Below are 230,686 nucleotides of genomic sequence, written 5' to 3'. Positions count from 1 at the left end.
GCCGTTTTGCAGAAACTGTGTGACCTGTGGGCAGTTCAGCGATCTGTGTCGCCCGCTGCTTGCAGCACCGATGTTGGGCGAGCAGCCACCGCGGCTGCCTGCGCACGCAGACTGCGGTAACGAGCCAATTGCTCAGGCGTCAGGATGGCGCGTTGTGACTCATGCGCGTCTTGGTGCGCCTGCCGCAGCTCGCGGTGCAATTGTCCCACGCGTTGCAGCGCCTGTTCGCGAGAGCGGGCTGTGCTCAGCGGGTCATTGAGCAACTGATCCAGCCTTCGTTCTTGTTCAATGATTTGCCGCCCGATTTGCGACGACTGTGCTTCCATGCGATTGAACACCGCTCGGGTCTGGGTCAATTGCTGCGGCGAGAGCGCCAGCTCATGGGCCATGGCCAGCGCATGGAAAGGACCGGGAACACCTTCCCGCTCTGCTGCGCGAGCCATGCCCATGCCTTTGGCCGTCAAATACGCCTGCACGTCGTCGTGCGTTACAGCGCCAGAGGTGCCAGCTTGCGCCTCAGGCATGGCGGCCGAGGCCGCGAGCATCATCAGACTCAGACGCAAGGTTGCGCGCAAGGCATGTGTGATCATGGGTTCAACGTCTTGAAAAAGCCTGTGGGAGGTCAGCGTTTTTTGCAGAAAAGTCGAACATCACTTTGAGCCGTATCGATGTCGTGTTGGTCGATGGGGTTGCCGTTGGTGTGACGCAAGGCGCCTTTGAGGATGTCGCGGGCGAGCGCGCAACGAGAGGCGTCGGTGCCGTGTTCTTTGCCATGGGATTCGGACACAACAGGAGGGCGCTTTGTCGATGGTGCGCTCGGTGGTTGTGCGGCCTGGCTCGCCTGACGACGAAATTCTTCTGCAAAAGCATCGGTGCCAGAAGCCTTCACTGAGGGGGGCGCGGCCCGCGGGGTGACCTTCACATTGACGGGCTGTGCGTTGGGTACTGTATGTCCAGGAGGGCGTTCTGAGTAATGCACGACGCCTTGCGCGTCGGACCACTTGAACACTGTGGACGACTGTGCCGATGCATATCCAGTAAACATTGCAAACCACCAACATGCCAGCAACAAAGGCATGTCGCGCAGTGGGCATCGAGAGCGTTCAGTGGTGTGTCGCATGCAAAGGGGCGCGAGGCCGTTACCAGCAAGCATTGTGCTTCAATGGCGTGGCAGTCCGTCGACATGGCAGTGCAGGGATGGCTCCGAGCAGCGGGGCCATGTCGAAGATGGGCAGGGCACTCAGCAGAACGCCACAGTGCCCTGGTGGTAGCGCAAACGCCAGTGGCCTTCGTGCATCTGCCACACCGAGCTGCGCAGCACGTGCAGAGGCTCTGGCGTGTCCAGGTGCACGCTGCGGTATGTCAGCAGGGCGCACCCCGGCGTCAGCAAGCTAACCTGGAGGTCGTGGGCCGCGGTCGGCATGGGGCCTGGGTGCAGGCTCAGAAAGTTCAACACCTCTGCACGGCTGTAGGCCTGCCCCGATTTGCCGACCTCATGAAAGTCCGGGTGCAGCAGGGCGTCAAATTCACGGAAGGTGAGGGTGCTGCCCGGATGATGCAGCGCCAGCTCCAGTGCGCTGAGCGTTTTCAGCAGATCGTCCATGGGGCTCAAGTGCATGACATCCAGTCAGCGATTGCACGCTCGGCTTGACCTGGGTGATGGATCAATGCATCGCGAACACTGCAGCGGTTGACCACAGGTTGATTCTGACTGATCTTCCATTTGCCGTGGATGCTTCGAACTGTCAGGCGCAGGCCGACGATCTGGGTCAGAAGGCGCTCGGTGAAGTCCGCAGGTGCGTCGCTCATGGACCAAGGGCGTGGCTGGCTGTGCTCGAAGTGGTCTGTCAGCGTGTTCAGGATGGGGCGGATCTGCGACGGCTCATGCAGTGCCTCCAGTGTGACTTGCACATGCACCACGGCATAGTTCCAAGTAGGAACCACCTTGCCGTGCTCGGCTTTGGTGGCGTACCAATTGGGCGACACATAGGCCGAGGGCCCCTGAAACACAAGCAGGCATGACTGGCCATCGGCGACCTGCCACACCGGGTTGTTGCGCGCCACATGCCCGATCAGAGTGTCTTGGGGAGCCGGCTGCCCTTCCGGTACCGCGCTGCGCAGCAAGGGCAGGTGGTCTGCAACCAAGCCATGAGGGCCCTGGTGTACCAGTGTGGCAAGGGGGTGTTGCGCCACGAGGGCCCACAGCACCTCGGGTCTATGTTCTTCAAAATGTGTTGGGCAGTACATGGATGCGGTCAAAAGTGGAGCAGAACGATGTCGAATGCAGCGCGTCGGTTGGTCTCAACACGCTGGCCAAGTCACACCTTGGGGGCAAACGATCGGATGAGGACCCATGTGTTGCAGGAGGTGTCAGACCGCGCAAAACCCTTCAACCATGCGGTCAGCACACGCTCAGCCCTGAACCTTGCCGCGACCGGCCTTGATGACCGCGCGTTGGGCTTTGCCTTCCAGGCGCCGGCGCTGTGATGCCCGTGTGGGTTGCGTGGCGCGCCTCAGGGCCTGCACATGGCTGGCCTGGGCGATCAGGTCTTCCAGACGGGCCAGCGCTTCGGCCTTGTTCTGGTCGCGGCTGCGCGAGTTTTGCGCCTTGATCACGATCACGCCTTCTTTGGTCAGGCGCTGATCATTCGATTGCAGCAGGCGCTCTTTGACGGCGGGCGGCAACGATGAAGCATGCACGTCGAACCGCAGGTGCACCGCACTGGACACCTTGTTGACGTTCTGCCCGCCCGGTCCCTGGGCGCGCACGGCCGTGAATTCGACCTCTCGCAGCAGCACCGCGTGAGCCATCAGCTTCCCAGGTCGGGTTCGACCAGCCAGGCCAGTTGCTGCAACGACTCTTGCCAGCCCAGGTGGCAGTTCTCGGGCGGGATCACCGCCGGAATGCCTTCCTGCCGGACGTGCACCGCCACGCCACAGCTCACGGGCGTGAGGGTCACGGTGGTCTGCATGCGCCCAGGCAGATTGGGGTCATCGAACTCGGCCGTGTAGCTCAGTGTCTGGTGGGGGGTCAGCGTCAGGTACTCGCCACCAAAGCTGTGCACGTGACCGCTCGCGAAATGGGTGAACGACATGCGGTAGCGTCCACCCACGGTGGGATCCATGGCATGCACCTCGCCCGTGAAGCCAAAGGGCGGCAGCCATTTGCTCCATGCCGCGGGCTCGGTGAACGCGCGGTACACCTTCTCCGGGGTCGAGCGCAGCACGCGGTGCATTTCGATGGTGTGGGTGCTCATGCAGGTCCTTTCCTGAAAGGCGGCGTGGCCACATCGGCGGCACACGCCAGGTCACATGTTGATGGTTTCCCAGGCAGCGTCAAGCCGGCAGATGCAGCAGCACAAGGCCGACCAAGGCTGGCAGCCCCTGAACGAACAGGATCTTGCGGCTGGCCGTCACTGCCCCATACACCCCGGCCACCAGCACGCACGCCAGGAAGAAGGTGAGGGTCGGCACGCCGGCGGGACCCATGGTCAGCCCCCACAGCAGGCCGGCCGACAGGAAGCCGTTGTACAGGCCCTGGTTGGCGGCCAGCACCTTGGTGGCTTCGGCTTGCTCGGCGTTCATGCCGAAGGCCTTGCGCCCTGCAGGCCGGGTCCACAGGAACATTTCCAGCACGAGGAAGTAGGCGTGCAGCAGGGCCACGAGGGCGGCCACGGCTTGTGCAGCGATGAACATGGGCAACTCCATTCAATGCGAACGCTGGTTGGCAACCCGCCGAAGGGGGTTCTCCAAACACAGCGCATCTTCACAATGTCCCACAGCCCGAGCCTCCATGCACCCATGCCACACAGCGCTGTGTCCACCGCCCCACACCTGCCGCCAGTCAACCGGCCCAGCACGCTGTCGCCTGAACGCACAGCGCAGTCTTTGCCGCCCCTGGCTGCACCGCGCCTGCTCGATCAGGTGCGCGAGCGCACGCGCTACCTGCACTACAGCATCCGCACCGAGACCGCCTATGTGCACTGGGTGAAGGCCTTCGTGCACTTCCACGGGCTGCGCCATCCGCGCGACATGGGCGTGTCCGAGATCGAGGCATTCCTGTCGCACCTGGCCAATGCGCGGGAGGTCTCGGCGTCCACGCACAAGCAGGCCTTGTCTGCGCTGATCTTCCTGTACGACAAGGTGCTGGGGCTGCCCACGCCCTGGCTGAAGGACATCGGGCGCCCCAAGGGCGGGCGCAAGCTGCCGGTGGTGCTCACACCGCCCGAGGTGCAGGCTGTGCTGGCCGCGCTGGCGCCGCAGCACCAGTTGCTGGGGCAGTTGCTGTACGGCACGGGTCTGCGGCTGATGGAGGGGTTGCGCCTGCGCGTCAAAGACATCGACTTCGAGCACCAGACCATCGTCGTGCGTGACGGCAAGGGCCAAAAAGACCGCACCGTGATGTTGCCCGAGCGCCTGGCCAGCCCGTTGCGCCACCACCTGTCGCGTGCACGGGCGGTGTACGAACAAGACCGCCACAACGATGTGGCCGGCGTGTGGATGCCCGGTGCGCTCGAGATCAAGTACCCCCGCCAGGGCCAGACCTGGGCCTGGCAATGGGTGTTCGCCGCCGACGACCTGGCCGCCTGCCCGCGCACCGGCGTGATCCGGCGCCACCACGTGCAGGACGTGACCTTTCAGCGTGCCTTCCGCAAGGCCGTGGCCCTGGCGGGGCTGGTCAAGCCCGCCACGCCCCACACCCTGCGGCATTCCTTCGCCACGCACCTGCTGCAGGCCCGGTACGACATCCGCACGGTGCAAGAACTGCTGGGGCACGCCGATGTGTCCACCACCATGATCTACACCCACGTGCTGAAAGTGGGGGGTGGGGCGGTGCAGAGCCCGCTCGATGCGCTCCTGATGCAGCCCAGTGGAGCTCAATCGGCTCAAGCGGCTCAGCGGGTCGCCGCGGGGCGTGTCTTGTAGAACTGAATGGGCGCTGCGGCCACCTGGTTCAGCACCGAGGTCTTCATCTTGCCCACCACATGCATTTCGCAGGGTTTGCAGTCAAAGCGCAGGGTCAGCTTTTCCTTGCCGTTGATCAGCTGCAGTGGCTCGGCCTTCACCTGGCCTTGAACGCCCTGCACACCCTTGGCCTGCTTGGGGCACAGGCTCAGCGAGAAGCGCACACAGTGCTTGGTGATCATCAGGCTGACCTCGCCCAGCTCCTCGTGTGATTCGTACGCGGCTTCGATCACCTTCACGCCGTGGCGGGCGTAGAAATCGCGGGCCTTGTGGTTGTACACATTGGCCAGGTAGCTGAGGCTGTCTTCGGGATAAGGCACGGGCGGCTCCACCGGTGTGGCCGGCACCAGCCGTTCCCAGTGCTCGGCCCGGGCCTGTTCCACCGCAGCCAGCGCCTCGCGGCGCAGCGCGTTCAGCACCGAGGCGGGCACGAACCACGGCTGGGCCGTGTTCAGTGCGATCTCGTGCGCATGGAAAATGGTGCCGCCCAGCTTGCCCAGGTGCTCACGCAACGTGGCTTCGGCCCTGTCGGCCTGCTGCGGGGGCTGCTTGGCCACCTCCACCAGGGCCACGCCTTCGTGGCCGTCTTCGTCGGTCACGGTCAGGCTCAGGCCTTCGTCGGTGTCGTCGAGGGTCATCCACACGCCAATGCGGCGTTCGGCCGATTTCTTGCTCAGCGTGCGGTCCCAGGCCTGGTCGCGGTTGCGGTTGATCGCCACGCCCGGTTTCAGGTCGGGCAGCGCGGCCATGTCTTCGTTGGGATGCACCCGCCATATGCGTCCGCTGGCACCCACGGCCTCGGCCGTGTTGACCTGCACGCCCACCAGGTCGCGGGTCAGCGTCTGGTAGTTCAGGCCGTCGCCGTTGTGGATCGCGTCGGTCTGGTTCAGGTCGATGGCCACGTCGAACCAGGTGTCGCCCACCTTCGCCACTTCACCCACGGGCAGGCCCAGGTGCTTGGGGCTGTCGAAGGCGCCGATGTCTTCTTTGCGGCCGTTCACGAAGTAGTCGGTGGTGCCGCGGTTGAAATTGCGTTCGGGCTCTGGCTGAAAGTAGAAGGTGCTGTGGCCCGACGAGGTGCGGGCCAGCTCGGGGCGCTCTTCCAGGATCCCGTCCAGCAGCTGGCGGTAATGGGCGGTGATGTTCTTCACATAGCCCATGTCCTTGTAGCGGCCCTCGATCTTGAACGAGCTGATGCCGGCGTCGATCAGGGCGCGCAAGTTGGCGCTCTGGTCGTTGTCCTTCATTGACAGCACGTGCTGTTCGTAGGCCACCACCTGGCCTTTGCTGTCCAGCACGTTGTAAGGCAGGCGGCAGGCTTGCGAGCAGTCGCCCCGGTTGGCGCTGCGGCCGGTGTGCGCATGGCTGATGAAGCACTGGCCGCTGTAGGCCACGCACAGCGCACCGTGGATGAAGAACTCCAGCGCGCAGGTGGTGTGCTGGGCCACCGCCTGGATCTGCTGCAGCGTCAGTTCGCGGGCCAGCACGATCTGGCTGAAACCGGCGTCTTGCAGGAAGCGCGCCTTTTCCGGGGTGCGGATGTCGGTCTGCGTGCTGGCATGCAGCTGGATGGGGGGCAGGTCCAGCTCCAGGATGCCCATGTCCTGCACGATCAAGGCGTCGACGCCGGCGTCGTACAGCTGCCAGATCAGCTGGCGGGCGGGTTCCAGCTCATCGTCACGCAAGATGGTGTTGATCGTGGTGAAGATGCGCGCGTTGAAACGGTGCGCATGGGTCACCAGGCGGGCGATGTCGGCCACCTCATTGCTGGCATTGCTGCGGGCGCCGAAGCTGGGGCCGCCGATGTAGACAGCATCGGCCCCGTGGTTGACCGCCTCGATGCCGATGTCGGCCGTGCGGGCTGGCGACAGCAATTCGATGTGATGACGGGAATGAGGGGCGTTGGAGGCGTTCGACATGGCCGACCAGTGAGAAAATCAAGGGCGAAGTGTAGCGATTTGACCGCCCGGATGCATTTTTCCCCCTCCACACCCCGTTTCGATCGGCTCGACGCCTTGCGCGGCGCGGCCCTGCTGTGGATGGCGGCCTTCCATTTCTGCTTCGACCTGGCCCACGCGCGTGTGGTGGCATGGAATTTTTATGCCGATCCGTTCTGGCTGCACCAGCGCACGGCCATCCTGTCGCTGTTCTTGCTGTGTGCGGGTGCGGGCCAGGCGATTGCCACCTGGCAGGGGCAGAGCTGGCCGCGTTTCTGGAAGCGCTGGGCGCAGGTGGCCGCTTGCGCAGCCCTGGTGAGCGCGGGCAGCGCGTTGATGTTCCCGAACAGCTGGATCTATTTTGGCGTGTTGCACGGCATGGCCGTGATGCTGATCCTGGCGCGCCTGCTGGCCCTGGCCTGGATGAAGCGTGGCCAGCGGAATGCCGACCTGCTGGTGCTGCTGGGCCTGGGCACGGTGTGCCTGGCCTTGCCCCATGGGGTGCAACACCCCTGGTTTGACCTGCGCTGGCCCAGCGTGCTGGGCCTGGTGACGCGCAAGCCCATCACGGAAGACTACGTGCCCCTGCTGCCGTGGTTCGGGGTGATGTGCACTGGCCTGGCCGCCACGGCCTGGGTGCTCAAGCACCGTACCGGCTGGCTGGCGTCCCGTTTTCAAGCGGGTGCATCTGTCAGTGCGTCTGGCAGCGCGCCTGCACCGTGGCGACTGCTGACCTTGCTGGGTCAGTGGAGCCTGACCTTTTACATGCTGCACCAGCCCGTGATGATCGGCTTGCTGGAAGGCGCCCTGATGATCTGGAGAAAGACCCCATGACTGCATTGACCCAAGACCAGTTGAAGACCCTCGTCGGCCAGGCCGCCCTGCAGTACGTGACGCCCGGCAGCATCGTCGGGGTGGGCACGGGCTCCACGGTGGACAAGTTCATCGACGCCCTGGGCGAGGCCCTGAAGAAGGACGCCGGCTTCGTGGCAGGTGCCGTGTCCAGCTCGGTGCGCAGCACGCAGCGCCTGCAGGCCCTGGGGGTGAAGGTGCTCGAAGCGGAAACCGTGACCGGGCTGGGTGTGTACATCGACGGGGCCGACGAGATCGACCACGGTGGTCACATGGTCAAGGGCGGCGGTGCGGCCCTGACCCGCGAGAAGATCGTGGCCGAGCTGGCCGAGCGCTTCGTGTGCATCGCCGACGAGAGCAAGCTGGTGGGCACGCTGGGCAAGTTCCCGCTGCCCGTGGAAGTCATCCCCATGGCCGCAGCCCAGGTGATCCGTGCCTTCGCCCAACTGGGCGGCACGGGCAAGGTGCGTGAAGGCGTGACCACCGACAACGGCAACATCATCGTCGACGTGACCGGCCTGCAGATCAGCCAGCCGGCCGAGTTCGAGCGCGACGTGAACCAGTGGCCCGGCGTCGTCACGGTGGGCGTTTTCGCCCGCAACAAGGCCAGCGTGTGCCTGCTGGGCACCGCCGAAGGCGTCAAGACGCTGAACTTCTGAGCCTGTTCAGCATGCCCTGCGCCGCCCAGCGGCCCGTGGCCATGCTGGCCGTGAGCAGGTAGCCCCCGGTGGGGGCTTCCCAATCGAGCATTTCGCCCGCGACGAACAGGCCGGGCACCTGGCGTGACATCAGGTGCGCATCGAGCCCTTCGAAGCGCACGCCGCCGGCCGTGCTGATCACTTCGTCCATGGGGCGTGTGCGCTGCACCGAGATGGGCAGGGCCTTGATGGCTGCTGCCAGCTGCACGGGGTCATGGTCGAGCACGTCGCGCGGCAGCAGTTCGTGCAGCAGCGCCACTTTGAGGCCGTGCAGATTCAGGCGGCTTTTCAGGTGCGTGGCCAGGCTGCGGGGGCCCCGGGGGCGCTGCACTTCGGCCAGCACCTGTTCGGGCGTGTGTTGCGGCAGCAGGTCGATGTGCACGGTGCACTGGCCGCTGTGCCTGACCATGTCGCGGATGGGCTTGCCCAGCGCATACACCAGGCTGCCCTCGATGCCCGTGGCCGTGAGCACGAACTCGCCTTGCTGGCGCCAGACCTGGCCTTTCGGATCGAGCACCGTCATCACGGCGGGTTTGACCGGCTGGCCCGCGAACTTGTCGACCAGGTAGGTGCTCCAGCCGGTGCGGTCAGGGGCTGTGGGCGCCACGTCAAAACCGCAGTTGGCCGATTCCAGCGGCGCCACGTCCAGACCCAAGGCCTGCAGGGGTTGCACCCAGGCGCCGTCCGAGCCCAGGCGCGACCAGCTGCCACCGCCCAGGGCGAGCAAGGTGAGCTCGGCAGGGTGCTGAACCTCGCCATCGGGCGTTTGAAAGCGCAAGGCACTGCGGCCGGGCTCTCCGGCCCAGCCCACCCAGCGGTGGCGCGCATGCAGCACAACGCCTTGCTGTCGCAATCGGTGCAGCCAGGCGCGCAGCAAGGGCGCCGCCTTCATGTCGGTGGGAAACACCCGGTTCGAGCTGCCCACGAAGGTGTCGATGCCCAGGCCTTTGGCCCAGTCGCGCAACGCTTGCGCACCGAAGGCCTCCAGCATCGGCTGCAGCGTGGGCGAGCGCTCGAAAAAACGCGTCATGAAGCGCGCGGTGGGCTCGGCGTGCGTGAGGTTCAGGCCCCCGCGACCGGCCAGCAGGAACTTGCGCCCGACCGACGGCATGGCATCAAAAAGATGCACGCGAACACCCGCCTGACTCAACACCTCGGCGGCCGCCAACCCAGCAGGGCCTCCGCCCACAATGGCCACAGTGGCCTTAGAACCTTCACCCATGTCGGGGCTCAGAAGCGAACTGCGTTGTTGCTGGCGGGCAATGGCGATGGTGACACTGGCTCTGTCTTCTGGGTGCGCGGCTTGCCTGTCACATTGGACACTGGCGGCTGGGTCAGTGGCGAGGCATTGGCTGCAGCGTAGCCTGAGGGAAGCACAGAGGTGGCCGGGTAGCCTGCGGCGTCCAGGTAGCTTTGCCACTCCTGCGCAGAAAAGCCGAGCACCTGTTGCACACCGATGCGCCCGACAGGCAGCTCACGGGTGTTCTCCAGTCGCTGCAATTCGGCTTCATCGGCACTCGTCTTGATGAGCTTTTCGGTGAAGGGAACGCCTCGTTGCTTCAGCAAGCCACGCGCCTGATCGCAAGGTCCGCAGCCTTCCGTGGTGTACAAGGTCACAGGGTAACGCTGCACCACGCGCCGCAGTTCATACGGCAGTGCGGAGGTCTCGGATACCACCCCGCTACGGCTGATTTGCTGACTGGGCTGTCCAACAGGCGCCCGGTCGGTGTAGGTGACCTTGCCGTCAGGGCCGACCACCTTGTAAAGCGCCCAGACAGGGCTACCAAACATCAGGCACAGGGGAAGCAGCAGGCCTCGCGCCATGACAAAAACAAGGCAGCTGGGCAGACGCACGGGAATCACTTGCATGCCCGCACTGTAGCCCATCTGCGCGAGTTGGCTGCATCGGTCATGCCGTGCGGCTGCCACAGGAGACTCATGCCATTCCTTGATGCCGCAGCAGCGCATCGATCTGAGGCTCACGCCCGCGGAAAGCCTTGAAGTTCTCCATGGCCGAGCGTGCCCCGCCAGCCTCCAAAATGGCCTGTCGATAACGGCGGCCAACGTCGGGATTGAGCACACCTTGTTCGGGTGTGGCAGCTTCTTCAAACGCCGAGAACGCGTCGGCGGACAGCACTTCGGCCCATTTGTAGCTGTAGTAGCCCGCAGCATAACCGCCTGCAAAGATGTGCGAGAAGCTGTGCTGAAAGCGGTTGAAGGCTGGTGGCATGTTCACGGCCACTTCGTTTCGGACCTCCTGAGCGATGTCCTGAACCCTATCGGCGCTGCCTGCTTCGAAGTGAATTCGCATGTCGAACAGCGAGAACTCCATCTGGCGCAGCGTCATCAGGCCGCTCTGGAAGTTCTTGGCGGCCACCATCTTGTCGAACAGGGCGCGCGGCAGCGGCTCGCCGGTGTCCACATGCTTCGTGAGCTTGGGCATCAGGGCCCACTCCCAGCAGAAGTTCTCCATGAACTGACTGGGCAGCTCGACGGCATCCCACTCCACGCCGCTGATGCCAGACACGCCGGCATCGCTGACCTGGGTGAGCATGTGGTGAAGGCCGTGGCCGAATTCGTGGAACAGGGTGGTCACGTCGTCGTGCGACAGCAGGGCAGGCTTGCCGTTGACGCCTGCCGAGTAGTTGCACACCAGGTGGGCCACCGGGGTTTGCAGGGCCTGGGTGTCGGGGCGCAACCAGCGGCTGCGCACGTCGTCCATCCAGGCGCCAGGGCGTTTGCCAGGGCGGGCGTAAGGGTCGAGGTAGAACTGGCCGACCAGCTCGGCGCCCTGGGCGCCTTCGCGTTCGATGCGGAAGAAACGCACGCTGTCGTGCCACACCGGTGCGGTGTCGGGCTTGATCTTCACTTCGAACAGGGTTTCGATCAGGCCGAACAGCCCCGACAGCACCTGCGGCTCGGTGAAGTACTGTTTGACTTCCTGGTCGCTGAAGGCGTAGCGGGCTTCCTTGAGCTTTTCGCTGACGTAGGGCACGTCCCAGGCCTGCAGGTCGGTCAGGCCCAGTTCGCTGGCGGCGAACTCGCGCAGCTCGGCCATGTCCTTCTCGGCGTAGGGGCGGGCGCGGCGGGCCAGGTCCCGCAAAAACTCCATCACCTGCACCGGGGTGTCGGCCATCTTGGGCACCAGCGACACATCGGCGTAGCAGGCGTAGCCCAGCAGCTGGGCCTCTTCCTGGCGCAGGGCCAGCAACTGGCGCATCAGCGGGCCGTTGTCGCGCTCGGCCGGGCCGAACTCGCTGGCGCGGGTGGTGTAGGCGCGGTAGAGCGTTTCGCGCAGGCCACGGTTGTGGGCGTACTGGATCACCGGCAGGTAGCTGGGCATGTGCAGCGTGACCTTGTGGCCCGTCTTGCCTTCGGCCTGGGCCGCAGCGGCCGTGGCGTCTTTCACGTCCTGCGGCACGCCGTCGAGCTCTTCGGTGGTGGCGTAATGGGCGAACTGGTCGGTGGCGTCCATCACGTGTTCAGAGAAGGCCTGCGAGGCCGCGGCCTGCTCTTCCTGGATGGCGGCGAAGCGCTCGCGCGCGGCACCTTGCAGTTCGGCACCACCCAGCACGAAGCCGCGCAGTGCATTGCTCAGGGCCTTGGCCCGTGCGGGCGACAGGTTCTTCCCCTGGGTCGACTGGGCCAGGGCCTTGTACTTGGCGTACAGGCGCTCGTCGGCGCCCAGGCGGGTGAAAAACTCAGTGATGCGCGGCAGGTTTTCGTTGTATGCCGCACGCAATTCAGGCGTGTCGGCCACGCTGTTGAGGTGCCCCACGGCGCCCCAGGCCCGGCCCAGGTGGTCGGTGGCCACATCCAGCAGCAGCGACAGGGTGTCGTAATCAGCTGGCACGTCGGGGCCGACCACTTTTTCGAGGGCTGCCTCGGCCTGCGCCAGCAGCGCGTCCATGGCCGGGGTGACGTGTTCGGGCTTGATCTGGTCGAACAGGGGCAGACCAGCGGTTTGCAGCAGGGGGTTGGTGCTCATGGATGTCAGCTGAGGGCTAAGGCACGCCATTCAAGATGGCCATGCCTTCATGATGCACCGGAAAACCAGGCCCCATGGCCGCGAAAGGGTCAAGGGCACGCCCCTGACGGGGTGATCAGTGGTTTTCAGGCCGCAGCGAAGGTGCGCTCGGCCGCTTCCATGGTGTTGACCAGCAGCATGGTGATGGTCATGGGGCCCACGCCGCCGGGCACGGGCGTGATGTGGCTGGCCACTTCCTTCAGGCCGGCGAAGTCGACGTCGCCGCACAGCTTGCCTTCGTCGTCGCGGTTCATGCCCACGTCGATCACCACGGCGCCGGGCTTGACCATGTCGGCGGTCAGCACATTGCGCTTGCCCACGGCGGCCACCACGATGTCGGCCTGGCGTGTCATGGCGCCCAGGTCGGCGGTGCCGCTGTGGGTGATGGTGACGGTGGCATTGGCCGCCAGCAGCATCATGGCCATGGGCTTGCCCACGATGTTGGAGCGGCCGATCACCACGGCGTGCTTGCCGCGCAGGTCTTTCATGCCGATGGATTCGAGCATCTTCATGCAGCCATAGGGCGTGCAGGCCTTGAAGCCGACTTCACCCACCATCAGGGCGCCGGCACTGGCCACGTGGAAGCCGTCAACGTCTTTCAGGGGCGAGATGGCCTCGATCACCTTGTGGTCGTCGATGTGCTTGGGCAGGGGCAGCTGCACCAGGATGCCGTGGATGCTGGGGTCGTTGTTGAGCGACTCGACGCGGGCCAGCAGTTCGGCCTCGCTCAAGGTGGCGTCGTACTTTTCCAGCACCGAGTGAAAGCCCACGTCTTCACAGGCCTTGACCTTGTTGCGCACATACACCTGGCTGGCCGGGTTGTCGCCCACCAGCACCACGGCCAGGCCCGGCTTGAGGCCTTTGGCGGTGAGGGCGGCGGCGCGCTGGGCGACTTCGCCGCGCAGTTGCTTGGACAAGGCGTTGCCGTCGATGAGTTGTGCGGTCATGGGAAAAGGCTTGGCGTTGAAAACTGAAAAGGCCGCGAGGGAACGCGGCCTGTGGGCGGGGCAGGGCGGCGTGCCGCCGGGCTCAGGGCTTGGCCGGAGGCTGCTGCTGGCCCGAGGCGCCCAGGGCGATCTTGAGCAGGTCGGCCACGGTGTTCGCGTTGAGCTTTTCCATCACGTTGGCGCGGTGGGCTTCCACCGTCTTGATGGAGATGCCCAGGTCATCGGCGATCTGCTTGTTCAGGCGGCCGGCCACGATGCGTTCGAGCACCTGGGCTTCGCGGGTGGTCAGGCGCGACAGCAGGGCGTCACGGCTGGCAGCTTCCTGCGATTGCGAGAAGGCCACGCGGGCTTCGTCCAGCATGCGCTCGACCAGGGAGACCAGGGCGTCTTCCTTGAAGGGCTTTTCGATGAAGTCCATCGCGCCCTTTTTCATGGTGTTGACGGCCATGGGCACATCGCCGTGACCGGTGATGAACACGATGGGCAGGGGCGACTTGCGTTCCAGCAGCTTGTCCTGCAGCTCCAGCCCCGACATGCCGTCCATGCGGATGTCGGTGATCAGGCAGGCGACCTCACGGGGGTCGAAGCGGGCCAGGAAGGATTCGGCAGAGTCGAAGCAGCGCACGCGGTAGTCTTTGCCTTCGAGAAGCCACTGCAGCGAATCGCGCACGGCTTCATCGTCATCGACCACGTACACGGTGCCTTTCTTGGGGATCAGACTCATGGATGTGTGAATACCTGGTTGGATTGAAAACTCCCGACAGGCCCGGGTTTACCCCTGGCTGGGCCCGATCAGGCGGTGGTGCCTTCCGGCGCGCTGGATTCGACCGGTAGGGTGAATGTGAAACGACATCCCACCACTGACGACTCATTGTAGATGTTCTCTGCGCGAATGCGTCCGTGGTGTGACTCGACGATGGAACGGCACAGGCTCAAACCGATGCCCAGGCCGTCGGCCTTGGTGGAGCTGAACGCCTCGAACAGGCGGGCGATCTGCTCTTCCTTCATGCCAGGGCCGCCGTCGTTCACCTGGAACTCGACGAAATGGCCGAGCTCGTCGGTGTACTTCTGCATCACCCGCAATTCCACCACACGGCGGGACTGCGGGGTGTTGGCCAGGTCGATGGCTTCTGCGGCATTTTTCAGCAGATTGAGCAGCACCTGCTCGATCAGGATGGGGTCAGCGTGCAAAGTGGGCAGGCGCTGGCCGATGACGGCATTGAGCGTGACACGGCGGCGCTTCATTTCGAAGCCGGCCAGGTCGAGCACGGCGTCGGTGATGTCGCGCACGCGAGTGGACTGCTGCTGGGGCTCGCTGCGTTTGACGAACTGGCGGATGCGGTGGATGACCTGCCCAGCGCGCTGAGCCTGGCGGGAGGTTTTCTCCAGGGCCTCGATCAGCTGCTCGTTCTGGATGTTGCCGCCCTTGATGCGGCTGATCATGCCGCTGCAGTAGTTGGAGATGGCCGCCAGCGGCTGGTTGAGTTCGTGCGCCACGGTGGAGGCCATTTCGCCCATGGTGATCAGGCGGCTGGTGAACTGCGCCTTTTCGGCCTGGGCCGCGGCGGCTTCTTCCGATCGCCTGCGCTCGGTGATGTCGGTGGCGATCAGCATCTGGGCCAGGCGGCCGTCGGTCCACTGGATGTAACGGGCGCGCACGTCGAACCAGCGCTGCACGCTGTCGATGAACACCTCGCGGGCGTCACCACCGGCTTCTGTCAGGTGCTGGGTGGGCAGGCCGCTGAGGTTGTCGACCGTGTCGTCGGCCACCAGGGTCTGGCCCGAAGGCTCGACGCCGGTCAGGCGCATGTGGGCGTCGAAGCTGCCGCCGAACCACAGGCGGTAGCTGCGGTTGGCAAACAACAGTTCGTTGCGTTGCACCGACGCCACCGACACGGCGGCATCGAGCCCTTCCAGCACGGTGGTGAAGCGTTCGTGGGCCGCCGAGAGCTGGTCGCGCACGCGCTTGGCTTCGGTGATGTTGGTGACCGAGGTCATCCAGCCGGTCTGGTCGCCCTGGGCGTCGATCAGGGGCGAGACGTACATGCGGGCGTCGAAGGTGGAGCCGTCGCGGCGCTGCACCAGCACCTCCAGACCACCGGTGGGGCTGCGGCCCAGCAGTTCCTGCTGGAACATGCGGTTGAATTCTTCGATGCGGTCTTTGGGCCAATAAGGGTAGGGTGGCGTGCAGCCGATCAGTTCCTGCTCGGCAAAGCCGGTCATGGCGCAGAAAGCCGGGTTCACGTAGGTGATGCGACCTTCCAGGTCGATGGTGCGCATGCCGGTGAGCATGGAGTTTTCCATGGCCCGGCGGAAGTTGGTTTCTTGCACCAGCGTGCGCTGGATCTCGGTGCGCCTGCGCATGTGCTGCAAGGTGCCCATGAGGGTCCAGACCGTCAGGCCCGACAGCGCCAGCACCATCCAGAACAGGGTGTTGCCAATCAGGTTCGACGAGGTCTTGTAGCCCTCGCCTCGCAGCAGCAAGCCATTGCCCACCGGCGTCACGATCACTTCGTGCACGAAGGTGGGCGTGGTCTGGCCCTCGATACCGGGCAGGGTCGTGCTGGTGAGGGTCTGGCCGTTGACCTGCACCAGACTCATGGCATGGCGGGCGGCCACCTCGCGCGGCACCAGGAAGCGCATGAGCGAATCGAGCGAATACTCGGCCACCAATGTGCCCATGAAAGCACCGCGCTCCAGCAGCGGGATGTGCACCTGGATGACGCGGGCCTGCATGTCGTTGATGTAGGCCTGCGAGTACGTGGGCAGACCGCGCTCACGGGCCAGGCTGAAGGCCTGGCGTGCCTCGGGGCGGCGCGGGAGCACGGTGTCCGGGTGCAGGTCGCCCATGGGCACGCTGCGGTTTTGTGTCAGGTCGAGCCCGCCGCGCTGGGCATCGAGCGACAGCACGGCCCCCACCTGCGAGGCCTTGACCTGTTGCGCGGCCGTCACCCACGCCACGTTCAGCACCTCGGGGCGCGAGCGCACGAAATCGGAGGCCTGGTTCATGAACTGCTCGGGGTTCACGGTGCGCAGGCTGACCTCGCGGGCCAAGCGCAGCAACTGCTCCTGGTTTTCGATCAGGCGCAGGCGGATCTGTTGCTGCACGACCTCGGTGTCCCGTTTGACGGCCTCTTGTTCGCGCTCGATTTCTTCGTTGCGCAGGTACCAGAAGGCCGCCACGATGGCCGCCAGAAACAGCAGAACCGACACCAGCGGGCCGAGGGTGGCATAGCGGTCTTGCGTGCTGGGCGACTGCTGCTTCCACCAGCGCCAGAACATCGCGCGCGCCGAAGGCGGGTTGGCCGGCGGCGGGCTGGAGGGCGGTTGGGTGGACGTGGTCGGGAAAGCCATGGCTGAATTATCGGCGCAACAGCAAATGTGGACACCCACATGGAAGCACCCGGTATTGAGGTTAAATTCGGCCGCCTATGCGTCGCTTATCCGTGGCGCATGGTCAGGTCAAGCCTTCCATACTCCGGAAGGAGACCATTCATCAGGAGACTTCACCCATGTCTGCTTACGATCCGAGCCTGTCCAACCCGGACCTGGATCCTCAAGAAACCCGTGAATGGCTGGACGCCTTGACTGGCGTCATCGACACCGAGGGTCGCGCACGCGCCCACGACCTGCTCGAGAGCCTTCTCGACCACGCCCGCCAGGCCGGCATCGACATGCCGTTCTCGGCCACCACGGCGTACGTCAACACCATCAACCCGGAAGACGAGGCCCATTGCCCGGGCAACCTCGAAATCGAAGAGCGCCTGCGCAACTACATGCGCTGGAACGCCATGGCGATGGTGGTCAAGGCCAACCGGCACAACCCGCCCGATGGCGGCGACCTGGGTGGGCACATCAGCTCCTTCGCCTCGCTGGCCACGATGCTGGGCATCGGTTTCAATCATTTCTGGCATGGTGACTCGCCCGACCACGGTGGCGACCTGCTGTACATCCAGGGGCATTCGGCGCCCGGCATCTACGCCCGCGCCTTCCTGGAAGGCCGCATCACCGAGGAGCAACTGAACAATTTCCGCCAGGAAGTGGGCGGCAAGGGGCTGTCGAGCTACCCGCACCCCAAGCTGATGCCCGAGTTCTGGCAGTTCCCGACCGTGTCGATGGGCCTGGGCCCCATCATGGCCATCTACCAGGCCCGCTTCCTGAAGTACCTGCACGCACGCGGCATTGCCGACACCAGCAAGCGCAAGGTGTGGGTGTTCTGCGGTGACGGCGAAATGGACGAGCCCGAGTCGCTGGGTGCGATCGGCCTGGCCGCCCGCGAAAAGCTCGACAACCTGATCTTCGTGGTGAACTGCAACCTTCAGCGCCTGGACGGCCCGGTGCGCGGCAACGGCAAGATCGTGCAGGAGCTGGAAGGCGAGTTCCGGGGCTCGGGCTGGAACGTGATCAAGCTGCTGTGGGGCTCGTACTGGGACCCGCTGCTGGCCCGTGACAAGGACGGCACGCTGCGTCGCATCATGATGGAAATGGTGGACGGCGACTACCAGGCCTGCAAGGCCAACGATGGCGCCTTCGTGCGCAAGAACTTCTTCGGCCGCGACCCCAAGACCGCCGAGATGGTGGCCCGTCTGTCGGACGATGACATCTGGCGCCTGAACCGTGGCGGCCATGACCCGCAGAAGGTGTATGCCGCTTACCACGCCGCCGTGAACCACGAAGGCCAACCCACCGTGCTGCTGATCAAGACGGTCAAGGGCTTCGGCATGGGCAAGAGCGGCGAGGCCAAGAACACGGCCCACCAGACCAAGAAGCTGACCGACGAGGACATCAAGGCTTTCCGCGACCGCTTCAACATCCCGGTGACCGACGAAGAGCTGCCGAACCTGCCCTTCATCAAGCCGGCCGAGCACACGCCTGAAATGAGCTACCTGCACGAGCGCCGTCAGGCCCTCGGCGGTTACCTGCCCAAGCGTCGCCCCAAGGCCGAAGAAACCCTCCCTGTGCCTGACCTGAGCGCCTTCCAGAGCGTGCTGGAAGCCACGCCCGAGGGCCGCGAAATCTCGACCACCCAGGCCTTCGTGCGCTGCCTGACCCCGCTGCTGCGTGACAGCAACCTGGGCCCGCGTGTGGTGCCCATCCTGGTGGACGAGGCTCGCACCTTCGGCATGGAAGGCCTGTTCCGCCAGATCGGCATCTACGCGCCGGAAGGCCAGAAATACACCCCGGTCGACAAGGACCAGGTCATGTACTACCGCGAAGACAAGGCCGGCCAGATCCTGCAGGAAGGCATCAACGAAGCCGGTGGCATGAGCTCGTGGATCGCGGCAGCGACGTCGTACTCGACGAACAACCGCGTGATGATCCCGTTCTACATCTACTACTCGATGTTCGGGCTGCAACGCATTGGCGACCTGGCCTGGGCCGCTGGCGACATGCAGGCGCGCGGCTTCCTGCTGGGTGGCACCTCGGGGCGCACCACGCTGAACGGTGAAGGCCTGCAGCACGAAGACGGCCACAGCCAGCTGGTGGCGGGCACCATCCCGAACTGCATGAGCTACGACCCCAGCTTCGCGCACGAAGTGGCCGTGATCATCCAGGATGGCCTCAAGCGCATGGTCGAGAAGCAGGAAAACGTCTTCTACTACCTGACGCTGCTCAACGAGAACTACGCACAGCCGGGCCTGAAGCCGGGCACCGAGGCCGAAATCATCCAGGGCATGTACCTGCTGCAGGATGCCGATGCGTCGCTGAAGCCGCAGGTCAACCTGCTGGGTGCGGGCTCGATCCTGCGCGAGTCGGTGGCGGCCAAGGAACTGCTGGAAAGCGAATGGGGCGTGGGCGCCAACGTGTGGAGCTGCCCGAGCTTCAACCTGCTGGCCCGCGACGGCCAGGACGCCGAGCGCTGGAGCCTGCTGCACCCGACCGAAGCCCCGCGTGAGGCCTTCGTGACGAAGCAGCTGAACCGCACCAGCGGCCCGGTGGTGGCTTCGACCGACTATGTCAAGGCCCTGCCCGAGCAGATCCGTGCCTACATTCCCAAGGGCCGTTCGTTCAAGGTCCTGGGCACCGACGGTTTCGGCCGTTCGGACTTCCGCTATCGCCTGCGAGAGCATTTCGAGATCAACCGTCACTACATCGTCGTGGCCGCGCTCAAGAGCCTGGCCGACGAGGGCTTGGTGCCTGTGGCCAAGGTGGCCGAGGCCATTGCCAAGTACGGCATCGACACGGAGAAGGTGAACCCGCTGTACGCCTGATGCGCCGCGGGGCTGGCTGACCGTGTGGTCGGCGGGCCCTGCTGGCAGCCCAGGCACCGCGGTGCACCTTCGTCTTTCTCGAACTGAATTGGAAAGTCCACACCATGGCAACGATTGAACTGAGCGTGCCGGACATCGGAGACGTCTCCGATGCGGCCGTGATCGAACTGCTGGTCAAGGCCGGCGACACCATCAAACCTGAGCAAAGCCTGATCACCATCGAAAGCGACAAGGCCTCGATGGAAGTGCCGTCTGCCCACGGCGGCGTGATCAAGGAGCTGAAAGTGAAACTGGGCGACAAGGTGAGCATGGGCTCGCTGGTCGCCATCCTGGAAGTGGCGGACGGCGCCGCCGTGGCTGCGCCCGCACCGGCTGCTGCCAACGCCCTCACACCGGCACCGGCACCTGTGGCTGCCACCGCTCCGGCACCAGCCCCTGCGGTGTCTGCAGCGCCCGCGGCCGCGGCACCTGCTGCCGACACCAAGTCGCACCCCACCGCGGCCGTGGCCGCTTCGCCGCTGCCCGCTGCGGGCACCGTGCCCCATGCCTCGCCTTCGGTGCGCCGCTTTGCGCGCGAACTGGGCGTGCCGCTGGAACGCGTGCCCGGTTCGGGTCCCAAGGGCCGCATCACGCATGGCGACGTGCAGAACTTCGTCAAGGGTGTGGTCTCGGGTGCCGTCTCGGTGGGCGCTTCGGGTGCACCGGCCGGTGGCGCCGCGGGCGCGGGTTCGGCCGACCTGGGCGGCATGACCCTGCTGCCCTGGCCCAAGGTCGACTTCACCAAGTTCGGCCCGGTCGAGCGCCAGCCGCTGTCGCGCATCAAGAAGATCTCGGGCGCGAACCTGCACCGCAACTGGGTGCGCATTCCCCACGTCACCAACAACGAAGAGGCCGACATCACCGAGCTGGAGGCCTTCCGCGTGCAGCTCAATGGTGAGCACGCCAAGGCGGGCACCAAGTTCACGATGCTGGCTTTCCTGCTCAAGGCCTGTGCCGTGACGCTGCGCAAGTTCCCGCAGTTCAACGCCTCGCTCGATGGCGACGACCTGGTGCTGAAGAACTACGTGCACATCGGCTTTGCGGCCGACACGCCCAACGGCCTGGTGGTGCCAGTGATCCGCGATGTGGACCAGAAGTCCATCAGCCAGCTGGCGCTGGAAACCGCGGCGCTGGCGGCCAAGGCCCGCGAAGGCAAGCTGAGCCCGGCCGAGATGTCGGGCGGCTGCTTCTCGATCTCGTCGCTGGGCGGTTTCGGGGGCACCACCTTCACGCCCATCATCAATGCGCCTGAAGTGGCCATTCTGGGTGTGTGCCGTGCAGCCATGAAGCCCGTGTGGGACGGCAAGGCCTTCCAGCCGCGCCTGATGCTGCCGCTGAGCCTGAGCTACGACCACCGCGTCATCGACGGGGCGGCTGCGGCCAAGTTCAACGCTCACCTGGCTGCGCTGCTGGCGGATTTCCGCCGCGCGCTGGTCTGACCGGAAAGGACACGACATGGCTCTGATCCAAGTGCCCGTGCCCGATCTGGGCGACATCGCCGACGCCGCGATCATCGAGATCCTGGTGAAAGTAGGCGACACCATTGCGGCTGAGCAAAGCCTGATCACACTCGAATCTGACAAAGCCTCGATGGAAGTGCCCGCGCCGCAAGCCGGCGTGGTGCGCGAGATCCTGGTCAAGCTGGGTGAGCGCGTGGGGCAAGGCAAGCCCATCCTGATGCTGGAAGCGGCGGGTGAGGGTGCTGCAGCGCCTGCTGCCGCACTGGCCCCGGCTGCTGCAGCGCCCGCACCTGTTGCTGCGCCAGCACCGGCTGCCGCCTCCGCAACTGCTCCGGCAGCCTCGAACGTTGCACCCGTCAACGCGCCTGCCAACACAGATTGCGACGTGGTGGTGCTGGGTGGTGGCCCCGGCGGCTACTCGGCCGCCTTCCGCGCCGCCGACCTGGGCCTGAAGGTGATGCTGGTCGAGCGTTACGCCACCTTGGGCGGCGTGTGCCTGAACGTGGGCTGCATCCCGTCGAAGGCGCTGCTGCACGTGGCCGCCGTGATGGATGAGGTCTCGCACTTCGAAGCCCTGGGCGTGAGCTACGGCAAGCCCGAGTTGAACCTCGACAAGCTGCGCACGCACAAGTCGGGCGTGACCGGCAAGCTCACCGGTGGCCTGGCCTTCATGGCCAAGGCGCGCAAGGTCGAGATCGTGCGCGGCTATGGCATGCTGACCGGCCCGCACAGCCTGACGGTGGAAGTGACCACGGGCGACGCGCAGGACAAGACCGGCGAAAACCGCACGATCACCTTCAAGCGCGCGATTTTGGCGGCAGGTTCGCAGGCCGTGCGCCTGCCTTTCCTGCCGGATGACCCGCGCGTGGTCGATTCCACCGGTGCGCTGGCGCTGCCCTTTGTGCCCAAGAAGATGCTGGTCATCGGCGGCGGCATCATCGGCCTGGAAATGGGTACGGTGTATTCCACGCTGGGGGCCCGCATCGACGTGGTCGAGATGGGCGAAGGCCTCATGCCAGGCGCCGACCGCGACCTGGTCAAGGTTTGGGAAAAGCACAACGCGCCGCGCTTCGACCGCGTGATGCTGAGCACCAAGACCGTGGCGGCCGAAGCCACCCCCGAAGGCATCAAGGTGAGCTTCGCCTCGGCCAAGGAAGGGCAGCCGGCCCCTGAAGCTGGCGTGTACGACCTGGTGTTGCAAGCCGTGGGCCGCTCGCCCAATGGCCGCAAGATCGGCGCCGACAGCGCGGGCCTGACCGTCAACGAGCGTGGTTTCGTGCCCGTGGACGTGCAGATGCGCACCAACGTGCCCAGCCTGTTTGCCATCGGCGACCTGGTGGGCCAGCCCATGCTGGCGCACAAGGCGGTGCACGAGAGCCATGTGGCGGCCGAAGTGATCGCAGGCGAGTTGCTGGGTGACGAGAAGCTGGCCCGCGCAGCGTTCGACGCCCGCGTGATCCCGTCGGTGGCCTACACCGACCCCGAGATCGCCTGGGTGGGCCTGACCGAAGAGCAGGCCAAGGCGCAGGGCAAGAAGGTGCACAAGGGCCTGTTCCCCTGGAGTGCTTCGGGCCGCGCGCTGGCCAATGGCCGTTCGGAAGGCTTCACCAAGCTGCTGTTCGATGAAGAAACCGGCCGCATCGTGGGCGGTGGCATCGTCGGCATGAACGCGGGCGACATGATCGGCGAGGTGGCCCTGGCCATCGAGATGGGCGCGGATGAAGTCGATATCGGCAAGACCATCCACCCTCACCCCACGCTGGGCGAAAGCATTGGCCTGGCCGCAGAAGCTGCGCATGGTTCATGCACCGACCTGCCGCCGGTGAAAAAGCGCTGAGCCCCCCTGGCAAGCACTGAAGGCTGAGCCTTCAGCCCGTCAGCACCACGATCGCCCCGCGCTCACCCCGCGGGGCTTTTTCATGTTCGGATCAAGCCTGGATGCGAGGCCCCAGCCAGCGCGCACTCAATGGAAATCGCGGCTGTGCGTGTTCAGCCGCCCAAGCCAGGGCGTGAGGTCGCGCAGGCGATGGGCCACGAGGTGGCGCACTTCGCCTTCGCGCTGCCACACCCCATACACGGCCAGCAGTCGGGCGTGCACCAGTTCGCGCCGCTGCTTTTCCTTCAGGTGCGGCCAGACGATCACGTTGACGTTACCGGTCTCGTCTTCCAGGGTCACGAAGACCACGCCGGAGGCGGTGCCCGGTTGCTGCCGCACGGTCACGATGCCGCACGCACGGGCCAGCCGGCCGTTCGGGAAGTCATGCAACTGGGCGGCCGACAGCAGGCGCTCGGCCGCCAACATGGGGCGCAGCAGGGCCAGCGGGTGGCGGCGCAGGGTCAGGCCCAGCGTGGCGTAGTCGTGCACGATGTTTTCGCCCTCGGGGCTTTCAGGCAGCACCAGCGGGGCTTCGTGCACCGGCGCTTCGCGCAACAGGGCGGGGGGGCGGTGCTGTGCGCTGGCTTCCCACACCTGCTGGCGGCGGTGTCCTGCCAGGCTGCGCAGCGCATCGGCAGCGGCCAGGGCCCGCACTTCGGCCTGCTCCAGGCGGGCGCTGCGCACCAGGGCATCGACCGAGCCCAGCGCACCTTCAGGGACCTGCCGCCGCGCCGCCACGATGGCTTCGCCCACCCGTTGCGACACCCCCGCCACGAGGTGCAGGCCCAGTCGCACCGCCAGTGGTGCCTCTGCACGGCCATCGCGTGACCCTTCTGAGGTGCACATGGTGGCAGGCTCCAGCGTGCTGAGCCAGTCGCTGTGCTGCACATCGGGCGGCAGCACCTGCACGCCATGCCGGCGCGCGTCCTGCACCAGCTGGCTGGGTGAATAAAAGCCCAGGGGCTGGGCATTGAGCAGGCCGCACAGGAAGGCGGCTGGCTCATGGCACTTCACCCAGGCGCTGGCATAGACCAGCAAGGCGAAGCTGGCCGCGTGCGATTCCGGAAAGCCGTAAGAACCAAAGCCTTCGATCTGCTTGAAGATCTGCTCGGCAAAGGCCTCGCTGTAGCCACGCTCGCGCATGCCCTGCACGATGCGGTTGTAGAAACGGTCGACCGCGCCCTTGCGGCGCCAGGCCGCCATGGCGCGGCGCAGGGCATCGGCTTCGCCCGGGCTGAAGCCGGCGGCGATCACGGCCACCTGCATCACCTGTTCCTGGAAGATGGGCACGCCCAGGGTGCGCTCGAGCGCAGGCTCCAGCCCCTTGGGGTAGTCGATGGCTTCCAGGCCCTGACGCCTCCGCAGGTAAGGGTGCACCATGCCGCCCTGAATGGGTCCAGGCCTCACCAGCGCCACCTCGATCACCAGGTCGTAAAAGCGCCGGGGCCGCAGGCGGGGCAGCATGCTCATCTGCGCCCGGCTTTCGATCTGGAAGACGCCAATGGTGTCGGCCTGGCAGATCATGTCGTAGGTGGCAGGGTCTTCGGCGGGTATGTCCTGCAGGCGGAAGCTGCCGGGTGGCTGACCACGGCGTTGCGCAATCAGGTCGAGCGAGAGACGCAAGGCCGTCAGCATGCCCAGGGCCAGCACGTCCACCTTGAGCAGGCCCAGCGCATCGAGGTCGTCCTTGTCCCACTGGATGACACTGCGGTCGGGCATGGCCGCGTTCTCGATGGGCACCATGCGGCACAGCAGGTCGCGCGCGATCACGAAGCCACCGGTGTGCTGGCTCAGGTGACGCGGAAAACCCACCAGCACGGCCGTGAGCTCCATCCATTGCTGCACGCGGCGGTCGGCCGGATCGAGCCCGATTTCGGCCAGGCGCTCGGGCAGGGCGCGCATGCCGTCCCACCACTGCACATTGCCGCTGGCCTGCGCGATGGTGTGGGCATCAAAGCCCAGGGCCTTGCCCACATCCCGCAGCGCGCTGCGTTTCTGGTACGAAATCAGGGTGGCCGTGAGTGCCGTGCGATCGCGCCCGTACTTGCGGTACAGGTACTGGATGACTTCTTCGCGGCGCTGGTGTTCAAAATCGACGTCGATGTCGGGCGGCTCGTTGCGTTCTTTCGAGATGAAGCGCTCGAACAGCACGGAGGTGCGGGAGGGGTCGACCTCGGTGATGCCCAGGCAGTAGCACACGGCCGAGTTGGCCGCGCTGCCGCGCCCCTGGCACAAGATGCCCTGGCCCCGCGCAAAGCGCACGATGTCGTGCACCGTGAGGAAGTACTTTTCGTAGCCCAGCTCGGTGATCAGGGCCAGCTCGTGCTCGATCTGGGCGCGCACCCCCTCAGGCAGGCCTTGCGGGAAGCGCACAGGCACACCCTCGTAGGTGAGCTGGCGCAAGTGGCTGGCAGGGCTCTGGCCTTCGGGCACCACTTCTTCGGGGTATTCGTAGCGCAACTCGTCAAGGCTGAAGTGGCACTGGGCCGCCCAGTCGCAGGCTGCCTGCAGGGTGTCGGGCGGGTAACGCTGGCTCAGGCTCAGGCGACTGCGCAGGTGCTGTTCGGCATGGGGGCGCAGGGCCCAGCCGCATTCAGGCAGGGGCTTGCCCAGGCGGATGGCGGTGAGCACATCCTGCAGGGGTTTGCGGGAGCGGGCGTGCATGAGCACGTCACCTGTGGCCACCAGGGGCACGCCATGGGTCTGAGCCAACGCGCGCAAGGTGCGCAGCCACACGACGTCATCGACCTCGTGGTGCAGGCTCAGGGCCAGGCCACAGCGGTCGTCAAAGCACTGTCGCAGCCAGGCCACCTGGCGAGACACATCGGGGCCCAGCCCCACTTCAGGCGCCTCATGGGCCAGGCGAGGCAGGGCCATGAGCACACGCACACCGCTGAGCCTGCCGGCCCGGGCACTTTCGATCACTTGGGCCTGCGTGAGCTGGTACTGCCCTTTGACCGGTGAGGCACGACGCACCCGCGTGATGAACTCGCACAGCTGCCCGTAACCCTCGCGGTGCATGGCGTGCATGACCAGTCGGAACTGCGGCATGCCCTCGGGTGCGCGCACGGTGAACTCGGCCCCCACCAGCAGCTTGAAGGCCAGTGCCTGGATGGCGGTGGCCGGGTGCTGCCGGGCCTGCCGCAAAGCCAGGTGGGCGCGCACCACGCCGCTGACCGAGCAGTCATCGGTCAAGGCCAGGGCCTGATAGCCCAAGGCCAGCGCACGGTCGATCAGCTCTTGCGGGTGCGAGGCACCTCGCAGGAAGCTCAGGTTCGACGCGCAATGCAGCTCGGCGTAATGGGGCAACACGGTCGTGAGTGCCAGAGGGCATCAGGCCATCCAGCCGTGCAGGAACCACTGAGGGCGATGGTCAGGCGCGAGCCAGGCTTCACGGGCCATGCGCTCATGGAAGACCCACAACAAGCCAGCCCCAGGGCTGTGTGCCAGGTAGTAATCGCGGGCGGCGGCGGGGTGCTCCGGGTCCCACCAGCCCGAGTCCAGCCTGTGGGGACCGGCCAGCAGCTGCAAGCCCCCGTGGTGCAAGGGCTGGTGGGCATGGTCGCGCACCACGCGCACGGCCAGGGGCTGAGGTGCCTGTGCCAGCCAGGTGGGGGCCGGCAGGCCGGTGGATGGCGCGCCCCAGGCCATGGCCGCACGGCCGGAAGGCCGCTCGAATGGCACGTTCCAGGCCTGCCACTCCTGGGCACACTCGGGGCGGTGGTCGGCCACCACCTGCCCCTTGCGCACCTGGGCGCCCCCCAGGCGTGCAGCCAGGTGCTCCAGCAAGGCCGCGAGGGCCTGCTGCTGGGCCTGGCGAGCACGAGCCGTGTCAGCGTGGAGGTCCAGCAACTGGCTGGCAGCGCTGGCCCACTCGGCAAACAGGGCAGCGTTGTCATGCGGCAAGGGGGCCAGCTCGTCGGCGGTCAGGCGCAAGGCACCCACGGGGCCCGCCAGCGAGGCCTGCGCCAGGTGTTCCTTGAGTAAGCGTTGAAGCCGCCCGATCTCGCGGGTGGGGCCCGAGACGCGCACCTGGCACGCCCCACCGTCTCCGGCCGAGCGCGCGTGAAATTCGTGCTGCCAGTGCAGGGTGAGGGCGCTCACGCCCTGTTGTCGGGCGGTCAGCCAGACCTGCAGGCGGTCCAGCAAAGGGACTGCGGCGGCCAGCAAGTCGGGCGCCTGCTCCAGTCGCCCGGGCAGCTCCAGGTGGGCTTCGAAGGTGTCAGGCAGTGTCACCCAGGCAAAGGTCTCGGCTTTCAGGCCCAAGGCCTGGTCCAGGGCCAGCAGCACGGCAGCGCCCAATCGCCTGCTGAGCCCCGGCCTGGGCAGGCGTCGCACATCGCCCAGGGTATGGCAACCCAAAGGAGCCAGCGTGTCGGCATGGCGGGCCACTTCGGGCAGGGCCACCAGCGGCAGGCGATCGATCACCGGGCCCAGCGGCTCGTGCAAAGCGTTGAGCCAGGCCGTCTCGTGCTGTTCGATGGGGGCGCTTGACGATGCGCTGGGGGCTGCGTCAGGCAGGGGCCGCTGGGTGAGCACACGTGCCCGCACCCATGCACGTGCCGCTGCCGCTGTGGGGGCTGCACATGCCGCGGGCACACCCAAGGCCTGGGCACCCAGCCGGATCCGCTCCAGCAAGGCCTGTTCGCCGCCGAACAGACGCCGGCTGCTGTACACCTCCAGGCACACCTGGCCTTCGACCAGGGCCACCCGAGGGGTGAATTGCAGCGCCCACCAGGCCAGGGGCTCTTGCTGCCCGGGCTCACGGGGCCACAGCGCGATCCAGCAGGCCATGGGGCGTGTCATGGGAAAGCGGCCCGGCAGCCGAGGTCGCCTCGACCGGGTGAGACAAAGGCACGGTGGGCTGCCAGGGCGCCCACAGGCGTCGCCAGGCCACCGGCACGCGCATGGCCACAGGATGAGGCCACCAGCTGCCCCGGCGCTTGAGCACCTGCACCTGCCATTCGTCAGGCGCAGCCCCGAGCGACAAGGCCAGGCGCAACGGTGCGGGCGAAGCACTCGGGGCCACCGACATCGGGCGGAAAATGAAGCTCAGCCCGGCGTGCCCTGCCGCCAGGGTCTGCAGGCGCCTGAGTTGCTCGGGCCGGGCCTGAGGCAGCCAGCTGAGCACCGCGGTCAGGGCGTCGGATTTCAAGGCCTGCTCGGTGGCCCACAGGCGCTGGGCTTCGGTGGCGGCATGCACCCACACCACGCGGTCGACCGGCACACCCCACTGCGCCAGCCCGGGCAGGTGAGGGCATTGCCGCGGCCCGATCAGCAGCACGCTGCCACCCCGTGCCGTGAGGGCCGAGACCGCCGGCGCCACCAGCCGCCACTCGGCCTGCACGTGAGGGGGCTGCAGCACCTCGACCAGGTCCTGACCAGGCCAGCCGCCTCCGGGCAGGAGGGCATCGAGGGCCGCATGCCCGCTGGACCAGGTGCTGGCCGCGGCGCGACCCATGGCGTCGCCCCACCACAGGTGCTGGCTCAGATGGGCATGCGACGGTGGCAGGGCAGGGGCTGTGCGCGAAGTCATGGTGCAGTGCGACACGATGGCGGACAATGGCGGCTGACACCGCCACACATCAATACTGTATGCGCATACAGTATATCGATTCGGTGCCTGTGTGTGAACTTTCTTTTGCATGAGCGCGCCTGTGCCCACCGACCTGAACCCACCCCGCGACGACCACGAAGACGATTCTCCCGAACGCGCCCAGGTGGCGCGGCGCAGCACCCTGGTCAGCGTGGCTGTCAACCTGGTGCTGACCGTGGTGCAGGTGGTGGTGGGGGTGGTGGCGCACTCGTCGGCCCTGGTGGCTGACGGCATCCATTCGCTGTCTGACCTGCTGGCCGATTTCGTGGTGCTGCTGGCCAACCGGCACAGCCACCAGGGCGCCGACGACGACCACCACTATGGCCACCAGCGCTATGAAACCGCCGCCTCGTTCGTGGTGGGCTTGCTGCTGCTGGCCGTGGGCGCCGGCATGCTGTGGCAGGCTGTGGGCAAACTCTCGGCCCCGGCCGAAGCCTTGCCACCGGTGCAAAGCATGGCCCTGTGGGTGGCTTTGTTCACCCTGGTGGCCAAGGAAGGCTTGTTCCGCTACATGCTGGCCATGGCCGAAAAAGTGCGCTCGACCATGCTGGTGGCCAATGCCTGGCACGCCCGCTCCGATGCGGCCTCATCGCTGGTGGTGGCCCTGGGCATCGGCGGCAACCTCATGGGTTACACCTTCCTGGACCCGGTGGCGGCCCTGATCGTGGGCCTGATGGTCACGAAAATGGGCTGGGAGTTTGCGTGGGATGCGCTGCATGACCTGATGGACCGTGCTGTGTCGCAAGAGCAGTACGAACAGATCTGTCATCTGCTGATGACCACCCCTGGCGTGAACGAAGTGCACGATGTGCGCACCCGCAAACTCGGCGACATGATCGCCGTCGATGCACACCTGACGGTCGATGCAAACCTCACCGTCAAGGAAGGGCACGACATCACGTTGGTGGCCCGTGACCGACTCATGCGCAGCCTGCCTGTCATCAGCGTGATGACCCACCTGGACCCCGACGACCCGACACATCGGGCGGCCCGGGAGGCCAGCACTCAGCTGGGTTCCTGAGTGCCTGGCGTTTCGTCTCGGAACGCCTGAACTCGGTTGCGTGTGCCACGCTTGGCCTCGTACAAGGCCCGGTCGGCGCGCCCCACCAGCCGGTCTGCATCAGGGCAGTCGGTGCCCGGGCGGGCACTGGTGGCCACCCCCACGCTGACCGTCACCACGCGGGCCGTGGGTGAGGCCGAGTGGGGCAGGGCCTTGTCCATCACGCCTTGTCGCACCCGCTCGGCGACCTGCAGCGCGACTTCGTGTGTGGCGCCGGGCAGAACCGCCACAAACTCTTCCCCACCGTAGCGCGCCACGAAATCGATCGGGGCACGCACGTTTTCGGCCACCGCCGCCGCCACGATCTGAAGGCAGGCGTCTCCCGCCGGGTGACCGTGGTGATCGTTGTAGGCCTTGAAATGGTCCACATCCAGCATCAGCACCGACACCGGAGCGTTTTCACCGGCTGCGCGCTCCCAGACCTGCTGCAGGTGCTCTCGGAAATGGCGGCGGTTGGCCACCCCCGTGAGCACATCGGCCTGCGAGAGGCGGCGCAAGGTGGCGTTCACCTCGGCCAGCTGCTCGGTCATGGCCTGGTCTCGGCGCATCAGCAGGAAGCGGCGACGGCGCGCTTTCTCCACCAGGTAACTGGCGGCCAGGCTCAAGACGACGGCACTGAGCAGCAGGTGGAACAGGGAAATCTGCAAAGCATGTGGCAAAGGCAGATGTGCTCCCCAGGCGCTCCACAGGTGGATGGACAGCATGCCCAGCCCGAACAGCACGGCCCACAAAAAACCCACCGGCTGCACCAGCACGCCATACAGGATGACGACCATGTAACCCGCATGGTAGTAGATCGACATCGGGTCTCGACTGTTCAGCAGGATGAACGCCAGGCATGCGGCCGCCGCCCAGCCACTGACCAGCACGATCAAGTCGGTCACATCCAGCCAGACGCGATGCGTGAGCAAAGCCTTCTGGCGCTGCGCCCAGATCAGCACGCCCACACCAAAGGGCGTGAACAGCCCCAGACGCACGGCCACGCTTTGCCAGAACATGTCGCGGGCCATCAGCAGGTCGACCAGCAGGAAACTGTTGAAGATGACCAGCGCCAGCCAGCCAGTGCGCAGCAGTTGCTGGTGACGATGTTCGGCAATGGCCTGGCGATACTCGCCTTCCAGAGAGCCGGGCAGGGCAATGCGCCAGTCACGTCCACGCAGCAGGGCCGCGTCGATGGCCACGATCTGGTGGGACGTGGGCAAAGCCAGTGCTGCGGCATTCATGACACCAGCTCCTCGACCTGGGGCCACACACGGTTGCGTCCGCGGTTCTTGGCCTGATAAAGCGCCTGGTCGGCCTGCTGGATGAGGCGCTGAGGGCTGGCGTGGCGGTCACCGGCCTGCACGCTGGCCACGCCCAGACTGACCGTGACGCGCCCGTACAGTGGCGAGCCTTCGTGGGGCACCGCGAGGGCCTCGACAGAAGCGCGCACGCGTTCTGCCGCAGCCTGGACCTGGTCGGCTGGTGTGCGGTAGAGCAGCACGATGAATTCTTCACCACCATAGCGCGCGACGAGGTCACCAGGGCGACGCACGCTCTGGCGCAAGGCCTGGGCCACGGATTCCAGGCAGGCGTCGCCGGCCTGGTGGCCGTAGCGGTCGTTGTATTGCTTGAAGTGGTCCACATCCAGCATCAGGATGGATACACGCTCATTGTCATGCACAGCGCGGGACCACACCTGTGCAAAGAACTCATCGAAATGACGGCGATTGGCCACCTGCGTCAAGGCATCGGTGCGCGAGACCCGTTCCAGTTCGTCATTGGCGATGGTCAACTCCGAATTCAGTTCCCGCTGTCGCAAAGAGAGCAGGTAGTTGTGGCGGTCTTCGTATTCAAGGCTGTAGAGATAGTAGGCCGTGAACGTGGCCGTTGAGCCCAGCACCAGCCCGATGGGCAGCAGCAGCTGCCAGTGTGGGTTGGGAAACTGGACGCATGCCAATGCAAAAAGACCCATCTGTACGCCATTGAGCGCCAAAACCACCCAAAAGCGCATCCGGCTGAACACATTGGTGTAGAAAATGATCATCGCCAGCCCGACCATGTAGGCCTGCGCGTTGTCGCTCTGGCTGGTCAGGCACAGGTAAATGTGGATGAGCGAAGCCAGCACGGCCGACGAGGCCACGAACAGTTCACGCGACAGCACCTGGTGGATGTGCCCCAGCACCTGCAGGCCCAGCAGCGTCAGGCCCGTGAAACCCAGTGTGCGCAGCCACAGAGCGTCTTCAAACCGGTCGGGCACCATGGCGTGGTCAGAGACCAGGAACAGGTTGATCAGCCCGGCGATGGCGTAGCCCGCCTGCCGAAGCTGCTGGATGCGCGTCCGCGAGGTGTCTTGGGCATATCGCGCCTCCAGCTCACGAGGAAACACCAGCCAGCGAAAGCGCTCGGCCAGGGTCTGCTCGACCTGGAGGGCGGCACCGGCCGACAGCTCAGCGGCCATGCTTGCACCCTTTGGTTGACATAATATACATCGTCGAAACTAACTACAGCGCGTGTCCAGGGTTCTCAGGCTATCGACAAAGGCTTAACGCGGCATCGGGAACCCCCGCAGGCAATGTGCAGAAAGCACGCATCAGAAAGCCAGATGCCCCCCGTGGCTGAGGGGTTCGCCTCCAGGTGTTGCACGAAGCGCGCCACACGAGGCCTCTGAATCGACCGCCTCGGCTGAGGGACCCAGCTCGGCACGGCAACGTCCACGGCGTTTGGCCAGGTACAACGCGGCATCCGCACGCGACATGACATCGTCCAGTGATTCCAGCGACGAGGCTGCCCACACCGCAACCCCCACACTGACCGTCACGCAGCCGGTGCCCGGTGCCCGCTCATGGCGTATGGCCAACGCTCGCACCTCATCGACCAGCGCTTCGCCGAACACCAGCGCCTGTTGTTCGTCGAGCCCAGGCACCACGACCACGAACTCTTCACCACCCCAGCGTGCCACCAGCGCCCCCGGCTCAGCCATCGTGCAACCCGGCAAGCAAGCCACTTGCTCCCGCAGCACCTGCACCACCCAGCGCAAGGTTTCATCACCCGCCGGGTGCCCGTAGCGGTCATTGAAAGCCTTGAAATGGTCCACGTCGAGCACAAGCATGGCCAGCGATTCACCCGCCAGCCAGCTGCGGCGTCGCAAAATGGCCAGATGGTGTTCCAGCCCATGCCGGTTGGCCGCGCCCGTCAGCGGATCGGTGCGCGCAGCCACCTCCAGCTGGGCATGCGAGCTTCGCAACTGTTCCTGCAGGGCCTGTGCACGCAAGCTGGCCAGGTAACGCTGACGTTCTTCATGTTCCAACCTGCGATTGGTCATGAGTGTGTAACCCGCCACGCTCAGCACAAACACGAGCATGGGCACCCGCACCGCGGGCGGATATGCGTCGTCGCGCCACAGGGTGATGGCATGAACCAGGATGATGGCCAGGGTGAAAGGCACGGCCCACTGAAAGCGCAAACGCTGCACCACATTGCCGTACACCAGGATGATCACGTAGCCTGCATGGTAGGCATAACACAGCGGGCTGTCGCTGAGGTTCAGCAACAAGGCCACCGTCAGGGCGGCGATCACCCCATGCAGGGCCACCACCACCTCGAGCGACCAGCTGGGCAAGGTCAGCCAGAAGGCACGATAGCGCCAGCCCGCCCAGATCGTCAGGCAGCACAACGGCGTGAACAGCCCCAGGCGCAACAGGGCCGCCATGTCCAGCACGTCCGGGATCAGCAGCCAGTCCACCAGCAGGAAGAAGTTGTAATTGAGCACCGAGATGGCGCCACTGACCACAAAATGACGCAGCCGTGCGGGCCCCATGTCACGCTCGAAATGGCGCTCGACTTCGGGCGGAAAGGCCATGAACCAACGCGACCGGATCATGCTGCGCTCACCAGGGTGTCGCTGGCATAAGGGTCGGCGTCACGGGCCCAGACCCGGTTGCGCCCGCGCGATTTGGCCTCGTAAAGGCAAAGATCAGCCGTGCGAAGGAGCTCGGCCAGGCTGGACTGCGAATCAGGCCGCATGGCACTGACCCCCACGCTGACCGACACCACCGCACCTGAGCGAGACGCCGCATGCGGACGGGCCATGTCGCTCACGGCAATCCGGATGCGCTCCCCCACCAGCCTTGCCGACTCAAGTGAGGTGTCGCTCATCACCACGGCAAATTCTTCGCCGCCCCAGCGCGCCATGACATCACCTCCCTTGCGCATGCAGGGACGCATGGCCGCTGCAACAGCGCGCAGGCAGGCGTCACCAGCCGGGTGGCCGTGCAGGTCGTTGAAGGCTTTGAAATGGTCCACATCCACCAGCAGCACGGCCAGCGACTGCCTGCGGGCCACCGAATCGGCCCACACATGGCCCAGCACCTCGTCAAAGTGGCGTCGGTTGGCCAGTTGGGTGAGGCTGTCTGTGCGGGCCGTCTGCGCCATGGCGTCATGGGCACGGCGCAGCTCCTGCTGCAGGTCTTCCTCCTGGCGCGCCATCAGCCAGGCCCGGCGCTCGTCGCGCTCGAGCACCCACGCGGCGTACAACGTGAAGGCCAGCAAGGACATCAGCAAGATGGTGGAGCTTTGCGCCACAGGGTGCGGCATCAGCTGCATCGCGTGGATCGCCGCCAGGTGCCCGGCCAGGGTGGCGACGCTCAGTGCCAGCGCGGGCAGGAAACGCGCCACGGCCGTGACAAACATGACCACGATGTCCAGCACCACCAGGCTTTCCAGCGCCCACACGCTCTGGCTGCTCAAGGACACATACAGGCAGATCAGCACGCCCAGCAGCCCCCCGCCCGCCAGGCTCCACTCGCGCAGTGCAACGGGTGCCCAGCGCTCCACCGCCTGTTGCCCGAACACGCACACCAGCGGAAACAACACCCCTTTGAGCAACAGCACCTGCCAGAACATGTCGGGCAGCAGAAACCAGTCGGTCAGCACCATGCCGATGGCAAACACCGCACCCAGCCGGGACGCGCGACGGATCAGGTGCAGGCGGTGCGCGGCCTGATCGCGCTGGAAACGGGCCTCCAGCGCAGGCGCAAACCCGGCATGCCACGGGCACATGCGCCCGGAAACCACGGGCCCACCGAGCGCTGTCTCAAGCTGTGCCGAATCCATGCAGCCACTTCCAAGGCATGCCGTATGCTTGCCGGGCACTGTCTTTGCCAACCACGCCCGGGGCCACATGCGTCAAAGTTCTCAATGTGTCAATGTTTTACGAAATGTGTTGAATGCCATCACCGGGACAACCCTGCTTTGTCTGACTTTCGGGGCTCAGGCGGGGGCCACGCTGGATGCAGTCAAGCAACGCGGGCAGGTGCGGTGTGGGGTCAGCACGGGGGTGGTGGGTTTTTCAGCCCCTGACAGCCAGAACCGCTGGAAAGGCCTGGATGTCGACGTCTGCCGCGCAGTGGCCGCTGCCGTGCTGGGCGACCCCGACAAAGTGGCCTACACGCCCCTGAACGCACAGCAACGTTTTGCGGCGCTGCAGTCGGGCCAGATCGACGTGTTGTCACGCAACACCTCGTGGACGCTCACCCGCGACGCCTCGCTGGGCCTGCATTTCGTGGCCGTGACCTACCACGACGGCCAGGGCTTCATGGTGCCACGCAAGCTGAAGGTGAACAGCGCCCGACAACTCAAGGGTGCTCAGGTGTGCGTGCAGGCGGGCACCACCACCGAAAAGAACCTGGCTGATTTTTCTCGCCGCCATCAGCTCAACCTCAAGCCGGTGGTGTTCGACACCTTCGAAGCGGCCTTCAAGGCCTACTTCTCGGGCCGTTGTCAGGCCTACACCACCGATGCCTCCGGCCTGGCCAGCGTGCGCACCAAAGAAGCGCCCTGGCCTGACGAGCATGTGATCCTGCCCGAGCTGATCTCCAAAGAGGCCCTGGGCCCCATGGTCAAACGAGGCGACGACGACTGGCTGGCCGCCGTGCGCTGGACCGTGTTCGCCCTGCTGGAAGCTGAAGAACTGGGCATCTCGCAGGCCAATGTGGCCGGCAAGAAAGCCGACCCCGATCCAGCCGTGCAGCGCTTTGTGGGCAGCACCGAAGACATGGGCAAGCTGCTGGGGCTGGACCGCCAGTGGGCCGTGCGTGCCGTGCAGGCCACCGGCCACTACGGCGAGATCTTCGAACGCCATGTGGGCCAGCAGTCGGCCCTGAAGCTGGCCCGTGGCCCCAACCGCCTGTGGAACCAGGGGGGGCTGATGTTTGCCCCGCCCATCCGCTGACGCCGCCATGGACTTCCTGCTGGAGCCCGCTGGCTTCGACATCGGGGAAACCGGCGGCTGGGTGGTCGATGCCACCGCACCTCTGTGGCAGGCGATGCTGGTGGGGCTGTCGAACACCCTTCGGGTGAGCCTGCCGGCCCTGGCCTTGTCGCTGCTGCTCGGGGCGGCGGTGGGGCTGATGCGGCTGTCGCCACAGGCGGTGCCCCGTCGTCTGGCCACCGCGTGGGTGGAAGCCTTGCGCAACCTCCCCCTGCTCATTCAACTGCTGATGTGGTACTTCCTGCTGCTGGAATGGCTGCCCTCCCCTGACCAGGCCTTGCACCTGGGCCACGCCGTGTGGCTGAGCAAAGGCGGGTTGTCGTTTCCCTGGTGGGATGCCGTCCATGGTCAATGGCAATGGCCCGAGCCAGGCCCCTTCAATGTGTCGGGCGGCGCCACCCTCACACCGGAGTACCTGGCGGTTTGCCTGGCCCTGAGTACCTACACCTCGGCCTATGTGGCGGAAATCGTGCGTGCAGCCGTGCAATCTGTGCCACGGGCCCTGCTGGAAGCCGCCGAGACACTGGGTGCCACGCCCTCACAGGTGCGATGGCGCGTGCTGCGCCCACAGGCCTGGCGCGTGGCAGCTCCGCCTCTGGCCAATCAGGCCATCAACCTGGTCAAGAACTCTTCGTTGGCCGTGGCTGTCGGCTACCCGGATCTGGTCTCGGTGGGCAACACTGCACTGAACCAGACCGGACGCGCCGTTCAATGCATCGCCGTGATGATGACCGTGTACCTGGCCTTGTCCTGGGGGCTGTCATGGCTCGTCAACAGCAGGTTGTCTGCTCCGGCGGGCCACACGGCATGAGCGCGTCACCACCGATCAGGCACATCCCTTCCGGGTGGCGCCGCCTGCCCACCTTGCTGTGGGGGCTGCTGGCGATGTGGCTGGGCTGGCAGGTGTTCGAATGGGCCATCTGGCATGCCGTGTTCGCCCCCGATCTGACGGCCTGCCAGGCCCTGCAGCACCGAGGCGCCTGTTGGGGTGTGGTGGCCGAAAAAGGCCCCCAATGGCTGTGGGGTCGCTATCCATTGGAGCAACGCTGGCGCCCTGCCCTGGCGCTGCTGGCCTGGGGCACTGCATCGGTCGGGCTGGCCAGCCTCGCATGGCGCCGGCCCGCGCCCGGCCGACCGGCACACCTGGCCCTGGCGGTGTGTGCTGCGCTGATCCTGTGGAGCGTGGCCTTTGTGCTCATGCGGGGCGGGTGGTCGGCGCAGCCCTGGGGCTTGCCTGGGGCACCCAGGGTGCCGGCCGATCAATGGGGGGGGCTGCCCTTGACCCTGCTCGTCGCCACCGTCACCTTGCTGGCCAGTGTGCCCCTGGCAGCCCTGTGGGCCTGGGGGCGACAGCGTGGCCCCAGGCTGTGGCGATGGGTGTGCACCCTCTGCATCGAAACGCTGCGCGGAGCACCGCTGGTGATGTGGCTGTTCATGGCCGCCTTCATGCTGCCCGCCGTGTGGGGGCCGGAGGTCGATGTGGGGCTGCTGCCTCGGGTGTTGATGGTCACCGTGCCGTTTTCGGCGGCCTACATGGCGGAAATCTTCCGGGGCGCCCTGGCGGTCGTGCAACCGGCCGAGGAAGAAGCGGCACTCACCCTCGGCGCGCGCACATGGCAGGTTCAATGGCGGGTGGTGGTGCCCCAGGCATGGCAGGTGGCACTGCCCTCGCTCACCGGTCACGCCATCGGCGTGCTGAAAGACACCGCCCTGATCTCGGTGGTGGGCCTGCATGAGCTCAATGGCAGCATGGGCCTGAGCCTCAATGGCGATGCCGACTGGCGCCCCTTCTTTCTGGAGGCCTATCTGGTGATCGGCGCGGTGTACGTGGCGCTGGGCCTGTCGCTGTCGGCCCTGGGGCGTCAACTGGAGCGCCGCCTGCCATCAGGCCTGTGAGGCCCACGAAAAAAAGGCCCACTGCCACCGGCGCAGTGAGCCTTCCGACCAGAAAGCCGCAAGAAAGTTGTGGAGAGAGACAGTTCGTGCGGGTCAGGCGTGCAAGGTGGTGTCGGAATCCGCAGCGAGTTCGATGTCTTCGCTGTCGATCTCGGCATCACCCTCCACGATCGGAATCAGGGGTTTGTCCAGCGGACGGCACACTCGGCTCTGCAGCCCATTCAGGCGCTCGGAGCGTTCCATCGCGGCCAGCACGGCCTCGGGGTCCATCATCAGAGCGAACGGGTTGGCGAAAAGACCTTGTTTCTGCATACAGCCTCCGGTGAGAGCAGTGAGCGTTGTCGATGGCTTGACTGTAGGAGTCAGGCCCTGGTTGCGACAGTCACTGAGATACCAAACCTGATGTCAGAAATTCTCTGACAGGCTGTCAGGCAGCGGCGCATGCAAACCCTCGATCAGCCTGCAGCGCCCGCGAACAAAGTCTCGAAATTGCGGGTTGTTGCATCTGCAACCGCCTCCACGCTCAGGCCCTTGAGTTCAGCGATCTGCTGCGCCACATAGGGCACATAGGCCGGGGTGTTGGTCTTGCCGCGGTACGGCACCGGCGCCAGGTAGGGGCTGTCCGTTTCGATCAGACAACGGTCCAGCGGCACGAAGCGGGCCACGTCGCGCAGGTCGGCGGCGTTCTTGAAGGTCAGGATGCCCGAGAACGAGATGTAAAAGCCGAGGTCGAGCGCTGCACGCGCCACCTGCTCGGTTTCCGTGAAACAGTGGAACACGCCGCCCACCTCGCCCTGCCCCGCTTCTTTCAGGATGGCCACCGTGTCGTCGCTGGCGCTGCGGGTGTGGATCACCAGCGGCAGGCGTGTCTGGCGGGCCGCCTCGATGTGCACGCGGAACCGGTCACGCTGCCAGGCCATGTCGGCCACGGTACGCTCGCCCAGGCGGTAGTAGTCGAGCCCGGTCTCGCCAATGCCCACCACGCGTGGCAAGGCCGCCCCGTCCAGCAGGTCCTGCAGGGTGGGTTCGCGCACGCCTTCGTTGTCCGGGTGCACGCCCACGGTGGCCCACAGGTTGGCGTGGTTCACGGCCAGGCGGTGCACGGCCGGGAAATCTTCCAGCGTGGTGCTGATGCACAGCGCCTTGCTCACCTGGGCCTGCGCCATCTCGGCCAGCACCTGGTCGAAACGGTCGGCGTAATCGGGGAAATTGAGGTGGCAGTGCGAATCGACGAACATGGCAGGGGCGGAGCAAGCCGCGGAGGCAGGAACAGAAGGCGCGATCTTGCCAGTTCCGGTCCACCTTCTGCTCATCTGGCGACGGCAGCCACCAAAACAAAGGGCCCTTCATGGAAGGGCCCGGCGTGCATGCAGACACCGTGGGGCGCAGCGCGCGACCGGTCAGAGCGTCTGTGTGGGTTTGGCAGATGAGACGGCGGTGCCGAGGATTTCTTCGATCTTGACGCGCAGCAGACGCGTCTTGTCATCGTTGGGGAACTTCACGCCCACACCCTGGGTGCGGCCGCCCGAGGCATTGGGGGGCGTGATCCACGCGATCTTGCCGGCCACCGGGTAACGCTGGATGTCATCGGGCAGCGACAGCAGCAGGTAGATGTCGTCACCCAGCTTGTAATCACGCGTGGTGGGCACGAACAGACCGCCGTCGGTGAACGCCGGAATGTAGGCGGCATACAGTGCCCCGCGCTCGCGAAAAACGAGCTGAATCACACTCGGGCGGGGGCCGGCCGAGGTGCTGGTACTGCTGGGGCCACTCATCGGGTTCAGCCCGCCTGCCAGCGTGGTTCGGCCGGCAGCACCGGGCACAAACGCCGAAGGCATCATGGTGGACTGGTATTCGCTCATCATGCAGATGAGTTTAGCGGTTTGCCTCCTGGGGGGGGCGTGATTTCACTCACGTTTTCCCGCAGCTTTACCCACCAGATCAAGGACTTGCGCACCGGGGTGCAAGTGTATTAGGTCACAGCCTGATCACGCCTTGGCCAAGGCCCGACGGGCCTGGAAAAGCAGGCTTTCTGCCTTCAGGGCGGCATTGAAAGGGTGCTCGGCATGCCGCATGGCCTTGCGCAGCTCTTGTCCCCAGGCCGTGACCTGCGGCAGCCCTGCCCCTTGTGGCAATGCCGCTTGCGGGAAGTACAGCGCGGGCGCACCCACCGCCTCACGGGCCATGTCGTGGGCCAGCTTCTGCAGGGTGCTCAGCAACAGGGGCAAAGGCCATTGCCCCCACGCCCCCACGCGCCCGGCTTTCAGGTCACCCGGCAGCGACTTCCACAGGGCAGCCGACCAGCCCATGGCCATGAGCTCCAGCGCGCCCTCTGGGCTGCCCCCTGCCGCCGCCAGCAGCGCAGAGGCATCAGCAGCCGAAAGCCCTTCGACGTGTTCAGCCAGCCACGGTGCCACCGCCTGCGCTGGAGCCGACGGCATCTGCCAGGCCTGGCAACGGCTGCGCACGGTGGGCATCACATCATCGAGCGGGCCGCACGACAGGATGAAGCGCACCTGGCCAGGAGGCTCTTCCAGCGTCTTGAGCAAGGTGTTGGCCGACACCGTGTTCATGCGGTCGGCCGGGTGAATCAGCACCACCTTGGCCCGCCCCCGAGACACGGTGCTCTGGCTGAACGACACCACCTCGCGGATGGCATCGACCTTGATCTCGGGGCTGAGCTTGCGCTTGCGCCCTTCCCCCTTGTCGGCCTTGTCCAGGGCCTCCTCCAGGTGCGGCCACCCCACCCGAGGCACCACGTTGTCTGGCACCACCACCATCAGGTCGGGGTGGTAGCCGGTGTCCACCAGGTGACAGGCCGGGCATTGTCCGCAAGCCGGGCGCAGTTCGGGCTCAGCCGGGCTGTCATCGAACATGCCGCCAGGCTCGGGGTGCCCCTCGCACAGCCAGGCCTTGGCCAGCTGGAAAGCCAGGTTCAACTGACCTTGCCCGGTGGCGCCATGCAGCAGGGCCGCAGGCGATGTCAGGGCGCGCAAGGCGTCGGGCAGCACAGCCTGCTGCCAAGGCCACAGGGCCAGAGTGCTCACCACCACCCCCGCGCTTCGAAAATGGCCTGCACCTGCGCAGCGACCTGCTCGATGGCCTGGCCAGCATCGACCCGTGCGAAACGGTTCGGGCTGGCGGCCATGCGGGCCTGGTAACCCGCCTGCACGCGGCGGAAAAAGTCGAGGTCCTGGGCCTCGAACCGGTCAGGTGCACGTGCAGCGCTCAAGCGGGCTGCGGCCACGGCCGGGTCCACATCGAACACCAGGGTCAGATCAGGCTGGCGGCCCTGCTGCACCCAGCTTTCCAGCGTGCTGAGCACCTGCAGGTCAAAGCCTCGACCACCGCCCTGGTACGCAAATGTGGCATCGGTGAAGCGGTCACACAGCACCCAGGCCCCGCGTGCCAGCGCGGGCTCGATCACCTGCACCAGGTGGTCACGCCGCGCAGCGAACACCAGCAGCGATTCGGTCAGGGCGTCCATGCTTCGGTGCAGCACCAGCTCACGCAGGGCCTCGGCCAGCTCGGTGCCGCCCGGCTCGCGGGTGCGCACCACATCGTGGCCTGCGGCCTGCCAGCGGGCCTGCAGTGCGTTCACATGGGTGGTCTTGCCCGCGCCGTCGATGCCTTCCACCGACACAAACAGACCCGTCGCAGCGGACGCAGAAGTGGATGGGGTCATGGACGGTTGCGCTGGTAACGGTTGACGGCCCGGTTGTGTTCGGCCAAGGTTTCACTGAAGGCACTGCGCCCGCCACCACTGGCCACGAAATAGAGGGCCCGGCTTGGTTCAGGCTGCACGGCCGCCATCAGCGAGGCGCGGCCCGGCATGGCAATCGGTGTGGGCGGCAGGCCGCCACGGGTGTACGTGTTGAACGGCGTGTCCATTTGCAGGTCGATCTTGCGCAGGTTGCCATCGAAGGCGTCTCCCAGGCCGTAGATCACGGTGGGGTCGGTCTGCAGGGGCATGCCGATCTTGAGCCGGTTGTTGAACACCGAAGACACAAGCCCACGGTCGTCTTCGTGTCCGGTTTCCTTTTCGATGATGCTGGCCAGGATCAAGGCCTCTTGCGGTGTCTGCAGCTTCAGGCCAGGCTGACGCTGCGCCCAGGCGTCTTCCAGCTGGCGCTTCATGGCCCGGTGGGCGCGGCGCATCACGGCCAGGTCGGTGCTGCCTTTGGCATAGGCGTAGGTGTCAGGAAAAAACTGGCCTTCGGGGGCCACATCCGGCGAGCCCAGGGCGGCCATGAGTTCGGCGTCGCTCATGGCCGCCGTTTCGATGCGCAGCCCTTCGGCCTCCGAGAGCACCTGGCGCCATTTGCGGAAAGTCCAGCCTTCGATCAACTTGACGGTCGACAGCGATTCATCGCCCTGCACCATGATGCGCAGCAGACGCTGCGGGCTTACGCCATGCCCGATTTCATAGCTGCCTGCCTTGATCTGCCGGGCCTGCCCCGACCAGCGGAACCATTGGTAGAGCAGCCAGGGATCGGTCTGCACTCCGGCATCCACCCAGGCCTGGGCTGTGGCGCGAGGGGTCATCCCCGGCTCGACAGACACCTCGGCGGTTTCCTGGGACAGGGACATGGGCTGCTGGGTCCAGAGCCAGCCACCGCCGAACAACAAAGCCACGGCCAGCAACGCCAGCAAGGCAACGCCCCACACGAAGCGAAGCAGGCCAAAGCCACCTTGTCGCCCTGCACGCTCACCGAGCATGCGGGCACCCAGCCTCTGGCGATGCAACAAAACCATGGGCCCGTGCTGGGGCAAACCGGAAGAGTTCAAGAACTTGTTCACGGCGTGATGATAATCAAGCCCATGAGCACACCCGCCAGTTCTTCTCCCATGTCGCCTGACACGGCGCTGTCCGCGCCAGTCACAGTCACCGAGTTTCCGGCCATGCCGACCGACACCACCTCATGGCAAGGGGTGTGTGCCCTGCCACACCTGGGGCTGATCAATGCGGAAGGCCCCGACACCGCGGCCTTCCTGCACGGGCAACTCAGTCAGGATGTGCAGTTGCTGCCCGCAGGCGAAGCTCGCCTGGCGGCCTACTGCACCGCCAAGGGTCGCATGCTGGCCGATTTCACCCTCTGGCGCCACGGCGAAGACGGTGTCCGCCTGCTGCTGACAGCCGCCTTGCTGCCCGCCACACTCAAGCGTCTGAGCATGTTTGTTCTGCGTGCCAAGACACGGCTCACCGACGGCCTGGCTTCGACCAGCTCGGCCCCGCTGGCGCTGCGGGGGGTGGTCGGGCTTTCGCTGATCGATCGCCTGGCCGGGGATGCAGGGGCAAGTGCCCCCGGGCATCACAAGGTGCTGGCCCTGCCGGACGGCGCGCAGCTGGTGCGCCTGCCCGACGTGGCCGGGGTGGCGCGAGCCCTGTGGGTGGGGCCTTTGGCCCAGACCCCTGCGCTCGATGCCTTGTCTGCGTTGCCCACTGCCGCCTGGGGGTGGCTGGAGGTGATGAGCGGGGTGCCCCGCATCGAATTGGGTACCGTGGAGCAATTCGTGCCCCAGATGATCAATTACGAGCTGGTCGGTGGCGTGAACTTCCGCAAGGGCTGCTACCCGGGCCAGGAGGTGGTCGCGCGCAGCCAGTACCGTGGCACGGTGAAACGTCGCCTCCACCTGGGGCATGTCGCCGCGGCAGCAGCCGCTGGACAGGAGGTGTTCTCGTCTGCGGACCCTGGGCAGCCGTGCGGCCTGGTGGTCAACGCGGCGGCAGCGCCCGACGGGGGCTGGGCCTGCAGCCTGGAGCTCAAACTCGAGCAGGCGGGGCAGCCTTTGCGCCTGGGTAGCCCTGAGGGACCCAGCCTGCGCCTGCTGCCCTTGCCGTATCCCCTGCCGACGGGCGATGTGGACGCCTGATCTCGCATGGCGTGAATCAGCGCACGCTTCAAGCGGTTTTCGACAAGAAATGCGCACTGAAAACCGTGCCGCAGCGTGATCTGCATCACCTGGGGGCCCGCCCCTGTCGTACAGTGCCGCCATGAGGTCGCTGTACGTTTATTACAAAGTTGAACCCGCGCAGGCCGATGCGCTGCGCGAAGCCGTCTACCGATGGCACCAGGGCCTGCGCAACGACATGCCGGGGCTCGTGGCAGCGCTGCATCAGCGCGCGGACACCGCCGTCCCCGGCCCCTTGACCTGGATGGAAACCTACCATTTCAATGGCCACCCCAGCGCGCAGGCCTGGGCAGCGTTCGAGCAATTGCTGGAGGCTCAGGCAGCCGGCCTGCCGCCAGGCATCCTGGGGCCACGCCATGTGGAGCGCTTTGATCGGCTGCATGCCGCACGCAACCACGACTGAGGCACCAAGCCCCAGCCGCGACACCCGAACCACCCCACGGAGGCTTTCCCATGTGCCTGGTTGCCCTTGCCCTGGATCTGAACAGCCGGTTTCCCTTTGTCCTGGCGGGCAACCGCGACGAGTTCTTTGCACGCGAGGCCGGTCGCATGGGCTGGTGGGAACAGGTGGGCCAAGCCCCCATCCTGGGCGGTCGAGACTTGCAAGCTGGCGGCACCTGGCTGGGCCTGACCGCCCATGGCCGCCTGGCGGTGGTGACCAACTATCGCCAGCCGCGCAAGGACGACAAGGATGCGCCTTCGCGGGGCAGCATCGTGCCGCTCTGGCTCAAGGGGCACAAAGCCATGCACGAGCTGTGGCCCCAGCTGGCCATGTCAGGCCACAACGGCTTCAACCTGCTGGCCCTTGATTTCGCCCAGGGCGAATGCTTCTGGGCCTCCAACACAGCCCGGTTTCCCAAGCGGCTCGACCGGGGCCTGTACGGCCTGTCCAACGGTCATCTGGATTCTGATTGGCCCAAGGTCAACCGGCTGAAAGCGGCCACTCGGCTGGCAGTGCAGCAAAGCTCCACGGTCGATGAGCTCAGCAACGCTTTGTTCGAAGCCCTGGCCGACACGCATGTACCGGCCGACGACGAGTTGCCACACACCGGCATTTCACTGGAATGGGAACGCCTGCTGTCGCCCGCCTTCATCCGCACCCCGGACGGCAGCTATGGCACACGCTGCTCCACTCTGGTGATCACCGAGCGCGTGAACAAGCGCCTGGTCACGCACGTGTTCGAGCGCACCTATGCCAGCGGTGCCCGCATGGCCCTGCTGCGCAAAGTCATGCTGCGCAACTGGCCTCCGAGGCACACCATGCAGGCCGACCAGCTGGCCAAACTGGACCAGAGCCTTCTGCCGGCGGCCATGCGCCATGAAGACCGGTTTGAAAGCAGCGATGTGCAGGAGCAGGAAGGCCACACCCTGGCCGATGCCCCTGCCCGCAAGACCCGAGCGCGAAGCCTGATCAAACCGAGCCGAACCTCACGCTGAGGGTGTGCGCCACACCATGGCCACATGGGGAATGCCCACCTCATCGAAGGGCGTGCCGCTGACCTCGAAGCCCTCGGCCAGATAGAAAGGCAAAGCCGAGGTCTGGGCATGGACATGCACCGTGTGCGCACCCTCGGCCCGCGCAGCCTGCATGAGGGCTCGCAGCACTTGCCGGCCGGCTCCACTGCCGCGCATGGCCTTGATCACGGCCAGTCTCCCGATGCGGGCCTCGCCAGGCGGTTGCCCTGCGGTGATCAAACGCCCCGTGGCCAGTGGCAGCCCCCCAATGTTGTGCAGCACCGCGTGAAGGGCCAGGGGGTCGTCGTCATCGATCTCTTCGCTGGCGGGCACCTGCTGCTCGACCACGAACACAGGCTCGCGCACCCGCATGGCGTCCGATTGCCAGGTCGCCCAATCACCCAGGCTCAGCCGAGTGACCGCAGCGCCTGCGGCATGGGCGGCAATCTGCTCGCGCACCGAGGCCGGCACCGATGCGGGACGACCAGTGGCCAGATCCACATGCACGTACACGGCCTCGCCCGTGGTCACGAGGCGGTGGTCATTCCACAAAGCCCATTCCACCGTGATCGACGAATTGCCGATGCGTGCTGTGCGCACACCCACATCCAGCCAGTCGTCCAGCCGCGCCGGCGCGTGATACGCCAGCTGGTGGCCGCGGGCGTAGATGTCGCCACCCAGGGCCGACCAGGCATCCGGGTACGGCAAGCCAGTGGCCCGCCAGTACTCGGAAATGGCCACATCGAGGTAAGTCAGGTAGTGGCCATTGAAAACCACTTGCTGCGCATCGACTTCGGCCCAGCGCACCCGCAGACGGTGCACCAGGGGGAACTGATCTCGGGTGAAAGTGCTGCTGCTCATGGGGCCGATTGTGCCTGCGCCTGGCCAGGGTGCGGCATGGGTTGCCGATGGGCGCGCAGCATGAAAAAAGCCCGCAGGCAAAAGCCGTGCGGGCCTGGCGGGGCGGCGGCTTTCACCGCAGCCTCAAGCGCTCACTTGCCGTCGCGAATCTCACGGCGCAGGATCTTGCCCACAGGCGACTTCGGCAGCTCGGTGGTACGGAACTCGACGATGCGGGGGATCTTGTAGCCGGTCATGTTCTTGCGGCAGTGTTCCAGCACGCTTTCCTTGGTCAGCGAGGGGTCACGCGGCACGATCACGATCTTGACGCGCTCACCCGCCACCGGGTCGGGCACGCCGATGGCGGCGCATTCCTTGACGCCAGGGTGCGAGGCCACCACGTCTTCGATCTCGTTGGGGTACACGTTGAAGCCCGACACCAGGATCATGTCCTTCTTGCGGTCCACGATCTTGAAGTAACCGCGCTCGTCGCACACGGCCACGTCACCGGTGGCCAGCCAGCCTTCGCTGTCCAGCACCTTGGCGGTTTCCTCGGGACGCTGCCAGTAGCCCTTCATCACCTGAGGGCCACGCACGCACAACTCGCCAGGCTCACCGATGTCGGCCCAGCTGCCATCGTCACGGCGGCAACGCACTTCGGTGCTGGGGATGGGCACACCGATCGAGCCGGTGAAGGTGGGCTGCTCTTTCGAGATGTCCACCGGGGCTTGCGTCACGATGGGCGAGCACTCGGTCAGGCCGTAACCTTCCACGATGGAGGTCTTGGTGACTTCCTTCCAGCGTTCGGCCACATTGCGCTGCAGGGCCATGCCGCCAGCGATCGACAGCTTGAGCTTGGAGAAGTTCAGCTTGGCAAACGCAGGGTCGTCAAGGAAGGAGGCGAACAGCGTGTTCACACCGGTGATGCCCGAGAACTTTTCGTTCTTCAGGATCATCATCACGCGCTTGGTGTCGCGCGGGTTGGCGATCAGGATGTTGCGACCACCCAAGGCCATGAAGATCAGGCCATTCACGGTCAGCGAGAAGATGTGGTACATCGGGATCAATGTGACCACGGTCTCGGTTTCACCGGTCAGCTGGCCTTCGGCAAACGCCAGGGCCTGCTGGCAGTTGGCCAGCACGTTCAGGTGGGTCAGCATGGCGCCCTTGGCCACGCCGGTGGTGCCGCCGGTGTATTGCAGGAAGGCCAGGTCCTGCTGATGCACCTTCACGGGCTTGAGGGCCACCTTCTCGCCTTGGGCCAGCGCCTCGCGGTACCAGATGGCTCCGGGCAGGCTGTAGGCAGGCACCATCTTCTGGACATGGCGCAGCACAAAGTTCAGGGCCCAGCCCTTCGGGTTGAACCAGCCTTCGGCCAGCAGGTCGCCGATCTGGGTCAGCACCACGGTCTTGAGCTGGGTGCCGGACTTGGCTTCTTCCAGGGTCTTGGCAAACGTTTCCATCACGATGATGGTCTCGGCGCCGGAATCCTTCAGGGTGTGCTGCAACTCGCGAGCGGTGTACAGCGGGTTCACGTTCACCACCACAGCGCCCAGGCGCAGCACGGCAAACAGCGTGATCGGGTACTGCAGCGTGTTGGGCAGCATGATGGCGACGCGGTCGCCCTTCTTCACGCCCTTGCTCTGCAGGAAGCCTGCGAAGGCCTTGACACGGCGCTCGAACAGGTCGTTCGACATCTCGGTGCCGATGCTCACAAAGCCCGGACGATCACGGAACTTGTTGACGCATTCGTCAAAGTAGTCGTTGAGCGACTGGTACTTGTTCAGGTCGATGTCGTGGGCGACACCCTTGACGTATTCCTTCAACCAGATGCGGTTGGTGGTGCCGTCGGGGTTCACGAGCGATTGGGCGGGAGGCGTGGCTGCCGCGCTGGCTTGCGTCATCTCAGAAATCTCCTCGGGTACCTGGGAACCCGTTTTTGTTCAGCACACGCATTTTCTTGACATTTGTGTCAACTAAAATGCAATACGTGGCTGATTGTAAGGAAAACCCGAGGGTTGCCACCTAGGTGCAACCCCCGTATCACACAGCGATCAACGCTCGACGATGGCGACAACGCCCTGACCACCTGCGGCACAGATGGAGATCAGGCCACGGCCCGAGCCCTTCTGGGCCAGCATCTTGGCCAGCGAGGCCACGATGCGGCCACCAGTGGCGGCGAACGGGTGACCTGCGGCCAGCGACGAACCGTTGACGTTCAGCTTGCTGCGGTCGATCTTGCCCAGCGGCTTGTCCAGGCCCAGCTTCTCCTTGCAGTACTTCGGGTCTTCCCACGCCTTGAGGGTGCACAGCACCTGGGCAGCAAAGGCTTCGTGGATTTCATAGAAATCGAAGTCTTGCAGGGTCAGGCCAGCGCGGGCCAGCATGCGCGGCACGGCGTAGGCCGGGGCCATCAGCAGGCCTTCCTTGTTGGCACCGAAGAAGTCCACGGCGGCCACTTCGGCGTGGGTGATGTAGGCCTGCACCGGCAGGTTGTGAGCCTTGGCCCACTCTTCGCTGCCCAGCAGCACGGCCGAGGCGCCGTCGGTCAGCGGGGTCGAGTTGGCGGGGGTCAGGGTGCCCTGGCCCGGAGCGACCTTCTTGTCGAAGCAAGGCTTGAGGGTGCGCAGCTTCTCGATGGTGATGCCTTCGCGCAGGTTGTTGTCCTTGGACAGTCCCTTGTAAGGCGTCATCAGGTCGGCAAAGAAGCCTTCCTTGTAGGCGCGGGCCATGTTCTGGTGCGAGGCCAGGGCCAGCTGGTCCTGCTCTTCGCGGGGGATGGCCCATTCACGTGCCATCAGTTCGGCGTGCTCGCCCATCGAGAAACCGGTGCGGGGCTCGCCGTTCTTCGGGATGGCAGGCTTGACCAGCATCGAAGGACGGATCTTGGAGATCACCTGCAGTTGGGCCATGGTGCCCTTGGCACGGTTGGCTTCCATCAGGATCTTGCGCATCTTCTCGTTGACACCGATGGGGGCGTCCGAGGTGGTGTCCACGCCACCGCCGATGCCGCTTTCGATGTGGCCCAGGGCGATCTTGTTGGCCACCAGCATGATGGCTTCCAGGCCGGTGCCGCAAGCCTGCTGCAGGTCGTAAGCGGGGGTTTGCGGCGACAGGGTGGTCGACAGCACGCATTCGCGCACCAGGTTGAAGTCACGCGAGTGCTTCATGACGGCGCCGGCGGCCACGTCGCCCAGGCGTTCGCCATGCAGGTTGAAGCGGTCGACCAGGCCTTGCAGCGTGGCCGTCAGCATGTCCTGGTTGGACTCGTGCGAGTAGGCGGTGTTGGAGCGAGCGAAGGGAATGCGGTTGCCGCCCAGGATGGCGACACGACGAACGGTTTGCATGTGAGGGTCCTGTGAGTGTGAGGGGTTGCTGGGGGTGATGCGACGCGACTCAGTAGGTCACGCGGCCCTTCAGATGGGGCTTGTCACCCTTGGCATTGCGAACTTCGAACAGTGCGCCGTTTTCCTGGCGCGCTGTCCACAGCGAGGCTTTGGCTGGCAAGAACAGTGGGGTCTTGAACTCGACCACCACTTCCGCCTGGTCCACGTCTTCACGCGGCATCAGCAGCGACAAGGCCTTGGCCTTGGTCCACATGCCGTGCGCGATGGCCTTCTTGAAGCCCAGGAACTTGGCCGTGATGGCAAACAGGTGAATGGGGTTCACGTCGCCCGATGCCAGGCCGTACGAACGACCGATGCCGGCTGCAGCAAAGAAGTCGGCCTGGTGCGACAAGGCCGTGTCTTCGCCCAGCACGCTGGTGTACTTCTGGCCCTTGGGGTTTTTGACCCCCAGGCGCAGCAGCGTCCAGGTGCTTTCCCAGACCACCTCGTTGCCGCGGATGGCCCGGGCGTAGAGGTTGAAGGCCTGGCCCTTGTCATGGGCCAGCAGTTCACCGGTTTCCATTTCAATGCGCAGCACGTCACCGACGTTGATGCGCTTGAGCAGCTTGGCCTGGTTGGCCAGGTGAACCAGGCCCATGCCCGGCCACGGGAAGGCCTTGTTGCCGAACAGCATCATGGCCAGGGGGAAGGCCTCGATGTGCACGAACAACATGGGCACGCCATGCGCCTTGCTGAAGCCGCAGACCTTGGAATAGGCCGCGACTTTCTTGGCGTCGACCACCACGCGCGGACGCACGTAGGTGATCTTGGGCAGTGCCTCGACGGCCTTGATCTTGGTCCCCGGGCGGACCACGCTGAGGTTCAGCGTGACCGGGTTGGGGATCTTCTTGACTTCGATGATCTTCATGACCGGGGCGAGCAGATGGTTGAACCGATCAGGCGCCGATCAGGCTCTGACCACACACGCGGATGACGTTGGCGTTGACGCCACTGGAAGCCGGGCTGGCGTACCAGCAGATGGCTTCGGCCACGTCCACAGGCTGACCGCCCTGGCTCATGGAGTTCATGCGACGGCCGGCTTCACGGATGGTGAAGGGGATGGCGGCGGTCATCTGGGTTTCGATGAAGCCCGGGGCCACGGCGTTGATGGTGATGCCCTTTTGCGCGTAGATGGGCGCGTTGGCCTGCACCATGCCGATCACACCCGCCTTGGAGACGGCGTAGTTGGTCTGGCCCATGTTGCCCGAGATGCCCGAGATCGACGACACGCACACGATGCGGCCACCCGACTTCAGGGCGCCGGTTTCCACCATGGCGTCGTTGATGCGCTCCTGGGTCGACAGGTTCACGTTCACGACCAGTTGCCAGATCTGTTCCTTCATGTTGGCAATGGTCTTGTCGCGGGTGATGCCGGCGTTGTGCACGATCACGTCCCAGCCACCGTCGGCCTTGGCGGCCTCGACCAGCTTCTGGGGGGCATCAGCAGCGCCGATGTCCAGGCCCATGGCCTTGCCACCGATCTTCTTGGCGACTTCTTCGGCGCCAGCCAGCGCCTGAGGCACGTCCAGCACGATGACCTGGGCGCCGTCACGGGCCATGGTCTCGGCGATGGCGGCACCGATGCCGCGCGAAGCGCCTGTCACCAGCACTTTTTTGCCGGTCAAGGGCTTGGCCCAGTCGGCCGGCTTGACCAGCTCGCCCACGGGCTTGCCCACGCGAATGACCTGGGCCGACACATAGGTCGAACGGGCCGACAGCAGGAAGCGCAGGGTCGATTCGATGTTGCCTTCGGCGCCTTCGGACACGTACACCAGCTGGGCGTTCGAGCCCTTCTTGAGTTCCTTGCCCAGCGAGCGGGTCAGGCCTTCCAGCGAGCGCTGCACGGTGGCCTTGCGGGGCGAGCTGCATTCTTCGGGCGGGCGGCCGATCACGACCACGCGTGCACAGGGCAGCAACGAGCGGGCGGTGTCGTGGAAGAACCAGTACAGGGCGTCGGTCTGGGTGCTGTCGCTCAGGCCGGTGGCATCGAACACCAGGGCCTTGACCTTCTCGCCCGGCTTGCCGTTGCCGCCCCAGCGGCCGGTGGTCAGGCCGGCCTTGTTGGCCACCGACACCCATTGCGGCAGGCGGTCGTGGGCGGCAGTCTGCACGCCCATGCCCTTGAAGAAGCCCGCCAGCGATTCCAGCAGTTGCGCGTCGACGCTGCCGCCCACCAGCACGGTGCCCTTCACGACAGGGTCACCCGCCTTGTAGCGCTCCAGCGGCAGGGGCTTCGGCAGACCCAGGGCATTGACCAGCTTGGCGCCCATGGGCGAGTTGGCGAAATCAAGGTATCCGTCTTTCATGCGGGCTCTTTCTACTTCGTGGAGACCTGTGTGCGTGAACAGTCAGTGCAGGTCGGTGGGACATGTGAAACACCTGACAGGTGCTTCGGCGGTACAAGCGGGATTCAGCTCAGGCATGGGCCACCCCTTCGCCGCCAGCGGGCTGGGCGGCGGCCTCGGATGCATCGTGCGCACGCACGATGTCGCTGAAGATGTTGGTTTTCTCGGGCGTGGGCAACGGCGCACGCAAGGCCGCCACCATCAGGGTGGACAAGCGAGACAGCAGGAACACCTCGTCGGTGTGCCCCTGGGTGAAGTCACGGATCAGGCGCTGGGTGTTGCCACCCGCCAGCACGCCCGACAGGGCACCCAGCGCGAAATGCAGCCGAAAGCCCAGGTCGGCGCGGTCGAGGTCTGGCAGCGTGCGCTGGAAGGCAAAGAAGAAACGCCCCAGGCTCTGGATGTAGTGCGTGTTGATGAAATCACGAACCACGGGGGAAGGATCGGTGTAGGCGCGCCCCAGGAACTGCAAATAGCGGCCACTTTGGGCAGAATCGCCCCGGAACATCCGCACAGCAGGCAGGAACATGGCGGCCAGCACGTGTTCGCAGGTCAGGCGCTCGCCCTGCTCGGCTTCGAATTTGTCCAGCAAGGCCACACGCTGGTCGTTCAGCGGATCGAGCTGGCGGGCCAGCACAGCCTGGATCAAGGCGTCCTTGCTGCCGAAGTGGTAGTTCACAGCTGCCAGGTTCACGCCCGCTGCGCTGGTGATCTGACGCATCGACAGCGATTCAAAGCCGCCACCAATGAACAAGGCCTCCGCCGCATCCAGGATGCGGGTCTTGGTGGCTTGCGGTGACAGGCGCGGGCTGGCTGCGGGCATGTGAATGGAGGCTCCTACAGACGTTTCAAACGCCCGTTTCAGAATCGGAGCGTATGGTATTGCATTCGTTTCCTGCGACAAGTCGTTTCATTAGACTGTTTGATCTAAAACGAACGGTCGTTCTGCCACGCGGGATCCAGCCGGGGTTTCACTGAGGGGAAGCCCTAAGATGGGCCGTTAGAGTGCACAGGTCGGGCCCCAGTCAACTGCCCGCCCCACCGACGAGACACCATGGCGACCATCCTCTACCTGACCCAGATCCAGCTTGACTTCGGCGCAGTGCAACTGCTGACAGCCGAATGTCAGCGCATCGGCATCCAGCGCCCACTGATCGTGACCGACGCCGGCGTGAAGGCCGCAGGGGTGCTGCAGCGCGCCCTCGACGCCCTGACCGACCTGCCCGTGACGGTGTTCGACCAGACGCCCCCCAACCCCACCGAAGCCTCAGTGCGCGCCGCCCACGAGGTGTGGAAGACGGCGGGTTGTGACGGCCTGATTGCGGTGGGCGGTGGCTCCAGCATCGACCTGGCCAAGGGCCTGGCCATCATGGCCACCCACGAGGGGCCCTTGACCACCTACGCCACGATCGAAGGCGGCTCGCCCCGCATCACCGACCGCGCCGCCCCCCTGATCGCGGTGCCCACCACGGCAGGCACCGGTTCGGAAGTGGCGCGTGGCGCCATCATCATCGTCGACGACGGCCGCAAGCTGGGTTTCCACTCGTGGAACCTGATGCCCAAGGCCGCCATCTGCGACCCGGAACTCACGCTGGGCCTGCCCCCTGCCCTCACAGCCGCCACCGGCATGGACGCCATCGCCCATTGCATGGAAACCTTCATGGCGCCGGCCTTCAACCCGCCGGCCGACGGCATCGCGCTCGACGGCCTGGAGCGCGCCTGGGCCCACATCGAGCGCGCCACCCGGGATGGCGCCGACCGCGAAGCCCGCATGAACATGATGAGCGCCTCGATGCAGGGCGCCATGGCCTTCCAGAAGGGCCTGGGCGCCGTGCACAGCCTGAGCCACAGCCTGGGCGGCGTGAACCCCAAGCTGCACCACGGCACCCTGAACGCCATGTTCCTGCCGGCCGTGATCCGTTTCAATGCCGAGGCCGAAAGCATGAAGAAGGATCGCCGCCTGGCGCGCATGGCCCATGCCATGGGTCTGGCCTCGGCCAACGACATCCCCGAAGCCATCCGCGACATGAACGCTCGCCTCGGCCTGCCCAAGGGCCTGGCCGAGCTGGGCGTGCAGCGCGAATGGTTTGAACGCGTGGTGACCGGCGCCCTGGCCGACCATTGCCACAAGACCAACCCACGCATCGCCACGGCGCAGGACTACCGCGAACTGCTCGAGCAGTCGATGTGAGCCTGCTGCGGCACTGTCCTTGAAGACCCCTCTCTGGCTGCGCCCGTTCACTTCGCGCCCCTACCCGCCCCGCGAGGCGGTGGGGGTGCTGTGGCGCAACCTGGTCGGGCCCAGCTTTGCCAACCCCACCGGGCTGGCCTGGGGGCCGCAGCACCTGGCGCTCAATGACATCACGCCCGCCCTGACCCTGGGTTTTGGCGGTGACGTGATGTCGATGTTCGACAAGCCGCTGGTGGTGGACGAGGCCGTGCAGGCGTTCTTCGCCGCCTGCGACCACGTGGTGCTGAACTTCGAAGGCGTGATCACCGACGCGCCACAGATCGCACCCGACCAGAAGCACACGCCGCGCATCCTGGACGATGTGCAGGCGCTGGCCCCGGCCGAGCGTCTGGTGCTGTCATTGGCCAACAACCACATGGGCGATTACGGCGAAGCCGCTTGCCAGGCCTGCATGGCGCTGTTGTCGCAACGGGGCTTTCGCCACTTCGGCGTGCGCAGCAGCCCCATCCACGACCTGCACCCCATGGTGCGGCTCATCACGGGCACGGAGTGGAGCAACCGAGAAGGCCGTCACCTGGCCTGGCTGACCGAACCGGGCCCGCTGGTGAAGCCCGGCGCCCTGAACATCGCCTTTCCGCACTGGGGCTACGAGCTCGAGGCCTATCCGCGAGCCTCGCTGGTCGAGCGCGCTTCGCAGTGGCTGGACGCGGTGGACGCCATCGTGGCCCACCACAGCCACATGCCCCAACCCTTGCAGGTGGTCGCGCCCTCGGCTGGCTCGCCGGGTGTGAAGAAGCTGGTGGCTTATTCACTGGGTGACCTGTGCTTCGGCCTGGCCAGCGACCGGCCCTTCTTCTGGCCCTACCAGTGGGGCAGCGTCTTGCGCATGACGGTCGGCCCGCTGAAAGCCCAGCCTGAGCGCTGGGCCATCGGCACCGCCGACTGGCGCTTCGTGCATTGCGGCCCCTCGGCAGATGGGCAGGCGCAGCGCCTGAGCCTGCACGATCGGTGCGCGCTGACCTCGCTGACGCCCCTCAAGCCTCGGCGGGCCTGGGCTGCACGCGCGTGACCATGACCTGATCGATCTTGTGGGCGTCCACGTCCATCACTTCGAAGCGGTAACCGCCCCACTCCACCGCGTCGGTGCGGCGGGGCACCCGGCGCAAACTCACCATGAGGAAGCCGGCCAGGGTCTCGTATTCGGTGGAATCGGGCAAGTCGTCGAGGCTGAGGGCGCGCAGCACATCGGGAATGGGCGTCATGCCGTCGATCAGCCAGGAATCGGCATCACGCTGCACGATCTGCTCTTCATCGAGCGGCGAAACCAGTTGCCCCATCACGGTGTTCATCACGTCGTTGATGGTGATGATGCCCACTACCAGCCCGTACTCGTTCACGATGACGGCAAAGTCTTCATGGGCCTGCCGGAACTGGGCCAGCACCTCCGACAGGGTGAGCCGGTCGGGCACCATCAGCACCTTCTGCACCAGGCCCTCGGCTTTCAGCGAGATGGGCTCGTTGTTGAGCAGGCGGCGCAGCAGGTTCTTCGAGTCGACATAGCCCAGCACATGGTCGATGCTGCCCTCGCAGACCAGGTAAGTAGAGTGCGGGTACTGGTCGATGCGGGCACGGATGAGCACCTCGCTGTCGTCGATCAGGAAGTGCACCACGTGGTCGCGTGCGGTCATGGACGACGTCACCACCCGGGTGTCCAGTTCGATCACGTTTTCGATCACTTCGTGCTCGGGGCGGGCCAGCACGCCGGCATCGGCCCCGGCCTGGGCCATGGCCAGGATGTCGTCGGGTGTGACGCGGTCGTCACGGCGCTCAGGCAGGCCCAGCACGGTGCAGAGCAGGTCGGTGATGCGCTTGAACAGCCACACCACGGGCTTGAACACCGTGGCCAGGTAGCGCATGGGCCCTACCACGTACAGGGCCACGCGCTCGGGGGCGGTCATGCCCACGCGCTTGGGCAGCAGGTCAGACAGCAGGATGAACACGCTGGTGACCATCAGGAAAGAGACCACCCCGGCCACGGTGCGGGCCGTGTCGGGCGGCAGCTGCAGCCAGGTCATGAGCTCGGACACGGCGGGAGCAAAAGCATCTTCACCCACCAGGCCGGCCAGGATGGCCACGGTGTTTTGCCCGATCTGGATGACGGTGAAGAAGTCACCGGGTTCGTCTTGTACCTTGATGACTTCCTGGGCCCGGCGATCGCCCTGGTCGAGCAGCTGGCGCAGTTTCAGGCGGCGCGAAGCCGCGACCGACATCTCGGCCATGGAAAACAACGCACTGAGCGCCACCAGCAGCGCGATGATCAGCAGGCTGTCTGCGGAAGAAGGCATGCGTTTTAGTTTACAGGGGCTGAACCTCGTGTGCAGGGCAGCCGCGCAACAACCACTCGCGCCATTCGTCGGCCAGGCGTTCGGCTTCTGCCACGGCACGTTGCCAGTCGCGATGGCGCTGGGGTGTGCTCAGGCCGGTGAAATCGTTGCGGTCGGGCAGCTTGCCGTTCGGCAGCGTGGCCACCCAGGCCGGGTTGGGCGCCAGCACGATCAGGCGGCCGAGCGCTGGCGTGGGCCCGTGGCGCCACTTGACCATCTTGTCCAGCCAGCCAGGAATCACCTGCCGCTGGAAATGCGGGTACAGGGCCAGGCCCTGCAGCTGCGAGTAGGGCCAGTGGAAGTGGTAATCGACCAGACCGCCGTCCCAGTGGGCGCCACGAGGCGCTCCCGGGATGTCGCACACCGGATCAAGCCAGAAGGGGATGGAGCACGACGCGCGCACGGCCTCGGTGAAGTTCTCGGGCGTGAGTGCTGTGCCTGCCGTGGGCAGGTCGTTCAGGCGCAGGGGCAAGGGCACGGTGGAAAACACCACGCGCTGCAGCCACTGGCCCACCCACTGCCGGCTCACGAAGTTGCCCAGTGTGAGCGCCGCAAAGCCCATGCGCGTGCCCCACGGCGCCCCCTGTTGCAGCCAGCGCATGCCACGTGAGGTGACCACATGCAGGTGCCAGCGTGGGTGGCTCAGCATGGCCGGCAGGTGTTCACCAAAGAACTCATGCAGGGCCTGCGCAAAGCCCTGGCTCACGGCCGTGGGCGTGGGGGCCTTGGCCCCCGGCTCGACCGGGTAGTCCTGGTGGATGTAGTCATGGGCCAGTCGCTCGAAGGCCTGCACGGGGTCGGGCATCAGGGCCGCGCCCATGCGCCAGGCCCCGATGGACGCGCCCACCAGGTGCACCTCGTGCTCGGCCGGGGCCTGGGGCAGCCAGCGCCCGAAGAGGTCACGGTCGAGGTGGCTGAGGATGAGGCCCTTGGGGCCACCGGCAGCGGCCGGGATCATCTGGATGTCGTGCGGCTGCAAGCCCTGCCGCTGGAGGTGCGCCAGGGCCTGGGCCCCGGCGTGGATGTGAAGCGCCTTCATAGGCGCCGCAGTATCAGCGTTTGCCTTGCAGTTTGGCAAATGCGGCGGCCATGGCCGACTGCCCTGCGGGTGCTTGTCCGGAACCCTGGGCACCGCCACGGCTGGGCATGCGTTCGTTGCGACCTGCGGGCTTGAAATTGTTGCCCCGCTCGGCCGATGCGGCCTTACCCGTGCTGGCGTCCAGCTTCATGGTCAGCGAGATGCGCTGGCGGGCCAGGTCAACCTCCAGCACCTTCACCTTGACGATGTCGCCGGTCTTGACCACCTCGCGGGCATCGCTGACGAACTTGTGGGCCAGCTGGCTCACGTGCACCAGGCCGTCCTGGTGCACGCCCAGATCGACAAAGGCACCGAACTGGGCCACGTTGCTCACGGTGCCTTCCAGCACCATGCCTTCTTTCAGGTCCTTGAGGTCTTCGACGCCCTCGTTGAAGCGGGCCACCTTGAAATCGGGGCGCGGGTCACGGCCGGGCTTTTCCAGCTCGGCGATGATGTCCTTGACCGTGATGACGCCGAACTTGTCGTCGGCGAACAGCTCGGGCTTGAGGCTGCGCAGCACGTCGCTCTTGCCGATCAGGTCAGTGATCTGCTTGCCGGTGTGGGCCAGCATCTTCTCGACCACGGGGTAGGTTTCGGGGTGCACGCCCGACACATCCAGCGGGTTGTCACCCCCACGGATGCGCAGGAAGCCAGCCGCCTGCTCGAAGGTCTTGGGCCCCAGGCCGGCCACATCCAGCAGCTGCTTGCGGCTGCGGAAGGCGCCGTTGGCATCGCGCCAGCGCACGATGCTGTTGGCCACCGCGGCGCTCAGGCCCGACACGCGCGACAGCAGCGGCGCCGAGGCGGTGTTGAGGTCCACGCCCACGCCGTTCACACAGTCTTCGACCACGGCATCGAGCGTGCGGGCCAGCTCGCTCTGGTTGACGTCGTGCTGGTACTGTCCCACGCCGATGCTCTTGGGGTCGATCTTCACCAGTTCAGCCAGCGGGTCTTGCAGGCGGCGCGCGATGGACACTGCACCCCGCAGGCTCACGTCCAGCTCGGGCAACTCCTTGCTGGCGAACTCGGAGGCCGAGTACACCGAGGCGCCAGCTTCACTGACCACGACCTTCTCGATGGGGGTGCCCGGCGCCATCTGCTGGATGCGCTTGATCAGGTCGCCGGCCAGCTTGTCGGTTTCGCGGCTGGCGGTGCCGTTGCCAATGGCGATCAGGTTCACGCCATGGGCAGCGCACAAGCGGCCCAGGGTGTGGATCGAGCCCTCCCAGTCTTTGCGGGGCTCGTGCGGGAACACAGTGTGGGTGTCCAGCACCTTGCCGGTGTCGCTCACCACAGCCACCTTCACGCCCGTGCGGATGCCCGGGTCCAGGCCCATGACCACGCGCTTGCCAGCCGGGGCGGCCAGCAGCAGGTCGCGCAGGTTTTCGGCGAACACCTTGATGGCGGTGGCTTCGGCCGATTCGCGCAGGCGGGTGAACAGGTCGCGCTCCAGGCTCAGGCTGAGCTTGACCTTCCAGGTCCATGCGATGGTCTTGCGGATCAGGTCGTCACTGGGGCGCTTCTTGTGGCTCCAGCCCAGGTGCACCGCGATGCGGCCTTCGGCCAGCGAGGGCTGGCCCGGCACGGGCTCTTCATCGAGCGCCAGCTTGGCGTCCAGGATTTCGAGTGTGCGGCCGCGGAACACGGCCAGTGCGCGGTGCGAAGGCACGCGGCCGATGGGCTCGTCGTAGTCGAAGTAATCACGGAACTTGGCCACGTCGGGGTTGTGCTCGTCCTTGCCATCCATCAGCTTGGACTTGAACAGGCCCTCCTGCCACAGCCAGTCGCGCATCTTGCCCAACAGGGACGGGTCTTCGGCCCAGCGTTCGGACAACAAATCGCGAACGCCATCCAGCACGGCGAAGGTGTCGGCAAAGCCGCCTTCGGCATGGATGAAGCCTGTGGCTTCGGCCTGCGGGTCGAGGCTGGGGTCGGCGAACAGCTTGTCGGCCAGGGGCTCCAGGCCAGCCTCGCGGGCGATCATGCCCTTGGTGCGGCGCTTGGGCTTGTAGGGCAGGTACAGGTCTTCCAGTTCCTGCTTGGTGGGCACCACCTCGATGGCGGCACGCAACTCGGGCGTGAGCTTGCCCTGCTCGTCGATGCTCTTGAGCACGGCGGCGCGGCGGTCTTCCAGCTCGCGCAGGTAGGCCAGGCGGGCCTCCAGCTCGCGCAGTTGGGTGTCGTCCAGGCCGTCGGTGGCCTCTTTGCGGTAGCGGGCGATGAAGGGCACGGTGGCGCCCCCATCGAGCAGCTGCACGGCTGCATTCACTTGAGCGGGGCGGACCTTCAGTTCGGCCGCCAGTTGCATCAGGATCTTGTCCAAAGCGTGGCCCTGTCTCGGTTGGGGTGAGGCTGAGGCGGCGCAGTTTGCCACAGGCATGGGGGCGACAGCCCAGGGCCTTTGAGCGACAATGGTGGGTTCACGTTCTGATCTGCGCCTTCGCCCCTTGGGTGGTGCGCCTTTTCACCCACCATGGCCTTCATTCCCTACGCCCTTCCCAAAGCGGTCCTGTTCAACATGGACCCGGAAGCCGCCCACGAACTGACCATGAACGCGCTGGCCGCGTTCCAGAACACGCCCCTGGCCTGCCTGTGGGCCGCCAACCGCGTGGACGACCCGGTGGAGGTGGCGGGCCTGAAGTTCGCGAACCGCATCGGCATGGCCGCGGGGCTGGACAAGAACGGTCGCGTGATCGACGGCCTGGGGGCCATGGGCTTTGGCTTCGTGGAAGTGGGCACCGTGACGCCCAAGGCGCAACCGGGCAACCCCAAGCCGCGCATGTTCCGCCTGCCGCAGGCCGACGCCCTGATCAACCGCCTGGGCTTCAACAACGAAGGCCTCGACAGCTTCCTGGCCAACGTCAAGCGCGCGCGCTTTCGCCAGAACGGCGGCATCCTGGGCCTGAACATCGGCAAGAACGCCGCCACGCCCATCGAGAACGCGGTGGACGACTACCTGATCTGCCTGGATGGCGTGTTCCCCCATGCCGACTACATCACGGTCAACATCTCCAGCCCGAACACCAAGAACCTGCGCGCCCTGCAAAGCGACGAGGCCCTGGACGACCTGCTGGGCCGCCTGCAAGAGCGCCGGCAGCAGCTGATCCAGCAACACGGCCGCACCGTGCCCATGTTCGTGAAGATCGCCCCCGACCTGGACGAAACCCAGGTGGGCGTGATCGCGGCCACGCTGCAGAAAAACGGCATCGACGGCGTGATCGCCACCAACACCACCATCTCGCGCGAGGCTGTCAAGGGCATGCCCCATGCCGAGGAAATGGGCGGCCTGAGCGGCAAGCCCGTGTTCGAGGCCAGCAACCAGGTGATCCGCCAGCTGCGTGCGGCCCTGGGACCTCGCTATCCCATCATCGGGGTGGGTGGCGTGATGAGCGGTGCCGATGCCCGCGCCAAGCGCGACGCCGGTGCCGACCTGGTGCAGATCTACACGGGCCTGATCTACCGGGGCCCGGGCCTGGTCACCGATTGCGCTCGCGCACTTCGCGGCTGAAACGCGGCTGAAGCGCGGCCGCACGGGGCTCGTGCCGCGCCCAATGGTCAACCTCGGGCCACAGCGGGCTCCGCCGAACGCGATGCACTTCGGGCTGGCATGACCCCGGCCTTCCAGGCGGGCTCTACCCGCTCCACGGCCCGGTTCAGGGCATCCAGCACCTCCTGCTGCGTCACAGCGGCGGGGCGCGCGTACCGTCCCAGGATGTGTTGCAGCAAGGCCGCCTGGCGCTGATGGGGTTGACCGATCAGCAGACACAGCTCATTGGCCAGTGAGGCGGTCACGCGCAGCCAGTCGTCCGGGTTTTCCGGTCTGCGGGGCGCGTTGCTCAGGCCGATGGGTCGCGCAGCCTGCACCAGCGCATCTGACAGCCCCCAGTAGTTCATGACGGCGGTGGTCAGTTCATCAGGGTGAATGCCCAGAACCGCCCCCACGGCCGCTTCGAACGCCATGCCCGGTGTGGGTTTGCCGCCCTCTTCCGCGGGCGGGCCGGGCTGCATCAGCTTGAGGATCTGCGCGGCTTCGTCCGGGAAGTGGTAGTAGATCAGCAACTTGCCCAGGCGCTGGGCCATGGCAGCCAGCAGCACCTCTTCGTCGCCCACATTGAAGGGGCGCAGCCAGCGGGCCGTGATGCCGCCAATGCAGCACATCTTCAATTCGTCCGACAAGGTCTTGAGCGATTGCGCGCTGGTGGTCGCACCCTGCAGGCTGACTTGTGCGCCCAGCGCACCGGGCCAGGCGCGCACACCCGCACACAGCTTGCGCACGCCTTGCTGCCCCAGCAGTGTCAGGCCGCGGCTGAGGCTGGTGATCGACTCTTCCGTGCGCCCGGCGCGCTGGCGCAGGTGGTTGATCACGCGCAGCACCTCCCAGCACACGGCGGGGTCCAGCACCAGCCGGTCCACGATGTCGTCGACACGCAAGGTTTCGCTCACCAGCACCTGCTGCAGGGGCTGAAGGTCCTCATCGCGGCTGGGCAAGTGCCCCACGCTTTGCAGGCGGTCCATCAACAGGGCCAGAGGGCCATTGCTTTCCTGGCTGTGCGCCTTCAGCCAGCCTTGCAGGGCCGACAGCAGGGTGCGCGCTTTCAGGTAACGCTGACGCTGCTGGCGATCGGTTGCCCGGTTCACGATGGCACGCAGAGTGTCTGGCACGGGCTGGGCCAGAGTGAACGGCAGGCGAACAATCTCCAGTCCGACCCGGCTGGCCGCGTGGCCCAGGTCACCATCGTCGAGCGCAGGGTGCCCGGCCAGCAGGCGGTGCAGCAGCAGGCCCACCATGAGCAGGTCGCGCTCTGACTGTTCGCGCTGCATCTGACGGCCGGGCAACGGTGGTGGCGACCCCGGCGGCGGTGCGGCAATGCCCGCCGACAGCCCGATCCAGCAGGCCTTGCCGCCGGCGTCGAACACCACGTTGTGCAGCGCCACATCGCGGTGGCTGACACCGGCCTCGTGGGCATACGCCAGGCCGTCCATGAGGTCGATGATGACCTGGACCGACTCGGTCACCGTGAGGTGACCTTGTCCGGGCTGCAAGCGTTCAGACAGGGTGAGCATGCCCTTGCGCTCGTGCACCACGAAGGGCCAGCCTTCGTGAACACCCATGTCCACGATCTCGATCAGGCGCGGGTGCTTCAGGCGGGAGGCCAACAGCAGGTCCTGGGTCCAGTTCTCGCGTTGGGTCGCATTGGCTGGCGCCACACGGGGCACACACAGCAGAACCTCCCCCTGCAAGGCGGTGTCGAAGGCCAGCCAGGTGTTGCTGGCTGCGCTCTTCCCGACGAGCTGGCGCAGCTCGAACCGCCCGAATCGTCGGGTGGAAGTGCCGGCACTGGAGGGAACTGCAGCCATGGGAGTGTCAGGGGATGTTCATGCACCTCCATTGCAAACCACTTGACACCCTCTGTAACAGATGAGGAGCCCCCCGAAGGGCGGTCATTTGTCACGATCAGGCGGCGCAAGGGGCTTCGCCCCCCTGATTCACAGGGTGATGAACTCCCCATTCCCGGCGATCAGGGCCATCTGAACTGGCGCATCGCCCACCAGGGTGGCCAGTGCCTCGCGGTAGGCCTCCAGCTGAGGGCGGTAGCGCTGCAGCCGCTCAGGCGATTCGCCCAGCTTGTAATCGAGCACCCACCAGGTGGGGCCGCTGGCACTGTCCTGACGCACCAGGCGGTCGATGCGCACCGGGCGCCCCTGGTGCCACAGCACCAACTCGTTGGCGGCCCAGCCCACCTGGGCCGGGTCCAACCAGCGGGCGGTGGTGGGGTGGTCCAGCACCCGGGCCACCGCCCGCTGGATGCGCTGCAGGTCGTCGTCGGTCAGCCGCATGGGCAAGGCCTCTTCCTGCACGACCGCGCGCCAGGCCTGGCGGGCCAGGGCCTCGCGGAAGGCCGGCGTACGGGCCGATACCGGGTGCGTGGTGATCATCTCCAGCACGCGATGCACCGCTTTGCCCAGGCGCGCACGGTCGGCATCCCCCAGCCCCCCCTCGCCCGACACGCTGGGCGCACTGGCCACCGAAGCCGACGGTGCATCGCCTGTGTCGGCGATGGCCCGCCGTGGCGGCAAGGCAGGCCAAAGAGGCAGCCTGTTGGGCTCGACCGCAGGAGCAAGCGCCGCAGGGGCAGAACCGTCGGCAGCCGTCGGGTGCCCGGGGCGCACACTGGCCAGCGCGGGCTGCGGCTGCCAGCGCCCCGCTTCTCCGACCTGCCCCACCAGTCCGGCCTGGGCCATGGTCTGCCACCAGCTGCCCTCGGGCTGGGCCCGGGCCGGTTGCGTGCGGCTGACCACCACCATCTCGCGGGCCCGGGTCAGGGCCACGTACAGGGCGTTGCACTCTTCGGAATCACGGGCGGCCTTTTCCTGCACCAGCCAGTCGGCCATGGACGCTGGCGGTCGGCCCTCACTGCTCAGGAAAGCGCAACGGCTGGGGGCCTGTTCGTCGGGTTCCCAGGCCACCATCAGGCCATAGGTCTGCGTGCGCGAGGCCTGGCCGTCGGTGTCCATCAGGAACACGACATCGGCCTCCAGGCCCTTGGCGCCATGGATGGTCAGCAGTTGCACCGCCTCCCGTGCGGCGGCGGGTGGGAGCGGTGCCTGCAGCTTGCGGAAATCACGCAGCCAGCGGTAGGGGGTGGCGTCGCGCCCTCCCCTCAGCATCAATGACTGCGCCAGCATGGCGTCCAGGTGCAGCATCGCCTGCCGAAACTGGGGTGGGCTGAGCTGGCTGGCCAGGGCCTCGCGCCACTGGCAGTCGTCCACGATGCGCTGCATCAGGTCGTGCGGCGGCAGCCAGCGCGCGTCACGTCGCCAGGCCCTGAGCAGCGACCAGGCACGCGCCAGGCGCGCCTGGAGCGGCGAGGCCAGCATGGGGGCCGCGTCATGCGCTTCGACTTCGGCCCGCAGGGCCTCCCACCATCGACCGCCCTCCGCAGGATGGCACTGTCGGGCGCGCTCAGCCAGGGCCAGCAGGCCGGCTTCACCGACGTCGAGCCCTGGGGTCTTGAGTGCGTGGGCCAGCGACAGGTCATGCACCGGGCTCACCACCGCCTGCAACACGGCCAGCAGATCGCGGGCTTCCGCCGTGTCCACCAGCAAGGTGTCGTTGGGTGCTGCATGGGCGATGCCGCGGGCCGCAAGGGCTTCGGCCGCCAACAGCAGGCTCTGGCGCTTGCGCGCCAGCACGAAGATGTCCTGAGGCTGCCGCCCCTGGACCACCAGTTCGGCAATGGCGTCGGCCACATGCGCCGCCTCGCGGGCCCGCAAGACCTCTTCGGGCTCGTGCCTGGGCTGGGTCAGGCTGTCGCGCCATCCGTCCACGCCATGGGCCCGAGCGGCTGCACGCTCATCCTTGGTGGGGCGCATGACATCGGGCAACACGCGCCACTGGGCCTGAAGAGCCGAAGCCGTGGTGTGCGGTCGAAACCCGGCGAAGCGCCCAGCATCGGCCAATGGCTGCATGCTGCGGTTCAGGGCGTCGATCAGCCCCTGCGCATTGCGGCGGGTGTGGTCACAGGCCAGGATGGCGCCACCCAGGGTTTCCTGCACGAAGGCCTTGGCCGCCTGGAACACCCGCGGCTCGGCCCGACGGAATCGGTAGATCGATTGCTTGGGGTCGCCCACGATGAACACCTGGATGCGCCCGCCGCCACCCGCCCCACCGTAGGACGACAGCCATTCGCGAAGGGCCCGCCATTGAAGTGGGCTGGTGTCCTGGAACTCGTCCATCAGCACATGCCGCAGTTGCTGGTCCAGACGCTGCTGCACCCAGGCCGAGAGGCTTTCATCGCGCAGCAGGTGGTCGGCCCCGCGCTCCAGATCGACCATGTCGATGTAGCCGCCTTCCTGCTTGAAGCGGGCGTAGGTGTCGAACAACGAACGCGCCAGCGCCACCATGCGCTGGTGCCGCAGACACGATTCGTTCTGGCGCTGCGCTTCCACGATGCTGCACAGCCAATCCTGCAAGGGCGACAACAGGGCCAGCACCTCGGGCTTTTTGGTGATGTTGCGGCGAGGTGTGCCGTCTTCTTTCAGCAGCGCACGGCACAAGCCCTCGAAACGGCGAGGGGCATCGGTCTCCTGCAAGGCATCGATCAGGGTGCTGGCTGCTTCGGGCGCCAAGGTGCCCCCCAGCGCACCCAAGGTGCGGGCCAGCGCCTGCACCTCGGCTTCACGCGCAGGTTGCAGCACCGAGGCCACCGGGTCAGGCACACCCGCCCACTCGGGCAGGGCCTCATCGGCCGGGGGCACGCTGCCCCACAGGGTGCCCGCCTCATCGGCCAGCTGGATTTCCAGCCGCTGGGCCAAGGCCGCCTGCAGCCAGGCCTCCAGGTTGAAACGCCCCACATCGGCCACCAGTGCCATGAACACGGGGCGCACCTCATCATCGTGCTGAAGATCGCGCAGCCAGCGGCTCCAGATGCGGGGCCAGGGGTCTTCCTCTTCTTCGGTCAGCAGCTTGAGTTGCGGCGGCAGGCCCAGCGCCGACAAGGTGTCCAGGGGGGCCGCCCGCAACAGCTTCGAGAACCAGCCGTGGATGGTGCTGACCTGCACCTGCTCACCCGACGCCAGCAGCCGCCGGTACAAGGGCGCCAGGCCCGGGGCCAGGGCCTCGGCCTGTGCCGCAGACAAGCCTCGAAGCGCCAGTTCACGAACCTGCGCTTCGTGGGACAGGCTGGCCAATTCGCGCAGCAGGCTTTGCAGCCGCTCACGCATTTCGCCGGCGGCCTTGCGCGTGAAGGTGATGGCCAGCACCTGCGACGGCTCGGCCCCCTCCAGCAAAGCCCGCACGATGCGCGACACCAGCATCCAGGTCTTGCCTGCGCCGGCACAGGCCTCGATCACCACGGGCACCGAGGGGTTGCAAGCCCAGCGGTAGAACTCGGCATCGGGCACGCGAGCGCCATTGACGAGGTAGGCGTAGCCTGCTTGTTCTGCGGCGCTCATGCCTGCACCTCCGGGCGGTGGGGCGCATGGTCCTTGCGACACAGCCCGCGCACCTCGCAGTACCCACACACGCTGCCCTCGCCCAAGGCCCACAGCGGGTGACCATCGCGCAGGCGCTGCATGTCCTGCACGACACCCTGCGCCAGTTGCCCGGCCGTGTCCTGCACCTCGGGGTGCAGCACGGCCGTGCAAGCCTGATCGTGCACGCGCAGGTACATGGCCTGCACGGTGGCATTGGGTTCCTCAGGAGGCTCTTTACCCTGGTCGGCTGCCAGCAAGGCGTAAACCGCCAGTTGCGTGTCTTCCAGGGGCTGCGCCACCCGTGCCTTCAGGCCAGACAGCGAGCCCGTCTTGTAGTCCATCACCAGGTGCTCCACACCGTCTGCACTGCGCCGCCGGTCGATTCGGTCCAGTCGCCCTCTGATCCGGATGCTGTCGCCGCGGTCCAGCGGCAACACCACCTCGCGGTCGGTCTCCGTGGCCTCGACACACCACCCCTCGGCCTCATGCCCGCGCAGCCAGTGCACATAGTGCTGAGCCATGCGCGTGATCGTGGCCTGATGCGGCAAGAACCACGCCCCAGCCTCGCCCTGAACCAGGCCCATCTGCTGCGCCACCTCAGCGGCCACGGTCAGCCAACGCTGCACATCGTGCTGCGGATCGCTGGGCGCGGCCTCTGCAGGGCGCCCCTCATGGAAACGCTGCAACACGGCATGCAGCCAGGTGCCGAGGTCTTGTGCACCGAGCCCCTCTTCGATCTCGTCGAGCGACTGCAGGCCCAGCACGCTCAAGGCGTGGAACCGATAGGGGCACTGCCTGAGCCGGTCGTACGAGGTGGCCGACAGTTCGGTGGGCATCAGGGGCGGCGCACTGGCTGACCGCGGGGGTTGCGCCCACTCAGCGCCAGTCAGGCGCGGTGCCACCGGGGCGGGTGCCTGCCAGGCCCAATCGCTGTGAGGCATGTCCGCCGGCATGGCAGGCCAGCCCACATCGGTCAGGGGAGCGCCCACGGCCAGGCTCCATCGGGTGAGCCAGGGGCTGAGCCCGACGGGCTCGCCATCGCGCTGGTGGCGGGCCAAGGCCACCAGGTGCGGCGTGGTGGCCAACACGGCAAAGGCCTCCCATTGGGCCTCCTGCTGTCCGGCTGCATGCCCCAGCCCCAGGGCCTGCGCATGCACCGGACTGAGCCAGCCATCGGTGCCGCGGGCCCCGAGCATGCCGTCGTCGGCCCCGGGCAGCACCACACCCGCCCAGGGGCGCAACACCGCCCGGCTCAACGGCGTGATCACCACGTCCACATCGGGTGAGGCCTGGCGTGGCCGGAAGGTCTGCGCCTCCAGCGTGCCATCCACCCAGCGTGCCAGCTCGCGCAGGCCCACATGGTGGGTGGCCGCCAGGCGTTCCCATGTGGGCTGGGTGTCGTCGGGCAACGCGTCGTCCAGCGGCAAGCGCAGGGCTGCGATGACGGCCTTTCCGGCCTCATCGTCCAGCAAGGCCGCCCACGCACCGCAGGCCAGCAACGATTGCTTCAACGCGGTCAACGCTTCGTGCAAGGGCACACGCGCCAGCCCCTTCAAGGGCGCCAGCACCTGTTGCGCCCAGTCCAGAACCGCCTGCATGGCCGCCTGGCCTTCCACCTCCGGCAATGCACGCCAGGGCTGCAAGGCGCCCAGGCGACGCCAGCGCCGCTCCAGCGCCCCCACGGCACCGGCGCCGCCGGGCACGGTCAGCCAGGCACTGCTCAGCCAGTCCAGCACGTCATCGGTGCTGGCACGTGGGTGTGCAGCCCCCAGCAGGCGCGTCACCACCGATGCCGCACGCGTGGTCGACAAGGTCCAGCCACTTTCGTCAGCAAAATGAAGCTGGCCTGCCTTTTCAAGTGGGGCCAGCAGAGCCCGAACCCGGCGCGTGACGATGCGGTCGGTGGCCACCAGCGCCACAGGCCGTGCGTCGCCTCGCTGGCGCGACTGGGCCACCAGGGCCTGCACCTGCCAGGCCGTCAGGCGCGCTTCCTCTTCGCCGTCACCTGCCTGAACCAGCCAGGGCCTGGGCATCGTGTGTGCGCCAGGGGTGGCCACGGTGGCCTGCACCCACGCTGCAGGCACCTCGTGCCCGTGAGCCACCGACAGCACGCGCACCATCAGCGACGACTCGCTGCCCGGCTGCACACGCGCGCCAGCCGTCACGGCCAGCCACGCCGAGGGGCGGTGTTCGAACAGTGGCTGCCTGCGTGCTGCCAGCGCCGGCAAGGCCTCGATGGCCCAAGACAAAGCCATGGCTGTGAGCACCTTTTCGCGCGCGCGCGGGTCAGGAATGTCAGCGTGCTGCCAGGGGCTCAGCGCCTCACTCAGCCAGGCCTCCATGGCCGCGACCATGGCCTGTTGGCCTGTGCTGTCCAGCGCCAGCGCGGCCTGCAACCAGCGGTGGGCCACATCCAGCATGCGCTGCACACCGAAATCGAAACCGTCGGGGTCTCGACGCGCCCAGTCTCGGCCCGCAGGCTCGGCGCGCAGGCGTTGAGCGACCCACAGCGCATCAAGGCAAGGATCCAGCGTGAGCGTTGTGCCGGCGCCACTTTCTGTTTCATGTTGCGGGAGCCTGTCCAGCAGCGTGCCGACGGTCTCGAAGCGCGGGGCCCAGCCTCCTACCGCCTCGGCCCAGGCACGACGTGCCACGTTCAGCAGCGCGATCTGGGGCAACAGCACCACCGCATCGGCCACCGTGACCTGGCGAGAGGCCAGCCATGCAGCCATCTGCCGTGCCAAGGCCTGCCAGGCAACTTCTGCGGGCTGCCCGGGGCTCCACGGCCAGGACAACACCGGCAGATCGGCCAGCCCAGCCAAGCCTGCACTGGGGGCGGGATCCGGCCCTTCAAGGCCCTGTTCTTTGTCTGTCGCTATGTCCGTCATTGAGAAATCATGCGGTGGAATCGGCAGTTGCCCCAAGGTTGTGTGTCAGAATTTCCCAAAACAGGCTTCGGCCTGCCGTCCCCAAGGATAGTGTCATGAGCAACGAACTGATCAAACACGTGACCGACGCGTCTTTCGACGCCGATGTGCTGCAATCCGGCCAGCCTGTGCTGGTCGACTATTGGGCCGAATGGTGCGGCCCCTGCAAGATGATTGCCCCCATCCTCGACGAAGTGGCCGTGGCCTACAACGGCAAGGTCACCGTCGCCAAGATGAACGTCGATCAGAACCGCGAAGTGCCGGCCAAGTTCGGCATCCGTGGCATCCCCACGCTGATGATCTTCAAGGGTGGCCAGCTGGCCGCCACCAAGGTCGGCGCCCTGTCCAAGGCCCAGCTGACCGCCTTCATCGACGCCAACGTCTGATCTGGTGCGTTTGAAACACGGGCACTGCCAAGTGCCCGTATAATGCAAGCGCTGGCTCAGGTCAGCCTTGCTGTGATGGCTGTCAGTCTGCGCAGCACGAAGCCCGAGGCATCCTGCCCGGTCTTTATCGATCCCCCCTCTGATCCGAAGCCCCATGGCGCTGCCCGGCGTGTCCGGTCTGCCCTGGTTCCGATCCCGGCCTGACACAGGCCTTTCCCCGTCTCAACGCAGCCTCTTCATGCATTCGTGCCTGACGAGTCGGTTTTGCCCAGGGTCCCACACATGCATCTTTCCGAACTGAAGGCACTTCACATCTCCAAACTGGTCGAGATGGCTGAAGGCCTGGAAATCGAGAACGTCTCCCGCATGCGCAAGCAGGAGTTGATGTTCGCGATCATGAAAAAGCGCGCCAAGGCTGGCGAGCAGGTCTTCGGCGACGGTGTCCTCGAAGTGCTGCCCGACGGCTTCGGCTTCCTGCGCGCGCTCGACACCAGCTTCCTGGCCAGCACCGACGACATCTACCTGTCGCCCAGCCAGGTGCGCCGCTTCAACCTGCACACCGGCGACATGATCGAAGGCGAAGTGCGCGTGCCCAAAGATGGCGAGCGCTACTTCGCACTGGTCAAGGTCGACCGCGTGAACGGCCTGACGCCCGAGGTGAACAAGAACAAGATCATGTTCGAGAACCTCACGCCGTTGTTCCCCGAGGAAGCCTTCAAGCTCGAACGCGACCTGCCCAAGGGCAACGACGACAACATCACCAGCCGCATCATCGACCTGATCGCGCCCATCGGCAAAGGTCAGCGCGCCCTGCTGGTCGCCCCGCCCAAGAGCGGCAAGACCGTGATGATGAAGAACCTGGCGCACGCCCTGGTGGCCAACCACCCCGACGTGCACCTGATCGTGCTGCTGGTCGACGAGCGCCCTGAAGAAGTGACCGAAATGCAGCGCACCGTGCGCGGCGAGGTCATCAGCTCCACCTTTGACGAGCCCGCCCAGCGCCACGTGCAGGTCGCCGAAATGGTGATCGAGCGCGCCAAGCGCCTGGTCGAACTCAAGAAGGACGTGGTCATCCTGCTGGATTCGATCACCCGCCTGGCCCGCGCTTACAACAACGTGCTGCCCAGCTCGGGCAAGGTGCTGTCGGGTGGCGTGGACTCCAACGCCCTGCAGCGCCCCAAGCGCTTCTTCGGCGCTGCCCGCAACATCGAAGAAGGCGGCTCGCTCACCATCATCGGCACCGCCCTGGTCGACACCGGCAGCCGCATGGACGAAGTGATCTACGAAGAGTTCAAGGGCACTGGCAACTGCGAAATCCACCTGGACCGTCGCATGGCCGAAAAGCGCGTGTACCCCTCGATCCTGATCAACAAGTCGGGCACCCGCCGCGAAGAGCTGCTGCTCAAGCCCGAGATCCTGCAAAAGAGCTGGATCCTGCGCAAGCTGCTGTACCCGATGGACGAGATCGACGCGATGGAGTTCGTGCTCGACAAGATGAAGTCCACCAAGAACAACCACGACTTCTTCGACATGATGCGTCGAGGCGGTTGAGGTCGGCCTCACGGTGGCACCGGTCGCGGCACAGCCTGGTGCGCGCTGCGGCCGGAGCCCTTGGCAAACCGCCAGGGCTCGCGCTATAATCCAAGGTTTTCCGGCTGTCGGAAAGTGCCTGGGCATGGGGCCCGGGTGGCTGCCGATGATGCAAACAGCAAAGGTCAAGAGAAATGAAAGAAGGCATTCACCCCAACTACCGCGACGTCCTGTTTGTGGACCTGTCGAACGGCTTCAAGTTCGTGACCCGCTCGTGCGTGGCCACCAAGGAAACTGGCAAGGCCGAAGACGGCCGTGAACTGCCTCTGTTCAAGCTGGAAACCTCGTCGGAATCGCACCCTTTCTACACGGGTCAGCAAAAGAGCGTGGACACCCTGGGTGGCCGCGTCGAAAAGTTCCGCAACAAGTTTGCCGCTTTCAAGAAGTAATTTCTCGAAAGTTCCGGTGCAACCTGGCTTGCACCGGTCTCGACAAAAGGCAGCTTCGGCTGCCTTTTTGTTTGCCGGCCACGAAGCCACCGCACACTGGCCGCCCACGCCCTCCGTCTGCCGCTGCATGGCCTATGCTGTGGGCCACACCCTCTCGCCATGAACCACCCTGCCCTCAACCCGGCCCTGGTCACTGAGAAAGCAGTCAAACGCCTGCCGCGCTGGGCCTTGCTGCTGCTGTGTGCCGCCTATGTGCTGCCCGGCGTCTTTGGCCGCGACCCCTGGAAGAACGCCGACATCGCGGCCTTCGGCCAGATGTGGTCACTCGCCCTGGGACAGGCCTCGTGGTGGGCACCGCATGTGGGGGGTGTGCCCCCAGCGGGTGGTGGCATCCTCCCTTATTGGCTGGGCGGCGGCTTCATCGCCGCGCTGAACCCCTGGGTCGACCCTGCCCTGGCGGCCCGCTTGCCGTTCGCCGCCCTCCTGGCCGCCGTGCTGGCCTTGACCTGGTACACCACTTACCACTTGGCTCGTACCGACGCGGCTCAGCCCCTGCCGCTGGCCTTTGGCGGCGAAGCGCCGGCCCCGGCGTATGCCCGCGCGATGGCCGACGGTGCCTTGCTGGCCCTGATCGCATCCTTGGGGCTGCTGCAACTGGGGCATGAAACCACGCCAGAGATGCTGCAAATCACAGGCAGCGCCTTGTTCCTGTACGGGCTGGCCGCTGCCCCTTTCAGGCCCGTCAAGGCGCGGGTGGCCACGGTGACCAGCCTCCTGGTGCTGGCCACCAGTGGCAGCCCCACCGTGGCGGTGTGGCTCACAGCCATCGGCACTGTCGTGGGCTGGCGCTCGCATGAGCCGGTCATGCGTCAGCACGTGCGCTGGGTTTTGGTGGGAGGGGCACTGGCGGCTCTGGCAGCCACCACCCTCACCCTTGCTGGCCTGTCAGGCTGGCATTGGCAGCTGGGGGCTGCACGCAGCCCCACGTCGGTGCTGCGCCTGATGCTGTGGTTCACCTGGCCCACCTTGCCGCTGGCACTGTGGGCGCTGTGGTCGTGGCGCCGCCAGAGTCTGCGCAGGCACATCGCCGTGCCGATGCTGTCGGCTGCGCTGGGTCTGGGCATCAGCCTCGCCATGGGTGGGCAGGACAAGGCACTTCTGCACGCACTGCCTCCACTGGCGGTGCTGGCAGCTTTCTCGCTGCCAACCCTCAAGCGGGGCTTCACCTCGGCCATCGACTGGTTTTCGGTGTTCTTCTTCACCCTGGCTGCGGCACTGATCTGGCTGGGCTATGTGGCGCTCCACACCGGCTGGCCGCGCCGCACCGCCGCTCGCTTTGATGCACTGGTTCCCGGACAGGTGCCCGAATTCGGCTGGGCCCCGCTGCTGGTGGCCGTGGCGGCCAGCGTGGCATGGCTGGCCGTGGTGCGATGGCGGACGGCACGCCACCAGACGGCCTTGTGGAAAAGCATGGTGCTGCCCGCCGGAGGAGTCGCTTTGGGTTGGCTGCTGCTGATGACGCTGTGGTTGCCACTGCTCGATCAGGCCCGCAGTTACCGGCTGGTCCTCGACCGACTGGCACCCCACCTGCAAGCAGACACCTGCGTCCTGGCACCTGGCGCCAGCGCAGGCATGCTGACGGCGCTGGAGTACTTCGCGGGCAAGGAAGTGGACGGTCGCCACCGCCCCTTGCACAGCGTGCACAGTGCCAACCAGGACCTGGGCTGCGGCCTGCTGGTGTTGCCCCTGAATGCACGTCAGACCACACCCGAGGTGCCAGGCTGGGTGTTCCTGGCCCGCGAGCGTCAGCGCACACGCAACTCGGAGACCGTGGCCGTGTACGAGGCTGTGCGCTGAATCACACGGTGCGCTCGGCCGCGCGCACACGCACGCGGGCCGCGGGCACCACGAGGGTGAAGGTCGAGCCCTTGCCCTTCTCGCTTGTCACGCGCAGGTCGCCACCATGCCGCTGGATCACGTGCTTGACGATGGACAACCCAAGCCCCGTGCCACCGGTTTCCCTGGAACGGCTGCCATCGACCCGATAAAAACGCTCGGTGAGACGGGGAAGGTGCTCGGCATCGATGCCGATGCCCTGGTCCATGACCGCAAACTCGGCGCCGCCTTCCGGCAGCAAACGCCAGCGAACGTCAATGGCAGAACCCTCAGGGGTGTAGCGCACGGCGTTGCTCACCAGGTTGCCCATGGCGCTCAGCCATTCGCTTTCCACGCCCGCGAGCTCCACATCGGCAGAGCCTTCATCCAACACAAAGCGCAGAGGGTGGCGCCCCTTGGACAAGCCTCGCGCATCGTTCTCGAGACGCGAGAATAGATCGGCCACCACCATCCAGGTGTTCGCTGTGGGGTGCGGGCTGCCCTCGATGGTGGCCAGCGTCAACAGGTCAGACACCAGCACCTGCATGCGCTCGGTCTGCTGGTTCATCAGGTCCAGCACCCGCTTGCGCTCAACCTCGGTCAGCGGCAGGTTGTTCATGGTTTCGATGAATCCATGCAACACCGTCAGGGGTGTACGAATCTCATGCGACACATTGGCCACGAAATCACGGCGCATGGCCTCGGCACGGTCTCGCTCGGTGATGTCCTGCGACAACACCAGGCGCAAGCCATCACCGTAGGGGCGCACGACGACCGACAAGCGCCCCTGCCCTCCCCGGGGCATGGGCAGGTGCACGGGGTCACGGTAATCGCCTGCAGCCAGGTACTGCACGAAGGCCGGCACACGGATCAGGTTGGTCACCCGCTGGGCCAGGTCCCGCTGGGGGTCGAGGCCAAAATGGTCGGCTGCCACCGAACTGATCCAGGTGATGTGTTCAGTGGCATCGAGCAGCATCACGCCATTGGGCGAGGCTTCAATGCCCGACAGGAACTGGTTCAGGCGCAGTCGCTCGTGCTCGATTTCGCGGTCTTTCAAGCGCAGCACGCGGTAAACCCGGTGCGCGACCTCACCCCACAAGCCAGGCAGCGGGGGGGCATCGATCTCGGGTGCGCGAAGCCAGTCCAGCAACGCATACCCTTTCAGCGTGTCGACGACCGACAGCGCCAGCACCGACCCCGCAGCCAAGGCCACGCTGATGGTGGTGGGGTAACCCATGCGGGAGCCCAGCCACCACCCGACGGCGCCGCCAGCCGCGCCGGTGGCCACCCGCGCGGACACGCGCGACAACAGCCACGAATTGCTCGTTTCCAAGAATGAACCTCTCAGCGAAGAACGCTTGATTCAGGCATGCAGGTGGGCCTTCTCAGGCCGCGGCATTGACCACCTGCTGGGTGAAACGATAACCGGCGCCGCGCACGGTTTCGATCATCTGCGAGCGGTTCACCGGAGCCAGAGCTTCGCGCAGGCGCTTGACGTGCACGTCCACCGTGCGCTCTTCGATGAACACATGGTCGCCCCACACACGGTCGAGCAACTGGGCCCGGCTGTGCACGCGCTCCGGGTGGGTCATGAAGAAATGCAGCAGCTTGAATTCGGTCGGGCCGATCTTCACGTCTTGCTCCAGACAGCTGACACGGCGGGTGCCTGGGTCCAGGCGCAAGCCGTTGATCTCGACCGCCGAATCCAGGGCCTGCGGGGCCTTGCGGCGCAACACCGCACGCACGCGCGCCATCAACTCCTGCGTGGAAAATGGCTTGGTCAGGTAGTCGTCAGCGCCTGCATCCAGGCCCGCCACCTTGTCGGTTTCCTCGGCGCGAGCCGTCAACATGATCACCGGCAGGTCCTTGGTGCGCTGGGCACCGCGCCAACGCTTGGCCAATGTCAGGCCAGAAGCGCCCGGCAACATCCAGTCCAGCAGCACCAGGTCAGGCAGCACTTTGTCGACTTCGGCTTGCGCGGAGTCACCGTCGTGCGCCACCGTCACCTCGAACCCGGCATGTCGCAGGTTCAGCGCGATCAGCTCGGCAATCGCGGCTTCATCTTCCACCACCAGCACTCGGCTCATGACGGACTCCTCACTCTGTGTTGCTTACTGGATGATGCTCGCCACGGCTTCCGGCGAGTTGTGGCGCACATCGGCACCCTTGACGATGTAGATCACCTGCTCGGCCAGGTTCTTGGCGTGGTCGCCCACACGCTCGATGGCCTTGGCCACGAACACCAGATCGATCGAAGCCGAGATGGTGCGGGGGTCTTCCATCATGTAGGTGATCAGCTTGCGCATCAGACCGTCGAACTCGGCGTCGATCTCGTTGTCGGCCTTGATCACTTCCAGGGCCAGGGCCACATCGAGCCGGGCGAAAGCGTCCAGGGCCTTGCGAAGCGAGGCGGTGGCCAGCGACGCCTCGAACGAGACATCACCCACGGGCAGGCGCAGGCGGCTGCTCACGCCCGTGTTGATCAGACGCTGCACGGTGCGGGCCACACGGGCGGCTTCGTCACCCACGCGTTCGAGGTTGCCAATGGTCTTGGAGATCGCGATCAGCAGACGCAGGTCACGGGCCGTGGGCTGACGACGCGCAATGATGGTCGACAGGTCGGCGTCGATGCCCATTTCCATGGCGTTGACGCGCTCTTCCTGCGTCAGCACCTGGCTGGCCACTTCACCGCTGAAGTTGGTCAGAGCATAGATGGCCTGGCTGACCTGGTTTTCCACCAGACCACCCATTTCCAGCACGCGGGTCGAGATGCCGCTGAGTTCGGCGTCGAACTGGCTCGAGAGGTGTTTTTCCATGTCGTGTGCCCTCCTGTCAGCCGAAACGGCCGGTGATGTAGTCTTCGGTCTCTTTCTTGGTCGGCTTCATGAACAGGTCGTTCGTGGGGCCGAACTCCACCAGCTCGCCCAGGTACATGTAGGCGGTGTAGTCGGAGCAACGCGCAGCCTGCTGCATGTTGTGGGTCACGATCAGCACGGTGTAGTCGTCCTTCAGCTCGTGGATCAGCTCTTCGATCTTGCCGGTCGAGATCGGGTCGAGGGCCGAGCAAGGCTCGTCCAGCAACAGCACTTCAGGCTTGATCGCGATGCCGCGTGCAATGCACAGACGTTGCTGCTGACCACCGGAGAGACCCGAGCCGCTCTGGTTGAGCTTGTCTTTCACTTCGTTCCACAGCGCAGCCTTCTTGAGGGCCCACTCCACGCGCTCGTCCATTTCAGAGCGGCTGAGCGACTCGAACAGGCGCACGCCGAACGCGATGTTCTCGTAGATCGACATCGGGAACGGTGTGGGCTTCTGGAACACCATGCCCACCTTGGCACGGATCAGCGACACATCTTCCTTGCTGGTCAGGATGTCCTGGCCATCCAGCAGGATCTGCCCCTCGGCGCGCTGCTCGGGGTAGAGCTCGAACATGCGGTTGAAGGTGCGCAGCAGGGTCGACTTGCCGCAGCCCGAAGGACCGATGAACGCGGTCACCTTGTTTTCGGGCAGTTCCATGTTGATGTTCTTCAGGGCGTGGAACTTGCCGTAGAAGAAGTTCAGGTTCTTGACGGCCAGCTTCGCCTTGACGGGGGCCTGGTTCTGCACTTTGGCGTCCATGGTGATGCTTTCTGAAATTCGTGGGTGTTCAGCGTTGGCGGAACATGGTGCGGGCCAGGATGTTCAAGCCCAGCACACCGATGGTGATCAGGAACACGCCTGCCCAGGCCAGCTTCTGCCAGTTTTCGTAGGGGCTCATGGCGAACTTGAAGATGGTGACCGGCAGGCTGGCCATGGGCTGGCCCAGGTCGGCGGTGTAGAACTGGTTCGACAGCGCAGTGAACAGCAGCGGTGCGGTTTCACCCGAAATGCGCGCCACAGCCAGCAGGACACCGGTGACCACACCGGCACGGGCCGACTTCAGCGTGATCGTGCCGATCACCTTCCATTTGGGCGTGCCCAGGGCGTAGGCGGCTTCACGCAGGGCATTGGGCACCAGCACCAGCATGTTCTCGGTGGTGCGAATGACCACCGGGATCACGATCAGGGCCAGGGCCAGCACACCGGCAAAGCCGGAGAAGGCCTTCATGCGCGCCACCACGGTGGAGTAGATGAACAGACCGATCACGATGGAAGGCGCCGACAGCAGGATGTCGTTGATGAAGCGCGTGGTCGCACCCAACCAGCCCTTCTGACCGTACTCGGCCAGGTAGATGCCCGCCATCACGCCGATCGGGGTGCCGATCAGGGTGGCCAGACCGACCATCAGCAGCGAGCCGACGATGGCGTTGGCCAGACCGCCTTCTTCCATGGGCGCAGGCGTCATCTGGGTGAAGGTGGCCAGTGCCAGGCCGTCAATGCCCAGGCGAACGGTTTCCACCAGGATCCAGATCAGCCACACCAGGCCGAAGGCCATGGCGCCGAGCGACAGGGTCAGCGCAATGGCGTTGACCAGTTTGCGACGCGCATGGTGCTTCATGCGCGAGGCTTGCAATGCTTGAGGGGTGCTCACGAACGGGCTCCTTCCGACTTCTTGAGGCGGGCCAGCAGCACTTTCGAGAAGGCCAGCACCACGAAGGTGATGAAGAACAGGACCAGACCCAGGTAGATCAGCGAGGCCTGGTGCAGGCCTTCACCCGCTTCGGCAAACTCGTTGGCCAAGGCCGAGGTGATGGAGTTGGCGGCCTCGAACACCGACAGCGAATTGAGCTGGTTCATGTTGCCGATCACGAAGGTGACGGCCATGGTTTCACCCAGCGCACGTCCCAGACCCAGCATGATGCCGCCGACCACACCGGTCTTGGTGTAGGGCAGCACCACCTTGTAGACCACCTCCCAGGTGGTCGAGCCCAGACCGTAGGCGGACTCTTTCAGCAGCGGGGGCGTGACCTCGAACACATCGCGCATCACCGAGGCGATGAACGGGATGATCATGATGGCCAGGATGATGCCGGCCGACAGGATGCCGATGCCCACGGGCGGGCCAGAGAAGAAGGCGCCCAGGTAAGGCACGCCCTCGGTCCACGATTGCAGCGGCTGCTGCACATAGGTCGACAGGATGGGACCGAACACCAGCAGGCCCCACATGCCGTACACGATGGAGGGCACGGCGGCCAAGAGCTCCACGGCGATGCCCAGCGGGCGCTTGAGCCAGGCCGGGGCCAGCTCGGTCAGGAACATCGCAATCCCGAAACTGACCGGCACGGCAATCAGCAGCGCGATGACCGAGGTCATGACGGTGCCATAGATCATGACCAGACCACCGAACGATTCGGTGACCGGGTCCCAGTCGGTGCGGGTCAGGAAGCTCAGGCCGTACTTGGAAATGGCCGGCCAGGCACCGACGATCAGAGAGATGATGATGCCCACCAGCAGACTCAGGGTCAGCACAGCGGCACCACGCGCGAGCAGCGCAAACACCGCATCGGCCCAGGGGGCCGATGCGCGACGAGCGGGCGGGTTGGTCATGGGAGAGGTTCTGCGTTTGGAATCATTGCCGGAGCCGAACTCGTCGGCTTCGGTGGGCAGGATGGCGGTCATCAGAATCCTCCGGTCAACCCTTGAAATACTTCAACTGCATGTGGACAGGCCGGGCAGGTGCCCGGCCGTTTTCAGAGGATCACTTGATGGTGGCCCATTGCTTGCGGACCAGGTCCTTGACCGTGGCAGGCAGCGGCACGTACTCGAGTTCGGTGGCCGCAGCATCCCCGTTGGCGTAAGCCCACTCGAAGAACTTCAGCGAAGCCGCGCCTTGCTCGGGCTTGTCCTGCTTCTTGTGCATCAGGATGAAGGTGGCACCGGTCAGGGGCCAGGCGTCCTTGCCAGGCTGGTTGGTCAGGATCTGGTAGAAGCTCTTGGACCACTCGGCGCTGGCGGCAGCGGCCTTGAAGGTGGCGTCATCGGGCTGCACGAAGGTGCCCGCAGCGTTCTTCAGGGTCACGTGCGACATCTTGTTCTGCTTGGCGTAGGCGTACTCGACGTAACCGATCGAGTTGGGCAGGCGCATCACGAAGGCCGACACACCCTCGTTGCCCTTGCCGCCTGCACCGGTGGGCCAGTTCACGGCGGTGCCCTCACCCACCTTCGACTTCCAGTCGGCGCTGACCTTCGTCAGGTAGTTGGTGAAGATGAAGGTGGTGCCAGAGCCGTCAGCACGACGCACCACGGCGATCGGCGCGTCAGGGAGGGCCACGCCCGGGTTCAGGGCAGCAATGGCGGGGTCGTTCCACTTCTTGATGGCGCCCAGGTAGATGTTGGCCAGCAACTCGCCGGTCATCTTGAGCTGACCCGGGGCGATGCCCTTGACGTTGACCACGGGGACGACACCACCGATGACGGTGGGGAACTGGGTCAGGCCATCCTTGGCCAGCTCTTCGTCCTTCAGGGGCATGTCGGTGGCACCGAAGTCAACGGTCTTGGCCTTGATCTGCTTGATGCCGGCGCCGGAGCCGACCGACTGGTAATTGATCTGGATGCCGACCGACTTGCTGTAAGCCGACGCCCACTTGGCGTAGATCGGCGCCGGGAAGGTGGCGCCGGCGCCTGTCACGTTCTGGGCAAACACCGAACCGGCCACCAGGGCCAGGGAAGCAGCAACAGCAGCACGGATCATGTTGAATTTCATGGCTCGCCTTTCAAGCGGAATGACAACGACTTCGATGCCGCGAACTGTAGGCAGCGATTGTGACGAAGACATGACAGAAAAGGAATGTCTGTCACATTCGCTGTGTGAAATTTTATGGCGGCCACGTCGGCGTCCGAAAACATGGTCGTCATGCCTGCGTCACGCAACCGTCACCGAAGTGTCACGAGATCACCGTAATGTGACAGGGATGGCCCACGACACGAGGCCACCACCGTCCAGATGGAGCATCCAATGACCACCACCACCCGTTTCACCGCTTGGCGCCTGGCCGCCCTCACCCTGGCTTCGGCCTTTGTCCTGGGCGGCTGCGCCAGCACCACGCCCCAGGCCCAGCTGGCCGCCCAGGCTCCGGAGCTGAGCACGTTCCAGGCGCTGGTTCGCCAGGCCGGCCTGGACGCCGCACTGGCCGACCAGGAAGTGACCATCTTCGCGCCGACCGATGACGCCTTCAAGGACGTGCCTGCTGCCACGCTGGACAAGCTGGCCAAAGACCCCGAGCAGCTCCGTCAGGTGCTGAACTTCCACATGGTCAATGGCAAAGTGCTGGCGGCCAACGTGACCAGCAACACCGCACTGGACACCCTGCAGGGCGCCAAATTGAACGTGTCGAAGGCGGGCGATTATCTGGTGGTGGAAGAAGCCATGGCCACCCGGACCGACCTGAGCAGCGGCAAAGCCACCATCCATGTGGTCGACCGCGTGCTGATGCCGCCCAAGAAGAAGTGACCGCCGCCTGCCACCCTGGCAGGCTTCGAAAGGCAAAGCGCCCCGGGTCAAACCGGGGCGCTTTGCCTTGTGCAGCCCGCACGCGAGTTGCGTGCGCACAATCGTCAGGCCAGCGTGGCCGCCAGCTGTTCGCAGCAACTCACGGCCAGGGCTTCGTCTTCCGCTTCGACCATCACACGCACCAGCGGCTCGGTGCCCGAGGCGCGGATCAGGATGCGGCCTCGGCCTTCAAGACGAGCTTCCACCTCGGCACGTGCGGCTTCCAAACCAGCATTCGCCTGCCAATCCTGACCCGGCTTCAGGCGCACATTGATCATTTTTTGCGGGAACAGCCTCACATCGGCCAGCCAGTCGGTCAGCGAACGCTGGCTGCGCACCACCGCCTGGAGGATCTGCAAGGCACTGACGATGCCATCGCCCGTGGTGTGGCGGTCCAGCGCCAGCAGGTGACCCGAGCCCTCCCCACCCAGCTGCCAGCCGCGCGCCGACAGCTCTTCCAGCACATAGCGGTCACCCACCTTGGCACGCACAAAGCCAATGCCCTGCTTTTGCAGCGCCAGCTCCACCGCCATGTTCGTCATCAGGGTGCCCACAGCGCCCGGCACGGCTTCGCCACGGGACAGTCGGTCGGCCACCATCACGTACAACAGTTCATCGCCATTGAAGAGGCGGCCCTGTGCATCGACCATCTGCAGACGATCGGCGTCACCGTCAAGGGCGATGCCGTAGTGCGCGCCCTGGGCCTTCACCGCCTCGACCAGGGCTTCAGGGTGGGTGGCACCCACCCCCTTGTTGATGTTCATGCCATCGGGCTGAACGCCGATCGAGTGCACTTCGGCGCCCAGTTCATGGAACACATGCGGAGCCACGTGATAGGCCGCCCCATGCGCACCATCGACCACCAGCTTCATGCCTTTGAGCGACAAGCCGGCATCGAAGGTACTCTTGCAGAACTCGATGTAGCGGCCGCGCGCATCTTCAAGACGGCGGGCCTTGCCCAGCTCGCTGGACGGCACCCACACCGGCGCCGATTCCAGCGCGGCCTCGACATCCAGCTCCCACCGATCGGGCAGCTTTTCGCCGTGGGCCGAGAAGAACTTGATGCCGTTGTCGGGAAACGGGTTGTGCGATGCACTGATCACCACCCCCAGGCTCAGCCTGAGAGCTCGGGTCAGGTAAGCCACGCCGGGCGTGGGCAGCGGCCCGGTGAGGAGGACATCGACCCCGGCCGATGCAAAACCTGCTTCCAGGGCCGATTCAAGCATGTAACCGGAAATGCGGGTGTCCTTGCCGATCAGCACCGTGGGGCGCGCCTCGGTGCGCTTGAGCACCTGCCCCACCGCATGCCCGAGGCGGAGCACGAAATCAGGGGTGATGGGGGCCTGACCCACGGTGCCGCGGATGCCGTCGGTGCCAAAGTACTGTCTGCTCATGGGTTCGCGGTGAAATCTCGCTGCGGGAAGGGCTGCATTATGGGCCGGGCGCCGCGCGCCCCGCTCACCCGATCAAAGGGGTCGATGTGCGCAATTCCGCCGGCAAGTGCACCGCACGCCACACCTTGAGCGCATCCACGGTCGCAGCCACATCGTGCACACGCACCACGCGGGCCCCATGCAGCACCCCCGCGAGCGCAGCCGCGACACTGGCAGGCATGCGGGCTTCCACCGGCTGCCCGGTCACCACACCCAGCGTTGATTTGCGCGACCAGCCCACCAGCAGCGGTCGCCCCAAGGCCAGGAACTCACGCTGGCGCGCCAGCAAGGCCAGGTTCTGCTCGGGCGTCTTGCCGAAGCCCACACCCGGGTCGAGGGTGATGCGCTCCGGCGCCACGCCCTGGGCCTGCAGTGCTTCGTCACGCAGACGCAGGAACGCGCTGACTTCTTGCATCACGTCGTCATACTGGGTGAACTGCTGCATGGTGGCCGGGTCACCCCGCATGTGCATCAGGCACACGCCGCAGCGCCCATGGGCCGCCACCAAGGCCTCAGCCCCCGGGTCACGCAGCGCCTGGATGTCGTTGATGATGTCTGCGCCAGCATCAAGGGCCTGGCGCATCACTGCAGTCTTCCAGGTGTCGACGCTCACCGGCACCCCCAGGGTCACCGCTGCCTTCAGCACCGGCGCCAGACGCGCCCATTCCTCGTCGGCGGGCAAGGTGGGTGCGCCGGGGCGACTCGACTCAGCCCCCAGGTCAAGGATGTCGGCGCCCTCTCTCACCAGCTGCTCGCATTGGGCCAGCGCATCGGCCGGGGACAGGTAACGCCCCCCGTCGGAGAACGAATCAGGCGTCACGTTCACGATGCCCATCACACGGGGCTGGCTGAGGTCGATGTCGTAACGGGTGGTCTGCCAACGCATGCAGGGCTCCGCAAATGAGAAACGGGGCTTGCGCCCCGTTCATGGTGTGAGGTGGTCAGCGCGACTCAGACCGCTGCCGGCGCACCGTCGGTGCTCATCGGCGGGTTGCTGCCACCATTGGGCTTGTTGGTGGGAGGCGTCCAGTCCTTGGGCGGGCGGGGTTCGCGGCCCTTCATGATGTCTTCGATCTGCTCGGCATCGATGGTTTCCCAGTCCAGCAGGGCCTTGGCCATGGCGTGCATCTTGTCCTGATTGTCCTCGATCAGCTTGCGGGCAATGGCGTATTGCTCGTCGATGATCTTGCGGATCTGCTTGTCCACCTTCTGCATGGTCTCTTCCGACATGTTGGTGGTCTTGGTGATCGAGCGCCCCAGGAAGACTTCACCTTCGTTGTCGGCGTAGACCATGGGGCCCAGCTCGTCGGTCATGCCGTAGCGGGTGACCATGTCACGGGCGATGGCCGTGGCGCGCTCGAAGTCGTTCGAGGCACCCGTGGTCATCTGGTCCATGAACACCTCTTCGGCGATGCGACCACCGAACAGCACCGAAATGGTGTCCAGCATGCGGCTCTTGTCCATGCTGAATCGGTCGCCCTCAGGCAGCTGCATGGTCACACCCAGCGCACGACCGCGCGGGATGATGGTGACCTTATGCACCGGGTCGGTCTTGGGCAGCAGGCGCGCCACCAAGGCATGGCCAGCTTCGTGGTAAGCCGTGTTCTTGCGCTCTTCCTCGGGCATGACCATGGACTTGCGCTCGGGGCCCATCATGATCTTGTCCTTGGCCTTTTCGAAGTCCTGCATTTCGACCACGCGGCCGTTACGGCGGGCGGCGAACAGGGCAGCTTCGTTGACCAGGTTGGCCAGGTCGGCACCCGAGAAACCTGGCGTGCCACGGGCCAGGATATCGACCTTGATGTCCTGACCGACCGGCACCTTGCGGATGTGCACGTTCAGGATCTGCTCGCGACCGCGCACGTCCGGCAGGGTCACATACACCTGGCGGTCGAAACGACCGGGGCGCAGCAGGGCCGGGTCCAGGATGTCAGGGCGGTTGGTGGCCGCGATCACGATCACACCCAGGTTGGTCTCGAAGCCGTCCATCTCGACCAGCATCTGGTTCAGGGTCTGTTCGCGCTCGTCGTTGCCGCCGCCCAGGCCGGCACCACGGTGGCGGCCCACAGCGTCGATTTCGTCGATGAAGATGATGCAAGGCGCATTCTTCTTGGCCTGCTCGAACATGTCGCGCACACGGGAAGCACCCACGCCCACGAACATTTCCACGAAGTCAGAACCCGAGATGGTGAAGAAAGGCACCTTGGCTTCGCCCGCGATGGACTTGGCCAGCAGCGTCTTGCCAGTGCCCGGAGGGCCGACCATCAGCACGCCACGGGGGATGCGGCCCCCCAGCTTCTGGAACTTCTGCGGGTCACGCAGGAAGTCGACCAGTTCCTTGACTTCTTCCTTGGCCTCATCACACCCTGCAACATCGGCAAAGGTGATCGAGTTGTTGGATTCGTCCAGCATGCGGGCGCGGCTCTTGCCGAAGCTGAAGGCACCACCCTTGCCGCCGCCCTGCATCTGGCGCATGAAGTAGATCCAGACGCCGATCAGCAACAGCATGGGGCCCCAGGACACCAGCAGGCTCATGATGAGCGAGGGCTCTTCGCGGGGCTTGACGTCGAACTTGACGCCGTAGTTGATCAGGTCACCGACCAGACCGCGGTCGAGGTAGGTGGCCGTGGAGCGCAGACGCTTGTCGTCGGTGGTGGTGGCCACGATTTCAGTGCCGCCAGCGCCACCTTCCTGCAGCGTGACGGCCTTGATGCGGCGGGCACGCACTTCTTCCAGGAAGTCGGAATACGCGATCTGCGAGCCCCCGGTTGTGGTCCGGTCGAACTGCTTGAACACGGTGAACAGCACAAGTGCCACCACCAGCCAGACAGCGACCTTCGAAAACCATTGATTGTTGTTCACCGAGGCTCCTTCACGATCAGAGGCACAGCCGCACCGGGCGGCCACACTGCACAACAAGGCCACCATGGCCGTCGCTGCTCAGTGCATGTGAGGATGATTCTAGAGCAGTCAAGAGCCCCCTGCAGCGACAAGGAGGGCTGTCGAGGGCCCGAACAGGCCCTGTAATCACGTCCATCCGGAAATTCAATGGGGTTTCTGACCGAAATCAGCCATTTTTGAGGCCGATGCCCACCAGAAAGGTTTCGGACGAGCGGTCGCGCGAGGCCTTCGGTTTGATGGCTTTCACCACACGGAAGTGAGCCTTGAACAATTCCACCAGCTGGGAATAGCCACTGCTGTGGAACACCTTGCACACCAGCGCACCATTTTTCACCAGGTGGTTCTGCGCGAAATCGATGGCCAGCTCGATCAGGTGCTCCACCCGGGCTGCATCGGTGATTTCCACGCCGCTGAGGTTGGGTGCCATGTCGGACACCACCACATCGACCGGCCGACCACCCACGGCCTCTTCCAGTTGCTTGAGCACCACTTCTTCGCGGAAATCGCCCTGGATGAAGTGCACACCTTCGATCGGCTCGAATTCCAGCAGATCGAGCGCGATGATGGTGCCGTTCAGGGCGCCAACGGCCGCACCGCCGGTGCCAGCTTCCTTGGGGGCGAACTTTCGGCGCAGGTACTGGCTCCAGGCGCCAGGGGCCGCCCCCAGGTCGACCACGAGCTGCCCTGGGCGGATCAGCTGAAGGCCTTCGTCGATCTCCTTGAGCTTGTAGGCGGCACGCGACCGGTAGCCCTCTTTGTGGGCCTGGCGCACGTACGGATCGTTGACGTGGTCGTTCAGCCAGGCCTTGTTGATCTTCTTGCTTTTGCTTTTGACTTTCATGGCGGGGATAATACCGAGATGCCTGTTCTTGAACTGACCATTGCCGAGCGCCGCGTGTTTCGCGCGGACGCACACCATTTGAACCCCGTCGTGATGATCGGCGCCGACGGGTTGACGCCTGCTGTCCTGAAAGAAACCGACTCCGCACTGAAGGCCCATAGCCTGATCAAGGTGCGTGTGCTGGGTGACGACCGGGAGGCCCGCGAATCCATCATGACCCAGATCTGCGACCAGCTCAACGCGGCCCCGATCCAGCACATCGGCAAGCTGCTGGTGATCTGGCGCCCAGTGCCCGAAAAGCAGCGAGCAGAACCTGAAGCCGACCGCGGCGGCAAGGGCGTGCGCGAAATCAAGATCCTGAAGTTCTCCAAGAATGGCTCGGGCCGTCCGGAGATCAAGAAGCTGCGCGTGGCCGGCAACGAGCGCGTGACGGCTGGCGGCCTGATCAAACGCGCCAAGAAGCGCCAGGCCAGCAAGAAGCAGGGCTGATCAGCCCTTGATGCCGCTGAGCCGCCAGGCCAGCGTCAACACCATCACGCCCTTGAGCCAGAACATGCTGGCCGAGATGGCGTGCAGCGCACCGAAGCTCAAGGCCGTGGGTTCCCCGGCCTTGGCGGCGGCGATCATGGGGTGCAGGGCGAACTGACCAAACACCGTCAGAAACAGCGCCCCCAGCACCAGCAGCAGCTGGGCCGTCATGCCAGCCGAGCCGCCTTGCACTTCCGCCAGGTCACGCACGCGACGGCGCTCCAGTGCAAACAGCAGCATGGCCATGCCCAGGCTGACCTTGGCCTCGACCGCAAAGATCTGGCCTGCGCCCTGCCCTGCGGTCTGACGCTCCAGCACCGCAAACAAACTGGGGGCCGCGATGCCCCCAACGGCCACGATGGCGCCCGCCCACAGGCCGGCCAGCCACACCTGAAGGCGCAACAGCGTGGAGTTCATGGAGTCGGGCCTGCCGTCGTTCAGATGTAGCGCACTTCGATGATCTCGTAGCTGCGGTCACCACCCGGCGCCTGCACCACGGCCACGTCACCGGCTTCCTTGCCGATCATGGCGCGCGCGATCGGCGAGCTGATCGACACCAGGCCTTGCTTCAGGTCGGCCTCGTCGTCACCGACGATCTGGTAGGTGACCACGTCGCCCGTGGCTTCGAGCTCCATCTCGACGGTGGCACCGAACACCACGCGGCCGCCCGCGTCCAGCGTCGAGGGGTCGATGATCTGCGCGGCCGACAGCTTGCCTTCGATTTCCAGGATGCGGCCTTCGATGAAGCCCTGCTTGTCCTTGGCAGCGTCGTACTCGGCGTTTTCCGACAGGTCACCCTGGGCACGCGCCTCGGCAATGGCCTGCACCACGGCAGGACGCTCGACGTGCTTGAGTCGGTGCAGTTCTTCTTTGAGTTTTTCAGCGCCGCGCTTGGTGATGGGAATGGTCGACATGGTGGCTGTCTCCTTTGTGGAGGCAAGGGAATCGGGTTCAACAAAAGACAGAGCCGCTGCCCTTGAGGCCCATCGTGCGATGAGCGCCGGGCGCGGCCCTTGATGTCGTTCACCTGCGGCCGCGGATGCGAACCGCAGGTGGCTGCACAGTTTAGTGCAGTTTGGCGTGCATCTCCTGCACCGAGTACACCACCAGGTCGTCCTGGTGCTTCATGGCTTCCACAGCGGCTTCGCAGCCGGCCATGGTGGTGTAGTAGGTGATGCGGTTGGCCAGCGCAGCCTGACGGATGCTGCGCGAATCGGCGATGGCGGTGCGGGTTTCGTCCACCGTGGTGAACACCAGCTGGATGTCGCCGTTCTTGATGGCGTCCGAAATGTGCGGGCGGCCGTCCTTCACCTTGTTCACCGGCTTGACAGGGACGCCAGCGGCCGCAATCGCCGCTGCCGTGCCCTTGGTGGCCACGACGCTGAAGCCCAACGCGACCAGGTCGCGGGCCACGGCCACGGCGCGGGCCTTGTCACCGTCCTTCACCGAGATGCACACCGTGCCCCTGGTGGGCAGGCGCGAACCGGCACCCAGCTGCGACTTGAGCATGGCTTCACCGAAGGTGTCACCCACGCCCATGACCTCGCCGGTCGAACGCATTTCAGGGCCAAGCACAGGGTCCACACCCGGGAACTTGTTGAACGGGAAAACAGCCTCCTTGACCGTGAAGTAAGGCGGCACGACTTCGCGCGGGGCCTTGCCGTCAGGCGACTTCTGGTCCTTGAGCTTCTGGCCGGCCATGCAGCGCGCGGCGATCTTGGCCAGGGGCTGACCGGTGGCCTTCGACACGTAAGGCACGGTGCGCGAAGCACGCGGGTTCACTTCCAGCACATAGACCGTGGCGGCGTCGAGGCCCTTGGTCACGTCGCCCTGGATGGCGAACTGCACGTTCATCAGGCCGACCACATTGAGGGCCTTGGCCATCTGGGCGGTCTGGCGGCGCAGCTCGTCTTGCAGCTCGGCGCTCAGGGTGTAGGGCGGCAGAGAGCAGGCCGAGTCGCCCGAGTGGACGCCAGCCTGTTCGATGTGCTCCATGATGCCGCCGATCATGACGTCGGTGCCATCAGAGATGCAGTCGACGTCGACTTCGACGGCGTCGTTCAGGAAGCGGTCGAGCAGCACGGGCGACTTTTCAGACACGCGCACGGCTTCGCGCATGTAGCGCTCGAGGTCCTTGTCGCCATGCACGATTTCCATGGCGCGGCCACCCAGCACGTAGCTGGGACGCACCACCAGCGGGTAGCCGATTTCGTTGGCCAGGGCAATGGCTTCGTCTTCGGCACGGGCGGTGCGGTTGGGCGGCTGCTTCAGACCCAGCTTGTGCAGCAGGGCCTGGAAGCGTTCGCGGTCTTCGGCGATGTCGATGCTGTCCGGCGTGGTGCCGATGATGGGCACGCCATTGGCTTCGAGGTCCAGCGCGAGCTTCAGCGGGGTCTGACCGCCGTACTGCACGATCACGCCCACCGGCTTTTCCTTGGCCACGATTTCCAGCACGTCTTCCAGCGTCACGGGCTCGAAGTACAGGCGGTCGGAGGTGTCGTAGTCGGTCGAAACGGTTTCCGGGTTGCAGTTGACCATGATGGTCTCGTAGCCGTCTTCGCGCATGGCGAGGGCGGCGTGGACGCAGCAGTAGTCGAACTCGATGCCCTGGCCGATGCGGTTCGGGCCACCGCCCAGCACCATGATCTTCTTCTTGTCGGTGGGCTCGGCTTCGCACTCGCCGCCTTCGGTCTCGTAGCACGAGTACATGTAGGCGGTCTGCGTGGCGAACTCGGCCGCGCAGGTGTCGACGCGCTTGTAGACCGGGCGCACGTTCAGCGCATGGCGGGCCTTGCGCACGGCATGCTGGTCGGTGCCCATCAGCTTGGCGATGCGGCGGTCAGAGAAGCCCTTTTGCTTCAGGTAGCGCATCTCGGCAGCCGACAGCGTGTCCAGCTTGCGGGCCTTGATCTGGGCTTCGGTCTTGATGATGTCTTCGATCTGGGCCAGGAACCAGGGGTCGACCTTGGTTTCTTCGAAGACTTCATCCAGGCTCATGCCCAGACGGAAGGCGTCACCCAGGAACAGGATGCGCTCGGGACCGGGCGTGCCGATCTCTTCGATCACTTCGTCCTTGTCGTTGCTGCGCTCGGTCAGGCCGTCGATGCCGGTTTCCAGGCCACGCAGGGCCTTCTGGAACGATTCCTGGAAGGTGCGGCCCATGGCCATCACTTCGCCCACCGACTTCATCTGGGTGGTCAGGCGGCTGTCGGCAGCGGGGAACTTCTCGAAGGCAAAACGCGGGATCTTGGTGACCACGTAGTCGATCGAGGGCTCGAACGAGGCCGGGGTGGCACCGCCGGTGATGTCGTTCTTGAGCTCATCGAGGGTGTAACCCACCGACAGCTTGGCCGCGATCTTGGCGATCGGGAAGCCGGTGGCCTTGGAGGCCAGGGCCGACGAACGCGACACGCGGGGGTTCATCTCGATCACGATCATCCGGCCGTTGTCCGGGTTGATCGAGAACTGCACGTTCGAGCCGCCGGTTTCCACGCCGATTTCGCGCAGGATGGCGATCGAGGCGTTGCGCAGCAGCTGGTACTCGCGGTCGGTGAGCGTTTGTGCCGGGGCCACGGTGATCGAGTCACCGGTGTGGATGCCCATGGGGTCGAGGTTTTCGATCGAGCACACGATGATGCAGTTGTCCGCCTTGTCGCGGACCACTTCCATCTCGTATTCCTTCCAGCCGATCAGCGATTCTTCAATCAGCAGCTCGTTGGTGGGCGACAGGTCGATGCCGCGCTTGCAGATCTCTTCGAACTCTTCGGCGTTGTAGGCAATGCCGCCACCGGTGCCACCCAGCGTGAAGCTGGGGCGGATCACCATGGGGAAGCCCGAGCCGCCGATTTCGGCCGTGATGCGCTTTTGCACCGCCCAGGCTTCTTCCAGCGTGTGGGCAATGCCCGACTTGGCGGAATCCAGACCGATCTTGGTCATGGCTTCCTTGAACTTCTGGCGGTCTTCGGCCTTTTCGATCGCGTGCTCGTTGGCACCGATCATCTCGACCTTGTACTTGTCGAGCACGCCGTGCTTGTGCAGGTCGAGTGCACAGTTCAGCGCGGTCTGGCCACCCATGGTGGGCAAAATGGCATCAGGCCGTTCCTTGGCGATGATACGCTCGACCACCTGCCAGGTGATGGGCTCGATGTAGGTGACGTCGGCCGTGTTGGGGTCGGTCATGATGGTCGCAGGGTTGCTGTTGACCAGGATGACCTTGTAGCCTTCTTCGCGCAGGGCCTTGCAGGCCTGGGCGCCGGAATAGTCGAACTCACAGGCCTGGCCGATGATGATCGGGCCGGCGCCAATGATGAGGATGCTCTTGATGTCGGTGCGCTTTGCCATTTATTTTTGCTCCGCCTTGTGCGTAGTCATGAGCGACACGAAGCGGTCGAACAGATAAGCGATGTCGTGCGGGCCCGGCGAGGCTTCCGGGTGGCCCTGGAAGCAGAAGGCGGGCTTGTCGGTGCGGGCCAGGCCCTGCAGGGTGCCGTCGAACAGCGAGATGTGCGTGGCACGCAGGTTGGCGGGCAGCGACTTCTCGTCCACGGCGAAACCGTGGTTCTGGCTGGTGATGCTGACGCGACCGGTGTCCAGATCCTTCACGGGGTGGTTGCCGCCGTGGTGGCCGAACTTCATCTTGAAGGTCTTGGCGCCCGAGGCCAGGGCCATGATCTGGTGACCCAGGCAGATGCCGAAGGTCGGGATGCCGGTGTCGATCAGGGTCTTGGCGGCAGCGATCGCGTAGTCGCAAGGCTCCGGATCACCAGGGCCGTTGGACAGGAAAATGCCGTCAGGATTGTGCTTGAGCACCTCGGCAGCCGGCGTCTTGGCAGGCACCACGGTGACCTTGCAGCCGCGCTCGGCCAGCATGCGCAGGATGTTGCGCTTGACGCCGAAGTCGTAGGCCACCACGTGGAAGGTCGGGGCGGTCTGCTTGCCGAAGCCGGGCTTGCCGCCCAACTCGGGGTTGGCCAGCTTCCACTCGGTCTCGTCCCACACGGTGGAGTCGGTGCGGGTGACGACTTGAGCCAGGTCCTGGCCGGCCATGCTGGGGGCGGCCTTCGCATCGGCCACGGCCTTGGCGATGATCTCCGGGGTAATGGCCTGACCGACCGGGAGTGCGACGATCACGCCGTTCTGGGCACCCTTGGTGCGCAGCAGGCGGGTCAGCATGCGGGTGTCGATGTTGGCGATCGCCACGGTGCCCTGGGCTTGCAGGTACTGCGACAGCGTCTGGCTCTGGCGGAAGTTGGACGTGCGGATGGGCAGGTCCTTGATGATCAAGCCAGCGGCATGGACTTTCGGGGCTTCGATGTCTTCCTCGTTGACACCATAGTTGCCGATGTGCGGATACGTCAGGGTGACGATCTGCCGGCAATAGCTGGGGTCTGTGAGGATTTCCTGGTAGCCGGTCAGCGAGGTGTTGAACACGACCTCACCAACCGTCTGACCGGTTGCACCGATCGAAGCGCCGTGAAAGACCGTGCCGTCTGCGAGGGCCAGAAGAGCTTGGGGCAGTACGGGCAGCACGGGTAATTTCTCCGTTGTTGTATGCGCCCAGCACTGCCGTGTCTGCCTGCCGCACGCGCCTGTTCAGGCTGGCGCAAGGCGTGACATGATCGTGTCCAGAGGAGGAGACGAAACGGATTTCGCTAGGCGGGGGTGGTTGCGGGTAAACCTTAGGAGTATAACCGATCCTCCGAAGGGCTCAGGCCGGCGCCTTCGCAAAGCGGCCCTCTTCCTCACCAGACTGCACCACAACGGGGCACAACCCCAGAAGGAAACGGCATGAAAGGCGACCCCATCGTCATCCAGCATCTGAACGCCCAGCTCAAGAACGAGCTGACGGCCACCAACCAGTACTTCCTGCACTACCGCATGCTCAAGCACTGGGGCTTCGACAAGCTGGCCAAGAAGGAGTACGAAGAGTCGATCGGCGAGATGAAGCACGCCGACAAGCTCATGGAACGCATCTTCACCCTCGACGGGCTGCCCAACCTGCAGGACCTGGGCAAGCTGCTGATCGGCGAGGACGTGCCCGAGCTGCTCCAGTGTGACCTGACGCTGGAAACCGGTGCGCAGCAGACCATCAAGGATGGCATCGCCTACTGCGAATCGGTGCGCGATTACGTGTCACGCGATCTGCTGCAGATGATCCTGGACGACACCGAGGAGCACATCGATTTCCTGGAGACTCAGATCGACCTGATCGGCAAGGTGGGCTTGCCCAACTACCTGCAATCACAGATGGGCGAGCTGAGCTGAGCTGACCGACGCAGGCAGGGCATGGAGGGGTTGCCCCTCCCTCATTCAGGCTATTGACTGCGAATCATTCCTATTTGAGAATGCATTCACTTTCGCAATCGCCCGGCTCCAGCGCCCTGCCCCATGATCGTCTGTGTCTGCCACCGCATCTCCGACCGAGACATCGCTCGCCATGCCCAGCAAGGCATTTCGTCCTTTGACGAATTGCAAATGGAATCTGGCGTGTCGACCTGCTGTGGCAAGTGCGAAAGCTGTGCCCGCGACACCTTCGAGCAGGCCCGCCAGCACCACACCATTGCCTTGATCCGCAACGCGTCGCAATTCACGCAAGCGGCGAAGAAGGCCTGAACCCGTCGTCTTTTCCCCCCTCAAGCCTGGCCTGTTTGGGCCGATAACTCCCCCGATGGCGCCACTTCGTGCGCCCTGTCCCGACGGGGGAGCCCATGGCTTCGTTTTTCTTCATCGACGATCACCCCACCCGTGCTGGCCGCAAGTCTGGCGCCAAGGCTGTGCCTGCGGGTGACACCTCCAGCGCGAAGACTGATCCGGCGCAGACCGCTTCGGCAGACCCTGCCCATGGGCAGTGGAGCACGACATCGACGCTGCGCAAGGAAGTGCAGCCCCCCACCCTGTTCACCCGCAGCGAGCCCCAATGGCGGCGCTGGATGACCACTGCCTGGCACTGGCTCTGGGACGACGAGGACCTGGAAGAGCACCCCCGCGTGCTGCGAGGCCTGAACCAGGTCAAGGCCGAATTCCTGTCGGTGGTGTGGGATCTGCAGTCTTACGCGGCCACCAATGTGCGCGAGTCGATCACCCAGTCCCGATCGCTGCGCGAGTTGTGGCACCTTCGCGCCACCGTGTTCAGCGTGATCGCCACGCACCGCGGACAGGCCGAGGCGCACCGCCGACTGGAAAGCCTGGATGCGCACTTCCCCGTGCGCATTTCAGCGCATGTGGACACAAGCAGCGGCCGCACTGCTCGCTGGTGACGTTGACGGCGACCCGGGTGATGGCCTTTCGGTCACCCAGGTTGTCAAGCCGTTGCACAATGTGGGGAGAATCCCTGCCTCCCCCCAATGAACATCATCATCCTCGATGACTACCAGGACGCTGTGCGCAAACTCAAGTGCGCCAGCAAGCTCGACGGTTTGAACGCCAAGGTCTACACCAACACCGTGAAGGGCATCGGGCAACTGTCGGTGCGCCTTCGAGACGCTGAAGCACTGGTGCTGGTCCGCGAACGCACCCACTTTCCCCGCCAGCTGCTGGAGAAGTTGCCCCGTCTGCGTCTGATCTGCCAGACGGGCCGTGTGGGGTCGCACATCGACATCGAGGCCTGCACCAAGCTGGGCATTGCCGTGGCGGAGGGGGTGGGTGACCCTACCGCGCCAGCCGAGCTGACCTGGGCACTGACCATGGCGGCCATGCGCCGTCTGCCGCAGTACATCGGCAATCTCAAGCATGGTGCCTGGCAGCAATCAGGACTGAAGGCAGCCTCGATGCCCACCAACTTTGGCCTGGGCATGACGCTCAAGGGCAAGACACTGGGCGTGTGGGGTTACGGCCGCATCGGCCGCCAGGTCGCTCAGTACGGCAAGGCCTTCGGCATGCACGTGACCGTGTGGGGCAGCGAGGCCTCGCTGGCCGCAGCACTGGCAGACGGCCACGTGCCGGCCCCCAGCCGCCAGGCCTTCTTCGAAGCCTGCGACGTGCTCAGCCTGCACCTGCGCCTGACCGACGACACACGCCATGCGATCACGCTGGACGACCTGCTGCGCATGAAGCCCACAGCCCTGCTGGTGAACACCTCGCGCGCCGAGCTGCTGGAAGAAAACGCCCTGGTGACAGCGTTGAACCGCGGACGCCCTGGCATGGCGGCAGTCGATGTGTTCGAGAGCGAACCCATCCTGCAAGGCCACCCGCTCTTGCGCCTGGAAAACGCTGTGTGCACGCCGCACATCGGCTACGTGGAGCAGGAGAGCTACGAGCGCTACTTCAGCGCGGCATTCGACAACCTGCTGGCCTTCATGGCGGGCAATCCGACGAACATCGTCAACCCTGAAGCCCTGCGTGTTCAGCACTGAGCCTCTGCATGGAAGTTGAACGCAGCACCTCCCCGCGGCAACTGCAAATGGCCCGCTGGGCACTGTTGTTCGGCAACTTCGTGATCGGCTGCGGCGTGATGGTGGTGGGCGGCACGCTCAATGACCTGATCGCCAGCCTGAAGATTTCGGTGACCCAGGGTGGTCACCTGATCGCTGTGGCCGCCGTGATGATGGGTGTGGGGGCGCCGCTGATGGCTGCAGCCATTGGCGGCATGGACCGGCGGCGCCTGCTGGCACTGACCATGCTCTGGTACGCCTTGGGCCATGCCTTGTGCGCATGGGCACCCGATTACGACTGGTTGTGGCCTCTGCGTGCCGTGACCGTGCTGTCGGCGGCTGTGTTCACCCCCCAGGCGGCAGCCACGATGGGTTTCATGAGCACCCCGGCACACCGCGGTCGGGCCATCACCTTCGTGTTCATGGGCTGGGCCGTGGCATCGGTGGCGGGCATGCCGCTGACCGCGTGGGTAGGCGAGCGCCTGGGCTGGCGTGTGGCCATGGGCGCCATCGCGGTGGCATCGGTGATCTCTGCTGCCTGGGTGTGGAAGGGGTTGCCGAAGGGCATACGCCCTCCGGCCATGTCGCTGCGCGCATGGCGCAAGATCTTCCAATCCCCCTTGTTGCTGGCCGTGGTGGTGGTGACCTTGTTCCAGAGCGCCGGACAGTACGCGCTGCTGGCCTACGCCGCCCCCTACTACAAGACCGATTTCGGGGCCTCACCCGAAGAGATCAGCCTCATGTTCGGCTTCTTCGGCGGGTTCGCCCTCCTGGGCAACCTGGTGCTGAACCGGGTGATCGACCGAACTGGCCCGGCCCAGGCGGTGACCACCACGCTGGGCCTGATCGTGCTGAGCCTTTTGTTGTGGCCGCTGGCGCCCACCCTGCCCTGGCTGGCAGTGGTCACCCTGCCCTGGGCTTTGAGCGGTTTTGCCACCAACTCGGGGCAGCAGGCGCGGCTGGGCGGGCTGTCGCCACGCCTGGCGCCGGCGCTGATGTCGCTGAACACCTCTGCGATTTACCTGGGTCACGCCGTGGGTGCCTCGGCGGGTGCCTGGGTGCTGGCCCATCCGGAACCTGGACGCACCGGCTACCACAATCTGCATTGGGTGGGCGTGGTGCTGGTGGGCGCGGCCTGGGCCATCAGCGCCTGGGCGGCTCGCCAGCAGGTCAAGGCCGATGCAGCCGGACTCAATCCAGCAGACTGAGCTGTTGCGGCCCTCCGCCGTCGTCATCCCCAGCGCTGACAACCCGCCCGCGGCCTGAATGGGCCTTGCGCACTCGCCCGCCCTCCCGGTTCGGATTGCGGCTGCCATGTTTCGCATACACCTTGGCCGACGTGGCCCGCACCTGAGGCACCTGCTTGCGCTCGTGCAAGGTGTCCCGGGCGCGACGGGCTGCATCAGACAGGTCCACCAGCGGCAAGGGGTAGGTCTGCCCCAGCACCACCCCCGCTTCGTCCAGCACCCAGGGCGAGGCCAGCCAGGGTGTGTGCAGGTCAGCATCGGGCAGATGGGCCAATTCAGGCACCCACCGCCGGATGTATTGCCCCTGAGGGTCATGCTCCTGACCTTGCTTGATCGGGTTGTACACGCGCACCGTGTTGATGCCCGTGACTCCCGATTGCATCTGCGCCTGCGGGTAGTGGATGCCAGGCTCGTAATCGAGAAACTGGCGCGCCAGATGCAGGGCAGGCTCGCGCCAGTGAAGCCACAGCAGGTGGGTGGCCACGCTCATCAGCATGGCCCGCATGCGAAAGTTCAGCCAGCCCGTGGTGCGCAATTGCCGCATGCAGGCATCGACCATGGGCCAGCCGGTGCGGCCTTCGCACCAGGCCTGCAACCGGGCGTGCTCGTCGGCGGTGAGCGCCCCTTCGTTTCGCAGGCCATCAAAGCCGGGGTGCACGTTGTGGAACTCGATGCCGGGCTGGCTCTCCAGCTTCTGGATGAAGTGGCAATGCCAGTGCAGGCGCGACTCGAAGCTCTGCAGGCTTTTCAGCCAGACGGGATCTCTGTGAGGCTCGGGCAACGCCAACACCTCGGCGCGCGCTTGCCACACCGCATGCACGCACTCGCGCACCGAGACGCTGCCCCACGCCAGGTGCGGCGACAGGCGCGAGCAAGCCAAGGGGGCAGTCAGAGGACTGGACATGGCCTGCCGATACAGCCGACCACGCCCTCCAAGAAAGGAATGCAATGCACGCTCGGCCCTGGACCGCCCACCACGCTGACGACCGCGTTTATCGACAGCATCAGGGCCTTGGCCCGCGCTGTCAGGGGGCGGCGCGGCGTTCCATGCAGGCAAGCTGCTGCAGCCGGCCCATTCGATGGCTTGAGGCGTGGGCCATGGCTCGGGCGACGTGTGGCGCAGCCAACGATCGGCCCACCGATCGCGGTCACGCAACCCCCGCACCACCCCATGCTGAGGTGCCTCGTGCCAGGGCACGCCATGGGCGCGACACCACGTCGCCACGCGGCGGTCACGCTGGAAGGTCCAGTCGTTCCCGGTTTCTTCGTGGCTGTGCAGCACGAACGCCCCGGTTTCATCGAGCACACGGCGCAGGGCTTCTTCAATGGTGCCCGGCCAGGTGTGCAAGGTGCCGCCACTGGCTTGCGCCCAGGCCTGGACCTCGTTCAGGCACTCGCGAGCGAAACCCAGGTGCTGCGCTGCGGCATCGGGCTGCTGCCACCGCTCGGGCTCATGGCACCACAACAAAAGCACCGGCCCTTGCCGGGTCGCCTGCAGCAAGGGCAAGTGGTCGGTCCAGCGAAGATCGCGCTTGAACCAGACCACCTGCCACATGCTTCACCTCGGGCTTTCGAAAAACACGTACGTCGAATAATCGGAGACCTCGAAGTACACGCGCTTTTCGTCGGAATCGATTTGCCCGTTGAGGTTCTCGTCGTAGACCCCATAACCATAGCGGTAAGAGCGGGGATTGTTGTCGCTGGTGCCCAGCGCTGTCGAAAGCTTGTCGACCTTCAGGAAGCGCTTGACCACCATGTTGCCGGCATACACCTCCATCACCCCATTGGTGCCGGTCCAGTTCTGGATGTCGCGCTTGATCTGGTTCTGCTGCTCCTGGGTGCAGGCGCCCAGGGTGAGCAGCAAAGGCAGGACCATCAGCGCCCAGGGTTTGAAAGAAGCCATGTTGCCTCGCGGAAGGTGAGGATGTGTGGACATGCGTGATGAAACGCCAGGAAAGGAGCGCGCTCAGCCGCGGGTGAAGCCGCGTTGGCGGCGGGCTTCGTACAGGCACACGGCGCTGGCCACCGACACGTTCAGGCTTTCGACGCCCCCCATCATGGGAATGCTGACCAGCTGGTCGCAATGTTTGCGGGTGAGTTGGCGCATGCCCTTGCCCTCGGCACCGAGCACCAGGGCCGTGGGCACCTTGAAATCGGCCGCGTACAGAGTGCCAGGCGCGTCATCGGACGTGCCCGTGACCCAGATGTCGCGCTCTTTGAGTTCGCCCAGGGTGCGCGCCAGGTTGGTCACCATGAAGTACGGCACGGTCTCGGCTGCGCCACTGGCCACCTTGGCCACGGTGGCATTGATGCCCACCGCGTGGTCCTTGGGGGCGATCACCGCGTGCACACCCGCACCGTCGGCCACACGCAGGCAGGCGCCCAGATTGTGCGGATCGGTGATGCCGTCGAGCACCAGGATCAGCGGCGGCTCTTCGATGCCGTCGAGCAGGTCGTCCAGCGAATGGGTGTGCTGAATGGCGTCCACTCGGGCCACAACACCCTGGTGACGGTGGGTGCCGCACAGCTTTTGCAGGCGATCGTCGTCCAGTTCGGTGATGGTGACGCCAGCTTCTTCGGCCCGGGCCAGGAATTGGCGCATGCGCTGGTCTTTGCGACCCGCATCGACCAGCAGTTCACGCACGGAATCGGGGGCCACCTTCAGGCGAACGGTGACGGCGTGAAACCCGAACAACAGTTGTTTTGCACTCATGGGGCGATGGTACTGCAGCCCCCAAGTCGCACAGACGCTTCTTCAGGTGCTTTCTTCGGTCAGGCGCCCCTGCTGCACCCGCAGCACTCGCTGACAGCGCCGGGCCAGTTGCAGGTCATGCGTGACGAGCAGCAGCGCCGTGCCAAGGTCGGCATTGAGGCTGAACATGAGATCGATCACGGCCTGCCCCGTGGCATGGTCCAGACTGCCTGTGGGCTCATCGGCCATCAGCAAGGCCGGCTGCACCACGAAGGCGCGGGCCAGGGCCACGCGCTGCTGCTCGCCCCCCGACATGACGGTGGGGCGGTGCCCGAGGCGCTCACCCAAGCCCACGCGTCGCAGCATGGCCGTGGCCAGCTCATGCGCACGGGTTTCGCCGCGCAATTCCAGCGGCAACATCACGTTCTCCAGCGCGGTGAGGTGGCCAATCAGCTGGAAATTCTGGAACACGAAGCCGATGTGGGCGGCACGGTGTGCGGCCCGCTGGTCTTCACCCAGCGCGAACAGGGGCTGCCCGGCCAGCCACACCTCGCCACTGCTGGGCACATCCAGCCCCGCCAGGATGGACAAGAGCGTGCTCTTGCCCGAACCAGATGCACCGACCAGGGCCACGGTTTCACCGGGCTGCACGGCCAGACTGGCTCCCTGCAAGATGCTGAGCGCCCCGCTGCTGTCGGTCACAGTCTTGGTGATGTCTTGAGCACGCAGCACGGGCGAAATCGACGAGGGAGCGCTGGAGCGGGTGACGTGATGGTCAGGCATGAGGGCAGACGAAGCAGCAACCCATGCACTCTACGCCACGCCGCAATCCCTGGTGGCGTGCCAGCCCATGTAGCTTGTCGTATCGTTCACCCATGCCACAGCATCAAACCCATTCTGTCCATCCGGGCCGTCGCCTATGGCTCACCGGCCTGGCCACCTGTTCCGCACCGCTGCTCTGGGCGCTGACAGCGGGCAACGCGCTGGGTGCGCCCCAGGGAGTGCCTGCGTCCACAGCCGGCACATTGTCAACCGCGCCCCTGCTGATCCTGGGCGACAGCCTGTCTGCCGAATACGGTCTGCCTCGCGGCCAAGGCTGGGTGGCCCTGATGGAGGCCAGACTGCGCGCCAAGGGGCCGACGATCCCGGTGGTCAACGCCAGCATCAGCGGCGAGACCACGGCGGGTGGCCTGAGCCGCTTGCCTGCCCTTCTCAAGGCGCACCGGCCCGGCGTGGTGGTGATCGAGCTGGGTGCCAACGATGCCTTGCGCGGGCTGTCGCTGAAGGTGACCCAGGACAACCTTTCCAGGCTGGTGAGCCTGGCCCAGGCCCAACGCGCCGAGGTGGTGCTGGTGGGCATGCAGATGCCACCGAATTTCGGGCAGCGCTACGCGGACCAGTTCGCGGCCCTGTTCACCACCGTGGCGCAAACCCACCGGGTGCCTCTGGTGCCGTTCATGCTGGCGGGCGTGGCCGACCGACCGGACGCACGCGACTGGTTCCAGGCCGACGGCATCCACCCTCAGGCCAAGGCCCACCCGGTGATCCTTGACCGCAACATCTGGCCCGTGCTGCTGCCTGTGCTCAATGCCCTGCAGAAGCCTTCAAAGAAGCGCTGAGGCCCCAAAGGCCTCAGCCGCGAGGGCTCACTTGCGGGTACCGGGGAAGTTGCCAAGGTTGCCCATGAGCGACTCGGCCTGCTTGGTCATCTGCTCCTGCATCTGCGTGAACATCTGCGTCGACTGCTCCATGTAACTCGTCATGAAGCTCTGCATGGGGTTCGGCAGGTTCACCATCGAGTTCTCGGTCAGTTTGGCCTGCAGATCGATGAAGGACTGGATGTTCTTTTCCAGGTAGTTGCCCATCATCCCCTGCATGGTGTGGCCGTAGAAGCGGATGATCTGGGCCAGTGCCTGGGTGGAGAACATGGGCACCCCCCCCGTCTCCTCCTCCAGAATGATCTGCAGCAGGATGGACCGGGTCAGGTCATCGCCCGTCTTGGCATCGACCACGGCGAAGTTTTCGCAGGCCATGACCATGTCTTTCACGTCAGCCAGCGTGATGTAACTGCTGGTCTGGGTGTCGTACAAACGCCGGTTGGGATATTTCTTGATGGCCCGCACACCGGGGGGCACACTGGCAGACGAAGGCTCGTCTCCGGATTCAGACCGGGCGCGACGGCTCTTGGGGGCTGTGGTCATACCATCTCCTGTATGCGGCCCATTGTAGGGCTCTAGCCCACACTGAGGGCGCCGAAGTGGCCTGGCCAAGCCGGGCATTTGCTCACCCGATGGCCCCGATGGAACCCTCGGACGGTACGCTAGCGCGGGAGGGGAAACCAAAGCGTGCCGACAACCAGGAACGGGGCAAAACAAAAACCCCTTGCACCGAACGATGCAAGGGGCTGGATTCTGGTAGGCGCAATTGGATTCGAACCAACGACCCCCACCATGTCAAGGTGGTGCTCTAACCAACTGAGCTATGCGCCTGCGAGAACGAAACTATAACACTGTTTTTGCAGCACCTGCAAGATTTTTGAAAAAAGTGGCGCGCGTCATTTGCGCCGGGCCTTGAGCACGCCATCGACCTGGGCCACCTTGGCCAGCAGGCCTTGCAAGCGTGCGGTATCAGCCGTCTGCAGAGTCAGGCTGATGGCCACGCGCTCACGCTGGGCCTGGCTGTGCATGGCCGACACATGAGCCTTGCCTTGGGCAAAGGCGTCGCACACATCACGCAGCAGGCCCGGGCGGTCCAGCCCCTCCACCAGCACATCGACCGCGTACTGGTCTTCTTTGTCGCCCGCCGACGAACGCCCCCAGGTGACCGGGATGACGCGCTCGGGGTTCTGGGCCGCCATCTGCCGCCAGTTGCTGCAATCGAGCCGGTGCACGGCCACGCCCTTGCCGCGCGTGACATAGCCACCGATGGCATCGCCCTTGGCAGGCTTGCAGCAGCGAGCCAATTGCGTGAGCAGCGAATCCATGCCCACCACCAGCACGCCTTTGCCCTGCATGGCCGCTTCGGGCTGGCCCGCTTTGTTCAGGCGCTGGGCCAGCCACTGGTCGGCATCGACGGAAGGTTCTGCCGGTTTGAGCAGCGCCTCCACGTTCTTGAGCGAGTACTCGTCCTTGCCCACCACCTCGAACAGGGCCTCGGCGCTCTTGAAGCCCAGGTCGGAGGCCAGGTCGTCGAGCTTGAGCGCGGTGCGCCCCATCCGCTGCAGCAGTTTTTCCACCTGCTCGCGCCCGCGCGCCACGGTTTCCTGCAGGGCCAGGGCGTTGAACCATGAACGCACCTTGGCGCGTGCACGTGGGCTGTTCACGTAACCCAGCTCGGGGTTGAGCCAGTCACGCGAGGGGCCACCTTCCTTGGCCGCCACCACCTCGACGGTCTGGCCACTGCGCAAGGTGGTGTTCAGGGGCACCATGGCGCCATCGACCCGTGCGCCCCGGCAGCGATGGCCCAGCGTGGTGTGCACGGTGTAGGCAAAGTCGACCGGCGTGCTGCCAGCAGGCAGGTCGATGATGGCACCCTCAGGCGTGAAGATGTAGATGCGGTCTTCGAACAGGCCGGGGCCGCCGGGCACCTGCTCGGCCTCGCTGCTGGCCAGATCACGCTCCCAGGCCAGCAGCTGACGCAGCACGGTCTTGCGCGCTTCGGCCACGCGGCTTTCGAAATCACCGGCAGCCTGCACGCCGGCATAGCCTTTGGCACCCGCTTCCTTGTAGGCCCAATGGGCGGCCACGCCGCTTTCGGCATGGTCGTGCATGGCCTGGGTGCGGATCTGGATCTCGATGGGGCGGCCGGCATCGTCCATCACCACCGTGTGCAGCGACTGGTAGCCGTTGGCCTTGGGCCGCGCGATGTAGTCAGAGAACTCTTCGGGCAAGGGCTGCCAAAGTTCGTGCGTGCGGCTGAGGGCGGCGTAGCAGGCCGGAACGTCCGGCACGATCACGCGCAGGGCTTGCAGGTCGAACACACGGTCGAGCGACAGGCGCTTGCCCTGCATCTTCTTGTAGATGCTGTAGATGTGCTTGGGGCGGCCTTGGACCAGGGCGTTCAGGCCCATGGCCTGCAGGGCATCGCTCAGGCGCTGGCGCGCGGCCTCGACCTGCTGTTCGCGGTCGACACGCTTGCTTTCCAGCGCCCTGGCGATGTCCTTGTAGGTGTCGGGCTGCAGAAAGCGGAAGGCCAGGTCTTCCAGTTCCCACTTGATCTGCCAGATGCCCAGCCGGTTGGCCAGGGGCGCGAACACCTGCAGCGATTCGCGGGCCAGGGCCTTGGGGCAGGCCTGCTTGCTGTCGGCGTAATGGCGCAGGGTCTGCAGGCGCGATGCCAGGCGCACCAGCACCACGCGCAGGTCACGCGAGAAAGCCAGCAGCATCTTGCGGATGCGCTCGATCTGCTCGGCTGGCAGCGGGCCGTCGGTGTCGTCGCCCAGTGCGTCTCGGGCACTGCGCTGCACTTGCACCAGCTTGCGCGTGGCGCTGGTGAGCTGGGCCATGTCGTCACCAAAAGCGCGTGCGATCACTTCGTCGGCCGGGGTGAGGTACTCGCTGGCATAGACCAGATAGGCCGCAGCACGCAATGCAGGCGGGGCCCCGATGCCTTGCAGGATGGTGGCCGTGCCGTCGGCATGGGCCAGGGCAGGCTCACCGGTGTCGAAACGCTGTTGCAACAGCAGGGGCTCGGCGAACGCCCGCGCGCGCTGCAGAAGCGCCGTGCCCTGCCCTTCAGGCAAGGTGTCGCCCGGGGCCAGGTCGGCCCAGGCCACGATGGCAGCAGGCGCATCACCTGTGATCACGGAAGGCGGCTCGCCCGGCACCAGGCCGGTGGTCGGCTGCAGAAAACCCGTCTTCATGCCAGCAGGAACCCCTCCACCACGGCCACCTGGTCGTCGGCCACCAGGGTGGGCGCATGGCCCACGCCAGCGAATTCGACCAGCCGAGCCTTGGCACCCCGCTGGGTCATCTCCTGGGCGGTGTCGGCATCCAGCAGGTCGGACTCGGCGCCACGCAGCAGCAGCGTGTCGGCCTTGAGCCCGTCGTACATCTGCCAGACCGCGGCCTGCCCGGCAGCGGCACCTTCTGCATCGATGGCCTTGAACGGGATGGCGATCGAGGGGTCGTAATGCAGGACGAAACCCACACCGCCAGGGGCCGGGCGCAACATGGGTCGCGACAGGGCCAGCCACTGCGCCGGCGTGTGCGGGCCGAAACTGGTGGAAATGCTCCAGAGGTAGTCGGCGGCCTCTTGTTCTGTGGCGAACTGGCGTGGCACGCCGAGGTAGTCACCGATGCGCACGATGGCTTCGTAGCGCAGGCGCGGGCCCACGTCGTTGAGCACCATGCGGCGCAGTTGGGCCCCGGTGGCTTGAGGCGGCACGGTGGACAAGGCCAGGCCGATCAGCCCCCCCATTGACGTGCCCACCCAGTCGATGGACCAGTCGGCCGCCGTGATGCCTTTGCTGGCCTTGAGGTGCTGCACCAGCTGCACCATGTCGCCCGCATAGGTCAGGATCTGGTACTGCTGCGGCTCGGCCAGCCAGTCGGAATGCCCACGTCCGGCCACGTCGGGACAGACCACATGGCAGTGGGCGCTGAGGCGCTGCGCCAGCACATCGAAATCTCGGCCCTGGCGGCTCAGACCATGCACGCACACCACTGTGCGCGGGTTGGCCGGATCACCCCAGCTCCAGTAAGCCATCTGGTGGCCGGCGGGGTCGGTCTTGCTGGCCCCGGGGCAGCGGACATGGTGCAGCGTGGGCGATGTCGACGGCGATGAAACGGTGGTTTGATTGGCTTGATTCATGCTGTGCCTACGGGGTGGACGACCCATAATGGGCCGAAGCAATCATTTTGTTTGGCAATGACCCCACAGGAGGCCCGAATGTTGAAAGGAAAAACCGCGCTTGTCACCGGCTCGACCAGTGGCATTGGCCTGGGCATGGCCCGCCAGCTGGCCGCACAGGGCGCGAACATCATTCTCAATGGCTTTGGCGACAGCGAAGGCCCCAAGGCCGAAGTGTTGCAGGTCGGCAGCGCCCACGGCATCCGTGTGGGTTACCACGGGGCCGACATGTCCAAACCCGCCGAGATCGAAGCCATGGTGGCCTACGCGAACGCCGAGTTCGGTGGCGTGGACATCCTGGTGAACAACGCCGGCATCCAGCACGTGGCCAATGTCGAGAACTTCCCCGTTGAGAAGTGGGATGCCGTCATCGCCATCAACCTGAGTTCGGCCTTTCACACCACGCGCCTGGTGGTGCCGGGCATGCGTGCGAAAAACTGGGGCCGCATCATCAACCTGGCCTCGGCCCATGGTCTGGTGGCGTCGGCAGGCAAATCGGCCTACGTGGCGGCCAAGCATGGCCTGGTGGGGCTGACCAAGGCTGTGGCCCTGGAAACCGCGACCACGGGTGTGACCTGCAACGCCATCTGCCCCGGCTGGGTGCTGACCCCGCTGGTGCAAAAGCAGATCGATGACCGCGCGGCGAAGGGTGGCATCACCGTGGAAGAGGCGCAGAAAGACCTGCTGGGCGAAAAGCAACCCTCGCTGCAGTTCGTGACCCCGGCCCAGCTGGGTGACCTGGCCGTGTTCCTGTGCTCCCCCTCGGCCGACAACGTGCGCGGTGTGGCCTGGAACATGGACGGCGGCTGGGTGGCGCAGTAAGCCGCTCCAGAGCGACAGGCCATGGCAGGCGGCCTGCATTCATTAAGATGCAGGCCCTCATGACCGCTCGCCGCCCCCTCACACTGGCCACCCTGGGCAAAAGCCCCCGCGGGCACGACCCGCGGATCCCCTACTCGCCCCACTACGACGACCTGTACCACTCGGACGCAGGCGCCTGGTCACAGTCACGCCACGTGTTCCTGGCCGGCAATGACCTGCCAGCCCGCTGGCAGGGGCGCACGCGCTTCGTGATCCTGGAAACCGGCTTCGGGCTGGGCAACAACTTCCTGGCCACCTGGCAAGCGTGGCGGCAAGACCCCCAGCGCTGCGAGCAGCTGGTGTTCATTTCCATCGAGAAGCACCCACTGAGCGCGCAGCAACTGCGCGATGTGCATGCGAGGTCGGCACACGCCCCCGATGAACCCATGCCCGACTGGGAAGTAGCCCGCACCGAACTGGCCGCACGCCTGGTGGCCCAATGGCCCGTGCTGACACCTGGCTGGCACACCATCGACTTTGAAGTGGCCGAGCGCACGCCAGGTGGTGCTGCAGGCCAGGTGCGGTTGATGCTGGGTCTGGGCGATGTGCACGACCTGATCCCCAGCCTGATGGCCCAGGTGGACAGCTTCTACCTGGACGGCTTCTCACCCGCGAAGAACCCGGACATGTGGGATGCACGCTGGCTGGGCCGCTTGGACCGGCTGGCCGCCCCCGGCGCCATGGCTGCCACCTGGAGCGTGGCCCGGCCCATGCGAGACACCCTGACCAAGGCGGGCTTCGTGATCGAGCGACGCCAGGGCCATGGCAGCAAGCGCGACATGGTCTCGGCACGCTTCGAGCCTCGCCATGTGGCAGCACCGCCCGCTGGCGGCCTGTGGGCAGAGCCCGATGCGGCTCACCGCACCGTGGCCGTGGTGGGCGCCGGTCTGGCAGGTTGCGCCGCCGCCTGGGCCCTGACCCGCCAGGGCTGGCAGGTGCACCTGATCGACGCGCAAGCCGAACCCGCCACCCTGGCGTCGGGCAACCCTGGCGGCATGTTCCACGCCATCCTGCACGGAGAAGATGGCGTGCACGCGCGCGCCTACCGCGCTGCGGCCCTGCGCACGGCCCAGGTGGCTGGTGCCTGGATGGCCCAGGGCCTGGTGCCCGGTCAGGCCACGGGCTTGATGCGCCTGGACGAGCTGCCTGACGGCGAGGCCCAGGCCCTGCTGCAAAGCCTGGGTTTGCCCGACAGCTTCGTGCACTGGCAGCCGGTGGCGCAGGCTGCCCACACCGTCGGGTGCCACACGCCGTCTGGCGGCTGGCAGTTCGACCAGGGGGGCTGGCTGTCACCGCCCCATTACGCGCGGGCCTTCCTTCAGTCGGCCCAGACCACAGGCCGACTGCACTGGCACCCCGGCCGGCGGGTGAGCGGCCTGCACCGCGCAGAATCGGGCTGGGCCCTGCGCAGTGAAGGCCAGGCCGAGCCCTGGTTGCAAGGCATGGGCAGCGTGGTGCTGGCCAATGCCCACGCGCTGGGCGCCCTGGTGGCCACCTTGCCTTCCGACCAGGCCGGCTTCGCGCTGCCGGGCGGCAAAGTGCGCGGCCAGATCACGCACCTGCCCCCTGACGCCTGCGTGGCTCGGCTGCACCAGCCCGTGGCCGGCCAGGGCTACGCCTTGAGCCTGCCGGATGGCAGCCTGCTGTGTGGCGCCACCAGCCAGCACCAGGACGACGACCCCTCGGTGCGTGACGCCGACCACCGCCACAACCTGCAACAAGCCGCCCGCCTGGGCGCCTGGCAAGGCGACGCCCAGCACGCCGCCCTCGATGGCCTGAGTGGCCGCACCCAATGGCGGGCCACCACGCCGGACCGATTGCCCCTGGTGGGCGCCCTGCCCTGGTCATGGGAGCGCCTGCAAGCCCTGCCCGCCCGCGCGCGCCTGGACCAGCCCCGCATGGTGCCCCGAGAGCGCAACGCGCACGGCGGCCTGTTCGTGCTGGGGGGGCTGGGCTCACGCGGCATCACCTGGGCTGCCTTGGCGGGCGACCTGCTGGCCCACTGGGTGACAGGCAGCCCCTGCCCGGTGGAGGCCGACCTGCGCGACGCGCTCGACCCGGCACGCTGGGTGGTGCGGCAGGTGAAGCAGGGGCGACACACCGCTGCAGGCACCTGAGGCCCGGCGGGGGCCCATGCCTGAGGCCTTTGATAAAGTCACGCCTGCATGCCCCACCGCGACCCACACGCTCCTCAGCCTGACCTGCCCGACCTGCCAGGCCAGACCGACCGTCTGCGGGTCGACAAGTGGTTGTGGGCGGCCCGTTTCCACAAAACGCGCAGCCTGGCCGCCGAAGACATCGACAAAGGCCGCGTGTCGGTGAATGGCCAGGTGGCCAAGGCCTCGCGCGAACTTCGCACGGGCGACGAGGTCGAGATCCGCCAGACCGGCGGCCTGGTGCGCACGGTGGAAGTGCTGGCCCTGAGCACCATCCGCGGGCCGGCCCCTCAGGCCCAGCGCCTGTACCGGGAAACCGACGCCAGCCTCCAGCGCCGTCAGGCCTGGGCCGAGCAGCGCCGCCAGGGGGTCGAGCCGTCCAGCGCCCTCGAACATGGCCGCCCGACCAAGCGCGACCGCCGCCAGCTGGCCGACTGGCAGCGGTGGTCGGCCAGCGCCGACGACCTGTCCTGAAAAAAATTTCACACCCCCTCTTGAAACCCCGGGCATCGCCCCAAATTCAGCAGGGTTTTCAATTCCAACCCGAGTTTTCGTGATGAGCGACACGCCCAGCACCCCCGACACCCAGGCCGCCGACCAACAGGGCGCCGACAGCGCCCCCCTGAGCGTCGAGCAGCAGCTGGCCGAACTGCAGGCCAAGCACACTGAAGTCTCTGACGCCTACCTGCGCGCCAAGGCCGAGGCCGAAAACATCCGCCGTCGAGCCGAAGACGAGATCTCCAAGGCCCGCAAGTTCGCAGTGGAATCGTTCGCGGAAAGCCTGCTGCCCGTCAAGGACAGCATGGAAGCCGCCATCGCCACCCACGCCGCCAAGCCCGACACCCCGGTGGAAACCGTGCTGGAAGGCGTGCACGCCACCCTGCGCCAGCTGGCTTCGGCGCTCGAGCGCAACAAGGTGCTCGAGATCAACCCGGCCGCCGGCACGAAATTCGACCCCCACCAGCACCAGGCCATCAGCATGGTGCCGGCCGATCAGGAAGCCAACACCGTCGTGGGCGTGCTGCAAAAGGGTTACTCCATCGCCGACCGCGTGCTGCGTCCGGCCCTGGTGACCGTGGCCGCCCCCAAGTGATTTGATTCAGCACAAGCCGCCCCCGGGCCATTTCAAAAAGTGCGCCTGAACTGCGTTCAGGCCCCTTGAAAAACCCGGCTGGCAACGCAGATACAGCATCAAGCGCGGGCCAGGCCCCGCAAACCGACATTAGGAGATATTCAAATGGGCAAGATCATTGGCATCGACCTGGGCACCACCAACTCGTGCGTGGCCATCATGGAAGGCAACACCACCAAGGTGATCGAGAACAGCGAAGGCGCTCGCACCACCCCTTCCATCATTGCTTACCAGGAAGACGGTGAGATCCTGGTGGGCGCTTCGGCCAAGCGCCAGGCCGTGACCAACCCCAAGAACACGCTGTACGCGGTCAAGCGCCTGATCGGTCGCAAGTTCACCGAAAAGGAAGTGCAAAAGGACATCGACCTGATGCCCTACTCCATCGCTGCGGCCGACAACGGTGACGCCTGGGTGGAAGTGCGCGGCAAGAAGATGGCACCGCCGCAAGTGTCGGCCGAAGTGCTGCGCAAGATGAAGAAGACGGCCGAAGACTACCTGGGTGAAGAAGTCACCGAGGCCGTCATCACGGTGCCCGCCTACTTCAACGACGCCCAGCGCCAAGCCACCAAGGACGCTGGCCGCATTGCGGGTCTGGACGTCAAGCGCATCATCAACGAACCCACCGCCGCGGCCCTGGCCTTCGGCCTGGACAAGGTCGGCTCGGGTGACCGCAAGATCGCCGTGTACGACCTGGGCGGCGGCACCTTCGACGTGTCCATCATCGAAATCGCTGATGTCGATGGCGAAAAGCAGTTCGAAGTGCTGTCGACCAACGGCGACACCTTCCTGGGCGGCGAAGACTTCGACCAGCGCATCATCGACTTCATCATCGCCGAGTTCAAGAAGGAACAGGGCGTTGACCTGACGAAGGACGTGCTGGCCCTGCAGCGCCTGAAGGAAGCCGCTGAAAAGGCCAAAATCGAGCTGTCGAACTCGTCGCAGACCGACGTCAACCTGCCCTACATCACCGCTGACGCCACCGGCCCGAAGCACCTGAACATCAAGCTGACCCGCGCCAAGCTGGAAAGCCTGGTCGAAGAGCTGATCGAGCGCACCATCGCCCCCTGCCGCACCGCCATCAAGGACGCTGGCGTGGCCGTGGGTGACATCGACGACGTGATCCTGGTGGGCGGCATGACCCGCATGCCCAAGGTGCAGGAGAAGGTCAAGGAATTCTTCGGCAAGGACCCCCGCAAGGACGTCAACCCTGACGAAGCCGTGGCCGTGGGCGCTGCCGTGCAGGGCCAGGTGCTGTCGGGTGACCGCACCGACGTGCTGCTGCTGGATGTGAGCCCGCTGTCTCTGGGCATCGAGACCATGGGCGGCGTCATGACCAAGATGATCAGCAAGAACACGACCATCCCGACCAAGTTTGCTCAGACCTTCTCCACCGCCGACGACAACCAGCCGGCCGTGACCATCAAGGTCTTCCAGGGCGAACGCGAGATGGCCGCCGGCAACAAGATGCTGGGCGAGTTCAACCTCGAAGGCATCCCGCCCGCACCGCGTGGCATCCCCCAGATCGAAGTGACCTTCGACATCGACGCCAACGGCATCCTGCACGTGTCGGCCAAGGACAAGGGAACCGGCAAGGAAAACAAGATCACCATCAAGGCCAACTCGGGCTTGTCGGAAGACGAGATCCAGAAAATGGTCAAGGACGCCGAGCTCAACGCCGCCGAAGACAAGAAGAAGCTGGAACTGGTGCAGGCCAAGAACCAGGGCGATGGCCTGGTGCACAGCGTGCGCAAGTCGCTGACCGAGTACGGAGACAAGCTGGACGCTGGCGAGAAGGACAAGATCGAAGCCGCGATCAAGGACGTCGAAGAAGCCCTCAAGGGTGATGACAAGGACGACATCGAGGCCAAGACCAACGCCCTGATGACCGCTTCGCAGAAGCTGGGCGAGAAGATGTACGCCGACATGCAGGCCGCACAAGGTGCAGCCGGTGCCGCTGGCGCGGAAGCTGCGGGTGCTGCCGATGCAGGTGCCTCGGCCAAGCCTGCCGACGACAACGTGGTCGACGCCGAGTTCAAGGAAGTCAAGAAGGACTGATCACCCTTCCCTCCTTTCCCAGGCACAGGCGTGTGAGCCCCCGGCTCATGCCCTGTGCCTTTGTCGGATCAGGACACACCCATCATGGCAAAACGCGATTACTACGAAGTCCTGGGCGTCAGCAAAGGCGCAGCAGAAGACGAGATCAAGAAGGCCTACCGCAAGCTGGCCATGAAGTTCCACCCGGACCGCAACCAGGGTGAGAAAGCCAAGGAAGCCGAAGAGAAGTTCAAGGAGGTCAAAGAGGCCTACGAGATGCTCTCGGACCCCAAGAAGAAGGCCGCCTACGACCAGTACGGCCATGCCGGTGTCGACCCCAACATGGGTGCAAGCCGTGGTGGCCCCGAGGGCTTCGGTGGCTTCGCCGAGGCCTTTGGCGACATCTTTGGCGACATCTTTGGGCAGCAAGGCGGCGGCCGCCGCAGTGCCGGCCCGCAGGTCTACCGTGGCAACGACCTGTCGTACGCCATGGAGATCTCGCTCGAAGAAGCCGCCAATGGCAAGGAAACCCAGATCCGGATTCCGTCCTGGGAAGAGTGCAACACCTGCCACGGCAGCGGCGCCAAGCCCGGCACCCAGCCCAAGACCTGCCCGACCTGCAACGGCGCGGGCACGGTGCACATGCGACAGGGCTTCTTCAGCGTGCAGCAGACCTGCCCGCATTGCCACGGCACTGGCAAGATCATTCCCGAGCCCTGCACGTCGTGCAACGGCGCCGGCCGCGTCAAGAAGACCAAGACCCTGGAAGTCAAGATCCCGGCTGGCATCAACGAAGGCATGCGCATCCGCTCGGCTGGCAACGGTGAGCCCGGCACCAATGGCGGCCCCGCCGGTGACCTGTACATCGAGATCCGGATCAAGCAGCACGACATCTTCGAACGTGACGGCGACGACCTGCACTGCACGGTGCCGGTGCCGCTGACCAGCGCAGCCCTGGGTGGCAACATCGAGGTGCCCACGCTGGGTGGCAAGGCCGAGATCGAGATCCCGGAAGGCACCCAGCACGGCAAGACCTTCCGCTTGCGTGGCAAAGGCATCAAGGGCTTGCGCTCCAGCTACCCGGGTGACCTGTACTGCCACATCACGGTGGAAACGCCGGTCAAGCTCACCGAGCACCAGCGCAAGCTGCTCAAGGAACTCGACGAGTCGTTCAAGAAGGGCGGCGAAAAGCACTCGCCCCATACCAAGGGCTGGGCAGACCGGGTCAAGAACCTGTTCAAGTGACGCTGAAATCGTCCACACCCAAGGCCGGCCCGTCCGGCCTTTTTCTTTGCGCGCAGCTTTTTGCGGAACACCCCTCAGTTTTCCTGGCGGCCCACCGATATCCGGACACCGGACTCCATGGCACCGGTTCGTTGGAACCTTCAGGAAAAGACCATGGCACTGATCGACTCAGACCTGGGCCGCGCCAGCGCCCTCGTGATCGACCCCCACACCGGCTCGCGCAACGCCCTCGTGCGCATGCTGCAGACCCTCAACATCCCCGACATCACGGCGACCAGCCTGCTCAGCGACGCCCGCCGCCTGCTGCGCACACGCCGCTATGACATCCTGCTCTGTGACTACCACTTCGAAGGGCAACGGGGCTCGGGCCAGCAGCTGATCGAAGAAATGCGCCAGGCCAACCTGCTGCCACTGTCGACCAGCGTGGTCATGGTCACGGCCGAAAACAGTTACCACCGGGTGGCCGAAGCGGCCGAATCGGCACTGGACAGCTACCTGCTCAAGCCCCATCGGCTGGCCGACCTGAGCGAACGGCTGATCTTGATCCGCTTGCGCAAGGAAGCCCTGGCCGACATCTTCCAGGCCATCGGGCAGCGAGACCTGGAACGCGCAGCCCAGCTGTGCGTGGAGCGCTTCCACGCGCGCAAGGCCTACTGGCTGTATGCGGCCCGCATCGGCGCAGAACTGATGCTTCGCCTGCGCCGCCACACCGAAGCGCAGGAAATGTTCAGTGCCGTGTGCGAGCACCAGGCCGTGCCCTGGGCGCGCATGGGCGTGGCACGCGCCCAGATCGAACAAGGTCAGCACCGACGTGCCGCCGAGCAACTGCACCAGCTGACCGCCGAGCAACCCGAGTGCGTGGACGCCTTCGACATCCTGGCCCGGGCCCAGCTGGAGGCCGGGCAGCTGCCCCTGGCCCTGGACACCTGTCACAAGGCGGTGGAGCTGACCCCGCAGTCGATCCCCAGGCTGCAAAAGGTGGGCAGCCTGGCCTTTTACCTGGGCCAGCACGAACTGGCGCGCCAGACGCTGCGCAAAGCCCAGCAACTCAGCGCCTTGAGCGACGGCGGCGGCAAGCTCTTTGACACCCAGACGCTGGTGCTGCAGGGCCTGATGTCCTTTGACGCGGCACAGCCGGCCGCACTTCAGCAGGCCCACAAGGCCCTGATGGAAGTGTTTGACGACGACCCTGATGACCTGGGCAGGCGGCTGCGCCAATCGCACCTGCTGCTGGCGCTGACGGGATTGCAGGCGCGAGACACCCGCCAGGCGATCGAAAGCGCGCGCTTGTACATGGCCGACCAGATGCTGGCCGACTTTGACCTGGAGGCCGGTTGCAACGCGGCGTCGCTGATGACCCGCCTGTTGAACCACGGCGTGTGCCTGCCAGAACAGCGCGACTGGGCCACTCGGCTGGCGCAGCGCTTCTGTCACAGCCAGACCAGCACCACGCTGCTGGAACTGGCCAGCGCAGCGCAACCGGAGTTGCGCGATGTGTTCACTGCCCAGCACCGCGACACCCGCCAGATGGCCGAGCAGGCCCTGAGCCATTCCCTGGCAGGTCAGGCCCAGCAAGCCCTGGAGTTGCTGCTGAACCGGGCGCGCGAGACCCTGAATGTGCGGCTGGTCGAACTGGCCGATGCCATCTACCAGCGGCACGCCACAGCGCTCGCCTTGCCCGGCACGCTGATTGAGCGCCTGCGCGAACTGCAGGCCGCACGCTGCCCCACCGACACCCTGCCGCCACTGTTTCGCCATGGGAAAAGGATGCCGGGCGAGCTGCGCCTGCGCGCCTGATTCAAGTTCGGGCGTGCATCTTCCGATATGAAACGAACCGGAGGCCAGGGGTCTCCGCGTGGCGCCGCTCGGTGAAGTTGACGAACGGCTCTGAAAGCACGCAGTTTCATCCGGGAATGTGTTGAACCATGGCCACTGTCGTCACACCGTATTCGAACCTCACCGCCCTGGTCATCGATGACATGGCCACGCAGCAAAGCACGCTGCGCGGACACCTGGCACTCATCGGCATCAGCAAGGTCGAGGTGTGTGCCACCCCCGAAGATGCCGTGCGGCTGGTGCGGGCACGCAAGTACAACCTGATCCTGTGCGACTACAACCTGAACGCCAAGACCGATGGTCAGCAGCTGTTCGAGTACCTGCGCGAGGAACAGCTGCTGCCGCCCGACAGCCTGTTTTTCATGATCACGGCCGAGAGCAGCTATTCATCGGTGGCCGCCGCCACCGAGCAACACCCCGACGCCTACCTGCTCAAGCCGTGCACGGCCACCGACATCGAAGAGCGCCTGAAGGTGTCGCTTGAAAAACGCGATGCCCTGCTGGTCATCAACACCTGCCTGGCCCGCGATGACCTGCCGGGCGCGCTGGCCGAGTGCGACAAGGTGCTGGCAGCCAAGGGACGCTGGGGCATGAGCGCCCTGCAAAGCAAGGGGCAGGTGCTGCTCAAGCTCGGCCGCCATGAAGACGCCAAGGCCGTGTACCGCGCAGCCCTGGAGGTGCGACGCGACCTGGTCTGGGCGCAGCTGGGGCTGGCCCGGGCCCACAAGGCCGCCGGCCAGTTCGAACAGGCCCGGCAACTGGCCCAGGACATCATCGAAAGCCGCGAAGGCGAGAAGAATGTGGCGGCCTACGACGTGATCGCAGAAGCCATGGAGGCCACCGGAGACCCCGAAGGCGCCATGTGGGTGCTGCGTGACGCCGCCAATGTGATCCCCTCGGCGCGCCGCCAGCGCATCCTGGGCGAAAGCGCCTACCGCAATGGCGACCTCGACACCGCCCGCGAAGCCCTCAGCAAGGCCACCAAAGCCAGCAAGGGGTCGGTGGTGGCGCAACCGCAAGACAGCCTGCTGCTGGCCCAGACCCTTGTCGACCAGGGGCAAGGCGGTGAAGCATTGAAGGTGCTGGGTGAGGCGGCGGCTGCCTTCAAGTCGGCGCCCAGCTTTGGCTCGGTCGCGCTGGCCGTGCAGGCCCAGGCCGAACTGAGCACCGGGCAGACCGATGCAGCCCTCAAGACCCTGGCCCGCGCCCGCGAAACCATGCGCAAGGGCAAGGCCGACTTCGCCACGGTCGCGCTGGCCAAGGCCGAGATCATGTGCGGCAACGAAGACGCCGGCATGAAGCTGCTGGAAAGCGCCATCAGCGCCGACCACGAAAACCGGCGCATCAAGCAGATGATCGGCAAGGCCCTGCGCGACACCGGCCACGAAGACAAGATCGCCTCGGTGATCGAATCGGCCACCGCGGGGCTGGAGCGCAAGGTGGCCGACGCCCGCAAGCTGCTGCGCGACAGCCAGATCGACGACGCTGTGGCCATGATCGAACAGGCCGTGCGCGACTACCCCGAGAACACAGGCGTTCTGCTGCAGGCCGCTCAGATCAACTGCATGGCGCTGCGCCTGAAGAAGGACCTGAACGCCGACCGCATGGACCGGATCCGCACCTACCTGACCCGGCTGGAAAAGCTCCTGCCCGGCCATGACCGCGTGATCGCGATGCGCCGCTACTTCCGCGAAACCGTGGGCGCCCTGGAACAAGCCGAAATCCACTGAACAGGCCCACCATGAGCCAGGCCCTGGCCCTCATTGCCCACGACCTCAAGAACGCGCTGGGCAGCCTGGAAGCGGAGCTGGCCGCCATGGCCTGCCTGCCCTCGCCCGAGGCACACCGAGAGGCCAGCCAGCAGGCGCACCACCACTGCCAGGCCCTGCGGCAGGAGTTCGTGCAGTTCCTGACGCTGTACGCCGCGGAAGCCGGCGAACTGCGCCCCCTGTGCGAAGACGAATCACCCCAGGCGCTGCTCGATGCGCTGGTGAGCCACTGGCGAAGCCGCCTGGCGACCGAGGGACGTGACATCCGGCTGATCGCTCACACTGCCGACACCGCCCCACCCTTCTGGTACTTCGACCGCCGGCTGCTGCGGCTGGCCCTGGACGCCGCGGTGCACAACGCGACACGCTTTGCGCGCACCACCGTTCAGCTGAGCTGCTCAGTCAGCGAAGGTGGGCTGCGCTTCACCATCACCGACGACGGACCGGGGCTGCAAAGCGGCGCCACCGACGCACGAACCAGCACGGGCCTGGGCACAGCCCTGTCACAGGCCGTGGCAAAGGCCCACACCCTTGGTGCGCAGTGTGGCCACGTGAGCCTGACAGACCACCCCGCGGGTGGCGCCTGCTTCACGCTCTGGCTGCCTTGACGCATGGACCACGCGCGGCTGCCCATGCGGACAGCCGCAGGGCCTGCGAAAGGCCCCCAACAGATCAGGCCGGCACGTCCTGGGCCACGCAATCGACGTAGTAGCGCTTCTTGCCGTCGGCGCTTTCTTCGGCAACCAGACCGTGCACGTCGGTGGCGAAGCCGGGGAAGGCCAGGTTGAACTGCTCGTTGAACTTCAGGAAATCGACGATCTTCTTGTTGAAGCGCTCACCCGGGATCAGCAGCGGGATGCCGGGCGGGTAAGGCGTCAGCAAGGCCGTGGTGATGCGGCCTTCCAGCTGGTCGACCTCGACCCGCTCGGTCTGGCGGCGGGCGATGCAGGCATAGGCATCGGACGGCTTCATAGCGAGCTCCTGGCCCGACAGGTACACCTCGGTCGTCAGGCGGGCGATGTCGCCCTTGGCGTAGGCCTCGTGGATGCTCTGGCACAGGTCGCGCAGGCCCATGCGCTCGTAGCGCGGGTTCTTCTGGCAGAACTCGGGCATGGCACGCCACAGCGGCTGGTTCTTGTCGTAGTCGTCCTTGAACTGCTGTAGCGCCGTCAGCATGGTGTTCCAGCGGCCCTTGGTGATGCCGATGGTGAACATGATGAAGAAGCTGTACAGGCCCGTCTTTTCGACCACCACGCCGTGCTCGGCCAGGTACTTGGTGACGATGCTGGCCGGGATGCCGGTCTTGGCAAACTTGCCCGACACGTCCATGCCCGGGGTGATGATGGTCGACTTGATCGGGTCGAGCATGTTGAAGCCGTCGGCCAGGTTGCCGAAGCCGTGCCACTTCTCGTTGGCCTTCAACACCCAGTCGGTCGGCTTGCCAATGTCTTCAGTGACCAGCTTCTCGGGGCCCCAGACCTTGAACCACCAGTCCTTGCCGTATTCCTTGTCGACCTTGCGCATGGCGCGGCGGAAATCCAGTGCTTCCTTGATCGACTCTTCCACCAGCGCAGTGCCGCCCGGTGGCTCCATCATGGCGGCGGCCACGTCGCAGCTGGCGATGATCGCGTACTGCGGCGAGGTCGAGGTGTGCATCAGGTAGGCTTCGTTGAACAGGTGCCGGTCAAGCGGCACGTTCTGCGAATCCTGCACCAGCACATGCGAGGCCTGCGAGATGCCCGCCAGCAGCTTGTGCGTGGACTGGGTGGCGTACACCACCGCCTGCTTGGGGCGCGCACGGCCCTTGCCCATGGCGTGGTACATGCCATAGAACTTGTGGAAGGCGGCATGCGGCAACCAGGCTTCGTCGAAGTGCAGGTTGTCGATCCAGCCATCGAGCATGCCCTTGATGGTCTCGGTGTTGTAGAGCACGCCGTCGTAGGTGCTTTGCGTGATCGTCAGGATGCGCGGCTTGACCTTCTTGGCATCGACCCCCTTGAGCAGCGGGTGCCTGGCGATCTTCTTGCGGATGTTAGCCGGCTCGAACTCGCTTTGCGGGATCGGGCCGATGATGCCGAAGTGGTTGCGCGTGGGCGTCAGGAACACGGGGATGGCCCCGGTCATGATGATGCTGTGCAGGATGGACTTGTGGCAGTTGCGATCAACCACCACCACATCACCCGGGGCCACCGTGTGGTGCCACACCATCTTGTTGGAGGTGCTGGTGCCGTTGGTGACAAAGAAGCAGTGGTCGGCATTGAAGATGCGCGCGGCGTTCTTCTCCGACTCGGCCACCGGGCCGGTGTGATCCAGCAGCTGGCCCAGTTCTTCCACGGCGTTGCACACGTCGGCGCGCAGCATGTTCTCGCCGAAGAACTGGTGGAACATCTGGCCCACCGGGCTCTTGAGGAAGGCCACACCGCCCGAGTGCCCGGGGCAGTGCCAGGAATACGAGCCGTCTTGCGCGTAGTCCATCAGGGCCTTGAAGAACGGCGGGGCCAGGCCGTCGAGGTAGCTCTTGGCTTCGCGGATGATGTGACGCGCCACGAACTCGGGCGTGTCTTCAAACATGTGGATGAAGCCGTGCAGCTCGCGCAGGATGTCGTTCGGGATGTGCTCCGACGTGCGCGTCTCGCCATACAGATAGATGGGGATGTCGGCGTTCTTGAAGCGGATCTCTTCGATGAACTTGCGCAGGTTCAGCACGGCCGGGTCGAGCTCGGGGCCGGGGGTGAACTCTTCGTCGTCAATCGACAGGATGAACGCACTGGCGCGGCTTTGCTGCTGCGCGAACTGCGACAGGTCGCCATAGCTGGTCACGCCCAGCACCTCGAAGCCCTCCTTCTGGATGGCATCGGCCAGGGCGCGAATGCCCAGGCCCGACGAGTTGTCGGAGCGGAAATCCTCGTCGATGATGACGATGGGGAAGTGGAAACGCAGCATCAGGCCACCCACAAAAAATTCGGAAAACGCGAAGTGTAGGGCTGTTGCGTGTCAGCACAAGGGGCTTTTGTCAGAAATCGGGGCACAGGGGCGCCACTCCCCCTGAATGCGGTTCACCGGCCATCAGGCCTCGCGCCTGCGTACACTGACCGGGCAACAACAAGGAGTGAGGATGCAGGCAAGCACCTGGTGGTGGATCCTGGCTGGCGCCCTGGTGGCCAGCGAGCTGCTCAGCGGCAGTTTCTACCTGCTGATGCTGGGTCTGGGGGCCGCGGCGGGCGCCGTGGGCGCCCACATGGGGCTGCCCCCTGCCCTGCAACTGGCCGTGGCGGCCGTGATCGGCACCGGCAGCGCACTGGCCGTGCACCTGCGTCGCAAGCGCCAGGCCAGCGGCCACAACCCGGCCGATCTCGACCTGGGCCAGACCGTGCAGGTACCCCACTGGGGCCCCGACGGCGTGGCCCGCGTGCAATACCGTGGCGCCGCCTGGTCGGCGCGCCTGCAGGCCCCACTCGACACGCCCACCCCAGGGCCACACCGCATCGTCGCCATCGAAGGCACCCAACTGCTGCTTGAAAAGGTCTGATCCATGGAAATCGCCATCGTCCTGCTGTTCATCGCCATCGTGTTCATCGTCAAGTCGGTGCAGGTGGTGCCGCAACAAAGTGCCTGGGTGCTCGAACGCCTGGGCAAGTACCACGGCACCCTCACCGCCGGTCTGAACGTGGTGCTGCCCTTCATCGACAAGGTCTCTTACAAGCACAGCCTCAAGGAAGTGCCGCTCGATGTGCCCAGCCAGGTCTGCATCACCAAGGACAACACCCAGCTCACGGTCGACGGCATCCTGTACTTCCAGGTGACGGACGCCATGCGGGCCAGCTATGGCTCGTCGAACTACATCAGCGCGATCACGCAACTGGCCCAGACCACGCTGCGCTCGGTGGTGGGCAAGATGGAGCTGGACAAGACTTTCGAAGAGCGCGATGCCATCAACGCGGCCGTGGTCAGTGCCCTGGACGAAGCCGCGCAGAACTGGGGCGTGAAGGTGCTGCGCTACGAAATCAAGGACCTGACCCCGCCGGCCGAGATCCTGCGCTCGATGCAGCAGCAGATCACGGCCGAGCGCGACAAGCGCGCCCGCATTGCGGAGTCTGAAGGGCGCAAGCTGGAACAGATCAACCTGGCGACGGGCGAGCGCGAGGCCTTCATCGCCAAGTCGGAGGGCGAGCGCCAGGCCGAGATCAACAAGGCCGAGGGCCAGGCTGCGGCCATCGGTGCCGTGGCCGATGCCACGGCCGAGGCCATCCGCAAGATCGCCGCGGCCATCCAGCAGCCGGGCGGTCAGGATGCGGTGAACCTGAAGGTGGCCGAAAAGGCGGTCGAAGCCTACGCCGAACTGGCCCGCACCAACAACACCATGATCGTGCCCGGCAACATGAGCGAAGTGGCTGGCCTGATCGGGACGGCCATGACGCTGCTTCGCACCCCCGGCGACGTCAAAACCCGCTGAACTTTCTGCCCACACGCCGTCAACCGGTCCGATTGCCCACTTGCGCCAACGGTTGGCGCGTTCCGTCACTCAAGAAAGGCTGAAAAGCACCGAAACACACGACATCAGGTAGCCCATCACTTCATGTCGTGAAAAGCCAAACTTCAAGCTGGGATTACGCACGCTGGTCAGTCGGCATCGGCCTGCTGATCATGGGCGTGGGTCTGTTGCTGATCGGCTGGTCAGACCTGAACAATGTGATGGCGCTGTGGTGGATGCTCCCGCTGATGTCGGTGTGCGCCTTCGCAGCAGCCTCGTGCCGCGACTGGGCTCGCCATGCGGCAGCTCTGTCCCGGTGCAATGCCGAAGCTGACGCTCGGCATGACATGCGTCGGGCCCTTGCCGAACAGGCGGCCCGCTCGCAGGTCGAACAGCAGCAGGCTGGCAAGTTTGCAGCACTTGAACAGCTGGAACACGCCATCCGCGTCTCGCAAATCGTGATCTGGCAGGTCGACACCATTCGCCAAGAGATCCTGTTCGATGGCGTGCATGTCGGCGCATCTGACTACCTGCCCGAAAAGCGCACTTACCAGGGCAACGGCTGGTTCGAACGGCTGCACCCAGAAGACCGCCCAGGTGTGATCGAGCGTTTCGCCGACTTCCTGAAGGGGCGCACCGCGACCTTTGAACACGAATACCGCATCCCGGATGAACGGGGCCACTGGCGCTGGATCATCTCGCGCGGCTTCGTGGTGGAGCGAACCGCCAATGGCCACGTCACGCTGGCGGCGGGCAGTCACATCGACATCCACCTGCGCAAACAGGCCCAACTCACACTGCATCAAGAGCGCTCGTTGTTCGACGTTGGGCCGGTGGCCGTCATCCGCTACGTGCTGGACGACACGCGTCGCATCGACTTTGCGTCAAAGAACGTGGCCAAACTGTGGCGCTATCCCCGCAACTGGACCGTGGTGGGCAAAAGCACCAGCGACATGGTGCCTGAAGAGGACCTGGCCGTGACTCGGCCCGCCATCATGAAAGCACTGAGCGAAGGCCGCAACGGCGTGGAGCGCCAGGTGCGCCTGCGCATGGGCGATGGCAGCCTGCAATGGTTCCTCATGCGGGGCGTGTTCGAGCACGAGGAAGGCAAGGTCTTCCTGCGCGCCTACCTGATCAGCATCGCCGACCACAAAGCCGTCGAGGTTCAGGCCCACCAGCACCGGGCGAGGCTGGAGCAACTCATCGCGCAACTCAATGATGCACAGGCCGACGGCGTCACACTTCAGGACAGCAGCGACTTGTTGAACACGGCCGCCAATTACGAAGAGGCTTTCAAGGTGGTGCGACAGGCCGCCAGCCGCCTGTTCCCCCTGTGGCATGGCAGCCTGAGCGCCACCCGCGACGACGGAAGCCTCTGGCAGGTGGGCCAGTGGGGTGAACCACCGCCACTGGCCGAGACCTTCCGGCTGGACCAGTGTTGGGGTCTGCGCCGCGGCCGTGCCCATAGCTACATGGGCAACGGCATGCACCTGTGTTGCGAACATTTGCATGCCCCGCTGGGCTTCAAACTGTTGCCCTATCTGTGCCTGCCCATGGCAGCCAATGGCGAAACGGTGGGCGCGCTGCACTTGTTCGCGGCCGAAGAACTCAGCACACAGGAACTGGCCGAGGTCGAATCGAGGGCCGAGCGGTTCGCTGAAACACTCAAGATGGCACTGTCCAACCTCAGGCTGCGCAACTCGCTGAGCGATCGCGCCACGCGCGACGGGCTGACTGGCCTCTACAACCGCCGCCTGCTCGACCAGCGACTGCCCATCGAAATCACCCGATGCGCACAGCAGCAGATGCCAGTGTCTCTGGCCATGATCGACATCGACCACTTCAAGCGTTTCAACGACACCTGGGGTCACGAAGCCGGTGACCTGGTCCTGCAGACCGTGGGCCACCTGCTGATGGACAAGACCCGGGTGTATGACTTGGCCTTCCGCTATGGTGGAGAAGAGCTGGTGCTGGTGATGCCAGGCTGTCGCCTGGACGACGCCCTGATCAAGCTGGACCAGATCCGCCATGACATCGAAGCCCTGAGCCTGAGCTTCCGAGCCGAGGCGCTTCCGACGGTCACCGTGTCGATGGGTGTGGCGGAGACCACCGGTGGCTCACCGGAGACATTGCTGCGTCGCGCAGACGAGGCCCTCTACCAGGCCAAACGCCTGGGTCGCAACCGGGTACATGCCGCCGAGGCTCGCCAGAACAAGGCCTCCGAAGCTCACATGGAAGGAAGCCAGGCGTGACAACCGAACTGACGGGTGTGACCTACCATCCAGGCCTGCTGGCCCTGGGGGTGCTGCTCAATGCACTGACCGCGGTGGCCTACCGGGCCGCATGGCAACACTTGCACCGCCTGCTCAAGGCCGACCTGCAACAAGAGGCGCAGCAACTGATGTGGCTGGCAGCTCCGACGCTGGCGACGGCGTGCTGGGCCGGTCTCTGGACGCTCGTGTCTGCGGTGGCCCCGGTCTTCAGCCTGGTGATGCACCTGGATGTGGCCCTGAGCGCCTGGGTGATCTTGCTGGCGGCCAATGTGCTGATGTTCCATCAGCGCTCACGCCACATGCTCGACGAGGAACTGTACGACATCACCGCCCTGACTCTGAATGCCGGCTACCTGCTGGTGCTGGTCTACGTGACCTGGCACATGCAAGGAGGCCTGCTGGTCGCCCCCCAGCCCAAAGTGCCTGTGGTGGTGCTGGTGGCCGCCGCTCTGTCTGCCATCGCCGCGTCGGCCATCACCTACAAGTTGTACCAGCACCGTCTGCGCGGCGGTCTGATCGTCGGTGCGCTCATGAGCCTCATCGAGATCACCATGCTGTGTACCAGCCAATGGCCTCCTGAAGTGTTCAGCGTTGCCGCTGACACCGCCACCAGCATGCGCGACATGGTGCCCATCTTCGCGCTGCTCACTGCACCGGCCACACTGTGGATGGTGACCCATGAATACCTGGACAACCGGCTGCGGCGGAAACTGGAGACGCCATTGCCGGCGGTTGAACCATCCTCGGAGGAAGTTCGGGAAGCCAGCCTGCGCATCGCCGACACCCTGGTGCAGGAGCGACAAGCACGCGACCAACTGTACCGCCGAGTGCTGGCCGAATCGCAGGTGACCTTCTGGGTGATGGACATGGCGTCAGACCACCTCAGGTTGGAAGGCAAGGTGACCGTGGACGAGCAGGTGATCGATGTGTCAGAAGAGACAACATTCAGCACCTGGGCTGCTGAATACACCGACCCGATCGAGTTCCCGCCGCTGCTCGAAGACATCATGGTGCAGCTGGGCTCACTGGGCAACTTCAACGCCATGCATTCCTTGCGACTGGCGCCGGGCTCCGAGCGCCGGCGATGGATCATTGCGCGGGGCACAGTGATTTCGTGGACACCCGATCGCAAGCCGGGTCACATGGTGGGCACCCATGTGGACATCACTGGCTACACCGAGCTGCAGAAGGCCCTGGAGCTGGACGGCCGGCTGTTCTCTGATGGCCCGGTGGTGATGGTGCGGTGGCTGTTCGACGCCAGCGAAGGCCGCATGCAAGACATGAGCTTCCTGTCGGTCAATGCGGAACAGCGCTGGGGGTACACGCTCGAGGAAATCCAGCAGGAATCCATGTGGCAAAAGATCTTCCAGCCCGAAGGCATCCAGCGCATGACCGAATTGCTGCGCAGCAATCTGCGCCGCGACATCAAGGACCTGAACATGGAACTGCAGCTCAGGCTGCGCGACGGGCGAATGGCCTGGCACACCCTGTTCGGCCGACTGGAATTTGTGGATGGGCGGGGCGTGCTCAATGGCTTCCTTTTCGACATCGACGCCTTCAAGGTGCAGGAAGCTCGCCTGAGGGACCAGGCGGCCCGCCTGGAAGACCTGCTGATCGAACTGGAACGCGCGAAAGCAGAAAACGCGATCTTGCGCGAGAGCAGCGAGTTCCTGAACTCGGCCGAAGACCTGCACGAAGCCTTCGACATCATCAGCCGTGCAGCACATGCGATCTTCCCCGAGTGGTCGGGTGCGCTGGCCAGCGCAGTGACTGGGGAGCAATTGCGCCTGGTGGGACGGTGGGGCGAGGCCATGGCCTTTGCTTCTGACTTCCAGACCGCCGACTGCTGGGCCTTGCGCCGCGGCAAGACGCATGCCTTCCATGACGAGCGTCTGAACCTGCGCTGCCGGCACGTGCACTCCGTGGGCGGCACACCTCGCCCTCACCTGTGCATCCCGATGCTGGCCAATGGCGAAACCATCGGCTCACTTCACCTGATGGCGACCGACACGCAGTCGCGCGAGCAAATGGTTCAGCACGCGCAGCGCGCCAACCGACTGGGCGAAACCCTGAAGCTGGCCCTGTCGAACCTGCGCCTGAGAGCGGGCCTGCGCGAACAGGCCACACACGATGGCCTGACCGGCCTTTACAACCGAGGTTTCATGAACGAGCGTCTGCCCGTCGAGATCCAGCGGAGCCGTCGCGAAGGCGCTCGTGTGGCACTGGCCATGATCGACGTGGACCACTTCAAGCGCCTGAATGACGAGTATGGGCACGAGGCGGGCGACACAGTTCTGCGCGCCATCGGGCAGGTGCTTCTCAAGCATGCCAAGGTGTACGACTTGCCCTGCCGCTATGGAGGCGAGGAAATGACGCTGATCATGCCGGGCCGAAGCTTGGTCGAGGCACTTCCCGTGGTCGAATCAGTGCACAGCCAGATCGCGGCCCTCATGCTGGAGTTCAACAGCAGCATGCTGCCTCGGGTGACGGTATCCATCGGACTGGCCGACACACTCGGTGGAGCTGCCGACGCCCTTCTGCGCCGCGCCGATGAAGCGCTCTACCAGGCCAAACGTGAAGGCCGTAACCGCATTGTCTGCAACCAGCCTTCCCAAGAAGACAACGGCATCGAGCCAGCCGACGCCTCACAAGGTGCAGAACTCATGCCCCATGACGGATGACGCGATTGCGTCCAAGGCCCTTGGCCTTGTAAAGGCAGGCGTCCGCGCGCTTGAGCAGCTCTTCGGGTGACAGCTCGGCGCCATCGGCCACACCAACCGATACCGTCACGCGAGGCAGTGCCTGGGCGTTGTGACTGAGCTCCAGCGCTGCAATTTTCTCGCGCATTTCTTCAAGCCTGGCCTGCGCGGCTTCGGCGGTGCAACCAGACATGATCAGGGCCAGCTCTTCGCCGCCGTATCGGCAAGCAATGTCGTAGCCCCGCACGCCCAGCTGGATCTCTTTGGCGATCATGCGCAACACATGGTCGCCAGCATCATGTCCATACTGATCATTGAACCGCTTGAAGTGATCCACATCGATCATGGCGAGCGCCACCGGTCGGCCCTCCCGACGGGCACGTGCCAGCTCGGTCGGCAGGCGCTCGTCCATGAAGCGGCGGTTGTACAAACTGGTCAAACCATCTTTCATGGCCTGATCCTGCAGGGTTGACCGCAACTTCAAGTTGCTCAGTGCCAGCTTCAGGGTCTCGGAATAGCGCAGGGCACGTTGCTGCACGTCCTGCATCTGCTCTTCAGTGGGTAAGTCGCTGGTGGCGCTGAACAGGTGCAAGGCACCCACGGTTTCACCGTGTGCCGCCATGGGCAGGCACAGGTAGGGCTTGAGCTCGTTTGAAGGAATGTTGGCCAGGTGGGCGCAGCACACGCTGTTGAGCGCTGTGAAAAAGGCGTGGGGCTTGCCGCGTCGCATGCCCCAGCAGTCGCGGCTGTGGTAACGCCGCTGCAGGTCTGCGCTGATGTTGCCCCAGGTGGCGCCAATCATCAGCTCCTGCTCCTCCCCGCGAGAGGCCGACACCCAACCCGACCAGCCCGGGAACAGCTTCTGGGCCGACAGCCGGATGATGTCGAAGGCCTCGTTGATGTCTTCCGTGGCGTGCAGCATGTCGCTGGTTTCCTGCAGCACACCGCCTTCTCCCTGGGCCGCTTCCAGCTGGGAGATGGTCTCTTCCAGGCGACGGCTCTGGTTCTGTGCATCGAGCTCGGCCTGCTTGCGGGCATCGATGTCGATGAAGTAACCCTTGCGCTCGCTGACCTTGCGGTCGATGGTGGTGTTGTAGCGGTGCCAGCGGTACTTGCCATCGGCCATGCGCAGGCGCACCTCCACATCCAGCACCGACACATCGGTGCTGGTCATGGCGCGCCAGAATTCATCGCGCAATCGCTCGACATCGTCCGGGTGCACCAGAGCCATCGACGAACTCAGGCTGAGCAGGGCCTGTGGCTCGTAGCCCCAAAGCTTGACCACGTTGCTCGACACGTAGATGAAGCGAGACTCTCCTTTGTGATAGACCGCGCGGATCATCACCACCGGGCCGGTGGTGAACATGTGGCGCTCTTCTTCGAGGGCCAGTTCATTGAGGTAGCGCTGGTGGATGTCGATGAGGGTGCCGTAGATCAGGCGCGGCGCGCCTTCTTCTGTGCGCTCGACAATTCGGGCGCGTGACAAGATCCAGCGCCAGTCGCCCTGGCCAGCGTCGATGCGGTATTGCGACTCATAGCTGGTGACCACACCACGGCAGAATTCATTGAGCAGCGTGCGCATTGCCTCGACGTCGTCAGGGTGCACACGGCGCTCCCATTCTTCACGGTGCTTGCGCGTCTTCTCCAGAGGCAGGCGCTTGTGGTTGCCCAGGTAGAGGAACTTGTCGGAGAACGCGATGGTATCGGTCAACACATCGATTTCGAAGAAATTCACCTCGGCGGTTTCCATCATGGCGCTGCGCTTGGCTTCTTCCTTGGCCTGCTCATGGCGCCCAGCCTCTTCGATCTGATCGGTTTTGTGCTGAACCTCAGCCAGGGCGGCCTGCAGATCGAGCACCTTGCGAGAATGGTTCTGCGCACGCTGCTGCTCGAAGAGCAGACCGACGGCCGTGACGCTGGCCAGGCCGATCGAGCCTGCGCCGACCCAAGCGGCCATCGACGTGCCACTGAGCGAATCGGGACTGCTGATGCACACCGAAAGGGCCGAGAAGTGCGCCGCATGCATGCCGATGTAATGCATGGCCACCAGCGCAAGGCCCAGGGCCAAAGTGAACACCACGGGCTGCTTGAAGTCTTTGCCGCCATCGAGCCCCAGCTTCAAGGCTGCCCAGGCCGAGCTGACAGCAGCCAGACCCGCCAGCAGCAACTCCCCAATGCGGTACTCGATGCCCGGCTGCACTTCCATGGCGTGCATGCCCACCAGGTGCATGACCACCACGCCCATCCCGAACACCAGCCCGCCCCACCAGAAACGCTTGCCGAGCAGAGGGTGAATGCCCAGCACATGCTGCTCGAGCAAAAGGAACAAGATGCCGCTGACCACGATGGACGGAATCGCCGAAGCGGCGGTCCAGGTGGAGTGATAAGAGACCTCGATGGGCAGCTCGAATGCCAGCATGCCCACGAAATGCATGGACCAGATGCCTCCGCCCATCATGATGGCGGCCCCCATGCGCCAGCGCATGCGTTGCTGGCGGTCGAAATCGGGCATGGCCCGGGCGATCAGCAGGTAGATCGCGGACGAGTAGACCGCAACAAATGCCGACAGGGCGACAAGCAGCGGGTGGTATTGGCCGTTCACGGACTGACACTCCCAGTGATGAAGTCAGTCCGGGCAGTGTTCCAGAAACTTGAGCGGGGGGATCGTGAAAAATTGCGCCCTGAGCAAGGCGCTTTTCCAGCGAGAAAAAACCACCCCGGTTCCGGTCAGAGTGCACTGAGCCGCACGGTCCGCGTGGGTCAGGTGTTGCCCAGAAGTTGCAACAAGCCTTCTTCGTCGAGCACGGCCACGCCCAGGGCCTGGGCCTTGTCGAGCTTGGAGCCGGCTTCAGCCCCCGCCACCACCCAATCGGTTTTCTTGGACACCGAACCAGCCACCTTGCCACCTGCGGCTTCGATCAGGGCTTTGGCCTGGTCACGGCTGAGGGTCGGCAATGTGCCCGTGAGCACCAGGGTCTTGCCAGCCAGTGGCTGCGGACGGTTCGCGCGCATGGCCGGGTCTTCTTCGGGCCAATGGATGCCGCAGGCGCGCAATTGCTCGACCACCTCGCGGTTGTGGGGCTGCGCGAAGAAGGTGTAAATGCTGTGGGCCACGATGGGCCCCACATCGGGCACTTCGAGCAAGGCCTCTTCGCTGGCGTCCATGATGAGGTCGAGCTGACCGAAGTGCTTGGCCAGATCCTTCGCGGTGGCCTCACCCACATGGCGAATGCCCAGGCCAAACAGAAAGCGCGGCAAGGTGGTCTGCTTGCTTTTTTCCAGCGCCGCCAGTAGGTTCTGGGCGCTCTTGTCGGCCATGCGGTCCAGCGCCGCCAGGCGGGTCAGGCCCAGCTTGTACAACTCGGGAAGCGTGCGGATCAGGTCGCCATCGACCAGCTGGTCGACCAGTTTTTCGCCCAGGCCTTCGATGTCCAGCGCACGGCGCTGGGCGAAATGCAGCAGGGCCTGCTTGCGCTGCGCCGCACAGAACAGCCCGCCCGTGCAGCGGTGGTTCATTTCCGAGCGTTCGCGCTCGACCTTGCTGCCACACACCGGACAGGCCACGGGCATGCGGAAGTTGGGCACATAAGCAGCCCGATCGCCGGGCACCACGCCCACCACTTCGGGGATCACATCCCCCGCACGGCGCACGATGACCTGGTCGCCCACCCTCACCTTCTTGCGACGCAGCTCGAACAGGTTGTGCAAGGTGGCGTTGGTGACCGTGACGCCACCCACGAACACCGGCTGCAGGCGTGCCACTGGCGTGAGCTTGCCGGTGCGGCCCACCTGCACGTCAACCCCTTCCACACGGGTGACCTGCTCTTGAGCCGGATACTTGTGGGCCACGGCCCAGCGCGGCTCACGCGTGACAAAGCCCAAACGGTCTTGCAGGTCGCGGCGGTTGACCTTGTAGACCACGCCGTCGATGTCGAAGGGCAACTGGTCACGCAGGGCCCCCATGGCTCGGTGGTAGGCCACCAGGCCAGGCGCACCCTCGGCCACGGTGCGGTGCTCGCACACCGGAAAACCCATGGACTGCAAAGCATCGAGCAACTCGCTGTGCGTCGGCGGCACGGCCCAGCCTTGCACCTCGCCCAGGCCATAGGCAAAGAAGCTCAGAGGGCGCTGGGCGGCAATCGCCGGGTCGAGCTGACGAACGGCACCCGCCGCGGCGTTGCGCGGGTTGACGAAGGTCTTGTCACCACGTTCGCGCTGGCGCTCGTTCAGTCGCTCGAAATCATCGCGGCGCATGTAGACCTCGCCTCGCACTTCCAGAACGGGTGGGTTCACACCCTGCAAGCGCAGAGGGATCTGTCCCACCGTGCGAATGTTCTGGGTCACGTTTTCGCCGGTCTCTCCGTCACCCCGGGTGGCGGCCTGCACCAGCACGCCATGCTCGTAGCGCAGGTTGATGGCCAGGCCATCGAACTTCAGTTCGGCCGCGTAAGCCACAGGTGGCGCATCGTCGGCCAGCTCCAGCTCGCGGCGCACACGCCCGTCGAAGGACTCTGCCCCCGAGGCCTCGGTGTCCGTTTCGGTCCGGATCGACAGCATCGCGACGGCATGGCGCACAGGTTCAAAGCCGTCGAGCACCTGCCCCAGCACGCGCTGAGTGGGCGAATCAGCAGTCAGCAGCTCGGGGTGGGCCTGCTCAAGCGCCTGCAGGGCCTGGAACAGGCGGTCATACTCGGCATCCGGAATCTCTGGCGCATCGAGCACGTGGTACCGGTGGGCATGGTGGTGCAGTTGCTGCCTCAAAGCCGCAGCCTGCGCGACCGGATCGGACACGGGGCCCGAAGTGCCGGGCTCATCTCCGGGCTCATCTCCGAGCTCATTGGCAAACAGGCTGTTCTGGGTCATGGACTGCACCGGCCCACTTCAGGCAAACAGACGACGTGCCGCGGCCGACCCAGCAGCGAGATCACGGCTGCTGAGCGCTTCGTACAGTCGGGTCAATTCCACACCGATGGACTCGAATGCCGCCGAGCTGAAGGCGTGGCCTTGCTCGTCGGCCATCACCGCCCCCATGGCCAGCGACAAGGCTTCACCAGCCGCACACCAGGCCTTGTAGGGCTCGAGTTCAGGGGCCGTCTGAGGCACGTCGAAGGCCAGCAGCAGCTCACGCAGGGTGGCCTGGTCAGGGTCTTCAGCGAAAGCGGCCTGTGCATCGAAGTGCAAGGTCAGGATCGGGGGCGCTCCGTCCTCCAGCGCAGGCAGCACCATGCGCCCCGGCAGTGCCCCCGCCACGAAGCCGTGGCGCGCAGCCTGCTGCTGCACATAGCCCACCGACCAGGCGCTGCCTTTGGCGTGCAGGCGCATGGCCAGCTGGGCGTCGTGGGCGCTGGCGAAGGCGTCGAGCTCTCGGGCGCGGCCCACCACATCGAGCATGTCAGGGAACTCTGCTGCAGCACCGCCCAGGCCATCAACCATGGCCTGGACCTTCTGGACGAACTCCGAGTATTCGATTTCATTGAGGCCACCAGTGCGGTTGGCCAGCAGCACGCCGGCTTGCAGCTCGCTGTAGGTCACGCCGGCCTGGGGCACTTCCCATTCACCGCAATCGGTGCGCAGGCCCTCGACCAGCACAGGCTTGCTGCCCGCGCGGCGGGTGGGGGGCATGTGGGCCAAGGCTGCATCGCCCGTGATCGGATGTTCCAGCGTGATGGTGGCGATGGCGTCGATCAGGGCGTCCAGGCGCACCAGGCTGCGCTTGAGCGCCGGCTGTGCCGACAAAGACGGCGGCTCCATGGGCTGGGTGTCCAGCAAAGCCCCGGCGGCTTCACCCTGGGCCAAGGCTGAGTCGGTCGGTTCGGCACGCTTGGGGGCCCGGGCCGCCGTCTTGCGGGCGGTCCACGCGCCGTGGGCCACCACAGCCGTCAGCACCACACCACCCAGCAGTGCCAGGCCCAAGGTCAGAGAGTTGCTCATTGTTTGAAATTCCATCGATCAGGCTGCCTGGGCCATGCCCATGGCTGCCTCCATGTCCACCGCCACGATGCGGGAGACACCTTGTTCTTGCATGGTCACGCCCACCAGCTGCTCGGCCATTTCCATCGCGATCTTGTTGTGGGAAATGAAGAGGAACTGGGTGCCGGACGACATGTTCTTGACCAGCCGTGCATAGCGTTCGGTGTTGGCGTCGTCCAGCGGCGCGTCCACTTCGTCCAGCAGGCAGAAGGGCGCAGGGTTGAGCTGGAAGATGGCAAACACCAGCGCAATCGCCGTGAGCGCCTTCTCTCCACCTGACAGCAGGTGGATGGTGCTGTTTTTCTTGCCAGGCGGGTGGGCCATGACCTGCACGCCGGCATCGAGAATTTCATCGCCCGTCATGACCAGCTTGGCACTGCCGCCACCGAACAGGCTGGGGAACATGCGCCCGAAATGCTCGTTGACGGTGTTGAAGGTGCTGCCCAGCAGGTCGCGGGTTTCGAGGTCGATCTTGTGGATCGCACCTTCCAGGGTCTGGATGGCGTCGAGCAGGTCGGCCGACTGCGCGTCGAGGAAACCCTTGCGCTCGCGCGCGGCCGTGAGCTCGTCGAGCGCGGCAAGGTTCACGGCGCCCAGGCTGTTGATCTCGCGCTGGATGCGGTCGATCTCGCTTTGCAGGCCATACAGCTTGACGCCATCGGCCTCGATGCTGGCCGCCAGGGCTTCGAGATCGACCTGCGCGGCCACCAGCTGCTCCATGAACTGGGCACCGCCCAGGGTGGCGGCCTGCTCTTCCAGCTGCAGCCTGGTGATCTGGTCGCGAAGCGGCTGCAAGCTGCGTTCGGCGCCCAGGCGCTGCTCGTCGGCGCGGCGCAACTGGGCGGCCAGGTCGTCGTAGCGGCTGCGGGTCTGGGCCAGCAGGCCTTCTTTTTCCAGCTTGATGGCCAGGGCTTCGTCCAGGCCGGTCTGTGCGGCGGCATCGCTGAAGCGGGCCAGCTCTTCGTGCAGGGTGGCGGCCGACGCCTCATTGGTGCGCAACTGCTGGGCCGCCGTTTCGATGGCGCGCTGCAGCTCGCCCTGGCGCGAGGCCAATGCACGGGCACTGAACTGCGCCTCCTGCGCCTGGCGCTCCAGCGTGCGGGCCTGCTCGCGGGCCTGGCCCAGCTTGCGCTCGGCCTCGATCACAGCCTCTTCCAGCTGGGCGTGGCGCTCCTGGGCGTCGGCCAGGCTGAGGTCGAGCTCTTCGAAGCGGGCTTCGCCGGTGGCGCGGCGCTCTTGCAGGTCATCCAGCTGGCCATCGATCTCGGCCAGCTCTTCGGCGATCTGGCCGGCGCGGGCCGAGGTCTGCTCGGCCTGCTGGGTCAGGCGCAGCACTTCCACTTGCAGCTGATGGTGGCGCTGCTGCTGCTCGCTGGTGTCACGGCGGGCCTGGGCCAGCCGTTGCGATGCATCGGTGCAGGCCGCTTCGGCCCGCACCAGGGCGGCGCGGGCGTCGTCGGCCATGAGCGACTGGGCGCGCACCTGCTTGTCGAGGTTCTCGATTTCCTGGGCACGGGCCAGCATGCCGGCCTGCTCGGAATCTGGCGCGTAGAAGCTCACGGCAAAGGGGCTGACCGCGTGGCCGGCCGGGGTCATGATGACCTCGCCGTGCGTGAGCTTGCTGCGGTTGGCCAGCGCCTCGTCCAGGCTGGCAGCGGTATAGACGCCTTCCAGCCAATCGTTCAGCAGGGCCTTCAGGCCGGCATCGCCCAGGCGAAGGCGGTCAGACAGGCGCGCCAGCGTGTGGTGGGTGTTCTCGATGCCACCCGGTGGCAGGCTGTAGAAGGCCAGTTTGGCCGGGGGCGCATCCTGCTCGAAGGCCCGCACGATGTCGACGCGGCCCACCTCCAGGGCGTTCATGCGCTCGCGCAGGGCCGCTTCCAGCGCGGTTTCCCAGCCGGCGTCGATCTGCACCTTGCGCCACAGGCCTTGCAGGTTGTCCAGGCCGTGGCGGGCCAGCCAGGGCTTGAGCTTGCCTTCGGTCTGCACCTTTTCCTGCAAGGCGCGCAGGGCTTCCAGGCGGGCCACCAGCTCGGCATGGCGCGCAGCCTGGGCGTTGCTGTCGTCCTGTCGGGCCTTGCGGGCTTCTTCCAGGCTGGGCACAGTCTCGCTCAGCTCACCGAGTTGGGCCTCCAGCATGGCCAGCTGCTCTTCGCTGGCTTCGGCCTGGCGGCGCAGGTCGGTCAGGCGGGCCTCGTCGGGCGTGGCCAGGCCCTTCTGTTCGGTGGCCAGGCGCTCGCGGCGCAGGTTCAGCTGCCGCGACTGGTCATCGAGGTTGCGCGATTCGGCTGCCAGCAGCTGGATCTGCTGCTGCACCTGGGCGGCCACACCGCGCTGCTCGTTGGCCTTCTGCGTGGCGGCACGCACGGCGTCTTCCAGGGCAGGCACCTGTCCCGCCAGCTCCTCGGCCTGCGCCGCCAGAATTTCCGACTGCTCTTGCGCGGCCACCATCTTCTCGGCCAGCTCTTCCAGCTCGAATTCGGCCTGGGCCTGGCGTTCGGTCCACTGGTCGTTCTGGCCCTTCAGCTCGGCCAGGCGCTGCTCGGTACGCTGGCGGCCCTCCACCACATAGCGGATGCGCTCTTCCAGGCGACTGACCTCCAGGCTGGCCTCGGCCAGCGCGCCCTGTGCGGCATGCAACTCGTCGCTGGCAGCGTAATGGGCCTGGCGCACGTGTTCCAGTTCGGCTTCCACCTGGCGCAGTTCGGCCATGCGGGCTTCCAGTGCATTGGTGGCCTCCAGCACGGCCAGCTTGATGCGCTGCTCTTCCGTGGCCGCGTCGCGGTGCTTCAGGAACCACAGCTGGTGCAGCCTGGTGGTGCCCTGGGCCTGCAAGGTGTTGTAGCGGGTCGCCACCTCGGCCTGCTTTTCCAGCTTGTCGAGGTTGTTCGTCAGCTCGCGCAGGATGTCTTCCACGCGGGTGAGGTTCTCGCGGGTGTCCTTCAGGCGATTTTCGGTCTCGCGGCGGCGCTCCTTGTACTTGGACACGCCCGCGGCTTCTTCGAGGAACAGCCGCAGCTCTTCCGGCTTGGATTCGATGATCCGGCTGATCGTGCCCTGACCGATGATGGCGTAGGCGCGCGGGCCCAGGCCGGTGCCCAGGAACACATCCTGCACGTCACGGCGGCGCACCGGCTGGTTGTTGATGAAATAACTGGAGTTGCCGTCGCGGGTCAGCACGCGCTTGACCGCGATTTCGCTGAACTGGTTCCACTGGCCACCCGCGCGGCCCGACTCGTTGCTGAACACCAGCTCCACGCTGGCGCGGCTGGAGGGCTTGCGGTTGCCCGAGCCATTGAAGATCACGTCCTGCATGGACTCGCCGCGAAGCTCGCTGGCCTTGCTTTCGCCCAGCACCCAGCGAACGGCGTCCATGATGTTGGACTTGCCGCAGCCATTCGGGCCGACCACGCCCACCAGCTGCCCGGGCAGTTCGAACTGCGTGGGCTCGGCGAACGACTTGAAGCCGGACAGCTTGATCGAATTCAGGCGCATGCTGAGAAGAACCTGCAGGTCGCGTGGACGCCCGCTGGACAGCCCATCTAAGTCGTTGATTTCATTCAATAAACCCGCAATGTCGTGATGCGGGAAACCTGGAGGATGATAGCATCGCGGCTTTGAGTCACTGCCCACGCTCACGCCGGGCGACGGCTCCATCCTGTTTCGGGCGTGTCCGCGCCCACACTCTGAGCATTTCCATGGCCAAAAAAGCCCCCGCTGCGCCCGCCGTGAAGGTCGGCACCCGCGCCAAGCCCGCCACTGCACCCTCGGCACCGTCCAAGCACCTCGACGTGTTCCCCAACCCGGCCCCTGAGCGCGACTACGTGATACAGTTCCAGATCCCGGAATTCACCTGCTTTTGCCCGCTGACCGGCCAGCCTGATTTCGCGCACTTTGTGGTTGACTGCATCGCCGACAAGCTGTGCATCGAGCTCAAGAGCCTGAAGATGTACATGTGGAGCTACCGCAACGAAGGCGCTTTCCACGAGAAGGTCACCAACGACATCCTGTCGGACATGGTCAAGGCCATCAACCCGCGTTACCTGCGCATCACGGCCAAGTGGTACGTGCGTGGCGGCATCTACACCAACGTGGTGGTCGAGCACCGCAAAAAGGGCTGGAAGCCGGCGCCCAAGGTGGACCTGCCCAACCTGGGCCATGAAACCGGCATGATGGGCTGAGTCCTGGACACACCTTGGCCGCCACCCCAGTGCCCATCGCTCACGTTGGTCTGGAAGGGCTGATGCTGGGCACCGCCCTGGCCGTGGCGCTGGCCTTCAAGCCATGGCAGGTGCTGCAACACAAGCCGTTGCAAAGCCCCTGGCTGGCGGCCATGGTGATCCTGCCCTGGGCCTGGTGGACCCAGAAACTGCTGCCCTCGGGCATGGCCCTGCACCTGTCAGGCACCTGCCTGCTGGTGCTGATGTTCGGCTGGCCCATGGCCGTGCTGATGACCTTGCCGGTGGCCGTGCTCGCGGTCCTGCTCGAGATTCAGGGCCCGCAGCGCCTGACGCGCGGGGCCATGCACCTGCCTGCACCCGCCACACCCGACTGGGGCGCCACGCTCGACCTGCTGCTGGCACGCAGTGATGCCATCGTCTCGCACGCGCTGTGGATGGGCGTGCTGCCAGCCACTGCGGGTCTGCTGATCGGGCTGGCCATGCGCCGCTGGCTGCCGCAGCATGTCTTCGTTTACATCCTGGGTCGCGGCTTCATTGGCACGGCCCTGGCCGTGACCCTCACCGGTGCGCTGGGCCTGCTGGCGCAGCGCATGCCCCCCGGCCTGGACATGCTGGAATGGATGCTGGGCCACTGGCTGCTGGGTTGGGGCGAGGCCCTGAGCACCGGCATGCTGACGGCCGTGTTCGTGGCCTTCAAGCCGCACTGGCTGCTGACCTATTCCGACCACCGTTACCTGCCGCCGCCCCACCCCCGGGGCAACCCACCCCCTCAGTGAGGGGGCGGGCACCCCACCTTTGTGCAACCGCCGGTTACACGAGCCTCTGCCATGGCCACAATCCGGCCTCGGAATCCGACATGACCCGAGCGCACGCCCTTCCCCCTTTCGCCCTGCTGCTGTTGAGCGGCCTGGTCAGCCTGGCGCCCATGGCCCAGGCGTGTCAGACGCGTGCTGTGCCCATCGAGCAGGTGAAAGTGCCGGTGGAAGGACGGGTGGTTCGGGCCTTCGGCTGCCAGGATGCCCTGGGCGAGCAATTGTTTGTGGAGACGCGGCAACCCACGGCCTTGGGCGCGCGCGCGGCAGGCACGGCCTTGACCTTCTACCAGTTCACACTGAACAGCCAGACCAACGCCCATGGCGTCAGCCGCCGGTGGATGGCCCGCGACTTCGCCCCGGCCGACAGCCGCCTCAGCCGAAGCCCGCAGGTCAATCGCTTCACAGCCAGCGACATCGATGGCGATGGCGTGCTCGAAGCCTTCGTGGCCTACAGCACGGCCGCCACACCGGGCGCCGCCGAAGAAGGCAAACTGCTGGTGTTCCACAAAGACCGCAAGTACGCGGTGCGGGGCACGGTGGCCCTGCTGCCGGGCGACTTCAGCACCCGTAACATGGACCCAGGCTTCGACACCCTGCCCGGCAGCATCCAGCGACACGCCCTGCAACTGTGGGACAGCATGGCCCTGCCCCATCAGCGCACCACCGTCAGCCAGGGCAACAACCGCTGACCTGCCCACCTTTTTGACACTGCCAAACCCTGGCCCACCCGGTCAGCCAGGGTCAAGGCTGGGATAATCACGCCCCATGAACCCGCTTCTGTCGAAACTGCAGCCCTACCCCTTCGAGCGCCTGCGCGGCCTGACGAAGGGCGTGACGCCAAACCCGGCGCTGCGCGCCATCAGCCTGGGCATCGGCGAGCCCAAGCACGCCACCCCGGCCTTCATCCAGCAGGCCATCACCGACAACCTCGATGGCCTGGCCGCCTACCCGGCCACCGCCGGTGAGCCTGCCCTGCGTGAAGCCTGCGCCCAGTGGCTGAACCGCCGCTATGGCCTGTCGGTCGATGCGGCCACCCAGATCCTGCCGGTCAATGGTTCTCGCGAGGCCCTCTTCGCCCTGGCCCAGGTGGTGATCGACCCCACCCAGCATCAGGCCGCCGGTGGCCCGACCATCGTCAGTCCCAACCCGTTCTACCAGATCTACGAGGGCGCCGGCCTGCTGTCCGGTGCCCGCGTGGTCTACGCCAACTCCGACCCGGCCCGCAACTTCGCGGCCGACTGGTCCAGCATCCCCGACAGCGTGTGGGCCACCACCCAGCTGCTGTTCGTGTGCTCGCCGGGCAACCCCACCGGCGCGGTCATGCCACTCGACGAATGGCGCAAGCTGTTCGAGCTGAGCGACCGCCATGGCTTCGTGATCGCCTCCGACGAGTGCTACAGCGAGATCTACTTCCGCGAAGGCGCTGACGCCGCGCCCCTGGGTGGCCTGGAAGCCGCCGTGAAGCTGGGCCGCCCTGATTTCAAGCGCCTGATCATGCTGACCAGCCTGTCCAAGCGCTCGAACGTGCCCGGCATGCGCTCGGGCTTCGTGGCCGGTGACGCCGAGATCATCAAGGCCTTCCTGCTCTACCGCACCTACCACGGCAGTGCCATGGGCCCGCACATCCAGCGCGCGAGCATCGCGGCCTGGAACGACGAAGCCCACGTGGTTGAAAACCGCCGCCTGTACCGGCACAAGTTCGAGCAGGTCACGCCGATATTGCAGGCTGTGATGGACGTTGCATTGCCCGACGCGGGCTTTTACCTCTGGGCGGGCGTGCCCGCCGTGTGCGAGGCCCCGGCACGTGCCGCCGGCCTGAGCACCGACGAGTGGTTCGCCCGCGAACTGCTCGCTCAATACAATGTGGCCGTTCTGCCAGGCAGCTACCTGGCCCGCGAGGCACAGGGCGTCAACCCCGGCGCCGGCCGCGTGCGCCTGGCCCTGGTGGCCGGCGTCGAGGAATGCCTCGAAGCCGCCCAGCGCATCAAGGCCTTCATCGAATCGCTGGGCTGAGCCCGGCCTGCACCGTTCACCCCTTACACAGACAAGAGACTCACATGAGCCAACTGCAATCGATCATCGAATCCGCCTGGGACAACCGTGCCGAACTGTCGGTCGCCAGCGCCCCCGCCGAAGTGCGTGACGCCGTCAACCACATCATCGACCAGCTCGACACCGGCAAGGTGCGTGTGGCCGAGAAGATCAACGGCGCCTGGGAAGTGCACCAGTGGGTCAAGAAGGCCGTGCTGCTGAGCTTCCGCCTGAACGACAACGTGCCCATGGGCGACGGCGCCCTGCAGTTCTACGACAAGGTGCCCACCAAGTACGCCGGCATGAGCGCCGAGCAGCTGAAGGCCACCGGCGTGCGCGTGGTGCCGCCGGCCGTGGCCCGCCGTGGTTCGTTCCAGGCCAAGAACGTGATCCTGATGCCGTCGTACGTGAACATCGGCGCTTACGTCGATGAAGGCACCATGGTCGACACCTGGGCCACCGTCGGCTCGTGCGCCCAGATCGGCAAGAACGTCCACCTGTCGGGCGGCGTGGGCATCGGCGGCGTGCTGGAACCCCTGCAGGCCAACCCCACCATCATCGAAGACAACTGCTTCATCGGCGCCCGCTCGGAAGTGGTCGAAGGCGTGATCGTCGAAGAAAACTCGGTGATCTCGATGGGCGTGTACATCGGCCAGTCGACCAAGATCTACGACCGCGCCACCGGCGAAGTGAGCTATGGCCGCATCCCCGCCGGTTCGGTGGTGGTGTCGGGCAACCTGCCCTCGGCCGACGGCAAGTACAGCCTGTACTGCGCCGTGATCGTCAAGCGCGTCGACGCCCAGACCCGCTCGAAGACCAGCATCAACGACCTGCTGCGCGGCGCCTGATTGGGCACCCTGCCCTGCGCACTTTCACCCCGGCCCTGCGCCGGGGTTTTCATCTGACCGGGAGCATCTGATGAGTGAAGGCAATCTGGAACGTGTGTTGCGCATCATGGCCGAGAAGAAGGCCTCCGATGTGTTCCTGTCGGCCAACACGCCCATCCTCATCAAGATCCACGGTCAGATCATGCAGCTGACCGACCAGATCCTGACGCCTTCGCAGCCCCGCCAGCTGCTGGCCGAAATGCTCACGCCTGCGCAGCTCGAAGAGCTGGGCGACACCGGCGAGCTGAACGTGGGCCTGACGGTGCGCGGCGTGGGCATCTTCCGCCTGAGCGCCTTCAAGCAGCGCGGCTCGATCGCGGCGGTGGTGCGCTACATCCCTTCTGATGTGCCGGCGCTGGACACCCTGAACGTGCCCGAAGTGCTGGGCCAGCTGGTGCTGGAAAAGCGCGGCCTGATCCTGCTGGTGGGCGCCACCGGCACCGGCAAGAGCACCACGCTGGCCGCGATGATCGACCACCGCAACCAGCGCATGACCGGTCACATCCTGACCATCGAAGACCCGATGGAGTTCCTGTTCAACAACAAGAAGTCCATCGTGAACCAGCGCGAGATCGGGCGTGACACGCAGTCGCTGCAGGTGGGCCTGCGCAACGCCCTGCGCCAGGCCCCTGACTGCATCCTGATCGGCGAAATCCGCGACCGCGAGACCATGACCATGGCGCTGTCGTACGCGCTGTCGGGCCACCTGGTGCTGGCCACCCTGCACGGCAACAACAGCTACCACGCGCTCAACCGCATCCTGTCGTTCTACACCCCCGAAGCCCGCCCGGCCCTGCTGGGCGACCTCGCCTCGGGCCTGAAAGCCATCGTCTCGCAACGCCTGCTGCGCAGCACCACCGGCGGCCGCATCCCGGCCGTGGAAGTGCTGCTGAACACCCAGCTGATCGCTGAAAGCATCGAGCGTGGTGATTTCACCAGCATCAAGGAGAGCATGGAGAAATCACTGGCCGAAGGCTCGCAGACCTTCGAGCAGGACATCGCCCGTCTGATCAACGAAGGCATGATCACGCGCGACGAGGGAATGGCCCATGCCGACTCGCCCACCAACCTGATGTGGCGCCTGCAGAACGACACCAGCACGCAGACCAAGCTGCTGCCCAAGGAGGAGGCCGACGACGGCCCCTCGTTCACCGAAATCACGCTCGACGTGCCCGGCGACGACCGCGGCACCCGCTTCTGACCATGTCCGACACCCTTCGCCTGCTGGAGGCGCTGATCGCGCGCCCCTCCGTGACCCCCGAAGACGCTGGCTGCCAGGCCCTGATGGCCGAGCGCCTGAGCGCCATCGGCTTCGAATGCCACACGCTCACCTTCGGCCCGGCCGACGCGCCGGTGACCAACCTGTGGGCCATCAAGCGCGGCCCCGGCCATGCCGCTGGCGCGCCCACGCTGGTGTTTGCCGGCCACACCGACGTGGTGCCCACCGGCCCGCTGGAGCAATGGACCACCCCGCCCTTCACGCCCAGCCACCGCGACGGCCTGCTGTACGGACGCGGCACGGCCGACATGAAAAGCTCGCTGGCGGCCATGGTGGCGGCCAGCGAAGAGTTCGTCAAAGCCCACCCGAACCACCAGGGCAGCATCGCCTTTTTGATCACCTCCGACGAAGAAGGCCCCTCGGTCGACGGCACCGTGAAGGTGTGCGAGTGGCTGCAGGCCCGGGGCGAGCGGCTCGATGCCTGCATCGTGGGCGAGCCCACCTCGGTCAAATCCCTGGGTGACATGATCAAGAACGGCCGCCGCGGCTCGCTGTCGGGCAAGCTGAAGGTCAAGGGCATCCAGGGCCACATTGCCTACCCGCACCTGGCGCGCAACCCCATCCATCAGGTGGCGCCCGCATTGGCCGAGCTCACCACCATCGTCTGGGACCAGGGCAACGACCACTTCCCGCCCACCAGCTGGCAGGTGTCGAACATCCACGCGGGCACCGGCGCCAACAACGTGATCCCTGGCGAGGTGGTGCTCGACTTCAACTTCCGCTTCTCGACCGAATCGACACCCGAATCCCTCAAGGAACGGCTGGAAGCGGTGCTGAAGGCCCATGGGCTGGAATACACCATCGACTGGGTGCTGGGCGGCCGCCCCTTCCTGACGCGCCCAGGCGCCTTGATCGAGGCCATCTCGGCGGCCATTGCCGACACCACGGGCCTGAGCACCGAACTGTCGACCAGCGGCGGCACGTCAGACGGGCGCTTCATTGCGCAGATCTGTCCGCAGGTGGTCGAGTTCGGGCCGGTCAACGCCAGCATCCACAAGATCGACGAGCACGTGGCCGTGAGCGCCATCGAGCCCCTGAAAGACATCTACCGCCGCACGCTGGAACGGATGGTGGCATGAGCGCCCTCACCGTCATCGCCCTGATCGAGCAGGCCGCCGAGCAGCTTGAAGCCGCCCAGGTGGCCTATGGCCACGGCACCGCCACCGCCTTTGACGAAGCCGCCTGGCTGGTGCTGTGGCGCCTGGGCCTGCCCATCGACCAGCTCGACGAGGTCGAACAGCAGCCCGTGCCGCCTGAGGCCGCCGCCCAGGTGCAAGCCTTGATCGACGAGCGCATCCGCACACGCAAGCCTGCCGCCTACCTCACGCAGGAAGCCTGGCTGCAGGGCGTGCCCTTTTACGTGGACGAACGTGCCATCGTGCCGCGCTCCTTCATTGCCGAGGTGCTGGCCGACGGCAGCATCGACCCCTGGCTGCATCCGCAAAGCACCCGCGTGCTCGACCTGTGCACCGGCAACGGCAGCCTGGCTGTGCTGGCCGCCATGGCCTACCCCGACGTGCAGGTGGATGGCGCCGACCTGAGCACCGATGCGCTGGCCGTGGCCCGCATCAACGTCGACAAACATGCTCTGCAAAGCCGCATCACGCTGCTGCAAAGCGACGGGCTGGGCAGCGTGCAGGGCCCCTACGACCTGATCCTGTGCAACCCGCCCTACGTGAACGCCACCTCGATGGCGGCCTTGCCGGCCGAGTACCAGGCCGAACCGGCCATGGCCCTGGGCTCTGGCGCCGATGGCATGGACTTCTGCCGCGCCTTCATCGGTGCGCTGCGTGCCGACCCTGACCGCTACCTGACCGAAGAAGGCGTGGTGGTGCTGGAGATCGGCAACGAACGCGAGCATTTCGAGGCCGCCTTCCCCGACCTGCCCGTGTTCTGGCTGGCCACCTCGTCGGGTGACGACCAGCTTCTGCTGTTCACCCGCGAGGCGCTCGACACCCCAATCGGCTGACGAGAGATGGGCTGAGGCCAACCTGCACGCTCAGGGCGTGGCCGGGTGCACGGCCATCAGGTGGTTGCTGAACCCTTCGGCTCGCTCGCAGCGCCAGGTGGCCCACAGTCGGCCTTGCAAGCGTTTGGGCTGCACGGGCACTGCGGCCATGGCCATCGCATCGTCCTTCGGCCGGTCGGCATCAAACTCCAGCGCCAACCAGTTGCGCGTGGCCTGGATGGTGCTGGAAGTGCCCGGAAAATCCAGCAACTTGGCCTGGTGTTCGGTGTCGAGGTCCTGCGTGAAAGCTGCCTTCATGCGCAGCAGCATCAGGAAAGCTTTCTCGCTCCAGGTGAACAGGCTGGGGTGCACGATGGCCGTGGACGTCAGCTGATTGATGCGGTGCACATTGCGTGTGGACGTCTTGCGCAGCGCATTGCCCCAGGCCGCCACATGCACATCGCCCGACACGATGGTGACGCGACACACCGCATCCTGCGCCAACTGCATCAGGGTGCGCACCAGGCGCTTGCGCTCGTCCTCATGGCGGTCGTGGGCCCAATGATCGTTCAGGTCGTCACCCAGGCCTTCCACCACATCATCCCCCTGCCATGACGTGATGGTCTCGGCGGTCGACAGCTTGGGGTGCACCACCGGCACGCTGGAGATGATCAGCTGGTGGCCTGTGGCAGTGGCCGGTGTTTCATCCTTCCACACCGATTTCCAGGCCTCCCAGGTGTCGGCCGACAGCACCTGCAGCTGCGACCGGTCGGTGCGCAGGTCCATCACATTGAGCGTCAACTCTGGCAGCACAAGGCGGTGCGAAAAGCCGGCCTGCTTCGGCAGGAAGGCCAGGCTCAGTGGGTCGGCTTTGGACACGGCGGCCCAGTCGACAGGCGCCCACCAGGGGTCTTTGGCCTGCTGGGGGTTGCGGTCGGTCAGTTCGGGCAGCAGTTCAGAAGGCATCTGCAGCTGGAACACCCAGAACGCTTCGCGCGCGATGCGGAACATGGCCTGCAGCAAGGGGCATTTTTGCAGCTTGGGTCCGTACGAGCCCCAGCCGTCGAAGATGTCGTGGTCGTCCCACATCATCACCGTGGGGCTGGTGGCAAAAGCCTGACCACACCCCGCGGTGCCCGCCACGCTTCGGGCCCACCTCTGAAGGTACACCCCCAGGTAATAGGCCTTGATGCGCGACAGCAGACCGGCCGGAGGCACATAGGTGGCCTGCTGGTCTTCGTCCCATTCGGTCCAGGTTTTCAGCTCCTTCAGGCCGGGGTCAGACCACACGCCGTCCATGTAAACCTGGTCACCACCACCGATCAGCAGGTGAAAGCGCTGCAGCTGCTGTTTGTGCACCCGCTCTTCATGCCATTGCTGTTCACGATCGACCACGTACGCTGACGGGCGGAACTGCACGTCGTGGTTGTTCAGCAGGTCTTGCCAGACCGCCTGGGCTGCGGGCTTGAACGACTTCATGGCCTTCGGGTCAGAAAAGCCATTGCAGGAGAAATAGGCCATGCGGGGTGCTTGCTCCTGCGCAGGCACCGTGAACCGCCAGGACGCATCGGCCTGGCCCTGCAGGCCATAACTGACACGCTGCTCTTTCGTGGTCATGACCACGCTCAGGTCATGCCGCCACACCTCGGCCTTGAGGGGCTTGCCGTTGGCGCCCGTCATGGGCTGCTCGCTCAGCAAACGCCGGGCTGACACGGCCTTGCCTTGCAGCACCATCACCGGCGCTGGTTGGCCCGCAGGCACCACCACCAGCGCACTGACCTTCCACACGGCCTTCTTCCCGGTTCGGGCAATGCCTCTGAACGACAATACCGGACCCATCCAAATTTCACTGGCCATCGCGCTGCCTCGTTCCCCTGGTTGCTTGACGGCCGGATTGTGACGAATTTCACGCCTGCCGCACCCCCTAGAACCTCATGATCGTCCTGAAGAACGTCACCCTGTTGCGCGGCAGCAAGCCGGTGCTGGAACACGCCAGCGTCACCCTGCACCCGGGCGAGAAGGTGGGCCTGGTCGGCCGCAACGGAGCCGGCAAGTCGTCGCTGTTTGCACTGCTGTCGGGCCGGCTGCACCCCGACGCCGGTGATTGCGACATCCCGGCCAGCTGGCTGGCACCAGGCGCGCTGGCCGAAGTGGCCCAGCACATGCCCGAGACCGACGAGCCGGCCACCGAGTTCGTGCTGCAGGGCGATGGCCGCCTGATGCAGGCCCGCGAGCGCCTGGCCACCGCCGAGGCCGCCGGCGACGGCACCGCCATGGCCGAGGCGCATGGCGAGCTGGCCGAAGCCGGGCACTTCGACGCCGCAGCCCGCGCGCAGGCCCTGCTGATGGGCCTGGGGTTTCGCACCGACCAGGTCGAAGCGCCCGTGAACAGCTTTTCAGGCGGCTGGCGCATGCGCCTGCAACTGGCCCGTGCCCTGATGTGCCCCTCGCGCCTGCTGCTGCTCGACGAACCCACCAACCACCTGGACCTCGACGCCCTGGTCTGGCTGGAAGGCTGGCTGCAGCGCTACGAAGGCACCTGCGTCATCATCAGCCACGACCGCGAATTCCTTGACGCCACCACCAAGGTCACGGTGCATCTGGAAGACGGGCAGCTCACCCGCTACACCGGCGGCTACAGCCAGTTCGAGATGATGCGGGCCGAACGCATCAGCCAGCAGCAAGCCGCCTTTGGTCGCCAGCAAGAACGCATCGCCCAGCTGCAACGCTTCATCGACCGATTCAAGGCCAAGGCCAGCAAGGCCAAGCAGGCCCAGAGCCGCGTGAAGGCGCTCGAACGCATGGAAAAGATCGGGCCCGTGCTCACGGCCAGTGATTTCGAGTTCGAATTTCCTGCCCCTGACAGCCTGCCCAACCCCATGCTGGCCCTGAAAGACCTGGGCTGCGGCTACACGCTGCCTGAAGGGCCCAAGGCCATCGTGCGCCACATCCAGCGTTCGGTGCTGCCCGGCCAGCGCATCGGCATCCTGGGGGCCAACGGCCAGGGCAAATCGACCCTGGTCAAGACGCTGGCCCACATGCAGCCTGCGCTGGAAGGCCAGATCACCGAGGGCAAGGGCCTGAACATCGGCTATTTCGCGCAGCAGGAGCTGGACGTGCTGCGGCCCGACGAAGGCCCTCTGGCCCACATGATCCGCCTGGCCAAGGCCGTGAACCCGCAAGCCCGCGAGCAGGAGCTGCGTGATTTCCTCGGGCGCTTCCGTTTCACGGGCGACATGGTGATGCAGCCCGTGGGGCAGTTCAGTGGTGGCGAAAAGGCCCGCCTGGTGCTGGCCCTGATCGTGTGGCAGCGCCCCAACCTGCTGCTGCTGGACGAACCCACCAACCACCTGGACCTGACCACCCGCGAAGCCCTGAGCATGGCGCTCAACGAGTTCGAAGGCACCGTGATGCTGGTCAGCCACGACCGCGCGCTGCTGCGCGAGGTGTGCGACGAGTTCTGGCTGGTGGCCCAGGGCAAGGTCGAGACCTTCGACGGCGACCTGGACGACTACCAGCGCTGGCTGATCGAACAAAGCCGGCAGCAGGCCGCGCAACTGAAGGCGCAGCAACAGGCGGCAGCCCAGGCTGCCAGCACCCAGGCGTCAGGCGACGCCGTGGCCAGTCGCAAGGAAGACCGCAAAGCGTCGGCCCAGGCCCGCCAGAAACTGCAGGAGCAGGCCAGGCCCCTGAAAACCGAGATCAAGAAGATCGACGAACGCCTGGCCGCCCTGAGCACCGAACGCGACGCGATCAACGAGCGCCTGTGTGCGGCCGACCTGAGTGGCGACGAACGCACTGAAAAATCCCGCCGGCTGAAAACCGTGGGCGACGAGATCGACGAACTCGAGATGCGCTGGCTGGAAGTCAGCGAAGCCCTGGAAGCCCTGCAAAACGCTGTCTGACGGCAGTTTTCAACACACACGCCCCCTGCCTGGCCCACCGCTTGCATGGTGGAAATCCCATGGTGGCAGTGGTTCGAACACAAGGAATGGCCCGCAAAAACGGTGGTAAGGTGTTGATTGCCCTGACTTTCCAAGGTTGACGGATGGGATTGATTGGCCTAGCCTTGCGCCCCATGCTCATTCGACGCGCACACTCCTGGCGACTGCTGCTGGCAGCCGCCCTGGCCTTTGGGGCCGGTCAGGTGGCGCAGGCTCAGCCCTTGCCTGCCACCAGCGCGTCCGCCCCTGCACTGGCAGGCGCACCGACCGAAGGGGTCGATCCGGTCAGCAGGTTCCTCACCGAGCGCGGTCTGATCAACACCCGCCCGGTGGTCGAAGCGGCCCAGCAGGTCAAGGACAAGGCCGCCAACCTGGCCTCCGAACTGGTGCTGTCGGCCATGAACTTCCTCGGGGTGCCGTATCGCATGGGCGGTACGTCCCGCGAGAGCGGCTTCGACTGCAGCGGCTTCACCCGCCATGTGTTCGAAAACAGCCTGGGGCTGATCCTACCTCGTCGGGCGGCCGAACAGGCCAACATGCCCGGCATGCTGCAGGTCAACCAGGCCGAACTCAAGCCCGGTGACCTGGTGTTCTTCAACACGCTGCGCCACACCTTTTCCCACGTGGGCATCTACATCGGCGACAACAAGTTCATCCATTCGCCACGCGCCGGTGGCGTGGTGCGCGTGGAAGACATGCGCATGGCCTACTGGCAGCAACGCTTTGACGGCGCCCGCCGCCTGCCTGCCTTCAACAAGGGCCAGGCTTTGCCGCCCAACCTGGGCACGATCGTGCGCAATGGCGCACCTGGCACGGCCGAAGGCGCGCCCTGAACCCTCGGCTGGTCGGCAATGCAGGCACAATGCCGGCATGCGCGAAGACCGCATCATCCCGATCCGTCCCACCTCGGCCCCACTGCCCACTGCGCCTTTGCTTCGTCCGCAAGGATTGGCGCACGGCCAAGTGCACAACCCCGCGCACGCGACACAGGCCCTGCGGGATCGGCTCGGTCGCCCACTGACAGACCTGCGCATCTCGGTCACCGACCGGTGCAATTTCCGTTGTGGCTATTGCATGCCCCGGGCGGTGTACGGCCCTGGTCACCGCTTCCTGCCCCAGCCTGACCTGCTCAGTTTCGAAGAGATCACCCGAACGGCGCGGCTGTTCGTGTCCCTGGGCGTGACCAAGCTGCGGATCACGGGTGGCGAGCCGCTCATGCGCCGCGACCTCCCCGAGCTCATCCGCCAGTTGGCGGCTCTGCGCACGCCCGATGACGAACGCCCGGAACTGGCCATGACCACCAATGGGGCCCTGCTGGCACCGCACGCCCAGGCCCTGCACGACGCCGGCCTGCAACGCGTGACAGTGAGCCTTGACGCGCTCGCCCCCGCCACCTTCAGGGCCATGAGCGACAGCGACATTGCCGTCGAGCGCGTGCTGGAGGGCATCGCCACCGCACAGGCGGTCGGGTTGGCGCCGGTCAAGGTGAACATGGTGGTGCAAAAGGGCCTGAACGACGACCAGATCCTGCCGATGGTCGAGCACTTCCGGGGCACAGGCATCGAGTTGCGCTTCATCGAGTTCATGGATGTGGGACACACCAATGGCTGGAACCTGGACAAGGTGCTGCCCAGCCAGGCGGTGCAAGACCTCATCGCTCGGCACCACCCCCTGCGCGAACTGCCCGCCGAGCGCCCGGAAGACACCGCACGCCGGGTGGCCCTGTCTGACGGCTCGGGCACCGTGGGTTTTGTGTCCAGCGTCACGCAGGCATTCTGCGGAGACTGCAGCCGCCTGCGCCTGTCGACCGACGGCAAGCTCTACACCTGCCTGTTTGCCAGCCAGGGGCACGACCTGCGCAGCCTGCTGCGCGACGCCACACCCGACGCCGACATCCTGGCCCGCCTGGCCGCCCTCTGGGGGGCACGCAGCGACCGCTATTCGGCACTGCGCCATGCGAACACGCCCTCCGTGGCGTCACGCGTCGAAATGAGCTACATCGGCGGATGACTCACGCGCCTGTGTTGCCCGCAGTGGCATCCGACGTGCCGGCCCACGCCAGCGAAGCGGCCCGTGCGGGCGCCCGCGAGGTGGTGTCGGGGTGGTTGCTGTCAGGCGGACAGGGGCGGCGCATGGGTGGTCTCGACAAAGGACTGGTGCCCATGGCCGACGGCCATGCCATGGCCTGGCACACGGCGCAGCGGCTGGCCCCCCAGGTGGCCAACCTGACCTTGAACGTCAACCGGCATGCCGCGGCCTACGCGGCGCTGGGCTGGCCGACACGGCCCGATGCACCCGATCTGCCCGCAGATTTCGGGCCGCTGGTGGGCATGCTCAGTGGCCTGCGCCAGGCCAGCACCCCCTGGGTGCAGTTCGCCCCTTGCGACTACCCGCACCTGCCCGATCACCTGGTGGCCAGCCTGTGGCACGCGGCCATCGCCCACGAAGCCGAGGTGGCCGTCCCCATCACCCGACAAGGCGGCGACACCTGGCACCACTGGACCTGCGCCCTGGTCAGGCTTGACACAACCGATGCATTGTCCGAATCTGTGAATGCGGGTAATCACCGAGTTCGGGTGTGGATCACGGCTCGCCGCTGGATCGGCGTATGCTTCGACGATGCTGAAGCCTTCCAGAACATCAACACCCTTGGAGACCTGCGATGAGCACGGCCAATGACACCGGCACGCTGCGCATCGCTCGCCTGGGACCTGCCGATCTGGTGGCCTTCAAGGCACTGCGAGACGAAGGGCTGCGCCTTCACCCCGAGGCGTTTGACGCCGACCTGGACAACGAAGCCGCCCGCCCGCCGGAAAGTTATGTCGGCCGCCTGGGCCTGAGCGAGGCCAAAGGTGGCACCTTCTTGATGGGCGCGTGGACCGGCCAGCACATGGTCGGCATGATCGGACTGGAGCGCCAGTTCCTGCCCAAACTGCGCCACAGTGCCGAGCTCAACAGCATGCTCGTGCGCCCCCACAACGCGGGACGTGGCATCGGGCTGGCGCTGATGCTGGAGTGCCTCGCTGAGGCGCGCAAAGCCAACGGCCTTGAACTGATCACCCTGCGGGTCAGTGCCGACAATGCATCGGCCATTCGCCTGTACGAAAAGGCCGGTTTCAAGGCCTGCGGCACCGTGCCTCGCGCGGCCAAACTGGTCGACGGCCAAGGGCGCGCCCGCTACATCGATCGCCTGACCATGGCACTGGTGCTCTGAGCCCCGGCACCCGAGCGGGTGCCAGACGCATCCACGTGCTCACTGCTGGGCAGCGCCCCGGTTGGCCAGGCCATCGGCCCGCTCGTTGCCTGGGTCACCTGCATGGCCCTTCACCCAGCGCCAGTCGACACGGTGCCGGCTGGCGGCCTGCTCCAGCGTCTGCCACAGGTCGGCGTTCTTCACGGGCTTGTTGTCGGCCGTTTTCCAGCCACGGCGCTTCCAGCCGCCGATCCATTCGGTGATGCCCTTGCGCACGTATTCGCTGTCGGTGTAGAGCACCACCTCACAAGGCCGCTTGAGCACGTTGAGCGCCTCGATCACGGCCGTCAGTTCCATGCGGTTGTTGGTGGTCGAACGCTCGCCACCCCACATTTCCTTCTCGTGACTGCCGCTGACCATCCACACCCCCCAGCCCCCGGGGCCCGGGTTGCCCTTGCAGGCGCCGTCTGTGTAAACCACCACCTTCGGCGCGTTCGCTTCGCTCATCGTTGATTTCCTGTTGCGTCGTCCGGCCAGTGCAGCCGGGGGGCCGAAGTATGCCGGTTCGCGACCACCGCGGGCGCCGCAGCAGGCGCACGGACGGCTTTTTTCACCCGGCCGACCAGGCGCATGCCCCTGGCCCGCTTGACCGCCACCACCAGGTAGACGGCCCCCAGCACCGGCCACCAGCGCTCACCGGCAGGCTCCATCCAGTCCAGCCGCTCCCACATGCGTTCATTGCGCAGCATGGGGCGGTACATGCCAAAGGTGCCGTTGTCGACCTCCAGGTCCAGCAGGCGCAGCCAGTCGCGCAAGCGCCAATAGGCCATGAACTCGCCTTGCGGCAACACGGAAGCCCGGCTCACACCCCACTGGCCGGCACGCTGCCACAGCCCCCACAGGCTGGCCGGGTTGAAACCGGCAATCACCACACGGCCTTCAGGCATCAGCACCCGGGCCACTTCGCGCAGGGTGTGGTGCGGGTCGCGGGCCAGCTCCAGCGCATGGGGCATTACCACGAGGTCCAAGCTCTGGTTGGGAAAGGGCAGCTGCTCGAAATCGCACCACAGCGTGGGCGCCGAAAAAGCATGGCCTTCGGGCGAAACCGGCCCGGCCGATGGCTGCCAGCCCTGGTAAGCCGTGTCCACCGCCAGCCAGCGATGCTGCATGCGGTTCGCGCGCAGCGCGTGCAACTCGGGCATGCCCAATTGCAGGGCGTGAAAGCCGAAGATGTCGGCCACACGCTCATCGATCTGGGCCTGCTCCCAGGCCAGCAATGCGCGGCCGGCCGGCAAAGCCAGCCAGGGGTGCAACTCTATAATCGGATCGACCTGCGTCATGAAACTCGTTGCCCTACCCGCCTTCACCGACAACTACATCTGGATGATCCACGATGGGCAGCAAGCCCTGGTGGTCGATCCGGGTGACGCCACCCCGGTGATCGCATACCTGCAGTCACATGGTCTGGCGCTGACGGCCATTCTAGTGACCCATCAGCACATGGACCACGTGGGCGGGCTGCCCGCGTTGCAGGCGCACCTGAATGGGCCGGTGCACGGGCCTGCCGAATGCGGTGCGGCCATCATCACCCACCCGGTGTCCGAGGGTGACACGCTGCACTGGCGAGGTCTGAACCTGCGGGTGTGGCACACCCCGGGTCACACCACCAACCACCTGAGCTACCTCACAGAGGCGCCGCTGGACGCCCTGGGCCCGCGCCGGCTGCTGTGGTGCGGTGACACCCTGTTTTCTGGCGGGTGTGGTCGCGTGTTCGACGGCACCATGGCCGAGCTGCACAGGTCGCTTCAGCGGCTGGCAGGGCTGCCTGGCGACACCCTGCTGTGCTGCACCCACGAATACACCCTGGCCAACCTGGCCTTCGCCGCGGCGGTCGAGCCAGAGAACGCTGCCTTGGAGGCCGCTCGCCAGAGGGCGATGGCCTTGCGTGCAGCCGGCCACCCGACCTTGCCTGCCGTACTGAGCGAGGAACTGCACTTCAACCCCTTCCTGCGCACCGACCAGCCCATGGTGGTGCAGCAGGCCAGGCACCGCGGTGCCCCGGACGACGCGCCGTTGTCGGTATTCACCGCGCTGCGCCTCTGGAAAAACGAATTCAAAGCATGAACTTCACACCCGAGCACCCGCGCCATGTCCCTGATGCTCCTGCCGGCCAGCGGCTGCCTCGCCTCGCCTTGCTGTGTGCGCTGACCCTGGGCGGCCTGACGGGATGCGGCACGCTGCAGCAGGCGTCATCTCGCCTGGGCCTGGAGCCTTTTGCGCAGACCACCTCGCCGCGGCCCACCGATGCGCAACCCGCCCGGCCGGCCACCGCACCGATCTCGACAGCTGCATTGATTGAACAGCAACCCACGGGCGCTGGACAGCCGGTGGTGCGCGTCACACGCCCTGCGCTTGACACCCTCGACGCCGCCCCGGTGGCCCAAGGGGTGAGCCCGCTGCCACCGCTCGAGCTGGAAACCATCGAAGAGCAGAATCGCAACGCGGCCGGCATGCCAACCGACCCTCTGCGCCCGGACACCACGCTCAACCTGTACGACAAGAACGCCACCAAAGACCTGTGGGGGCGCGTGCGCAAGGGCTTTGCCCTGCCCGAACTGGACTCCGAACTGGTGGCTGAACACCAGCGCTGGTACGCCGCACGGCCCGATTACGTTCAGCGCATGGCCGAGCGTGCCAACCGCTACCTCTACCATGTGGTCGAAGAAGTCGAGCGTCGTCAACTGCCCAGCGAACTGGCACTGCTGCCCTTCATCGAAAGCGCCTTCAACCCGCAGGCCTTGTCATCGGCTCGCGCCTCTGGCATCTGGCAGTTCATGCCGGCCACCGGCAAGGACTACGCGCTCACTCAGAACCTGTTCCGCGACGACCGTCGGGACGTGCTGGCCTCGACCAAAGCCGCGCTGGACCACCTGCAACGTCTGCACCGCATGTTCGGCGACTGGCACCTGGTGCTCGCGGCTTACAACTGGGGCGAAGGCAATGTGCAGCGCGCCATGGCCCGCAACAGCAAGGCCGGTCTGCCGACCGACTACCTCAGCCTGAACATGCCGGCTGAAACGCGCCACTACGTGCCCAAACTGCACGCCGTGCGCAACATCGTGGCCCGCCCAGACGCCTTCGGTCTCACGCTCCCCACCATCGAAAACCACCCCTATTTCGTCAGCATGCCGCTCAAGCGCGACATGGACCTGACCGTGGCCGCACGCCTGGCCGAGATGTCCGTGGCTGATTTCCAGGCGCTCAACCCGTCGATGAACAAGCCCGTGATCCTGGCGGCCGGCACGCCCCAGATCCTGCTGCCCTACACCAACGCAGAAAAGTTCGTTCAGAACCTGGCCCGCAACAAGGCCGCTCTGGCCAGCTGGACCGCCTGGGTGGTGCCACGCACCATGCGCCCGAACGAAGCCGCACGCCTGACCGGCATGGCCGAAGCCTCCTTGCGTGACGTGAACAAGATCCCGCCCAAGATGTTGGTGAAGGCCGGTTCGACCCTGCTGGTGCCTCGCTCCCAGCACCGCAGCGAAGACGTGTCTGAGCACGTGGCCGACAACGCCATGATGGCCCTGGCGCCCGACCTGCCCCCCATGAAACGCCTGGCGCTCAAGGCGGGCAAACGTGACACCGTGGCATCGATCGCGCGTCGCTACAAGGTGCCCGTGGCCCAGGTGGCGCAGTGGAACAAGGTGAGCGCATCGGCGCGCTTCACGCGCGGCCAGAGCATCGTGGTGTTCGTGCCGGCGGGCAAGGGTGGCAAGGTGCTGGCCAAGTCCGACCGCATCAAATCGCCCAAACAGGCCAGACAGGCCAAAGGCAAAGCCGAACGCAAGGAGGCCAAGGCCGGCGCAGTGCGTGGCAAGGCCTCGGCCGCAGCCACTCGTTCCAAGGGCAACACCAAAGTGCGCGTGGCAGCTCGCTGAGCCAGCGAAAGTTCTTCAAGGCAGCGAGGCGGCGGCCCGCTGCGTCAGCGGCGGTCCATCAGGGCGTGGGCAATGGTACCCAGGTCCACGTACTCCAGCTCGCTGCCCACCGGCACACCACGGGCCAGGCGCGTGACCTTCAGGCCACGCTGGCGCAGTTGCTCGGTCAGGATGTGGGCCGTGACCTCGCCATCGGCCGTGAAATTGGTGGCCAGCACCACTTCCTCGACCACACCGTCAGAGGCCCGCGTCAGCAAGGGCCCGACCCCGATGTCTCGCACGCCGATGCCATCGAGCGGGCTGACCGCCCCCGCCAGCACAAAGTAGAGCCCCCGGAAGCTGCCTGAACGCTCCAGCGCGCCCTGATCGGCCGGCGTTTCAACCACGCACAGCAGGCGTGGATCACGGGCAGGATCCAGGCAGGTGGCACACACCCGGTCGCGACTGAAGGTGTGGCAGCGCTCGCAGTGACCGATCTCGTCGACCGCCTGAAGCAGCGATTGCGACAGGCGCACCGCAGCCCCGCGGTCGTGCTGCAGCAGGTGGTAGGCCATGCGCTGGGCAGATTTCGGCCCCACGCCGGGCAGCCCACGCAGTGCGTCGATCAGCGCCTGAACGACCGGATCGATCACTGTCACGGCCTGCAGCTCCAGCGCGTCAGAACGGGAACTTCATGCCAGCGGGCATGGGCATGCCCGCGGTCAGCTTGGACATCTTCTCGTTCGACACCATCTCGGCGCGACGGGCCGCGTCATTGAAGGCCGCAGCCACCAGGTCCTCCAGCATGTCCTTGTCATCGGCCAGCAGCGAGGGGTCGATGGTCACGCGGCGCACCTCGTGCTTGCAGGTCATGACGACCTTGACCAGGCCCGAGCCCGACTGGCCTTCGACCTCGACATTGCCCAGTTCGTCCTGAGCGCGCTTGAGGTTGTCCTGCATGGCCTGAGCCTGCTTCATGAGGCCGGCGAGTTGTCCTTTGAGCATTGGGAATCCTTTCCTACGAAGCTGTGATTGTCCTGCCAAAACCGAGCCACCGCCGGACTGCACCGGCGCAGCAAGGTGTTCAGATCGGGGTGATGGAGCCTGGCACGATGCGCGCGCCAGTGAAATGACGAAGCAAGCCGTCCACCATCGGGTCCTGACGGATCAGGACCTCGGCGGCGGCTTGGCGAGAAGCGCGATCGGCCTGGTCACGCAAAGCGGGTGTGTCCTGGCCCACGCCCGCTTCCAGCCACACAGACACCTCGCCGCCGAGCAACCGGGTCAGCGCTGCCACCAGGCGGTCACGCTGGTTATCGCTCCGCAGGTTTTCTCGCTCCACCCGCAGGCGCCATTGGGAGGCGCCGTCGCGATCCTGCACGTCGATGCATTCAGCCTGCATGCACAACTCGCGCACGAGGGCCGTGACCAGACCGCGCTCGATCAGCTCCTTGACCACCGCCTCCCAGCGGTCTCCCAGCGGCGTGCGATTCACCACGGGCACGGGCGTGCTTGCAGGTGCATCAGGCTCGCGGTCGCGCAAGGGCATGTCGTCCCATGGGTCCAAGGGCTGCCCACCGGGCTCGTCGAAATCGCCGAGGGCCGCCTCCTGCTCAGCCATGGACGGTGGCTCGTCGTCGTCCCAGGCGGGTGGTTCGGGACCCAGATCGGGCTCGGGCTCTGCACTTTGCGCCGGTTCGGCAGCGGGCTCGTCGTCCCAGGGGGCCGGGGCCGTCGCCGCGCTGGCATGCGGTGCCGACGGATGTCCCGCCTGATGCGCCAATGACGGCGGCGCTGCAGGGGCTGACGTTGCCGGCGAGGCTGCCGCCGGGGCAGACGCAAGCGCACGAACCGTCGCTGCGCCTTCTGCAGATGCCCTCGGCTGCGCGTCTGAACGCATGTCTGAACGCGTGTCTGATCGAACCTCCGGGCGCTGCACGGGTTCGGGCCGATTCTCGGAGCTCGCGGCGGGCGCAGGCTGGGCCACGGCCGGCGCCGGTGCCACAACGGATTGAGGCAACGGCGAAGCCACCGATGGCACCACCGGCTTGGGGCTTGACGCAGGATGGGCCTCAGCCCCGCCGACTCGCCCGGCCGTCACTGGGGCGACCGGGCGCTCAGCTTTTGGGAGGCTGCCTCCCGGCGCAGATCCAGCCCCAGCCACCTGGCCGGGCTTGAAGGCCAGCCAGCGCAAAAGGATCATCAGCAACCCGGCGTACTCGTCGGGGGCCAGGGCCAGCTCGGCCCGCCCCTGCAGCGCCAGGCTGTAGAACAGCTGGGTCTCATCGGCCGCCATCTGCCCGGCCAGCTCGCGCCAGGGCGCTGCGTCCTCGTGGTCTGCCAGCTGGGGCACGGTCTGCACCATGGCCATTTGCTGCAAGGCTGCGGCCAGTTCGTCCAGCGTGCCCGTGGCCGACAAGCCCATCACACGGAGGTGGTCCACTGCGGCCACGAGTTCCACCCCATCCTGGGCAGCCACCGCCTGGAGGATGCGGTGGATGTGCTGACGGTCAACCGAGCCCAGCATCTGTCGCACGACAGCCTCTTCCAGACGCCCGCCACCAAATGCAATCGCCTGATCGGTCAGCGACAAACCGTCACGCATCGACCCGCGCGCAGCACGAGCCAGCAATTTCAGCGCCGGGGCGTCAAAGGCCACCCTTTCCTGTCCCAGAACCTGCGAGAGGTGTTCCTGCACGGTCTGGATGGCCATGGGGCGCAGATTGAACTGCAGGCAGCGCGACAGCACCGTGACCGGCACCTTCTGCGGATCGGTCGTGGCCAGCACGAACTTCAGGTAATCGGGTGGCTCTTCCAGCGTCTTGAGCATGGCGTTGAACGCCGTGTTCGAGAGCATGTGCACTTCGTCGATCATGTAGACCTTGAAGCGCCCCACCACCGGCTTGTAGACCGCCTGGTCCAGCAACTGCGAGATCTCTTCGACGCCGCGATTGGACGCCGCATCGAGCTCGACGTAGTCGACAAAGCGCCCCGCGTCAATGTCCCGGCAGGGCTGGCACACCCCACATGGGCGGGCCGTGATGCCCCCCTGACCGTCCTCACCCACGCAATTGAGGGATTTGGCCAGGATCCGGGAAACCGTGGTCTTGCCCACCCCCCGCGTGCCCGTGAACATGTAGGCATGGTGCAGACGCTGCTGCGTCAGTGCGTTGGCCAAAGCCTGCACCACGTGGCCTTGGCCGACCATGGTGTCGAAGCTGCGGGGGCGGTACTTTCGCGCGAGAACCGTGGAAGTCATCCGGCGATTGTAGGTGGCCCGCCAGACCGATTCACCAACGGCCAAACGATAGCCACCGCTACCCAGATTGCAACAGCCCGTTACATATTCACATCGAGAAGTGTGCGCACTCTGACCGAAAGACCATGAAATAAGTCACGAACCCTCTAGAATTCAGACACCTGTTTCGAACGGTCGTTTGACGGTGGAAGTCAAGTCCCCACCCACAAGACCCCACGGAACAACCGGTTGACCTGCCCTTCCTGACCCGGACGGCGGGTGCAGTCGCCGAATCACCTGCAAAAGGGTCGCACACATGTCGTTTGAGTCACTGGGCCTTGCTGCTCCCCTGCTTCGTGCCATCGCCGAGGCGGGGTATGAGAACCCCACCCCCATCCAGGCCCAGGCCATCCCGGCCGTGTTGTCCGGCGGCGACCTGCTCGCTGGCGCCCAGACGGGCACCGGCAAGACCGCCGGGTTCACGCTGCCGCTGCTGCATCTGCTGTCCGCTCGCCCAGCCGCACACAGCGGGCCCCGCCCGATCCGCGCCCTGATTCTGACGCCCACGCGCGAGCTGGCAGCGCAGGTCGAAGAAAGCGTTCGCCTGTATGGCAAGCACCTGCCGATGCGCTCGATGGTCATTTTCGGTGGCGTGGGCATGAACCCGCAAATCGACGCCCTGCGTCGCGGGGTCGACATCCTGGTGGCGACCCCGGGCCGACTGCTGGATCACCATCAGCAGGGCACGATCGACCTGTCCAAGGTCGAGTTCTTCGTGCTCGACGAAGCCGACCGCATGCTGGACATGGGCTTCATCCATGACATCCGCCGCGTGCTGGCGATCCTGCCTCCGCGCAAGCAGAGCCTTCTGTTTTCGGCCACCTTCTCCGACGAGATCAAGGCCCTGGCCGAGCGCCTGCTGAACCAGCCGCGTGTCATCGAGGTGGCCCGTCGCAACGCCACTGCCGACACGATCGACCAGGTCATTCACCCGGTCGATCGGGAGCGCAAGCGCGAGCTGCTGGCCCACCTGATCCAGAAGAACAACTGGCACCAGGTGCTGGTGTTCACACGCATGAAGCATGGCGCCAACCGACTGGTCGAGTTCCTCGAGAAGCAGGGCATCACGGCCATGGCCATCCATGGCAACAAGAGCCAGAGCGCCCGCACCCGGGCGCTGGCCGAGTTCAAGTCGGGTGAGCTTCAGGTGCTGGTGGCCACCGACATTGCTGCGCGTGGCATCGACATCGACCAACTGCCCCACGTGGTGAACTTCGAGTTGCCCAACGTGCCGGAAGACTATGTGCACCGCATTGGTCGCACCGGCCGGGCGGGCGCGGAAGGTCGTGCGATTTCGCTGGTGTGCATCGATGAAGAAGGCTTCCTGTCCGACATCGAACGCCTGATCAAGCGCGCGGTACCGCGTGAAGTGATCGCTGGCTTCGAGCCCGACCCGAACGCCCGCCCCGAACCCATCCAGCTGGGCCGTCGGGTGCTGCATGGCGGCCTGGGCCGCAACGAACGCACCGGGCAGCCCGGCGGCCGCTCGGGCCAAGGCCAGGGCCGCGCAGGTGGCCCGAACCACGCACGAAGTGGTGGTGCGCCGCGTCAAGGCGGTGCTTCGCGCGGGGGCAGCACGGGCGGTTCGCGCAGCCGCTGAGCGATCGCTCGTTCGGTCCACGTCCCATTGAAAGGGCCCTGCGGGGCCCTTTTGTCATGGCATCAGCGAAACTCGGCTTGGCGCAGCCACTTGGTGGCCACCCACTTCTCACCGGCCAGCACCGGGGCGCCTCCGTGCAAGGTGAGCGAAGCGGGCGAGGCATCGGGATAGGCAAAGAACACCGCGCGGCCCCGGACAGCCTGCACCTGCAGCCCCACTTCGGGGAAGGTGGTGGCCCCGCCGGCCTCCGGTGTGTTGAGGTACATCACCACGGTGCCCACTCGCTGCCCGCCTCGCTGCAGAACCGCCTTGGAGCCAGGCAGCTGAGGATCGAAAAAATCATGGTGCGCCTGGTATTGGGCGCCGGGCGCATAACGCAGCACCTGCAAGCCCTCGCCTCGCTCGACCGGCCACCCGAGCAGGCTCGCCAGGCGCGCTTCCAGCGCTTCGATCAACGGGGTTTCACCGCGCCCATAGAACATGCCGGAACTGGTGCGCGCCACATGCACTTCGCCCGCACCATCGCGGTCTCTCACCGTTTCAGAACGCGACAGCCGCCCCTTGGCGCCCTCGATCAGGGCCTCGCATTCGTCATCCGTCAGCAGGCCCTCGATCAACACCACACGCGGGGTGTCCAAGGCCATGAGCACCGTCGCGCTGCGATCTCCCAGGTCGATCACATGCGAGCCCAGGTGCACATCGGGGCCCGCCGCGGGCTGATGCGGCCCTTCACCCGGAGCGGCGGGCCCACTGGCTGCACGGCCTGGTGTCGCCGTCACGCGGGCCAGGGCTTGTTGTGCTGCGGCGGGCGTCCAGCCACTGGCCTGCATGGCCTCCAGCACGGCCGGCTCGCCATGTCCGGCGTCCAACTGCGCCTGCAGCCATTGCAGCAAGGCCGCACTGGGCGTCTGGGTCCTGGACATGGACTCAGTCGATGCGCCTGCGGAACACCAACCGGTCGGTGTCGGAGGCGGCCGCATCAAAACCATAGCCTTCTGCAGCAAACGACTGCAGCCCCTTCACCGTCGTGACGCGCCCCTCGATGATGTGGCGCGCCATCAGGCCCCGCGCACGCTTGGCATGGAAGCTGATGATCTTGTAGCCTGCGCCCTTCCAGTCTTCGAACACGCACTCGACCACCCGGGCCTTGAGCGCCTTGCGCTTGACCGCCTTGAAATACTCTTGCGAGGCCAGGTTCACGATCAGGTCGTCGCCCTGCGCCGCCAACTCCTCGTTGAGCGAGTGCGCCAGCGTGTCGCCCCACCAGGCGTACAGGTCCTTGCCACGCGGGGTGGCCAGCCGGGTGCCCATTTCCAGGCGGTAAGGCTGCATCCAGTCCAGGGGGCGCAGCAGCCCGTACAGGCCACTGAGGATGCGCAGGTGCTCCTGGGCCCAGTCCAGTTGAGCAGGGCTCAGCGTGGCGGCCTGCAGGCCCTCGTACACGTCGCCATTGAAGGCCAGCACCGCCTGCTTGCTGTTGTCCGCCGAAAACGCGGGGCGCCATGCGGCAAAACGGGCCACGTTCAGTTGCGACAGCGCGTCGCTCAGGTCCATCAACGAGGCGACCTGCGCAGGCGTGTAAGGCCGGATCACGTCGATCAGGGCGGCCGATTCGTCAATGAAACGCGGCAGGGTGTGACGGTCAGTCACGGGCGGGGTGTCGTAATCCAGGCTCTTGGCCGGAGACAGCAGCATCAACATGGTCGGCAGGAAAAATCAGCGCGGAGGGAACACGGTCGCAAGCCCCAAGCATACGCAGGAATTCCTGCACGACGGCGGGCATGCGCCCCTTCATGCCGGCATGGTCTCACACCCTCGGCAGGCACGACGGGGCACGGGCTTTTACAATCACTCCCCCACCCCACCTCCTGAACACCATGGCCCTGTACCGCATCAAGGACAAAACCCCCGAGGTTCACCCCAGCGCCTACGTGGCCGACTCGGCCGACGTGATCGGCCAGGTCATCCTGGAAGAAGGCGCCAGCGTGTGGTCGCACGTGGCAGCACGGGGTGACAACGAACCCATCCGCATCGGCAAACGCTCGAACGTGCAGGAAGGCGCCGTGCTGCACACCGACATCGGCTTTCCGCTGACCATCGGTGAAGACGTGACCGTGGGCCACCAGGTCATGCTGCACGGCTGCACCATCGGTGACGGCTCGCTGGTGGGCATCCAGGCGGTGGTGCTCAATGGCGCCGCGATCGGCAAGGGCTGCCTGGTGGCCGCCGGTGCCCTGGTCACCGAAGGCAAGGTGTTCGAAGACGGCATGCTGATCATGGGCTCGCCGGCCAAGGCCGTGCGCCCGCTGACCGACACCGACCGCGCCCGCATGCAGCTGGGCACCGCCCTGTACGTGCAGAAGGCCGCCGAATACAAGACGGACATGGTCCGTGTGGACTGACATGAGCAACGAACTTCACAAATTCATTTTCGAGGGCCTGCCCGTGCGCGGCATGCTGGTGCGCCTGACCTCCAGCTGGCATGAGGTGCTGCGCCGCCGCGAGGCCAGCGAGCCCTTCCCCGAGCCCGTACGCCAGCTGCTGGGCGAGATGTCGGCTGCCGCCGTGCTGATGCAGGGCAACATCAAGTTCAATGGCGCGGTGGTGCTGCAGGTGTTCGGTGATGGCCCGGTCAAGATGGCCGTGGTCGAGGCCCAGCCCGACCTGGCCTTCCGCACCACGGCCAAGGTGGTGGGCGATGTGGCCTCCAGCGACAACGGTCACCTGCCACTGGCCGAAATGGTGAATGTGCATGGCAAGGGCCGCTGCGCCATCACGCTGGACCCGAAAGACCGCCAGCCCGGTCAGCAGCCGTACCAAGGGGTGGTGCCGCTGCATGGTGATGCGGGCGAACCGCTGCAAAACCTCAGCGAGGTGCTCGAGCACTACATGCTGCAGTCCGAGCAGCTCGACACCCGCCTGATCCTGGCCGCCGACGACCAGATCGCGGCCGGCCTGCTGATCCAGCGCATGCCCGTGCAGGGCGAAGGCAACCTGGCCGGCGGTCAGGCCAACGAAGACGAGATCGGCCTGAACGAGCACTACAACCGCATCGCCCACCTGGCGGCCACGCTCAAGCGCGAAGAGCTGCTGAACCTCGACGCCGACACGATCCTGCGCCGCCTGTTCTGGGAAGAAGATGTGCGCCGTTTCGAGCCCCTGGAAGGCGACCAGGGCCCGCGCTTTGCCTGCACCTGCTCACGCGAACGTGTGGCCGACATGCTGCGCAACCTGGGCGAAGAAGAGGTCGAGAGCATCATCGCCGAGCAAGGCCAGATCGACGTGGGTTGCGACTTCTGCGGTCAGCACTATCAGTTCGATGCGGTGGATGCCACCGAGCTGTTCACCGACGAGGTCGGTCAGGCGCCAGGCTCGTCCACCCTGCAATGACCCGGTGGGGTGGCATGGCCAGGGGCTTCGGCCCACTGCCATGGCTCTGCCTTCAGCACAGCCGACCAGTCGGCCAATACCTCAGGCCAGCGTTGGCGGTCTGAGGCCTCCAGGGGGTCGACGCGCCACACCATGAGCTCCTGGGTGAAAGGGTGCGGCATCGACAGTTCGCTGGCGTGCAGCCACAGGCGCTGCACACCCCAGCGCTCAGCCCACCAGCGGTTGAGGGCGCCCTTGCCGTGCGTGGCGTCGCCAATGATGGGGTGAGCCAGGTGCTTGAGGTGCCGACGGATCTGGTGTCGACGGCCCGTCGTCGGCCAGGCCTGCACCAGGCTGGCCCGTGTGCTGGGGTAACGGTCCACCGGCAGCGGCAGGCTGAGGGTCGCGCACCGCGCAAAGCGGGTGTGGGCCGCTTGCGGCGGCGTCTCAGGCGAAGCGTCGTCGGGCCTGAGCGGGTGGTCCACGTCGGCCTGATCTGGCGCCCACCCCCGCACCAGCGCCAGGTAGCGCTTGTGCACGGCATGCGCCTCGAACGCTGTGGCCATGCGTGAAGCCGCCTCCGAGTTCAAGGCCATGGCCATCACGCCTGACGTGCCCTTGTCCAGCCTGTGAACGGGATAGACCTTGCGACCGAGCTGGTCACGGAGGGTCTGCACCACAAAGCGGGTTTCGCCAGCGTCCAGACCGGTTCTGTGAACGAGCCAACCGGCCGGCTTGACCAGCACCACACAGTCATCGTCCTGCCACACGATGGGCAAGGTGTGGTCAGTCACGCGGGGCTCCGGCCTGCATGCCGACGGGCACGCTGTGCTGCTCGCATTCACCGTCGTCGCAGTCTTCGCACACCCAGCGCCAGCGGGGCTGGTCGGCCGCACGCAGGGCGCGCTCGGGTGCGTCCAGCCAATGACGCACCGCCTCCAGTGCCCCTCGCCAGCGGGCCTCCCCCTGACCCGCCACCACGGTGAAAGGCAGGCCGTGGCGGATCAGCGCGCCCCGGATCCAGGTGTCCACGGGCACCTGCACATGGGCCCCGTCCCGCTGATGACCGTCGGCCACCCAGGGCAGGTCGAGGGCGGTCAGCAGGCTCAGCCCGGCACGGCGATGGGCCTGCATGGCCTCGGCCCACAGGGTTTCATCGCCAAAGATGCAGGTGCTGTACACCGCGGTCATCAGCGCGGTAGTGTCGGCCACGACCAGGGCATGTCGCGCACGGGCCTCCTCGATGCGCTCGGTCTGCATGCGGGCGATCTGCACCTGCTCATGCACAAAAGGCGTGCGCCCCTGTGCATCGCAGAACGCACGCAGGTACTCAGGCACCATCACAGCGTCCAGACCGTCGTCGCACAAGGCTTTCACCAGGCTCTCGGCCAGGGTGGTCTTGCCCGTGCTCTCAGCGCCGACCACCGCCACACAACGGCCCAGGTGCGCCTCTGGGGTGCGACTGGCTTCTGCCGTGGGCAACCTGAACCGGCTCATGGCTGCGCCTTCACTGTGGGCAACAGGGCATGCCAGGCGCGCCAACCCCACCACGACAAGGCGGTGAACAAGGCGTACAGCACGGCGGTCAGCCACAGCCCCTTCCAGGCGAACAGGCCCACCGACACGGCATTGACCAGCCCCCACACCCACCAGTTTTCGATGCGCTTGCGTCCCAGCAGCAGCTGGCCCACCACACTGCCAGCCGTGGGGAAGGCGTCCCACCAGGGCACATCGGTGTCGGTCCAGCGGTCGAGCAAGCCAGCAAGCAGGGGCCACAGCAGCAACCATGCCAGGGCCACACGCGCGCGCCCTGGCCACGTCAACACGCCGACCTGCAGGGCCTGGCCGTCGCTACCCTGCCCTCTCAGCCACTGCCACCAGCCCCAGCCCGCCAACACGATGAACACGATCTGCAAGCCGGCTTCACCATACAGGCGAACATTGAGGAACAACACGCCGTAAGCGGCCGACGAAGCCATGGCCAAGGGCCATCCCAGTGGGTTGACCTTGAGGTTGCACGCCACCATCCAGAGCGACATGGCAAATGCGATCACTTCGAGCGGCGTGACGGGTGACCCCCACAACGAGAACCAGGTCTGCATCGCGGGCTGCGCCCACGCCAGCAGGGTGCCAAGAGCGTCTTGCGTGAGCATGTGTGTGGTTCCAAAAGTGAGAACGGCAGGCCCGAGCGATGGTCTGGCCGCATCTGGCGCTCAAGCGCCCATGCCGCACAGGAGCTGGGTGGCGCTCAGCGGGTGGCCGAGATCTGCACGAAGATTTCGTCGGGCTTGGTCATGCCCAGCTCGGTGCGGGCGATTTCTTCGGCCGTTTCAAGGCCTTCGCGCAGGTCGCGCACTTCGGCTGCCATTTGCTCGTTACGGGAACGGGCCAGCGCGTTTTTCTCTTGCTGGGCCACCAGTTCGGTGCGCAGCTCCAGCACGCGCGGCCAACCGCCCTTGCCGAACCACAGTTCGGCATGGAGCACGCCCAGCAGGGCGACCAGGGCCAGGAAAGCAAAACGCATCCTCAAAGCTTAACAGAAAGGCAATGGGCAATAAAAAGGGGCCCGAGGGCCCCTTTCACACGTGCCGCGCCGATCAGCGCAGGTTGTAGAACGCGCTGCGGCCGGGGTACACGGCCACGTTGCCCAGATCTTCTTCGATGCGCAGGAGCTGGTTGTACTTGCTCATGCGGTCGGAACGGCTCATCGAACCGGTCTTGATCTGGCCAGCGTTCAGGCCCACGGCGATGTCCGAGATCGTGTTGTCTTCGGTTTCGCCCGAGCGGTGCGAGATCACGGCGGTGTAGCCGGCGCGCTTGGCCATTTCGATGGCAGCGAAGGTTTCGGTCAGGGTGCCGATCTGGTTGATCTTGATCAGGATCGAGTTGGCGATGCCCTTGTCGATGCCTTCTTTCAGGATCTTGGTGTTGGTCACGAACAGGTCGTCACCCACCAGCTGCACCTTTTTGCCCAGGCGCTCGGTCAGGTGGGCCCAACCGGCCCAGTCGCCTTCGTGCATGCCGTCTTCGATGGAGATGATGGGGTACTTGTCGACCCAGGTGGCCAGCATGTCGGTCCACTGCTCGGCGGTCAGCACCAGGCCTTCGCCTTCCAGGTGGTACTTGCCGTCCTTGTAGAACTCGGAGGCGGCGCAATCCAGGCCCAGGGCGATCTGTTCGCCAGGCACGTAGCCAGCGGCTTCGATGGCCTGCAGGATCAGCTGGATGGCGGCTTCGTGGCTTTCCACGGAAGGTGCGAAACCACCTTCGTCGCCCACGGCGGTGCTCATGCCCTTGTCGTGGATGATCTTCTTGAGGGCGTGGAACACTTCGGCGCCGTAGCGCAGGGCTTCACGCAGCGAAGGCGCGCCCACCGGCAGGATCATGAATTCCTGCAGGTCGAGGTTGTTGTTGGCGTGGGCGCCACCGTTGATGACGTTCATCATGGGCACGGGCAGCTGCACGGCACCCATGCCACCGAAGTAGCGGTACAGGGGCAGGCCGGCTTCTTCGGCAGCGGCACGGGCCACGGCCATCGACACGGCCAGCATGGCGTTGGCGCCCAGGCGGGCCTTGTTCTCGGTGCCGTCCAGGTCGATCAGGGTCTTGTCCAAGAAGGCCTGCTCGGAAGCGTCCAGGCCCAGCACGGCTTCGGCGATCTCGGTGTTGATGTGCTCGACGGCCTTCAGCACGCCCTTGCCCAGGTAACGGCTCTTGTCGCCGTCACGCAGTTCGATGGCTTCGCGCGAACCGGTCGAAGCACCCGAAGGCACGGCCGCACGGCCCATGACGCCGCTTTCCAGCAGCACGTCGCATTCGACGGTGGGGTTTCCGCGGCTGTCGATCACTTCGCGGCCGATGATGTCAACGATGGCGCTCATCCGTTGTTCCTCAGAAGAATTGAAAGATTGAAAAGCAAAAAAGCGGCTGCCTGAAAGGCAAACCGCCGATTTTACGGGTCAGTTGAAGTCGGTTTCCAGGAAGCCGCTCTTCTTGGTGATGCTGTCGAGTTCGACCAGGGTTTCGAGCAAGGCCTTCATGTGCTTGAGCGGCACGGCGTTGGGGCCGTCGCTCCAGGCCTTGGCCGGATCAGGGTGGGTCTCCATGAACAGGCCCGCCACACCGGCCGCCACGCCGGCGCGGGCCAGCACTGGCACCATCTCGCGGGCACCGCCGCTGGAGCCGCCCAGGCCGCCCGGCTTTTGCACCGAGTGGGTCACGTCGAACACCACCGGTGCGCCCGACTTGCGCATCTCGGCCAAGCTCGTCATGTCGGCCACCAGGTTGTTGTAGCCGAAGCTCACACCGCGCTCGCAGGCCAAGAAGCGGTCAGGCGACAGGCCAGCTTCCTGCGCGGCAGCGCGGGCCTTGTCGATGACGTTCTTCATGTCCCAGGGCGCCAGGAACTGGCCCTTCTTGATGTTGACCGGCTTGCCCGACTTGGCCACCGCACGGATGAAGTCGGTCTGGCGGCACAGGAAGGCCGGGGTCTGCAGCACGTCGACCACGCTGGCCACTTCGGCCACCTGCGATTCGTCGTGCACATCGGTCAGCACCGGCAGGCCGGTCTGGCGACGCACCTCGTCGAGGATCTTCAGGCCCTTGTCGATGCCCAGACCACGGGCGGTGGTGCCCGAGGACCGGTTGGCCTTGTCAAAAGAGCCCTTGTAGATCAGCGGGATGCCCAGGGGCTTGCAAGCCTCCTGCAGGCGGCCCGCCACCTCCAGCGACAGCTCCAGCCCCTCGATGGAGCAGGTGCCAGCGATCAGGAAGAAGGGGTGCTCCAGGCCAGCATCAAAACCGCAGAGTTTCATGGGTCAACCTTTGTGAGATTCAGGCCGTGAGATTCAAGCCGTGGGGTTCAAGCCTTGGCCGCGGCCTGGTGGTCCAGCGCCGCCTTGATGTAAGCCTTGAACAGCGGGTGGCCGTCCCAGGGGGTCGACTTGAACTCGGGGTGGAACTGAACGCCCACGTACCACGGGTGCACGCTCTTGGGCAGCTCGACCATCTCGGTCAGCTTCTCGCGCTGGGTGATGGCCGAGATCACCAGGCCAGCCTCTTGCAGCTTGTCAAGGTAACGCTCGTTGGCTTCGTAGCGGTGGCGGTGGCGCTCGGTGACCACGTCGCCGTAGATCTCGTGGGCAATGGTGCCGGGCTTCACGTCCGAGCTTTGGGCGCCCAGGCGCATGGTGCCGCCCAGGTCAGAGCTGGCATCGCGCTTTTGCACGGTGCCGTCGGCGTCCAGCCACTCGTCGATCAGGGCGATGACGGGGTGCGGGCCTTGCGGCTCGAACTCGGTCGAGTTGGCGCCAGCCAGGCCGGCCTTGTGGCGGGCGTACTCGATGGTGGCCACTTGCATGCCCAGGCAGATGCCCAGGTAAGGAATGCCGTTTTCGCGGGCGTACTGGGCCGCGATGATCTTGCCTTCCACACCGCGCTTGCCGAAGCCGCCGGGCACCAGGATGGCGTCGTACTGCTTGAGCGTGTCAGCGGTTTCGGGCGTCAGGGATTCCGAATCCACGTACTCGATGTTCACGCGGGCATGGTTGTGGATGCCGGCGTGGCGCAGAGCCTCGTTGAGCGACTTGTACGAATCCGACAGCTCGGTGTACTTGCCGCACATGGCGATGGTGACCGCACCCTTGGGGTTCTCGACCTCGTAGACCAGGTTGTCCCAGCGCGACAGGTCGGCGGGCTTGGTCTGCAGCTGCAGCTTGGTGCAGATCAGGTCGTCAAGGTGCTGCTCGTGCAGCATGCGCGGCACCTTGTAGATGGTGTCGGCGTCCCACACCGAGATCACGCCGGACTCGGGCACGTTGGTGAACAGCGAAATCTTCTCGCGTTCATCGGCCGGGATGGCGCGGTCGGCACGGCACAGCAGCGCATCGGGCTGAATGCCGATCTCGCGAAGCTTCTGCACGGTGTGCTGGGTGGGCTTGGTCTTCAGCTCGCCAGCGGCCGCAATGAACGGCACGTAGGTCAGGTGCACGAAGGCGGCATTGCTCGGGCCGGCCTTGAGCGACAGCTGACGCGCGGCTTCCATGAAGGGCAGCGATTCGATGTCGCCCACGGTGCCGCCAATTTCCACGATGGCCACGTCGACCGCATCGGGCGTGCCGACGCCGGCGCCACGGCGCACGTAATCCTGGATCTCGTTGGTGATGTGGGGAATGACCTGCACGGTCTTGCCCAGGTAATCACCGCGGCGTTCCTTCTCCAGCACCGACTTGTAGATCTGGCCGGTGGTGAAGTTGTTGGCCTTCTTCATCCGGGTGGTGATGAAGCGCTCGTAGTGGCCCAGGTCCAGGTCGGTCTCGGCACCGTCGTCGGTGACGAAAACCTCGCCGTGCTGGAAGGGCGACATCGTGCCCGGGTCCACGTTGATGTACGGGTCGAGCTTGATGAGGGTGACTTTGAGGCCACGCGATTCGAGAATGGCGGCCAGTGACGCAGCAGCGATGCCCTTCCCGAGGGAGGACACCACACCGCCGGTGACGAAGACAAACTTGGTCATTGCGCAAAAGCGCCCGCTGATGGCGGGCGCTGCGGTGGTAAAGCGAAATTATACGGGCTGAGGCCTTGCTTGCGACATGAACATGACACGCAAGCGAGGGCCCCGGCAGGACTTTGCATCGCCCGATGCGGGCCCCAACGAAAAAACCCCTGTGACAGGTCACAGGGGTTCATCGTTCTGGCGGAAACGGAGGGATTCGAACCCTCGATGCAGGTTTTGCCCACATACTCCCTTAGCAGGGGAGCACCTTCGGCCTCTCGGTCACGTTTCCGGCGAAGACTCGCAGTATAGAACAGAAATCTGATCAATCCGGCGAGTGACGCATGAAAAACAACGTCAGCTCAGGCGATCAGGCCTTGGCTTCGTCCAGGCCGAAAGCCTTGTGCAGCGAGCGCACGGCCAGCTCCATGTACTTCTCGTCGATCACGACCGAAGTCTTGATTTCGCTGGTGGTGATCATCTGGATGTTGATGCCTTCGTCCGACAGCGTCTTGAACATGGTCGAAGCGATGCCCACGTGACTGCGCATGCCGATGCCCACGATCGAGACCTTGCAGATCTTGGGGTCGCCCACGATTTCACGGGCACCCAGAGCCGGCTGGACCTTGCCTTGCAGCAGCTCCATGGTCTTGGCGTAATCACCGCGCGGCACGGTGAACGAGAAGTCGGTCTTGCCGTCGTGCGACACGTTCTGGATGATCACGTCGACGTCGATATTGGCCTCGGCGACCTTGCCCAGGATCTGGTAGGCGATGCCAGGGGTGTCGGGCACGCCGACCACGGTGATCTTGGCTTCTTCGCGGCTGAACGCGATGCCGGAAACAACGGCTTGTTCCATGTTCTCGTCTTCCTCAAAACTGATCAGGGTGCCCGACTTGGCTTCGGTGTCCAGGTCGATGTCCCAGGGGGTGAAGCTGGACAGCACGCGGGTGGGCACGCGGTACTTGCCGGCGAACTCCACCGAACGGATCTGCAGCACCTTCGAGCCCAGCGATGCCATCTCCAGCATTTCTTCGAAGCTGATGGAGTTCAGGCGACGGGCCTCGGGCACCACGCGCGGGTCGGTGGTGTAGACACCATCGACGTCGGTGTAGATCAGGCACTCGTCGGCCTTCATGGCGGCCGCCACGGCCACGGCCGAGGTGTCGGAGCCACCACGGCCCAGGGTGGTGATGTGGCCGTTGGGGTCCACGCCCTGGAAGCCGGTGATGACCACCACCTTGCCCGCGGCCAGGTCGGCGCGCACGCGGGTGTCGTCGATGCTTTCGATGCGTGCCTTGGTGAAGGACGAATCGGTCTTGATCGGCACCTGCCAGCCGGCGTAGCTGACCGACTCCAGGCCTTCCGCCTGCAGCGCAATGGCCAGCAGCCCCACCGAAACCTGCTCGCCGGTCGAAGCGATCATGTCGAGCTCACGGGGGCTCGGGCGATCGGAGAGCTCTTTGGCCAGGCCCAGCAGGCGGTTGGTTTCACCACTCATGGCCGAAGGCACGACCACGATCTGATGACCCGCCCGCACCCACTTGGCCACGCGCTTGGCCACGTTGCGGATGCGCTCGGTCGAGCCCATCGACGTGCCGCCGTATTTGTGAACAATCAGTGCCATGTCAGACGTTGCTGAAAAATGAAGTATTTCCACCCCAGTGGGCGGACAAGCCCACGATTCTAGCCCGCGGGGGGCTCCCCGGTCCACTTGAACACTGGTGTGATCAGATGAAACCCTGCCGCCTGTTCAAGGGGCGGGCCTGAACAAAGGCTCAGCCTTGCCAGGTCAGGGCCACGCGGTCGGCCCCGGGCAGTGCTTGCGCCGCGCCCTCGATGCCCAGACCCGGCACGAAAAGCAGGCACCCGTCGGCCGACCACAGCAAGGGCGCCTCACGCGCCCAGGCGGGCACCCCCTGGCTCTGGAACTGCTTGCGCAAGCAGCGCGAGGGGCGCCCTGGCCCCATGCGAAATCGCTCGCCGCCTTCGCGCCAACGCCACTGGGCGCCGTCCAGCGCCGCACGAGGCAGGCTGGGTGCTGAATGCTCTGCCTCGGTGCCTGCCGCATGGGCGCGGTTCAGTGGCGCAGGCAGCACCTGCAGCCGCTGCCAGGCATCGGCCAGGCCTGCGCCCTGCGCGTCGCGGGTCAGGCTCAACAGCCCCCGGTACTCGCGGGCATGCACGCCCTGCCCCAGGCTCCAGCTGCGCGCGGGCTGCTCGCCTTGGCGCGCCAGCCCTTGGACCAGGGCCAGCAGGGGCGCACGCCCCACCGCGGGCCACCCCTGGGCAACACACACCTCGTCCATCCACAAACGCAGGAACACCCGCTGAAAAGACGCCCCGGGCAAGCGACGCCAGGCTTCAAGGCACACTGCACCCAGGTCGGCATCGGCCTGCGCCGTTTCGGCTGGCTGCAAGGCCAGCACCTGCCTGCGGACAGACTGGTACCAGGCCTGCTGCACGGCCAGCGCGTCGGCCGCCTGCTGGGCCACATCACACAAGGCTTCCTCTGCAGAAGGGCTGACAGCCTTGAGCACAGGCAAGGCCTCCAGGCGCACGCGGTTGCGCGCAAAGCGCTTGTCGCCGTTGCTGGAGTCATCCACATGGGCCAGGCCGAGGCGCTGAACCTCGGCGTCGATGGCCTCGCGGCTGCGTTCAAGCCAGGGGCGCTCGAAGCGCATGCCCTGCCAATCGAAAGCCGCCGGCATGGCCGCCAGACCTGCCACCCCCGCACCGCGCAAGGCTTGCAGCAGCACGGTTTCGGCCTGGTCGCGGCGGTGCTGGGCCAGCCACACCACGTGTGCACCCACGGCGACCGCCATGCGGGCCAGGGCCGCGTACCGTTGCTCACGCGCCCAGGCTTCCACACTGTCACCCACGGCCGGGCGGCCTCGCAGGCGCTCACCCTTGAAGTGAACCGGCAGGCCTTGCGCCTGCCAGGCCGCCACCTCGCGCTCAACGAAGGCCCACCACGCATCGGCTTCGGCCATCAGCCCATGGTGCACATGCAGCACCCACAGCGCCTGCGGCGCCTGGCGCATCAGGCCGCCATCCGCAGGCGCGATGCGTTCGCGCAGGCGACGAACCGCGTGATGCAGCAACGCCATCGAATCACGGCCGCCGCTGCAGGCCACAGCCAGCACGGGGCCGGGCTGCGGCGCAGTCACTTCAGTGCTCGGTGGTGTCGTTGAATCGGCCATACGACTGCAGGCGGTCGTAGCGCTGCTGCAGCAGGTCCTTGACCTTGAGGTCGCTCAACTGGCGCATGGCGTCGTTCAGGCCGCGCTTGAGGTTGGCGCAGGCCTGCTTGTGGTCGCGGTGGGCGCCGCCCACCGGCTCGGAAATGATCTTGTCGACCAGACCCAGGGCCTTGAGGCGATGGGCCGTGATGCCGAGGGCTTCGGCAGCGTCACTGGCCTTGTCCGAGGTCTTCCACAAAATGGACGCACAGCCTTCGGGCGAAATGACCGAATACACCGAGTACTGCATCATCAGGACCTGGTCGGCCACGCTGATGGCCAGGGCACCACCCGAACCACCCTCACCGATGATGGTGGTGATGATGGGCACCTCCAGGCGGGCCATCTCGAAGATGTTCTTGCCGATGGCCTCGGACTGATTGCGCTCTTCGGCCCCAATGCCGGGGTAGGCGCCGGGGGTGTCGACAAAGGTGAAGATGGGCAGACCGAATTTCTCGGCCGTCTGCATCAGGCGCAGGGCTTTGCGGTAGCCCTCAGGGCGCGACATGCCGAAGTTGCGGGCGGCGCGCTCCTTGGTGTCTCGGCCCTTCTGGTGGCCCACCACCATGCAGGCCTGCCCATTGAAGCGCGCCAGGCCACCGACGATCGACAGGTCATCTTGAAAGTGACGGTCGCCGTGCATTTCCTGGAAATCGGTGAACAGCTCGTTGACGTAATCGAGCGTGTAGGGGCGCTGCGGGTGACGGGCAATCTGTGTGACCTGCCAGGGGCTGAGGTTGGCGTAGATGTCCTTGGTGAGCTGCGTGCTCTTCTTGCTCAGGCGCTCGATCTCTTCGGAGATGTCCACGGCCGACTCGCTTTGCACATAGCGCAGCTCGTCGATCTTGGTTTCCAGTTCGGCGATCGGTTGTTCGAATTCCAGAAAGTGGCGTTTGCTCATGGCATTCATCCAGTTGGTGGCGCTGGCCGGTGGGCCCCGCCGGGTTCCGGCTGGCCGTGTGGACCAGCCCTTGGTCAGTGTTCAGTGCGGTCGGCAGCGCGATCAGTATTCCACGGGCACAGGGTCGAGGCTGCGCCAAAGATACCAAGTTCCGACGGTGCGGTACGGGGCCCAGGCCTCGGCGATGTCACGGGCCTCGGCACGCGAGACCGGCTCGCCGCTGAAGTAGTTCACGCTGATGCCCTTGATCAGGCCCAGATCATCCAGCGGCAGGACATTGGCGCGCATCAAGTGAAAGATCAGGAACATTTCGGCGGTCCAACGCCCGATGCCTCGAATGTCGACCAGCTCCTCGATGATGGCCTCGTCGCCCATGTCGGTCCACTGGTCCACATGCACCTTGCCGTCGGCAAAGTGACGCGCCAGGTCCTGCAGATAGTCGACCTTGCGCGCCGACAGACCCGCGCTCTTGAGCGTGGCCGGCGCCAGGGCCAGCATGGACTCGACCGACAGCGGCCGGCGCTCCTGCGAAGGGTCCTGCCCCAGCAGCACCAGCAGTTTCTCCCAGACCGACTGTGCAGCCTTCACCGAGATCTGCTGACCGACGATGGAGCGCGCCAGGGTGGTGAAGGCATCACCCCGGCTGTACAGCCGCGCCTGCCCATGGTCGGCGATCAGCTTGCGCATGACGCGGTCGCGCTTGGCCAGGTGCTTGCAGGCCTCGTCCCAGTACGGGGGCGTGACCGGCTGCACTTCGCCTGCGTCGGCGGGCGGTCTCAGGCTCGACTCGCTCATCAGGCCTTGACCCAGGTGGTGCCTTGGGCCGAGTCTTTCAGCACGATGCCCATGTCGGTGAGCTGCTGGCGAATCTGGTCAGCACGGGCGAAATCCCTGGCCTTCTTGGCCTCGGCACGCGCTGCGATCAAAGCCTCGATGGTCTGTGCATCCACCCCGGCACCCGCACCGCCTTGGAGGTAGGCCGTGGGCGCTTGCTGCAGCAGCCCCAGGCAGGCGCCCAAGCCTTTGAGCAAGCGGGCTGTGGCCAGGTTGCCGTCGCGGTTGAACTCGGCGGCCAGATCAAACAGCACCGACACCGCGATCGGCGTGGTGAAGTCTTCGTCCATGGCGGCCTTGAACCTGGCCGCAGCCGGGTGAGACCAGTCCACTGTCAGGTCAGCATCTTCAGGCAGCTTGGCGGCGTCCAGCGCTGTGTACAGGCGACGCAGGCCACTGCGGGCGTCGTCCAGGCCGGCATCGCTGTAATTGAACGGGCTGCGGTAGTGCACCCGCAGCATGAAAAAGCGCACCGTCTCGCCGTCGTAGCTCTTGAGCACGTCGCGGATGGTGAAGAAGTTGCCCAGCGACTTCGACATCTTCTCGTTGTCGACGTTCAGGAAGCCGTTGTGCATCCAGTAATTGACGAAGAGCTTGCCCGTGGCGCCTTCGCTCTGGGCGATCTCGTTTTCATGGTGCGGGAACTGCAGGTCCAGGCCACCACCGTGGATGTCGAAGTGCTCACCCAGCAGCGCGCAGCTCATGGCCGAGCACTCGATGTGCCAGCCCGGGCGCCCAGCACCAAAAGCCGAGTCGTACTTGGCGTCGGCCGGCTCTTCGGGCTTGGCAGCCTTCCACAGCACGAAGTCCATGGGGTCCTGCTTGCTGTCGTCGACCTGCACGCGCTCGCCGGCGCGCAGATCGTCCAGCGACTTGCCCGACAGCTTGCCGTAGCCCTGGAACTTGCGCACGGCGTAGTTCACGTCACCGTTGCTGGCGCGGTAGGCCAGGCCGTTGGTTTCGAGCTTGCCGATCAGGTCCAGCATCTGGGGCACGTATTCGGTGGCGCGCGGCTCGTGCGTGGGCGGCTCGATGCCCAGCGCGCCGATGTCGGCGTGCATGGCGGCCGTCATCTCGTCGGTCAGCTGCCGGATGGTGATGCCGCGCTCGACTGCCCGACGGATGATCTTGTCGTCGATGTCGGTGATGTTGCGCACATAGGTGACCTGGTAGCCCTGGGCCTTGAGCCAGCGCTGCACCACGTCGAACGACATCATCATGCGGGCATGGCCCACATGGCAGAAGTCATAGATGGTCATGCCGCACACGTACATGCGGACACGGCCGGGCTCGATGGGGGCAAAGGTTTCAACCTGACGCGACAGGCTGTTGAAGATACGCAAAGTCATGGGCGGTCAATTCGGTGCAGGCCCCTCAAGCAACCGAATGCAACCGCACGCAAGTGCATGATGAGGGGCGCCGAGTCAACCACCCGAAACGCAGGCTGCGCCCACCACGGCAGACACCGCAGCGCGGCCTCGATGGGCTTCAAACGACCGTTTGTCGGGTGTGGTCACTCGGCTACAATCGGACGAGTATAGCCGGGAGGCATTGGCCGGCTGGCTCGCATCAGGGTCAGTCGGCAGATGATCGCGGCCCTGGCGCTGTTATCCTCACCCGCAGTTTCGACCCACCCTTTCACCTTCTGAACCCATGCGAGTTGTTGCGCCCCCCTTCGGAGCCCGTCTGTCCGCCCTCGCCGCGCGCTGCCTGGCCATTGCCGTGATTGGCCTGAGCAGCCAACTCGCCGTCGCCGACGACGTGGCCGATGTGCAGAAGCTGCTGTCGGCTGGCAAGAACGTCGAGGCCCTGCAGAAGGCCGACCAGTTCCTGGCGGGCAAGCCTCGCGACCCCATGATGCGTTTCCTGCGGGGCATCAGCCTGTCGCAGGCCAACCGCACCGCAGAAGCCATCACCGCCTTCCAGAAGCTCACCGAAGACTACCCGGAGCTGCCCGAGCCCTTCAACAACCTGGCGGTGCTGTACGCGCAACAAGGCCAGTACGACAAGGCCCGCAACGCCCTTGAAATGGCGATCCGCACCAACCCCAGCTACGCCACAGCGTATGAGAACCTGGGCGATGTGTACGCCAAGCTGGCCAGCCAGGCCTACTCCAAAGCCCTGCAGATCGACACCCGTTCGGCCGTGGCCCCCAAGCTGGCCATGATCCGTGACCTGTTCCCGCGTGACCGTGGCACCAACGTGGCCACCGCTGCGCCGGCGCCCGCTCCCACGCCGGTGGCTGCCGCGCCGGCGCCGGTGGCTCAGCCCAAGCCTGTGCCGGCACCGGCCCCCGTGGCTCCCGCCCCCATTCCTGCGCCTGCTCCGGCACCCGCACCTGCCCCGGTCGCACAGCCCAAGCCGGCACCGACACCCGCCCCGGTCGAAGCCAAGGCAGACGCTCGCGAACGCGAAATCGAATCGGCCGTGCGCGCCTGGGCCTCTGCCTGGTCGGCCAAGGACATGAACGGCTACCTGGGCGCCTACGCCAAAGACTTCGACGGCGACAAAGGCAGCCGCAAGGCCTGGGAACAGGAACGTCGTGAGCGCATTGTCGGCAAGCGCAGCATCACCGTCAAAATCTCCGACCTCGACATCAAGGTCGACGGGAACAAGGCTGTGGCCCGGTTCCGTCAGGACTACCGCGCCGATGGGCTCAACATCAGCGGGGGCAAGCGCCTTGACCTGGTCCGCGCCGGTGGAGAATGGGTCATCGTGAAGGAATCTTCGGGTTCGTGATGGCAGGTTTCGGTTCGCGCCAGCGCAAGTGGTCGGCTGGTCGATTTGTGGCACTGGCGCTGGGCGTCAGTGCGCCTGTGCTTTTCTGGGCCGCCACCACCTACGCCCCCGACAACTGGTCGTGGCAACACCTGACGCAGCCTTTGGCGGCGGTGAATGCCGCCGAACGGCAGTTTGACGGCACGGCCCAGCAGGCCGAACAGCGCACACCATCGGCCACAAGCACAACGCCGGAAGTCATGCCCAAGGCGCCGCCGCCGCTGGGCACCCGACGTCCGCTCAGTGAGGTGCCCAATGACGGGTCGCCGGAAGGCCGCCTGCTGGAGGTTTACCGTCTGATCGGTGAGGGGAAGATGCGGGAAGCGCTTGCGCGCGCCCAGAAGCTGACCCAGGACATTCCCAACTTCCAGCTGGCACAACTCACGTACGGCGACCTGCTGTTGGCGCAAACCATGCCGCTGCAGACGGTGGGCAATGCGCCCAGCACCTTGTCGGACAAGGCCTCCGAGCGCATCGGCCAGCTGCGCACAGAAGCGTTGCGCCGCATTGCCGCCCTGCAAGAGCGTCCGCCCGTGGGCGCAATCCCCAAGTCATTCATCGAGTTGCCCGCCAGCACCCGGCATGCCATCGCGGTGGATGCCAGCCGTTCGCGCATCTACCTGTTCGAGAATCGAGGCAATGGCTTGCAACTGGTCGACGACCACTACGCCTCGATCGGCAAGCTGGGCGCCGAAAAAAGCGTGCAGGGTGACCAGCGCACCCCGATCGGCGTGTACTACATCACCAGCCGTCTGGAGCCGAGTCAGCTCACGGATTTTTATGGCGCCGGTGCCCTGCCGCTGAATTACCCCAACGAGCATGACAAGCGCCTGGGACGAACCGGCAGTGGCATCTGGGTGCACGGCGTGCCCAGCGACAGTTATGCCCGCAGCCCGCAAAGCACCGACGGCTGCGTGGCCTTGGCCAATCCCGAACTCAAGGCCATCATGGACCGCGTGCAACCACGCACCACGCCGGTCGTGATCGCCCGGCAACTGGAGTGGGTCGAACCCCAGGCCCAGGAAGGCGAGCGCCGCAGCCTGCGCAACCTCATCGAAGGCTGGCGCGTGGCGCGCAGCAGTGGCGACATGAACCGCCTGCTGAACTTCTACTCGCCCAAATTCAGCAGCGGCGCCAAGGACCTTTCTCAATGGCGCCAGCAACTGTCGCAGGAGGCGGGCACAGGCCGTGCGCGCAACCTGCAGATCAAGGACCTGGCCATTCTGGCCTGGCATGACCGTTCTGACCTGATGGTCGTCACCTTCGGCGAAGTGGCCGAAAACCAGACCACCGGCGTGATCAAGCGCCAGTACTGGACCAAGGAAGACGGCCTGTGGAAGATCTTCTTCGAAGGAGTGATCGGATGACCCGTACCCTGCCCCAACGTTTGGCGCTGGGCGCCCTGGCCGCCCTGGCCCTGGCCAGTGGCGTTCAGGCCCAGAACGTGCGCCTGAGCACCACGCAAGGCGACATCGTGCTCGAACTCAACGCAGCCAAGGCCCCCAAGACGGTGGCCAACTTCGTACAGTACGTCAAAGATGGCCACTACAACGGCGTGATCTTCCACCGCGTGATCGACAATTTCATGATCCAGGGCGGCGGCATGCTGCCTGACATGTCGGAAAAGTCGACCCGCGCCCCCATCCCGCTGGAAAGCCGCAACGGTCTGAACAACCAGCGCGGCACCGTCGCGATGGCGCGCACCATGAACCCGAACTCGGCCACTGCCCAGTTCTTCATCAATGTGAAGGACAATGGCTTCCTCGACGCTGCCAACTCGCAAGACGGCAACGGCTATGCGGTCTTCGGCAAGGTGGTTCAGGGCATGGACGTCGTTGACAAGATCCGCAAGGTGCCCACTGGCCAGCGCGGCATGCACGGCAACGTGCCCCTCGAACCCATCGTCATCAAACAAGCCACCCTGGAGAAATGATCCATGGCCCAGAAAGTTGAATTCCAGACCACCGCCGGCGCGTTCACCATCGAACTCGACGATGACAAGGCCCCGGTCACCGTGGCCAACTTCGTGCAGTACGTCAAGGACGGTCACTACGACGGCACCATCTTCCACCGCGTCATCAAGGGCTTCATGGTCCAGGGCGGCGGCTTTGAAGCGGGCATGAAGCAAAAGAGCACCCGCGATCCGATCCAGAACGAAGCCAACAACGGCCTGAAGAACGACAAATACACCGTGGCCATGGCCCGCACCAGCGCGCCGCACTCGGCCAGCGCTCAGTTCTTCATCAACGCCGTGAACAACGACTTCCTGAACTTCAAGTCGGAATCGCCGCAAGGCTGGGGCTACGCCGTGTTCGGCAAGGTCGTGGCCGGCACCGATGTGGTCGATGCCATCGAGAAGGTCAAGACCGGCCGCAAGGGCTTCCACGACGACGTGCCCGTGGAAGATGTGGTCGTCACCAAGGCCACGGTTCTCTGAACGTGAGCGGGCAGCCCCACTGCCCTGCCCCCGAGGCCACGCCACCGCTCACACCGCCCTCGTGGCGGTGTGATGCTTTGGAGGCCCCGGCGCACTGGCAGCGCATCGATTTCATCTCGGATCTGCACCTGCATGCCGGTCGGCCTCGCACATTCGCCGCCTGGGCCGACTACATGGCCCGCACGCCGGCCGATGCGGTGCTCATCCTGGGCGACCTGTTCGAACTCTGGGTGGGCGACGACATGGCCACTCAGGCCTTCGAACAGTCGGCCGCGAAGGTGTTGCAACAGGCGGGACAGCGCTTGTGGCTGGGCCTGATGGTAGGCAACCGAGACTTCCTCATGGGGCAACAGCTGATGCAGCTCTGCCGGGCAACTGCACTGGATGACCCCTTTGCGCTGACAGCGTTCGGGCAGCGTCACCTGCTCACCCATGGCGACGCCTGGTGCCTGGACGACGCGCCCTACCTGAAGTTCCGCGCCATGGTGCGCCAGCCCGCCTGGCAAACGGCCTTCTTGCAGCGCAGCCTGCCTGAAAGGCTGGCTGTGGCCCAGGGCATTCGCACCGAAAGCGAACAGCGCAAAGGTGGCCAGGCCATGGCCGAATGGGCCGACGTGTGCGCGGCGCCTGCCGCCCAGGCCCTGCAGGCCCATGGCAGCCTGAGCCTGATTCACGGCCACACCCATCGGCCGGCCAGCGAGCCCTTTGCCATGGCAGGCGCTCAACGCCATGTGCTGCCCGACTGGGAGTTTGACGAACTGCCTGACGGGCAACCGCCCCGCGGGCATGTGCTGCGCCTGAGCGCCGATGGCTTGCAGCGCCTCTCGCTCGCGCAGGCCGTGACAGGCCCTGTGACCGAGCCGCGCTGAACCCCGCCCATGCCACCCATTCACCAGCCCAGAGGCTCCGGAGCGCCTCGGCCCAGGTGGCTTGACGCATGGCTCCGGCGGCTGCCACCGGCCTGGCTGAGCGATGCACAGGTGCAGAGGCTGCGCCCACTGCCTGAACCCCTGTGGCAGAACACACTGACCCAATGCCCATGGCTGACCTGGCGCAGCCCACGCCAGCTGCATCAACTGCGGGAGCTGAGCACCCTGTTTCTGGCGCGCAAGCAGTTCACCCCGGTGGGTGGCCTGGTATTGACCGACGCGATGGCTGTGCAGGTGGCGGCGCAGGCCTGCCTGCCGATCCACAGCTGGGCCATGGGGCTGCACCCCTACAGCGCCTTTGTGGGTGTGGTGATGCAGCCTGAGCAGGTGCTGGCACCGCGCAGCTGGACCGACGACAACGGCGTGACCCACGAGGGGCATGAACCCCTGTCAGGAGAGGCCATGCCAGGCGGCCCCATCATGCTCTCATGGCAAGACGTTCAAGCCGCCGGCCGCCCGCCTGACGGCAGTCCCGGCTCAACGCCAAACGACACGCAAGCCGGCGCAACCGCGTACAACGTGGTGATCCACGAGTTCTGCCACGCACTGGACCTTCTCAAGGGGGAGGCCGACGGACTGCCGCCACTGCCCGCTGAGATCACGCCACAGGAATGGCGCGACACCCTGTGGCAGGCCTTCGACCATTTCCGGGACGCCTGGGCCCATGGTGACCCCATCGTCATCGACCCCTACGGACTGGAGCAAGGCCTGTCGGAGTTTTTCCCCGTGCTGGCCGAAACCTTTTTCATGACTCCGAAAACACTGAAGGCTGCACACCCTGCGGTGTACAGCCTTCTGAGCCGCTACTTCAAGGACGACCCAGCGAACTGGGCGCCTTGAAGCAGCCTGCCGGCGCGGCTTACTCGGCCGTGGCCGGTTCGGCCTTGGGCTTGTCGGAGCGGCGAGCCTGGATGTCCAGCTTCACCTCCTCTTCGCCCTTGGCGTTGGTGACCACGTCCACCGTCAGGCGCCCACCGTCGACCAGATCGCCAAACAGCAGCTCGTCGGCCAGGGCGCGACGGATGGTGTCCTGGATCAGGCGCTGCATCGGACGTGCGCCCATCAGCGGATCGAAGCCGCGCTTGGCCAGGTGGCGACGCAACACGTCGGTGAAAGTGACCTCCACCTTCTTCTCGGCCAGCTGTCCTTCCAGTTGCAGCAGGAACTTGTCGACCACCCGCAAGATGACCTCTTCGTCCAGCGGCTTGAAGCCCACAATGGCGTCCAGACGGTTGCGGAACTCCGGGGTGAACATGCGCTTGATGTCCGCCATCTCGTCGCCCTGCTCGCGCGCTGTGGTGAAGCCGATGGTGGACTTCTGCAGCGTTTCAGCACCCGCGTTGGTGGTCATGATGATCAGCACATTGCGGAAGTCGGCCTTGCGTCCGTTGTTGTCGGTCAGCGTGCCATGATCCATCACCTGCAGCAGGATGTTGAACACATCGGGGTGAGCCTTCTCGATTTCGTCGAGCAGCAACACACAGTGCGGTTTCTTGGACACGGCCTCGGTCAGCAAACCGCCCTGGTCGAAGCCCACATAGCCGGGGGGCGCACCGATCAGGCGACTCACGGCATGGCGCTCCATGTACTCCGACATGTCGAAGCGGATCAGGTCGATGCCCATGATGTAAGCCAACTGCTTGGCCACTTCGGTTTTGCCAACGCCGGTGGGGCCGCTGAACAGGAAAGCACCGATGGGCTTGTCGGGCTTGCCCAACCCCGAACGGGCCATCTTGATGGCGGAAGCCAGGGCATCGATGGCATTGTCCTGACCGAACACCACGCTCTTGAGGTCGCGATCGAGCGTCTTGAGCTTGCTGCGGTCGTCTTGCGACACGCTGGTGGCGGGGATCCGGGCGATCTTGGCCACGATGTCTTCCACCTCGGCCCGGGTGATGGTCTTCTTCTGCTTGGACTTGGGCAGTACGCGCTGGGCGGCACCGGCCTCGTCGATCACATCGATGGCCTTGTCAGGGAGGTGGCGGTCATTGATGTACTTGGCCGACAGCTCGGCCGCCGCCTGCAGCGCACCCAGGGCGTACTTGACGCTGTGGTGCTCTTCGAAGCGCGACTTCAGGCCCTTGAGGATCTCGATGGTCTGCTCGACCGAAGGCTCGACCACCTCGACCTTCTGGAAGCGCCGCGACAATGCGGCGTCTTTCTCGAAGATGCCGCGGTACTCGGTGAAGGTGGTCGCACCGATGCACTTGAGCTGACCCGAGCTCAGCGCAGGCTTGAGCAGATTGGACGCATCCAGCGTGCCACCGGACGCCGCACCCGCACCGATCAGGGTGTGGATCTCGTCGATGAACAGCACGGCGTTGGGTTGGTCTTTCAGCTGCTTGATGACCGCCTTCAGGCGCTGTTCGAAATCACCGCGGTACTTGGTGCCAGCCAGCAGCGCGCCCATGTCGAGCGCATAGACCTCGGCATCGTTGAGCACCTCGGGCACATCACCTTGGGTGATGCGCCAAGCCAGACCCTCGGCAATTGCGGTCTTGCCCACGCCGGCTTCGCCGACCAGCAGAGGATTGTTCTTGCGGCGGCGGCACAGCACCTGGATCACGCGCTCGACCTCGGAGTCGCGGCCGATCAGGGGGTCGATGCGCCCCTCCTTGGCCGACACATTGAGGTTCTGCGTGTACTGCTCGAGCGGCGAAGCCTTGCTTTCGGCTTCCTCCTTCTCGCCACCTTCGGCCTGCCCGGAGGGCTCGCTGGCGGCCTTGCCAGTGTCCGGCGGGTCGACCTTGCGGATGCCATGGGCGATGAAGTTGACCACGTCGAGGCGGGTCACGCCCTGCTGGTGCAGGTAGTACACCGCGTGCGAATCTTTCTCGCCAAAAATGGCGACCAGCACATTGGCCCCGGTCACTTCCTTCTTGCCGCTGCCCGAAGACTGCACGTGCATGATTGCGCGCTGGATCACGCGCTGGAAGCCCAGGGTAGGCTGAGTATCGACCTCGTCAGTGCCACCGACGGTCGGCGTGTTGTCACGAACGAACTGGTCCAGGTTCTTGCGAAGCTCATCCAGGTTCGCAGCACAGGCCTTCAGTACCTCGGAAGCAGAGGGGTTGTCGATCAGCGCCAGCAGCAGATGCTCCACGGTGATGAACTCGTGTCGCTGTTGCCGGGCCTCGACGAAGGCCATGTGCAAACTCACTTCCAACTCTTGCGCGATCATGCGGTCTCCAGGATGCACTGCAGGGGATGCCCGGCGCGCCGGGCGGCGGCAAGAACAAGTTCGACCTTGGTGGCCGCGACATCTTTGGTATAGACACCGCACACACCACGACCTTCGTGGTGGATTTTGAGCATGATCTGAGTCGCCGTCTCGACGTCGTGACGGAACAGCTCCTGCAGCACGTAGACCACGAACTCCATCGGGGTGTAATCGTCATTGAGCATGACAACCCGATACAGCTTCGGCGGCTCGGTCTGGAGCGCTTCCTTTTCAGCAACGACAGAACCGGCGCCTTCCTCCGACGACCCCTGTCCGGGATCGTTCGAAGCGATCGGGAAGAGCGAAAGGTTCATGAAAATCATTCTAAGAGAGCAGATCAGCCCATGGCTTGACATCTTGGGATGACCCACCTGAGATCAAGGGTGGAAATCCATCACGCCACGGTTTCTTTTCATCGTACCCCCGACGCAGACAGTCTGCCGTTTCCCCAGCAAAACAGGTGGTCGTAGTCGACGATTCGTCCACCCCTGCACACCCCCATTGGTCGGGGATTGACCATCGCCAAATTCGGTCACACTTGCGGCTTGACACGGGATTCAACGAGATCCAGAATCGTGAACAAATTAACAGGAGGGTTGTATGGCGACTGGTACGGTCAAGTGGTTCAACGACGCCAAGGGGTTCGGCTTCATCGAGCCCGACCAGGGCGGCGGTGACGTGTTTGCACATTTTTCTGCCATCCAGATGGATGGTTTCCGAACCCTGAAACAGGGGTCGAAGGTTCGGTATGAGCTGACGGTGGGCCCCAAGGGGATGCTCGCACAGAACATCCAGACCATCACCGAAGAAGAGGTGCAGGCAGAAAGTGCCGACGCCCTCGAAACCATGCATTTCCGCGATGCTGCTGCCGCAGGGCATGGGCAGTCGATGCACTGAAGGCCTCGTTCTCCTGCATGAAAAACGCCCGCAATTGCGGGCGTTTTGCTTGGGGCGCACCAAAGGCGCCCCATGGACACAGGCGGCAAACAGCCGCCCTGCCATCACATGTGGTCGATCATGACCTGACCGAAGCCCGAGCACGACACCTGGGTCGCGCCTTCCATCAGGCGGGCGAAGTCATAGGTCACCTTCTTGCTCTGGATGGCTTTGTTCATCGAGCTGATGATCAGGTCAGCCGCCTCGAACCAGCCCATGTGGCGCAGCATCATTTCGGCCGACAGGATCTCGGAACCGGGGTTCACGTAATCCTTGCCAGCGTACTTCGGCGCGGTGCCGTGGGTGGCTTCGAACATGGCCACGCTGTCCGACAGGTTGGCGCCGGGGGCAATGCCGATGCCACCAACCTGAGCGGCCAGGGCGTCAGAGATGTAGTCACCGTTCAGGTTCAGCGTGGCGATCACGCTGTACTCGGCGGGACGCAGCAGGATCTGCTGCAGGAAGGCGTCGGCAATGGCGTCCTTGATGACGATGTCCTTGCCGGTCTTCGGGTTCTTGAACTTGCACCACGGGCCGCCGTCCACCAGCTCGGCGCCAAATTCCTTCTGCGCCAGGGCGTACGACCAGTCACGGAAGCCGCCTTCGGTGAACTTCATGATGTTGCCCTTGTGCACGATGGTGACGCTGGGCTTGTCGTTGTCGATCGCGTACTGGATGGCCTTGCGCATGAGGCGCTCGGTGCCTTCCTTCGACACCGGCTTGATGCCGATGCCCGAGGTTTCGGGGAAGCGGATCTTCTTGACACCGAACTCGGTCTGCAGGAAGTTGATGATCTTCTTGGCCTTGTCCGACTGCGCTTCGAACTCGATGCCGGCATAGATGTCTTCCGAGTTCTCGCGGAAGATCACCATGTCGATCTTTTCAGGTTCCTTCACGGGCGACGGCACGCCCTTGAAGTAGGTGACAGGGCGCAGGCAGACGTACAGGTCAAGCTCCTGACGCAGCGCCACGTTCAGCGAGCGGATGCCACCGCCGACGGGGGTGGTCAGCGGGCCCTTGATGGACACCACGTAGTCCTTGAGGACCTGCAGGGTTTCTTCAGGCAGCCAGACGTCAGGACCGTACACGCGGGTTGACTTCTCACCAGCGTAGATTTCCATCCAGTGGATCTTCTTGGCGCCGTCGTAGGCCTTGGCCACCGCTGCGTCAACCACCTTGATCATCACGGGGGTGATGTCGAAACCGGTGCCGTCACCCTCGATGTACGGGATGATGGGATTGTTGGGGACATTGAGCGAGAAGTCCGGGTTCACCGTGATCTTCTGCCCAGCTTCGGGCACCTTGATGTGCTGGTACATGTTGTGGTCTCCGCGGTTGGCGTTTCCGAAAACAACGCTGCCATGGATGTCGGCAGGTTGACCCATTCTAAGGCAACCGTCAGGTGAAACCCGTTGGTGATGCCCACATCACAGCACGAAACACAAGGCAATTCACCCCAGCGGTGGCGAATGACAGACGCCCACCTCGCCCATCAGGCGCACCAGGCTTGCCACTGGGCCCACACACGATGCGACAAGGCCCAGCCGCAGCCGATGACCAGGCTCATGCCCGCAAGCCGCAGGGCCAGGCGCGCATCGGCCCAGGCCTGCCATCGCCCTGCCAGCCACCGCGTGGCGACTGCCGGGGAGGCCGGCACTTGCGAAGTGGCAGGCCAGTCGTTGGGCGTCTGCGCAGCGGGCTCGCCGTCAAGCGACGACGGGCGCAGCCACAGCACCGGCGCCACCCCGGCGGCGACGGGTCGGGGCTCGCGGGCGCCCCCCAAACGAGCCAGTGCGCGGGGCGCCAGCGCGATGGCCAATGCCCCTGGCACAGAAAACACAGCCATCAGCAAGGCCCCTTGCCAGGCATGCGGCGCCAGGGCAGCCACACCCACCGCACCGTACAGCAAACCGCAGGGCAAGGCGGCCCAGAACACGCCCAACACCCAGGCCCAGCGCGCGGCAACGCTGCCCCCCACACGCTGCTGCAGCCATCGGTAGGCCGCCTGGCCCTGGGCCTGCACCTGCAGGGGCATCTCACCGCGCCACAGCAGCCAGGCACCGAACAACACAGTGGCGAACAATGCCATCAACCACAGGGGTTGCAGCACCGCAGCCACGGCAGACCATCGCCCCAGCCATGAAGTCAGCCCCGCTGCCACGGCGCCCAGCAGGGCATACCCGGCCGTGCGGGCCAGCAGCGCGCGCCACCCTGCCCCACCGGGCAAGGCCACGGCGCACGGGGCAGCGCACATGGCGGCGCAATGTGGAACGCCCGCCACCCCCATGAGCAGCACGGCAGACAGCAGCCCGCCGAACATCCCCAGAGAAACACTGTCCAGCCCAGCACTCAGCATGTGGACTCCCGACTCATGTCCTCCGCAACCCATCCACCCGAAGGCGCGGAGTTGGCCTCAGATGATGCGAGAAAATCGCTCAACCGCCCTGTCTGCCTGCAGATGACGGTCGAACACCATGGCAATGGCGCGAACAAAATACCAACCCAGCGGCGTGACACGGATGCCATCCGGCTCCATGACGACCAGCCCCTTCTCGGTGAGCGGTTCCAACTGATCGATTTCGGGCCCGAAGTATTGCCTGAAATCGATCAACCAGGCCAGCTCGATGGATTCGATGTCCACCCTGCCCTGGCACATGATGGCCATGATCACTGCACGGCGCACCATGTCGTCGCGCGACAGGGAAAGTCCGCGCTGGATGGGGAACTCGCCGCGGCTGAGCGCATCGTGGTAGTCCTCCACGGTCTTCGCATTCTGCGAATAATGGGGCCCGATGCGACCGATGGCCGAGACACCGAGGGCGACCAGGTCGCTGTCAGCATGGGTGCTGTACCCCTGGAAGTTGCGATGCAAGCGCCCCTGGCGCTTGGCCACGGCCAGCGGGTCGGTCGGCAGAGCAAAGTGGTCCATGCCGATGTAGTCGTAGCCGGCTGCACGGAACTGCATGATGGCCGCCGACAACATGCCGACCTTGTCAGGCGCGGGCGGCAACAGGCGCGCGTCAATGCGGCGCTGTGGCTTGAACCTCTGGGGCAGGTGTGCGTAGGCATACAGGGCAATGCGCTCCGGGCGCAACTCACTGACCTGGACCAATGAGCGCGCAAAGCTTTCGGGTGTCTGGCGCGGCAGGCCATAGATCAGGTCCATGTTGATGGACTCGAAGCCCACGTCACGCGCGGCACGGGTCAGAGCCGCCACCTGTTCGAAAGGCTGAACACGGTGCACCGCCAGCTGAACCGCCGGGTCGAAATCCTGCACACCCAGGCTGATGCGGTTGAAGCCCATGGCCCACAGGCGCGAAAGCCGCTCGGCATCGACGGTGCGGGGATCGACTTCGATCGAATACTCGCCACCGGGCACAAAACGGAACACCGACTGCAGCTTCATGAGCAGTCGCTCGATCTGCTCGTCGCTGAAATAGGTGGGCGTGCCGCCGCCCAGGTGCAACTGCGACAGGCTCTGCCCAGTGCCCAGCACCGCCTCGTGCAGGTCGATTTCTCGGAACAGGTCGTGCAGGTACGCATCTGCGCGCTCCCTGCGGCGCGTGACCACCTTGTTGCAGGCGCAGTAGTAGCACACGGACTCGCAGAAAGGGATGTGCACGTACACCGACAGCGGTGCGGCAGCCCCACCGATGGCCCCGCCCCCACAGGCGCGCTGCTGCAAGGCTTGGGCGTATTGCGCGGGACCGAAGGCTTCGACAAACCGGTCGGCTGTGGGGTAGGAGGTGTAGCGAGGCCCCTGCACGTCCAGTCGCCGGATGATGTCCTGCGTGATGTCTGGAGGCTGAGGAGATTCGGACAATGCCAGTGCCTGTGCATTCATGAGGAGGCACTGTGCCAAAGGTGACTGTGCCTGACTTGATCTGGCTCAAGTGCGGTGCGCCCACTGGCGCAACAATGACCGCAGTTTGATCCAACCCGTGAGCGGCCACATCGCCAATCACCTGAATCACATGACCTTGCACGCCTCAACTGCTACCATGGACACGCCCTCTACAACGATTGCGCCTCCGGCTGCACATCGGTGTCAGCCTGATTCCGCCTGTTCCATGAAATACGAAAGCTTCAAGGTCGCCTGTTCCAGCTGCAACCTGCGGGAACTGTGCCTGCCGGTGGGGCTCAGCCAACCGCAGCTGTCTCAACTCGACAACCTGGTGGCCAACCGCAAGACGGTCAAGCGCGGTGAAGCCCTGTTCCACGCGGGAGAAGCGTTCAAAGCCGTGTACGCCGTGCGCACTGGTTTCTTCAAGACCTGTGTGTCTTCTGAAGACGGCCGTGATCAGGTGACGGGCTTTCAGATGGCCGGTGAGTTGCTGGGGCTGGACGGCATCAGCACCGACCACCACGCCTGTGACGCCGTGGCCCTGGAGGATTCGCAAGTGTGTGTGATCCCCTACTCGCAACTGGAAGACCTGTCGCGCGAGTTCTCCGACCTGCAGCACCAGTTCCACAAGATCATGAGCCGCGAGATCGTGCGCGACCATGGTGTGATGCTGCTGTTGGGCAGCATGCGCGCCGAGGAGCGGCTGGCGGCCTTCCTGCTGAACCTCACACAGCGTCTGCATGCACGCGGCTTTTCATCCACCGCACTGGTGCTGCGCATGACCCGCGAAGAAATCGGCAGCTACCTGGGCCTGAAGCTGGAAACGGTCAGCCGCACTTTCTCTCGGTTCCAGGACGAAGGACTGCTGGAGGTGAAGCAGCGTGACATCCGCATCGTCAACGAGGCCGGGCTTCGTGCCCTGGTGAACTCGACCCGCTGCTGAGTCATTGGAGGCCACGGTCGCTCAACACCGTGCGCCACCCGGGCGCCAGTCGAGCACCATCTGTGCAGCCAGTGAAAAGCCCGTCACTCGGACGGGCTTTTTCATTCAGGTCTCCATGCGGTGGGCAAGGCCTGCGTCGCGGGGATCGATCGGCTGTTTCATCAGCCAATGACTGATGGCCGAAGCGACCGTCACCAGGCCCCAGAACACCAGGAAAGCCAGCGAATAGGCCGTGTTGGCATCCGGATGCCACCTGCCAAAACGCAGCTGCCCGGGATCGACCCAGGCGAACACCACCATTTCCATCACGGCCGCCACCAGAAAGGCGGGCCAAAGGATTTGCGCCACATGCAGTGTGCGAGGGGTCATGCTCACCTCCAACAAGGTTGGGAACACCATCCCATGGTGCGCCTTTGGCGGCGCCCCCACACCGGGAAGAACCCTGATCAGCGCTCAGCAGGCTGCGTGGCCGTTTCGGCGGCCTTGTTGCGGCCTTGCAGTGCGGGCAGTTCGCCGGCGTTGTCGGCCGGCTTGCTGGCATCGAGCACGGGGTCGACATGGCGGTAGGCGATCACTGCCGTGCTGATGCCTGCCACCACCACGATGGCAGGGCCGCCGATGATCATCCACACCATGGGGTACTTCCACCACGGCTTGGTGTCGCGCGAATTATTCTTGTCGTTCCGGCTCATGCCAGCTCCTTGTTCGATGCAGCGCTCAGCGCGGCACCATGAAAGTTGTCTTTTCGCGCACAGCCCGCTCAGGCTCCTCGCCCGCCCGTTGCCGCGTCACCACCATGTCGATGGGATGAGCGCCTGTGCCCATGGCCTGGGCAACTTCCGGCGGCACCTTGACTGTCACAGGCACCCATCGCGCCTCGGCCGGGCCCAGCACGATCACGTCCTGGGCCGACACCTGCACACGGGTGAGATTGTCGGCGAAGACGGTGAACCGCTGTTCGGACTCGGTGGCGTTCATGATCTGCACACGGTAGACGTTTTCCACAAAACCGTCGTCCACCACGCGCCCCAGAGCCCCCCGGTCACGCACCACATCCACCTTGAAGGGCGTGCGCATCAGCAGGCTGCCCAGGAAGGCAATGACGACCACCACGAAAACCGCCGAGTAACCCAGCACGCGAGGGCGCGCCACCCGGCTCCACATCTTGCGGTTGTCCCAACCCTTTTCGAGCGAGTTCTGCGTGGCGTAGCGGATCAAGCCACGCGGCGAGCCCATCTTGTCCATCACGGTGTCGCACACGTCGATGCAGGCGGCACACCCGATGCATTCATACTGCAGCCCTTTGCGAATGTCGATGCCCGTGGGGCACACCTGCACACACAAGGTGCAGTCCACGCAGTCGCCCTGCCCCTTTTCAGCGGCATCGGTCTTGCGCGAACGCGAGCCGCGGGGCTCACCACGCTTTTCGTCGTAGCTGATGATCAGGGTATCCCGGTCGAACATGGCGCTCTGGAAGCGCGCATAGGGGCACATGTACTTGCAGACCTGCTCACGCATGAACCCCGCGTTGCCATACGTGGCAAAACCGTAGAAGCCCGTCCAGAAGATTTCCCAGGGCCCCATGGTGAGCGTGACCGCTTCGTGCACCAGCAACTGCACCGGCGTGAAATAGCCCACGAACGTGAAGCCGGTCCAGGCCGACAGCGCCAGCCAGCTGGCGTGCTTGCCGCCCTTGCGCCAGACCTTGTCGACACTCCAGGACGATTTGTCGAGCTTCATGCGTTTGCCGCGGTCACCCTCCCACTGGCGCTCGATCCAGAGGAAGATTTCGGTGTAGACCGTTTGCGGGCAGGCAAAACCACACCACAAGCGCCCCGCCACCGCGGTGAACAAGAACAGGCCGTAGGCTGATATCAGCAGCAGCACCGTCAGAAAGATGAAGTCCTGCGGGTACAGCACCAGATCGAACAGGTAGAAACGGCGCGCACCGAGGTCGAACAACACCGCCTGACGCCCGTTCCAGTTCAGCCATGGCAGGCCATAGAACACCAACTGGGTGGCCAGCACGATGGCCCAGCGCCAGCGCTGGAACCACCCATGCACTTCACGGGGATAGATTTTTTCAGAGGCCTGGTACAACAGCACCGATTCGACACTGCCACCAACGGGCACCGCCGGTTCGGCCTTGATCGGAATGATGCGTTGGGGCCCTTTGTCGGGCTGCTTGGTGCTCATGGATTCACCCATGCAAAACGGTGGATGTCAGTACCCCTGAGGGTATACCGATCATCCACCGTCGGGTTTGAACCCGGTCAAACTCTGACCGGGTTGTCGCGGCTTACTTGGCCGACACGTCGGCCGTCTTGGCCTCGGCGGTCTGGACCCCGTTCGACAGGCCCCACACGTAGGCGGTCAACACCTTGATCTGCTCGGGGCTGTAACGGTCCTTCTGGGCCGGCATCACATTGAGCTTGCCTTTGTTGATCATTTCGATCACCGCCTGCTCACCCCAGCCATGCAGCCAGATCTTGTCGGTCAGGTTGGGAGCGCCCACGGCGTGGTTGCCCTTGCCTTCTGCGCCGTGACAGGCGGCGCAGGCGGCCTTGAACTTGTCCTTGCCCAACTGCGCCAGCAGCGGGTTGTGGGCACTGCCCGACAGGCTCAGCACGTAGTTGGCCACCTGGCGAACTTCTTCACCCGAACCAACGGCTGCGGCCATCGGAGGCATCTGGCCGCGGCGGCCTTCCACCAGCGTCTGGGTGATCTGCTCGGGCGAACCGCCATGCAACCAGTCCTTGTCGGTCAGGTTGGGGAAGCTCTTGGCGCCTCGGGCGTCGGAGCCGTGGCAGGCCGCGCAGTTGTTCAAGAACAGGCGCTCACCGATGGCACGGGCCTGCGGGTCACGGGCGATGTCTTCGACCGAAGCGGTGCGGAACTTCGCATAGACCTGCTCTTCGGACGCCTTGGCCTTCTTGATTTCGTCCTGCAACTGGCCAACCTGGGACCAACCGAGCAAACCCTTGTGCTCACCCAGACCCGGGTACAGGTACAAGTACACGCACGAAAACACCACGGTGAGGATGAACAGCACCAGCCACCAGCGTGGTAGCGGGTTGTTCAGTTCACGCAGGTCACCATCCCACACGTGGCCGGTGTCGGCCTGGACGTTGCCCTGGGCGTCACGGATCACCTTGTGGCGTGCTGCACCCCACAAAACGGCGATGCAGTACACCAGGCCTGCGATCACGATGGCCGAGACGAAAAGCCCCCAGCCTCCATAAAAGTCGCTCATTTGAGCCTCCAGATTCATTCGTCGTCGGGGGGCAGCTTGCCTGCCTCCTCGAAGTGGTCCTTGTTCTTGCGGGCATACACCCACACGACAATGCCCACGAACAAGCACAGTGACAGGACGGTGACTGCGCTGCGCCAGATGCCGATGTCCATCACTGCTCCTTCCGTCTTACTTGACGGCGGTGCCCAGCACCTGCAGGTAGGCGATCACGGCTTCCATCTCGGTCTTGCCCTTGACTTCGTCAGCGGCAGCCTTGATCTCGGCATCGGTGTACGGAACGCCCACCTTGCGAAGGGCCTCCATGCGAGGCGCCATGCCGGCCGGGTTCACCTGGTTGGTCTCCAGCCACGGGTAAGCAGGCATGTTGGACTCGGGCACCACAGCGCGCGGGTTCACCAGGTGAGCGCGATGCCATTCGTCCGAGTACTTGCCACCCACACGGTGCAGGTCCGGGCCGGTGCGCTTGGAGCCCCACTGGAAGGGGTGGTCGTACACGAACTCACCAGCCATCGAATAGTGGCCGTAACGCAGGGTTTCGGCGCGGAAGGGGCGGATCATCTGCGAGTGGCAGCCGTAGCAACCTTCACGCAGGTAGACGTCACGCCCCGCCAGTTGCAGTGCGGTGTAAGGCTTGAGGCCTTCAACCGGTTGCGTGGTACTGCGCTGGAAGAACAGCGGCACGATTTCGACCAGGCCACCGAACAGAATGACCACGAGGGTCAGCACGATCAGCAGCGTGTTGCTGGTTTCGATCCGCTCGTGGGAGAAGGTTGCGACTTTGTGGTTATCAGCCATGTTGGTACTCCTTCAACTCAGGCGTGAGCCGGTTGAGGCACAGACACGGTGGAAGAACGACCCGCCATGACGGTCATCACGGTGTTCCACAGCATCAGAATCATCCCGCCCAGGTACAGCAGGCCACCGGCCACACGCAGCACGTAGAACGGATAGGTGGCCTTCACGCTTTCGACGAAGCTGTAGACCAGCGTGCCGTCGGGGTTCACTGCACGCCACATCAGGCCCTGCATCACGCCGGCGATCCACATGGCAGCGATGTACAGCACGATGCCGATGGTGGCTGCCCAGAAGTGCACCGAGATGGCGGTGGTGCTGTACATCTGCTTGCGGCCGAACAGGCGCGGGATCAGGTAATACAGCGAACCCATCGAAATCAGACCCACCCAGCCCAGGGCGCCCGAGTGCACGTGGCCCACGGTCCAGTCGGTGTAGTGCGACAGCGAGTTCACGGTCTTGATGGCCATCATGGGGCCCTCGAAGGTGGACATGCCGTAGAACGACAGGGACACGATCAGGAACTTCAGGATGGGGTCATCGCGCAGCTTGTGCCAGGCACCCGACAGGGTCATGATGCCGTTGATCATGCCGCCCCACGAAGGCGCCAGCAGGATCAGAGAGAACAACATGCCCACCGACTGGGCCCAGTCGGGCAGTGCGGTGTAGTGCAGGTGGTGAGGACCCGCCCACATGTAGGTGAAGATCAGGGCCCAGAAGTGCACGATCGACAGGCGATACGAATACACGGGCAGACCGGCCTGCTTGGGGATGAAGTAGTACATCATGCCCAGGAAGCCTGCGGTCAGGAAGAAGCCCACGGCATTGTGGCCGTACCACCATTGCACCATGGCGTCCTGCACACCGGCGTAGGCCGAGTAGGACTTGGTCATGTCGACCGGCACCGCAGCGCTGTTGACGATGTGCAGCAGGGCCACCGCCAGAATGAACGCGCCATAGAACCAGTTGGCCACATAAATGTGACGCACCTTGCGAATGCCGATGGTGCCAAAGAAGTTGACGGCGTAAGCCACCCAGACCACAGCGATCAGCAGGTCGATCGGCCATTCGAGTTCGGCGTATTCCTTGCCCTGGGTCATGCCCATGGGCAGCGTGACGGCCGCGGCCAGAATGACGGCCTGCCAGCCCACAAACGTGAACATGCCCAGCGCGTCAGAGAAGAGACGCGTCTGACAGGTGCGTTGCACGACGTAATACGACGTGGCGAACAGCGCACAGCCACCGAACGCGAAAATCACCGCGTTGGTGTGCAGAGGGCGCAAGCGGCTGTAGGTCAGCCAGGGGACGCCAAAGTTCAGTTCGGGCCAGGCCAGTTGGGATGCAATGAACACCCCGACGGCCATGCCCACGACCCCCCACACCACAGCGGCGACGGCGAAAAGCCGGACAACCGTGTCGTTGTAGGTGGCAGAGCGGTTGGTTGCCATCACTAGTTCTCCTTGTTCAACGGGCGCTATTGTGAGGGCAAACCAGTACGCCCAATTGGCTTAGATCAAGCCATAGTTTCAGTTTGACTCTTGATCGTCCTCAAGGATCCGGACGCCTTCCTGGTCCAGATCGTCAAATTGGCCCCGGTAGATCGACCAGGCCAGCACGCCCAGAATGAGCATGACGAGGACCACCGACAGTGGCAAGAGCAGGTAGAGGATGTCCATGAAGTGCCTTCGGGGTGCCTTGTGGGTGCCGCAGCCTGTGTTCGACAGGCGGTGATCGTCCAGCGCCTGTCAGCGCGTGTCCGGGCTGGCAAAACGGTTGAGACGAAGCGCGTTGAGCATCACCCCCAGTGAACTCAGGGCCATGCCGATGCCAGCCAGCCAGGGCGGCAAATACCCCATCAGTGCCAGGGGTATGCACACGAAGTTGTACGCTGCAGCCCAGGCAAGATTCTGACGGACGATGCGCAAAGCCTGACGCGCAGTGGACACGGCAACGGGCACCCCCGCCAGACGGCCTCCCAGCACGATGAAATCGGCCTGAGCCTGTGCCAGCGGCGCCCCCTGATCGAGAGCAAACGAGACATGCGCCTGCGCCAGCACCGGCGCATCGTTGATGCCGTCACCGACCACCGCCACCACCTGTTTTTCGGATTGCGCACGCTGCAGGGCCTGCAACTTGCCTTCCGGACCCACCGCGGCACCCGCCACCCACACAGGGGGTGAGCCACCCAATCGTTGCGCGAAGGCGACAACACGCTCCTTCAGGTCACCCGACAGCACGGCCACCTGCAGGCCCAAGGCCCTCAAACCGTCCAGCGCCGGCATGGCGGCTTCGCGCGTTTTTTCATCCATGGCCACACCCAGCACCTCCACCGGCCGCCCTGAAACCCCCTCACCTGCTGGCCATCGGGCCACCCACACACGGCCTTGCGGCCAGGCAAGGCCCGGGTGCGATGCCTCGGCACCGCCCTCAGCCGAACTCAGCACCCACGAGGCAGAACCCAGGCGCCACACATGGCCAGCCGGGTCCAGCGCCTGCAGGCCCAGGCCAGGGGACTCCACGACCTCGTGCCAGTTCATCACCGCCACGGCTGCGCCCTCAGGGGGCTCCTCCGCAAAACCGGCCACCAGCGATTGAGCCACCGGGTGCGCCGACAAGGCCGCCAGCGAACGTGCGCTTCGCAGCAAGGCATGGAGCGCCGGCGCACGGGGCTGTTCAACGGGCAGAACCTGTCCGTTGAACCAGAGTTGTTGCGGCGTCAGCGCCGACTCGGTCAGGGTGCCGGTCTTGTCAAACCACACCTGCGACACCGAGGCCAAGGTCTCGACAGCCTCCAGACGTCGCACCAGAACCCCCTGCCGCGCCAGCGCACCTGCCGCGGCCAGCAGCGCTGACGGCGCGGCCAGAGAAAAGGCACACGGGCAGGTCACGACCAGCACGGACACAGCCACCCACACCGACTTGGACGGGTCGATCCACTGCCAGGCCAACGCACCCAGCAACGCCAGCGCGATGACCACATACAAAAAGGGACCTGCGAAGCGATCGGCCGTGCGCAGCCAGCCAGGACGCTCGGTGAGCGCCTGATGCACCAGATCGACGATCTGCTGGTAGCGGGTGTCGACACCCAGGCGCTCGATGCGGCACCACACGGGCGAACCCACATTCAGGCTGCCCGCCACCAGCAAATGCCCCACCTGCTTGGGCACCGGACGACATTCACCCGTGAGCATGGATTCGTCGGCCTCGGTGTGACCCCACACCACCAGGCCATCGCCCGGGAAGGCCTGACCGGCAGCCACCCGCACGCGGTCTCCGGGCTGCAACGCCGACAAAGCGACCGACTGAACACCATGGGCATGCAGTTCGGCATCTGGCACATCGGCGGCGGCCTGGCTCCGCTCCACCGACTCGGGCAGGCGATTGCACAAGGCCTCCAGCGAGCGAGTGACCCGCTCGCGCGCTCGGGCCTCCAGCCACCGGCCGCACAGCAGGAAGCTCACGAACATGGTCAGCGAGTCGAAGTAAACGTCTTCTCCGAACCAGGCGGTCTGGCCCATGGTGACCCCAGTGCTGACCACGAACATCGCCACGATGCCAATGGCCACTGGCGTGTCCATGGCCATGCGCCCTTGACGCAGAGCCGCCCAGGCACCTGAGAAAAACGGCCCGCAAGAAAAGGCCATCACGGGCAGGCTGAGCACCCAGCTGCCCCAGTTCAGAAGGCGCCAGATGTCAGGGGGGATCTCATCAGGGCCCGCCACATACTGCGCCGTCGAGATCATCATCACCTGCATCATGCAGAACGCGGCCACCGACAACCGCCACACCAGCTGGCGCTGTGCATGCTGCCGCACGTTCTGAGCCAGAGCCGAGCCGTCTGGCCAGGCCTGGTACCCCACCGAGCGGATCGCAGCCACCAGATCGGCCAGCTTGACCTGTTGCGGATCGATGTGCAGGCGGGCCCGCTGCGTGGCGCCCTGGACCTGAACCTCCGACACGCCGGGCACCGCCCGGATGGCCGACTCGATGGTGAGGGCACACGCCGCGCAATACATGCCGGACAGCCCCAGCCCGATGGGCACGGCGCCCGACGTGGTGACGGGCCCAACCTGACATTGCCGCAAAATGGCCGGGTCATTGAGACCCGCCACCTGCTGCGGCTTCAGCGGCGCCACGGGCGGCAGGGCCGCAGGGCGGCGGTCGTCGAGAGGAGCAGTCTGGGCGTTGAAAGACATCTGGAGACAACCCCACGAAGGCGGGGCTGGAGAATGTAAGGCGCCCGGGCACACAGAAGCCCGATGCAGATCAACCGAGAACGGACAGATTGTGTTGCAAGATCGAATCACCCCAGGTCGCACGGTGCTTGCGGCCCTTGCGCTGACCGGTGCACTGGTGCTGGGCAGCGCCAGCAGCCCAGCACAGGCGCAGGCGCCCATGGGACAGCCCCAACAACTGGCCACCACGACGCTGCGCGCGGGCATGCACCTGATCACGGCCGAAGTGGCTCGCACCCCGCAGGAACACGCCATCGGACTGATGTGGCGCAAGGAGATGCCCACCAACCACGGCATGATCTTCGTGTTTCCCAAAGCCGGGGTTCAGTGCTTCTGGATGAAAAACACCCTGCTGCCTTTGTCGATCGCCTTCATCAACGACCAGGGCAAGGTGGTCAATGTCGACGAAATGAAGCCTCAGACCGAAGACAGCCACTGCTCGGCAGAGCCCGTGCGCTTCGTGCTGGAGATGAACACGGGCTGGTTCGCCAAGCGGGGCATCAAGGCCGGCAGCCTGATTCAGGGCGGCCCCTTCGAGGCGCGCTGACACCTTTATTCCAATTGGATATAAGATTTTTTCATTTAAATAGTTTGTCGATATAAAGCAAATCGGTAGGATCGCGCCTTCCTGAAGTCAGCGCGCCTGCCATGAAGATCCGTAACCTCGACCTGACCGACAACGCCATCAACGCCGAACACGAGGCGTTGGGCTTGCCGCCGGTTGAAGACGACGTGACCCACCCCTCCGCACACCCGGTGCTGCGCGCCGCCATGTGGGCGGTCGTGTTCATGCTGATCGGCGTGCTGGGCTACCTGGGCACGCGCCTGTTCGACGGCACACATGGCGAGTCAGGCTTCGCGCTGATCCAGGACACTCTGCACAGCGACGCCTTCTGGAAGGCCGTGGCCGTGGGCCTGCTGGCCCAGATCGTCGATGGCGCCCTGGGCATGGCCTATGGCATCACGTCCACCTCTTTCCTGCTGGCCACGGGCTCGTCACCAGCGGTGGCCTCGGCCGCAGTGCACATTGCCGAGGTGTTCACCACAGGTGTGTCGGGCATCTCGCACATCAAGTTGGGCAATGTGAACCGTTCGCTGTTCCTGCGCCTGCTGATTCCCGGCATCCTGGGGGCCAGCACCGGTGCCTGGGTGGTGTCGAGTGTCGATTCCAGCGTGATCAAACCCATTGTGTCGGGCTACCTGTTCCTGATGGGCCTGTACATCGTCAGCAAGATCTTCAAGAAGATCACGCCCCGCCGCGAAACCCCCAAGCACGTGGCCAAACTGGGCCTGCTCGGGGGGTTCGTCGACGCCGTGGGCGGCGGCGGCTGGGGGCCCGTGGTCACGACCACCCTGGTGGGCACCGGGCAGGACCCCCGCACCACCATCGGCTCGGTGAACCTGGCCGAGTTTTTCCTGACCTTCACCAGCGCCGGCGTGTTCGCCAGCCTGGTGCCCGAAACGCCCTGGCCGACGGTGGCGGGCCTGGTGGTCGGCGGCCTGTTCGCCGCGCCGTTTGCCGCCTTCCTGACCCGCAAGCTCAACACCCGCACCCTGCTGATGCTGGTGGGCGGGGTCATTTCGGGCATCAGCCTTTACAATCTCGCCCGAGCATTGGGCTGACTGACACGACCGCGGGCTTTCGGGCTGTCGCGGTCTTTCTCTTTGTTTTTCGCAGCGCACCATGTACCAGTACACCGACTTCGACAAGCATTTCGTTCGCCAGCGCGCGGCCCAGTTCCGCGACCAGCTGGAACGCAACCTGGCCGGCAAGCTCGGCGATGACGAGTTCCGCCCGCTGCGCCTGCAGAACGGCTGGTACATCCAGCGCCATGCGCCCATGCTGCGCGTGGCCGTGCCCTACGGTGAGCTGTCCAGCGCGCAAGTGCGCCAGCTCGCCCGCATCGCCCGCGAGTTCGACCGTGGCTACGCCCACTTCACCACCCGCCAGAACGTTCAGTACAACTGGATCCCGCTGCCCAAGGCCGCCGAGGTGATGGACCTGCTGGCCGAAGTGAACATGCATGGCATCCAGACTTCGGGCAACTGCATCCGCAACATCACGGCAGACGCCAAGGTGGGTGTGGCCGCCGACGAAATCGTCGACGCCCGCCCCTACGCCGAAGTGCTGCGCCAGTGGTCGACCCTGCACCCCGAGTTTGCCTTCCTGCCGCGCAAGTTCAAGATCGCCATCAGCGGCGCCAAGGAAGACCGCGCGGCCGTGGCCTGGCACGACATCGGCCTGCACCTGGTCAAGAACGACGCTGGCGAAGTGGGCTTCACCGTGCTGGTGGGCGGTGGCATGGGCCGCACCCCGATCACGGGCACGGTGATCAATGCCTTCGTGCCGTGGCAGCAGATCCTGGTGTACATCGAAGCCATCGTGCGCGTGTACAACCGCTACGGCCGCCGCGACAACATGTACAAGGCGCGCATCAAGATCCTGGTGAAGGCCGAAGGCCAGAAATTCTTCGACCAGGTGAACGAAGAGTTCAAGAACATCCTGGAGCGTGACGTGGACGGCGCTGCCCACATCATCCCGCAGGCCGAATTTGACCGTGTGAACGCCGGCTTCGCGTACCCCGCCTCGGTGCAGGCCCATGTGCCCACTGGCAACGGCCTGCCCGCAGACGCCTCCGATGCCGACAAGAAGCAGTTCAGCAAGTGGCTGGAACGCAATGTGGAAGGCCACAAGGTGCAGGGCTACCAGTGCGTGCAGCTGTCGGTCAAGCGCGTGGGCCAGGCCCCTGGCGACGTGACCGACACCCAGATGGAAGCCGTGGCCGACATGGCCGACCGCTTCAGCTGCGGTGAGCTGCGCGTGACCCACGACCAGAACGTGCTGCTGCCCTTCGTGCGCGAAGAAGACCTGTACGCCCTGTGGCAAGCCGCCAAGGCGGCCACCCTGGCCTCGCCCAACATCGGCCTGCTGAGCGACATGATTGCCTGCCCGGGCGGTGACTTCTGCGCCCTGGCCAACGCCCGCTCCATCCCCATTGCCAACGCCCTGATCGAGCGCTACCAAGACCTCGACGAGCTGTACGACATCGGCGAGATCGACCTGCACATTTCGGGTTGCATCAACTCGTGCGGCCACCACCACAGCGGCCACATCGGCATCCTGGGCGTGGACAAGGACGGCACCGAGTGGTACCAGATCACCCTGGGTGGCTCGGACGGCTCGGCCCATGCGCCGGCTGCCGTGGCCGGCAAGGTGATCGGCCCCTCGTTCGCCGCGGACGAAGTGCAGGACGCCATCGAAGCCATCATCGAAACCTACCAGGCCCAGCGCCAGGGCAGCGAGAAGTTCGTGGACGCGGTCAAGCGCCTGGGTCTGGAGCCCTTCAAGGCCGCCGCCAACGCCACCCGCCGCTCGACCGCCAAAACCGCCTGATCGGCCTGCGAAGGAGACCCCTCATGCAATTCATCGACACCCATCACGATCAATGGCACACCGTGGGCGGCGAAGACGGTCAGATCGACCATCCGCCCATCAAGTCCAACAGCCTGCTGACCCTGGCCCAGTGGCACGCCGTGCGTGACCAGTGGCCTGCCAAGAGCGCCGCCGACCACAAGCCCGTGGGCGTGATCCTGACCAACGACACCGATGTGGAAGTGCTGGAAGCCGACCTGTCCAAGCTGTCGCTGGTGGTGCTGCAGTTCCCCAAGTGGACCGACGGCCGCGCCTACACCCAAGCCCACATCCTGAAGTCGCGCTACCGCTTTGGCGGCGAGATCCGCGCCACGGGTGATGTGCTGGTGGACATGATGCCCCTGATGCAGCGTTGCGGCTTCAACGCCGTGGTGCTGCGTGCCGACCAGGACCGCGCCATTGCCGAGCGCCAGCTGGGCTTCTTCGCGGCCCGCGGCCATTACCAGGGCGACGTGAACACCACCCAGCCGGTCTTCGGCCGCGTGGCCTGATCCAGGCGCGCAGGAGAGTGCTCCATGAGTGAAGTTTCTTCGTTGTTCGGCGGCCCGGCCCCGGCCGGTTCGGCCATCGGCCTGTACGCCAAAGCCAGCCCCGATTTCGAGGCCAAGCTGGCCGAGACCGTGGCCCTGCTGCAAGCCGCTGCCCAGGAGCATCCGGGCAAGGTGGTGCAAGCCACCAGCCTGGGCGTGGAAGACATGATCGTGACGGACCTCATTGCCCGTCACGGCATCGACATCGCGATTGGCACGCTGGAAACCGGTGCCCTGCACCCCGAAACCGTGGCGCTGATCGGCACCATCGAGCAGCACTACGCTGCGCAGGGCGTGAAGGTCGAAGTGTACAAGCCAGCGCAAGAGGCCGTGATCGAATTCGTGCAGAAAAACGGCGAGAAGGCCATGTACGAAAGCATCGACCTGCGCAAGGCCTGCTGCGGCGTGCGCAAGCTCGAACCGCTGGCCCGCATGCTGAATGGCCGCACCGCCTGGATCACCGGCCTGCGCCGCGAGCAGAGCAACAACCGCGGTGGCATGCTCGAGCGCGAGCTCGACGACAAGGGCCGCGCCAAGTTCAACCCGATGATCGAGTGGACCTGGGGCGATGTGTGGCACTACGTGAAGACCTTCAACGTGCCCTACAACCCGCTGCACGACCAGTTCATGCCCAGCATCGGCTGTGCCCCGTGCACCCGCGCCATTGCCGTGGGTGAAGACTTCCGCGCCGGCCGCTGGTGGTGGGAGGACGAGAAGGCCAAGGAATGCGGCCTGCACGTTCACAAGTGAACGGCAGCCTGAAGATTCAAGAGCGAGTACAACATGAGTGATGTGAACCAACTGCTGGCGGAAGTGGACCACCGCCACCTGGATGCGCTGGAAGAAGAAGCGATCTTCATCCTGCGCGAAGTGGCCGCCACCTTCGAGCGCCCGGGCCTGCTGTTCTCCAGCGGCAAGGACTCGTGCGTGGTGCTGCAACTGGCCGAAAAGGCCTTCAAGATGAAGAACCCGGCCACGGGCAAGCTGGAAGGCAAGCTGCCCTTCCCGCTGGTGCACGTCGACACCGGCCACAACTTCCCTGAAGTGATCGAGTTCCGCGAACAGCGCGTGGCCGAGATCGGTGAGCGCCTGATCGTGGCGCACATGGAAGAGTCGATCAAAAAGGGCACCGTGCGCCTGGCCCACCCGCTGGAGTCGCGCAACGGCCACCAGACAGTGACCCTGCTGGAAGCCATCGAAGACAACCGCTTTGATTGCCTGATCGGCGGCGCCCGCCGTGACGAAGAGAAGGCCCGCGCCAAGGAGCGCATCTTCTCGCACCGCGACAGCTTCGGCCAGTGGCAGCCCAAGGAGCAGCGCCCCGAGCTGTGGAACCTGTTCAACACCCGCATCAAGCCGGGCGAACACTTCCGCGCCTTCCCCATCTCGAACTGGACCGAGCTGGACGTGTGGCTCTACATCGCCCGCGAAGGCATCCCGCTGCCCAACATCTACTACAAGCACGCCCGCCAGGTGATCCGCCGCAAGGGCCTGCTGGTGCCGGTGACCGAGGTGACGCCGGCCCTGGAAGGCGAAACCATCGAAACGGTGGACGTTCGCTTCCGCACCGTGGGTGACATGACCTGCACCTGCCCTGTGGAAAGCGATGCGCAGAACCCGGCCGACATCGTCGCCGAGACCCTGCACGTGACCGTGAGCGAACGTGGCGCCACCCGCATGGACGACCGCACGTCCGAGGCCTCGATGGAGCGCCGCAAGAAGGAAGGTTATTTCTGATGAGCACCCAAGTGAATCACTGCGAAGCCGGCGAAGAACTGGCTCACAAGGCCCTGCGCTTCCTGACCGCCGGCAGCGTGGACGATGGCAAGAGCACCCTGATCGGCCGCCTGCTGTTCGACAGCCGCGCCATCCTGGCTGACCAGCTCGATGCGCTGGAAAAGCGCGCCGCCGGTGCGCCCATCGACCTGTCGCTGCTGACCGACGGCCTGGAAGCCGAGCGCGAGCAAGGCATCACCATCGACGTGGCTTACCGCTACTTCGCGACCAAGTCGCGCAAGTTCATCATCGCCGACGCCCCCGGCCACGAGCAGTACACCCGCAACATGGTGACGGCTGCTGCGGGCTCTGACGCCGCCGTGGTGCTGGTCGACATCACCAAGATCGACTGGAAAGCGTCGCCGGTGCCCTTGCTGGCGCAGACCCGTCGCCACAGCCTGCTGGCCCACCTGCTGCGTGTGCCCTCGATCGTGTTCGCCGTCAACAAGCTGGATGCCATCGAAGAAGACACCGAGACCGCGTTCAACAACGTCAAGGCCTCGCTGGAAGCCTTCGCCGAACAGGCCGGCATCGTCAACAAGGGCGTGATCCCCGTGTCGGCCCTGCGCGGCGACAACGTGACCACGCCGTCGGCCAACTGGCCCTGGTACCAGGGCCCCACCCTGCTGCAGGTGCTGGAACAGCTGCCCGTGGCCGACGAAGCCCACGACGGTTCGCTGCTGCACCCCGTGCAGTACGTGACCCGCGACAGCGTCGGCGAAGGTGAAGCCTCTGCATCGGGCACCGGCCACCAGTACCGCGCCCTGTGGGGCCGCATTGCACACGGCAGCGTGAAGGCTGGCGACGAAGTGCAGATCTTCCCGAGCGGCCAGACCGCCATCGTGGCCGAAGTGCGCCACTCGGCCCTGGTGGTCGACCAGTGTGAAGCCGGTCAGTCGGCCGGCATCGTGCTGGACCGCCAGGTCGACGTCTCGCGCGGCGACTGGGTGCACACGCCCGGCTCGATCAAGCCCACCGACAGCTTCAGCGCCACCCTGGCCTGGCTGGACACCGAGCCTGCTGCCATTGGCCGCAAGTACTGGGTGCGCCACGGCAACCGCTGGGTGCAGGCCCGCATCACCGCCATCGAAAGCCGCCTGGACATCCACTCGCTGGAAGCCACCGACGCGCAAGAGCTGGCCGTGAATGAAATCGGCCGCGTGACGGTGCAGACCCAGCAGCCGCTGCCGGTCGAGGCCTACACCGCCAACCGCGTGGGCGGTGCGCTGATCGTGGTCGACCCCACGACGAACCGCACCTCTGGCGCGCTGCTGGTGAAGTAAAGCGCCATGGCCATGTCGAACCCCACCGCTGCCCGCGTGGTCTTCATCGGTGCCGGCCCCGGCGAAGCCGATCTGATCACCGTGCGGGGCGCACGCCTGCTGGCGCAAGCCCAGGTGGTGCTGTTCGACGCCCTGGCCGACCCCAGCCTGCGTGACATGGCCCCTTCCGCCCAGTGGGTGGATGTGGGCAAGCGCGGCTTTTCCGGCAAGGAAGGCAGCGATTTCAACGGCCAGACCCGCATCAACCGCCTGCTGGTGGAGCATGCGCAGGCTGTGGGCGCCACACACGGGCCGGACGCCATCGTGGCGCGCCTCAAGGGTGGTGACCCGTCGCTGTTCGGCCGCCTCGAAGAAGAGCTGCATGCCCTGCGCGAGCATGGCATCGCCTCTGAGGTGATCCCGGGTGTGACCTCGGCGCTGGCTGCGGCTGCCGCCACCCAGCGCCCCCTCACCCGGCGGGGCACCGGCCGCAGTGTGAGCTTCACCACCGCCATGACACGCACAGGCGACCTGCAGTGCGGCATGGGCCCAGGCCAGCGCGCCGACACCGAGGTGTTCTACATGGCGGGCCGGCAACTGGCCCCCTTGTGCAAAGGCCTCCTCGATGCCGGCTGGCCGGGCCACACCGAGGTGAGCGTGGTGTCGCGTGCGGGCTGGCCTGACATGCGCCACACCGTGCACACCGTGGCCACGCTGGATGAGGCCTCGGCCATCCATGCAGGCCGCCCGACCCTGGTCATCGTCGGCGCGGGTGCCACCGAAATCCCTGACCAACCTTTGACCCATCTACCGGTGTGTGGCGAATCCGGCGCCTGATGCGGCCCGGCCTCGTAGAATCACGCCTCAGTTTCAACCTCGACTTACAAGAGTACCGTCATGACCCACGTCGTCACCGAAGCCTGCATCCAGTGCAAATACACCGACTGTGTGGACGTGTGCCCGGTGGACTGCTTCCGCGAAGGCCCCAACTTCCTCGTGATCGATCCGGACGAGTGCATCGACTGCGCCGTCTGCATCCCCGAATGCCCCGTGAACGCCATCGTTCCTGAGGAAGACGTGCCCGGCGACCAGCAGCAGTACATCCAGATCAACGCCGACCTGGCCAAGAAGTGGCCCAGCATCACCAAGCGCAAGGCCGCGCTGTCCACCGCCGACGAGTGGAAGGACAAGACCGGCAAGCTGGACCAGCTGATCCGCTGAGCAAGCGACACAAGGACGCAGAAACGGGCCACGCCATGATTCACACCGATGCAGTCGTCATCGGCGCTGGACCTGCGGGCCTGTTTCAGGTCTTCCAGCTCGGGCTGCTGGGCCTTCAGGCCCATGTGATCGATGCACTGCCCGAGCCAGGGGGGCAGTGCGTGGCGCTGTACCCCGACAAGCCCATCTATGACATCCCTGGCGTGCCCGTCTGCACGGGCCGCTCGCTGACCGCCCAGCTGCTGGAGCAGGCGGCGCCCTTCCTGAGCGCCAGCCGCATGCACCTGGGGCAACAGGTCGACACGCTGGCCGTGGACGACACCGTGCCGCTGGGGGCCCACCGCTTCACCTTGCACACCGATCAGGGCCTGGCCTTCAGGGCCCGGGCCGTGTTCGTGGCCGCCGGTGCAGGCGCCTTCGTGCCACGTGCGCTGGCCCTGCCTGGGCTGAACGGTGCCCCGGCCAACCTGCACCATCACCTGCTGGGAGCGGCTCCCTGGGCGGGACAGCACCTGACCGTGGCAGGCGGCGGCGACGAAGCCTTGCACACCGTGCTGACCCTGCTGGACGCCCCGCCAGCGCAAGCCCCCGCACGCATCAGCCTGCTGCACCGGCGCGATCAGTTCCAGGCCGAGCCCGCACTGGATGTTGCGGTGCGCGACGCCCTGGCGAAGGGCCGCGTGCAGCTGGTGTTGGGTGTGCCCCAGGGTGTTCACCAAGCCGCAGATGGTCGCCTGCTGGCCATCGACCTGGCCCAGGCCGATGGCAGCCATGTGCACACCACCGACCACCTGCTGGTGCAACTGGGCCTGAGCCCCAAGCTGGGCCCGCTGTCCGATTGGGGCCTGCCCATGGCCCGCAAGCAGATCAACGTGGACCCTGCCACTTTTGCCAGCGGCGTACCGGGTGTGTACGCCGTGGGCGACATCAACACCTACCCGGGCAAGAAACGCCTGCTGCTGTGCGCCTTCCATGAAGCCACGCTGGCGGCCCATGCCGCCTCGGCGCTGCTGAACCCCGACACCCCACAACACCTGCTCTACACCACCACCAGCCCTTTGCTGCTGCAACGGCTGGGCAGAGCCTGAACCACAAGAAAGCTGTACCGACATGACCTGCGCACCGGTCCTTCGCCCCTTCGTGCAATTGCTGGCCCTGGCCCTGGGCCACATGGCACTGCTGGCCAACGCCCAGACCTCATCGGCCCTGGTGAGCACCGCCGCACTCGACAGCCAGGTGGTGGCGCCGCGTGCACGGGTTGCCCAGGCCAGCATCAGCGGTCTGGGGGACACGCCTGCCTGGAAAGCGCCGGTACAGGCCGAACGCTTTGACGGACAGAGCCTCAAGCAGGCCCAGGTGACCAGCCTGGCCGACCTGACCACGATGGTGGCCAGCATGAGCGACGCCTACAACGCAGGCGGCTACTGGGGCATCGTCAGCCTCCGCGGTTTTGAGCTGGACAACACCCAGAACTACCTGCGCGAAGGGCTGCCGATCAATGCCGAAACCGTGCTGCCGCTGGGCAACAAGGCCGGCGTGGAAGTGTTCAAGGGCACCAGTGGGCTGCAGGCCGGCGTGTCGGCCCCGGGTGGCCTGGTCAACCTGCTGGTCAAGCGGCCCACCGGTCATGTGCGCTCGGTGGAACTGGGCTTGAGCAGCCGCCGCGGCCTGAATGCTGGGTTCGATCTGGCCGACCGCTTCGGCGAACAGGAACGCTTCGGCCTGCGCGTGCACGGCCAGTTCAGCGCCCTGCGTCCCAACGTGCACCCGCAAGACGGTCAGGCCCATGCCGTGGGCGTGGCCGCTGACTGGCGTGTTGGCCCCGGCACCCTGCTGGAGGTGGAGCTGGAGCACAACCGCAGCCGGCAGAACAGCGTGCCGGGCTACAGCGTGTTCGGGGCCAATGGCGTGGTCGATGCCAGCCTGGTCGACCCCGATGTGAGCCTGAACGGTCACGGCTTTTCGCAGCCCATGGTGAGCGAAGGCAGCACCGGCAGCATTCGCCTGACTCAGCAGCTGGGCAGCGGCTGGCAATGGCAAGGCAGCTATGGCGAGCAGCACTTGCGCACCGATGACCGCGCCGCATTCCCCCTGGGTTGCTCGGGCGGCTCGGCGTATGTGCCCGATCGCTTCTGCGACGACGGCAGGCACGACATCTACAACTACATCAGCGAAAACGAAACCCGCCTGACCCGGGCATACGACACGCATGTGAAGGGCCAATGGGCGGCCTGGGGCACCCACGAGCTGCAGGCCGGTCTGGCGGGCACCCATCAATCCAGCCGACAGCCGACCGCTGTGTATGACCTGATGGGGTTGGCCGACGCTCAAGGGCAACTGGTGGCGAGCGACTTCAAGGCATTTCCCACCCCGCAGAACAACCGTGACATGCGCTCGACCTCGGTGTACGTGCGCGACAGCTGGCAGCTCAGCGAGCGCTGGACCACCTGGCTGGGCGCCCGCAGCACCCGCTACGAACGCAGCCAGTGGCTGAGTGATGGCGCCTCGGCCGTGTCGACCTACGCCGACAGCCTGGTCACGCCCTGGGCGGCCATCGGCTACCAGGTCGCTGCGCAACAGCAGGTCTACGTGAGCTGGGGCGAAGGTGCCGAAAACCTGCTGTCGCCCTTCTTCTCGACCCTGCACAGCAACTACACCAACCCGGGCAGCTACCTGCCGGTGGCCAAGAGCCGCCAGCTGGAAGTGGGCTACAAGGGGCAGTGGCAACAGACCTACGCCAGCGTGAACCTGTTCGGCATCAAGCGCCCCATGGGTGATTTCGTGACCGACGGCGCAGGCGCCACCACTTACCAGCTCGACGGCATCGCGCGCCACGAAGGCATCGAAGCCGAAGTGCGCCACCGCGTGGGTGCCGTGCAACTGAACGGCAGCGCGGTGCTGATGAAGGCTCGTCGCGAAGGCAGTGTGCAGGCCGGCATCAGTGGGTTGCAACCCGTGAATGTGCCTGACCACTCGGTGCGTGCCCAGGTGCAGTACCACCTCCCCACCCTGCCCCGCGCCAGCGTGGCCCTGACCTGGGTGCATGAAGGCCGTCGCGCCGTGGATTCTGCCAACACCCTGCACATCCCGTCGTGGAACCGCTTCGACCTGGGGGCGCAGTTCATCCAGACCGCTGGCGAACAGACCATCACCTGGAACCTGGGCATCAAAAACCTGCTGGACACCCGTGCCTGGCGGGAGTCGCCCTACAAATTTGCCCACCTGTACCTGATCCCGATGGCCTCTCGCACGGCGGCGGTCACGGCCCAGATCGACTTCTGACCGGACTGCAGCCTGCGGGGTGGCTGGTGCGATGGCACCACGCCAGCCACCCGTGGCAACTGCGCGAAAAATTGATTTGTCGCGAAAACTCATGCTATAGTTCAGGTCTTCGCTGATTGCACAGCAATCAGCCATACCGATTCCCCGATAGCTCAGTCGGTAGAGCGCCGGACTGTTAATCCGTAGGTCCCTGGTTCGAGCCCAGGTCGGGGAGCCAAAATTCTTGGCTCGGTCACTTGTTGATCAGCCATACCGACACCATTCCCCGATAGCTCAGTCGGTAGAGCGCCGGACTGTTAATCCGTAGGTCCCTGGTTCGAGCCCAGGTCGGGGAGCCAAGTCAGACAAGGCCCTGTGCGCAAGCCCAGGGCCTTTTTTTGCGTTCGTCCTGCACGCTGGCCCTGCCGATCAGACAGTGCCAGAGATCAGGCAAACACCTTCAAAGTGCGCAAAAAGCGCTGGGCAGAGCCCTGCGCCACCCTGTGCATGCACTCGGTAGACGCCGAAGAGCAGGCATGTGCATCTCAGGAGCCCATCATGGAACTCACACCCGTGGCAGCGGCCAGCGCAGCCGCAATGCTGCAAGAGGCCCATGCGGCCAATGAAGTCCGCCTGGCCTTGCTGAAAAAGGCTCTCTCGCTCAGTGAAACCCAGTCCAGGGCGTTGCTGGAGGGGTTGCCACAAGCCTTGCCACTGGCAACTGAAGGCCAGACCGCCCGCTACGTCAACCAGCTGGTTTGAATGACGAGGCCGTGACGGCGATGCGGCGCTGAAGTTGCCAGCGCCACCACAGCGCTGCCAGCATGACCAGGGCCGGCAGCGCATACAAGGGCTGCATGGGCGCACGTTTGGCACAAGCCAGCCAGAACACAGCCCAGACCAGCCACAAGGCTGACCGGGCCGCGACATCAGGCACTCGCCATCCTGACGACTGGCGCCGCACACGCCAAAGCAGCCACACACCGATGGCCGCGTAACCAGCCCCACCGATCCACCGGCTGGCCGTGGGCGTCAGACGCGCCCATTCCTCGGGCGTGCCCAGCACCGCCAGCATGGCAATGCCGATGGCGTGAAGCCCATGAGACCACATGAAACACGCTGTCAGCAGTGAACGATGACGCACCAGCCTGGCCTGCCACACCGGCATGTGCGCCGCGGCCTCTGAGGGCCAGCCAGCGGACAGGAACACGCCCATGAACAACAACCATGAGGTGCGTGCCGTGGCGCGCACCTGAGTGCGCCAATCTTCCAGTGCGCCATCGGGCAGCACGAGGCCCAGGCTCATCAGCAGCAAAGCGCTCGCCACAAGGGCCTGCCAAAGCCCAGTGGCGGGCAGTGTCGAAATGGTCCAACGGTTGGATGCCAGCATGTTGCCTCTCCCGGCAGTGTCACAAAGTGGCGCATGCTAGGTCGCGCGCTTCATGGCGGTCGAGTCAGAATATGCACTGCTCACATTCACGCGATCAGGGACCATGCCACGCACACCTCCGGAGCCAGCTTCCGTGCCCGCGCGCACATATCACCACGGCAACCTGCGTCGGGCGATCATGGACACGGCCCTTCAACTGGCCGAGGAACAAGGCGATGATCAGATCAACCTGCGGGAGGTGGCACGCCGCCTGTCGGTGTCACCGTCGGCACCGTTCAGACACTTCACCACCCAGCGGGCTCTGGTGACCGCGCTGGCCGAAGAGGCCACACTCAAGCTGAGGCTGCTGGCACGGCGTGAATTGCAGCGCGCCCCTGCCGAGGGGGTGGAGCCGCTGCGCGCACTGGCACGGGCGTTTGTGGCCTGGGCACTGGACGAGCCAGCCGCTTTCCGACTCACGTCGCGACGCAATCTGTCGGACTTTGAGCGCTCTGCATCGGCCATGGTTCATTTCAAGGAGATGCGTGACCTGACCGTGTCTCTGGTCGAGGCTGCACAAGCTCGGCATGCGCTGCCCAAAGCCCCGCCCCAGCGCATGGCCCTGCTGCTCAGGGCCAGCGCCTACGGCCTGGTGCGCATGCACCTCGATGGGCAATTGCAGCAGTGGCTACCATCCGGGTCTGTTCCCACGCAGCCCGACCCGCTGCGGCGGGAAGTACTGGCGGCACTGGACCTGCTGCTGGATGCGTTTCAGGCACCTGCCTCAGACCCCCAACCGGTGGGGCGCGCTGCCCGTGCGAAACCGCTCAGCCCATCAAGGCCGCGCCCTTGATCTGAGCCCACACGGCCTGACCTGGACGCAAATCCAGCGCTTCGACCGAACGACGGGTCAGCCGCGCCAGCACACGCGGTGCTTGGGCCACGTCATGGCCGGGTGCTGCCAGTGCCAGCTGCAACAGCACGCTGCTGGCGCTTTCGTCCACACGCTGAAGCACCTGAGCAGGCAGGATGTTGAGGATGCTCGAATCCTGGGCCGCACTCAGGCTGATGCTCACATCCCGCGCCAGCACGCGCGCGCGCGCCTGGGCACCCACCGGGATGTTGCACCGGCCCATCCACAGGCCTGTGGGTCCGGCATCGGCCCAGCCCAGCAGGCTCAGGCCATGGGTGTCATCGTGGGCCAGCACCTGCCCCATCACCACCGAAGACGCTTCATCGAGCCGGGCGAGCGGCGTGTCCGGACGGTTCAGCACCTCGTGAGCGGGGCCGCTCAGCTGCACGCGGCCCTCGTGCATCAGCACCAGATGATCGGCCAGACGCACGGCCTCGTCCAGCGCATGCGTGACGTACAGGATGGGCACACCGCGCCGGGCGAGCGCCTCAAGGTAAGGCAGCAGCTCGGCTTTGCGCGCCAAGTCGAGCGCAGACAGTGGCTCGTCCATGAGCAGCCAGCGAGGACTGGTCAGCAGGGCCCGGCCGATGGCCACCCGCTGGCGTTCACCGCCCGAAAGGCCTTCTGGCTGACGATGCAGCAAATGCTCGATGCCCAGCAAGGCAACCACTTCAGGAAGGCCCAGCTGGCGCTGAGACACTGGCACACGACGGTGGCCATAGAGCAGGTTGGCCTGCACCGAGAGATGGGGAAACAGACTGGGCTCCTGGAAGACGAGACCCAGCGGGCGTTGGTGCACAGGGCGCCAGATGCCTTGGGCATCGTCCTGCCACACCTCACCTTGCGGCAACTGTACGCGGCCGCGCGCACGCTGCAGGCCTGCCACGGCCCTGAGCAAGCTGGTCTTGCCGCAGCCTGAAGGGCCCAGCACCACCGTGACACCACGGGCCGGCAGCTGCAGGGCCACATCCAGCCCGAAAGACCCCTGATCAAGCTGCAGGTTCAGTGTGATCATCGCCACCCTCCTGGCTGGCTCATCTGATGGGCCCGACGGGTCGCACGCCCATTGAGCACATACAGCAGCCACATCACGGCAAAACCGAAAGCCACCAGGCCGGCCGCCAGGGTGTGCGCATGGACCAGATCCATGGCTTCGACATGCCCGTACAGGGCCACCGACAGCACCCGAGTGGCCCCAGGGATGTTGCCGCCGATCATCAGGACCACGCCGAACTCGCCCACCGCATGTGCAAAGCCCAGCACGGCGGCCGTCAGGAAGCCTGGGCGGGCCAGCGGCAGCACGACCGTGAAAAAAGTATCGATCGGGCTGGCGCGCAAGGTGGACGCCACCTCGCGAGGACGCGGGCCCAAGGCCTCGAAGGCCTGCTGCAAAGGCTGCACCACAAAAGGCAAGGAATGCAGCACGGTGGCCACGACAATGCCCCCGAAAGTAAAGGGCAGCAAGTCGAGGCCGAGGGCCTGCATGGCCTGCCCCACAAAGCCCTGAGGCCCCAAGAGCAAGAGCAGGTAAAAGCCGATCACGGTGGGTGGCAGCACCAGGGGCAAGGCCACCACGGCGGCACAGGGGCCCTTCCAGCGTGACGGGGTGGTGGCCAACCACCAGGCCAGTGGTGTCCCCAGCACCAGCAGGATCAGGGTGCTCAGCCCGGCCAGGCGGGCTGTGAGCCACAAGGCCTGCCAGTCGTCAGAACTCATGACCGTGCGCACGCATCAAGGCTCGCGCCTTGTCACCCTTGAGAAAGCCCATCAGCGCGCGAGCCGCGACATTGGCCTGACCTTGCTTGAGCAGCACAGCTTCTTGCACCAGGGGTGTGTACAAGTCGGGCGGCACCACCCACCAGGAGCCCTGCCAAGCGCGATCGGCGCCCTTGAGCTGCGAGAGCGCCACAAAGCCGAGATCGGCGTTGCCACTGGCGACAAACTGGAACGCCTGGGCAACGCTCTCGCCTTGCACAATGCGCCCGGACAGTGGCCCCAGCACGCCCAGGCGAGTCAGCACCTCCAGAGCGGCAGCGCCGTAGGGCGCCACCTTGGGGTTGGCCATGGCCAGACGCGCGAACCCACCTTTGTTCAGCACCTGCCCCTGGTCGTCCACCAGGTCAGGCCGGAGGCTCCAGAGCACCAGCTTGCCGCGCGCATAGGTGAATCGCTGTCCCTTGACCGAGAAGCCCTCGGCTTCCAGTTTGCGTGGGGTTTCGTCGTCAGCGGCCAGCAGCACGTCAAAGGGTGCACCGGCACGGATCTGCGCATAGAACTTGCCTGTGGAGCCCGAACTGACCTTCAGGGCGTGTCCGGTGTCGGCTTCAAACACCGAGGCGAGTTGCTGAAAGGTCGGCGCAAAACTGGAGGCCACGGCCACCGTGGCGGTGTCGGCATGGGCGTGCATCACACCACACGCCCAGAGCGCGCAAGTGGCCCAGGACCGGACACGGGCAAACCTACCAGCGATCTTGTCCATCGTGAACCGCGCCGTCAGCTCGACAGCACCACCAGCAGAGAAGTCGTCATGTGGGGCAGTGTAGCCGCCAGTGGTCTCGCGTGCTCGCAAAAGTCCACCCACACCCTGGTGTCGCTCAGGTAGGATCCAGCAGAACAGAAGGAGGCCTCCATGAAGCTTCACAGCCACAGCTTTGCCGATGGCGCACGCATCCCGGGAGAGTTCGCGTTTGCCGTGATCGAGCCCAAACACCACGTGGCTTTGTCAGCCAACCGCAACCCGCACCTGAGCTGGTCGGATGTGCCTTCTGGCACCCGCTCGTTCGTGCTGCTGTGTGTCGACCCCGACGTGCCCAGTCGAGGCGACGATGTCAACCAGGAAGGTCGCACCGTACCGGCTGACTTGCCCCGCGTCGACTTTTTCCACTGGACGGTGCTGGACCTGCCGGCCGACCTGCGCGAGATTGCTGCAGGCAGCCACAGCCAGGGCGTGACCACCCGAGGCAAGCCTGGCCCACGGCCTGCAGGAGATCACGCCTGGCGGCATGGCTTGAACGACTACACCGGGTGGTTCGCCAATGACCACGACATGAACGGCGACTACTACGGCTACGATGGCCCCTGCCCGCCCTGGAACGACGCGCTGCTGCACCGCTATGTGTTCACCGTGTTTGCCCTCGACGTGCCCACCCTGACACTGGAAGGACCGATCACAGGCCCCACCGTGCGGGCTGCCATGGCAGGCCATGTGCTGGGCCAGGCGAGCTTGACGGGCACCTACACACTCAACCCTGCCGTGGCCTGAGTGATGCCGCACAAAGACCGACGCTGATGGACAGAATCTGATGGACACCGACAGCTTGTTCAAGGCGGTGATGGCGGCCGCCTTGCTGGCCGTGGGCCTCTTCCTTTGGCGCAACTGGCAAGACCGGCAGGCCAGCACCCAATGGCCTTCGGTCAACGGCGTGATCGAGCGCTGCGAGGCCTTCCCCCATTTGCAAGACCCTCACCAGGAAGGCGCCCACCCTCAGTGGCGGCTGGACCTGCGCTACCGCTACGAAGTGGGCGGACAATCTCACACGGGCACACGCCTGGGTGCCATGGCCCGACACTACCCCGATGAAGCGGCGGTGCGTGCCGTGTGCGAGCGCTACCCTGTGGGCACGCGTGTGAAGGTGTTCCACGACCCGGCACACCCGGACCGCAGCGTGCTCGAACCCGGCTGACCGCCACGCTGGGGGTCAATCCCAGCGGCGGCTCCAGATCAGGTCAACGGCGTTGTCGTCACCGGCCTGGGCCCGCAAGGTGAACCGCTGTGCCAGCCGGTAAATGGCCTGCCAGGTGCCCGTGGTGGCATTGAGGCTTCGCTCGTAGCCCAGGTACCAGTTGCGACTGACCTGCTTGCCCACGCTGACGATGGTGTCGCGCACGGCGCCGTCGTTCTGGCGCACCGACAGCTCGTCCAGGCCCAGGGTGCTGACGAGGTTGTCTCTTCTGGACGGCCCTTCCCCATCGAGAAGCGCGGCGGCGGCCGTCTGCAACAGACCCAGGTCAGCGCCACCGAGCCCAGCGGGCGCACGGCCCAGCACCAGCCAGGACAGTTTTTCGGTGTCCGACATGGAAGGCTCCGAATACAGCCGCACGCGGGGCTCCTGCGCTGTGCCGGAAATCTGCACCCCCACCTTGACGTCGCTTGCGCTGGCCGTGGGCGACTGAGGGCGCATGGCCAAAATGTCGAGTCGCGGGTTCTCGACCGGCCCGGTGAACGTGATGCCCCCCCGCTCGATCAGCAGTTTCTGACCATAGGCCGCGTAGGTGCCGTCCAGTGCCATCACGCGACCGTGGATTTGCGGACGATTGCCGGGTGTGGTCAGACGCATCTGCCCGCCCAGGTGGGTGTCCAGCCCTCGGCCTTTCAGGCGCAAGCGCTCCCCCAGATTCAAATTGATCTGCACGGTCATCTTGCGGGTGGCACCCGCTTGCACCGGTTCATCGGCCACACCTGGGCGATTGACCACATTGACATCGTCGCCGATGGTGGGAGCTTCGCTCTGGCTGATGTCGATCAGGCCCTCATCGACCCCGAACTCGCCTTGCGCCTGCAGCTGATCGGGTTGGAGGGTGGCCTCCAGCTGGCCCGTGACGACGGCGCGACGGTCCACCCGCTGCAACAAGGCAAAGCGCTGGGTGCGCAACGCGACGCGCGCAGTCGGTACTTCACCGAACGTGGCCACACCGGTGGCTGTCAGCAGGCCGCCATCATTGCCTCCTTGCGCCTCGAATCGTTCGATGCGGGCTGTGCGTTCGCCCAGGCGCAGCAGCATTTCACCCCGCGTGACCTGCACGCCCAGCAAAGGATTGGCCACCGACACCCCCTCACCCGCCACCAGACCTTGCAGATCAGGCTTGTGCAGCGTGCCCGCCACCTGCAGGTTGGCTGCCAACTTGCCCCCCAGACGCCAGCCTGCTGGCGCCCACACGCTGGCGGCGCGCAGGTTGTCGACCTTGAGCTGCATCTGCCCCGACAGGGCGTCATCGGCATCGGGCAACAGATCGGGCCGCTGAGCACGCAAAGACAACACCCCGCCGATGCTGCCCAGCACGCGGCCACCGAGCAGTGGTTCGAGGCGCCAGAGCCCCTCGCGCGCCGTCAAGGTCAGCTTGAAGTCCCTCAGGCCCAGTCGCTGCGCGGTGGCACCGTCGATGCCGGTTTCGCGAAGGGACAGGTCACCCGATACGCGCTGCAGCACGCCAGTGACGGCCCAGGCACCACCGGGTGCACGGCGAGCTGTCAGGCTCCCCCCCACCAGCAGATCCCCTCCCCAGCCCGCATCGGGCTGCCAGCGTCCCAGCACTTCGGCCACAGCCAGGGGTGTGAGCGACACCTCGAGGTCGACGCCCTCGCCTGCTGCAGTGCCCTGCCCACCGGAGGGCGACACCATCAACTGTGCCCCGAACACCCGGGCCTGGGTGGCCCCGACACGCCATCGGCGCCCCTGCGGGCCCCACTCGGTGTCGAGCTGGAAAGGGTTCACCACGAGCCAGGCTCCTGCGACCGCAGTGTGTGAGGGTTGGCTGGCAGACGCTGGCTGCGGGATGGGCTGAACACTCAGGCGCGAGACATCGGCAGTCCAGCGAGACACGCTGCCGGCGTCGTTCCTCGGCCCGCTCCAGCGGCCTTGCAGGGCCCATTCGGCACGGGCTTGCTCGCGCACCCGGGCCCCATTGCTCAACTGCCGCTCGGGGGTGAGCACATCGGCCTGTACCGTCCATTGATGCAACTGCCGAGTGCCCACGAGGCTGGACCTCAGGTCAGAAACCGTCCAGCCCCCCCACTGCGCATCACGCGCCTGCAGGCTGAGCTGCCAGGGCGCCGCCCCTTCACCCTCGTGGAGCACCCATTGCCCCTGCGCCGAGGCCAGGCCCACACGCGCGGCCCCCTGCAGGGCCTGCACGCCCTGTGCCTGCAGGTGGCCCTGGCTTTGCCAACCCTTTGCGTTCCCCTGCCACTGCCCCGCACTGTCGACCTGGCCGCGCAACTCGCGCCACCCGGTGGCAGCCGCCCAGGCTTGCAGGGCGTTCAGTCTGGGTGCCTGCAACTGCCACTGGGCCTGAGACACCCAACCGGGTCCAGGTTCCAGCGTGGGCCCCTGTGCCGACAGGAGCAGACTGTTGCCTGCGGCCGACGCTTGCACGCGCCCCTGCCAACCTCCGGTATCGGCCGGCCAGCGCCATTGCAGCTCCGCCGTGGTGGGCACACCCAGCAACAGGCTGTCGGTCAGCTGGCCCTGCAGCTGAGCGTTCAAGCGCCGAGCCCAAAGGGCCACTGGGGCCGTCTCGGAGCGCTCCGCTGCCCTGGGAGCCAACAGGCTGGCCCGCCCTTCCAGTCGGCCCTGCAGTGCCGTGCGTTGCAACGCGTCGCCAGGCGGGCGTGGCCACGGCAGCCAATGTGCAGGGTCGAATCGGTCAAAAGAGGCGTTGACGTTGCCGGCCCAGCGCGCGTCGTCCTGCTGGGCCCACAGGCCCTTGAGTTGGGCCTGGGCCTCACCTGCCTTCAAGTGCAGACGATCCAGGGCGATGCGACGCTCTGACAAGGTGGCCTGGAGGTTCACCAAGGCACCGGACGACAGGCCGGGCGCATTCAGACCACGCCCGTCCAGCTCGGCCTTCAGCGACCAAACGCCCGCACCACCTTCTGCGGCTTGCGACATGCCGCGCAGCTGCGCCTGGCCCTGCCACATCACCGGAGGCGCCTGGCTGTGCAACGCTTGCAGGTCAAGCTGCCGCAGGACCAACGCCAATTGGGTGCGCTCGGCCTGTTGCAGGTGCCACGGACCTGTCACCTGGACTTCGCCATCACGGCGTCCATCGCGGCCTGGCAAGGTCAGCCGCAAGGCCAGCTGGCCGCGCTGGCCCAGCACATGCCCCGAGGGCCCAGACACCGCCGCCAGCACCGTGGCCTGCCCGCTCAACTGGCGCACCGGCAGGGATGCAGCATCCCAGGCCGCGGCCTTGTCGTTGCGCAGGCTCACATCCAGCAGCAGGTCCGGCGCACGGGCAGGGTCCTGGCTGGCGCCACGCGCCAGGCCGCGCTGTGAAGCGGCACCCGTCGTCTGGCCCGGCTGCACACGCGTGCCGGGTGCGCCTGGCAGCACGTCACGAGGGGCAAGGCTGATCTGCCCGGACAAGGCGGTGAAGGGGCCACCGGGCACCCAGGGCTGCAGGTCGAACTGCTGGACCTGCGCCTGGGCCTGCAACACAGGCCACGCTGCAAAGGGCGCCACACGGGCCTGGGCCCGCAGGGTCTGTGTCGGAGCACTGGGCCCTGGGCGCACCGCGGCCGTCGCCGCCAGGTTCAAGTTGGCCAAAGAGCCCTTCGCCGTCAGTTCGCCCGTTCCCTGCGGCCCCACCACCTGCACCTGCGCGGTCAGCTGCTGGACACCTCGCTCCGCAGCCGCCAGCCGAGCTTGGGCAGTCAGTGCCCAACCGTGCCATTGCAGTGCGTCGACCTGAACGGTATGGTCAGGCTGCTGAAGCGCCAACTGCGCACGCAGGCCCGTCACGGGCTGGCCCTGTTGCCATGGCGTGCTGAGGCGGTCCACCTGAAGCGTGTCCACCCTCAGGCTGACGGGCAACTGGATGCGATCGGGGGCCTGCCCAGGTGCAGCCTTCGCATCCGGCACCCACTTGAGCTGCAATTCAGAGGACTTCAGACGCGTGATCCGAATACCCAGTTGCCAGGGTGCCTGCGGTGCGTGATGCACAGACAGGCCTTGCCAGGCCGGTTGTAGCAGCACCAGGCGCCCGCCGCGGGGCAGGCCGACCTCCAGCCGGGTGGCGCGGAAATCACCCCACAGCGCGCCTCGCGGCTCCACCACCTGCAGCCCGGGCACCCAGGCCAGCAGACGCGCTGTGGCCCACTCGGTGCGCAACAACGCAGGTGAGGCCAGCAACAGCACGGTCAGCCACAGGCACACGACCAGCACCACAGCCAGCACGCGCAGGCCCCAACGGGGCTTGCTGACCAGCGGCTGGGGCGCGGCGCCAGCGGGGGCCAGCTCGGGGGCGTCCGGGTTCATGGGCAGCGTCACAAGGCAATGCCCACACTGAAATGCAGCCGGTACTGCCCCGTGCGCGCCGCACGGGCCACATCCAGCCTCAAGGGCCCGACCGGGCTGCGCCAGCGCACACCCGCCCCATAACCCCAGGCGGGGTCCCACTGCTTCCAGTTCAGGGCTGCATCGCCCACATCGACAAAAAGCGCGCCCCACAAGGCCGGAAAGCGATCCAGCAGCGGGTGCGAAGCCTCCACACTGGCGGTGGACAGCACGCGTCCGCCGAGTGTCACGCCATCGACCACCTCGCCCAGGCTGCGGTGGCCGTAGCCCCGCACCGACTCGTCGCCCCCGGCGCGAAACAGCAGCGCATCGGGCACATCGACCTGCTCACGGGCCAGCACCTGGCCGAGTTCCTGGCGAACACTGAGGTACCAGCGCGATGGCAAAGGCTTGTACCAGTTCAACCGCGCATGGGCTCGCGCAAACAGGCCACTGCTGTCGATCGTGGCAAAGGAATGCCCCACCCCCAGCGAGCCGTTGAAGGTCAGGCCTCGGGTGGGCAGCACCACGCTGTCCACGTCTTTCCACAGCCACTGCCGCATGCCGGTCAGCGCAGAGGCATCCGACAGCAGGTCGCCCTGACCACCGGTCACGCGGGAGCGCTGGTACTCCAGGAAAGCCAGCTTCTCCATGCGGTCGCCATCGTCCGACTCACCAAAGCGCAAACGACCGTTGTAGGTGACGACTTCGTCATCGTCGACCTCGCGGGAGAACGCCACCGCGCCCAGCCAGCGGCGTCCCCCTGGACGGGGATGGGCGGTCAGGTCAGACTGCACCAGCGACTCGTCACGGCCCAACTGCAGCTTGCTGCGGGCCTGCACGGGCTGCCCCCACAACAGCCGATGCAGGTGCTCGATGGATCCGCGCGGGCCCGTGTCGCTGCTCACGCCAATGCCCAATGTGGCTTGCTGAAGTTTCGACTCCTTGACCTGCACACGCACAGGAGCGGCGGCCGCCACGACCGGGTCTTCTTCGAGAGACACCAGGACCGAGTCGAACAGGTTCAACTTCTGCAAGCGCTCCTGGAAATCCAGCAGCTTGCGTTCGCGGTAGGGCTCACCCTGCTGGAAAAACGCCGAGTTGCGCACGGCCGACAGTGGCTGTCGTGCCAGGCCCTCCACCTCGATGGGCCCGAAGTGAAACAAGGGCCCGCTGTCGGCCACCAGGAAGAGCTTGGCCGTGTTGGCCTGGGCATCGACTGTGGCGCTGGTACCCGACCAGGTGGCCGCCGCATAGCCTTCGGCACGCAAGATGGCCAATGTCGCCACCTTCGCCTGCGACCACAGCGCCTGCCGAAAGGTGTTGCCCTCGGCCAGCAGGAATTCACGGCTGAGGCGGTCGGACAGTGCCAATGCCGCGGTGTCATCGCGCCCCAGGCCGTTGTCCAGTTCACCTTCGAACACCAGTTGCAGCCGGCTCACTGTGGCACGAGGCCCCGGGTCGACCAGCATCGTGATGCGAATGGGCTGCCCTGGCACCTCTTCGGCCATGGCCACGCGGACATCGGCATTGAAATGACCCTCGGCCTCCAGCAGCGCACGGGCCTGGTCCGGAGCCGCCGCCACCAGGCGCCGCAATTCGCTGCGGCTGATGGTGCCTTCGGTGGGGGCATCGCCGGGCTCACCCGATGCCCGCATGCCCGCGGCCTGCTGCACCTGGGCCTGGAAACGCCCCAGGTCCAGGTACTGGCGCAACAAGGCATCCAAGGGCTCGGGGGCCTGCACATCCAGCACCCAGGTGGGCGGTGGCCGACGGGCAGGCGCCGCCTGGCTTTGAGGCCCCACAGAAGTCGTCTGAGGGGTCGCGACGGGCGACAACACGGGCGCGCTCACCGGTGCAGGCACCTCGACAGGCGTGTCAGACGGGCGATCCTGCGCGGCTGTCGGGAACGCCCCTGCCAGCGCGCATGCCGCGATCAGGCCTGTGCGGGCGCAAGGTCCCAGCCCCCCAACGCGCATCACTTGCTCAACAGCCTCATGGCGGCTTCAAGGCCCTGCAGGCTCATGGGGTACATGCGCCCACCGATCAGCTGCTGCATGATGCCCACGCTCTGGCGGTACTGCCACACACCGGGCGGTTCAGGGTTGATCCACGCGTGATGCGGAAAAGCGTGCGTGAGCCGCTGGACCCATTCGGCGCCCGGTTCCTCGTTCATGTACTCGACGCTGCCGCCGGGCTGCAGGATCTCGTAGGGGCTCATGGTGGCATCGCCCACGAAGATCAGCTTGTAGTCCTTGTTGTATTTGCGGATGATGTCCCAGGTGGGCACCTTCTCGGTGAAGCGCCGATGGTTGTTCTTCCACATGAAGTCATAGACGCAGTTGTGGAAGTAATAGAACTCCAGGTGCTTGAACTCCGACTTGGCGGCCGAGAACAGCTCCTCGACCCGGTGGATGTGGTCGTCCATCGAGCCCCCCACATCCATCAGCAACAGCACCTTCACGTTGTTGTGGCGCTCAGGCACCATCTTGATGTCCAGCATGCCGCCCGCCGCAGCGGTGGAATGGATGGTGTCGTCCAGGTCCAGCTCTTGAGCCGCGCCCTGGCGTGCAAACTTGCGCAAACGACGCAGCGCCACCTTGATGTTGCGCGTGTTCAACTCGATGCTGTCGTCGTAGTCCTTGAACTCGCGCTTGTCCCACACCTTCACAGCCCGGCGGTGGCGGCTTTTGTCCTGCCCGATGCGGATGCCTTCGGGGTTGTAGCCATGCGCACCAAACGGCGAGGTGCCGCCCGTGCCGATCCACTTGTTGCCGCCTTCGTGCCGCTCTTTCTGCTCTTCCAGCAGTTCCTTGATGCGGTCCATGAGCTTGTCCCAGCCCATGGCCTCGATCGCCGCACGCTCGGCCGGGGTCAGTTCTTTCTCGAATTTCTTGCGCAGCCACTCCAAGGGTAATTCCCGAGTCAAGTCCATGGCTGCGACTTTTCCCCCGAAATAGGTGCCAAAGGCGCGGTCAAATTTATCGAAATTGGCTTCGTTCTTGACCAGGCTCATCCGGGCAAGGTGATAAAACTCGTCCAGCGAGGGGCCGATCAGCCCCGCCTTGATCGCCTCCAGCAGGCCCAGGTACTCCGGGATCGTGACCGGCAACCGGTGTCGGCGAAGGGTGAAGAAGAAATCGATCAGCATATGCAGTCTTGGCTAGCAGTCCCTATTGTGTCGCGAGCTGACGCCATTCGGCGCCCGTCGCGGCTTGGCTGCGCGCGACACAGGCTGCAATCGTCGCACGTGAGCAGTCTGCCCGTGCGCCACAGGGGCAAGTCATGAGCGTCCAATGGGTGCTCCTGGCGGCCGTGCTGATGGTGCACGGCCTGATCACGGCCATGTGGTGGGCTGCTGGCTCGCGCCTGGGTCTGGCACGGCGCCCTGCCAGCCACTGGGCGGTGGCTGCCGCCGCCAACGGCCTGGCGCTGAGCCTGCTGCCCTTGAGCCAGGTGCTGCCACTGTCATCGGCTGTGGTGTGGGCCCAGGTGTGTGTGGTGCTGGGCATCGTGTGCACCCGGCGGGGGCTGCAGGCTTTCCTGCGCCTGCGCCACACCGACGGCTCGCACCTGCTGATGGTGGGTGGCCTGGCCTGCGTGAACCTGCTGCTGTGCGGCCCGCTGGGCTGGCAGAGCGCCGGCGAAGCCTTGAGCTCGGCCCTGGTGGCGCTGGTGCTGTGGCGCACCGCCTGGGAAAACCACCAGCCACTGGCCTTCGAGTTCAACGATGCGCTGTCCAGGCTGCACTCCAGCGTGCTGGGTGCTGCAGGCGCCGTGTTCATGGCCGGGGCGCTTGTACAAGCGGTGCCGCCCCTTCAGCAGGGCTGGCAATCGCTGCACCCCGAACAACGCACCTTCCTGCTGGTGTTCGCCCATCTGGTGCTGTCGATCGCCACCTCGTTCCTGCTGGGTTACATGGTGGTGATGCGCCTGGTCAACAAGCTGGAACACCTGTCGCACCACGATTCGCTGACCGGCCTGCTGAACCGACGCGCCATCGAGTACCTGCTCGACCGCGAAATTCAACGACTGCAACGCTTCGGCGAAGGCTTTTCGGTGCTGATTGTCGACATCGACCACTTCAAGCGCATCAACGACCGGCTGGGACATGCCGCCGGCGATGTGGTGCTGTGCGCCGTGGCCAAGGCCCTGCAGGTGCAAGCCCGCGAGGTGGACCGGGTGGCGCGGTTCGGTGGCGAAGAGTTCTGCGTGATCCTGCCGCACACCCTGCACGAAGGGGCACTGCAAGCCGCCGAGCGCCTGCGCGACGCCATCCGGGCCCTGAGCATCGAATGGCAGGATGAGGTGATCTCGGTGACGGTGAGCACGGGCGTGGCCACGGCCCACACCGCCGACGATGCCCTGGACGACCTGCTCCAGCGTGCTGACGAGGCCCTTTACCGTGCCAAAGAAGAAGGCCGCAACCGCGTGGTCGCGGCGCGGCCTCGTCTGGTGGCCTGAACGGCGGCAGGTCAGCGGTTGTGACGCGCCATCATCACCAGCTTCTCAAACAGTGACAGGTCCTGCTCGTTCTTGAGCAGCGCCCCCACCAGCGGCGGCACCGACACCTTGTCGTCCTTGCTCTGCAGCACTTCGGCCGGAATGTCTTCGGCCACCAGCAGCTTGAGCCAGTCGATCAGCTCGCTGGTGGAAGGCTTCTTTTTGAGCCCTGGCAGGTTGCGCACCTCGTAGAACTGCTTGAGGGCCGCCGCCAGCAATTCGCGCTTGATGCCCGGGAAGTGCACTTCCACGATCTGCTGCATGGTTTCGGCATCGGGGAAGCGGATGTAGTGGAAGAAGCAGCGACGCAGGAAAGCGTCGGGCAGGTCCTTCTCGTTGTTCGACGTGATGATCACGAGCGGGCGGTGCTTGGCACGCACCATCTCCCGGGTTTCGTACACGTAGAACTCCATGCGGTCGATCTCGCGCAGCAGGTCGTTCGGGAACTCGATGTCGGCCTTGTCGATTTCGTCGATCAGGAGAGCCACTGGCTGGTCGGCATCGAAGGCCTGCCACAGCACACCCTTGACGATGTAGTTGTGGATGTCCTTGACGCGTTCATCACCCAGTTGGCTGTCGCGCAGGCGGCTGACGGCGTCGTACTCGTACAAACCCTGCTGTGCCTTGGTGGTCGACTTGATGTGCCATTGCAACAGGGGCATGCCCAGGGCTTCGGCGACCTGCTCAGCCAGCATGGTCTTGCCGGTGCCCGGTTCGCCCTTCACCAGCAGGGGACGCTGCAGTTTGTGCGCAGCATTGACGGCCAGTTTCAGGTCGTCGGTGGCCACATATTGGTCGGTACCTTGGAATTTCATGACGCAACTCAATCCGGAAGAATCTCCTTTCGCAGTATAGGGCGCTCCCCTAGAATGGGTTCAGCCTTGTGTTTGAAGTCCCCCTGCTTTGGAAAGAGCGTAGAAGATGAAAACACTGCGTCCCCAGAAGTCGATTGCCGGACACACCCTGTCGAACACCGCCATCAAGGCCTTGCTGGGGGCTGCGGCCTTTGGTGCGGGCCTGGCGCTGACCCTGCTGGCAGCATCCCCCGCAAAAGCTGCCACGGGCAACCCGGAAGCGGCCAAGGCCAAGGTGGCCATGTGCATCGGGTGCCACGGCATACCCGGCTACCAGGCCAGCTTCCCTGAAGTGCACAAAGTGCCCATGATCGCAGGCCAGAGCGCCGCCTACCTGGCTGCTGCGCTGACGGCCTACCAGAAAGGCGATCGCAAGCACCCGACCATGAAGGGCATTGCGGCCAGCCTGAGCGAGCAGGACATCCTGGACCTGTCCGCCTACTACGAGACGCTGGGCAAGGACCTGCCAGCCAAGGCCGGAAAAGGCGGTGCACCATCGGCCGCTGTGACCGCCCTGCTGCAACGGGGCAATTGCCTGTCGTGCCATGGCGAAAACCTGAACAAGCCCATCGACCCGAGCTACCCCAAGCTGGCCGGTCAGCACGGCGACTACCTGTATGTGGCCCTGAAGGCCTACCAGACCCAGGGCAGTGCCAGCATGGGCCGCAACAACGCCATCATGGCCGGTCAGGTCAAGGGCTACACCCACGCCGAACTCAAGCAGCTCGCTCAGTACATCGAGTCACTGGGCGGCGACCTGAAAACGGTGCCCCAGTCACGCTTCAAGTGACCCGCCCGGCGGGTGGCATGGCCGCCCTGCCCTGTGCACAAGGCCCAAGAAAAAACCGCGCCCTCGAGGCGCGGTTTTTGTTGGAGCCGCTCAGATCAGTTGTTGCCGATCAGCAGCTTGCCTTGCTCGATCAGCTTGTCGATGATCTGCTTTTCGGTCGCGCCTGAACCCAGGCCGATGGCATTGACATCACGCAGGTTCACGCCCTCCAGCACGATCTGCTGGGTGTCGTTGGTGCTGCTGTAGGTGCCGCCCGTGAAGCTGCCCGACGGGCTGATGCGAATGACGGTCTGTGTGGCCGAGGTCTGGATGTCGAGGAAGTTCTCGATGTTCGCAGAGGTTTCGCCTTGCAGCAGGTCACGCAGATCGAGCACATCACCACCAGAGGCAGCAGGCGCGGTGTTGAAGTCCTTGATGGTGTCGACAGCACGGTTGGCAGACGAGGTGCCCGGGTCTGACAGGTTCCAGGCAAACACGTCAGAACCCAGCCCGCCGGTCATCACGTCACTGCCAGCGCCACCGACCACGGTGTCGTTGCCTGCACCGGCATCGATCGTGTCGTTGCCCGCGTTGCCGAACACCACGTCGTTGCCCGCACCAGAGTTGACCACGTCGTTGCCTTCGCGGGCCATGATGCGGTCACCAGCGGCCGTGCCCGTGATGGTCTCAGCCGAGGCCGTGCCCACACGCACCTGCGAAGCTTCCAGCGCGAAGTTGAAAGCGGTCGAGGTGGTGTCGCCGTCCTTGTCCGACAGCACCAGTCGCACCGAATCGGTCTGCCCCGCGGTGACCGCAGCCGGCGGCACGTAGGTGTAATCCGAGGTCTGCAGGTTCAGGGTCAGCGTGCCACCCAGGTCGGTCGTCAGGGTGACCACCGGGTTGGCCGCGTCGAAGTTGCGCGCACCGGCGGTGGACGTCACCGAGTCGATCCGTGCAAAGCCGTCTGCGCCCATGCCGGTCAGGCCCAGGTTGCCAACGATGTTGCCCGAGAAGGCCTGACCCACCGTGTTGGACAGGGTAGCGCCCAGCTGGGACACATCGGTCACCAGGAAGCCGTTGGCGTTGGAGCTGGCCTGGCCGTCGTAGGCCACCGGGTTGAGGTAGGTGGTATTGGTCAGGTCAGAGCCCACCCCCACTGCAAACACCTTCATCTGATTGTTGTTCAGGAAGGTGATCCAGTTGGCTTCTTCGGTGGTGTCGATGCCATCGCCCAGCAGGGTGTTGGTGTTCGCGCCATCGTTGTTGCCACCGTTGTTCGTACTGACCGGGTTGGTGCTCGACAGGGTCGGGTTGCCGTCCGAGATGAAGTAAGTGACGTTTTGCGCGTTGCTCAGCTTGCCAGCGGTGGTGTTGAACGCCGCTTGCGTGGCCGACAAGGCAAAGTCGTAATTGGTGCCGCCGGTGGCATCGATGGTCTGGGTGTTGAGCAGGGCCTTGGCTTGGTCAACGGTCAGCCAGCTGTCACCCAGCGTGCCGGTCGTGTTGTTGAAAGTGACCAGGCGCACGGCCACGTTGCCCACGCTGTCGTAACGGTCCAGCAGCTCGCGGATGCCTTGCAGGGCCTGCTCCAGACGGGTCTGGGTCTGGCCTGCGGGAACCTGGTCCATGCTGCCCGAGATGTCCAGCGTGATCAGCAGGTTGGTGTTGATGGTGGTCACACCGGCAGTGACCGGCGCGATGCTGGCCGACGGGGCATCGTCTTCCACCTTCACGGTGAACGTGCCACCGCCCACACGGTTGCTGCTGTCGAGCACACGGGCACCAAAGCCCAGGTTCAGCACGTCTTCACCCGAGCCGGCATGCTTGAGCGGTGCCGACAAGGAGAAGGTGTACGCGCCGCCGCGGCTCATGGTCAATGTGGCCACGGTGGCGCCATCGGCGCTGCCGGCCTTGCCGATCAGGCCGCCATTGCCATCGCTCAGCCACACCACGGTCTGGCCCGATGCCGTCACCACCGCAGTCGTCGGGGCCACGGCCACCACCGAGCTGACGGTGGCGCCACCGGTGGTGGCAAAGCCCAGCTGACCAGACGCCGTGACCGCATTGGTCGTGTCGGTGGCACCTGTTGCCGCCGCGGTGTCGGTGATGCCGCCACTGAGGCCTTCTTCGGACACCGAGATGGCGGTCGAGGTGATGGTCGGGGCCCCGGGGACCGGGGCATTGCGATCCACATTGAGCACCAGGGCGCTGCTGGCCACGTCACCGTCGTTGTCCACCAGGGTGTAGGTGAAGGTTTCGGTGGTGTTGGCGCTGAGCTTGTCTGGCGCGGTGTAGGTGTAGGCACCCGTGGCCATGTTCAGCTTGAGCACACCGCCCAGCGTGGTCGTGACCGTGATTTCAGGGGCCGAAGCGTTGAAGGTGTAGGTCTGGCCATCGATGACGATCGACTGGATGCGACCACCATCGGCGCCCAGCGGCGTGCCCACGGCACCATTGGCGATCAGCTCGCCGGAGGACACCGCCCGCACGGTGTTGGACAGCACGGCGTCCAGTTGCGACAGGTCGGTCACCACGTTGCCGTTGGTGTCGAGCGCGAAACGACCGTCGTAAGCCACCGGGTTCAGGAAGCTCTGGTTGACGCCCGACCCCAAGCCGATGGCGTAGGAGTTGACACCGTTCTGCGACAGGAACGCCTTCCAGGCGGCCTCTTCCGTGGCGTCGATGCCATCGCCCAGGCCCACGTCGGTGGTGGAGCCACTGTTGGTGTTGGTGTTCGGGTTCGTGCTCGACAGCGTGGGGTTGCCGTCAGAGAAGAAGTACGACACGTTCTGAGCGCCACTGATCTTGCCCGCCGTGGTGGCGAACGCGGCCTGTGCGGTGCTCAGGGCGAAGTCGTAGTTGGTGCCGCCCGTGGCGGTGATGTTGGCCAGCAGGGCCTTGGCGTCGGCGATGGTCAGCCACTGCTCGCCGCCCAAGGTCTGAGAGGTGCTCGAGAAGGTGACCAGGCGAACCGCCACGGTACCCAGTGCGTCGTACTTTTCCAGCAGGTTGTTGATCGACTGGACCGCAGCCTGCAAGCGCGTCAGCGCCACGCCATTGACGGTGATGCCGCTGTCATCGTTCATGGAGCCCGACACGTCCAGCGTGATCAACACGTTGGTGTCGAGCACCGAGACCGAATCCACCACATTGGCCGGGGCCGTCGGGGCATCGTCCTCCACACGCACGGTCAGCGTGCTGCGGGTCGTGGTCTGACCGTCGCTGACCGACACGCCGAAGGCGATGTCCAGCACGTCTTCGCCAGCACCGGTGTGCTTCAGCGGTTGCAGCAGTTCAACCGTGTAGCTGCCCGCATTGTTGATGGTGGCGGTGAGCACCGTGGCGCCCGAGGCTGAACCGGCCTTGCCGATGAGGCCTCCATTGCCATCGCTGACCCACACGACGTTCTGGCCGGTGGCCGTCTGCACTGCAGCGGTGGGCGCCGTCAGGCTCACCGTGAAGGTCGAAGAGTCGACGTCGCTGATGTTGATCGAACCGCTGACCTTGGTCAGGTTGGTGGTGTCAGGCGCACCATTGGTGTCCTGCAAGCCACCGGCCAGACCTTCTTCGGAGACATTGACCGTCAGGGGTGCCACGCTCGGCGCGTCGTTGACCGGCGTGACGTTCAGGTTCACCACCGTGGTGGTGACGCCGCCCTTGCCGTCGCTGATCGTGACCGTGAAGCTGTCCGGTCCGTTGTAGTTCGGCGCCGGGGTGTAGGTCCAGGTGCCGTCGCCATTGACCACCACCGTGCCGTTCTTGGGCTGCTGGGCCGGGTTGGTGCTCAGACCATAGGTCAGCAGGTCGCCATCGACGTCGCTGCCCACCACCTTGCCCGATACCGGGGTGTCTTCCGGCGTGGCCTTGTTGTAGCGGTTGGTGACCGGGTCGTACGGGTTGGTCGGATCATTTTGCGGCGGACGCGGGGTCGGGTCGTCATTGACCGACGTGACGTTGACCGTCACCACATTGGGCACCGTGTCGAAGCTGCCTGCACTGTCCTGCACGCTGAAGCCAAAGGTGGCGTAAGCGTTGCCGTTGGCGTTGGCGGCCGGGGTGAACACCAGCTTGCCTGCTTCGATGTCGGCCAGGCTCACCACCTGGCCGGCCGCCACGGGTGCACCGTTCAGGCTCAGGCTGCCCGCCAGGGGCAGCGAATCGATGCGCACGGCCTTCAGGGTCTGCCCTGCATCGGCGTCGTTGAAGGCAAAGTCGGCCTTGCTCAGCGTCAGCGGGGTGTCTTCCAGCGTGGTCTTGGTCACGTTGGCGCTGTCCGGCGGGGTGTTGGCACCCACCACCACCAGCACGGTGCTGGTGGCTTCCAGGCCATCCTTGTCACGCACGGTGTACGTGATCGTCACCGGGCCGGTCACGTCGGTGGCCGGGGTGAAGTTCAACGTGCCATCGGGGTTCAGCGTGACCGTGCCCTTGGCCGGGTCGACCTGCGGGTTCACCACGGTCAGCTCGCTGGCCGGGTTGTCCACGTCGGTGTCGTTGCCCTTGACGTTGATGTTGCTCAGCACCGTGTTGATCGGGGTGCTGGCGTTGTCCGGGTTGGCCACCGGCGCATCATTGACCGGCGTGACGTTCAGGTTCACCACCGTGGTGGTGACGCCGCCCTTGCCATCATCGATCGTGACAGTGAAGCTGTCCGGGCCGTTGTAGTTCGGCGCCGGGGTGTACGTCCAGGTGCCATCACCATTGACCACCACCGTGCCGTGCTTGGGCTGCTGGGCCGGGTTGGTGCTCAGACCATAGGTCAGCGGGTCGCCATCGACGTCGCTGCCCACCACCTTGCCCGATACCGGGGTGTCTTCCGGCGTGGCCTTGTTGTAGCGGTTGGTGACCGGGTCGTACGGGTTGGTCGGATCATTTTGCGGCGGACGCGGGGTCGGGTCGTCATTGACCGACGTGACGTTGACCGTCACCACGTTGGGCACGGTGTCGAAGCTGCCAGCGCTGTCCTGCACGCTGAAGCCAAAGGTGGCGTAAGCGTTGCCGTTGGCGTTGGCGTTGGCGGCCGGGGTGAACACCAGCTTGCCTGCTTCGATGTCGGCCAGGCTCACCACCTGGCCGGCCGCCACGGGTGCACCGTTCAGGCTCAGGCTGCCCGCCAGGGGCAGCGAATCGATGCGCACGGCCTTCAGACTCTGGCCCGCATCGGCGTCGCTGAAGGCAAAGTCGGCCTTGTTCAGCGTCAGCGGGGTGTCTTCCAGCGTGGTCTTGGTCACGTTGGCGCTGTCAGGCGGCGTGTTGGCGCCCACCACCACCAGCACGGTGCTGGTGGCTTCCAGGCCGTCCTTGTCGCGCACGGTGTACGTGATCGTTACAGGGCCGGTCACGTCGGTGGCCGGGGTGAAGTTCAGCGTGCCATCGGGGTTCAGCGTGACCGTGCCCTTGGCCGGGTCGACCTTCGGGTTCACCACGGTCAGCTCGCTGGCCGGGTTGTCCACGTCGGTGTCGTTGCCCTTGACGTTGATGTTGCTCAGCACCGTGTTGATCGGGGTGCTGGCACTGTCGGGGTTTGCCACCGGCGCGTCGTTGACCGGCGTGACGTTCAGGTTCACCACCGTGGTGGTGACGCCGCCCTTGCCGTCGCTGATCGTGACCGTGAAGCTGTCCGGGCCGTTGTAGTTCGGCGCCGGGGTGTAGGTCCAGGTGCCATCACCATTGACCACCACCGTGCCGTTCTTGGGCTGCTGGGCCGGGTTGGTGCTCAGACCATAGGTCAGCGGGTCGCCATCGACGTCGCTGCCCACCACCTTGCCCGACACCGGAGTGTCTTCCGGCGTGGCCTTGTTGTAGCTGTTGGTGACCGGGTCGTACGGGTTGGTCGGGTCGGTCGGATCCGGCTGTGGCACGGGCAGGTCATTCTTCGGCGCAATGGTCACCGTGATGCTGGCCTGCTGCGGCACCGAGCCCGGCTGACCGTCGCTCACCGTGTACGGCACGTCGAAGCTGCCGTTGAAGTTCGGCTCAGGCTTGAACTCCAGCGAGCCATCGGGCTTCATGCTCACCGTGCCCTTGCCGGCAATCACCACCGGCTGCGACACGCTGATCGGCTGGCCGTTGACCGTCAGGATGGTCAGCGGGTTGTTCTCCGGGTCGGTGTCGTTGGCACGCGGGTCGAAGCTGAACGGCGTGTCTTCATCGCCGCCGACCACGTCGTTGCGCGCC

Annotated in this window: 192 protein-coding genes, 4 tRNA genes and 1 pseudogene; 86 read left to right on the top strand and 111 right to left on the bottom strand. The window is 65.4% G+C overall.

Translation table 11 applies throughout. From position 1 onward, the window contains the following. Positions 1–35 precede the first annotated feature (35 nt). From EYS42_RS14695 to EYS42_RS14665, 7 genes are all read right to left on the bottom strand, one after another. On the bottom strand, positions 36–590 hold the full coding sequence (locus EYS42_RS14695; protein WP_130968946.1) for a Spy/CpxP family protein refolding chaperone: 555 nt from the start codon (positions 588–590) through the stop codon (positions 36–38). 32 nt (positions 591–622) lie between these two features. Further along, entirely contained in the window at positions 623–1,078 is a 456-nt protein-coding gene (locus tag EYS42_RS14690) for a DUF4124 domain-containing protein (RefSeq protein WP_165456804.1), read from the bottom strand. A gap of 162 nt (positions 1,079–1,240) precedes the next feature. Continuing rightward, on the bottom strand, positions 1,241–1,603 hold the full coding sequence (locus EYS42_RS14685; RefSeq protein ID WP_165456803.1) for a nuclear transport factor 2 family protein: 363 nt from the start codon (positions 1,601–1,603) through the stop codon (positions 1,241–1,243). Between the two features lie 5 nt (positions 1,604–1,608). Beyond that, entirely contained in the window at positions 1,609–2,247 is a 639-nt protein-coding gene (locus EYS42_RS14680; RefSeq protein WP_130968959.1) for an FMN-binding negative transcriptional regulator, read from the bottom strand. Between the two features lie 165 nt (positions 2,248–2,412). Next, entirely contained in the window at positions 2,413–2,811 is a 399-nt protein-coding gene (arfB, locus tag EYS42_RS14675) for an alternative ribosome rescue aminoacyl-tRNA hydrolase ArfB (protein ID WP_130968943.1), read from the bottom strand. Continuing rightward, on the bottom strand, positions 2,811–3,257 hold the full coding sequence (locus EYS42_RS14670) for an SRPBCC family protein (protein ID WP_130968942.1): 447 nt from the start codon (positions 3,255–3,257) through the stop codon (positions 2,811–2,813). The genes arfB and EYS42_RS14670 overlap by 1 nt, the downstream gene beginning before the upstream one ends. A 79-nt stretch (positions 3,258–3,336) precedes the next feature. After that, positions 3,337–3,696, bottom strand: coding sequence for a DUF1304 domain-containing protein (locus tag EYS42_RS14665; protein ID WP_130968941.1), 360 nt, complete (start codon positions 3,694–3,696; stop codon positions 3,337–3,339). Positions 3,697–3,801: 105 nt separating this feature from the next. On the opposite strand from EYS42_RS14665, the gene EYS42_RS14660 reads away from it, so the two are divergent. Then, positions 3,802–4,926: an integron integrase gene (locus EYS42_RS14660; protein ID WP_130968940.1), complete on the top strand. Its 1,125-nt coding sequence runs from the start codon at positions 3,802–3,804 to the stop codon at positions 4,924–4,926. Here EYS42_RS14660 and EYS42_RS14655 read toward each other — a convergent pair. Beyond that, positions 4,896–6,884 (bottom strand): peptidase U32 family protein, encoded by a 1,989-nt coding sequence (locus EYS42_RS14655; RefSeq protein WP_130968939.1) that lies wholly within the window; start codon positions 6,882–6,884, stop codon positions 4,896–4,898. The genes EYS42_RS14660 and EYS42_RS14655 overlap by 31 nt on opposite strands. Before the next feature lie 51 nt (positions 6,885–6,935). On the opposite strand from EYS42_RS14655, the gene EYS42_RS14650 reads away from it, so the two are divergent. Both EYS42_RS14650 and rpiA read left to right on the top strand, forming a co-directional pair. Further along, on the top strand, positions 6,936–7,736 hold the full coding sequence (locus EYS42_RS14650; protein WP_130968938.1) for an acetyltransferase domain-containing protein: 801 nt from the start codon (positions 6,936–6,938) through the stop codon (positions 7,734–7,736). Next, a complete protein-coding gene (gene rpiA, locus EYS42_RS14645; protein ID WP_130968937.1) occupies positions 7,733–8,413 on the top strand; it encodes a ribose-5-phosphate isomerase RpiA in 681 nt (226 codons plus the stop codon). Before EYS42_RS14650 ends, rpiA begins: the two co-directional genes overlap by 4 nt. On the opposite strand, the gene EYS42_RS14640 is transcribed toward rpiA, so the two are convergent. The 6 genes from EYS42_RS14640 to EYS42_RS14615 form a co-directional block, all read right to left on the bottom strand. After that, the gene (locus EYS42_RS14640) at positions 8,394–9,674 is read right to left on the bottom strand and encodes a TIGR03862 family flavoprotein (RefSeq protein WP_130968936.1); all 1,281 of its coding nucleotides are present in this window, start codon (positions 9,672–9,674) and stop codon (positions 8,394–8,396) included. The two genes, rpiA and EYS42_RS14640, sit on opposite strands and share 20 nt — an antisense overlap. An 8-nt stretch (positions 9,675–9,682) precedes the next feature. Continuing rightward, positions 9,683–10,321, bottom strand: a complete 639-nt coding sequence (locus EYS42_RS14635; RefSeq protein ID WP_165456802.1) for a glutaredoxin family protein — start codon at positions 10,319–10,321, stop codon at positions 9,683–9,685. A 67-nt stretch (positions 10,322–10,388) separates the two neighbouring features. Beyond that, positions 10,389–12,440: a M3 family metallopeptidase gene (locus EYS42_RS14630; protein WP_130968934.1), complete on the bottom strand. Its 2,052-nt coding sequence runs from the start codon at positions 12,438–12,440 to the stop codon at positions 10,389–10,391. Between the two features lie 125 nt (positions 12,441–12,565). Next, positions 12,566–13,426 carry a bifunctional methylenetetrahydrofolate dehydrogenase/methenyltetrahydrofolate cyclohydrolase FolD gene (gene folD, locus EYS42_RS14625; RefSeq protein ID WP_130968933.1) on the bottom strand — a complete coding sequence of 287 codons (861 nt, stop codon included), beginning with the start codon at positions 13,424–13,426 and terminating at the stop codon, positions 12,566–12,568. A gap of 82 nt (positions 13,427–13,508) precedes the next feature. Continuing rightward, entirely contained in the window at positions 13,509–14,150 is a 642-nt protein-coding gene (locus tag EYS42_RS14620; RefSeq protein WP_130968932.1) for a response regulator transcription factor, read from the bottom strand. 68 nt (positions 14,151–14,218) lie between these two features. After that, entirely contained in the window at positions 14,219–16,780 is a 2,562-nt protein-coding gene (locus EYS42_RS14615; RefSeq protein WP_130968931.1) for a PAS domain S-box protein, read from the bottom strand. 158 nt (positions 16,781–16,938) lie between these two features. Here EYS42_RS14615 and aceE point away from each other — a divergent pair, with 158 nt between their 5' ends. The 3 genes from aceE (at position 16,939) to lpdA (ending at position 22,974) form a co-directional block, all read left to right on the top strand. Next, positions 16,939–19,638, top strand: a complete 2,700-nt coding sequence (gene aceE, locus EYS42_RS14610; RefSeq protein ID WP_130968930.1) for a pyruvate dehydrogenase (acetyl-transferring), homodimeric type — start codon at positions 16,939–16,941, stop codon at positions 19,636–19,638. A gap of 104 nt (positions 19,639–19,742) precedes the next feature. Continuing rightward, a complete protein-coding gene (gene aceF, locus EYS42_RS14605; protein ID WP_130968929.1) occupies positions 19,743–21,116 on the top strand; it encodes a dihydrolipoyllysine-residue acetyltransferase in 1,374 nt (457 codons plus the stop codon). 16 nt (positions 21,117–21,132) lie between these two features. Continuing rightward, entirely contained in the window at positions 21,133–22,974 is a 1,842-nt protein-coding gene (gene lpdA / locus EYS42_RS14600; protein WP_130968928.1) for a dihydrolipoyl dehydrogenase, read from the top strand. Between the two features lie 126 nt (positions 22,975–23,100). On the opposite strand, the gene EYS42_RS14595 is transcribed toward lpdA, so the two are convergent. Genes EYS42_RS14595 through imuA form a run of 3 tightly spaced genes read right to left on the bottom strand, consistent with a single transcriptional unit; the run spans position 23,101 to position 28,549 of the window. Next, a complete protein-coding gene (locus tag EYS42_RS14595) occupies positions 23,101–26,325 on the bottom strand; it encodes an error-prone DNA polymerase (RefSeq protein ID WP_245503657.1) in 3,225 nt (1,074 codons plus the stop codon). Between the two features lie 21 nt (positions 26,326–26,346). Then, a complete protein-coding gene (locus EYS42_RS14590) occupies positions 26,347–27,807 on the bottom strand; it encodes a DNA polymerase Y subunit UmuC family protein (protein WP_130968926.1) in 1,461 nt (486 codons plus the stop codon). Then, positions 27,776–28,549 carry a translesion DNA synthesis-associated protein ImuA gene (imuA, locus tag EYS42_RS14585; protein WP_165456801.1) on the bottom strand — a complete coding sequence of 258 codons (774 nt, stop codon included), beginning with the start codon at positions 28,547–28,549 and terminating at the stop codon, positions 27,776–27,778. Before imuA ends, EYS42_RS14590 begins: the two co-directional genes overlap by 32 nt. A gap of 109 nt (positions 28,550–28,658) precedes the next feature. On the opposite strand from imuA, the gene EYS42_RS14580 reads away from it, so the two are divergent. Further along, positions 28,659–29,630, top strand: coding sequence for a cation diffusion facilitator family transporter (locus tag EYS42_RS14580; RefSeq protein ID WP_130968924.1), 972 nt, complete (start codon positions 28,659–28,661; stop codon positions 29,628–29,630). Here EYS42_RS14580 and EYS42_RS14575 read toward each other — a convergent pair. The 4 genes from EYS42_RS14575 to EYS42_RS14560 all read right to left on the bottom strand — a co-directional run bounded on the left by EYS42_RS14575 (position 29,615) and on the right by EYS42_RS14560 (position 34,709). Beyond that, positions 29,615–30,892, bottom strand: coding sequence for a GGDEF domain-containing protein (locus EYS42_RS14575; RefSeq protein ID WP_130968923.1), 1,278 nt, complete (start codon positions 30,890–30,892; stop codon positions 29,615–29,617). The genes EYS42_RS14580 and EYS42_RS14575 overlap by 16 nt on opposite strands. Next, positions 30,889–32,109, bottom strand: coding sequence for a GGDEF domain-containing protein (locus EYS42_RS14570; RefSeq protein WP_130968922.1), 1,221 nt, complete (start codon positions 32,107–32,109; stop codon positions 30,889–30,891). Before EYS42_RS14570 ends, EYS42_RS14575 begins: the two co-directional genes overlap by 4 nt. Before the next feature lie 132 nt (positions 32,110–32,241). Further along, positions 32,242–33,531, bottom strand: coding sequence for a GGDEF domain-containing protein (locus EYS42_RS14565; RefSeq protein WP_130968921.1), 1,290 nt, complete (start codon positions 33,529–33,531; stop codon positions 32,242–32,244). Beyond that, a complete protein-coding gene (locus EYS42_RS14560) occupies positions 33,528–34,709 on the bottom strand; it encodes a GGDEF domain-containing protein (protein WP_165456800.1) in 1,182 nt (393 codons plus the stop codon). The genes EYS42_RS14565 and EYS42_RS14560 overlap by 4 nt, the downstream gene beginning before the upstream one ends. A gap of 121 nt (positions 34,710–34,830) precedes the next feature. Between EYS42_RS14560 and EYS42_RS14555 the strand changes: the two genes are divergently transcribed. The 3 genes from EYS42_RS14555 to EYS42_RS14545 are packed head-to-tail and all read left to right on the top strand — an operon-like array spanning position 34,831 to position 37,815. Further along, positions 34,831–35,880: an amino acid ABC transporter substrate-binding protein gene (locus EYS42_RS14555; protein ID WP_130968919.1), complete on the top strand. Its 1,050-nt coding sequence runs from the start codon at positions 34,831–34,833 to the stop codon at positions 35,878–35,880. Positions 35,881–35,887: 7 nt separating this feature from the next. Beyond that, positions 35,888–36,730 (top strand): ABC transporter permease subunit, encoded by an 843-nt coding sequence (locus EYS42_RS14550; RefSeq protein ID WP_130968918.1) that lies wholly within the window; start codon positions 35,888–35,890, stop codon positions 36,728–36,730. Beyond that, entirely contained in the window at positions 36,727–37,815 is a 1,089-nt protein-coding gene (locus tag EYS42_RS14545) for an amino acid ABC transporter permease (RefSeq protein ID WP_165456799.1), read from the top strand. Before EYS42_RS14550 ends, EYS42_RS14545 begins: the two co-directional genes overlap by 4 nt. Positions 37,816–37,908: 93 nt before the next feature. Here the strand turns inward: EYS42_RS14545 and EYS42_RS14540 are convergent, their stop codons facing one another. From EYS42_RS14540 to mltG, 6 genes are all read right to left on the bottom strand, one after another. Next, entirely contained in the window at positions 37,909–38,127 is a 219-nt protein-coding gene (locus EYS42_RS14540; RefSeq protein ID WP_130968916.1) for a hypothetical protein, read from the bottom strand. A gap of 143 nt (positions 38,128–38,270) precedes the next feature. Then, on the bottom strand, positions 38,271–39,053 hold the full coding sequence (locus EYS42_RS14535) for a TatD family hydrolase (RefSeq protein WP_130968915.1): 783 nt from the start codon (positions 39,051–39,053) through the stop codon (positions 38,271–38,273). 162 nt (positions 39,054–39,215) lie between these two features. Next, complete coding sequence (locus tag EYS42_RS14530; RefSeq protein ID WP_130968958.1) at positions 39,216–39,590, bottom strand: PilZ domain-containing protein; 375 nt, start codon at positions 39,588–39,590, stop codon at positions 39,216–39,218. 213 nt (positions 39,591–39,803) lie between these two features. Beyond that, positions 39,804–40,862, bottom strand: a complete 1,059-nt coding sequence (locus tag EYS42_RS14525; RefSeq protein ID WP_165456798.1) for a DNA polymerase III delta subunit-related protein — start codon at positions 40,860–40,862, stop codon at positions 39,804–39,806. Next, positions 40,859–41,500, bottom strand: coding sequence for a dTMP kinase (tmk, locus tag EYS42_RS14520; protein WP_130968913.1), 642 nt, complete (start codon positions 41,498–41,500; stop codon positions 40,859–40,861). The genes EYS42_RS14525 and tmk overlap by 4 nt, the downstream gene beginning before the upstream one ends. Beyond that, positions 41,497–42,534, bottom strand: a complete 1,038-nt coding sequence (mltG, locus tag EYS42_RS14515) for an endolytic transglycosylase MltG (protein WP_130968957.1) — start codon at positions 42,532–42,534, stop codon at positions 41,497–41,499. The genes tmk and mltG overlap by 4 nt, the downstream gene beginning before the upstream one ends. Positions 42,535–42,636: 102 nt before the next feature. On the opposite strand from mltG, the gene ygfZ reads away from it, so the two are divergent. The 3 genes from ygfZ (at position 42,637) to EYS42_RS14500 (ending at position 45,165) form a co-directional block, all read left to right on the top strand. Next, complete coding sequence (gene ygfZ / locus EYS42_RS14510; RefSeq protein ID WP_130968912.1) at positions 42,637–43,689, top strand: CAF17-like 4Fe-4S cluster assembly/insertion protein YgfZ; 1,053 nt, start codon at positions 42,637–42,639, stop codon at positions 43,687–43,689. Positions 43,690–43,810: 121 nt separating this feature from the next. Further along, positions 43,811–44,131 (top strand): DUF4936 family protein, encoded by a 321-nt coding sequence (locus tag EYS42_RS14505; RefSeq protein WP_130968911.1) that lies wholly within the window; start codon positions 43,811–43,813, stop codon positions 44,129–44,131. Positions 44,132–44,181: 50 nt separating this feature from the next. Beyond that, complete coding sequence (locus tag EYS42_RS14500) at positions 44,182–45,165, top strand: NRDE family protein (protein WP_130968910.1); 984 nt, start codon at positions 44,182–44,184, stop codon at positions 45,163–45,165. Here EYS42_RS14500 and EYS42_RS14495 read toward each other — a convergent pair. From EYS42_RS14495 to EYS42_RS14470, 6 genes are all read right to left on the bottom strand, one after another. After that, positions 45,157–46,044: a YbgC/FadM family acyl-CoA thioesterase gene (locus EYS42_RS14495; RefSeq protein ID WP_130968909.1), complete on the bottom strand. Its 888-nt coding sequence runs from the start codon at positions 46,042–46,044 to the stop codon at positions 45,157–45,159. The two genes, EYS42_RS14500 and EYS42_RS14495, sit on opposite strands and share 9 nt — an antisense overlap. A 131-nt stretch (positions 46,045–46,175) precedes the next feature. Then, positions 46,176–47,927 (bottom strand): AMP-binding protein, encoded by a 1,752-nt coding sequence (locus tag EYS42_RS14490; RefSeq protein WP_130968908.1) that lies wholly within the window; start codon positions 47,925–47,927, stop codon positions 46,176–46,178. A 150-nt stretch (positions 47,928–48,077) separates the two neighbouring features. After that, complete coding sequence (locus EYS42_RS14485; RefSeq protein ID WP_130968907.1) at positions 48,078–49,370, bottom strand: acetyl-CoA C-acetyltransferase; 1,293 nt, start codon at positions 49,368–49,370, stop codon at positions 48,078–48,080. Between the two features lie 49 nt (positions 49,371–49,419). Continuing rightward, positions 49,420–50,277: a MaoC/PaaZ C-terminal domain-containing protein gene (locus tag EYS42_RS14480; RefSeq protein WP_130968906.1), complete on the bottom strand. Its 858-nt coding sequence runs from the start codon at positions 50,275–50,277 to the stop codon at positions 49,420–49,422. Between the two features lie 28 nt (positions 50,278–50,305). Then, entirely contained in the window at positions 50,306–51,715 is a 1,410-nt protein-coding gene (locus tag EYS42_RS14475; RefSeq protein ID WP_130968905.1) for a 3-oxoacyl-ACP reductase, read from the bottom strand. A 109-nt stretch (positions 51,716–51,824) separates the two neighbouring features. After that, a complete protein-coding gene (locus EYS42_RS14470) occupies positions 51,825–52,577 on the bottom strand; it encodes a TetR/AcrR family transcriptional regulator (protein ID WP_130968904.1) in 753 nt (250 codons plus the stop codon). 231 nt (positions 52,578–52,808) lie between these two features. Between EYS42_RS14470 and gbd the strand changes: the two genes are divergently transcribed. Then, positions 52,809–53,945, top strand: coding sequence for a 4-hydroxybutyrate dehydrogenase (gbd, locus tag EYS42_RS14465; protein ID WP_130968903.1), 1,137 nt, complete (start codon positions 52,809–52,811; stop codon positions 53,943–53,945). Positions 53,946–53,964: 19 nt separating this feature from the next. Next, positions 53,965–55,014, top strand: coding sequence for a CapA family protein (locus EYS42_RS14460; RefSeq protein WP_130968902.1), 1,050 nt, complete (start codon positions 53,965–53,967; stop codon positions 55,012–55,014). Here the strand turns inward: EYS42_RS14460 and paeA are convergent. The 3 genes from paeA to EYS42_RS14445 are packed head-to-tail and all read right to left on the bottom strand — an operon-like array spanning position 54,980 to position 59,730. After that, complete coding sequence (gene paeA, locus EYS42_RS14455; protein ID WP_130968901.1) at positions 54,980–56,290, bottom strand: polyamine export protein PaeA; 1,311 nt, start codon at positions 56,288–56,290, stop codon at positions 54,980–54,982. The two genes, EYS42_RS14460 and paeA, sit on opposite strands and share 35 nt — an antisense overlap. A 10-nt stretch (positions 56,291–56,300) precedes the next feature. Continuing rightward, positions 56,301–57,368, bottom strand: coding sequence for a patatin-like phospholipase domain-containing protein (locus EYS42_RS14450; protein ID WP_130968900.1), 1,068 nt, complete (start codon positions 57,366–57,368; stop codon positions 56,301–56,303). 13 nt (positions 57,369–57,381) lie between these two features. Then, on the bottom strand, positions 57,382–59,730 hold the full coding sequence (locus EYS42_RS14445; protein ID WP_130968899.1) for a Tex family protein: 2,349 nt from the start codon (positions 59,728–59,730) through the stop codon (positions 57,382–57,384). 150 nt (positions 59,731–59,880) lie between these two features. On the opposite strand from EYS42_RS14445, the gene EYS42_RS14440 reads away from it, so the two are divergent. Then, entirely contained in the window at positions 59,881–60,915 is a 1,035-nt protein-coding gene (locus tag EYS42_RS14440; RefSeq protein ID WP_130968898.1) for a quinone-dependent dihydroorotate dehydrogenase, read from the top strand. A 47-nt stretch (positions 60,916–60,962) separates the two neighbouring features. On the opposite strand, the gene EYS42_RS14435 is transcribed toward EYS42_RS14440, so the two are convergent. From EYS42_RS14435 to EYS42_RS14425, 3 genes are all read right to left on the bottom strand, one after another. Beyond that, positions 60,963–62,765 (bottom strand): HDOD domain-containing protein, encoded by a 1,803-nt coding sequence (locus EYS42_RS14435; RefSeq protein ID WP_130968897.1) that lies wholly within the window; start codon positions 62,763–62,765, stop codon positions 60,963–60,965. Between the two features lie 129 nt (positions 62,766–62,894). Next, complete coding sequence (locus EYS42_RS14430; RefSeq protein WP_130968896.1) at positions 62,895–66,362, bottom strand: UvrD-helicase domain-containing protein; 3,468 nt, start codon at positions 66,360–66,362, stop codon at positions 62,895–62,897. Then, a complete protein-coding gene (locus EYS42_RS14425; RefSeq protein ID WP_165456797.1) occupies positions 66,359–69,115 on the bottom strand; it encodes a PD-(D/E)XK nuclease family protein in 2,757 nt (918 codons plus the stop codon). Before EYS42_RS14425 ends, EYS42_RS14430 begins: the two co-directional genes overlap by 4 nt. A gap of 251 nt (positions 69,116–69,366) precedes the next feature. On the opposite strand from EYS42_RS14425, the gene trxA reads away from it, so the two are divergent. From trxA to EYS42_RS14405, 4 genes are all read left to right on the top strand, one after another. Next, a complete protein-coding gene (gene trxA, locus EYS42_RS14420; RefSeq protein ID WP_130968894.1) occupies positions 69,367–69,696 on the top strand; it encodes a thioredoxin TrxA in 330 nt (109 codons plus the stop codon). A gap of 282 nt (positions 69,697–69,978) precedes the next feature. Next, positions 69,979–71,247 carry a transcription termination factor Rho gene (gene rho, locus EYS42_RS14415; RefSeq protein ID WP_130968893.1) on the top strand — a complete coding sequence of 423 codons (1,269 nt, stop codon included), beginning with the start codon at positions 69,979–69,981 and terminating at the stop codon, positions 71,245–71,247. Positions 71,248–71,420: 173 nt separating this feature from the next. Further along, positions 71,421–71,675, top strand: coding sequence for a type B 50S ribosomal protein L31 (locus EYS42_RS14410; protein WP_130968892.1), 255 nt, complete (start codon positions 71,421–71,423; stop codon positions 71,673–71,675). A 159-nt stretch (positions 71,676–71,834) separates the two neighbouring features. Then, positions 71,835–73,532 (top strand): hypothetical protein, encoded by a 1,698-nt coding sequence (locus EYS42_RS14405; RefSeq protein WP_130968891.1) that lies wholly within the window; start codon positions 71,835–71,837, stop codon positions 73,530–73,532. A 1-nt stretch (position 73,533) separates the two neighbouring features. On the opposite strand, the gene phoR is transcribed toward EYS42_RS14405, so the two are convergent. From phoR to pstS, 7 genes are all read right to left on the bottom strand, one after another. Beyond that, entirely contained in the window at positions 73,534–74,883 is a 1,350-nt protein-coding gene (phoR, locus tag EYS42_RS14400) for a phosphate regulon sensor histidine kinase PhoR (protein WP_245503656.1), read from the bottom strand. A 52-nt stretch (positions 74,884–74,935) separates the two neighbouring features. Further along, a complete protein-coding gene (phoB, locus tag EYS42_RS14395; protein ID WP_130968890.1) occupies positions 74,936–75,637 on the bottom strand; it encodes a phosphate regulon transcriptional regulator PhoB in 702 nt (233 codons plus the stop codon). Between the two features lie 24 nt (positions 75,638–75,661). Then, on the bottom strand, positions 75,662–76,366 hold the full coding sequence (gene phoU, locus EYS42_RS14390) for a phosphate signaling complex protein PhoU (protein ID WP_130968889.1): 705 nt from the start codon (positions 76,364–76,366) through the stop codon (positions 75,662–75,664). A 16-nt stretch (positions 76,367–76,382) separates the two neighbouring features. After that, positions 76,383–77,168 (bottom strand): phosphate ABC transporter ATP-binding protein PstB, encoded by a 786-nt coding sequence (gene pstB, locus EYS42_RS14385; RefSeq protein WP_130968888.1) that lies wholly within the window; start codon positions 77,166–77,168, stop codon positions 76,383–76,385. Between the two features lie 28 nt (positions 77,169–77,196). Next, the gene (gene pstA / locus EYS42_RS14380; protein WP_130968955.1) at positions 77,197–78,027 is read right to left on the bottom strand and encodes a phosphate ABC transporter permease PstA; all 831 of its coding nucleotides are present in this window, start codon (positions 78,025–78,027) and stop codon (positions 77,197–77,199) included. A 29-nt stretch (positions 78,028–78,056) separates the two neighbouring features. Continuing rightward, positions 78,057–79,016: a phosphate ABC transporter permease subunit PstC gene (gene pstC / locus EYS42_RS14375; RefSeq protein WP_130968954.1), complete on the bottom strand. Its 960-nt coding sequence runs from the start codon at positions 79,014–79,016 to the stop codon at positions 78,057–78,059. Positions 79,017–79,167: 151 nt separating this feature from the next. Continuing rightward, positions 79,168–80,172: a phosphate ABC transporter substrate-binding protein PstS gene (pstS, locus tag EYS42_RS14370; protein WP_130968887.1), complete on the bottom strand. Its 1,005-nt coding sequence runs from the start codon at positions 80,170–80,172 to the stop codon at positions 79,168–79,170. Positions 80,173–80,424: 252 nt separating this feature from the next. On the opposite strand from pstS, the gene EYS42_RS14365 reads away from it, so the two are divergent. Then, positions 80,425–80,919: a fasciclin domain-containing protein gene (locus tag EYS42_RS14365; protein WP_130968886.1), complete on the top strand. Its 495-nt coding sequence runs from the start codon at positions 80,425–80,427 to the stop codon at positions 80,917–80,919. A gap of 104 nt (positions 80,920–81,023) precedes the next feature. On the opposite strand, the gene glmM is transcribed toward EYS42_RS14365, so the two are convergent. The 4 genes from glmM to EYS42_RS14345 all read right to left on the bottom strand — a co-directional run bounded on the left by glmM (position 81,024) and on the right by EYS42_RS14345 (position 86,133). Then, a complete protein-coding gene (gene glmM / locus EYS42_RS14360; protein ID WP_130968885.1) occupies positions 81,024–82,352 on the bottom strand; it encodes a phosphoglucosamine mutase in 1,329 nt (442 codons plus the stop codon). A 64-nt stretch (positions 82,353–82,416) separates the two neighbouring features. Then, positions 82,417–83,277 (bottom strand): dihydropteroate synthase, encoded by an 861-nt coding sequence (gene folP / locus EYS42_RS14355; protein WP_130968884.1) that lies wholly within the window; start codon positions 83,275–83,277, stop codon positions 82,417–82,419. Positions 83,278–83,342: 65 nt separating this feature from the next. Beyond that, on the bottom strand, positions 83,343–85,253 hold the full coding sequence (gene ftsH / locus EYS42_RS14350; RefSeq protein ID WP_245503655.1) for an ATP-dependent zinc metalloprotease FtsH: 1,911 nt from the start codon (positions 85,251–85,253) through the stop codon (positions 83,343–83,345). Positions 85,254–85,458: 205 nt separating this feature from the next. Further along, positions 85,459–86,133 carry an RlmE family RNA methyltransferase gene (locus tag EYS42_RS14345; protein ID WP_130968882.1) on the bottom strand — a complete coding sequence of 225 codons (675 nt, stop codon included), beginning with the start codon at positions 86,131–86,133 and terminating at the stop codon, positions 85,459–85,461. Positions 86,134–86,151: 18 nt separating this feature from the next. Here EYS42_RS14345 and EYS42_RS14340 point away from each other — a divergent pair, with 18 nt between their 5' ends. After that, on the top strand, positions 86,152–86,622 hold the full coding sequence (locus tag EYS42_RS14340; protein ID WP_130968881.1) for a YhbY family RNA-binding protein: 471 nt from the start codon (positions 86,152–86,154) through the stop codon (positions 86,620–86,622). Here EYS42_RS14340 and EYS42_RS14335 read toward each other — a convergent pair whose 3' ends face one another. From EYS42_RS14335 to carA, 4 genes are all read right to left on the bottom strand, one after another. Further along, entirely contained in the window at positions 86,623–87,078 is a 456-nt protein-coding gene (locus EYS42_RS14335; protein ID WP_130968880.1) for a DUF4149 domain-containing protein, read from the bottom strand. Positions 87,079–87,098: 20 nt separating this feature from the next. Then, positions 87,099–87,575 (bottom strand): transcription elongation factor GreA, encoded by a 477-nt coding sequence (gene greA, locus EYS42_RS14330; protein ID WP_130968879.1) that lies wholly within the window; start codon positions 87,573–87,575, stop codon positions 87,099–87,101. Between the two features lie 151 nt (positions 87,576–87,726). Beyond that, positions 87,727–91,002, bottom strand: coding sequence for a carbamoyl-phosphate synthase large subunit (gene carB / locus EYS42_RS14325; RefSeq protein ID WP_130968878.1), 3,276 nt, complete (start codon positions 91,000–91,002; stop codon positions 87,727–87,729). Continuing rightward, positions 91,003–92,190 (bottom strand): glutamine-hydrolyzing carbamoyl-phosphate synthase small subunit, encoded by a 1,188-nt coding sequence (gene carA, locus EYS42_RS14320; protein WP_130968877.1) that lies wholly within the window; start codon positions 92,188–92,190, stop codon positions 91,003–91,005. It abuts the gene before it with no gap. A 258-nt stretch (positions 92,191–92,448) separates the two neighbouring features. Between carA and bfr the strand changes: the two genes are divergently transcribed. From bfr to EYS42_RS14295, 5 genes are all read left to right on the top strand, one after another. Next, complete coding sequence (gene bfr, locus EYS42_RS14315; RefSeq protein WP_130968876.1) at positions 92,449–92,925, top strand: bacterioferritin; 477 nt, start codon at positions 92,449–92,451, stop codon at positions 92,923–92,925. 123 nt (positions 92,926–93,048) lie between these two features. Beyond that, entirely contained in the window at positions 93,049–93,273 is a 225-nt protein-coding gene (locus tag EYS42_RS14310) for a (2Fe-2S)-binding protein (RefSeq protein WP_130968875.1), read from the top strand. Between the two features lie 95 nt (positions 93,274–93,368). Then, positions 93,369–93,917, top strand: coding sequence for a hypothetical protein (locus tag EYS42_RS14305; RefSeq protein ID WP_130968874.1), 549 nt, complete (start codon positions 93,369–93,371; stop codon positions 93,915–93,917). A gap of 87 nt (positions 93,918–94,004) precedes the next feature. Continuing rightward, the gene (locus EYS42_RS14300; protein WP_130968873.1) at positions 94,005–95,012 is read left to right on the top strand and encodes a D-2-hydroxyacid dehydrogenase family protein; all 1,008 of its coding nucleotides are present in this window, start codon (positions 94,005–94,007) and stop codon (positions 95,010–95,012) included. Between the two features lie 8 nt (positions 95,013–95,020). Next, the gene (locus EYS42_RS14295) at positions 95,021–96,238 is read left to right on the top strand and encodes an MFS transporter (RefSeq protein WP_207301167.1); all 1,218 of its coding nucleotides are present in this window, start codon (positions 95,021–95,023) and stop codon (positions 96,236–96,238) included. Here EYS42_RS14295 and EYS42_RS14290 read toward each other — a convergent pair. The 4 genes from EYS42_RS14290 to EYS42_RS14275 form a co-directional block, all read right to left on the bottom strand. Next, entirely contained in the window at positions 96,222–97,832 is a 1,611-nt protein-coding gene (locus EYS42_RS14290; protein ID WP_130968872.1) for a cryptochrome/deoxyribodipyrimidine photo-lyase family protein, read from the bottom strand. The genes EYS42_RS14295 and EYS42_RS14290 overlap by 17 nt on opposite strands. A gap of 3 nt (positions 97,833–97,835) precedes the next feature. Next, positions 97,836–98,180, bottom strand: coding sequence for a hypothetical protein (locus EYS42_RS14285; protein WP_245503654.1), 345 nt, complete (start codon positions 98,178–98,180; stop codon positions 97,836–97,838). Positions 98,181–98,243: 63 nt separating this feature from the next. Next, positions 98,244–98,990, bottom strand: a complete 747-nt coding sequence (rlmB, locus tag EYS42_RS14280; RefSeq protein WP_130968871.1) for a 23S rRNA (guanosine(2251)-2'-O)-methyltransferase RlmB — start codon at positions 98,988–98,990, stop codon at positions 98,244–98,246. Between the two features lie 42 nt (positions 98,991–99,032). Further along, positions 99,033–99,752: an ABC transporter ATP-binding protein gene (locus EYS42_RS14275; RefSeq protein WP_130968870.1), complete on the bottom strand. Its 720-nt coding sequence runs from the start codon at positions 99,750–99,752 to the stop codon at positions 99,033–99,035. A gap of 242 nt (positions 99,753–99,994) precedes the next feature. Here EYS42_RS14275 and EYS42_RS14270 point away from each other — a divergent pair, with 242 nt between their 5' ends. Next, positions 99,995–100,588: an arylesterase gene (locus EYS42_RS14270; protein ID WP_342635527.1), complete on the top strand. Its 594-nt coding sequence runs from the start codon at positions 99,995–99,997 to the stop codon at positions 100,586–100,588. 27 nt (positions 100,589–100,615) lie between these two features. On the opposite strand, the gene phaR is transcribed toward EYS42_RS14270, so the two are convergent. From phaR to EYS42_RS14250, 4 genes are all read right to left on the bottom strand, one after another. Continuing rightward, positions 100,616–101,170, bottom strand: coding sequence for a polyhydroxyalkanoate synthesis repressor PhaR (gene phaR, locus EYS42_RS14265; RefSeq protein WP_130968868.1), 555 nt, complete (start codon positions 101,168–101,170; stop codon positions 100,616–100,618). A gap of 211 nt (positions 101,171–101,381) precedes the next feature. Beyond that, a tRNA-Val gene (locus EYS42_RS14260) sits at positions 101,382–101,458 on the bottom strand. Positions 101,459–101,523: 65 nt separating this feature from the next. Further along, the gene (locus EYS42_RS14255) at positions 101,524–103,830 is read right to left on the bottom strand and encodes a RelA/SpoT family protein (protein WP_130968867.1); all 2,307 of its coding nucleotides are present in this window, start codon (positions 103,828–103,830) and stop codon (positions 101,524–101,526) included. Next, on the bottom strand, positions 103,827–104,780 hold the full coding sequence (locus EYS42_RS14250) for an alpha/beta fold hydrolase (protein ID WP_245503653.1): 954 nt from the start codon (positions 104,778–104,780) through the stop codon (positions 103,827–103,829). Before EYS42_RS14250 ends, EYS42_RS14255 begins: the two co-directional genes overlap by 4 nt. A 78-nt stretch (positions 104,781–104,858) precedes the next feature. On the opposite strand from EYS42_RS14250, the gene EYS42_RS14245 reads away from it, so the two are divergent. From EYS42_RS14245 to EYS42_RS14205, 9 genes are all read left to right on the top strand, one after another. Then, positions 104,859–105,641: a 3-hydroxybutyrate dehydrogenase gene (locus tag EYS42_RS14245; protein ID WP_130968866.1), complete on the top strand. Its 783-nt coding sequence runs from the start codon at positions 104,859–104,861 to the stop codon at positions 105,639–105,641. A gap of 59 nt (positions 105,642–105,700) precedes the next feature. Beyond that, positions 105,701–107,797, top strand: a complete 2,097-nt coding sequence (gene mnmC / locus EYS42_RS14240; RefSeq protein ID WP_130968865.1) for a bifunctional tRNA (5-methylaminomethyl-2-thiouridine)(34)-methyltransferase MnmC2/FAD-dependent 5-carboxymethylaminomethyl-2-thiouridine(34) oxidoreductase MnmC1 — start codon at positions 105,701–105,703, stop codon at positions 107,795–107,797. A 48-nt stretch (positions 107,798–107,845) separates the two neighbouring features. Next, on the top strand, positions 107,846–108,310 hold the full coding sequence (locus EYS42_RS14235; protein WP_130968864.1) for an RNA-binding S4 domain-containing protein: 465 nt from the start codon (positions 107,846–107,848) through the stop codon (positions 108,308–108,310). 82 nt (positions 108,311–108,392) lie between these two features. Then, positions 108,393–108,929 carry a nucleotide exchange factor GrpE gene (gene grpE / locus EYS42_RS14230; protein ID WP_130968863.1) on the top strand — a complete coding sequence of 179 codons (537 nt, stop codon included), beginning with the start codon at positions 108,393–108,395 and terminating at the stop codon, positions 108,927–108,929. A gap of 144 nt (positions 108,930–109,073) precedes the next feature. Next, complete coding sequence (dnaK, locus tag EYS42_RS14225; RefSeq protein WP_130968862.1) at positions 109,074–111,023, top strand: molecular chaperone DnaK; 1,950 nt, start codon at positions 109,074–109,076, stop codon at positions 111,021–111,023. Between the two features lie 84 nt (positions 111,024–111,107). Next, positions 111,108–112,247 (top strand): molecular chaperone DnaJ, encoded by a 1,140-nt coding sequence (gene dnaJ / locus EYS42_RS14220; protein ID WP_130968861.1) that lies wholly within the window; start codon positions 111,108–111,110, stop codon positions 112,245–112,247. A 153-nt stretch (positions 112,248–112,400) separates the two neighbouring features. Continuing rightward, on the top strand, positions 112,401–114,044 hold the full coding sequence (locus EYS42_RS14215; protein ID WP_165456796.1) for a response regulator: 1,644 nt from the start codon (positions 112,401–112,403) through the stop codon (positions 114,042–114,044). 128 nt (positions 114,045–114,172) lie between these two features. Further along, positions 114,173–115,813: a tetratricopeptide repeat protein gene (locus tag EYS42_RS14210; RefSeq protein ID WP_130968859.1), complete on the top strand. Its 1,641-nt coding sequence runs from the start codon at positions 114,173–114,175 to the stop codon at positions 115,811–115,813. A gap of 11 nt (positions 115,814–115,824) precedes the next feature. Continuing rightward, positions 115,825–116,460, top strand: coding sequence for a sensor histidine kinase (locus EYS42_RS14205; RefSeq protein WP_130968858.1), 636 nt, complete (start codon positions 115,825–115,827; stop codon positions 116,458–116,460). Between the two features lie 64 nt (positions 116,461–116,524). Here the strand turns inward: EYS42_RS14205 and EYS42_RS14200 are convergent, their stop codons facing one another. Further along, positions 116,525–118,795 (bottom strand): arginine/lysine/ornithine decarboxylase, encoded by a 2,271-nt coding sequence (locus tag EYS42_RS14200; protein WP_130968857.1) that lies wholly within the window; start codon positions 118,793–118,795, stop codon positions 116,525–116,527. Positions 118,796–118,967: 172 nt separating this feature from the next. Between EYS42_RS14200 and EYS42_RS14195 the strand changes: the two genes are divergently transcribed. The 4 genes from EYS42_RS14195 to EYS42_RS14180 all read left to right on the top strand — a co-directional run bounded on the left by EYS42_RS14195 (position 118,968) and on the right by EYS42_RS14180 (position 125,277). Next, positions 118,968–119,381 carry an NfeD family protein gene (locus EYS42_RS14195; RefSeq protein WP_130968856.1) on the top strand — a complete coding sequence of 138 codons (414 nt, stop codon included), beginning with the start codon at positions 118,968–118,970 and terminating at the stop codon, positions 119,379–119,381. A gap of 3 nt (positions 119,382–119,384) precedes the next feature. After that, on the top strand, positions 119,385–120,305 hold the full coding sequence (locus EYS42_RS14190) for an SPFH domain-containing protein (RefSeq protein ID WP_130968855.1): 921 nt from the start codon (positions 119,385–119,387) through the stop codon (positions 120,303–120,305). A gap of 128 nt (positions 120,306–120,433) precedes the next feature. Beyond that, on the top strand, positions 120,434–122,575 hold the full coding sequence (locus EYS42_RS14185) for a sensor domain-containing diguanylate cyclase (protein ID WP_130968854.1): 2,142 nt from the start codon (positions 120,434–120,436) through the stop codon (positions 122,573–122,575). Then, a complete protein-coding gene (locus tag EYS42_RS14180; RefSeq protein ID WP_130968853.1) occupies positions 122,572–125,277 on the top strand; it encodes a sensor domain-containing diguanylate cyclase in 2,706 nt (901 codons plus the stop codon). Before EYS42_RS14185 ends, EYS42_RS14180 begins: the two co-directional genes overlap by 4 nt. Here the strand turns inward: EYS42_RS14180 and EYS42_RS14175 are convergent. From EYS42_RS14175 to smc, 4 genes are all read right to left on the bottom strand, one after another. After that, the gene (locus EYS42_RS14175; RefSeq protein ID WP_130968852.1) at positions 125,258–127,897 is read right to left on the bottom strand and encodes a diguanylate cyclase; all 2,640 of its coding nucleotides are present in this window, start codon (positions 127,895–127,897) and stop codon (positions 125,258–125,260) included. The genes EYS42_RS14180 and EYS42_RS14175 overlap by 20 nt on opposite strands. Positions 127,898–128,055: 158 nt before the next feature. Further along, positions 128,056–130,158, bottom strand: coding sequence for an NAD-dependent DNA ligase LigA (ligA, locus tag EYS42_RS14170; protein ID WP_130968851.1), 2,103 nt, complete (start codon positions 130,156–130,158; stop codon positions 128,056–128,058). An 18-nt stretch (positions 130,159–130,176) separates the two neighbouring features. Next, a complete protein-coding gene (locus EYS42_RS14165; RefSeq protein ID WP_130968850.1) occupies positions 130,177–131,226 on the bottom strand; it encodes a cell division protein FtsZ in 1,050 nt (349 codons plus the stop codon). Positions 131,227–131,244: 18 nt separating this feature from the next. Continuing rightward, positions 131,245–134,760, bottom strand: coding sequence for a chromosome segregation protein SMC (gene smc, locus EYS42_RS14160; RefSeq protein WP_130968849.1), 3,516 nt, complete (start codon positions 134,758–134,760; stop codon positions 131,245–131,247). 203 nt (positions 134,761–134,963) lie between these two features. On the opposite strand from smc, the gene queF reads away from it, so the two are divergent. The 8 genes from queF (at position 134,964) to prmB (ending at position 142,427) form a co-directional block, all read left to right on the top strand. Next, positions 134,964–135,446, top strand: coding sequence for a preQ(1) synthase (queF, locus tag EYS42_RS14155; protein WP_130968848.1), 483 nt, complete (start codon positions 134,964–134,966; stop codon positions 135,444–135,446). Between the two features lie 14 nt (positions 135,447–135,460). Further along, positions 135,461–136,222, top strand: a complete 762-nt coding sequence (locus EYS42_RS14150) for a hypothetical protein (RefSeq protein ID WP_130968847.1) — start codon at positions 135,461–135,463, stop codon at positions 136,220–136,222. Positions 136,223–136,302: 80 nt separating this feature from the next. Then, complete coding sequence (locus tag EYS42_RS14145) at positions 136,303–136,950, top strand: hypothetical protein (protein WP_130968846.1); 648 nt, start codon at positions 136,303–136,305, stop codon at positions 136,948–136,950. Between the two features lie 76 nt (positions 136,951–137,026). Beyond that, positions 137,027–138,274, top strand: a complete 1,248-nt coding sequence (gene dapC, locus EYS42_RS14140; protein WP_130968845.1) for a succinyldiaminopimelate transaminase — start codon at positions 137,027–137,029, stop codon at positions 138,272–138,274. A gap of 44 nt (positions 138,275–138,318) precedes the next feature. Continuing rightward, positions 138,319–139,140, top strand: a complete 822-nt coding sequence (gene dapD / locus EYS42_RS14135; RefSeq protein WP_130968844.1) for a 2,3,4,5-tetrahydropyridine-2,6-dicarboxylate N-succinyltransferase — start codon at positions 138,319–138,321, stop codon at positions 139,138–139,140. 70 nt (positions 139,141–139,210) lie between these two features. Continuing rightward, positions 139,211–140,380 (top strand): PilT/PilU family type 4a pilus ATPase, encoded by a 1,170-nt coding sequence (locus tag EYS42_RS14130; protein WP_130968843.1) that lies wholly within the window; start codon positions 139,211–139,213, stop codon positions 140,378–140,380. A gap of 2 nt (positions 140,381–140,382) precedes the next feature. Then, the gene (gene dapE, locus EYS42_RS14125) at positions 140,383–141,537 is read left to right on the top strand and encodes a succinyl-diaminopimelate desuccinylase (RefSeq protein ID WP_130968842.1); all 1,155 of its coding nucleotides are present in this window, start codon (positions 140,383–140,385) and stop codon (positions 141,535–141,537) included. Continuing rightward, positions 141,534–142,427, top strand: a complete 894-nt coding sequence (prmB, locus tag EYS42_RS14120; RefSeq protein WP_130968841.1) for a 50S ribosomal protein L3 N(5)-glutamine methyltransferase — start codon at positions 141,534–141,536, stop codon at positions 142,425–142,427. Before dapE ends, prmB begins: the two co-directional genes overlap by 4 nt. A gap of 30 nt (positions 142,428–142,457) precedes the next feature. Here the strand turns inward: prmB and EYS42_RS14115 are convergent, their stop codons facing one another. Continuing rightward, entirely contained in the window at positions 142,458–144,263 is a 1,806-nt protein-coding gene (locus EYS42_RS14115) for an alkaline phosphatase D family protein (protein WP_130968840.1), read from the bottom strand. 77 nt (positions 144,264–144,340) lie between these two features. On the opposite strand from EYS42_RS14115, the gene EYS42_RS14110 reads away from it, so the two are divergent. The 5 genes from EYS42_RS14110 to EYS42_RS14090 all read left to right on the top strand — a co-directional run bounded on the left by EYS42_RS14110 (position 144,341) and on the right by EYS42_RS14090 (position 149,564). Then, positions 144,341–146,311, top strand: coding sequence for an ABC-F family ATP-binding cassette domain-containing protein (locus EYS42_RS14110; RefSeq protein ID WP_130968839.1), 1,971 nt, complete (start codon positions 144,341–144,343; stop codon positions 146,309–146,311). A gap of 173 nt (positions 146,312–146,484) precedes the next feature. After that, a complete protein-coding gene (locus tag EYS42_RS14105) occupies positions 146,485–147,183 on the top strand; it encodes a C40 family peptidase (RefSeq protein WP_130968838.1) in 699 nt (232 codons plus the stop codon). A 37-nt stretch (positions 147,184–147,220) separates the two neighbouring features. Beyond that, complete coding sequence (gene moaA, locus EYS42_RS14100) at positions 147,221–148,360, top strand: GTP 3',8-cyclase MoaA (protein WP_130968837.1); 1,140 nt, start codon at positions 147,221–147,223, stop codon at positions 148,358–148,360. Beyond that, positions 148,357–149,016, top strand: coding sequence for a molybdenum cofactor guanylyltransferase MobA (gene mobA, locus EYS42_RS14095; RefSeq protein ID WP_130968836.1), 660 nt, complete (start codon positions 148,357–148,359; stop codon positions 149,014–149,016). Before moaA ends, mobA begins: the two co-directional genes overlap by 4 nt. Beyond that, positions 149,013–149,564, top strand: a complete 552-nt coding sequence (locus EYS42_RS14090; protein ID WP_130968835.1) for a GNAT family N-acetyltransferase — start codon at positions 149,013–149,015, stop codon at positions 149,562–149,564. Before mobA ends, EYS42_RS14090 begins: the two co-directional genes overlap by 4 nt. A 39-nt stretch (positions 149,565–149,603) precedes the next feature. On the opposite strand, the gene rnhA is transcribed toward EYS42_RS14090, so the two are convergent. Both rnhA and EYS42_RS14080 read right to left on the bottom strand, forming a co-directional pair. After that, positions 149,604–150,050 (bottom strand): ribonuclease HI, encoded by a 447-nt coding sequence (gene rnhA, locus EYS42_RS14085; protein ID WP_130968834.1) that lies wholly within the window; start codon positions 150,048–150,050, stop codon positions 149,604–149,606. After that, on the bottom strand, positions 150,047–150,883 hold the full coding sequence (locus tag EYS42_RS14080) for a class I SAM-dependent methyltransferase (protein WP_130968833.1): 837 nt from the start codon (positions 150,881–150,883) through the stop codon (positions 150,047–150,049). The genes rnhA and EYS42_RS14080 overlap by 4 nt, the downstream gene beginning before the upstream one ends. Here EYS42_RS14080 and gloB point away from each other — a divergent pair. After that, positions 150,882–151,667 (top strand): hydroxyacylglutathione hydrolase, encoded by a 786-nt coding sequence (gene gloB, locus EYS42_RS14075; RefSeq protein ID WP_130968832.1) that lies wholly within the window; start codon positions 150,882–150,884, stop codon positions 151,665–151,667. The two genes, EYS42_RS14080 and gloB, sit on opposite strands and share 2 nt — an antisense overlap. Beyond that, positions 151,664–153,481 carry a transglycosylase SLT domain-containing protein gene (locus tag EYS42_RS14070; protein ID WP_130968831.1) on the top strand — a complete coding sequence of 606 codons (1,818 nt, stop codon included), beginning with the start codon at positions 151,664–151,666 and terminating at the stop codon, positions 153,479–153,481. Before gloB ends, EYS42_RS14070 begins: the two co-directional genes overlap by 4 nt. A 44-nt stretch (positions 153,482–153,525) precedes the next feature. Here EYS42_RS14070 and recR read toward each other — a convergent pair whose 3' ends face one another. From recR to dnaX, 3 genes are all read right to left on the bottom strand, one after another. Next, positions 153,526–154,113, bottom strand: coding sequence for a recombination mediator RecR (gene recR / locus EYS42_RS14065; protein WP_130968950.1), 588 nt, complete (start codon positions 154,111–154,113; stop codon positions 153,526–153,528). Positions 154,114–154,138: 25 nt separating this feature from the next. Next, positions 154,139–154,465 (bottom strand): YbaB/EbfC family nucleoid-associated protein, encoded by a 327-nt coding sequence (locus EYS42_RS14060; protein ID WP_130968830.1) that lies wholly within the window; start codon positions 154,463–154,465, stop codon positions 154,139–154,141. A gap of 79 nt (positions 154,466–154,544) precedes the next feature. Next, on the bottom strand, positions 154,545–156,719 hold the full coding sequence (gene dnaX, locus EYS42_RS14055) for a DNA polymerase III subunit gamma/tau (protein ID WP_130968829.1): 2,175 nt from the start codon (positions 156,717–156,719) through the stop codon (positions 154,545–154,547). Between the two features lie 295 nt (positions 156,720–157,014). Between dnaX and EYS42_RS14050 the strand changes: the two genes are divergently transcribed. Beyond that, positions 157,015–158,358 carry a DEAD/DEAH box helicase gene (locus EYS42_RS14050; protein WP_130968828.1) on the top strand — a complete coding sequence of 448 codons (1,344 nt, stop codon included), beginning with the start codon at positions 157,015–157,017 and terminating at the stop codon, positions 158,356–158,358. 62 nt (positions 158,359–158,420) lie between these two features. Here the strand turns inward: EYS42_RS14050 and EYS42_RS14045 are convergent, their stop codons facing one another. Both EYS42_RS14045 and yaaA read right to left on the bottom strand, forming a co-directional pair. Next, positions 158,421–159,281, bottom strand: coding sequence for a 2OG-Fe(II) oxygenase (locus EYS42_RS14045; RefSeq protein WP_130968827.1), 861 nt, complete (start codon positions 159,279–159,281; stop codon positions 158,421–158,423). Positions 159,282–159,285: 4 nt separating this feature from the next. Then, complete coding sequence (yaaA, locus tag EYS42_RS14040; RefSeq protein ID WP_130968826.1) at positions 159,286–160,059, bottom strand: peroxide stress protein YaaA; 774 nt, start codon at positions 160,057–160,059, stop codon at positions 159,286–159,288. 176 nt (positions 160,060–160,235) lie between these two features. Between yaaA and EYS42_RS14035 the strand changes: the two genes are divergently transcribed. Together EYS42_RS14035 and hslO are read left to right on the top strand one after the other, a co-directional pair. After that, positions 160,236–160,760 carry a gamma carbonic anhydrase family protein gene (locus tag EYS42_RS14035; protein ID WP_130968825.1) on the top strand — a complete coding sequence of 175 codons (525 nt, stop codon included), beginning with the start codon at positions 160,236–160,238 and terminating at the stop codon, positions 160,758–160,760. Position 160,761: 1 nt separating this feature from the next. Then, entirely contained in the window at positions 160,762–161,748 is a 987-nt protein-coding gene (gene hslO, locus EYS42_RS14030) for an Hsp33 family molecular chaperone HslO (protein ID WP_130968824.1), read from the top strand. Here hslO and EYS42_RS14025 read toward each other — a convergent pair. From EYS42_RS14025 to cysS, 13 genes are all read right to left on the bottom strand, one after another. Then, complete coding sequence (locus EYS42_RS14025; RefSeq protein ID WP_130968823.1) at positions 161,718–162,521, bottom strand: pseudouridine synthase; 804 nt, start codon at positions 162,519–162,521, stop codon at positions 161,718–161,720. The genes hslO and EYS42_RS14025 overlap by 31 nt on opposite strands. Next, a complete protein-coding gene (locus EYS42_RS14020; protein ID WP_130968822.1) occupies positions 162,514–163,224 on the bottom strand; it encodes an AAA family ATPase in 711 nt (236 codons plus the stop codon). Before EYS42_RS14020 ends, EYS42_RS14025 begins: the two co-directional genes overlap by 8 nt. Further along, a complete protein-coding gene (gene pnuC / locus EYS42_RS14015; RefSeq protein ID WP_130968821.1) occupies positions 163,221–163,880 on the bottom strand; it encodes a nicotinamide riboside transporter PnuC in 660 nt (219 codons plus the stop codon). The genes EYS42_RS14020 and pnuC overlap by 4 nt, the downstream gene beginning before the upstream one ends. Positions 163,881–163,975: 95 nt before the next feature. Next, entirely contained in the window at positions 163,976–164,251 is a 276-nt protein-coding gene (ftsB, locus tag EYS42_RS14010; protein WP_130968820.1) for a cell division protein FtsB, read from the bottom strand. Between the two features lie 73 nt (positions 164,252–164,324). Next, positions 164,325–165,608, bottom strand: a complete 1,284-nt coding sequence (gene eno, locus EYS42_RS14005) for a phosphopyruvate hydratase (protein ID WP_130968819.1) — start codon at positions 165,606–165,608, stop codon at positions 164,325–164,327. Between the two features lie 78 nt (positions 165,609–165,686). Further along, positions 165,687–166,541: a 3-deoxy-8-phosphooctulonate synthase gene (gene kdsA, locus EYS42_RS14000; protein ID WP_130968818.1), complete on the bottom strand. Its 855-nt coding sequence runs from the start codon at positions 166,539–166,541 to the stop codon at positions 165,687–165,689. A gap of 47 nt (positions 166,542–166,588) precedes the next feature. Beyond that, positions 166,589–168,241: a CTP synthase gene (pyrG, locus tag EYS42_RS13995; RefSeq protein WP_130968817.1), complete on the bottom strand. Its 1,653-nt coding sequence runs from the start codon at positions 168,239–168,241 to the stop codon at positions 166,589–166,591. 178 nt (positions 168,242–168,419) lie between these two features. After that, a tRNA-Ser gene (locus EYS42_RS13990) sits at positions 168,420–168,512 on the bottom strand. 78 nt (positions 168,513–168,590) lie between these two features. Continuing rightward, a complete protein-coding gene (locus EYS42_RS13985) occupies positions 168,591–169,847 on the bottom strand; it encodes an aspartate kinase (protein WP_130968816.1) in 1,257 nt (418 codons plus the stop codon). Between the two features lie 151 nt (positions 169,848–169,998). After that, complete coding sequence (tilS, locus tag EYS42_RS13980) at positions 169,999–171,390, bottom strand: tRNA lysidine(34) synthetase TilS (protein ID WP_165456795.1); 1,392 nt, start codon at positions 171,388–171,390, stop codon at positions 169,999–170,001. 1 nt (position 171,391) lies between these two features. Then, positions 171,392–172,363: an acetyl-CoA carboxylase carboxyltransferase subunit alpha gene (locus EYS42_RS13975; RefSeq protein WP_130968814.1), complete on the bottom strand. Its 972-nt coding sequence runs from the start codon at positions 172,361–172,363 to the stop codon at positions 171,392–171,394. Between the two features lie 102 nt (positions 172,364–172,465). Next, positions 172,466–173,158: a DNA-3-methyladenine glycosylase family protein gene (locus EYS42_RS13970; RefSeq protein ID WP_130968813.1), complete on the bottom strand. Its 693-nt coding sequence runs from the start codon at positions 173,156–173,158 to the stop codon at positions 172,466–172,468. Next, on the bottom strand, positions 173,158–174,546 hold the full coding sequence (gene cysS, locus EYS42_RS13965; RefSeq protein WP_130968812.1) for a cysteine--tRNA ligase: 1,389 nt from the start codon (positions 174,544–174,546) through the stop codon (positions 173,158–173,160). Before cysS ends, EYS42_RS13970 begins: the two co-directional genes overlap by 1 nt. Positions 174,547–174,850: 304 nt before the next feature. On the opposite strand from cysS, the gene EYS42_RS13960 reads away from it, so the two are divergent. From EYS42_RS13960 to EYS42_RS13935, 6 genes are all read left to right on the top strand, one after another. Continuing rightward, positions 174,851–175,936, top strand: a complete 1,086-nt coding sequence (locus EYS42_RS13960; protein ID WP_130968811.1) for a nuclear transport factor 2 family protein — start codon at positions 174,851–174,853, stop codon at positions 175,934–175,936. Further along, positions 175,936–177,342: a L,D-transpeptidase family protein gene (locus EYS42_RS13955; protein WP_165456794.1), complete on the top strand. Its 1,407-nt coding sequence runs from the start codon at positions 175,936–175,938 to the stop codon at positions 177,340–177,342. Before EYS42_RS13960 ends, EYS42_RS13955 begins: the two co-directional genes overlap by 1 nt. Further along, a complete protein-coding gene (locus tag EYS42_RS13950; protein WP_130968809.1) occupies positions 177,339–177,908 on the top strand; it encodes a peptidylprolyl isomerase in 570 nt (189 codons plus the stop codon). Before EYS42_RS13955 ends, EYS42_RS13950 begins: the two co-directional genes overlap by 4 nt. 3 nt (positions 177,909–177,911) lie before the next feature. Then, positions 177,912–178,412 carry a peptidylprolyl isomerase gene (locus EYS42_RS13945; RefSeq protein WP_130968808.1) on the top strand — a complete coding sequence of 167 codons (501 nt, stop codon included), beginning with the start codon at positions 177,912–177,914 and terminating at the stop codon, positions 178,410–178,412. Positions 178,413–178,414: 2 nt separating this feature from the next. Beyond that, positions 178,415–179,281, top strand: a complete 867-nt coding sequence (locus tag EYS42_RS13940; RefSeq protein ID WP_245503652.1) for a UDP-2,3-diacylglucosamine diphosphatase — start codon at positions 178,415–178,417, stop codon at positions 179,279–179,281. Positions 179,282–179,392: 111 nt separating this feature from the next. After that, entirely contained in the window at positions 179,393–180,181 is a 789-nt protein-coding gene (locus EYS42_RS13935) for a M90 family metallopeptidase (RefSeq protein WP_245503651.1), read from the top strand. 19 nt (positions 180,182–180,200) lie between these two features. Here the strand turns inward: EYS42_RS13935 and clpA are convergent, their stop codons facing one another. Next, entirely contained in the window at positions 180,201–182,522 is a 2,322-nt protein-coding gene (gene clpA / locus EYS42_RS13930) for an ATP-dependent Clp protease ATP-binding subunit ClpA (RefSeq protein WP_130968806.1), read from the bottom strand. Continuing rightward, on the bottom strand, positions 182,519–182,875 hold the full coding sequence (gene clpS / locus EYS42_RS13925) for an ATP-dependent Clp protease adapter ClpS (protein ID WP_165456793.1): 357 nt from the start codon (positions 182,873–182,875) through the stop codon (positions 182,519–182,521). The genes clpA and clpS overlap by 4 nt, the downstream gene beginning before the upstream one ends. Before the next feature lie 286 nt (positions 182,876–183,161). On the opposite strand from clpS, the pseudogene EYS42_RS13920 reads away from it, so the two are divergent. After that, a pseudogene (locus EYS42_RS13920) lies at positions 183,162–183,356 on the top strand (cold-shock protein); the annotation flags it as partial. A gap of 206 nt (positions 183,357–183,562) precedes the next feature. Here the strand turns inward: EYS42_RS13920 and icd are convergent. The 3 genes from icd to hemN form a co-directional block, all read right to left on the bottom strand. Then, entirely contained in the window at positions 183,563–184,816 is a 1,254-nt protein-coding gene (gene icd, locus EYS42_RS13915; protein ID WP_130968803.1) for an NADP-dependent isocitrate dehydrogenase, read from the bottom strand. A gap of 173 nt (positions 184,817–184,989) precedes the next feature. Next, positions 184,990–185,853, bottom strand: a complete 864-nt coding sequence (locus EYS42_RS13910) for a sulfite exporter TauE/SafE family protein (RefSeq protein ID WP_165456792.1) — start codon at positions 185,851–185,853, stop codon at positions 184,990–184,992. Positions 185,854–185,910: 57 nt separating this feature from the next. Then, a complete protein-coding gene (hemN, locus tag EYS42_RS13905) occupies positions 185,911–187,341 on the bottom strand; it encodes an oxygen-independent coproporphyrinogen III oxidase (protein ID WP_130968801.1) in 1,431 nt (476 codons plus the stop codon). A gap of 226 nt (positions 187,342–187,567) precedes the next feature. On the opposite strand from hemN, the gene fnr reads away from it, so the two are divergent. Beyond that, positions 187,568–188,284: a fumarate/nitrate reduction transcriptional regulator Fnr gene (gene fnr / locus EYS42_RS13900; protein ID WP_130968800.1), complete on the top strand. Its 717-nt coding sequence runs from the start codon at positions 187,568–187,570 to the stop codon at positions 188,282–188,284. Between the two features lie 105 nt (positions 188,285–188,389). Here fnr and EYS42_RS13895 read toward each other — a convergent pair whose 3' ends face one another. The 9 genes from EYS42_RS13895 to EYS42_RS13855 form a co-directional block, all read right to left on the bottom strand. Next, on the bottom strand, positions 188,390–188,653 hold the full coding sequence (locus tag EYS42_RS13895) for a hypothetical protein (RefSeq protein ID WP_130968799.1): 264 nt from the start codon (positions 188,651–188,653) through the stop codon (positions 188,390–188,392). 77 nt (positions 188,654–188,730) lie between these two features. Further along, positions 188,731–188,976: a nitrogen fixation protein FixH gene (locus EYS42_RS13890; protein WP_130968798.1), complete on the bottom strand. Its 246-nt coding sequence runs from the start codon at positions 188,974–188,976 to the stop codon at positions 188,731–188,733. 25 nt (positions 188,977–189,001) lie between these two features. Beyond that, on the bottom strand, positions 189,002–190,480 hold the full coding sequence (gene ccoG, locus EYS42_RS13885; RefSeq protein ID WP_130968797.1) for a cytochrome c oxidase accessory protein CcoG: 1,479 nt from the start codon (positions 190,478–190,480) through the stop codon (positions 189,002–189,004). A gap of 103 nt (positions 190,481–190,583) precedes the next feature. Beyond that, positions 190,584–191,537, bottom strand: a complete 954-nt coding sequence (ccoP, locus tag EYS42_RS13880) for a cytochrome-c oxidase, cbb3-type subunit III (RefSeq protein WP_130968796.1) — start codon at positions 191,535–191,537, stop codon at positions 190,584–190,586. 14 nt (positions 191,538–191,551) lie between these two features. Continuing rightward, the gene (locus tag EYS42_RS13875; protein ID WP_130968795.1) at positions 191,552–191,689 is read right to left on the bottom strand and encodes a cbb3-type cytochrome oxidase subunit 3; all 138 of its coding nucleotides are present in this window, start codon (positions 191,687–191,689) and stop codon (positions 191,552–191,554) included. Between the two features lie 16 nt (positions 191,690–191,705). Continuing rightward, on the bottom strand, positions 191,706–192,332 hold the full coding sequence (gene ccoO / locus EYS42_RS13870; protein WP_130968794.1) for a cytochrome-c oxidase, cbb3-type subunit II: 627 nt from the start codon (positions 192,330–192,332) through the stop codon (positions 191,706–191,708). 17 nt (positions 192,333–192,349) lie between these two features. Further along, on the bottom strand, positions 192,350–193,777 hold the full coding sequence (ccoN, locus tag EYS42_RS13865) for a cytochrome-c oxidase, cbb3-type subunit I (RefSeq protein WP_130968793.1): 1,428 nt from the start codon (positions 193,775–193,777) through the stop codon (positions 192,350–192,352). 78 nt (positions 193,778–193,855) lie between these two features. Beyond that, complete coding sequence (gene ccoS / locus EYS42_RS13860; protein WP_130968792.1) at positions 193,856–194,005, bottom strand: cbb3-type cytochrome oxidase assembly protein CcoS; 150 nt, start codon at positions 194,003–194,005, stop codon at positions 193,856–193,858. A gap of 69 nt (positions 194,006–194,074) precedes the next feature. Then, entirely contained in the window at positions 194,075–196,525 is a 2,451-nt protein-coding gene (locus EYS42_RS13855) for a heavy metal translocating P-type ATPase (RefSeq protein WP_165456791.1), read from the bottom strand. Between the two features lie 94 nt (positions 196,526–196,619). Here EYS42_RS13855 and EYS42_RS13850 point away from each other — a divergent pair, with 94 nt between their 5' ends. The 14 genes from EYS42_RS13850 (at position 196,620) to EYS42_RS13785 (ending at position 208,809) form a co-directional block, all read left to right on the top strand. Further along, positions 196,620–197,111, top strand: a complete 492-nt coding sequence (locus EYS42_RS13850) for a DUF192 domain-containing protein (protein WP_245503650.1) — start codon at positions 196,620–196,622, stop codon at positions 197,109–197,111. Between the two features lie 101 nt (positions 197,112–197,212). Further along, positions 197,213–198,187 carry a sulfite exporter TauE/SafE family protein gene (locus tag EYS42_RS13845; protein WP_130968789.1) on the top strand — a complete coding sequence of 325 codons (975 nt, stop codon included), beginning with the start codon at positions 197,213–197,215 and terminating at the stop codon, positions 198,185–198,187. A gap of 61 nt (positions 198,188–198,248) precedes the next feature. After that, on the top strand, positions 198,249–199,958 hold the full coding sequence (locus tag EYS42_RS13840) for a nitrite/sulfite reductase (RefSeq protein WP_130968788.1): 1,710 nt from the start codon (positions 198,249–198,251) through the stop codon (positions 199,956–199,958). A gap of 23 nt (positions 199,959–199,981) precedes the next feature. Next, positions 199,982–200,488, top strand: a complete 507-nt coding sequence (locus EYS42_RS13835; protein ID WP_130968787.1) for a DUF934 domain-containing protein — start codon at positions 199,982–199,984, stop codon at positions 200,486–200,488. A 24-nt stretch (positions 200,489–200,512) separates the two neighbouring features. After that, positions 200,513–201,277 carry a phosphoadenylyl-sulfate reductase gene (locus tag EYS42_RS13830; protein WP_130968786.1) on the top strand — a complete coding sequence of 255 codons (765 nt, stop codon included), beginning with the start codon at positions 200,513–200,515 and terminating at the stop codon, positions 201,275–201,277. 33 nt (positions 201,278–201,310) lie between these two features. Continuing rightward, complete coding sequence (gene cysD / locus EYS42_RS13825) at positions 201,311–202,264, top strand: sulfate adenylyltransferase subunit CysD (RefSeq protein WP_130968785.1); 954 nt, start codon at positions 201,311–201,313, stop codon at positions 202,262–202,264. Beyond that, entirely contained in the window at positions 202,264–203,586 is a 1,323-nt protein-coding gene (locus EYS42_RS13820) for a sulfate adenylyltransferase subunit 1 (RefSeq protein WP_130968784.1), read from the top strand. The genes cysD and EYS42_RS13820 overlap by 1 nt, the downstream gene beginning before the upstream one ends. 12 nt (positions 203,587–203,598) lie before the next feature. Beyond that, the gene (gene cobA / locus EYS42_RS13815) at positions 203,599–204,402 is read left to right on the top strand and encodes a uroporphyrinogen-III C-methyltransferase (RefSeq protein WP_130968948.1); all 804 of its coding nucleotides are present in this window, start codon (positions 203,599–203,601) and stop codon (positions 204,400–204,402) included. Between the two features lie 60 nt (positions 204,403–204,462). After that, positions 204,463–204,786, top strand: coding sequence for a ferredoxin FdxA (gene fdxA, locus EYS42_RS13810; protein ID WP_130968783.1), 324 nt, complete (start codon positions 204,463–204,465; stop codon positions 204,784–204,786). A gap of 35 nt (positions 204,787–204,821) precedes the next feature. Further along, a complete protein-coding gene (locus tag EYS42_RS13805; protein ID WP_130968782.1) occupies positions 204,822–205,874 on the top strand; it encodes an NAD(P)/FAD-dependent oxidoreductase in 1,053 nt (350 codons plus the stop codon). A gap of 22 nt (positions 205,875–205,896) precedes the next feature. Then, positions 205,897–208,068 carry a TonB-dependent siderophore receptor gene (locus EYS42_RS13800; RefSeq protein WP_130968781.1) on the top strand — a complete coding sequence of 724 codons (2,172 nt, stop codon included), beginning with the start codon at positions 205,897–205,899 and terminating at the stop codon, positions 208,066–208,068. A gap of 141 nt (positions 208,069–208,209) precedes the next feature. Continuing rightward, positions 208,210–208,285, top strand: a tRNA-Asn gene (locus EYS42_RS13795). A 45-nt stretch (positions 208,286–208,330) separates the two neighbouring features. After that, positions 208,331–208,406, top strand: a tRNA-Asn gene (locus EYS42_RS13790). A 199-nt stretch (positions 208,407–208,605) separates the two neighbouring features. Beyond that, entirely contained in the window at positions 208,606–208,809 is a 204-nt protein-coding gene (locus tag EYS42_RS13785; RefSeq protein WP_130968780.1) for a hypothetical protein, read from the top strand. Here the strand turns inward: EYS42_RS13785 and EYS42_RS13780 are convergent. Next, entirely contained in the window at positions 208,793–209,437 is a 645-nt protein-coding gene (locus EYS42_RS13780; protein ID WP_130968779.1) for a hypothetical protein, read from the bottom strand. The two genes, EYS42_RS13785 and EYS42_RS13780, sit on opposite strands and share 17 nt — an antisense overlap. A gap of 133 nt (positions 209,438–209,570) precedes the next feature. On the opposite strand from EYS42_RS13780, the gene EYS42_RS13775 reads away from it, so the two are divergent. Further along, complete coding sequence (locus EYS42_RS13775; protein WP_165456790.1) at positions 209,571–210,269, top strand: TetR/AcrR family transcriptional regulator; 699 nt, start codon at positions 209,571–209,573, stop codon at positions 210,267–210,269. Here EYS42_RS13775 and modC read toward each other — a convergent pair. The 3 genes from modC to modA are packed head-to-tail and all read right to left on the bottom strand — an operon-like array spanning position 210,244 to position 212,736. Then, positions 210,244–211,344: a molybdenum ABC transporter ATP-binding protein gene (gene modC, locus EYS42_RS13770; protein WP_130968777.1), complete on the bottom strand. Its 1,101-nt coding sequence runs from the start codon at positions 211,342–211,344 to the stop codon at positions 210,244–210,246. The genes EYS42_RS13775 and modC overlap by 26 nt on opposite strands. After that, positions 211,341–212,045, bottom strand: coding sequence for a molybdate ABC transporter permease subunit (modB, locus tag EYS42_RS13765; RefSeq protein WP_130968776.1), 705 nt, complete (start codon positions 212,043–212,045; stop codon positions 211,341–211,343). The genes modC and modB overlap by 4 nt, the downstream gene beginning before the upstream one ends. Beyond that, complete coding sequence (gene modA, locus EYS42_RS13760; protein ID WP_130968775.1) at positions 212,035–212,736, bottom strand: molybdate ABC transporter substrate-binding protein; 702 nt, start codon at positions 212,734–212,736, stop codon at positions 212,035–212,037. The genes modB and modA overlap by 11 nt, the downstream gene beginning before the upstream one ends. 222 nt (positions 212,737–212,958) lie before the next feature. On the opposite strand from modA, the gene EYS42_RS13755 reads away from it, so the two are divergent. Both EYS42_RS13755 and EYS42_RS13750 read left to right on the top strand, forming a co-directional pair. Then, on the top strand, positions 212,959–213,591 hold the full coding sequence (locus EYS42_RS13755) for a YbhB/YbcL family Raf kinase inhibitor-like protein (protein WP_130968774.1): 633 nt from the start codon (positions 212,959–212,961) through the stop codon (positions 213,589–213,591). Between the two features lie 40 nt (positions 213,592–213,631). After that, positions 213,632–214,012, top strand: coding sequence for a DUF3592 domain-containing protein (locus EYS42_RS13750; RefSeq protein ID WP_130968773.1), 381 nt, complete (start codon positions 213,632–213,634; stop codon positions 214,010–214,012). Between the two features lie 15 nt (positions 214,013–214,027). Here EYS42_RS13750 and EYS42_RS13745 read toward each other — a convergent pair whose 3' ends face one another. The 3 genes from EYS42_RS13745 to EYS42_RS13735 all read right to left on the bottom strand — a co-directional run bounded on the left by EYS42_RS13745 (position 214,028) and on the right by EYS42_RS13735 (position 221,534). Further along, on the bottom strand, positions 214,028–218,365 hold the full coding sequence (locus EYS42_RS13745; protein WP_130968772.1) for a translocation/assembly module TamB domain-containing protein: 4,338 nt from the start codon (positions 218,363–218,365) through the stop codon (positions 214,028–214,030). 8 nt (positions 218,366–218,373) lie between these two features. After that, positions 218,374–220,188: an autotransporter assembly complex protein TamA gene (locus EYS42_RS13740; RefSeq protein ID WP_165456789.1), complete on the bottom strand. Its 1,815-nt coding sequence runs from the start codon at positions 220,186–220,188 to the stop codon at positions 218,374–218,376. 173 nt (positions 220,189–220,361) lie between these two features. Further along, on the bottom strand, positions 220,362–221,534 hold the full coding sequence (locus EYS42_RS13735; RefSeq protein ID WP_130968770.1) for a vWA domain-containing protein: 1,173 nt from the start codon (positions 221,532–221,534) through the stop codon (positions 220,362–220,364). Between the two features lie 134 nt (positions 221,535–221,668). On the opposite strand from EYS42_RS13735, the gene EYS42_RS13730 reads away from it, so the two are divergent. Beyond that, on the top strand, positions 221,669–222,847 hold the full coding sequence (locus tag EYS42_RS13730; RefSeq protein ID WP_130968769.1) for a GGDEF domain-containing protein: 1,179 nt from the start codon (positions 221,669–221,671) through the stop codon (positions 222,845–222,847). Between the two features lie 11 nt (positions 222,848–222,858). On the opposite strand, the gene EYS42_RS13725 is transcribed toward EYS42_RS13730, so the two are convergent. Continuing rightward, complete coding sequence (locus tag EYS42_RS13725) at positions 222,859–223,701, bottom strand: AAA family ATPase (protein ID WP_130968768.1); 843 nt, start codon at positions 223,699–223,701, stop codon at positions 222,859–222,861. A 106-nt stretch (positions 223,702–223,807) separates the two neighbouring features. Here EYS42_RS13725 and EYS42_RS13720 point away from each other — a divergent pair, with 106 nt between their 5' ends. Then, positions 223,808–224,530, top strand: a complete 723-nt coding sequence (locus EYS42_RS13720) for a c-type cytochrome (protein ID WP_130968767.1) — start codon at positions 223,808–223,810, stop codon at positions 224,528–224,530. A 95-nt stretch (positions 224,531–224,625) separates the two neighbouring features. On the opposite strand, the gene EYS42_RS13715 is transcribed toward EYS42_RS13720, so the two are convergent. Next, positions 224,626–230,686, bottom strand: a 6,061-nt coding sequence (locus tag EYS42_RS13715; protein WP_130968766.1) for a cadherin-like domain-containing protein, incomplete at its 5' end; no start/stop codon positions are given.

It is taken from the genome of Aquabacterium lacunae, assembly GCF_004310865.1.
Taxonomy (GTDB): Bacteria; Pseudomonadota; Gammaproteobacteria; order Burkholderiales; family Burkholderiaceae_C; genus Aquabacterium; species Aquabacterium lacunae.
Note: the sequence above shows the minus strand (reverse complement) of the source record. Positions and strands in the feature narration are given on the sequence as shown.

Bases quoted from the DNA above. Each gene is read 5' to 3' on its own strand.
- EYS42_RS14695 (WP_130968946.1), bottom strand. From the start codon at position 590: ATGATCACACATGCCTTGCGCGCAACCTTGCGTCTGAGTCTGATGATG.
- EYS42_RS14690 (WP_165456804.1), bottom strand. From the start codon at position 1,078: ATGCCTTTGTTGCTGGCATGTTGGTGGTTTGCAATGTTTACTGGATAT.
- EYS42_RS14685 (WP_165456803.1), bottom strand. From the start codon at position 1,603: ATGGACGATCTGCTGAAAACGCTCAGCGCACTGGAGCTGGCGCTGCAT.
- EYS42_RS14680 (WP_130968959.1), bottom strand. From the start codon at position 2,247: ATGTACTGCCCAACACATTTTGAAGAACATAGACCCGAGGTGCTGTGG.
- arfB (WP_130968943.1), bottom strand. From the start codon at position 2,811: ATGGCTCACGCGGTGCTGCTGCGAGAGGTCGAATTCACGGCCGTGCGC.
- EYS42_RS14670 (WP_130968942.1), bottom strand. From the start codon at position 3,257: ATGAGCACCCACACCATCGAAATGCACCGCGTGCTGCGCTCGACCCCG.
- EYS42_RS14665 (WP_130968941.1), bottom strand. From the start codon at position 3,696: ATGTTCATCGCTGCACAAGCCGTGGCCGCCCTCGTGGCCCTGCTGCAC.
- EYS42_RS14660 (WP_130968940.1), top strand. From the start codon at position 3,802: ATGCCACACAGCGCTGTGTCCACCGCCCCACACCTGCCGCCAGTCAAC.
- EYS42_RS14655 (WP_130968939.1), bottom strand. From the start codon at position 6,884: ATGTCGAACGCCTCCAACGCCCCTCATTCCCGTCATCACATCGAATTG.
- EYS42_RS14650 (WP_130968938.1), top strand. From the start codon at position 6,936: ATGCATTTTTCCCCCTCCACACCCCGTTTCGATCGGCTCGACGCCTTG.
- rpiA (WP_130968937.1), top strand. From the start codon at position 7,733: ATGACTGCATTGACCCAAGACCAGTTGAAGACCCTCGTCGGCCAGGCC.
- EYS42_RS14640 (WP_130968936.1), bottom strand. From the start codon at position 9,674: ATGGGTGAAGGTTCTAAGGCCACTGTGGCCATTGTGGGCGGAGGCCCT.
- EYS42_RS14635 (WP_165456802.1), bottom strand. From the start codon at position 10,321: ATGCAAGTGATTCCCGTGCGTCTGCCCAGCTGCCTTGTTTTTGTCATG.
- EYS42_RS14630 (WP_130968934.1), bottom strand. From the start codon at position 12,440: ATGAGCACCAACCCCCTGCTGCAAACCGCTGGTCTGCCCCTGTTCGAC.
- folD (WP_130968933.1), bottom strand. From the start codon at position 13,426: ATGACCGCACAACTCATCGACGGCAACGCCTTGTCCAAGCAACTGCGC.
- EYS42_RS14620 (WP_130968932.1), bottom strand. From the start codon at position 14,150: ATGAGTCTGATCCCCAAGAAAGGCACCGTGTACGTGGTCGATGACGAT.
- EYS42_RS14615 (WP_130968931.1), bottom strand. From the start codon at position 16,780: ATGGCTTTCCCGACCACGTCCACCCAACCGCCCTCCAGCCCGCCGCCG.
- aceE (WP_130968930.1), top strand. From the start codon at position 16,939: ATGTCTGCTTACGATCCGAGCCTGTCCAACCCGGACCTGGATCCTCAA.
- aceF (WP_130968929.1), top strand. From the start codon at position 19,743: ATGGCAACGATTGAACTGAGCGTGCCGGACATCGGAGACGTCTCCGAT.
- lpdA (WP_130968928.1), top strand. From the start codon at position 21,133: ATGGCTCTGATCCAAGTGCCCGTGCCCGATCTGGGCGACATCGCCGAC.
- EYS42_RS14590 (WP_130968926.1), bottom strand. From the start codon at position 27,807: ATGGCCTGCTGGATCGCGCTGTGGCCCCGTGAGCCCGGGCAGCAAGAG.
- imuA (WP_165456801.1), bottom strand. From the start codon at position 28,549: ATGACTTCGCGCACAGCCCCTGCCCTGCCACCGTCGCATGCCCATCTG.
- EYS42_RS14580 (WP_130968924.1), top strand. From the start codon at position 28,659: ATGAGCGCGCCTGTGCCCACCGACCTGAACCCACCCCGCGACGACCAC.
- EYS42_RS14575 (WP_130968923.1), bottom strand. From the start codon at position 30,892: ATGAATGCCGCAGCACTGGCTTTGCCCACGTCCCACCAGATCGTGGCC.
- EYS42_RS14570 (WP_130968922.1), bottom strand. From the start codon at position 32,109: ATGGCCGCTGAGCTGTCGGCCGGTGCCGCCCTCCAGGTCGAGCAGACC.
- EYS42_RS14565 (WP_130968921.1), bottom strand. From the start codon at position 33,531: ATGATCCGGTCGCGTTGGTTCATGGCCTTTCCGCCCGAAGTCGAGCGC.
- EYS42_RS14560 (WP_165456800.1), bottom strand. From the start codon at position 34,709: ATGTGCCCGTGGCATGCCGGGTTTGCGCCTGCGCTGGAGGCCCGTTTC.
- EYS42_RS14555 (WP_130968919.1), top strand. From the start codon at position 34,831: ATGCGTCAAAGTTCTCAATGTGTCAATGTTTTACGAAATGTGTTGAAT.
- EYS42_RS14550 (WP_130968918.1), top strand. From the start codon at position 35,888: ATGGACTTCCTGCTGGAGCCCGCTGGCTTCGACATCGGGGAAACCGGC.
- EYS42_RS14545 (WP_165456799.1), top strand. From the start codon at position 36,727: ATGAGCGCGTCACCACCGATCAGGCACATCCCTTCCGGGTGGCGCCGC.
- EYS42_RS14540 (WP_130968916.1), bottom strand. From the start codon at position 38,127: ATGCAGAAACAAGGTCTTTTCGCCAACCCGTTCGCTCTGATGATGGAC.
- EYS42_RS14535 (WP_130968915.1), bottom strand. From the start codon at position 39,053: ATGTTCGTCGATTCGCACTGCCACCTCAATTTCCCCGATTACGCCGAC.
- EYS42_RS14530 (WP_130968958.1), bottom strand. From the start codon at position 39,590: ATGAGTGGCCCCAGCAGTACCAGCACCTCGGCCGGCCCCCGCCCGAGT.
- tmk (WP_130968913.1), bottom strand. From the start codon at position 41,500: ATGACCCCATCCACTTCTGCGTCCGCTGCGACGGGTCTGTTTGTGTCG.
- mltG (WP_130968957.1), bottom strand. From the start codon at position 42,534: ATGCTCGGTGAGCGTGCAGGGCGACAAGGTGGCTTTGGCCTGCTTCGC.
- ygfZ (WP_130968912.1), top strand. From the start codon at position 42,637: ATGAGCACACCCGCCAGTTCTTCTCCCATGTCGCCTGACACGGCGCTG.
- EYS42_RS14505 (WP_130968911.1), top strand. From the start codon at position 43,811: ATGAGGTCGCTGTACGTTTATTACAAAGTTGAACCCGCGCAGGCCGAT.
- EYS42_RS14500 (WP_130968910.1), top strand. From the start codon at position 44,182: ATGTGCCTGGTTGCCCTTGCCCTGGATCTGAACAGCCGGTTTCCCTTT.
- EYS42_RS14495 (WP_130968909.1), bottom strand. From the start codon at position 46,044: ATGAGCAGCAGCACTTTCACCCGAGATCAGTTCCCCCTGGTGCACCGT.
- EYS42_RS14490 (WP_130968908.1), bottom strand. From the start codon at position 47,927: ATGACGCAAGCCAGCGCGGCAGCCACGCCTCCCGCCCAATCGCTCGTG.
- EYS42_RS14485 (WP_130968907.1), bottom strand. From the start codon at position 49,370: ATGCAAACCGTTCGTCGTGTCGCCATCCTGGGCGGCAACCGCATTCCC.
- EYS42_RS14480 (WP_130968906.1), bottom strand. From the start codon at position 50,277: ATGAAGATCATCGAAGTCAAGAAGATCCCCAACCCGGTCACGCTGAAC.
- EYS42_RS14475 (WP_130968905.1), bottom strand. From the start codon at position 51,715: ATGAAAGACGGATACCTTGATTTCGCCAACTCGCCCATGGGCGCCAAG.
- EYS42_RS14470 (WP_130968904.1), bottom strand. From the start codon at position 52,577: ATGCCCGCAGCCAGCCCGCGCCTGTCACCGCAAGCCACCAAGACCCGC.
- gbd (WP_130968903.1), top strand. From the start codon at position 52,809: ATGGCGACCATCCTCTACCTGACCCAGATCCAGCTTGACTTCGGCGCA.
- paeA (WP_130968901.1), bottom strand. From the start codon at position 56,290: ATGCCTTCTTCCGCAGACAGCCTGCTGATCATCGCGCTGCTGGTGGCG.
- EYS42_RS14450 (WP_130968900.1), bottom strand. From the start codon at position 57,368: ATGAAGGCGCTTCACATCCACGCCGGGGCCCAGGCCCTGGCGCACCTC.
- EYS42_RS14440 (WP_130968898.1), top strand. From the start codon at position 59,881: ATGGCCTTCATTCCCTACGCCCTTCCCAAAGCGGTCCTGTTCAACATG.
- EYS42_RS14435 (WP_130968897.1), bottom strand. From the start codon at position 62,765: ATGGCTGCAGTTCCCTCCAGTGCCGGCACTTCCACCCGACGATTCGGG.
- EYS42_RS14430 (WP_130968896.1), bottom strand. From the start codon at position 66,362: ATGAGCGCCGCAGAACAAGCAGGCTACGCCTACCTCGTCAATGGCGCT.
- EYS42_RS14425 (WP_165456797.1), bottom strand. From the start codon at position 69,115: ATGGCTGCATGGCTGGCCTCTCGCCAGGTCACGGTGGCCGATGCGGTG.
- trxA (WP_130968894.1), top strand. From the start codon at position 69,367: ATGAGCAACGAACTGATCAAACACGTGACCGACGCGTCTTTCGACGCC.
- rho (WP_130968893.1), top strand. From the start codon at position 69,979: ATGCATCTTTCCGAACTGAAGGCACTTCACATCTCCAAACTGGTCGAG.
- EYS42_RS14410 (WP_130968892.1), top strand. From the start codon at position 71,421: ATGAAAGAAGGCATTCACCCCAACTACCGCGACGTCCTGTTTGTGGAC.
- EYS42_RS14405 (WP_130968891.1), top strand. From the start codon at position 71,835: ATGAACCACCCTGCCCTCAACCCGGCCCTGGTCACTGAGAAAGCAGTC.
- phoB (WP_130968890.1), bottom strand. From the start codon at position 75,637: ATGAGCCGAGTGCTGGTGGTGGAAGATGAAGCCGCGATTGCCGAGCTG.
- phoU (WP_130968889.1), bottom strand. From the start codon at position 76,366: ATGGAAAAACACCTCTCGAGCCAGTTCGACGCCGAACTCAGCGGCATC.
- pstB (WP_130968888.1), bottom strand. From the start codon at position 77,168: ATGGACGCCAAAGTGCAGAACCAGGCCCCCGTCAAGGCGAAGCTGGCC.
- pstA (WP_130968955.1), bottom strand. From the start codon at position 78,027: ATGAAGCACCATGCGCGTCGCAAACTGGTCAACGCCATTGCGCTGACC.
- pstC (WP_130968954.1), bottom strand. From the start codon at position 79,016: ATGACCAACCCGCCCGCTCGTCGCGCATCGGCCCCCTGGGCCGATGCG.
- pstS (WP_130968887.1), bottom strand. From the start codon at position 80,172: ATGAAATTCAACATGATCCGTGCTGCTGTTGCTGCTTCCCTGGCCCTG.
- EYS42_RS14365 (WP_130968886.1), top strand. From the start codon at position 80,425: ATGACCACCACCACCCGTTTCACCGCTTGGCGCCTGGCCGCCCTCACC.
- glmM (WP_130968885.1), bottom strand. From the start codon at position 82,352: ATGAGCAGACAGTACTTTGGCACCGACGGCATCCGCGGCACCGTGGGT.
- folP (WP_130968884.1), bottom strand. From the start codon at position 83,277: ATGCGTTGGCAGACCACCCGTTACGACATCGACCTCAGCCAGCCCCGT.
- EYS42_RS14345 (WP_130968882.1), bottom strand. From the start codon at position 86,133: ATGAAAGTCAAAAGCAAAAGCAAGAAGATCAACAAGGCCTGGCTGAAC.
- EYS42_RS14340 (WP_130968881.1), top strand. From the start codon at position 86,152: ATGCCTGTTCTTGAACTGACCATTGCCGAGCGCCGCGTGTTTCGCGCG.
- EYS42_RS14335 (WP_130968880.1), bottom strand. From the start codon at position 87,078: ATGAACTCCACGCTGTTGCGCCTTCAGGTGTGGCTGGCCGGCCTGTGG.
- greA (WP_130968879.1), bottom strand. From the start codon at position 87,575: ATGTCGACCATTCCCATCACCAAGCGCGGCGCTGAAAAACTCAAAGAA.
- carB (WP_130968878.1), bottom strand. From the start codon at position 91,002: ATGGCAAAGCGCACCGACATCAAGAGCATCCTCATCATTGGCGCCGGC.
- bfr (WP_130968876.1), top strand. From the start codon at position 92,449: ATGAAAGGCGACCCCATCGTCATCCAGCATCTGAACGCCCAGCTCAAG.
- EYS42_RS14310 (WP_130968875.1), top strand. From the start codon at position 93,049: ATGATCGTCTGTGTCTGCCACCGCATCTCCGACCGAGACATCGCTCGC.
- EYS42_RS14305 (WP_130968874.1), top strand. From the start codon at position 93,369: ATGGCTTCGTTTTTCTTCATCGACGATCACCCCACCCGTGCTGGCCGC.
- EYS42_RS14300 (WP_130968873.1), top strand. From the start codon at position 94,005: ATGAACATCATCATCCTCGATGACTACCAGGACGCTGTGCGCAAACTC.
- EYS42_RS14295 (WP_207301167.1), top strand. From the start codon at position 95,021: ATGGAAGTTGAACGCAGCACCTCCCCGCGGCAACTGCAAATGGCCCGC.
- EYS42_RS14290 (WP_130968872.1), bottom strand. From the start codon at position 97,832: ATGTGGCAGGTGGTCTGGTTCAAGCGCGATCTTCGCTGGACCGACCAC.
- EYS42_RS14285 (WP_245503654.1), bottom strand. From the start codon at position 98,180: ATGGCTTCTTTCAAACCCTGGGCGCTGATGGTCCTGCCTTTGCTGCTC.
- rlmB (WP_130968871.1), bottom strand. From the start codon at position 98,990: ATGAGTGCAAAACAACTGTTGTTCGGGTTTCACGCCGTCACCGTTCGC.
- EYS42_RS14275 (WP_130968870.1), bottom strand. From the start codon at position 99,752: ATGCCTGACCATCACGTCACCCGCTCCAGCGCTCCCTCGTCGATTTCG.
- phaR (WP_130968868.1), bottom strand. From the start codon at position 101,170: ATGACCACAGCCCCCAAGAGCCGTCGCGCCCGGTCTGAATCCGGAGAC.
- EYS42_RS14255 (WP_130968867.1), bottom strand. From the start codon at position 103,830: ATGAAGACGGGTTTTCTGCAGCCGACCACCGGCCTGGTGCCGGGCGAG.
- EYS42_RS14250 (WP_245503653.1), bottom strand. From the start codon at position 104,780: ATGAATCAAGCCAATCAAACCACCGTTTCATCGCCGTCGACATCGCCC.
- EYS42_RS14245 (WP_130968866.1), top strand. From the start codon at position 104,859: ATGTTGAAAGGAAAAACCGCGCTTGTCACCGGCTCGACCAGTGGCATT.
- mnmC (WP_130968865.1), top strand. From the start codon at position 105,701: ATGACCGCTCGCCGCCCCCTCACACTGGCCACCCTGGGCAAAAGCCCC.
- EYS42_RS14235 (WP_130968864.1), top strand. From the start codon at position 107,846: ATGCCCCACCGCGACCCACACGCTCCTCAGCCTGACCTGCCCGACCTG.
- grpE (WP_130968863.1), top strand. From the start codon at position 108,393: ATGAGCGACACGCCCAGCACCCCCGACACCCAGGCCGCCGACCAACAG.
- dnaK (WP_130968862.1), top strand. From the start codon at position 109,074: ATGGGCAAGATCATTGGCATCGACCTGGGCACCACCAACTCGTGCGTG.
- dnaJ (WP_130968861.1), top strand. From the start codon at position 111,108: ATGGCAAAACGCGATTACTACGAAGTCCTGGGCGTCAGCAAAGGCGCA.
- EYS42_RS14215 (WP_165456796.1), top strand. From the start codon at position 112,401: ATGGCACTGATCGACTCAGACCTGGGCCGCGCCAGCGCCCTCGTGATC.
- EYS42_RS14210 (WP_130968859.1), top strand. From the start codon at position 114,173: ATGGCCACTGTCGTCACACCGTATTCGAACCTCACCGCCCTGGTCATC.
- EYS42_RS14205 (WP_130968858.1), top strand. From the start codon at position 115,825: ATGAGCCAGGCCCTGGCCCTCATTGCCCACGACCTCAAGAACGCGCTG.
- EYS42_RS14200 (WP_130968857.1), bottom strand. From the start codon at position 118,795: ATGCTGCGTTTCCACTTCCCCATCGTCATCATCGACGAGGATTTCCGC.
- EYS42_RS14195 (WP_130968856.1), top strand. From the start codon at position 118,968: ATGCAGGCAAGCACCTGGTGGTGGATCCTGGCTGGCGCCCTGGTGGCC.
- EYS42_RS14190 (WP_130968855.1), top strand. From the start codon at position 119,385: ATGGAAATCGCCATCGTCCTGCTGTTCATCGCCATCGTGTTCATCGTC.
- ligA (WP_130968851.1), bottom strand. From the start codon at position 130,158: ATGACCCAGAACAGCCTGTTTGCCAATGAGCTCGGAGATGAGCCCGGA.
- EYS42_RS14165 (WP_130968850.1), bottom strand. From the start codon at position 131,226: ATGAGCAACTCTCTGACCTTGGGCCTGGCACTGCTGGGTGGTGTGGTG.
- smc (WP_130968849.1), bottom strand. From the start codon at position 134,760: ATGCGCCTGAATTCGATCAAGCTGTCCGGCTTCAAGTCGTTCGCCGAG.
- queF (WP_130968848.1), top strand. From the start codon at position 134,964: ATGGCCAAAAAAGCCCCCGCTGCGCCCGCCGTGAAGGTCGGCACCCGC.
- EYS42_RS14145 (WP_130968846.1), top strand. From the start codon at position 136,303: ATGACCCGAGCGCACGCCCTTCCCCCTTTCGCCCTGCTGCTGTTGAGC.
- dapC (WP_130968845.1), top strand. From the start codon at position 137,027: ATGAACCCGCTTCTGTCGAAACTGCAGCCCTACCCCTTCGAGCGCCTG.
- dapD (WP_130968844.1), top strand. From the start codon at position 138,319: ATGAGCCAACTGCAATCGATCATCGAATCCGCCTGGGACAACCGTGCC.
- EYS42_RS14130 (WP_130968843.1), top strand. From the start codon at position 139,211: ATGAGTGAAGGCAATCTGGAACGTGTGTTGCGCATCATGGCCGAGAAG.
- dapE (WP_130968842.1), top strand. From the start codon at position 140,383: ATGTCCGACACCCTTCGCCTGCTGGAGGCGCTGATCGCGCGCCCCTCC.
- prmB (WP_130968841.1), top strand. From the start codon at position 141,534: ATGAGCGCCCTCACCGTCATCGCCCTGATCGAGCAGGCCGCCGAGCAG.
- EYS42_RS14115 (WP_130968840.1), bottom strand. From the start codon at position 144,263: ATGGCCAGTGAAATTTGGATGGGTCCGGTATTGTCGTTCAGAGGCATT.
- EYS42_RS14110 (WP_130968839.1), top strand. From the start codon at position 144,341: ATGATCGTCCTGAAGAACGTCACCCTGTTGCGCGGCAGCAAGCCGGTG.
- EYS42_RS14105 (WP_130968838.1), top strand. From the start codon at position 146,485: ATGCTCATTCGACGCGCACACTCCTGGCGACTGCTGCTGGCAGCCGCC.
- moaA (WP_130968837.1), top strand. From the start codon at position 147,221: ATGCGCGAAGACCGCATCATCCCGATCCGTCCCACCTCGGCCCCACTG.
- mobA (WP_130968836.1), top strand. From the start codon at position 148,357: ATGACTCACGCGCCTGTGTTGCCCGCAGTGGCATCCGACGTGCCGGCC.
- EYS42_RS14090 (WP_130968835.1), top strand. From the start codon at position 149,013: ATGAGCACGGCCAATGACACCGGCACGCTGCGCATCGCTCGCCTGGGA.
- rnhA (WP_130968834.1), bottom strand. From the start codon at position 150,050: ATGAGCGAAGCGAACGCGCCGAAGGTGGTGGTTTACACAGACGGCGCC.
- gloB (WP_130968832.1), top strand. From the start codon at position 150,882: ATGAAACTCGTTGCCCTACCCGCCTTCACCGACAACTACATCTGGATG.
- EYS42_RS14080 (WP_130968833.1), bottom strand. From the start codon at position 150,883: ATGACGCAGGTCGATCCGATTATAGAGTTGCACCCCTGGCTGGCTTTG.
- EYS42_RS14070 (WP_130968831.1), top strand. From the start codon at position 151,664: ATGAACTTCACACCCGAGCACCCGCGCCATGTCCCTGATGCTCCTGCC.
- EYS42_RS14060 (WP_130968830.1), bottom strand. From the start codon at position 154,465: ATGCTCAAAGGACAACTCGCCGGCCTCATGAAGCAGGCTCAGGCCATG.
- dnaX (WP_130968829.1), bottom strand. From the start codon at position 156,719: ATGACTTCCACGGTTCTCGCGCGAAAGTACCGCCCCCGCAGCTTCGAC.
- EYS42_RS14050 (WP_130968828.1), top strand. From the start codon at position 157,015: ATGTCGTTTGAGTCACTGGGCCTTGCTGCTCCCCTGCTTCGTGCCATC.
- EYS42_RS14045 (WP_130968827.1), bottom strand. From the start codon at position 159,281: ATGTCCAGGACCCAGACGCCCAGTGCGGCCTTGCTGCAATGGCTGCAG.
- yaaA (WP_130968826.1), bottom strand. From the start codon at position 160,059: ATGTTGATGCTGCTGTCTCCGGCCAAGAGCCTGGATTACGACACCCCG.
- EYS42_RS14035 (WP_130968825.1), top strand. From the start codon at position 160,236: ATGGCCCTGTACCGCATCAAGGACAAAACCCCCGAGGTTCACCCCAGC.
- hslO (WP_130968824.1), top strand. From the start codon at position 160,762: ATGAGCAACGAACTTCACAAATTCATTTTCGAGGGCCTGCCCGTGCGC.
- EYS42_RS14020 (WP_130968822.1), bottom strand. From the start codon at position 163,224: ATGAGCCGGTTCAGGTTGCCCACGGCAGAAGCCAGTCGCACCCCAGAG.
- pnuC (WP_130968821.1), bottom strand. From the start codon at position 163,880: ATGCTCACGCAAGACGCTCTTGGCACCCTGCTGGCGTGGGCGCAGCCC.
- ftsB (WP_130968820.1), bottom strand. From the start codon at position 164,251: ATGCGTTTTGCTTTCCTGGCCCTGGTCGCCCTGCTGGGCGTGCTCCAT.
- eno (WP_130968819.1), bottom strand. From the start codon at position 165,608: ATGAGCGCCATCGTTGACATCATCGGCCGCGAAGTGATCGACAGCCGC.
- kdsA (WP_130968818.1), bottom strand. From the start codon at position 166,541: ATGAAACTCTGCGGTTTTGATGCTGGCCTGGAGCACCCCTTCTTCCTG.
- pyrG (WP_130968817.1), bottom strand. From the start codon at position 168,241: ATGACCAAGTTTGTCTTCGTCACCGGCGGTGTGGTGTCCTCCCTCGGG.
- EYS42_RS13985 (WP_130968816.1), bottom strand. From the start codon at position 169,847: ATGGCACTGATTGTTCACAAATACGGCGGCACGTCGATGGGCTCGACC.
- EYS42_RS13975 (WP_130968814.1), bottom strand. From the start codon at position 172,363: ATGAGCAAACGCCACTTTCTGGAATTCGAACAACCGATCGCCGAACTG.
- EYS42_RS13970 (WP_130968813.1), bottom strand. From the start codon at position 173,158: ATGAGCGAGTCGAGCCTGAGACCGCCCGCCGACGCAGGCGAAGTGCAG.
- cysS (WP_130968812.1), bottom strand. From the start codon at position 174,546: ATGACTTTGCGTATCTTCAACAGCCTGTCGCGTCAGGTTGAAACCTTT.
- EYS42_RS13960 (WP_130968811.1), top strand. From the start codon at position 174,851: ATGCGAGTTGTTGCGCCCCCCTTCGGAGCCCGTCTGTCCGCCCTCGCC.
- EYS42_RS13955 (WP_165456794.1), top strand. From the start codon at position 175,936: ATGGCAGGTTTCGGTTCGCGCCAGCGCAAGTGGTCGGCTGGTCGATTT.
- EYS42_RS13950 (WP_130968809.1), top strand. From the start codon at position 177,339: ATGACCCGTACCCTGCCCCAACGTTTGGCGCTGGGCGCCCTGGCCGCC.
- EYS42_RS13945 (WP_130968808.1), top strand. From the start codon at position 177,912: ATGGCCCAGAAAGTTGAATTCCAGACCACCGCCGGCGCGTTCACCATC.
- clpA (WP_130968806.1), bottom strand. From the start codon at position 182,522: ATGATCGCGCAAGAGTTGGAAGTGAGTTTGCACATGGCCTTCGTCGAG.
- clpS (WP_165456793.1), bottom strand. From the start codon at position 182,875: ATGAACCTTTCGCTCTTCCCGATCGCTTCGAACGATCCCGGACAGGGG.
- icd (WP_130968803.1), bottom strand. From the start codon at position 184,816: ATGTACCAGCACATCAAGGTGCCCGAAGCTGGGCAGAAGATCACGGTG.
- EYS42_RS13910 (WP_165456792.1), bottom strand. From the start codon at position 185,853: ATGCTGAGTGCTGGGCTGGACAGTGTTTCTCTGGGGATGTTCGGCGGG.
- hemN (WP_130968801.1), bottom strand. From the start codon at position 187,341: ATGAATGCACAGGCACTGGCATTGTCCGAATCTCCTCAGCCTCCAGAC.
- fnr (WP_130968800.1), top strand. From the start codon at position 187,568: ATGAAATACGAAAGCTTCAAGGTCGCCTGTTCCAGCTGCAACCTGCGG.
- EYS42_RS13895 (WP_130968799.1), bottom strand. From the start codon at position 188,653: ATGACCCCTCGCACACTGCATGTGGCGCAAATCCTTTGGCCCGCCTTT.
- EYS42_RS13890 (WP_130968798.1), bottom strand. From the start codon at position 188,976: ATGAGCCGGAACGACAAGAATAATTCGCGCGACACCAAGCCGTGGTGG.
- ccoG (WP_130968797.1), bottom strand. From the start codon at position 190,480: ATGAGCACCAAGCAGCCCGACAAAGGGCCCCAACGCATCATTCCGATC.
- ccoP (WP_130968796.1), bottom strand. From the start codon at position 191,537: ATGAGCGACTTTTATGGAGGCTGGGGGCTTTTCGTCTCGGCCATCGTG.
- EYS42_RS13875 (WP_130968795.1), bottom strand. From the start codon at position 191,689: ATGGACATCGGCATCTGGCGCAGCGCAGTCACCGTCCTGTCACTGTGC.
- ccoO (WP_130968794.1), bottom strand. From the start codon at position 192,332: ATGGCTGATAACCACAAAGTCGCAACCTTCTCCCACGAGCGGATCGAA.
- ccoN (WP_130968793.1), bottom strand. From the start codon at position 193,777: ATGGCAACCAACCGCTCTGCCACCTACAACGACACGGTTGTCCGGCTT.
- ccoS (WP_130968792.1), bottom strand. From the start codon at position 194,005: ATGGACATCCTCTACCTGCTCTTGCCACTGTCGGTGGTCCTCGTCATG.
- EYS42_RS13855 (WP_165456791.1), bottom strand. From the start codon at position 196,525: ATGTCTTTCAACGCCCAGACTGCTCCTCTCGACGACCGCCGCCCTGCG.
- EYS42_RS13845 (WP_130968789.1), top strand. From the start codon at position 197,213: ATGAAGATCCGTAACCTCGACCTGACCGACAACGCCATCAACGCCGAA.
- EYS42_RS13840 (WP_130968788.1), top strand. From the start codon at position 198,249: ATGTACCAGTACACCGACTTCGACAAGCATTTCGTTCGCCAGCGCGCG.
- EYS42_RS13835 (WP_130968787.1), top strand. From the start codon at position 199,982: ATGCAATTCATCGACACCCATCACGATCAATGGCACACCGTGGGCGGC.
- EYS42_RS13830 (WP_130968786.1), top strand. From the start codon at position 200,513: ATGAGTGAAGTTTCTTCGTTGTTCGGCGGCCCGGCCCCGGCCGGTTCG.
- cysD (WP_130968785.1), top strand. From the start codon at position 201,311: ATGAGTGATGTGAACCAACTGCTGGCGGAAGTGGACCACCGCCACCTG.
- EYS42_RS13820 (WP_130968784.1), top strand. From the start codon at position 202,264: ATGAGCACCCAAGTGAATCACTGCGAAGCCGGCGAAGAACTGGCTCAC.
- cobA (WP_130968948.1), top strand. From the start codon at position 203,599: ATGTCGAACCCCACCGCTGCCCGCGTGGTCTTCATCGGTGCCGGCCCC.
- fdxA (WP_130968783.1), top strand. From the start codon at position 204,463: ATGACCCACGTCGTCACCGAAGCCTGCATCCAGTGCAAATACACCGAC.
- EYS42_RS13805 (WP_130968782.1), top strand. From the start codon at position 204,822: ATGATTCACACCGATGCAGTCGTCATCGGCGCTGGACCTGCGGGCCTG.
- EYS42_RS13800 (WP_130968781.1), top strand. From the start codon at position 205,897: ATGACCTGCGCACCGGTCCTTCGCCCCTTCGTGCAATTGCTGGCCCTG.
- EYS42_RS13785 (WP_130968780.1), top strand. From the start codon at position 208,606: ATGGAACTCACACCCGTGGCAGCGGCCAGCGCAGCCGCAATGCTGCAA.
- EYS42_RS13780 (WP_130968779.1), bottom strand. From the start codon at position 209,437: ATGCTGGCATCCAACCGTTGGACCATTTCGACACTGCCCGCCACTGGG.
- modC (WP_130968777.1), bottom strand. From the start codon at position 211,344: ATGATCACACTGAACCTGCAGCTTGATCAGGGGTCTTTCGGGCTGGAT.
- modB (WP_130968776.1), bottom strand. From the start codon at position 212,045: ATGAGTTCTGACGACTGGCAGGCCTTGTGGCTCACAGCCCGCCTGGCC.
- modA (WP_130968775.1), bottom strand. From the start codon at position 212,736: ATGCACGCCCATGCCGACACCGCCACGGTGGCCGTGGCCTCCAGTTTT.
- EYS42_RS13755 (WP_130968774.1), top strand. From the start codon at position 212,959: ATGAAGCTTCACAGCCACAGCTTTGCCGATGGCGCACGCATCCCGGGA.
- EYS42_RS13750 (WP_130968773.1), top strand. From the start codon at position 213,632: ATGGACACCGACAGCTTGTTCAAGGCGGTGATGGCGGCCGCCTTGCTG.
- EYS42_RS13745 (WP_130968772.1), bottom strand. From the start codon at position 218,365: ATGAACCCGGACGCCCCCGAGCTGGCCCCCGCTGGCGCCGCGCCCCAG.
- EYS42_RS13735 (WP_130968770.1), bottom strand. From the start codon at position 221,534: ATGCTGATCGATTTCTTCTTCACCCTTCGCCGACACCGGTTGCCGGTC.
- EYS42_RS13730 (WP_130968769.1), top strand. From the start codon at position 221,669: ATGAGCGTCCAATGGGTGCTCCTGGCGGCCGTGCTGATGGTGCACGGC.
- EYS42_RS13725 (WP_130968768.1), bottom strand. From the start codon at position 223,701: ATGAAATTCCAAGGTACCGACCAATATGTGGCCACCGACGACCTGAAA.
- EYS42_RS13720 (WP_130968767.1), top strand. From the start codon at position 223,808: ATGAAAACACTGCGTCCCCAGAAGTCGATTGCCGGACACACCCTGTCG.